This is a genomic window from Bacillus sp. FSL R5-0512 (assembly GCF_038593295.1).
In the GTDB taxonomy this organism is placed as follows: Bacteria; Bacillota; Bacilli; order Bacillales; family Bacillaceae; genus Bacillus; species Bacillus safensis.
In genome coordinates this window covers 3,499,611-3,683,885 of record NZ_CP151982.1, presented here as the reverse complement: position 1 = coordinate 3,683,885, position 184,275 = coordinate 3,499,611, and the positions used below count along the sequence as shown (strand labels likewise).

The window sequence follows — 184,275 nt, the reverse complement described above, 5'->3', positions numbered from 1 at the left end:
AAGGCTTCTCCCCCCTCCTTTTCTTTTTAAAATGACCAGTATCAAACTGTTATAGAACACGAAAAAGAGCAAATGGTCATCACCATTCGTGCACATACATTGTTGAAAACAATTAATATAGTAGAAAAACGTCTTTTCGACAAATTACACAAGCTGTGGATAAACAATTCAACAGGCTGTGTAATAACTTTCCACAGGTTATCCACAATTTGTGGATAATATAAAAGGGCCAGATAAGTAATTAAGAGTTAAAACACAAATATAATATCAAAATAAACAAGATGGTGCAATGGGTGTCACAAACTTATCCACACACTTTACATCCTGTTGAAAAATAATTATCCACATCGGTTATTTGTGTGAAAAAAATGTCGATAATGGGTGTGGATAGTCTAAATATGCCGGAAAAATATCCACATTCTTGTTTTAAAGGTCTTTTAGGAGGAAAAAGAGAATAAAATGCTGGAAACTAAAAAAGAAGGTTTCTTCGTTTGATAACTTATGTTATGCTTATAAGGTTGATAATAAGAGTTTTATCATTGATATTGACAATCGATGGGTTACACAAATATAATGAGTTAGACTGTCTTAAACAGCTATTCCTCAGGGAGGTGTCATAAATGAAAAGAACGTTTCAACCAAATAACCGTAAGCGTAGTAAAGTTCATGGCTTCCGCAGCCGTATGAGTACTAAAAACGGACGTCTAGTTTTAAAGCGACGCCGCAGCAAAGGTAGAAAAAAATTATCAGCTTAGGCCACTGAATAATGTCAGTGGTCTTTTTTACATAAAATCGTAAATGAACTGTCAGTTTTTATCGGAGTGGAAGAAAACATGAAGAAGCGAAACAGGCTAAAAAAAAATGAAGAGTTTCAAAAGGTGTTCAAAAAAGGTCAATCAATGGCAAATCGCCAATTCGTTATTTACCAGCTGGATCAGCCAAATCAAGTTGAACTGCGTTTAGGATTGTCTGTCAGTAAGAAGATTGGTAATGCAGTGATGAGAAACCGAATTAAACGTCTGATCCGTCAGGTGTTTTTAGAGGAAGGTCATAAGTTAAAGCAAGAAAAAGACTACATTGTCATTGCACGAAAACCAGCGAGTGAATTGACCTTTGAAGAAACAAAGAAGTCTCTCCAACATTTATTTAGAAAATCCGCTGTTTATCAACAACAACCGAAAAAGTCTTCGTAATAGAAACTTTCGTTGAATCAATTTTTAAAAGCGCTTCCTTCATCTAGTGAATTAAAATGAAACCACCACTTTGCAAAGAAAAAATGTTACCATACTGATTAGGTGAGTCACTTTCTTAATCAATTCCAACTTAAATAAAGTTTGAAGTAATGGGAGGAATCTTGTTGAAAAGGCGATTATTACTAATATTTAGCTTGATTGGCGTATTGGTTTTATTGGCAGGATGTACACAGATCAATGAACCAATTACATCAGATAGTAAGGGATTCTGGAATTCTTATATTGTTTACCCGCTATCTCAATTAATCACGTACATGGCAAACTTAACTGGTGAAAACTATGGTGTAGCGATTATTATTGTAACACTGTTAATTCGCTTGCTTATTTTACCATTAATGATTAAACAGTTAAGAAGTACAAAAGCGATGCAAGCATTACAGCCTGAATTGAAAAAGCTTCGTGAAAAATATAGCTCTAAAGATCAAAAAACACAGCAGCAGCTTCAGCAGGAAACAATGGCCCTTTTTCAAAAAAATGGCGTCAATCCATTAGCAGGCTGTTTCCCAATTTTAATTCAAATGCCAATCCTTATTGGTTTCTATCATGCAATTATGAGAACAGCAGAAATTAAAAAGCATACATTCTTATGGTTTGACTTAGGCAGCCCAGATCCATTGTTCCTATTACCGATTATTGCGGGTGTAGCTACTTTCATTCAGCAAAAGCTGATGATGGCTGGAAATCCTTCGGACAACCCTCAAATGGCTATCATGCTATGGGTGATGCCGATTATGATCGTTGTGTTTGCAATTAGTTTCCCAGCAGCACTTTCATTGTACTGGGTTGTAGGTAACATTTTCATGATCATTCAAACATTGGTGATTAAAACACCTCAAGTAAAAGTTGATACAAAAGAAAAAGCTGGCGGGAATAAAAAATGAAGGAAATAACTGCTGTCGGTCGCACAATCGAAGAAGCAGTAGATTCCGGACTTAAACAAATTCAGCTACTACAAGAAGAAGTAGAAATCACAATAGTAGATGAAGGAAATAAAGGATTTTTAGGATTATTTGGTAAAAGACAAGCTGTGGTCAAGTTAGTAGAAAAGATAAATGCATTTAAATTAGCTACACAGTATTTAGATAAAATTGTTAAGTCTATTGATCCTAAAGCAAAGATTATTTCCAAACAGGAACCGAAAAACATTTCTTACCATATTGATGGAGATAAAACGTCATTAATGATTGGAAAAAGAGGCCAGACATTGTACTCTTTAGAAACGTTGGTACAGCTAGTGTTTAATCGTTATTCTGATCAGTATCATCATATAACAATTGATATTGGCGATTATAGGAAGAAACGACAAGAAGCACTTGAACAATATGCAGTCAAAACAGCAAATCGGGTTTTAAAAACGAAGAGAAAGGTTCATTTAGAACCAATGCCTTCGAATGAACGAAAAATTGTTCATGATGCGATTGCTGCATTCTCTAAAGAACTTGCAACGGCATCTGAAGATACAGGCAGCAAACGTCATGTTGTGGTGCTGTATAAAAAATAGCAGAAAGGCTAAGATTCAGCAAAGCTGGATTTTAGTCTTTTTTTATTGAAAAATTGCTTTTTATAGAGGATTCATCCTTTATTTCTAAAAAATGAGTGTGTGATATGAGTGCAAAACGCCAATTTAACAAGTAAGTATAGGGATCAGGGCGTTTAAATTTATTGGATTTAGGTGTAAGATGTGAAGACAAGTTTCAAACGTCGTTATTCACATGTGGATAAGTTAAGTGTTAAAATAGATAAGATGCAAAGCTGTGGATAATTAGATATGGGATACTTTCACTTCGCTTTCATTTATGGTATCTTTAAATTTTGGATTAAGCGTTTTTGATATAGAAATGGACAATGTCCATTTAATAGATAACAGACTGTTTATTAAGTAGAGAAAGAGGTGAATGAGTGATGGATACAATTGCAGCAATTTCTACACCGATGGGTGAAGGAGCAATTGCGATTATTCGTTTAAGCGGGCCTGATGCGGTACAGATTGCTGATCGGATGTATAAAGGTCCTAAGGAGAAAAAACTTGTATCGGTGGATTCACATACGATTCATTATGGTCATATTGTGGATTCTAGCACTGAGCAAGTCATAGAAGAGGTCATGGTGTCAGTATTAAGAGCACCAAAAACATTTACGAGAGAAGACGTTATTGAGATTAACTGCCATGGCGGAATTGTAACGGTCAATAAAGTACTGCAGCTTGCTTTAAGAGAAGGAGCAAGATTAGCGGAGCCAGGTGAGTTTACAAAACGAGCTTTCTTAAATGGAAGAATTGATCTTTCACAGGCTGAAGCGGTAATGGATTTGATTCGCGCAAAGACAGATCGTGCGATGAATGTAGCGATTACTCAAATGGAGGGACGACTCTCCGGTTTGATTAAACGACTTCGCGGTGAGATATTGGAAACTCTGGCCCATGTTGAAGTCAATATTGACTATCCTGAGTATGACGATGTTGAAGAAATGACGCATCGGGTTTTAGTTGAAAAGGCAACATCAGTGAAAAAGGAAATTGAGTCACTGCTAACGACTTCTCAGCAGGGGAAAATACTGCGAGAAGGCTTATCTACTGTCATTATTGGAAGACCGAATGTTGGGAAGTCTTCCTTGTTGAATAGTCTTGTACAGGAAACAAAAGCGATTGTAACGGATATTCCTGGAACAACGAGAGATGTCATTGAGGAATATGTAAATGTTAGAGGTGTACCGCTTCGTTTAGTCGATACTGCGGGTATACGTGAGACGGAGGACATTGTTGAGCGTATAGGGGTTGAACGATCTAGACAGGTCTTAAAAGAAGCTGACCTGATTTTACTTGTGCTCAATTATAGCGAGGAATTGTCAGAAGAGGATATCAAACTTTTTGAGGCCGTCTCAGGCATGGATATCATCGTAATCGTGAATAAGACAGATCTTGAGCCTAAGCTTGATATCGAAAAGGTCAAGCAGTTAGCGAAGGATCGTCCGGTGGTTACTACATCCTTATTACAAGAAAAGGGGATTGATGAGCTTGAAATTGCGATTCAATCACTCTTTTTCACGGGTTCAATTGAAAGTGGAGATTTAACGTATGTAAGTAACACAAGGCATATTGCTCTTCTTCAGGCAGCAAAACAATCCATTGAGGATGCTCTTGAAGGAATTGAAATGGACGTACCGATCGATATAGTTCAAATAGATTTAACACGCTGCTGGGAACAGTTAGGTGAAATTATTGGAGATGCTGTTCATGAAAGCTTGATTGATCAGTTATTCTCTCAATTCTGTTTAGGAAAGTAAAGGGAGGAACATAAGAAATGGGTTATGAAGCTGGCAATTATGACGTAATCGTCGTGGGTGCCGGTCATGCTGGAGTTGAGGCTGCTCTTGCTTCTGCAAGACAGGGCGCCAAAACACTTGTATTGACTATCAACCTCGATATGGTTGCTTTTATGCCATGTAATCCGTCTGTAGGCGGCCCCGCAAAAGGGATTGTCGTCAGAGAAATTGATGCTCTAGGCGGAGAAATGGCACGAAATATAGATAAGACGCATATTCAAATGCGCATGCTGAATACGGGGAAAGGACCTGCTGTCCGTGCGTTAAGAGCGCAAGCAGATAAGTTCCAATATCAGCATGAAATGAAAAAAACAATGGAAAATGAACCAAACCTGACAATGCTGCAAGGTATGGTAGATCATTTAATTGTAGAAGATGATGAATGTAAAGGTGTTGTTACTCAAACGGGGGCGAACTATCGTGCAAAGTCTGTTGTTTTAACGACAGGGACTTTCTTAAAAGGCCGCATCATTTTAGGAGACCTTTCGTATTCAAGCGGTCCAAATAACCAGCAGCCTTCCATTAAATTATCGGATCATTTAGCAGAACTAGGATTCGATTTGGTTCGCTTTAAAACAGGAACTCCTCCTCGAGTGAATAGTCACTCGATTGACTATAGTAAAACAGAAATTCAACCAGGTGATGATGTCCCGCGGGCATTCTCCTATGAAACGGTTGAATATATTACTGACCAGCTGCCATGCTGGTTAACGTACACGAGTTTAGAGACCCATCAAATTATTGATGAGAATCTTCACCGTTCTCCAATGTATTCAGGTATGATTAAAGGAACTGGCCCTAGATACTGCCCGTCCATTGAAGATAAAGTGGTTCGTTTCAATGATAAACCGAGACATCAAATTTTCTTAGAGCCAGAAGGTCGTAATACGCAGGAAGTTTATGTTCAAGGATTGTCTACAAGTCTTCCGGAGGATGTACAGCAGCGCATGCTTTCAACCATCCCAGGACTCGAGAATGTTCAAATGATGAGAGCGGGTTATGCCATCGAGTATGATGCGATTGTGCCTACTCAGTTGTGGCCTACACTTGAGACGAAGAAAATTTCTGGATTATATACAGCCGGCCAAATTAATGGTACGTCTGGTTATGAGGAAGCAGCGGGTCAAGGGATTATGGCAGGTATTAATGCAGGAAGAAAAGCATTAGGTAAAGAAGAAGTCATTTTAAGCCGATCTGATGCATATATCGGTGTCCTCATCGATGACCTTGTCACAAAAGGAACAAATGAACCATACCGTCTCTTGACATCACGTGCTGAGTATCGTCTCCTTCTACGTCATGACAATGCTGATTTAAGATTAACTGAACTTGGCTATCAAATTGGATTAATTTCTGAAGAAAGATTCCAAGCATTCCAGCAGAAAAAAGAAGCCATTGAAGCAGAGAAAAAACGTTTATATTCTGTGATCATTAAACCTACAGCAGAGACTCAAGAATTTATTCGTTCACTCGGTGGAAGTGAGTTGAAGGACGGCATTCGTGCAAGTGATTTAATGAAGCGTCCGGAAATGAATTATGAATCTGTTGTGAAATTAGCTCCTGCTGAAACACCGCTTCCTTCTGAAGTGTGTGAGCAGGTAGAGATTCAAATTAAATACGAAGGTTATATTGAAAAGTCACTCCAGCAAGTTGAAAAACTGAAAAAGATGGAGAACAAAAAGATTCCTGATCGTATTGATTATGATGCCATCAAAGGGATTGCAACTGAAGCGAAACAAAAGCTGAAAGAAGTCCGACCGCTTTCTGTTGCACAGGCTTCTCGTATTTCAGGCGTTAACCCTGCTGATATTTCTATCCTTTTAGTATATTTAGAGCAGGGGCGTATTGCGAAGATAGCAGAATAGAAAGGATGTCGGCATGAACATTGAACAATTTACAGCAGCACTAGAGGAGAAAGGGATCACTCTTTCTCCAGTGCAGCTTGAACAATTTGAAACCTACTTCCGCATGCTTGTAGAATGGAACGAGAAAATGAATTTAACGTCCATTACTGAAAAGGAAGAAGTGTATTTAAAGCATTTTTATGATTCAATATCAGCAGCATTTTTTATTGATTTTCACAAAGTGACGACGATTTGTGATATTGGAGCTGGTGCTGGTTTTCCAAGCATTCCTCTTAAAATTTGTTTCCCTCATCTACATGTGACCATTGTTGATTCTCTTCAGAAACGAATTACGTTTCTCAATGAGTTAGCAAAAGGATTAAACTTACAAGATACTACTTTTTATCATGATCGTGCGGAAACGTTTGGACAACGTAAGGAAAAGCGTGAAAGCTATGATCTTGTCACTGCTAGGGCAGTTGCACGTTTATCCGTCTTGAGCGAACTATGTCTGCCTCTAGTGAAAAAGGAAGGATTGTTTGTTGCCTTAAAAGCATCTGCCGCTGATGAAGAAATGCAAGCAGGGAAAAAAGCTGTCACAGTCCTCGGAGGAGAGGTTGTTGAAAAGCATTCCTTTGTTCTTCCTTTAGAAGAAAGCGAACGGAACATCATTGTCATTGAAAAGAAAAAGCAAACACCAAAAAAATATCCTAGAAAACCAGGAACACCTAATAAATCACCAATAGAAGGTTGATCATGTAAAAGGTCGGTTTTTCTTCAATATTTATGATTTTACAGAAGGAAAAAACATGAGAAAATAGAATTATAAAAAGGTAGTTTTTAAAGGTGGTGTAGGTTCATGAAGCATTCACTCTCACGCTTCTTCGGGCTTGGAGACAAAGAACATCCTGAGCGTGAAACCGAAATAGAAGCAGAGATTGCTGAGCATGATACATTAAAGGAAGAGATACAGGAGCTCCCGGTCGACACAATTATGCCAAACCGTTTTCAGCCACGCACCATTTTTTCAGAAGAAAAGATACAAGAGCTGGCCACGACGATTCATACCCATGGCATTATCCAACCGATTGTTGTTAGACCAACAGAAGAAGAAGGAAAATATGAACTGATCGCCGGCGAAAGACGTTGGAGAGCGGTACAGACTCTTCAATGGGAGAAAATCCCCGCTATTATAAAAGATTTTACTGATACGGAAACGGCATCTGTGGCATTGATTGAAAATTTGCAAAGAGAAGAGCTGTCTTCTATTGAAGAGGCTCATGCTTATGCACGTCTTTTAGAGCTTCATGATTTAACACAAGAGGCGCTTGCTCAGCGTTTAGGCAAGGGACAATCAACTGTTGCTAACAAATTAAGACTTTTAAAGTTGCCTGAAGAGGTACAACAAGCCATTTTAGAGAAAAAAATCTCTGAAAGGCATGCACGTTCACTTGTGCCCCTAAAGCTTCCAGAATTACAAATCGCGCTATTGCAGGAAATCATCGAAAAGCAGTTGAATGTGAAACAGACTGAAGAGCGTGTAGTGAAGATGCTTGAACAAAAAACGGATCGCAAACCGAAGCCAAAACGTAAGGCGTTTAGTCGTGATACACGAATTGCGATGAATACCATTCGTCAGTCTCTCCACATGGTAGAAGACAGCGGACTTAAAATAAATACCGAGGAAGAAGAGTTTGAGGAATATATCCAATTAACGATTCGAATTCCTAAATAGAAAAAAGCTGATGAGCGCCACTCGTCAGCTTTTTTTGTTTGTCTTATTTCCTGCACACACCATATTTACATAATATTTATAAATTGGTAAAATATGATTTTCATAGTATAAAGGAGGTGACAACTACTGATGAAAATGAAGAAGACTATTTTCGCCATTATTTGCTATTTACTAATTTCTTTTTCTGTTTTTCCAAATGAAGCGACAATATACGCTGTGAAATCGCCAACGGCTCATGCGGATGAAGGCCTGATGACCAACGAAGAATTGAACGTTCTGAAGAAGCAAGGTGTTGTTTCTAAAGATGTGACTGTACAGCAATTTAATCAAGAGTATGCGTCTTCCGACGATTCGATCGACTTGATTACAGCTGACGATGATTTGAAGAACTATGGTTTACGACAAAATAAGCATGATGAGCTGGTGACGGATGAAAAGCCGCACACCCTCAAGCAACTTTTAGGAAAGCCGTATCCTGGTACCGATATTATCCCTAAAAAAGGAGATATCTTGGTGACAACCACTGATGCTGTGAAGGGTTTGGTCGGACATGCAGGTATCGTCATTAATGAGAAAAGCTATGCTTCTATTCCAGGGTTTCGAAAGCATCCTCAACTTGATTCCATTCATAACTGGTTTCGCTATAGTGCCAATACAAAGGTAATTCGGATTAATCAAGAGGAGAAGGCAGATTTAGCAGGGGAATGGGCACACGATTATGTGAAAGATCATCCGAAGGCTCGCTACTCCATCACCATGTCAATTCAATCATTGGACCCGACTTATTGTTCAAAGATCGTGTGGCAGGCCTATGGCAAAACAGGGGACGCTTTGGGACATGCGACTTTTACCATTAAGACACCCTATGGATTTTTAAAAAAGAAAAGCTATAAAACAGTAACTCCTAAGGTCATTGTCAGTGAAGGCCGTAAAATAGGTGAATTATACTTTTAATATGTGACCCTCACTTGTGATAGAAGTGAGGGTTTTGATGCATGTCTATTTCTTAAAAAAGATATATCAATATACTTTTCAGATGTGTTTTCATTCGTTCTTTTATGTACGAAAAGGCACATTCACCGACGAATTTATAATAGGGAAACAAAAAAAGCAAACGTTTCATACTTTTTTTGATAGAATAGGAAGTATGAATGATTGAGAAACTTGTTAAGTTGAAAGTGGGTGACATCGTGGGGAAAATCATAGCGATTACCAACCAGAAGGGCGGCGTCGGGAAGACGACAACTTCTGTTAATTTGGGTGCGTGTTTAGCATACATAGGCAAACGAGTGTTGTTAGTTGATATTGATCCGCAGGGCAATGCCACGAGTGGTATTGGGATTGAGAAGGCCGACGTAGAGAAGTGTGTGTACGATATTTTAGTTGATGATGCAGATGTTCTTGATGTGATTAAGACGACAGAGGTCGAAAATCTTGATGTCATTCCTGCGACGATACAGCTTGCAGGGGCTGAAATAGAGCTTGTGCCTACAATCTCACGTGAAGTGAGGCTGAAGAGAGCACTTGAATCTGTTAAGCAGAATTATGATTATATGATTATTGACTGCCCGCCATCACTTGGACTGCTGACGATTAATGCGTTAACTGCATCCGATTCCGTTTTAATACCAGTTCAGTGCGAATATTATGCGCTTGAAGGATTGAGCCAATTGTTAAACACAGTTCGTCTCGTGCAGAAACATCTAAATACCGATCTCGCCATTGAAGGTGTCTTGCTGACAATGCTTGATGCCCGAACAAATCTTGGGATTCAGGTTATCGAAGAAGTGAAGAAGTACTTTAGAGATAAAGTCTATCAAACCGTCATTCCGAGAAATGTGAGGCTGAGTGAAGCGCCAAGTCATGGAAAGCCGATTATCTTGTATGATCCACGTTCAAGAGGTGCAGATGTCTATTTAGACTTAGCAAAGGAAGTGGATGCGAATGGCTAAAGGTCTTGGAAAGGGTATTAATGCACTATTTAACAACGTAGACTCAAATGAAGAAACGGTTGAAGAAATTAAATTAAAGGATTTGCGTCCGAATCCTTATCAGCCAAGGAAAACGTTTGATGATGATGCATTGTCTGATCTGAAAGAATCCATTCAGCAGCACGGTGTTTTACAGCCGATCATTGTTCGTAAATCGATTAAAGGATATGACATAGTAGCAGGAGAACGCCGTTTTCGCGCAGCACAACAAGCTGGTCTGACAACAATTCCTGCGATCGTTCGAGAGTTTTCAGAAACGCTGATGAGAGAAATTGCCCTTTTAGAAAACCTGCAGCGTGAGGATCTCTCTCCACTAGAGGAAGCGGAAGCGTATGCTTCCTTGCTGGATCATCTAAGTGTGACGCAAGAGGAATTAGCGAAGCGATTAGGGAAAAGCAGACCGCATATTGCGAACCATCTCCGTCTGTTGACTTTACCGGATGACATCCAAAAGCTGATCGCAAATGGAACGTTATCAATGGGACATGGCCGCACATTGCTCAGCTTAAAGAACAAAAAGAAGCTGGCGCCTTTGGTAAAGAAAATCGTGGATGAGGGGTTAAACGTACGACAGGTTGAAAAACTTGTTCAGCAGTTAAACGAAAATGTTCCACGTGAAACAAAGAAAAAAGAAGCACCAAAGGATCGAGTGTTGAAAGAAAGAGAGTCTTTCTTACAAAACTACTTTGGTACTTCAGTGACGATCAAGAAACAGAAGAAAAAAGGGAAAATTGAGATTGAATTCCTCTCGAATGAAGATTTAGAAAGAATCCTTGAATTGCTTTCTACGAGGGAATCATCAGAGTGACCATCTTGATATGAGATGGTCTTTTTTATATTCTCCCAGTGATATTTTGAATAGGGGTGAAGAGAGACCGGCTTTTTTCTCTCGTCCAGTCCATTTGGTCAATGTGAGATAGACTTTCAGAAAGTGTATTGGCCATAGACATGACAAGATGAAGACGTGTGTTTTGGAGGACGAAGTATTCCATGAAACCACTCACATTGACGATCCCATTAATATGAATATCTCCTACCTCTGGAAGCTCTTTTTGCACACCAGCTCCAGGCTTTAACGGTCCATCTCCAATTTGGAAAGAACCGACACTTTTCACTCTTCCTAAACAGGCATCAACCGCTACAATAAACGGGTGTTTATGAGCTTGTTCAATTTCAGCGAGTTTTTCTTTTAAATTGACCGCATGCACTGGGTCAGAGAGTGTTCCATATACATGAAGCTTTTTCAAATCCAGACCTGAAAGCTTTGAACCAACAAGTGGACCTAGAGAGTCGCCAGTTGAGCGGTCTGTTCCAATACAAACGATGGCAACGGGTCTTTTTCCTGCTTTCTGAAGATGCGAGAATAAAATACTTTTAAGCTGTTGAATGGCGTTTGTATCCGTATGGGACACGTATTCTTTCACCCTATTTCTAAAAAAAAGACCGTTCTTGCTATTCATAGGTCTCACTTCCTTGTCATAGTAGTTAGTAACAGTATACGGAAACAAGCTTAATTCTATACCTATGAGGTGATGATTGTGTGGAAGGCTGGTTCAAGGTGGACGCTTTTAATTTTAGGAAGCTTAATAGGAGCGGGATATGCTTCCGGCCAGGAAATTTGGCAGTTTTTTGGCATTGATAGCGGACTAGCCATTCTACTGTTTACATTGATGTTTATGCTGTCTACTTATGTGGTGTTAAAAATCAGTTATGAGGTGCGTGCCGATCACTTTGTGCCAGTACTGGAACGGCTTGTCGGTCCATGGCTGGCTAAGGTGTATGACGTGTTAATTGTCCTTTATTTATTCACGACAACGACGGTCATGATTGCTGGCGGCGGGGTGACTCTTGAGATGTATCATGTGCCTTTTTGGGTTGGCATCGGCGCGTTCTGTTTGTTTTCATTTATGATTTTTTTCTGGGATGTGAAAGGGCTTTTATCTGTGAATGCTTTCATTATACCAATTTTGGTGGCGGGGCTCATCTATGCGTTTGTTTTTTATTATATGAATCATGATCATATGTGGCGTATTGATTTTGGGCAGCAGTACAATTGGCCTGCCAGCATTGTTTTTGCTTCTTTGAATATATTATCTGTTGTGGCAGTGCTGTCTTCGGTTGGGAAAGAAATGAAGGGGCTGGGGGAAGCCAAAGTGGCGAGTATATTAAGCGGTCTTATCTTTGGTGTGATCTCGTATGTGTATAACGAAATACTGGTTGATATTTCTGGAAGCCTTTCAGCAGAGGGAATTCCTTTGTTTACAGTATTAGAAGGGGCGCCGACGTCTTTGTTTGTGTTTATGACCATTGTCCTTTGTCTAGCGATTTATACGACGACGGCAGCAGGTTTATTTGGATTATCCAGCCGAATGCTTTCTTTTGTACGAATGCCCCGCTGGCTGGTTGTATTGGTGATGCTTCTTTTGATGGCCCCTTTGACATCTCTTGGATTTGCTGATTTGATTGCGTTCTTGTATCCAATTTATAGTTTGTTGAATCTTTATTTGCTCGTCTGTTTAATGCTGTATCCGATTTTAAGTAAAAAGATATTTTCTCGTCCTAAAAAATTATATTGATAAAATAAAATAAGCACCTCTCTTTTTTAGAGCTGTGCTTATTTGATCTGAATTGAATCAATAGCTTCTTTGATATCATCATAGACAGGCATTTGCTTGAGACGCTGGAGGCGATCCTCTAATTCTGAAATGGCCTGTCCCTTTAAATGCTGGGAAATGTGTTGTTTGACAATGGTCGTCTGGTTTATCATGTCTTCTGTTTTAGACAATTGATATTCCAAGTGCACGCGAGTATTTGCTAATTCGTCGTGCAGCCGCATTTTGAGCAGCCGTTTTAGATCCTTTCGCTGTCCTTCTCTGCGCATGGCCTGAATGGCGGCGATTTCTTCAGGAGACTGTGTTTGTGTGTGTGGTGCCGATTGATTTTCGAATACAGACATGGAACGGCGGGCACTCACATTTTGCAAGAAACGCTGGGCGTCACTAGGAGGCTTATTTTGATTGATCATGCGATGACTCCTTTCTTAATGAATACCCATTTGCATCGCAAGGCGTCTATCTGCCTTGGCGTAGTCATCACCCATTGTGTACATATGTCTTGAAAGGGCAGAAAGCTCTTGTTCGTAATCCCTCAGGGTGTACAAGGCATTCAGCTGTTTTTCGTGTGAATAAAAGGAGGAATGCGACTGTTCCATCCTGACTTCCTCTACCAGTGCTTCCACATCACTATGACTTAATAAATCATAGTGGCCAAAGCCGACGAGTCCTTTGAGTTCTTGTTTTACATGATGGACGGCGTCTTTTACGCTTTCATCAATTCCATCGATTTTTTCAAATACAGTGTGCACTTCATGTTCAATAATACTTTGCAGATCATAGGATGAATTTTTCAGTAAATGGGATTTTATGATAATTTCAAGTCCGTCTTGTGCATATGCACGTCCAGAATGAATCTCTTGCAGCAGCATGGCTGTAAAACTTGTATTATGATCAAGCTGTTCATCTAAAATACGAGCAGATCCATTTGGATGGAATGAATATCCATTTGCTTTGAATTCTCCTGAAACGAGAGCTAAAAAAGCATTTGTATCAAAAGATTCGTTCCATTCTATATTCATAGATGCAAAAGCTGATTTTAAAAAGGTGTCAATTTCTCTTTTTTTGTATTTTACGGATTCTTGGACTGAGTCTTGCTGCCGTGGCGGTACGGTGTACTTGACTTGCCCAACTCCTTGATCATGACGATTGAGTAAACCGACGTAATGACTAGGCTGAATATATTCAGTCAACATGCGTTTATATTGACCTTGCTGCGCCTTTTGCTGAATCGAAGGCGACAGGCTGCTCCATATATTTGGGCTGTCAAAGGTGACGGCTTTTTTGACAGCTGGCTGTTCTGTTGCAATATAAGCACAAACAGCACCGGCAAGTGCTTGTCCAGTGAGATGGATACCTGCATTCGGATGCTTCTGACAGACTTTCTCTATGTATTCCTTCCCTTTAAAAAAGACATGGCCTTGATTGCCATCAAGGGACTTTCTTTCAATTGGATAGGCATAGTCAGTTTTGAGCAATGACTGTGCTGCGTTGTGTACATCTTGCTTAGATGACACCGTCATTTGATGTGGCAGCGGGCAGTGAAAAGCGACGATGAATTCATCTGATTGTTCCGGCTGCATTGTTAAACCATATAATTTTCGGTCGATCTTTAGAAAATCGTGGACAGTGAGTGTTTGCTGACCTATTTCTATTGTATGGTGCTGCTGGTAATTGTCGATATTTCCAGCATGATCGGATATGATTTTATATTCTTTATCAGTTAATCTATCCTTTCGATTGACCATCGTACCTGCTCCCTCACATAACATTTATGCAGATATCATAAATCAAAAAATATGGAAAAACCACCGCGTTCTACCAATAAAAACCTTTTGACCTACAGTGTTTGTGACAATATTGAAAAAAAACGGAGTTTAAGTAACTATTGGTCACAAATAAAATGATCTAAAAGAAGGGTTTTTTCTCTAAAAAAGAATAGGATGAACGATTGAAAGAGACTCTTTGTTTTGTGCATTGCCCTCCATCGCCGTTTTTTTGTACAATAGATTCAATGAAGTGAGCAAGAGAGGTGAAGGCTGATGGCAGACAAAGCGTTTGGGTTACATGATGTTGTAGAAATGAAAAAGCCCCATCCATGTGGTGCCAATCGGTGGAAGGTCATTCGTTTGGGCATGGATATCCGTATTAAATGTGAAGGCTGCGGACACAGCGTGATGATCCCAAGAAGAGATTTTGAACGAAAAATGAAGAAAATTCTCGTCAAGCATGAGGAGCCAACTGCTTAAGTAGGCCTCATGCTTTTTTCATTAAATTTGTCTTTTTTACAGCAAAGCCAGGTGCAATTTCTCGTTTTGAAGCATTGATTTATTCTTTTTGACGATGTTTCTCCTATTGAAAATGCATGGTGGTTAGCTTGTCTTTTCATGTAAACCTACTTATAATTGCTCTAGGTTCATATTACGCAGTATAACGAGCACGTTTGATATAGAGGAGATGAAAGAATGGCTTTAACAGCTGGTATTGTTGGCTTACCTAACGTCGGGAAGTCAACGCTATTTAATGCAATTACACAGGCTGGAGCGGAGTCTGCTAACTATCCGTTTTGTACCATTGATCCAAACGTCGGAATTGTAGAAGTTCCTGACGAGCGTTTACAAAAGCTAACAGAATTGGTGCAGCCGAAAAAGACAGTTCCCACTGCTTTCGAATTCACTGATATTGCGGGTATTGTCAAAGGTGCATCTAAAGGTGAAGGTTTAGGGAATAAATTCCTTTCTCATATTCGTCAAGTAGATGCGATTTGTCACGTGGTCAGAGCTTTTGCAGACGATAACATTACACACGTAGCTGGTAAGGTTGATCCTGTAGCAGATATTGAAACGATTAATCTCGAATTGATTTTGGCTGATTTAGAAACAGTTGAAAAGCGTTTAGCTCGTGTGAGTAAGCTTGCAAAACAAAAGGACAAGGAAGCAGTAGCTGAATTTGAGATTTTGTCGAAGCTAATGAACGCATTTGAAGCTGGGAAATCGGCAAGATCTGTAGAATTTACAGATGAACAGCAAAAGCTTGTGAAACAGCTTCATTTACTCACGTCTAAACCAGTTCTTTATGTAGCAAATGTGAGTGAGGATGAAGTAGCGGATCATGAGGGCAACGAATATGTGCAGCAAATCCGTGAGTTTGCTTCTGGTGAAAACGCTGAAGTCATCGTCGTTTGTGCAAAGATCGAGTCTGAAATTGCAGAGCTTGAAGGAGAAGAGAAGCAAATGTTCCTTGAAGAGCTTGGTATTAATGAGTCAGGGCTTGATCAGCTAATTAGAGCATCTTATTCACTTCTAGGATTAGCTACGTATTTCACAGCAGGTGAGCAAGAGGTACGTGCTTGGACATTTAAAAAAGGAATGAAAGCGCCAGAATGTGCTGGAATCATCCACACAGACTTTGAGCGTGGATTTATTCGTGCTGAAACGGTTGCGTATGAGGATTTACTAGCTGGCGGAAGCATGTCTGCTGCTAAAGAAGCAGGAAAAGTTCGTCTAGAAGGCAAAGAATATGTAGTGAAAGATGGAGACGTCATTCATTTCCGTTTTAATGTATAGGTTCTTGTCATAGGCCAAGTGATTTGTTATAATATACAATTGTGAGTAATATAATTTATTGCTCCTTGCCCGTTTAGGGCCGCTTAGACCAAAAGGAGGTGCAATCAGATGAGAAAGTACGAAGTTATGTACATCATCCGCCCAACAGTTGACGATGAGGCTAAAAAAGCAGTTATCGAGCGTTTCAATAACGTGTTAACTTCTAACGGTGCGGAGATCACTGGAACAAAGGATTGGGGTAAACGTCGTCTTGCATACGAAATCAATGATTTCCGTGACGGTTTCTACCAAATCGTAAACGTTCAATCTGACGCTGCAGCAGTTCAAGAATTTGACCGCTTAGCTAAGATCAGTGACGATATCATTCGACACATTGTTGTTAAAGAAGAAGTATAAATCATTGAAATATATATTTAAAGGTGGTCTTTCAATATGCTAAACCGTGTTGTATTGGTCGGAAGACTAACAAAAGACCCTGAGCTTCGCTACACGCCTAATGGTGCGGCTGTAGCCACGTTTACTCTAGCTGTGAATCGTACGTTTACGAATCAATCTGGAGAGCGTGAAGCCGATTTCATTAACTGTGTTACTTGGAGAAGACAAGCCGAGAACGTGGCTAATTTCTTGAAAAAAGGAAGTCTTGCCGGTGTAGACGGTCGTTTGCAGACAAGAAACTATGAAAATCAGCAAGGACAGCGTGTCTTCGTGACAGAGGTTCAAGCTGAAAGTGTTCAATTTCTTGAGCCTAAGAGCGGCGGTGCTGGTTCAGGTGGATACAGCGGCGGTGGCAATAGCGGAGGCCAGTATTATGGCGGTAGCCAAAACGATCAGAATCCATTTGGAAATGAACCAAGTCAAAATCCATATGGCAATCAAAACAACCAAAATCGTAATCAGGGAAATAGCTTTAATGATGACCCATTTGCGAACGATGGTAAACCGATTGACATCTCCGATGATGATTTGCCATTCTAATTGATCTGAAAAAATGACTAAAGGAAAGGTGTGAAAACAAATGGCAGGTGGACGCAGAGGCGGTCGTGCGAAACGTCGTAAAGTATGTTTCTTTACTTCTAACGGTATCACGCACATCGATTACAAAGATGTTGATCTTCTTAGAAAGTTTGTTTCTGAGCGTGGTAAAATTTTACCTCGTCGTGTAACAGGAACTAGCGCTAAGTATCAACGTAAATTGACTTTAGCGATCAAAAGATCACGTCAAATGGCATTACTTCCATACGTTACTGGTGAGTAAGTCGTTGACTTAAAAAGCGGAGAGCCCCGGGCTCTTCGCTTTTTTTATTTTCCTCACTGTGAATCCCATCTATTTTTGCTAGAGTTGTTTTTGACAGTCAACCTAGGGGAAGTATGTAAAAGTGACAGTTTATTCTATACAAATATGAGGTTGATCTGTCATATTGGTAGTCTAGAAAATAATTGCAGTCAGGGCGTGGGAAGATGATTGAATTTAATAAGGTATCGATGCAATTTTCTGATGAGCGCTATGCCGTTCAATCTGTTGATTTGGAGATTCAGCAAGGTGAGTTTTTTGTATTGATTGGACCTAGTGGCAGCGGAAAAACGACGACATTGAAAATGATCAATCGTCTCATTTCTTCTACAGAAGGTGAGATTTACATAAAGGGTCAAAAAATAAGTGATTTTGATATGTATGAGCTGCGCTGGGATATCGGTTATGTTCTGCAGCAAATTGCGCTTTTTCCTCATATGACCATAGAAGAAAATATTGCTGTGGTGCCAGAGCTTAAACAATGGAGCCGGAATGAGACCAATCAGCGTGTCCATGAACTCATGTTGATGGTCGGGCTTGATCCTGCTATGTATCGGCATCGAAAGCCAGCAGAGCTCTCTGGTGGACAGCAGCAGCGTGTCGGTGTGGCACGTGCACTTGCAGCTGATCCTGAGATTGTCCTGATGGATGAACCTTTTAGTGCGTTAGATCCACTAACGAGGGAGAAATTGCAGGATGATCTGCTTGATTTGCAGCGCCGCATACAAAAAACCATTGTTTTTGTGACGCATGATATGCAGGAAGCTATGAAGCTTGGTGATCGGATTTGTGTGATGAATGAAGGAAAAGTAGTGCAGATCGGACGTCCTGAGGAATTGGTTCAACATCCAGCCAATGCCTTTGTAAAGGAGTTTGTTTCAGGGGCTGCCCGCCATGTGGGACATCAAGCTTTCGAGCTGGAAACCTTGGCCCAACCGATGGCTCACGAAGCTCTTTTCCTCTATGAGGCGGTCTCAGCAGATGCCACACTGGATGAAGCCTTGTCTCTATTGGCAAAGCACGAGGAATTGGCTGTTGAAAAGAATGGAGAGCGGATTGGACTAGTGAATCGTCAAGCAGTGATTCAGTTTTTAGCTGATTCTTCTAAAGAGAGGGGCGAGTCACATGAATGATTGGACCCGTGTGTTTTGGGAACGCAAAGAACAATTGGGGCACGCCTTACTAGAGCATATTCAAATTTCTTTTATTGCTTTATTTTTAGCGATTTTGATTGCCATTCCATTAGGTATCTATTTAACGAGGGTTCCAAAGCTAGCGGAATGGGTCATTGGGGTGACGGCTGTCTTGCAAACGATTCCGTCACTTGCACTGCTTGGCTTGCTGATTCCTCTCGTGGGGATTGGGCAAGTGCCTGCGATTATTGCGCTTGTGGTCTATGCCTTACTCCCTATTTTAAGAAATACATATACAGGCATTCAGGAGGTCGATCCTTCCCTGAGAGAAGCAGCGCTTGCTATGGGGATGAATCATCGCAAACGGTTATTAAAGGTAGAGCTTCCACTTGCCATGCCAGTCATTATGGCGGGTATCCGAACCGGAATGGTTCTCATTGTGGGGACCGCCACTCTGGCAGCACTGATCGGAGCTGGGGGATTAGGAAGTTTAATTCTGCTGGGAATTGATCGAAATGATATGTCTCTTATTGTCATTGGTGCGATACCAGCTGCCTTACTCGCTCTCTTATTTGATGTGGTGCTGCGAACCTTTGAGAAAATTTCTTTTAAAAAGACTGTGATTTCTGTGGCTGTTTTTGCTCTGATTGCAGGAGCAGTTGTCGCTGCCCCCTCGCTGTTTCAGCAAGAAAAGAAAGAAATCACCATTGGCGGAAAGTTAGGATCAGAGCCTGAGATTTTGATCTCGATGTATAAGCTTTTAATTGAACAGGATACAGATATTCAAGTGAACCTGAAGCCCGGTCTTGGTAAGACGTCCTTTGTTTTCCAGGCATTACGCTCTGGTGATATTGACATTTATCCCGAGTTTACGGGTACAGCGATTTCTGAATTCCTCAAAGAAACAGCAAAAAGCACAGATAAAAGAAAAGTGTATGAGCAAGCGCGGCGTGGATTGGAATCGTCCTTTCAGCTCCGTCTTCTTGAGCCTATGGCATACAACAATACGTATGCTTTAGCCGTGCCGCAGTCACTGGCTGATCAATATGAGGTGTCCAACATTTCAGATCTAGGTAAGGTCAAAAACCGTATAAAAGCTGGATTTACCTTAGAGTTTTCTGATCGTCAGGATGGGTATCGAGGCATTCAAAAAGCATATCAATTTTCCTTTGGCGATGTTGTGACGATGGAGCCGAAGCTTCGTTATCGAGCGATTCAAAAAGGAGATATCAATTTGGTCGATGCGTATTCGACAGACAGTGAATTGAGACAATACAAATTAAAGGTGCTTGATGATGATCAGCATGTTTTCCCGCCATATCAAGGAGCACCGCTGCTCAGGCAGGAGACATTAACTGAATTCCCTGAGATTGAGACCTCTCTCAATAAGCTTGCGGGTCAAATCACAGACGATGAGATGAGAGAAATGAATTATGAAGTCAATGTGAAGGAGAAGGATGCATTTCAGGTAGCGAAGGCCTATTTAAAAAAGAAAAAATTGCTGCAATAATCAAGGGAAAGCAGGGCTGTTTCATGCAAAGCAGCTCTGCTTTTTTAAAAGAAAAACAAAAAACATTGACATTTATTTAAAAACATCATATCCTTAATTCGAGATAAATATATTTTTTTGATCTAATATCTCGAATTCGAGATAATATAAAGACGTCAGTAAAGACATAATGAATAGGGGTTTCTTACTTCAATTAGGAGGTCATGAGAAGTGAAAAAAACAGAAGGAATTCACCATATTACAGCTATTGTAGGTCATCCTCAGGAGAACGTTGATTTTTATGCAGGTGTTTTAGGACTTCGTCTCGTGAAGAAGACCGTGAATTTTGATGATCCGGGCACATACCATTTATATTTTGGAAATGAAGGCGGCTCTCCAGGGACAATTATTACGTTTTTCCCTTGGCCAGGTGCACAAAAAGGTCAAATTGGTGCAGGACAAGTGGGCGTGACGACATATGTTGTACCGACAGGCGCTTTCTCTTTCTGGAAAGATCGTCTTGAGCAGTTTAATGTCTCTTATGAAACGGTTGAACGTTTTGGTGAAGCTTTTCTCTCATTTGAAGATCCACACGGCTTATTGATTGAGCTGGTAGAGCGTGCGGAAGGAAAACAAAACGAGTGGACCTTTAATGGTGTCACACCAGATGTAGCCATTAAAGGATTTGGCGGAGCTGTTTTATTAACTTCGCAGCCGGAGCAAACGATGCAGCTGCTAGAGCAAACGATGGGACTTGAACGAGTCGGAGCAGAAGGAGACTATGTGAGATTCCGTTCGTTTGGTGAAATAGGTAATGTCATTGATGTGAACATCACACCTGTTCCACGAGGACGTATGGGTGTTGGAGTCGTGCACCATATTGCATGGAGAGCAACAGATGATCATGATCAATTAGATTGGCAAAGACATATTGCACAAAGCGGGTATCAAGTGACACCTGTGCAAGATCGAAATTATTTTAATGCTATTTATTTTAGAGAGCTTGGCGGCATATTATTTGAGATCGCTACTGATCCTCCAGGATTTGCACACGATGAATCAGTGGAAACAATGGGTGAAGCATTGAAACTGCCACCGCAATATGAGGCGCAGCGCCGTCAGATTGAACAAATTGTGTTTCCAATTGAAGTGAGAGAAGTTAAAGGGAAAGGAGATTCATGATGAAGCATCTTTTTCGAAAAGGAAAGAATGAACAAAGACCTGTCCTGTTATTACTGCATGGAACTGGCGGGACGGAAGAAGATTTATTGCCGCTTGCACAGATAGTAGACCCTGACGCATCTGTTCTTAGTGTGAGAGGGAATGTATTAGAAAACGGCATGCCGCGTTTTTTCAGACGTTTGGCAGAGGGTGTATTTGATGAACAGGATTTGATTGAGCGTACTGAGGAACTATATACATTTATCGGCGAAGCAGCTGATGAATATGGATTTGATCGTCACAATGTGGTAGCTATCGGATATTCCAATGGGGCAAACATTGCTGGAAGCTTGTTATTCCATTATGGGGATGCCCTAAAAGGCGCCATCCTGCATCATCCAATGGTTCCAAGACGCGGAGTTTCATTGCCTTCATTAGCAGGGAAACAAGTCTTTATAGCAGCAGGTGAAAATGACCCAATGTGCCGTCCAGAGGAATCACAGGAGCTGGAGCAATTGCTGCAGGGTGCAGGTGCATCGGTTACACTTCATTGGGAAAATCGCGGACATCAGCTAACGAGAGAAGAAGTCGATGCTGCGGCTTTATGGTATCGTCGTCAATTTTAAATAAGGTGGGGAATACAGGTGGGATTTTTACAGAAGCTTTTTGGGCAAAACAAACAAAAGGAGATGGAACAAATGGAAAACGTAAAATTAGCGATTATTTATTATAGTTCAACAGGTACAAACTATCAGATGGCGAAATGGGCTGAAGCTGGAGCAAAAGAAGCTGGCGCAGAGGTCAAAGTATTAAAGGTTGCTGAATTGGCACCAGAAGCAGTTGTCGCTTCAAATCCAGCATGGAAAGCACATTTAGACGAAACAAAGGATGTGCCAGAGGTTCAATTAAGTGATTTAGAGTGGGCAGATGCCATCATCTTTAGCATGCCGACACGTTTCGGTAACCTGCCAGCTCAAATGAAGCAGTTCTTAGATACAACAGGCGGCTTGTGGTTCCAAGGTAAATTGGCAAACAAAGCAGTCAGCGCGATGACTTCAGCTCAAAACGCAAATGGCGGACAGGAGCAGACGGTTCTCAGCCTATATACGACGATGTTCCACTGGGGAGCCATTATTGCCGCTCCTGGATACACAGATGATTCCTTATACGGTGCAGGGGGCAACCCTTATGGCGTAAGTGTCACTGTTGACCAAAATGGAAAAATCCAAGAGGATGCAGAAGCAGCTGTGAAACATCAGGCAAAACGTACAGTCAATGTAGCAGAATGGATCAAAAAAGGTCAAAACGCTTAATAGATGTAAACAAAAAGAATGCAGCCTCGCCGCTGCATTCTTTTTTTCATTAATAAGGATCTGATGGTGTGCTGTTGTTGATGGCATCGTCCACGGCTTCGGCAGCGCCTGTAGAGCCGATAGGTCCGCTTGGCTGCTCTTGTTTAAAGGCTTTTAAGCCGTCAGCGACACGCTTTCCGTAATCAGGGTCTGCTTTTGTAAAGTTTTCGATCATTTGGTCTTGAATGTCCTTTTGACATGTCGCAAGGGTATTGACTAAGTTCTTAATCAGTTCCTCACGCTCCCAATCATTAAAACGGCGATACGTTTCTCCTGCTTGTCCAAAGTTGTTTGGGCGGTCAATGGCTTCTCGTTTGACTTCACCCTCTACAAAAGGCGTATGATCCTTTCCATCCTGTTTGGCTTCTTTTAATCCTCCGAGGATCGACGGTTCATAATTCACATGGGGATTTTGCCCTTTGCCTTGATCGACATGGTATTCCATTTGTCCATCTCTTTGATTGGTGGCGACATGCTTTTTCGGTGCATTGATCGGCAGCTGTAAATAGTTTGGCCCTACACGATATCGCTGCGTGTCAGAGTAGGAGAAGGTGCGGCCTTGTAGCAATTTATCATCTGAGAAGTCCAAGCCGTCTACGAGTACACCAGTACCAAAGGCAACCTGTTCGACTTCTGCGAAATAGTTTTCTGGATTTTTGTTTAATACCATCCGTCCGATTGGTTTCCATGGATAGTCATCCTTGTACCAAAGCTTTGTCGGGTCTAGCGGGTCAAAATCGAGGTGAGGGTGGGCATCATCTTCCATGATCTGTGCATATACCTCCCATTCAGGATAATCTCCTTGCTCAATCGCTTCATATAAATCCTGTGTGGCATGATTAAAATTTTCTCCCTGAATCGCTTGTGCCTGTTCTTGGGTCAGGTTGCGAATGCCTTGTTTCGGTTCAAAATGATATTTAACCAGCACGGCTTTTCCTTCATGGTTGACCCATTTGTACGCATGGACACCTGAGCCTTGCATGTGCCGGTATGTAGCTGGGATGCCCCATGGTGAAAAGAGAAATGTCACCATATGCGTCGCTTCAGGTGATTGTGAGACAAAATCAAAAATACGCTCGCCGTCCTGACGATTGGTGACAGGATCTGGCTTAAAGGCATGAACCAAATCAGGGAACTTTAAAGCATCTCGGATAAAGAAAATCTTCAGGTTGTTCCCCACGAGATCCCAGTTGCCTTCCTCTGTATAAAATTTAATCGCAAACCCTCTCGGATCGCGTAATGTTTCTGGCGAATGACCGCCGTGAATCACAGAAGAAAAACGAACGAAAACAGGCGTCTTTTTCCCTTTTTCCTGAAATAATTTCGCTCTCGTATAGGTGGAGATGGGTTCATCACCAAATGTGCCGTAGGCTTCAAAATAACCGTGAGCTCCAGCACCGCGTGCATGAACGACACGTTCAGGGATGCGTTCACGATCAAAATGGCTGATTTTCTCTAGGAAATCGTAGTTTTCAAGCGTAGTGGGTCCTCTATTCCCAACAGTTCTCATATTTTGATTGTCTGTTACGGGATGACCTTGCCGATTCGTTAACGTTTCTTCTGACTCTGAAGATGGTTTAGGCTGTTGATCTTCTTTCAATTCGAATCCCTCCTTCAATATCTCCCTAACAATATGGTCATGTTGCTCCCTATTTCATACAAGGATTGATATAATGATTGAAAACTTTCACGAGGAGCAAACCAGATGATTCGATTACACTGCCTTCACGCCCATCCATCCAATCAGTCATATATAGAAGATGTTTTTGGTGATACAGATGTTGATTTGCATCACACAGTCGATTCATCATTTATAGAACGCGCCACTCAAGATCCTGCATTTGATCAATACAAGCAGCAAACGTATGCTATCAACAGATTAAAGCAAGAAAGTGAAGCCGATCTCATTCTGCTCACGTGTACACAATACATTGCTGCTCTAGGTGATCAGCAGCACCATTTCAAACAACCGATTGTTCCGATCGATGAACCGTTATTTGAGATGATTTGTGAGAAACAAGGGCCTCTTCAACTGGTGTTTTCCAACCCAGATACAGTGGAAGGGACAATGCAGCGGCTTGAATCATATGCCACAGAGCGGGGCAAACAGGTTGAAGTGGAATTGGTTGTGATGGAGGATGCCTTTCATCTCTGTCTAAACGGTGATATGCAAGCCTATGATGAACAAATCAAGGAGCAGCTGAGAAGATGTATGAAGCAAAAAGGGAAAGACATTTGTGTGATGCAGCTTTCGATGGTTCATGCGGCACAGCAGATGGAGCAGGAGACAGGCGTTCCTATCATTCATCCGCTTTCTTCACTAAAACAGTTTGTTCATCAAACACTATCCGCTTGGAAAGAGTGAACCCATCAGGTTCGCTCTTTTTGTATAGGAACGTAAATGCGATGACATGTTAAAAAAATAACCGAGCGCAAACTATTTTCAAAAGGTGCGCGTCTATCCAATGTAAGAAATAACAGATGCGCATTTAAGATAAAGGAGCTCTTTGTAAAATGAAGAAACGAAAAATAGACGATCAATTTGCGGATTACGTCATGGAACATAAACACAGTTTTTATCGGTTGTCCTATAGTTATGTCAAAAACCCAGAAGATGCTATGGATGTTGTTCAGGAGGCCATTCATAAAGCACTCAAATCTGTTCACCGATTAGAGGATGCGAGCAAAATGCATAGCTGGTTTTATAAAATCGTGGTGAACGCTGCCCTAGACTTTTTACGAAAGAAGAAACGGGTGCAGGTGACAGATGATGATACGCTTGAATTCTTATCTCAGGGCGAATCAGATGTATACGAAGATCAAGACGTCAAACGGGCTATAGAGGATTTGCCTGAGATGTATCGGGTCATCATTATTTTGAGATTCTTTGAAGATTTAAAACTAGAGGACATCGCCCAGATTCTCGATGAAAATGAAAACACCATTAAAACAAGACTATATAAGGCGCTGCGGCTTTTAAAAGTAGAATTATCACAGGAGGAAATATAAATGGATAAGTATTTGGAACATTTAAAAGATGAATATTTAGAAATCCCTATTCCACCGGAATATGATGCGATGGTTGAACGAACGTTAAAAAGAAAAAATAAAAAACCTCATTTTCAGCAATGGACAATAGGACTTGTTGCGGCGGCAGCTCTTTTTGTCACAACGGTTAACGTCAGTCCACAGGCAGCAAGAGCGATTTCAGAGGTGCCTGTCATTGGCGAGCTGGTGAAAGTCGTAACGTTTACAGAATTTAAAAAGAGTGATCAAGGAACGAATATTGATCTTAAAACACCACACGTTTCAGGACTTGGGGACGGAACATTACAAGACAGCCTGAATCAAAAATATTTAGCTGAAAACAAAAAGCTGTATCAAGATTTTGAAAAGGAAACAAAGGGTTATAAAAATGGTCATTTAAGTGTTGAGAGCGGTTATGAAGTGAGAACGAACAATGATCAAATCCTTTCACTAGGCCGATACAAGGTGACGACTCAGGCTTCTGCGGCAGAGGAAATGACATATGATACGGTTGATAAGAAAAACCATGTCCTCATTACATTACCAAGCCTGTTTAAAAATAATCGTTATATTGATGTGATTAGTGAAAACATTAAAGAACAAATGAAGAAACAGATGAAAGAGGATTCAAACAAAATGTATTGGATTGGCAAGCAAGATATGGCGGAACCATTTAAGAAAATTAAGCCGGATCAAAACTTCTATATCAATTCAAAAGGGAAGCTTGTGATTTCCTTTAATGAATATGATGTGGCGCCTGGCTACATGGGTGTTGTTGAATTCACGATTCCAACAAGCGTGCTAAAGGATATTCTCGTTAGTGATACGTACATTCATTAAAAAGAAGACAGACAAAAAAGACTGCTGAACAATTCAGCAGTCTTGTCGTGTTTTATTAAGAAAGTGCGTCTGTCAGTGCAGGTACGACTTGTTTCTTTCTTGATACAACACCTTTTAGTAAAGCTGTGTTGTTTTCAAGCGTGACGTTAAATGCTTTTTCTACTTTTGCTGCTTCAGCACCGAGTGCAAGAGCAAGGGAGTCATTTTCTAAAATGTCTGTGATGACTAAAACAAATAGATCAAGACCTTTTGCTGCAATGACTTCATTGATTTTCGCTTCAATGTCAGCCTGTCTTGCTGTCACTTCAGCAATATCTACTGTATTGACTTGTGCAATTTCGACTTTGCTTTTGCCTAGTGCGAATTCTTTTGCATCAAGTGTAATTAATTCTTGAACCGTTTTTTGGCTTAGATCAGCGCCTGCTTTGAGCATATCTAGGCCGTAAACTTCTGGATCTACCCCTGCGATTTTTGCAAGCTCATGCGCAGCATCAATGTCTTGCTGTGTGCATGTTGGGGATTTGAATAATAAGGAATCAGAAATGATCGCAGATAAAAGCAAACCAGCGATTTCTTTTTCAATCGTCACTTGGTTTTCTTTATACATTTTGTTTAAGATCGTTGCTGTACAGCCTACAGGCTCTGCACGATAGTAAAGAGGTTCACTTGTTTCAAAGTTGGCAATACGGTGGTGGTCAATGACCTCAGTTACTTGTACTTGATCAATATCACTTACACTTTGCTGGAATTCGTTATGATCGACAAGAATGACTTGCTTTGTTTCGTTTGCAGCCGTTTCAATGAAACGAGGTGCTTCTTGTTTAAAGAAATCTAATGCGTATTGTGTTTCTCCATTAATTTCTCCAAGTCTGACGGCTTCTGCCTGAACGCCGATTTTGTTTTTCAGATCAGCGTAAGCAATAGCAGAGCAAATCGTGTCTGTGTCAGGATTTTTGTGTCCGAATACGAGTGTTTTTCCCATGTGAATTCTCCTTCTTACATTTATTGATGATGTTTCTATTCTAACAGCTTTTGACCTTGAATTCAGGGTTTATAGCTAAGAATAATCTAAAAAATTGTAACATGCTGTTTGAAAACTTGCATGCGCCATTCCATATCGGTGTTCCACGTGAAACGCTCCCAGGACAGCCTGTATTTTACTTGAGATTTACCGCTATGGTAAAATAAAGGTTGGAGCAAGACATGATGGAGCTGACATCATACGTATACATAGAAGTACACATTGAGCAAGATATAGACAAAAGGATTGGATAGAGGTGAAGGTGTGAAACAAACAAAAGCGTTAGTAGAGGGCGCAATCATGATCAGTATTTTCGCAGTCATGACGTTGTTTTATCTGTATGTGCCGCTATTATCCATTATTTTCTTTCTAGCTGCTCCGATTCCGATCATCCTCTATACAATTAGACACGGCTTGAAAAAAGGAATTGCTGCTGGCGCTATTGGCATAGTGATCAGCTTTTTAATTGGGTCTATAAATGGTCTTATGACTGCACCAATATTGATTGCTGCCGGATTAGGCATGGGTGTTTTCTACAGCAGAAGGCAGCCTGGGAATGCCATCATTACAGGTGCGCTAATTTATTTATTCAGTATTCTCATTTCCTTTGTTGTCAGTGTTCAGCTCTTTCAAATCGATATCATGAATATTGCGAAAGAGTCGATTGAGCAAATGATGCCGATGGTAGAGAGTACTTTAAAGCAATCCGGCGTGTCTGAGAAGGACATTGCGAAGCAGCTGAAGCAGTTCAGAGAGTTGCAGGATACGGCATTAAGTGCTTTACCTGTAGCGTTATTGATTTTGGTCACGCTGCTGGCTTTTGTGAATCATTGGTTCATGCGGCCTTTGCTCAAACGGTTTGTTTCAGACATGCCGTCCTTGAAGAAATTTAAGGATATGCGGCTGCCAAAAAGCATGGTATGGTATTATTTACTCACATTGCTTTTGATGCTGATTCAGACGGAAAAAGGCAGCTTTTTATGGCTCGTTCAATCGAGTGCGTTTAAAATTTTATTTATACTGGTGCTTATTCAGGGATTTTCTTTTCTCTTCTATTATTGCCACGAAAAAAATATCTCAAAAGCGGTACCCATTTTCGCTGTTGTGTTAACGGTTTTCTTTCCGCCGATCGGTGTGATTGTGCGAATTATAGGGATTGCTGACATAGGCTTTGATTTAAGAGAAAAAGTAAAAAACAAATAATTCACTCTGAATGTTGAGGAGTTGATATCAGTGCCAAGCTTCTATAGAAAACCTGTCATCAAGTATCCGATCTTCGCGTTAATTGTTCTTGCGGTGGTCACAGTCCTCCTCAACCTTTATTTCAATTGGATCATAGGAGCAGTTGGTCTTTTCGTCCTTGCAGGTGTGCTCTACTTCTTAAAGTGGGCAGATACGCAAGTGCAGAAAGAGATTGATTCATATATTTCAACATTATCCTATCGAGTCAAAAAGGTTGGAGAAGAAGCATTAATGGAGATGCCAATTGGTATTATGCTGTTTAATGATCAGTATTATATCGAATGGACGAATCCATTTCTCGCTTCATGCTTTCATGAAAGCACACTTGTCGGCAGATCCTTGTACGATACATTCGAGTCCATTGTGCCTCTTATTAAACAAGAGGTCGAGACCGAAAATGTGACGCTGAATGACCGGAAATTCAAAGTCATTATTAAACGGTCAGAGCGCCTTTTATATTTCTTTGATGTCACGGAACAAGTGCAGATTGAACGACAGTACGAAAATGAACGAACGGTGTTATCTTATATCTTTTTAGACAACTACGACGATGTCACGCAGGGACTTGATGATCAAGTGCGCAGCGCGATTAATAGTGAAGTGACGTCTTTGCTCAACAATTGGGCACAAGAATATGGTATTTTCCTGAAGAGAATTTCGTCTGAACGATTTATGGCGGTTCTAAATGAGAGTATTTTAGCTGAGCTTGAAGCGTCGAAATTCTCCATTTTAGACGAGGTCCGTGAGAAAACAGGGGCACATAGTGCGACGCTTACTCTGAGTATCGGGATCGGTGCGTCCGTTCCTTCCTTGAAAGAGCTTGGAGCACTTGCGCAGTCGAGTCTTGACCTTGCCCTCGGACGAGGCGGGGATCAGGTCGCCATTAAACAGCCGAATGGAAAAGTGAAATTCTACGGTGGAAAAACGAATCCAATGGAGAAACGGACACGCGTACGCGCACGGGTCATTTCTCATGCTTTAAAAGAAATTGTATCTGAAAGCGGTAATGTCATGATCATGGGGCATAAGTTCCCAGACATGGACTCGATCGGTGCATCCATTGGGATTTTAAAGGTTGCCCAGGCCAATGGAAAAGAAGGTTATATTGTCATTGATGCCAACCAGATTGGCGACAGTGTTCAACGATTAATTAGTGAAATTAAGAATTATGAAGAGCTTTGGTCACGTTTTATCACACCAGAGGAAGCAATGGAGCTTGCAAAGGATGACACATTGCTTGTCGTCGTAGACACACATAAACCGTCTCTCGTCATGGAGGAACGGCTGCTGAATAAGATTGAAAATGTCGTGGTCATTGACCATCATAGACGCGGCGAGGAATTTATCCGTGATCCTTTACTTGTTTATATGGAGCCGTATGCTTCATCTACAGCAGAGCTTGTGACAGAGCTTTTAGAGTATCAGCCGAAGAAATTACGGATTAACATGATTGAGGCGACTGCGCTTCTGGCTGGGATCATCGTTGATACGAAGAGTTTCTCCCTGAGAACGGGGTCAAGAACGTTCGATGCAGCATCCTACCTTCGTGCAAAGGGAGCAGATCCTGTCCTTGTGCAAAAGTTCTTAAAAGAAACCGTCGATCATTACATCAAACGAGCAAAACTCATTCAGCATACAGAACTGTATCAAAATCAGGTGGCCATTGCTTCATTACCATCTGATAGGTCGGAGTATTATGATCAAATTACGATTGCCCAGACAGCGGATTCCCTGTTGTCAATGAGTGAGGTAGAAGCGTCATTTGCTGTCGCTAGACGAGATGACGACACAGTATGTATTAGTGCCAGATCATTAGGGGATATCAACGTTCAAATTATTATGGAAGCATTAGACGGCGGCGGTCATTTGACTAACGCTGCTACCCAGATTTATGGTATAACCATTGAAGAAGCGGTAGGGAAATTAAAGGCTGCCATTGACGAATATTTCGAAGGAGGGGTTCAAAGATGAAAGTCATCTTTCTAAAAGACGTAAAAGGCAAAGGGAAAAAAGGCGAAGTCAAGAATGTAGCTGACGGATACGCGCACAACTTTCTCATCAAACAAGGGTTAGCTGTTGAAGCAACTCCAACGAACCTAAGCGCATTGGAAGGGCAGAAAAACAAAGAGAAAAAGAATGCCATCCAAGAGCTTGAACAAGCAAAACAATTAAAAGAAACACTTGAGGCGTTAACAGTGGAACTCACTGCAAAATCAGGTGAAGGCGGCCGTTTGTTTGGCTCGATTACAAGCAAACAAATCGCTGATAAATTGCAAAAAGATCATCAAATTAAACTCGATAAGCGTAAAATCGAGCTGAATGACGCCATCCGTGCATTAGGTTACACAAATGTACCGGTGAAGCTTCATCCAGAGGTACAAGCAACGTTAAAGGTACATGTGACAGAGCAGGCATAAGTAGAAAAGAACCCGTCTCACGAGGAGGCGGGTTCTTTTTTTATGAAGGATCTGAAATATAGACACTGCGTCCAGCACGCATACCGGATAAAAACATGAAAAATAGGATGATGATAAAGATGATAATCGCTGGTGTCCATGTATGTGTGGAATCAAAAAGGATACCAATCATGAACGGCCCAACAGCAGCTAATAAATAACCGAGAGACTGCGCCATTCCAGAGAGGGCAGCTGCTTGTTCCATATTGGTTGTACGTAAACCGATAAATGTGAGGGCAAGACTGATACTGGCCCCTTGTCCAATGCCGATCAATAGAACAGAGATGACAAGGATAGGCGTCGATCCTCCGAGAAGAAGTCCAATCATGCCGAGTAAATACACAAGGACAAGGCCGACGACAAGCGGTCTTTGCGTTTTTAATTTTTCTGCAAAAACGGGCGTTAAGAAGGTGGATGGCAGCCCAACAAACTGCATAATGGACAGCATCCAGCCAGCTGTCGACAGGTTCATTCCATGGGATGTTAAGATATCAGGAAACCATGCGATGCTGCTATAGAAAAGGAATGACTGCAACCCCATAAAAAAGGTCACCTGCCATGCAACACGTGAACGCCATATTGGCTGCTCTGTAAGAGAAATACTTTTGACGGCCGCTGTATTCTGATGAAGAAGCTGCGGCGCCCAAACCATCATGGCGAGAAGGGCAAGTCCAGCCCATACAAGGAATGATGTATTCCAGCCGCCAGGCATCGTATGACTGAGCGGAACACTGACACCTGATGCAAGTGCAGCGAAGACGGACATTGAAGTCGTATATACACTTGTCATCAAGCCTGCATGTCCAGGAAATTTATGCTTCACAAGCCCCGGTAAGAGCACATTACAAATCGCAATTCCAACGCCGACCAGCGCTGTTCCAATCATTAAGAAGGTGATGGAGCCAAACGAGCGAATCACAATCCCAAAGAGAAGGACGGCAAGTCCAAGCCAGAGGGTTCGTTCATTGCCAAGTCGTTTTCCGATTTTAGGGGCAATTGGAGAAAGCAATGCGAATGAGAGCAGTGGTAATGTTGTAAGAAAACCCGCCAGTCCATTTGAAAGCTGTAAATCGGAACGAATCGCGCCGATAACAGGGCCAACGGATGTAATGGCAGGCCGAAGATTAAATGCAATAAGCAAAATCCCAGCAATCAGCAGGATGGTTTGTCCTGTACTGCGAGGATGTAATGTTGATTTTTCTAGTTGTTGTTCCATGAATGTAAACTCCTTTATTTCTTTAAGAAGAACGATCTTTCTTCTGTTCAAGCTCCGCTAATTTAGCTAATAAGATATGCTGCGGCATATGCATGATTTGTTCTAACGGTACATTGAGTGATGCAGCAAGCTTTTGTGCGGTATCGGCTGAGATTTGTAAAGGTCTCATGCGCAAATCCCTCCTCTTTCAATCTATACGTTCCAATATATCATATCGGCTTTGTGCCATGCTGATAAAAAATTAGCGTTCTCTTTGATAAAACCACTTTAGGGCCGATAAGAAATTTTTTTGAAATTGTTTCAGATGATGGCCCTCCCCTTGTTCGATGTGATATTGCAGCTGCCTTTCTTGCATCCCTTTCTGTAATAAAAGGTCATGTAGTTGTTTGTTGAATAAAGGCATGTGCTGTTGAGCAGATGTTTTGCCTTTCCCTTCTTCACTGCCTACAGACAAATAAATAAAGTGATCCACACACTGAATGCTTTGTTGTTTAGCAAACGGTAGAAAATCTTGATACCAAAATGACCCGGAGATCGATGCGATGTTTTTAAAAAGATCAGGGTGCATGAATAAAGTATAAATAGCAAACAGCCCGCCTAATGAAGCACCTACGTGGCTATGTTCATGACAGGTCTCTTGAACTGGATATTCTCTTTTGATATATGGGAGTAAGTCATTCGCTAAAAATGACACATACGTCTGTGCCTCACCTTTAAAGTCAGGAAACCCAGATCGCAGTGATGACGCCTTCCATGGTGTATATTCGTCAAGTCGATTGAATGGGTGTATGCCGACAATGATGATTGGTGAGATGGTTTTGGTTTCGATCATTCTTTCGATCTCTAGCAGGTGTGTTCTAAACAAAGAAGAGCCATCTTGTACAAAGACAGCTGGAACATCAATAGAGGTGTCCTGTGGAAGGTAAATATCAAGCTGACGCCCATTAAACTCTTCATATAGAAACGTTCCGTTCATGTGTATCCTCTCCTAAAGGTTTTCAACTGCGTTGAAAAGAAGACAAAGGGCTAAACAATTTAGCCCTTTGTCAAAAATCTGATCACGCATCTGTTTAGTTGTTTTGATCTAACCATTTGACAGCCTTATCAAGGAAGGTTGTTTTGCTTAGTGCTGTTCCTCCTTGAAGCATAGGATCAACGGCATTTTCATTGATGTGCCCATTTTTCACAGCTTTTAGGCTTGTCCAAATTTTATTTTTCTCTAAGTCCTTCAATGCATTTGGATTCGAGGAGTTTTCCTCTTTAGAGAACTGAACAAAAATATAGTCAGGATTGAGTTCGCCTAGGCGCTCCAATGAAATCAATGCTTGTGCTTTGGCTTTTTTGATATCACTTGGTGCTGTAAATCCTAAGTCCCCATATAAGGTCGAGTTGAAGTATACGTCTTCAGGGTAAACGTACAGGTCGCCCTGTCTAATGCGCAAAATGACAGCTGTTTTGTTGCTGCTTTTGTCTTTCAAGGTTTCTTTCGCTTGTTTGAGATCTTTCTGATAATCAGAAATGATGTTTTTCGCTTCTTTACTTTTTCCAGTCAGTTCACCGAGTAATAATAGATTGCTTTCCCAGTCAGAAGAGACATGGGATACTGGGATCGTCGTTTGGACTTTATCCAATTTTTTAATTGTTGCAGGCGGGAACTTGGTTGATCCGAGTATCACATCTGGTTTTAGTTTTAGGATTTTTTCCAGGTTCGGTTCTGTTTTTTCACCGATACCTTCTGTTTTCGCTGTAATGTCTTTAAATAATTCAGGGAATGTGCCGCCTACAGTAGAAGCACCAATAGGCTCGATACCAAGTAATTTTGCATCTTCCATTGATTCAAGGCTTCCAGCAATGACAATTCGTTTCACTGGTGTTTTGAGTTTGTACGTTTGATCTAAGTAGTTGATATTTGTTTCTGCTGTTTCAGCTGACTTGCTTTTGGTCGTGTTTGAAGCAGGTTTATTTTCTGCAGCACCACAGGCTGCTGCGGTGATCGTCATGATACAAAGGATAAGCAATGCGAACCATTTTTTCATTTGTTTTCTCCTTTAACTGATAATTGTTCTCAATTAAAAATTGTAGTAGTCTTTTGTCCTTTTATCCATAGACAATGATCTGTCAAATGATGGACTTTTTACGGAAAAAAAGATAAAAGGTCCTGAATGACTCGTTGATGACTGGCTGCTGTGTATTCACGCCAAGGGTCAGAAGTGAGCGGATAGACGGCTTGCTGCGTCACAGCCTTGAGATTTTGCCAAGACTCCTGCTGTTTTAATTTTTGATAAAAAGCAATGGTTTTTGGCTCCTTATGCAGGAAGAGGAAGATGGCGTCTGGATCTAGCTGTTGTATAGAGCGAATGCTGATTTTCTTTTCTATTAGCTGGCCGTCATTCTGAAAAGCTGGCAGAAGGCCAATATCTTGAAAAATTACTTCTGACATGGTGCGATTCACAGACAAATAGAGCTGATCTTGAAAGATACGAAGAGGCAGGACGGTTTTTGGTGGATGATCAAAAAGGCATGCCTTTTTCGCTTGATTGACGAGTTCCTCGTAATGAATCAGCCATTCTTCTGCTTCGTTCGCTTCATTTAGGAACATAGCTGTTTGTTTGAATTGAGTGCGCCAATCTAATTGTGTGAATGGAACAAAGTGAACAGGACAGATGGTTTTTAACACTTGTTTTTCTTCCTCTGTCACATGATCATTGGCAATGATCAGCTCAGGTTTTGTTTCTTTTAATAGCTGTAAATTGGCTTCAGCGTGCTCGTTGATCCGATGTGCACTCAGGTGAATCGGAATTTCTTCTGCATGATGCTCAAAATCATGTGCTGTCCACTTAGGGTGAAGAGGGGCAGCATATGGGATGATATGAATGGGTGTGAGCTGGCCGAGTATGGAATGGCCATAGGCTGCAATTTTCCGCTGACGGCTTTTCATATAAGTAGAAGGGGTCATGCCCGTTTTTTTCTTAAAGATGCGGCTGAAGTAATACGGATCTTGATAGCCGATTTCCAGTGCAATGTCTTTGAGCTTTACGTTGCCTTTTGCGATTAATTGTTTGGCTCTAGCCATCCTTTTCTTGGTGATATAATAAGTGACACTCACATCAAAATGCTTTTTAAATAGCTCGCTGTAATGATTGGCGCTGATGCCAGCCATATGAGATAGACTTGTCAGGCTGAGGGGTTCTTCGGAATGTTGATCGATATATTGTTTTGTTTTGAAAAGGGCATGTGCCGTGTCACAAATATCTTCTTTATGCAGTGTGAAAAGCTGCATAATGAGCTCCTGAAAAAGAGTTTGGCTTCTAAAAAAGCTAATGGATTCAGGTCTTTGCCATTCCTCTGTCATATCGGACAATAAAGAATGAATATGTTCAATCGAGCTAATATCGATAAATTGCCATTTATTCAGTAAAGAACGGGCATGTTCCGTTGATACTTCTCCTATGTTTTGATTTTGCAGCGTGTAGAGCTGAAAGCGAAACAGATAGAGCTCGTGTTTTTGATAAGGCTCTGTTTTTAACATAAATGTTTCCCCAGGCATGATTGTATAGAGTGTCAGATGTTTCAATCGCCATTTTTGATCGTTCAATGTGAGTAAACCGCTGCCGCTTATGCTGAAGAGGAGGCAGAATGTATCTGATAGCTGCTGCTCTGTATGTGGAAGCTCTGCATTATTTATTTTTTCAGTATATGTTAATCGGTAGATGAATTGTTCGGCATTTGCCAATGTACGTAATTGATTGTTGTTTCCCATAAAACCACCTGATCTCTTATTGATTGATAAACATTCTCAATTAAATTGTAGCAGAAAGAGCTGAAAGATGGTGATGTTTATTCTGTCAAAAAAGCACCCTGATGGAGATCAGGGTGCGGTGATTTATTCCGTTTTTCCATGTGCTAGCGCAGGTTCTTTTGTTAAGCTTAATGGCCGCAAGTCCTGCCAGTGTGTCTGGATATAATCGATGCAGGCATTTCTAGTGTCTTCCCCAAAGACCTTTTCCCATCCATCTGGCACTGGTGCAAATGATGGCCAAAGTGAATGCTGTCCTTGTTCATTGACCAGCACAAGAAATACACCGTCTTCACGATCAAAGGGATTTGTCATTTGTCATCTCTCCTTTATTCTTAGTGCTTTTGTTTGACCCGATGCAGTGCGTTGTCTAAGATGACACCAATTTCTGCTAGGGGTTTAGGCTGGCACATGTCTTTGTGCCGGCAATGAATGTCGTGCTGTTCGATTGTTCCGTTGATATAAGGTGCCCATGCTTCGGGATCAATTGGTGTAAACCAATCTGGGATAATGGTAGATCTAAAGAATAATATGTCCCCCTGATAAGTTTTTGGCTGATATTCTCCGAGCAATCGAACTGAATTCACATAGGTTTCTTTTAGATTTCTAATGGCATCTTCATTTAAGCTAGCTAGTGCACTGCCATCTTTTTTCAAGATGTCGATGGCACTTTTCATTGTGAGCGGTTCACCTGTTAAGGTATCTGGATCATAACCGCCGAGCGCAAGAAGAGCGATTAGTGCTTCTTCTTCATCAGGTGCTGCTTTAATCGGTAAGAAATGGTTCGGATAGGCATCCAGCATCGCAACGAGTGCGATTTCTTCACCTTGCTGCTGGAGCTGTGTAGCCATAGCCTGAACAACGTTTCCGCCTAATGACCAGCCAAGAAGATGATAAGGGCCTTTTGGCTGAATCGTTTGGATGTGCTTGATGTAATCCGCAGCCATATCATCTAGTGTGTGCGGGTAGTCATCTTTTCTTGCGATTCCTCGAGCCTGTAATCCATAAATAGGGATGTCTTTTTCTAATGTATTCAAGAGACCTGCATAGCACCAGCTAAGACCACCTGCTGGATGAACACAGAAGAGTGGATATCTTTCTCCATTTGTTCGCAGCGGCAGCAGGATTTCTAGTGCGTTTTCATCGCTTCCTGTTTCTAGTTTCTCTGCCAAACTTGCCACATTTGGTGCTTCAAACAATGTTCCAATGCTTAGTTTGACACCAAGTGCATCACGAATGCGGCTGATTAAACGAACTGCAAGCAGTGAGTGTCCGCCAATGTCAAAAAAGCGATCGTCTATGCTGATTTTAGGCAAATCAAGCACCTCTTCAAAGAGATGACATAGGATTTCCTCTTTCGGATTTCTAGGGCCGCGGCCATCTGCTTGCTGCATATGCAATTGAGGTGCTGGCAGTGATTTTTGATCAAGCTTCCCGTTTGCTGTAAGCGGCATGGCGTCAATCTGTACATATGCCGCGGGCACCATGTAATCAGGAAGACTGGCTGCTGCAAAATGACGAAGGGTCTCTGTATCGAAACGGTTTTCTTCAGTTGGGACGATATAGGCGACTAGGCGTTTGTCGCCAGGCTGATCCTCTCGCATCATGACGGCAACTTGTGCAACTGCATCGTGGCGTGCCAGAACGGCTTCGATTTCTCCAAGTTCAATGCGGAAGCCGCGTATTTTAATTTGATGATCAGCTCTGCCAATGTAATCAAGAGCCCCTTCTTCTGTCCAGCGCGCAAGGTCACCTGTGCGATACATCCTTGTGCCAGGTGCGCCATAAGGATTGGCAGGGAATCGATCTGATGTCAGGTCAGGTCTGCCTAGATAACCTCTTGCAAGGCCAGCTCCAGCTACATACATTTCACCTGTCGTTCCAGGGGGAACAGGCTGCAGATATTCATCTAGAACGTAAACGTGTAAATCAGGAATCGGTTCGCCTATTAAACTGCTGGAGTTCTTTGTGATCATATCTCGATTGAGTTCATTGTACGTAACGTGTACGGTAGTTTCTGTAATGCCGTACATGTTAATGAGCTTTGGCTTACAGTCTGAGTGACGGCTGTACCAATCTTCTAATCTGCTAAGCTCTAATGCTTCACCGCCAAAGATGACATAGCGGAGTGATAATGTTTGGCCTAGTGTTTGTTGTTCCTTGTCTATCTGCATGAGCTGATAGAAGGCAGAAGGTGTTTGATTAAGTACAGTCACGCCTTCCTCAACTAGAAGCTGCAGCATCTCTTCTGGGGAGCGAGAGATGGTATGAGGTACAATGACAAGCCGGCCGCCATATAAAAGTGGTCCCCATATTTCCCATACTGAAAAGTCAAAGGCATATGAATGGAACATTGTCCAAACATCATCTTCATCAAAGTGGAACCAATGTTCAGTAGATGTCAGAAGACGGATGACATTTTGGTGTGGGATGACCACTCCTTTTGGTTTCCCTGTAGAACCGGATGTATAAATAATATAGGCCGGATGCAGAGAAGATAGCGGCTCAATTCTGTCTATATCAGCCGGATTGTGATTTGGCATTGTCAGCAATTGATCGCTCGTTTCCTTTTCGTCTAACAAAATCAAATCGCAATCAGCAGGGAGGTGCATTGCATCTGCTTTTGTTGTGATGCTGCAAACTGGTTTGGCATCTTGTATCATGTATGCCAGCCTGTCTGCTGGATAATCAGGATCAAGCGGAACATAGGCTGCGCCTGCTTTATGAACGGCTAATAAGCTTATGAGCATATCGATTGATCTAGGCAGGGCAAGTGCAACGAACTGTTCTGGTCCAACGCCTCTTTCTATTAATAAATGAGCAAGACGATTGGCTTTGTTGTTTAACTCACCATAGGTCAGCTGCCTCTTGCCATCCGTTACTGCGACTCGATCAGGAGATTGCTGCGCCGTTTTTTCAAATAAAGCCGAGAGACTATGTGCTTGGTCTAACTGAGCAATTGTCTTTTTGTCAGGGAGAAATGTTTGCCGCTCTTTATCTGATAAAATGTTCACTTGACCAATCGGCAGATGCGGGCGCTCAGCTACCTCTGTTAAAAAGCGCTTCATTCTGTCAGCGATTGCTCGAATGGTGCTTTGTTTAAATACATCTGTGCTGAATTCAAACAATCCTGTTAATCCCGCTGCTGACCCAGTTTCCGTTCTTTGTTCTGCCAATTCGATTGTCAGATCAAATTTAGCTGACCCTACTGGTTTCACGTAAAGATCTGAGTCAAGTTGTGTCAGCTTCATTTCTGCCTTCGGTGTATTTTGGAAGGCTAGCATGACCTGGAACAATGGATTTCTTGATCTGGACCGGGTTGGGTTTAGGATTTCAACTAGCCGTTCAAATGGCAGATCCTGATGCTCATAGGCTGCTAGGTCAACGTCTCGCACTCGCTTCAATAGCTCACTAAAGGTTGGATTACCAGCTGTATTTGTACGTAATACTAGTGTGTTCACAAACAAGCCCACAATATCGTCAAGTGCATCGTCATTCCGTCCAGCAATTGGACTGCCGATTGGGATATCTGTACCGGCCCCAAGGCGTGTCAGTAATGCTGCAAGTGATGCTTGAAGCACCATGAACAAACTCACTTGATGCTGCTTTGCAAGCTCAAGGAGGTTCTGATGTAAAGCGGGTTCAATCGTAAAGTCTATCGTCGCACCGTTGAAGCTTCCTTCCTGTGGACGCGGGAAGTCATAAGGCAGTTCAAGTTCTTCAGGCAGGTCATGTAAGGCACCTTTCCAATAGCTGAGCTGCTTGGCAAATAGACTATCCGCCTTTTCTTCACTGCCCAACAGCTTCTGCTGCCAAATAGCATAGTCAGCATATTGAACAGGTTCTGCTGGCAAGGAGATGGATTTTCCTTGTATACGGGCTTCGTAAGCAGCAGCTAAGTCTCGCGTCAATGGTGCAAGTGACCAGCCGTCACCAGCGATGTGATGCAGCAATAGAAGCAGTACGGATCGGTTTGCATCAAGCGTGAATAATTCAGCTCGAAGTGCAGGTTCTTCTTCAATCTGAAAGCTATAGCGAATGGCTTCGTTTAACTGATTCTCAATTTGTTGATCGCTTGAAGCTGTGACATGGAGTTCAGGCTGAACACTTTTCGGGTGTAAAATGACCTGTCTTGGCATGCCGTTCTTATTTGGAAAAATGGTTCTAAGGGTTTCGTGTTTTTCAGTGATATCTGCCAAAGCACCAATGAGAGCTGTTTGATCTAGTGTACCTGTCAGTTGAATGACAAGTGGAATATTGTAAGTTGGACTTGGCCCTTCAAGGCAATGAAGGAACCAGAGCCGTTTTTGGGCAAAGGATAATGGAATTTCATCTGGTTTGTCTTCAACCTGAAGCGGCGGCCGAATGTCCTTCGCTTTGTCAATGTGCTGCACAAGCTCAGCAACCCGAGGTGATTCAAAAATGGTACTCATACTTAGGTCTGCACCAAGTGTATCGCGTATACGTCTAAGCAGGCGAGCGGCGAGTAAGGAATGTCCTCCTAAGTCAAAGAAACTATCATCTATGCCAATTTGAGATAGGCCAAGGGTTTCTGCAAATAAACTACATAACATGTCTTCTTGTGGTGTTCTAGGTGTACGCTCAGAACTAACTAAAGACATATTTGGTGCTGGTAATGCTTTGCGGTCGATTTTACCGTTTGGTGTAAGTGGAAGTTCTGGCAAAACGACAACAGCAGAAGGCACCATGTAATCAGGAAGTAATGCAGCCGCAAACTGCCTGAGCTCTGAAGGGTGCAGAGAAGACCGGTCTGTCAGCACAACATACGCACAAAGCAGCTGCTGCCCAGGTTGATCCTCACGAACGATAACAGATGTATGCTTTATGGCTTGATGCTGCATCATCACTGTTTCAATTTCACCTAGTTCAATACGGAAGCCGCGGATTTTAATTTGATGATCGGCACGGCTGATATAATCAATTGAACCATCTTCACGCCATCTGGCTAAATCACCAGTACGATACATTCTCGTGCCTTTTGTGCCGAATGGATCAGCGACAAAGCGTTCAGCCGTTAAATCATATCGTCCAAGATATCCTCTGGATACTCCTTCACCTGCAATATAAAGCTCACCGATTGATCCTGCTGGGACTGGGTTTAGTCCTTCATCTAAAATGTAAATGCTCGTATTCCAAATGGGTTTACCAATTGCCGGTCCACTATTTTCTCGATGTGCTGTGACATTTTCCATCGTAGACCAGATCGTCGTTTCTGTAGGTCCGTACAAATTAGTAATGTCACATTGAAGAGATTGCAATGTGTGCAAAAGGGAGGCAGGGAGTGCTTCACCTCCAACAAGAACACGCATACCTGTGATCACATCAGGGTATTCATCTGCCAACGCATGCCACAACGTTGGCGTTGCCTGCATGATTGTGACATGATGAGAACGAATCATGTCTGAAAGCTTTGCTGGTTCTTGTATGGTTTCTTTTTTTGCCAATAAAATAGCAGCCCCATGTAAAAGCGGGAGGAACATTTCCAGCCCAGAAATATCAAAGGCAATGGTCGTTACCGCTAAAAGCTGGTCTTTTTGATCTAATAAAAATGAATCTTGCATGGACAATATAAAGTTGATCACATTTCGTTTTGTTACAACAACACCCTTTGGTTTACCTGTCGATCCTGACGTGTAGAGGATGTAAGCTGGGTGATGTGGAGAGCCCTCGCTCCAAGCCGGATTGATGTGCGGACTGTCTGCTATGTCCTGATGAACAGTTGAATCATCCAGCTGAACGATGTGCGGATGGTCCAAACCGTCTGCTGTCTCTTTGACTGTGAGCAAGCACGCTGGTTTGGCATCTTCTAGCATATAGGCGACACGATCGTTAGGATAATCAGGGTCTAGTGGCAGATATGCGGCTCCCGTTTTGACGACGGCTAATAGACTTACGACCATATTGATGGACCGAGGCAGAGCAATTGCGACAAATTGTTCTGGTCCAATGTCATGTTTTTTCAAATAATGAGCTAATTGATTAGCCCGCTGATTCAACTCCTCATAGGTCAAAGTAATTCCTTCATACTGTAATGCTTTTGCTTGTGGTGTTTTGCTCACTTGTTTTTCAAATAGTTCCCGTAAAGATTCCTTTGGTAATTCTCGTTTTGTATCATTCCAGTGCTTGAGGATGTTCTCTTTCTCTTCAGACAAAAGAAGGTTGAATTGACTGATCGTTTGATCTTGCTCTAGTCCGGTTATTTCCTCCAGCAATTGAAGAAAACGCTGCTGATGAGCGTCAACTGTTTGCTCTTTGTAAACGGCAGGGTTTGCATCAAAGTCGATTTGAAATCCGTTCCCATCCGCGCGGTCGTATATGTTGATCGATATATCATCCACGGGTCCTGCTGAGAGGTTATGTGCTTGACCCATGCTCTGATCGAACATGAGATCATAATCAAATGGCATGATATTGATCTGTGGGCCAAATAATCGCTGATTTCTTCCGATAAGTTTAAAGTCTCTCCGCATGTCCTCGTGGCGATATCGTTGATGAGGGCGAATGGCTTTTAGTTCATCAGATACTTGGCGAACAAGTGCTGATAGCGTCATTTCTGGTTTGCATGTTAAACGAAGCGGTACCAGGTTCATGACCATTCCGGGTGTTTGTAAGGCGCACGATCCAAGGCGCATCATCACAGGTAATCCTAAAACAATATCATGTGCACCAGTCATACGATGCATATATAAAGCGGATGCAGCAAGGATCATTTCATGCCACGTACCACCGAAGGCTTGAGCATTTCTTTTCATTTTGCTTACCTTTTCGGCATCGAAGCCAGCCGTTTTTCGAATAAAATGATCCGACGTTCTTGGTGCAAGCTCAGCAAGGCTGACAACTTCAGGTTGATCAGCAAAGCGATTTTTCCAAAACGCTCGATCAGCTTCATATCGATTGGACTGTCGATAAGTGGACTCCTCTTGAACTACGTCATGTAAGGCTCCAAATGTTTGAGGAGGCACAGGTGTCCCTTGCGATAGGGCTGAATAGACCTCAGCAACACGACGTGCAATGAGCGAAAAGGCGAATCCATCAATGGCAATGTGATGAATGCGCTGATACCAGATAAATCGGTCGTCAGCAAGCTGAAAAAGTACTTCACGGAATAATACATCTTTCTCTAAAGAGACTGGTGTTGAAAGATCTGCCTTCATCCATGCTTTAGCCGCATCAATCGGCTGTTTTTCATTTTGTAAATTGACATATTGAAATGGGATTTCTTTCTTAGATGTCATCCATTGCTTTGGACCGTCAGTATCTTCAATGAAGCGCATATACAAGGAATCTGCTTCTAAGACAGTCTTTCTAATGGCGGCTTCAAAATGTATGGGATCAATAGGACCTTTAATCTCTATATACTCAGCTGTATTGAAAATAGGATTAGCTGGATCAAGCTGCTGCGCGTACCAAATGCCTGATTGGGCACCGGTTAGCGGGAATGAATCGACTGACTGGATCGACAAGGGTCTATTCCTCCTTTACAAGTAATCGATATTTGGGATAGATGGCTGTTTTTCTGGGAAAAGAAGAGTCCGCCAATGGGCGAGCGTTGGATTTGCTGCAAGCTCAACGAAATTGACTGTCGATCCTTGCTGCCTCCACTTTTCCGCTAGGCTCATCATTCTAATAGAATCAAGTCCAAGGTAGACGAGATTCTCGTCAAGCGGTATTTCATTTGGCTCGATTTGGAGATACTCAGCTACTTGGTGAACGATGGCCTCAAAGGATAAATCATCACTGTTTGCTTCTTGTCCTGTTAAACGATTGATGATTTGGTTTGTCGTTGTGGTGACTGCACAGCGTTCAGCTGCATAGGTCATGGCCATTTTGTGATGTTTCAGTGAAAAGTCAGCGACGGCATCGGCGACAAAAAAGGTTTCAATATCGAGCATGAATGCTTCTGCGGCTGTCAGCATACAGCCAATATGTGCATATACGCCAGTAATGATCAGTTGATCACGCCCGCTTTCTTGAAGGATATCCAAAAAATTAGATTTTTTGAATGCGCTATAACGCCATTTTGTCAGCATTGTATCTGCCTCAGATGGAGCAAGCTGATCAATGATTTTTGTCAATGCTTCATCATCACCAAGTCCAGGTCCCCAAAAATCTGTTAATAAGGCACGATCCTTCGGGTCTTGGTCACCAGGTTGCGCTGTATAGACGACGGGGATTCCAAGTTCATTGCATGTATCACGTAATTGTTGAATATGCTGCACTAACTCTGTGATCGGTGATGTATCTTGTTGAAATGCATTTAAAAAATATTGCTGCATGTCATGTATCAGCAGAACAGCACGTTTCGGATCTGGTATCCAGTTCACTTTATTTTCGGGTAAATCTTGTGTGCTTGGCATTGGATATGCAGGAATAGTAGGGATTGCCATGGTTTTCACTCCTCTTTTTTATACGTTGGCAGTATGGGTTGCAGCTAATTCTCTTAATGCTTTTTTACTGACTTTGCCTACACCTGTTTGCGGGAACGCATCGATCCATTCAATGCGGTCGGGAATTTTAAAGGCTGCGAGCCCGCGTTCTCTTAGAAATGATTTTAAGATGTGCGGTGCTGGTTTGTTGTTTCCTTTCGCGATAACAAAGGCACATGAGCGTTCGCCAAGAAATGGATCTGGCATAGACACCATGGCGGCATCATGAATGTCAGGATGCGCAAGTAAATGGTTTTCAACTTCTTCAGCGGCAACTTTTTCGCCGCCACGATTGATTTGATCCTTGTCTCTGCCTTCTACAACAACATTTCCTTCTTTGGTTAATCGCACGATGTCACCTGTTCTGTAAAAGCCATCGGGTGTAAATGCTTTTTTGTTTTGTTCATCGGCTTTATAGTAGCCGCGAATCGTATAAGGTCCTCTTGTTAAAAGATGTCCAGCCACTTCATGCAGGACGGGCTTGTCCTCATCATCTACCACTAGTACCTCATCATATTCAGACATTGGGCGTCCTTGTGTATGAATAATGACATGTTCAGGATCATCTAATCTGGTATAGTTGACCAGACCTTCTGCCATGCCAAAAACTTGCTGTAACTTACATCCAAGTGTAGGCTTCACTCGTTTTGCTGCCTCAGCACTGAATTTAGCACCACCGACTTGTAAGACTTCAAGACTCGATAAGTCATCTGACCGATGAGGAGCGGCCTCTAGCCAAATCAATGCGATAGGTGGAACGACAGCGGTAATGGTCGCCCGTTCTTTTTCAATGAGTGGAAAGACGACATCAGGGCTTGATCCAGGTGCAAGAACGACTCTTCCGCCTGCGTATAACGTTCCAAGGACGCCAGGCGAGCTTAATGGATAGTTGTGCGCAACTGGAAGTGCAGCTAGATACACACTTTCTTGTGTGAGCTCGCACACCTCATTGCTTTTCCAAAGACTATAAATATAGTCATCATGTGTACGAGGAATGAGCTTTGAAAGGCCTGTGCTGCCTCCAGATAACTGAAGAAACGCAATATCGCTTGCCTCTACATGAATTTGAGGATCAAGAGCTGGGTCCTTTCGCAGATCATCCAAGCAAAGGAATTCCTCAGCTTCCCCTGCAACAATGACATGAGGTAATGAGGGAAGCTTTTCTTTCACTTGACGTGCGAGTGATCGATAATCAAAGCTGCCATCAATATCTGGTATGACATATGCATCTGCTTCGGCAAACTCAATAAAATAAGTGATTTCACTGCTTCTATGAGATGGCAGAGAGAACACGGGTAAAGCACCGATTCGAAATAAAGCGAAAATGACTTCAAAAAAAGCAGGAATGTTAGGAAGCTGCACGACAACTCGACTTCCTTTTTGAATTCCAAGCTGATGAAAACCGGCAGCAAGACTGCTGACGCGCTGATCAAGTTCTTGGTAGCTTATGTGCGTATCAGCGTATGTAATGGCTGTTTTATTTCCTAACGATGCGGCGCGTTCACGAAGCATACCGCCAAAGGTTTCCCCACGCCAACAGCCGTTTTCACGGTAGCGTTTTGCAAATTCTTCTGGCCATGTAGGTGGTTGAACAAACATGTTTTTGTCATCTCCTATTTATTTTTATCACTGATGGATGCCCATCGCGTGAAGCATCGTGTTGAATTTTGCAGATGTTTCAGCTAGCTCTTCTTCTGCCTTTGATCCTTTGACCACTCCTGCACCAGCAAAGAGACGCAGGGAGTGACCCTCAGCTTCTGCACAACGAATGGTGACAATCCAATCACCATCACCATTTGCATCTGCCCAACCGATCATTCCTGTGAAAAATCCTCGATCGAAGGGTTCAATCGCTTCAATGGCTTCACGTGCATCTGCTGTAGGTGTTCCGCATACTGCGGGTGTTGGATGAAGGCTAAGCGCCAAATCAATTGAGGACACACCGGAATCTATTAAGTCACCTTTGACCACAGTAGATAAATGCCACATCGTTTCTGTTTGTATGACGGATGGTGATGCAGGCACATCTAGTGTATGACAGTATGGAGTAAGCGCTTTAGTGACAGCTTCAACAACCACTGCGTGCTCGTGTAAATCCTTCGCTGAGGTAAGGAGTTCATCGCGGCGGCGCTGGTCTTCTACTGGATCTGAACTGCGCGGCCGGGAACCAGCAAGTGGATTGGAAATCACAGATGAACCGGTTTTAGAAAGGAGCAGCTCAGGGCTTGCCCCAAGAAGTGTGCGCTTTTGGGAAGACTTCGGATCAGCTACATTTGCAGCAAACGTATAGCCAGTCGTATTATGACGAGCCAGTCGTTCGAGTATTGTTTTCGTAGGAATGTCTTGATTTGATTTGAGATGGAGAGATCGAGAAATGACGATTTTGCTAAGCTCTCCTTTTTCAATTTTAGCTAACCCTTCGTTCACACCATTCATGTAGACTTCAGGAGAAGGGTCAGGTGTCACCTCATAGGATGGCGATGCCGCTTCTGACTCCTCATCACCTTGTTGAAATTCGAGTGGATCACTAAACTGTACATGGACTGGTACATTTAAACGAACGGGCTGCGCCGGATCAAATGGGACAGCACCAGCCACAATCGGTGTTTGAATTCCAGCTTGTTTGGCATCTTCAAATACGTGCGCTACCCTTGTGGATAGTTCATTTAGCTGATTGGTTTCAATATGCTGGAAAATCCCTTCGGCAAGTATCGTGCGTTTAGGTGAAGCAAGAAAAAAAGCGCCTGGCTGATAGTCTTGAAGCAATTGTACTTTTTCTTCGGACGACAATAATGAATGTTTCATGAAAAGGCCTCCTTTTAAATGAAATGCTAGATTCCGAGTGTTGCGCCGCCATCGATCGTGAGATTCTGCATCGTAATATGACTGGATTGCTCAGATGCAAAGAAAATGACTGCATCAGCGATATTTTGAGGATCAGCGATTTTTTGTAAAGGAATACCGGTTTTATACGTCTCTAGTGAACCTTTAATCACCTGATTTTCTCCTTGTTTATCAGGCCATAAAGCCCATTGCATAGGCGTTGCGGTAGACCCAGGAGAGACGACGTTGCACCTGATTCCATAGGCAGCCAGTTCCAATCCAAGCGTTTTTGTAAATGAAGTGGCTGCTGCTTTTGAAGCGGCATAGGCAGCCATATTCATTCTAGGAATGGCACCTGCGTTAGAGCTGACGGTCACAATGACCCCTTCTGATCTTTTCATCATGTATTTGGAGACAGCTTGAGATACGTAAAAGACACCATGTGTGTTGACTGCGAAAGTTTGTTGCCAGTCATCTGCACTAAGCTGGTCAATAGAACCCATTCGAAGAATGCCTGCTACATTGACCAGTAAATAAATGGGGCCAAGCTGCTTTTCAATTTGATCGACCATGTGCTGAACAGATGCTTGATCGGTAATGTCACCTGGATAGGCAAAGGCACGTATGCCTTCATCCTTCATTTGCTGGACGGTGCTTTGCAGCTGATCTTCTTTTACGTCAACTGCTGCAAGAATCGCACCTTCTTCGGCTAGTCTTTTTGCGACTGCTTGTCCAATACCCTGTCCTGCGCCTGTGATAAGGACAACTTTTTGAGATAGACCACTGTGTTTCATGTGTTCACTGCCTTTCCTTCATGTCTGTGGTTGTGAAAGGATCATCATGATAGAGTGCAAATCGAAAAGCGTCATTCATCAGCACCGGTAAAACGGACGTATGTCCTTCTTTAGGGAATTCGTGATAGGCTGTATGCAAGCCATATGAGGATAAAGGCAGCATACGATTTGCTAGTGAATTTGCATGATCATTCATTTGACACGGATGATGTTTTTCTAACTCACCTACACCTACAAGCAGCCTGACATCCATAGGCATCTGACGTATATGGCTGGTGAATTGGTGTTCTTTTTCTAGAAATAATTTTTTGTTCCAGTGGATAGAAGGACTGCCTGCAATATATGTTTGATAAGCATCAGGGTGCTCAAATAGTGTGTGTAATACAAAAAGACCGCCAAGAGAGTGCCCAAATAGTGTTTGACGACTCTGGTTGATCGGAAAGCGCTGCTCGATATAAGGCTTTACAATCTTTTCTAAAAAAGAAAAGAACGCAGAGGCGCCGCCATATGTATGGGTGGAGAAATCCTTTCTTTTGTCACCAATGGAAGCGTCAGGGCCGGTTAGAGTGAGATCATAATGCCTGAGCGGATGATAGGGCGCTTCTGTCTGATAGCCAATTCCAACAATGATGGCAGGTACAACACCTGTTTTTTCGGGTCTTCTTGACTGTAAACGAATGGCTTCGACCATTGTGCCAAAAAGTGAATTCCCATCAAGCACGTACATGACTGGAAAACCAGCCGCTGGAGGAGTAGTATTCGGTTTAAATATAAAAAGTCTGTATGGGTGTGCTGTGATATCCAGTTGCTCCGTCCCGGGTATAAAAAAAGGACGGCTTTCTCCGAAAAGAGAATCCTCAGTACCCATTCCTTCAGGGCGTTTGGACATGTGTAAAAAATCCCCTTCCTCAAATTGACTCTCATATGCTGATAAAAGCAGGCTTGCGGATATAGGATGAGTGTAGAGATTGAAGAATGGTCCCTTCAAATGAAAATGATTCTCAATTATCACGCAAGCAAATCAAATGATAATGGTTATCAATTATGAAGTCAAATGTTCATTAAGTGGTGTAATTGATAATTTAATCTAAATTTTCGGAAAATAAAGGACTAAATAACTACCAAATGAATGGAAATAGGGAATGCCGGACTGAGTCATTTAAAAAGAGGAGAAATGCCAAAAGACCTTGACCGTCACGGGATATTTACCATTTTCTTCTGTTTGATTCAGGAATATATATAGGTTTTTCTTCTTGAAATCATTTTGAGGAAAAATAAGTCTATAGACCTTCTTGTATTTTTAGGAAAAAAGAGGAGAATTTTTCGAAAAGCTGGTGAGCATATCTCACAACTTATTCAATCTCATGCGTAAATTCATATACAATTTTCTAAGGAAGACAAGATCGAAGGGAATGTAGGCAGAATGAAAACTCCATTAGGAAAGCTAAGGCTAAAACTGCTTGAACATCAGTTCAAATTGAAAAATTCGTTTACAGTGGAAGAATATCATGAAATGAAGCAATCATTACATGAAATACGGATGACATTTGCGGCCTATGAACAATGGGATTTATACCAGCGGGCCACCGATATGATCACCATCCTCCTCTTTCAACACGCCCTCAAGCAAAACCACCATTAACACCTTCACTTTTTATGAGCAGCGTATTTCTTATGAAAGGACGGTGCTGTTTTAAAGTTGGCCAAATATCATATAGCATCAAAAATGCGGAAATGAAAAAAGTAAGGGATGTCCCCTTACTTTTTGATCAATTGGTGTACATGTCTGTAAACACCATTCAATTAGAATCCATCTGTGACATCATATTCGTAACGAATATCGGCTTTGACATTGCTCATAGTAGATCTCGCAGTAGCCTTTGCGTTGTACTTAAAGCTCCATTTTTGAGCCACTCTTAATTGATCTTCCAGAGAAATACGGTAAGAACCACTTGTTGCAGATGAAAAAACGGATTCGTTCCAAATCTTGTTTTCATCAGCCATCAGTTTGTGTGTGACATTTCCTTGGTTAGGCGATTGGGTACTAGTTGTTGAAATCGATTTAACGATTGCATTTTTAGGGATAGAAGAATTGTTCGTTAAATCCATTGTAATGATAGAAGAATCAACTCCTAAAAAATTCAAAGAAGTATTCCCCAGGTTGGTAGCGGTCCCCGTAAAGTTGAATGTACTATTTCCAGATTTAATTCGATCTTGAATGGATACAGTAAAATACATATTTCCTGTATATGTGCCACGAGTTACTTTCACAAAATAAGTTTCTGAAGTTGAAGTAACTTCATCAGTATTGGCAAAAATAAACGGCGTAATTGAATCAGGGTTAATCACCCTACTTCTTTCATCTGAACTTTTCGAATTATACACCTCGATTTTCATCCCTGTATATTGCTTATTATACGAACTTCTGACATAAACTCTTTCACCTTTATTGATCGTAAACTGATAATACGCTTCATTTTCACCTTCAGGTAAGATTGTTGTATCTGGGCGACTATTTTTCCAATATCCCATTGAGCTTGCTGTGTTAGGGCTGTTATTCCCCGTAATCGCTGCTTCTGCTGAATTAGGTGCAAAAAAACTAGTAACAAGCACTAATACCAATGCAGGTAACAAAAAACGTTTGAAGATAGTATTTGTCATATTTTAACCCTCCTTGTAATAATTACTATATCGGATCGAAACTAACAAATTTTAACTGAATTGCCGATATATTTAATAATCACTATTTTTTTAAAAAAGGAGAATCAAAATGAATATTAACTCGTCATACACGGCAGTTGCTTCAAACAATCAGAACCGAATAGACTCTAAAGATCAATCAGCTATTAAAAGTACAAACGAGGTGATGACCGAAGCTGATAGAAGAATGAAAATTTTAGATGAAAAATACCAAAAAATAAATGAACAAAATAAACGATTCAAAGATCCTCATGGTCATATATTTGATAAGTATCGAAATCCAAACTCCCCTTATTTCAGAAATGATTTAACTAAACCGGAAAGAGAGGCGGCTTACTCTATTGAAATTGGATGGGCTAATAGTGGAACAGGAGGACATTTTAATTCTAATGATGCCGCCTTTCGTAATGAAAAACGGTATGACCCTACCCAAGAAAGTGTAGAAAAGAAAATACTCAATCGCCAAAAAGTGAACGAACAAATACAAGATTTATTCTCTAAAAACGGGATATCCCTTCCTAAAAACACAAATCTCACTTTTACCATTGACCCGAACAATTTTAAATTGGTGGTAAGTGGTTCAAAAGACGAAACGCTGATGAAACAAATAGAAGACTTATTAAATACAACCAACAATACAAGAGAATTATTTTTCCATATCATGAAAAGCAGAAATGATGATTCTACTCAATTCACACCGGATTCTCTGGCAAAGTTCCATCTTGTTAATCAAATCAAAACGGTCACAGGCTACAATTTAAAGGATTTAAGCATTGTAAATGGTCAATTTGTAACGGATAACGGAACGAATATTTTTGATCTATACAAAGAAGAACTTCTTAAAAATCCATATACAGCAGAAAATGCGCGCATTGGCGCTTCACATTACGGAGCACAGCTATTTGACCTAGCGAAAAACGGGTTTGACTCTATTCCCGATTTAGTTTTATCTATTGGTTATCAAAACGGTTCCTTATATGACATTGGACAAAAGGTGAATTACGGAGTATTAAAGTGAAGATAAATACATCGAATACGACAGCTGTTCTAAATAAGCAGAACCTTCCAGACTTCAATAGCCATCCAGCTATTAAAAGTACAAATGAGGTGATGACCGAATCTGATAGACGGATGAAAATATTAGATGAAAAATACGAAAAAATAAATGAACAAAATAAACGTTTCAATGATCCTCAAGACCATATATATAATAAGTATAGAAACCCTTACTCTTCTTATTTCAGAAGTGATCTAACAAAACCGGAAAGAGAAGCTGCTTACATTATGGAAATGAGTTGGGCAAGGAATAATAAAGGTGGACAATATGACTTCAATGATGCCATCTTCCGTAATGAAAAACGGTACGATCCAACCCAAGAAAGCGTAGAGAAAAAAATATTCAATCGTCAAAAGGTCAACGAACAATTACAAGATTTATTCTCTAAAAACGGGATATCCATTCCTAAAAACACAAATCTCACTTTTACCATTGACCCGAACAATTTTAAATTAGTGGTAAGTGGTTCAAAAGACGAATCGCTGATGAAACAAATAGAAGACTTATTAAATACAACCAACAATACAAGAGAATTATTTTTCCATATCATGAAAAGCAGAAATGATGATTCTACTCAATTCACACCGGATTCTCTGGCAAAGTTCCATCTTGTTAATCAAATCAAAACGGTCACAGGCTACAATTTAAAGGATTTAAGCATTGTAAATGGTCAATTTGTAACGGATAACGGAACGAATATTTTTGATCTATACAAAGAAGAACTTCTTAAAAATCCATATACAGCAGAAAATGCGCGCATTGCCGCTTCACATTACGGAGCACAGCTATTTGACCTAGCGAAAAACGGGTTTGATTCCATTCCAGATTTGGTGTTATCTATCGGTTATCAAAACGGTTCTTTACAAGACATTGGGCAAAAAGTGAATTATGGGGTTAAGAAAACGATAGACTAGAAAAACGCATCCGAACATGCCATGTTGAAGCGTCGATTACATGTGTGAACGGCAACAAATCGAAATTCCATTAGCGATAAGAAAGGACTCTATAACAATTGATGTTACAGAGTCTTTTCTATTGAAATGCGCTGGTTTGCACAAAATATCAACATGGTAATTTTGACTATAGTCGATGTTTTTCACTTTTTTATTGATGAAAATGTTAAAATGATGAGTAGCGTATTTTTTTATGAAAGGACGGTGCTTGGCATGACGGAACTTCTCGATGACCGGCTGCCGCCGCAAAATATAGAAGCCGAGCAGGCCGTATTAGGTGCTGTTTTTTTAGAACCATCTGCGCTAACGCTCGCTTCTGAGGTATTAATTCCAGAGGATTTCTATAGAATGTCGCATCAAAAGATTTACAATGCGATGCTTGTACTTGGCGATAGAGGAGAACCGGTCGATCTTGTCACGGTGACATCTGAGCTTGCCAATACAGATTTACTAGAAGAGGTAGGCGGAATTTCGTATTTAACCGACATTGCGAACTCTGTCCCAACTGCTGCAAACATTGAATACTATGCAAAAATTGTAGAAGAAAAATCCATTTTAAGACGTCTGATCCGTACGGCGACAACCATTGCACAAGATGGGTATACGCGTGAGGATGAAGTAGAGGACCTGCTGAGCGATGCGGAAAAGACCATTATGGAAGTGGCGCAGCGTAAAAACTCAGGAGCCTTTCAAAACATTAAGGACGTTCTTGTTCAAACATACGATAATATTGAACAGCTTCATAATCGCAAAGGCGATATCACAGGGATTCCAACGGGTTTCTCTGAGCTTGACCGGATGACAGCTGGATTCCAGCGAAATGATTTAATTATTGTAGCGGCCCGTCCATCAGTAGGGAAAACCGCCTTCGCATTGAACATTGCCCAAAATGTCGCGACCAAAACGGATGAAAGTGTCGCCATCTTTAGTTTAGAGATGGGTGCTGAGCAGCTCGTTATGCGTATGCTTTGTGCAGAGGGGAATATCAATGCACAAAACCTAAGAACCGGTAATCTGACAGAAGAAGACTGGGGCAAGCTGACAATGGCGATGGGCTCGCTGTCAAACAGCGGAATTTTCATTGACGATACACCTGGAATCAGAGTAAGTGAAATTCGCTCGAAATGCCGCCGATTGAAGCAAGAAAATGGTCTTGGCATGATCCTGATTGACTACTTGCAGCTCATTCAAGGGAGTGGGCGATCAAGCGATAACCGTCAGCAGGAGGTTTCTGAAATTTCTAGGGCATTAAAATCGCTGGCAAGGGAGCTTGAAGTTCCGGTTATTGCCTTGTCTCAGCTTTCCCGTGGGGTAGAGCAGCGCCAGGACAAACGTCCGATGATGTCTGATATTCGTGAATCAGGAAGTATCGAGCAGGATGCCGATATCGTGGCATTCCTTTATCGTGATGATTACTATGACAAAGAATCAGAGAATAAGAACATTATCGAAATCATTATTGCCAAACAGCGTAACGGTCCCGTTGGTACAGTATCACTGGCGTTCGTCAAAGAATATAACAAATTCGTCAACTTGGAAAGAAGATTTGATGATGCGGGTGTTCCGCCCGGTGCTTAAAGCCCAGCTCAAGAAGCTGGGCTTTTTTGATTGATCTACATCGAAAGAATGATTGAAAAAACAATCAAAATGAGGAGGAGAGAGAAAAAGAGAGAGCGTATACTAAAAGGAGAAAAGGAGTGAAGACTGATGAAATTTCAACAGTTTGAAGCCGCTCAATTACGTATCGCACGCCCAACCGTCAACATGAAAGAGGTTGTTTCCTTTTATGAAGAAGGCTTAGGGCTCAAACGAATAGGCTCATTTGATCGGCATGAAGGGTACGATGGTGTGATGCTCGGGCTGCCTCACCAGCATGTTCATTTAGAAATCACCAAACATGAAGAAGAAGACAGCCTGCCCGTCCCGCATCCAGAACAGCTGCTTGTTTTCTATATTCCAGATGCAGAAGAATTTCAGCAAATGAAAGAGAGATTGCTCTCATTTGGCGGACGCCATGTCACCTCTACGAATCCATACTGGGACCGGGGAGGAGCAACCATTGAAGACCCAGATGGGTATCGAGTTGTGCTGATGAACACAGATGGTATTACACCTGTTTAAAAAAGACGCCCATTGTTGGGGGTCTTTTTTTATTTTGATAAACAGCTTCTTGTCATTATAGTTGGCTTAAATAAGTAGAAGGGAAGGGCGGATGTCTCCACCCCCATACAGAAACATACAAAGTTCGATAATCAAAGTGATAACGAGAAACGCGTAATTTGATTTTGTTGTCCTCCGTCTCATCCACATACATCCACCAGCTGCTAGGCGACTCTGTCAGCTCTTTAGCGACCTTGTCAATCATCCATTTTGAATGAGGATAACCCTTTTCGGTTTTGCAAATGGGCTGAAGACGCGCACAGCCTTTTCCTCGTCATGAAAATTATTCACGCTTATGTCATCAACGTCCGGAAGAGCATTGGTGACAGCTCTTTTAATCAATTCAGCAAAATTGATTTTCAAACTCGGATTCCTTAAAACTAAATCAAAAGGAGTACAGAATATAATCTCTGTACTCCTTTAACTTCAAATGAAAAATCAATCTTGAGATAAATAAATCCATTTTTTTTGGTCAAATTCTTTAATCTCATCTGATCCTATATGACGTAACATTCTATTAAAGAAAGTAATTTTATCTTCGTCATCATGATCATATAAATCCTCTAGAACATATTCTCTAATAATGAAATTAGTCAAACTTGTATTATTAACGAAATTAGAAAAATATTCTTCTACAAGAGTTAAATCGTCTTGTTTTAATTTTTCATGAGTAATGATTGAAATATGAAACACATTCAAATACGATTGAATATCTTCTTCATCCATATAACATAATGGCTCTAGTTTTCTGTCTTCTTCTGTAAATGGTTTTCTAGTATCCTTAATAATTACGTAACATAAGATTAGATTGTCTTTCATCACACTAAAAATTTCTAAGTCACGTAATTTTAAAACCCTATTAAGTTCTTGTATCATAATTGCCTCCTATTTTCTAACCAAATACTAAGCGTGGAGCATTTAATAACGCGTTTATTGTTATACCGGTTAAAGACGCTATTGTTACAAGATACCAAGGATTCAATACTATATCAAGCCAGCTATGGTTAGAGATTTTTTTTCGTTCTGCATTTAATTTTTTCTGTTTCTCTAGTCCTCTTTTCCAGTCCTTGGTCTTTTTTACATTTTTTTGTACTTTTTTAGGTACTCCAGCTGAATCTAAAGTCTTACCATGACTTTTACCTCCAGTAAGCCTTTCAGCTCCTTTAATACGTCCTTTTTCAACATGTACATGCCAATCATTATCTGTTCCCTCAACATGTGGTCCCTCAACACGATATTTCCAACCAGGAGAGCCAGGTACTGGTTTCATTTCAGCAGCTTCTGCTGTGCTGCTTCCAATGCTCAAAAGCATAGTCGAAAAAAGTAAAGTAAATATCATTGTTAAAATAAGATTTTTTTTCATAAATACCTCCAAATTATATATTGTCTTGAAAAGAATATATAATTTGAGGATTTATGTATATAATCTCATATGAAAATTAAGGTAATTTTAAAGAAAATAGGTGGTTTGATTGAATGTGAATGTAATAAAAAGAAACTATAGACATTCATAGCATTTTATTAATTGATTATGTAATTCTTGATGTCAACATGCGAACGCGCAATGACATCTTTTTCCTTTCTATATCAATAGTGGCAAGCGTACGGAGAGTGTTGCAGTCACTCATTTCGTGCCAATCTCAGAGGATGAACAGCTGGAAACGATAAAAAGTTGTTTTTGCTCGAAATCTCCATTTTTAAGCACTGGAAAAGTGATTAAAGCGCTTTTCTTTATATTTAAAACGAACAAAATTTGATTTCAAGATATTAATGTTCGGATTTCGCGTTGACTTTTTCGTTGTGCATTGATAAAATAAATGTGTTTGAAAGAGATAACGTTTTGAAAGGTTAACGGAGGTGCACGATATGTCTTCAGTAGTCGTAGTAGGTACGCAGTGGGGTGACGAAGGGAAAGGGAAAATTACCGATTTCCTTTCAGAAAATGCAGAGGTGATTGCCCGTTATCAAGGGGGAAACAATGCAGGTCACACGATCAAATTTGATGGAGTGACATACAAGCTACACCTCATTCCATCCGGTATTTTTTATAAAGAGAAAACTTGTGTCATCGGTAATGGAATGGTGGTTGATCCTAAAGCGTTGGTCACTGAGCTTGCGTATCTTCACGAACGGAATGTGAGTACAGATAACCTCAGAATCAGCAATAGAGCCCATGTTATTCTGCCTTACCATTTAAAATTGGACGAGGTAGAAGAGGAGCGGAAAGGGGCTAACAAGATCGGTACGACGAAAAAAGGAATCGGACCAGCTTATATGGATAAAGCTGCCCGCGTTGGTATCCGCGTCGCAGATCTATTAGATCGTGAAGTATTTGAAGAGAAGCTTGCACGTAATCTAGAAGAGAAAAATCGTCTCTTAGAGAAAATGTATGACACAGAAGGCTTCAAGATTGAAGATATTTTAGACGAGTATTATGAATATGGCCAGCAAGTGAAAAAATATGTCGTAGACACATCTGTTGTTTTGAATGATGCACTAGATGAAGGCCGCCGCGTGCTATTTGAAGGAGCACAAGGGGTCATGCTTGATATCGATCAAGGGACATACCCATTTGTGACGTCATCTAACCCAGTAGCTGGAGGCGTGACGATTGGTTCTGGCGTAGGACCAACGAAAATTCAACATGTGGTCGGCGTGTCAAAAGCGTACACAACACGTGTTGGAGATGGCCCATTCCCAACAGAACTCCATGATGAAATTGGCGATCAAATTCGTGAGGTTGGCCGTGAATATGGTACGACAACTGGACGCCCGCGCCGTGTCGGCTGGTTTGACAGCGTTGTTGTCCGTCATGCACGCCGTGTGAGCGGAATTACAGATTTATCTCTTAACTCAATTGATGTACTAACAGGGATTGAAAAATTGAAAATCTGTGTCGCCTATAAATTGAATGGAGAAATCACAGAGGAATTCCCAGCAAGCCTAAATGAATTAGCGAAATGTGAGCCTGTCTACGAAGAAATGCCAGGATGGACAGAGGATATTACAGGCGTAAAGAACTTAAGTGAGCTGCCTGCAAATGCCCGCCATTATTTAGAGCGCATTTCACAATTAACAGGTATTCCACTTTCCATTTTCTCAGTCGGACCAGATCGTTCACAAACGAACGTTGTCCGCAGCGTGTACCGTCCATAAGAATAGATTGATGAAGCGCCAGTAAAATCTCGCATTTTACTGGTGTTTTTTTGTTTAAATATTCCTTAATTTCACTAGAACGGACTTCCGGTCATTACCAAAATATGATAACTGTATAGGAGGGAAGGAGCGTTCTAGTGGAAAAAAGAATACGATTATTAGATATTTTACGAGGTTTTGCCATACTAGGCACCTTGGGAACGAATGTCTGGTTTTTTGCGTATGCAGGGGATACCTTTGCGACAGATCAGATTGCGGATGAATATGAAAATGGCAGTTTTCTAGAAAGTCTTGTCTCCATGTTCGTTTATGGAAAAATGCTCTCGCTGCTCACGATCATGTTTGGTGTTGGATTGGAGCTGAAATACCAGCAGGCAAAAAGGAAGGACACGCCTTGGCCGGGTACTTATTTGTGGATTCTTTTATTTTTATTTATCGAAGGCTTTGTCCATTTTGCGCTTGTGATGGAATATGATGTGCTCATGAGCTATGCCGTTACTGGGCTGCTTGTGGCTTACATTGTACGGGGAGGAAGCAGGCGCATCAAAAAGGGCATGATTTTTTCAGGTGTGATTCATCTGCTTGTCATGTCATGTCATGTCTGATGCTGTACTCCCTCTCTGAAATGGAGTCAGCGTCCGATGATCAAAGCGGTGAACCGGCGCTGGAAGAGCAGCTGCCAGAGACATGGATCTCGCAGGTTCAAGAACGATTACAATACTTTTTCATGTACCGAGAAGAAGCGGTCTTTATTATTCCAATGAACACATTTCTGTTTTTATTGGGTGTGCGGATGATGAGAGCCGGTGTATTTTATGAAAATGAACGCGGACAATCTCTCCGGAAAATATTGTTCCGAATCGGACTGTGGATTGGTCTGCCGCTGAATGCACTAGTTTTCGTACCGAACGATTTAGTGGAATTTGTGGTTCGCTACGCCTTTTCACCATTTCTCTCTATTTTCTATATAGCTGTCATTGCGAAGCTCCTCGCACGCACGGAGTCTTGGTTCATGTGGACTTGGTTTGAATATGTAGGGAAAATGGCGCTCAGCTGCTACATCCTGCAAAATGTCATCTGTTCCATTCTTTTTTATAGCTGGGGATTGGGTTTTGGCGGTCAAATCAATGCGCCCCTTATTGTATTGGCATGGCTGTTGATTTCACTTCTGCAAATCGCGATTTCAGCAGTTTGCCTAAAGGTTTGGAGAATTGGACCAATGGAATATATCCGTTCACGGGCACTTCGCAGGGTGACGATGAAAAAAGCATCATAAAGGGGAGAGCACAATGTTTTTTAAAAAAATGACGAAAAGAGAACAAGCGAATACACATAAAGCAGCTGTGCCGGCATTTGTCTTTTATCTTCTGGTATTAGGAGGGCATGCGCTGTACGCGTTTTTCCAAGGTGACAGACCACCGGTTACTTTTGTCATTTTAATGGCGGGACTCCTTGTTTTTTTCTCCGCTGACTGGCTATTTAACAAAAAATGTTCATAAAAAAGCCCTCATTGCGAGGGCTTTTTCCTTACTTCAGGCTTTTATATTGGCCTTTTAAATTTTTACGGATGTACTGGATGATTTTGCGTAGTTCGTTGGCGTGCGGTCTGCCAAACGGACTTGTTTGTCTTTGCTGATAGAGCACTTGCCCTTTTTCATTTAATAAGAAATAAGCGGGTTCACCGTGCACCCCGTGGTCTTCATATGGGGCATCTTCCCCGTGATAGTGGACTTCATATGCTTTTAATGACGTGAGATCATGGTCATACATGATCGGGAAGGACAGTCCCTCTTTATCAGCAAATGCCTTCAAGTCATCAGGGTTATCCGTTGAAATCGCCATCAAGTGAATATCCTTGTCCTGAAAGTATGACTGCTGCTGTTCGAGCTCTTTTAATTCTTCTACACATACCGGGCACCAAGATCCTCTAAAGAAGACGATCAGGTGCCAGCTTTGATGCTCCTCTAAATGTTTGTCGAAATCAATGTGATCGCCCTGTATTGTTGGAAGTGAAAAGTTGGGCATTTTATCTCCTAATTTGAATGAACTCATACTGCTTCCTCCTTTTTCAATGACAATGTCACTTGTTTCATGTATAGCCATTTTTGAGCGGCCTGAAACGTGTCTATGTGTTTGAGTAGGCAGAAGACATCCGAAAAGGGCTATCTAATGAAGGCGGTTGCAGAAGTGGGAGCTTTGATAGAAGATATTTCAATCCGACACTTTTTTTAAAAAAATGTCGAAAAACGTATTGCCATATGTATTTACTCTATGATATTATAAATCTCGTTGTTGCAAAGGTCTCTGAAACTTGTTAGGATGCGATGTTCCAGCTTTTTTAAAGCGATTGGTTTGGCGCAATATAGCTTCTTCAGATTCACTTTTCACAAGCCGAGAGCCATTAGCTCAGTTGGTAGAGCATCTGACTTTTAATCAGAGGGTCGAAGGTTCGAGTCCTTCATGGCTCACCATGTATTGGCCCGTTGGTCAAGCGGTTAAGACACCGCCCTTTCACGGCGGTAACACGGGTTCGAATCCCGTACGGGTCATTGATTTACTTTAGCGTTAAGCTAATTTTTTCCTCACTTGCTTGAAGGAGCACCACGATTGCTTTTTCGGGCAAGTTACTGAGGTCCGGTAGTTCAGTTGGTTAGAATGCCTGCCTGTCACGCAGGAGGTCGCGGGTTCGAGTCCCGTCCGGACCGCCATTTATACATATTCATCTTTTTGATGATGGCTCGGTAGCTCAGTTGGTAGAGCAACGGACTGAAAATCCGTGTGTCGGCGGTTCGATTCCGTCCCGAGCCACTTCCAAACGCATCTGCAATCGCAGGTGCGTTTTTATTATGAAAAGAAGGCATAAAAAGGGAGAAGCCGGACCTAGGTAGGGCCCGGCTCCATAAGAAGAAGACGTTACATCTATATAGACGTCTGGTGATTGGAAAAGTTTCAATAAAAAAGGAAAAAGTCATCAATTTTTTCGAGCGGCGCCTTCCTATCCAACGTTTACTAGAAAAGAAAGCCGTTATTATTTTTATCTTTGCCTCGTAAAACGTTATAATAGACAGTGAGCCTTTTTTTCATAAATGGAAAAGGTGTAATGATACATGCAAAATGGAATGACATAGATGCTAAAAATGCAGGAGGAAATCACAATGGAAAAAAAGATTCTTGTCGTAGATGATGAAAAACCGATTGCTGATATATTGGAATTTAATTTAAGGAAAGAGGGCTATGAGGTTCATTGTGCATATGATGGAAACGAAGCCCTTGAAATGGTAGAAGAAATCAAGCCGGACATTATTCTGCTCGACATTATGCTGCCGAATAAAGATGGTGTTGAAGTGTGCCGTGAAGTGAGAAAGAAATATGATATGCCGATTATCATGCTGACAGCAAAAGACTCTGAAATTGATAAAGTCATCGGCCTTGAGCTTGGCGCAGATGATTATGTGACAAAGCCTTTCAGCACACGTGAGCTGCTTGCCCGCGTGAAAGCGAATTTGAGAAGACAAACCGCTGCTCCGCAGACGGAGGAAGAATCTGAATCAAATGATATTGAAGTTGGATCACTTGTTATTTATCCAGATGCGTATGTGGTGTCTAAGCGCGAGGAAACGATTGAATTGACGCACCGTGAGTTCGAACTGCTTCATTATTTAGCGAAACATATCGGACAAGTCATGACACGTGAGCACTTGCTGCAAACCGTATGGGGCTATGATTACTTCGGAGATGTCCGTACAGTAGACGTCACAGTCCGCCGTCTTCGTGAAAAGATTGAAGACAATCCTAGCCACCCGAGCTGGATCGTGACAAGACGAGGCGTAGGCTACTATTTAAGAAACCCAGAGCAGGACTAAGATTCTTATGAGTAAAGTAGGTTTTTTTCGCTCGATTCACTTCAAATTGACCTTGATTTACGTGCTGCTGATCATCGTCGCCATGCAGATCATTGGCGTGTACTTTGTGAAGCAGCTAGAGCAGTCCTTAATTAATTCATATGATAATTCCTTGAATCAGCGAATCTACTCGTTATCGTATTACCTAGAACAAGATTCATCGAAAAGCAAAGCAGAATTAAAAGAGGATGCTCAAAAGATATTAAACGATTTTAACAACAAAGATGAGTCTAATGAAATCTCTGAAGTCAGCTATATTGACGAAAGCAGAGAGGTCATTGCTTCTGTAAATAACGGCAGCCAAGAGATTGCCGGCAAGAAAATCACTGATCAAATCATTAGCCGTATTTTTGCGGTCGGCAAAGACTATGAGAAAAAATTCTATGACCCTGAGTCAAATAAAAGGGTGCGTATTTCTGCGACAGCCGTAAAAAATGAGAACCAAGAGACCGTTGGTGTGATTTATGTTGTGTCTTCAATGGAAAGTGTTTTTAACCAAATGCGAACCATTAACACCATTTTAGCAACTGGGACACTGATTGCACTTGGGACGACTGCTCTACTTGGTATCTTCATTTTTAGAACGATCACTCATCCTATTTCAGATATGAGAAAGCAGGCGATCGAGCTTGCCAAAGGGAACTTCTCCAGAAAGGTCCGGAAGTATGGACATGACGAGATTGGCCAGCTTGCGACAACCTTTAACCATCTGACGAGAGAGCTGGAGGAAGCTCAGCTGATGACGGAGGGGGAGCGGAAAAAGCTTTCTTCTGTTATTGCCTATATGACGGACGGTGTCATCGCAACGAATCAAAACGGTGCAATTATTCTATTAAACAGCCCTGCATTAGAGCTGTTAAATGTTTCACGTGAAACAGCACTAGAGATGCCGATTACGTCTTTGCTTGGCTTAGAGGAAACTCATACATTTGAAGATTTAGTCGAAAATCAAGATTCCATGCTGATAGAAATTGAACGCGAAGACCAGCTGTCTGTATTGCGTGTGAATTTCTCCGTCATTCAGAAAGAGCATGGGAAAATTGATGGCTTAATTGCGGTCATTTATGACGTCACAGAGCAGGAGAAAATTGATGCTGAACGCCGTGAATTCGTCGCGAACGTATCGCATGAGCTGCGCACACCGCTGACGACGATGCGAAGCTACCTTGAGGCGCTGGCTGAAGGTGCGATTGGTGATAAAGAGCTTGCACCAAGATTCCTCAGTGTCACGCAAAATGAAACTGAGCGGATGATCCGGCTTGTCAATGACCTGCTGCAGCTGTCTAAGTTCGACAGCAAGGATTATCAATTCAACCGTGAGTGGACGAACTTTGTCAGGTTTATCTCGCTCGTCATTGATCGTTTTGAAATGACGAAGGAGCAGCATGTCGATTTTATCCGCAACCTGCCGCAGCGTGAAGTATATGTGGAAATCGACCAAGATAAAATTACTCAGGTGCTCGATAATATCATTTCCAATGCCATGAAATACTCACCAGAGGGTGGACACATCACGTTTACCGTCGATTTGGATGAGGAGAAAGGCCTTGTGTTATTCAGCGTGAAAGATGAAGGAATCGGTATTCCGAAGAAGGATATGGATAAAATCTTTGAACGTTTTTATCGAGTGGATAAAGCAAGAACAAGAAAGCTTGGCGGAACCGGCCTCGGTCTTGCGATTGCAAAAGAAATGGTTCAGGCTCATGGCGGAGATATTTGGGCTGACAGCATTGAAGGAAAAGGGACAACGGTGACCTTTACCCTTCCGTACAATGAAGAACAAGAGGATGATTGGGATGAAGCGTGAGACCTTTAAAACCATAATATTGACAATCCTAATTGCGATCAGTCTTGTATTTACGTGGAATATCTGGATGTTCCAGCCCGTCATGCAGGATCAGGCAGATACCGGCACACAGGTCGTGGAAACGAAGAAGATTTCAAGCGACGAGCCTAGAAGTCTCATTGATGTCGTGAAGCCGCGCGAGATGTTCATCCATTCAAATGGGGACCATTTTAAAGTGGATCAAAAGGAACTCTTTCAAAACTTTTGGAATGATGTGAGCCTTTGGGATGTCAAAGAGATTAATGATGTGTCAGATCAATATTCCGAGCAGAAATTTAAGAATTTCTTCTATGGACGCGAAGGACAAGGGAAGACATTGGATCTTGTCTTCAATGATCCGATTCCGATTGATATTTTCCAAGCGCTCTTTAAATGGCCGAACAAGTCCATTGAATACAACTCGTTTGATCGGATGATCGTGCCGTTCGCCCAGCAGGATAAGGCGAATAAAAAAGTGTATTTGGTCTCATACAGCAAGGAGACGGTGCTTGAGCTGACAATTGAGTCCGCCAATTACCGTAATCTAATGAACAGTATCGCAGCCGCTCAAAACGAGATGCCGCGCTATGATCTTTATACATTCTCGACGAATTCTAAACGAGATTTCCTTCTTCCGAGAAAGCAAAAGCAGCTTGAAGCGAAGATGTTCTTTATCGAAACGATTAAGACAAACAAGTTCAAAGATGCTTTGTTTACGGACCCGAGCCTTGTCGGTGAGGAATCTAATTTAAACCGGACGGTGTACACAGATGGCACAAGCCGCCTTGAAGCCAATCAAAAAGACCACCGCATTCAATATCAGCACCGCAATATCAATTCCAGCACTGTTTTCCAAACGGGGGATTTGATTAAGCGAAGCGTGAAATATTTCAATGATACGGGAAGCTTTACTGATGATTATCAATATTTTGGTATCAACAGCAACCAGCAGCTGTCCTTTAATATGTTTATGGACGGTCTGCCGATTGTGAACAGTACAGAGCATCCATTTGGGATGACCTCCCTTGAAGTCCAATGGGCGAATGATGACATTTTGAATTACAAGCGCCCAAACTATATTCTTGGCAATAAAGCGAGTCAAAGTGAACAGGTCAAGCTGATGAACGGGACAGAGCTGAAGGACTTGATCATCAAGCAGACGAAATATGATGACCTGGAGAAAATTGAACAGATTTTTCCTGCATATCAAGCTGCTTCAACTGCATCAGATCAAGATCAAGCAATGTTTGTCTGGCTGGAGCCTGTATGGTGCATGAAATATAACGGCAAAACCGTGATTCTATCGAATAATCTTTTGACAGAGGGGAGCGAGAATCATGGAGTGGAATAAGACCAAAACGATCTTTATCCTAGCCTTTCTCGTTCTCGATATCTTTCTAGGTTTTCAATACTTTGAAAAACGGTCAACCGATCATTTTGCGATTATCGAAAAAACGGATACGCTGGAAGAAATGAAGGCAGACGGGATCAAATATGGCAATCTATCAGATGAAGCGAAGATTGGATACCGCATTACAGCTGAAAAGAAGCAATATACGAAAAAGGATGTCGACGGATTAGCTGATCAAAAGGCGAAAAGCACATTCCCGAAAACAGACAAAGATGATCCTGTCACACTGCTTGAAATGACCTTCAATAAACCAGTTGCCTTGCCGAAAAAGGATATCAAAACAGCGGCGACGAACCTTGTGAACCAGCGTTTGCTGGATGGGAAGAATTATAAGCTGTGGAGTATAGATGAAGAGACAGGGAAAATCGTCTTTTTCCAAACGTATAAAGGGAAATACATCTTCCAAGAAGGCCTTGATGACACCGAAACCATCGGGCAAATCACCTTAAATCTCAACGATCAAAACGAAATCGTCTCATATCAGCAATCAATGGTGACATCGATTAATGAAGTGAGAAAAGAAACCCTTGTCCCGGCACTTGAAACAGTGAAGGACTTATATACGCAAAATATGCTGAGCCAAAACACGACCGTGAAAAAGGTAGAGCTTGGCTACTATACGCAATATCCGGGGGCAAGCACGCAAGTCATGGTACCTGTATGGCGGGTGGAGCTTGAAGGCGTATCAGCAGGTTCAAAGAAAAAGACAGAAGAAGAATATTTGATCAATGCCATTGATGGCTCAACACTTGATCATATAGAGAAAGATGACAAATCTTCAATGGAGTGAGAGAACATGAGCTTGCAGTTCAGTGTACTAGCGAGCGGAAGTACGGGGAACGCTTTTTATTTAGAAACAGACGAGCATGCCTTTTTGGTGGATGCTGGTTTAAGCGGCAAACAGATGGTCGAGCTGCTTAGCCAAATCGACCGCAAGCCTGAGGACTTGGACGGCATTTTTGTGACACACGAGCACTCCGATCATATTAAAGGGCTTGGTGTCATGGCAAGAAAGTACAAGCTTCCTGTCTATGCAAATGCGAAAACATGGAAGGCAATGGAGTCTCATATCGGAAAGATTGACACAGAGCAGAAATTCCATTTTGATATGGAGACCGTTCAATCCTTTGGCGGCCTTGATGTCGAGTCATTTGGCGTCTCACACGATGCCGCAGAGCCTATGTTTTACGTGTTCCATTATGGAGGGCGCAAACTTGCCCTCATGACGGATACAGGCTATGTGAGTGACCGCATGAAAGGCATTATTAAGTCAGCCAATACGTTTGTGTTTGAGAGCAATCATGATGTCGGGATGCTGCAAATGGGCCGCTACCCATGGAGCATTAAGCGCAGAATTCTGAGTGATGTCGGACATGTATCAAATGAAGATGCTGCTCTCGCGATGACAGATGTCATTGGAGATGCCACCTCACGCATTTATTTGGCTCACTTGAGTCAAGATAACAACATGAAGGATTTAGCCCGTATGGCGGTCCAGCAGACGCTTGAAATGAAGGGCTTTGTTGTGGGGGACGGCTTTGATTTATTTGATACGGACCCGAAAAAAGCAACCCCGCTTTGCGCCGTATGATTTTTACAATCGTATGATTAAGATAAGAGCTTCTTACCAACACTATATACATCATCTATTCACTGAAAGGAAGGAAACATAGTGGATTATCGCGATGTAGAGTGGAAGCCGAGACGAAGCAGAAAAGGATATTTTCTTTCTGGTTTGATCGGTGTATTGGTAGGAGCTTTTTTAATGGGATTCTTTTTCCCCTATGTATCTGGACAGAGCGGCAGTCCCTTTGGATGGCAGCAGAACGGTGATGGACAAGCATCTCAGGGCCCTTTAAAAACTGTGAATGTAAACGTCAATGATGCTGTCACGAAAGTGGTGTCTAATATGTCAGATACGGTGGTCGGCGTCATTAATATCCAAAAGTCGAGCTTTTGGGAGGAAGGCGGAGAAGCAGGCAGCGGGTCAGGTGTGATCTATAAAAAAAAGGGTGACACGTTTTATATTGTCACAAACCATCACGTCATCAAAGGCGCCAACCAGCTTGAAGTGAGCCTCCATGACGGGACAAGAATTGGTGCCAATCTTGTCGGCAGCGATCAGCTCATGGATTTAGCAGTTCTCACTGTCAAAAGTGATAAAATCAAGAAAACGGCAGCCTTCGGTAACTCAGATCATGTGAAGCCGGGTGAGCCAGTCATCGCCATTGGAAATCCATTAGGGCTTGAATTCGCAGGTTCTGTCACACAAGGAGTCATTTCAGGCACGGAGCGTGCGATCCCTGTGGATTCAAATGGGGACGGACAGACGGATTGGAATGCAGAAGTACTGCAAACAGACGCCGCCATCAATCCTGGAAACAGCGGTGGTGCCTTGATCAATATGGACGGAAAAGTGATCGGCATCAACTCAATGAAGATTGCTGAATCAGAGGTAGAAGGAATCGGGCTGTCTATTCCAGCGAATCTGGTCATTCCTGTCATAGAGGATTTAGAGCGCTACGGAGAGGTAAAGCGTCCGTATCTTGGCGTCGGCATGAAATCATTAGCGGATATTGCGAGCTATCACTGGCAGGAAACGTTGAAACTGCCATCTAAGGTTACATCTGGGGTCGTTGTCATGAGTGTTGAGCCGTTGTCTCCCGCAGGAAAAGCGGGACTAAAAGAGCTGGATGTCGTGACCTCCTTTGATGGCAAGAGTGTACAGAATATCGTAGATCTTCGTAAGTATTTATATCAAAAGAAGGTCGGCGACAAGGTAAAGGTGCAGTTTTATCGAAGCGGAAAGAAAAAATCAGCAGAGATCAAACTTTCTCAAACCGACCGATATGGCGGCTAACCAGTTCCAACTAGGAACTGGTTTTTTTGGCATGACTGACATATGATGAAGGAAAGGGGGCGGTACGATTGGTTACACTACAACGGATGTCACAAACTGATTACGATGTATTGATGGAGAAAGCCATTCAGCGTTACGCGGAAGAAAAGGTACTCGCAGGGACATGGGAAAAGGAAGAATCACTTGCGAACGCAGAAGAACAATTTGACAGACTGCTTCCAGAAGGACTTCAGACGGAGCATCATGAGCTGTGGAATTTTTTAAACGGAGATGAAGCGATTGGCTGGGTTTGGCTTTGCTATGACCCGAATCACCCGCAGCACGAAGGATTTATTTATAACTTTATTTTGTTTGAAGCTTATCGAGGAAAAGGCTTTGCAAAGCAGGCCATTGCTGCATTAGAGGAGCAGGCAAAGTCATTAGGTGTGCAAAAGCTCTCGCTCCATGTCTTTGCTCACAATCAAATCGCCCGTTCGCTGTACGAGAAAACGGGATTTGCAGAAACCGGTATCTATATGAGTAAACCTTTATAAAAAAGAAGAAGTACCGTGCAGAAAGCGTACGGTACTTTTTTATGAGGACATCATGGCATCCTGAGCCGTGACTCTGTATAAATCGACTTTGCACTTCACAAAAGCGCGAATGATCGCTGGAACTTGAGCTTCTGAACGAATTAACAATGAGGTCTCGTCATCACTGATCACAAGATCTGTTCCGACAGTTTGCAGGTACTGCGTGAGAACAGGTTTCACCTCATCATCAATCCATGCATGCTTGAAGGTTGCACGTATGTTTGAGGATGTGATGGTTTTCTCTTGAGGATGAGTATGTGGGGACACTAATTTTCCTTCAGAAATGAACGCCGTTTTGGTACAAATACTATTGGTGAACCTTGGACGGTCAGCTGTTAAAAAGACGGTTTTTCCTTCATCCTTTAATGTTTCAATGACCCGCTGGATGTGCAAGATCGAATCTGCATCAATATCGGCAAAAGGTTCGTCGAGTAAAATAAATTCCGGCTGATGGGCGATGGCCTGCGCCATTCCGAGCCGTTTCTTCATACCAGGTGTGAAGGCACCGACCTTCTCCTGATGATCATGATGTAAACCGACAAATTCGAGCAGTTCTTCATAATCACTCGTTCTCTGGCGTGTTCCGGTGATTTTTGATAAATAGGCAATATGCTCAAGAGCCGTAAGACCTTCATATAAATCCGTATATTCTGGCAGAACACCGATATGCTGTCTCACTTTTTTTAGCGAAGGCATATTCATCACTGTAAACGTACCAGAGGTAGGGCGGGAGATCCCGGTAATAATATTGAAAAACGTCGTCTTACCAGATCCCTTTGGTCCAATGAGTCCGAAGATATCGCCCTGATTGACATCAAGATTAATATGATCTATTGCGACTTTTGTACGGTATTTTTTTGTGAGCCCCTTTGTATGAAGCATCTACACATCCCTCCTTTGAAACAGCAGTGCAGTTCCAATGAGTAAGATAACGGTCAATGCCGTGTTCATTAGGACGTAGGTCAGCGGTTCACTCCAGCGCGCATAATAATAAGGCGTCATATATTGGAACCAATGAATCATTCGTTCTGAAGAAAGAACAGAAATCAAACTGACGATTGGGAAAAGAAAGGAAAATAACATGCCGACAAACATTGATTTCTGCGGTGTTGGAAAGAGCATGGACAAAAATAAAGCACATGAGATACCGACACTGATAAAGGTTAAGATTTTTAAGGCATCTGAGAACAGAAAACGGTGTGAAATCACCATATTCAGCACATATGTCGTCATAATACAGCTAAGCCAAAACAGCATCAGTCCAAGATATTTCCCGATGATAATGTTCAAACGGGTTGTTTTACTGACGAGAAAACGAATGGTTTTCAAATGAATTTCGCGGCTTAAAATATCATGAGACAACAAAAAAATAAGGAAGAAACCAAATAAAGAAATCACCAGTTCATTCCCAATAGAATAAGGATCCTTTGCCAGTTCCCATTTTTCCTGATGAGCAGCGATAAACGGAAGACTTGAAACAAAAGTAGATAAAATGAAAATAATAACAATTGTTAAAATAGATTTTGTGCTTTTGAAGAGCTGCTTAAACTCATTCATACAGATGGTCCACACACGCTGTACCTCCCTTCACCTTTATTATACCCCTAGAAAAGAAAGACACCATATCTTGCTCTTTAACATTTGTTTAAATTTCATAAAAAGAAGACTCTTCCAGCACCAGTTGACTCATTTTTAAAAATGTTCAGAAAAATATCTTGATTTATCAAAAAACATCATGTATGATAGCTTTAATTCAAGATAGTTATACAGGCAATGACGAGAGAAAGTACAATCATCAATTTTTCCACAGAGAGCTTCGGCAGCTGAAAAGAAGCAAAAATAATGATTCGAAAAATGGTCTCTGAGCCTCGTGCTGAACATATCTATGATATTAGTAGGTGACGACGAGAGTTGGTACTCGTTATCAAAACCACAGTATATGAGCCAGATTGGAGCTTTGTACTTGTAGAGGCTGTTTAGCGCGAGCAAACAGTAAATAAAGGTGGTACCACGAGACAAATACCTCGTCCTTATGATTCAAAGATAAGGATGGGGTATTTTTTATTGTCCACTTTTTTCATACAATTGTTCAAATGTTCCACGTGAAACACCACATCCATTTTTTCAAATGAAAGGGAGATTGACATGAGTGAACATGCATTGGTTTTACAATCAGATTTCGGCATTGATGATGGAGCTGTCAGTGCAATGTACGGAGTGGCAAATACGGTCAGCAGCAGCATCCGCATTTTTGATTTAACACACAATATTCCGCAGTATGACATTTGGGAGGCTTCTTATCGCCTGCTTCAAACCGTCACATACTGGCCGGAAGAGACGGTATTCGTTTCTGTCGTTGACCCGGGCGTTGGATCCGAGAGAAAAAGTCTTGTCGTCAAAACGACAAGTTCACACTATATCATTACCCCAGATAACGGGACACTCACGCACGTCGCGCAGGATATTGGCATTGTGGAAGCCCGTTATTTAGATGAAACCATTAACCGGCTGCCAAAGTCGGGAAAATCACATACATTCCATGGGAGAGACATTTACGCTTATACAGGGGCGAGAATTGCATCAGGTGTGATTTCTTTTGAAGAGGTTGGGCCAAAGGCGAATATTGATGATATTATCCATCTTCCAGTCGTACAGGCTTATGCGGAAGAAGATGTGATCACAGGGACGATTGATATTTTAGATGTGAGATTCGGAAACCTATGGACAAACATTCATCACACGCTATTTGAACAGCTTTCAATTAATTATGGGGATGCAATAGAAGTTACCATTGCCAACGGGCCGAAAAATGTGTATAAAAATATCATGACCTATGGACGATCTTTTGCCGACTTAAAGGTAGGCGAACCACTCGTATATGTCAATTCACTCGATCATTTAGGCGTGGCGATCAATCAAGGGTCATTTGCAAAGGCTTATAACATCGGTACAGGCACAGGATGGCGCCTTTCGATTCGCAAAGCTCCGCGCATTATATACGAATAAGAGGAGGATACATCATGGCAGGAAAACAACTTTCAACGAAAACTGTCGTTGCCATTGGAATTGGCGCAGCCGTCTTTGTGATTTTAGGACGCTTCGTCTCCATTCCAACTGGAATTCCGAATACACAAATTGAAACCTCATACGCATTCCTTGCATTAATGGCCGTGCTATTTGGTCCTGTTGCAGGCGCTCTGATTGGTTTTATTGGCCATCTCATTAAAGATGCGACCACATTTGGCCCTTGGTGGAGCTGGATTATTGTATCGGGTGTCGTTGGTTTATTGATCGGCTTTATTTCTAACCGTTTAAAAGTAGAAGAGGGAGACTTCGGCTGGAAGAAAATCACGCTCTTCAACGCCGTACAAGCAGGCGCACAGGCATTAGGCTGGTTTATCATTGCTCCTGTACTCGACATTGTGATCTATGCAGAACCTGCGAACAAAGTGTTTGTCCAAGGCATCGTGGCAGGGATTTCAAACATCATCACAGTTGGTGTCCTAGGGACCATCATCATTGCAGCTTATGCGAAAACGAGAAGCAAAAGCGGCAGCCTATCGAAAGAAACATCATGAAGCAAGGTGGAACACATAAATGAAGAAACCGATGATTCAATTCGAACATTTCGGATTCAAGTATCGCAGTCAGGCAGAACCAACATTAAAGGATATCAACCTGACGATCTATGAAGGAGAAAAAGTTCTCATCGCAGGCCCGTCTGGATCGGGAAAAAGCACACTAGCCCATTGTATCAATGGGCTAGTTCCTGCGTCTTATAAAGGTTCTATGGAAGGAAGTCTTCACATCGGCGGGAAAAATGCAGAGAAAGAAAACATTTTCTCGCTCTCACAGCTTGTCGGAACGGTGCTTCAGGACCCTGATGGACAATTCATTGGGCTGACCGTTGGAGAGGATATCGCGTTCACGCTTGAAAATGATCAAGTCACACGCGAAGAAATGAAAACACGTGTCGAGGAAGCAGCTAGATTAACAGAGGTAGACGGCAAGCTGGCATCGTCCGTGCATGAGCTGTCAGGCGGACAAAAACAACGTGTCGCCATTGCGGGTGTACTTGTCAATGATGTCGACATTTTGCTGTTTGATGAACCACTTGCAAGCCTAGACCCCGCAACAGGCAAAGAAGTCATCGATCTTATTGACCGGCTGCAAAAACAAACGAAAAAAACCATCGTGATGGTTGAGCACCGATTAGAGGACGTCCTCTTCCGCCATGTGGACCGCATCATCGTTGTCAATGAAGGAACGATTGCAGCGGATATGACACCAGATGAATTGCTCGCCTCAAATGTATTAGAAGCGGCGTATTTACGTGAGCCTTTATATGTAAAGGCTATGAAATATGCAGGTATTCCGGTCGCACCGGGAGATCAGATCGCTAATTTACAGCGTCTCACCTTAGACGATAAGGCAAAAGAGAAAATCGAGCAGTGGATGGAAGCATTTGAGCCGTCAGTCGAGCAGATTGCAGCACAGGATTTACTAGAAGTGCGCGAGCTGAGCTTTGACTATCCAACAAGACCAAATACGCTGAGCAACATCTCTTTTACCGTCAAAAAAGGAGAAATGATCAGCATCGCTGGGGCCAATGGCGCAGGCAAGACGACATTGTCCAAGGTGCTCTGTGCATTTGAAAAGCCAACGAAAGGGTCCATTCTTTTAAATGGCGATGACATCACAGGAGACACGATCAAACAGCGCTCTGAACGAATTGGTGTCGTTATGCAAAACCCAAATCAAATGATTTCAAAACAAATGATCTTTGATGAGGTGGCACTTGGTCTCGTTTTAAGAGGCGTAAAGGAAGACGAGATCAAGGAACGGGTGGAGCGGGTCCTGAAAGTATGCGGACTGTATCCATTTCGGAACTGGCCGGTCTCAGCCCTCAGCTTTGGACAGAAAAAACGCGTCACCATTGCATCTATACTTGTACTAGAGCCAGAAATCCTAATTCTAGACGAACCAACCGCAGGACAGGACTTTAAACATTACACAGAGATGATGACGTTTTTAGAGCAATTAAATCAGCAGGGCGTCACGATTTTGATGATCACCCATGATATGCATCTCATGCTCGAATACACAACAAGAACCATTGTCATTTCAGATGGAGAAAAAATTGCAGATGATACACCAGCCAAAGTGCTGACAGATCAGCTGCTTGTCCAAAAGGCGAGCTTAAAAGAAACGTCGCTGTATGAACTGGCGCTGAAAGCAGATTGGCCGAATCCAAATGAACTCGTGGATCGCTTCATTGAGGTTGACAGAAAGGAACGAATGACATGGCTGTAGACATGCTGTCCTATATCGATCGCCCGTCGCCGATTCACCGGCTGACAGGAGCAACCAAACTCATTTGCTTTATCCTCTGGTCATCCGCAGCGATGCTCACGTATGATACAGGCGTTTTAGTCTTTATGTTAGCCGCCAGTATCGTGTTCTTTCAGCTATCGAACGTACGATTTCGTGATATTTCCTTCGTGGTGATTGTCCTGGCGATTTTCCTAGTGATCAATAACATTGCCATTTACATCTTTGCGCCCCAGCAAGGTGTCACCATCTACGGAGCGAAGCACGAGCTGTTTCATATTGCCGGCTGGTACAATGTCACACTTGAACAGCTTTTCTATCAATTGAACATTACGCTAAAATATGTGACCGTGATGCCAGCAGCGCTTTTATTTATTGTGACAACAAATCCAAGTGAATTCGCCTCATCCCTCAGCCGAATTGGGGTCAGCTACCGGATTTCGTATGCTGTAGCGATTGCCCTGCGCTATATTCCAGATATTCAGCGGGATTTTCGCACGATCGCGATTTCTCAGCAAGCAAGAGGCATTGATTTATCGAAGAATGAAAAATTGAGGAAACGAATCAAAAATGCACTGTCGATTGTCATGCCGCTGATTTTCTCCAGCTTGGAGCGGATCGAAACGATCAGCAATGCGATGGAGCTGCGCGGGTTTGGGAAACATAAAAAGCGCACATGGTTTACAGCAAAAGACTTTCAAAAAGCAGATTATGCTGCGTTATTGTTTGTTGGTGTGGTGCTGATTGTGTCGCTTGTGATTACATTCGTTAGAGGAACGAGATTTTATAATCCGTTTTGATAGAAGGAAGCCTTCACAGGAGTGGAGGCTTTTTTGTATGGTTTGTGGATAAAAGGTGTAGGAAATGGTAAAAGACTATTAACATGTGAATAAATCGGTTATATTGGACAATGAGCGAAACACTTGTGAATAACGAGACAATATATTGGAGGAATTTAGAAACTTATGAACAAATCACTTTATGCTTGTGCAGAACACATAGAAACCGTACTAGACATGTACATAGATGACCATGAAACGCCGCCGGAATTCAGAAAAATCGAACATACACACAGTTTATCCACAACCTGTGAATTGTGCGATGAACCTGCAATATATATAGTGGGGAACGAATGATCGGGCACAAAATACACAAATTTTATCCACAATTGTTGATAACTTATATGAATAACTTGTTCTTAAGGTGGGGATGACCTGTGAATATATCAATTATCACAGTAGGAAAATTAAAAGAGAAATATTTAAAGCAAGGCATAGCCGAATACACAAAACGATTACAAGCTTACGCAAAAATCGACATCATTGAGCTCGCGGATGAAAAAGCACCCGAGAATCTCAGTGATCAAGACATGAAAATCATCAAAGACAAAGAAGGTGAACGCATCCTAAGCAAAATCAACCCAGACGCCCACGTCATCGCCCTCGCCATCGAAGGAAAAATGAAAACTTCCGAAGAATTAGCCGATACAATAGATAAGCTGGCAACATACGGAAAAAGCAAGGTATGTTTCGTCATAGGCGGATCCCTTGGATTAAGCGACGCTGTGATGCAGCGCGCGAATGAAAAACTGTCGTTTTCGAAAATGACGTTCCCGCATCAGTTGATGAGGCTGGTGTTGGTGGAGCAGATTTATCGGGCGTTTCGGATTGTGCGGGGGGAGCCTTATCATAAGTAATGATTTGGTGTAAAATATAACCTTTTGCGATTAGAGGGGGAGGTTTATTATATCGCTTAATATATTTTTAATTAAGGGATCGGCATTCAATAATTCTTCAGCTTTATATTCTAGAACTCTTTTAAAGATTTCATAAGAAATTAGTTTAATTACCAATTCGTCTATTAATTAGTATAGAAAAAGGAGAGCTCTGATGAGAATTCATTCAAGGAATTACTGTACTCTTACTCAAGAAGAGAAAGACGAGTGGGAAATTCTTAAAGACCAAGAAGTTGTTAAAAGATTTGATAATAGCAATTTAGTAGTAAGAAAGAGCCGATACAGAGAATATCCAGTAGCTGTTAGACACTATAAAAGTTTGTTTCCTAATAACCATCTGGATATAGTAGATTTACAACAAATAGATTATTTAACCTCACTTACAGAAGACTATCTTTCTATAATTGATAATCCTAATTCTAATGAAAGGTCAATTCTTAACTGGATTCGTGAAGAAAGGGCATATTTTATTATTGCTTCCATCATGAAAGGTTATTATTCATTTGGTCATCATGATGCATTTATATTTCCAGAATTTCAGTTAGGTAATACATACCAAGTGGATTATTTAATTGTGGGAAAAAGCTCAGGTGGGTATGAATTTATTTTTGTAGAGCTGGAACATCCACATAAAAATATTACTTTAGCAAACGGACATTTAGGAGATGCAATGAGGAAAGGTGAAAGACAGATTATCGATTGGAAATATTGGCTTGAGTCCAATTTCGGAACTCTATATGAGACATTTAAAAAGTACCAATCACCAAGGCAAGATTTGTCTGAAGAATTCATCAAATATGATAGTTCTCGTGTACACTATTTAGTTGTTGCTGGAAGAAGGAACAATTTCAATGATAGAACCTATCAATTAAAGAGACAAAAAAGGCTGTTTGAGGATATATTAATACTCCATTATGAGAACCTTTACGATTTGGCTAAAGCATTGATTGGAAAAGCTACATACTGATGAACACAAATTTTAACTACATAAAGCATTAACTAGATAAGGATTAAGGTCTGATCTCATAATTGGTATACATGATTATAATCATGGTTAAGAGGTGCAAAAAAGAGACTTAAAATAATAGTGAAAATTTGTGTATCAAATTAATTAAGGTTTCTTGTTATTAATTTTTTTGAAATCCTATTGGAAGGAGAGGGATTTGAAATCGCAAACAAAATTAGCAACATAACAAAACGTGATATTCTTGAATTGTTTAAAAAAGGAATTAATATAGATGAAGTTTTTGAAACGAAAACAGTCATTTATCCTTATTTCGGCCGATTGGAAGAGCTTGAATTTCTAACGAGGCTATATGATTTAAAAGCAATGAGAAGTTTAGATAATAGGTTCAAAGACGCTGAAGGTGAAATTTGGCATCATACAGTAAACAATGATGATTATCGTAATGACTGGGTCTTTATGGATGAAAGATTTCAATTAGTCAGTGGAAACGATGAAATATACTTGAAATTTATTTGTGAGATCTTTCATCCAGAAGTCAGAATTGAAAAGGGTTTCTGGAAGGAGTTTCTATTTGAGATAAACCAATTGTTAAAAAACGATGGTTATGAACTCTATCCTGCAGAAAAGAAATCTAATCGTGATATTTATAGTTGGAGATTATTTAATCCAGAAGATGAGGTTTTTATGCCTTATTCTCAGAGAAATGGAAAGGCAATAAAAAAGAAGCAAATAGTGTTTAAAATTAGCCGAGTAGCAAGAAACCAGATTTATAAAGTTTTTGAAAGATATGATTATAACGATAGAAAAGTAAGTGAAACAGGTTTTCAGTATTATGTTTTAATAAGTGAGGAAGTTCTTGAAGATATAAAGAAATACTATACTCCAAAGTGTTTTAATAAAGAAAAACAATTTGTTGAAACTAATGTTCTTAAAGATTTTATCTTGTACACTACACCTTATTGTGTGATAGATGCAATAGAATTTTTCGGTAAATATTGTAATATTGATTTTGCAGCAGAGATTAATACAATATTTAAACTGAATGATATTCCTTTTAAGTTGCATAATGGAAGTGTTAGAGGTGTTGTAGATAGTCATTTAACAAAAAGTTCATTGGCTTCAATTGATGAGGCGGGACTCAAAGAATTGCTACAGGAAGCAAATAGGTATTATGAAAAAGAGAATTTAAAAATTGCTGTTGAAAAACTCTGGGATGCATTTGAAAGACTAAAAACATACTACTCTCCAGCATTCGATAAGAAAGAATCAGTAATTAGAATTATTGGTGATATGAGTGGGGGAAAAGGACAATTTAAAGAAATGTATGATAAAGAATTTCGCGAACTCACAATAATAGGAAATAGTTTTAGGATTCGTCATCATGAAACTACAAAAGTTGATATTGAAGATGAGAGACATTATGATTATTTTTATAAACGCTGCCTTTCCTTAATCACTACTGCCACTCTGTATTTAGATAACAAAAGATTAAGTTAATATATATATTAGTTAATAAAAGGATCTAAAAATAGGATAGTATGTATAATAGTATTAATACATACAAGTTTAATTAAAAATTCCATATTTATAGAAGAGAATAAAATATAAATTTATTAGGAAAATAAATGATTAAATTAAAAGTTGACTAGGGTGAATTGGATGAGAAAATACTATAATTTAGACGAAATGCATGCGTCTATAAATAATAGGAAATTCAAGAATGATGTGCTATCCATATATAAATATGAAGGTATAGACAATACCATTGATTATTTAAAAGTATCGGGAATTTGTTTGAACAAATACGGAAAAAATAAGAATAGTAAATATCTGGATGGAATATTAGATGAATTAAAAGGAATATTAAATACTTCTGAAATTGAAAAAATTTTAAATTTGGAGAATGAAATTAGTTTATTTCAGGAATTAATTGATAAGAATATTCAATCAATGAATGATGTTATGAAACTTTCCTTTTTCAAGAATAAACATTTACTTGTGAATTTACTTATTATGGGACAAAGAATGGCTGATAGCTTATTATCGCAGTATTCAGGAATAAATTCATTTAAATATGAAGTTAACATTGAGGCTTACTCTAAAGTATTATGGTATGTTCTTTTTAAGAAGAAGGTAGAATTAACTAATGAGTTTGCTTATTATGAAAAAATAGATGACCATATGGAAATGATAATTTCAAATGCTGCTATAGACTTTCAACTAAGTAGCTGGATTGATGATTGGCAATTTGCTAACATGAAGATTTTCAAAGATAAGAAAAAAATAAAAATCAGAATGTCTGAAGATAAAATTAAGGTTGATATTTCTAAAAACAGATATATAACTACATTAGATGCTAAGATGTATAGGCAAGCAAATGAAAGCCTATCAAAAAAATTTTCTACAGAAAAAGAGGTTTTTAAAGATTTATACTTAAACTATAATAATGATCTTGATTTTATCAAACAATTTTTAAATATAGAAAATCCGTCACATATTATTGATAAAACTATTGGTATAAGTTTAGAAGATTTATGTAAGACTTATTTTATTTTAAAAGAATTAGCGATTGAGCATATTTTGTTTTTTAAGAAATCTATGGAATTAAGAAATGCTTCAGTCGAATGTAATATACCAATCTATCGAACTGATGAACTCAATAATATTTTGGTTTCAAGAGGAATAGAGAGAGAAAAAATTAATAAGTTAATTGAATTAATTACTTTTACTAAGAAATCAAAGAGTATTTTTGAAAATCCACTCATAAAAATAGATAAAAATACCTATACTATAATTCCTCAGATAACTTTTTCATTAAATATATGTAGCTCAATAATGAGATTAATGTCTAATGAATCTATCTTAAGTGAGAAGGGTTATGGTTATGAGAAGGTGATGAAGAATCTAGTAGAGAGAAATACTAATTTGAAATTTCTTACTAACGTAAAAGATAGAGATGCTAGTGAGGTATATCAACTTGATGGAGTATTTCATATAGGGGAAACCTTGTATCTATGTGAAATAAAAAACTTTTCTCACATTATTAATTCGTATGAATACTATAAACTGAGATTTAAAATTGAACAGGCTCTCAATCAAATGAAGCGAACTTGTGATTTTTATACTTTAAAGGGAAATATAACAAAATTATGTGCAGATTTAAAAATAGATATAAAGGAAGTAAAAAAAATTAAGAGGATAATTGTAATTTCACCATTTTTAGGTGAAATAATAAAAAGAAACGAAATTTATGTTACGGAAGGTATTCTAACAAGGAATTTTTTTAAACAACAATACCCTAAAGTGACAGAATATTTGTCTAATCAGTTAATATCACATTCAACTATAAAAGAGTTTTTAGTATATGAAGAGGATGGATTAACAGATAAAAACTTTAATTCACTAATAGAAGAAAACCCATATATAAAAAATGAAAGAGAACGTTTTAAAAAAGAATTTAAAACATATAAACCATGGAATTTAAGTATACAGTATAATGAATTAAATCAAAAAAATATTAGTTTTAAAAAATGAAAAATATGTAATATATTATATGAGAAATGTTAAATCATATTAATATTAAATATTTATCTTCAAATTTCTGAATGTGCTGTTAATTACTAATACTTAATTTCTTTTGTAGATAACAACTATTTTATAATAAATAATTATGCCACACTTAACTGTGTTAAATATAGGAGAATCTTTTAAAAAGGATGTATAAATTATGCATACAATCAAAAAAATAGGCCAAACCTTCTCCTTCATCACACCAATATCACGAACCGACCGCCCCATCCTAGGCATGGTCGTAGGCAATAACAAAACATTGATCGATGCCGGCAACTCAGATGATCATGCCAAATACTTTATCAAAGAAACTTTAAAAAATGAGAACGCCTTGCCCGATATGGTTGTCCTCACGCATCGGCATTGGGATCATATTTTTGGTCTGCCTGCGCTGCCTGATACGGTTTCAATTGCTTCTGCAAAGACAAAAAAGGAAATGGAGAAGCTTGTTCCGTTTTCTTGGTCAGATGAGGCAATTGATGAGCGGGTGAGGGAAGGACGGAGATTGAGTTCTGCGCGAAGGCCATTAAGGAAGAATATAAGAATCATCGAGATATTCAGGTGGTTTTACCGGATGTGACGTTTGACCGTCGGATAGAGATTGATCTTGGCGGGGTCACTTGTGTCGTGCAGCATGTTGGAGGCGATCATGCCGCAGATTCAGTCATCGTGTATGTGAAAGAAGAGAAAATCCTTTTTCTTGGTGATTACATTTATCCGAAAATGTATGCTGAAAAAGTACATTATACGGTGAAAGAAATATTGCGTCTTTTAGATGAGTTAGATGCTTTTGATGACGATACGTATATTCCCTCACACCAAAGACCGTGGACAAAAGAGGAGTTTCGTCAGGAAACAGATAAGCTTAGGATGATGGCGAAATTCACTGATGTATGTGGTGGAGATCAGCAGAAAATCACGAAAGAATATCAACATTACGTGAACAGAGAACTGAAAAGAAGATGAATTAGAAACCCTTGTTTACTTTGTAAATGGTTATTAAATAATTATGGTTAGGTAACTAAACTAAAAAAGTCTCATTTGAGCTATTTCCCTCAAATGAGACTTATTAATTTCTACGGCAAACCAACCTACAACATCCTCTGCATCACGAACTGTGACAGACATGTTTTTGGCATTAATAATAATGACACAATCCCAAGTCGGCTTAATTTGCAGTTCAACATTCTCATCAATACGGATAATTTCTTTAAATTCAACGGAATGAGGTAAACACCTACAGCAGCTACAATTGCTGAAGTATGAATTTCACCTTTCTTAGAGTTATTTCCTATAAAAATAGTATCAATAGTGTCAGTATCGATTGAAGCACACTTCTGCGAATTTCACGAAATACTCAGCAACTTTTAGGCTGCGGAACCCGCCATACTCTCTAACCAAATGAAGCGGCATCTCAATGCATGTAAAGACATCACGGTGAACCGTACCAGAAGAAGAATGAAAATAGAAAGTTTTAAGGATCTCAAACAACACATGTTGACATATCGTTATTTATCGATATAATGGTTTGTATGGAGCCAATAGAAGTTTTTAAAGCCTTATCCAATGAATCAAGATTGCAAATTTTACAATGGCTAAAGGAACCTGATCGTCATTTTACACCCCATGAAGGGATTGATATGAATACTACAGGGGTATGTGTTAGTCAAATAACAGATAAATTGAAAATGACGCAATCAACAGCATCTCAATACCTTTCAATTTTACTTCGAGCTGGATTAATTACGACAGAGCGTATAGGTAAATACACGTATTATAAAAGAGATGAAAATGCCATAAAACAAATTGCAGAGATTTTAGAAAAAAATATTTAATAAATGAACTGAATTCATACATCAGAATTCAGTTTCATTTATTAAATACAAATCGACTTATCGTAATATGTTTTTTTGTCTATACATATTAACAATTCTAGATATGTAAATGTATTATATATAAGGAGTGATCTACATTGTCAAACACTGTAAAGATTTACATTTTAGCTATTGTAAGTTTTTTAGTTGGTACATCAGAGTATATCATCTCTGGTATTTTGGATAATATTTCTGAATCATTAGGGATTACGATAGCTGCAGCCGGCCAGTTAATTACGATTTTTTCTCTTGTGTATGCCATCTTCACCCCAGTATTAATGGCTTTAACATCGGGAATGAATAAACGCAAGTTAATGTTATTTTCACTTAGCGTTTTTATTCTAGGTAATATTCTTGCATTCGTTCTCCCTGGGTATCAATTATTTATTGTGTCAAGAATTATTATGGCTCTTGGAGCGGGGATGGTCGTAGTTACTGCATTAACAATTGCTGAAAAAATTGCACCAAAAGGTAAGCAAGGTACCGCTATTGCTACAGTAGTAATGGGCTTTACAGCATCATTGATCATTGGAGTCCCACTTGGCAGAATGACTAGTGATTTCTTTGGTTGGAAGGCTGTATTTGGAGGAATAGCCTTACTCGGATTATTAGCCATGGTGATCATTTCTCTTACGATTCCAAAAATCCAAGGGGATAAACCTGTACCTTTAATTCAACAACTCGCTCTTTTTAAAAAACCAAAAGTAGTGTTGGGATTAGCCATCACCTTTTTTTGGCTTGGTGGTTATTCAATTGCCTATACCTATTTATCCCCTTACCTTTTAAATATATCAGGTGTAAGCAGCAAATTGCTGAGTGGAGTTCTTCTCATATTCGGGATTGCTAGTCTAGTTGGGTCAAAGTTTGGTGGATTTAGTACCGATCGATGGGGTGTGAACTTTACTCTGATTAGTGGAATGACATTACATGTCATCATGCTCATATTGCTCTCACTAGTTACGCATTCTTATGTTGGAGTATTGCTCATTTTAATATTATGGTCATTTGCTGCATGGTCTTCTGGCCCGACTCAACAATATCACTTAGCTAAAATGGAGCCAGAGTCATCAGGTATACTATTAGGTCTCAATCAGTCAATGATGCAATTGGCGATGGCTGCAGGTGCAGCTATTGGAGGTATCTTTGTAGAGAGGGTTTCTCTATCTTCCGTTACTTGGGCAGGTGCTTTAGGCGTTGCAATCGCGATCATTGTAACAATATTGGCTTCGCGTGCTACTTCGAATAATGAAATTCGATATACTTAAACAGTAGAACGATGGGAAAAAACGTGATTTAAAAAATAATGACAGAAAGTAGGAAGCACCTTTGCACTCAATTAAAAAAATAGGTCAGAGTTTTTGGTACATCACGCCAGTATCACTCACCGACCGCCCCATCCTAGGTATGGTCGTTGGCAATAACAAAACATTAATGATCGATGCCGGTAACTCAGAAGATCATGCGAACTATTTCATCCAAAGATCTTTAAAGCACGAGAACGCCAAGCCTGATATGGTTGTCCTCACGCATTGGCATTGGGATCATATTTTTGGTCTGCCTGCGCTGCCTGATACGGTTTCAATTGCTTCTGCACAGACAAGAAAGGAAATGGAGGAGCTTGTTCCGTTTTCGTGGTCAGATGAGGCGATTGATGAGCGGGTGAGGGAAGGAACGGAGATTGAGTTCTGCGCGAAGGCCATTAAGGAAGAATATCAGGGTCATCGAGATATTCAGGTGGTTTTACCGGATGTCACATTTGACCGTCGGGTGGAAATTGATCTTGGCGGCGTCACTTGCATCGTGCAGCATGTTGGAGGCGATCATGCGGCTGATTCCGTGATCGTGTATGTGAAAGAAGAGAAAATCCTGTTTCTTGGTGATTGTATTTATCCGAAAATGTATGCCGAAAAAGTTCATTATACAGTGAAGGAAACGTTGCGTCTTTTAGATGAGTTAGATGCTTTTGATGCCGATACGTATATTCCTTCACACCAAAGACCATGGACAAAAGAGGAGTTTCGTCAGGAAACAGACAAACTTCGGATGATAGCGAAATTCACTGATCAATGTGGTGGAGATCGGCAGAGAATCGTGATTGAATATCAAGCATATGTGAACAGAAAACTAAAAGAAGATGAGTTAGAGACAATCGCTTATTTTGTAAATGGTTATTAAGGAATAGCAGAGGGATATATCCTCTGCTTTTTTTATTTTCATGCTTTTTCCTTCCACCGAGTTTATATCAAGTTTATATACGAGCGATATACTCGAACCGGTGAGAAAAGGAGGAGAACGATCGGTGAATTTAATCAGATCATTTATTGATAAAATGTCTACAAAAAAGGGAGCTTGGCTGACTGTTATCATTTGGCTTGTTCTCATGGTAGGGTTGAGTGCTGGTCCTAAATTGAGCGATCATAAAGTGACCAATTTTCAATCTTTACCTAGTGATGCTCAGTCTATCGTGACACAAAAGCAGTTAGATCAGTATTTCCCAAGTGACAAAGGCACTCCGGGATTATATGTCTTCCATCATCCTGATGGGAAACTGGCTATCAAAGATGTAAAAACGATTATAAAAGGAATTAAAGAGGCAAAGATTGAGGGGATTGAAGACATTGTCGATGTGTCCGCATTGCCTCCTCAAGCGTTATCCGCATTTTTATCAGAAGATCAAACGACCATGATTGTGCCAATGAATTTGAAAGCCGGATTAGGCAATGCTGATTATGCAGAGATTAATGATCAGACAACAGATGTTGGTAAAAGGATAGCAAAAGGGTTAGATACAGATTTTTATATTACGGGCCCAGCAGGTATAGCTGGAGATACTGTTAAATTATTTGAATCTGCTGACTTGAATCTGTTATTAGCCACCGTTGCGATCATTTTGGTTTTATTAATAGCCATTTACCGTTCCCCGTTATTAGCGATCATCCCATTATTTGCAACGGTGATTGTCTATCAAGTGGTGAATCAAGTCGTGGCTTTACTTGGCGTCAGTGGACTTGAAATAAATAATTCGACCACTTCTATTATGAGTATTTTATTATTTGCGGCTGTGATTGATTATTCATTATTTGTTTTCTCTCGCTATCGCGAAGAGTTGAATCATGCTGAAAATCAATATGAAGCGATGAAAGTGGCAATGCGTGCAACAGCAAAACCCGTATTATTTGCTGGCGGTACAGTATTCGCGGCAATGATCATTTTATTTGTGGCAGATTTCCGTGATTATCAAAACTTTGCTCCAATCTTTAGTGCTGCAATGGTCATCATTATGGTGGCTTCTGTCACACTGATCCCAGCATTGTTTGCGTTATTTGGCCGTAAAGCATTTTGGCCGAAGGTGCCCAAATATGGTGAAGCGAGAGATGTGAAGCATGGCATTTGGGGGCCTATTGCAAAGTTTGTTGTTCGAAAACCAGGATTGATTGGTGGTGCTGTCTTACTGTTTTTACTTGTGACAGGGGCGAATGTTTTCAATTTACATTATGAATTTAACTCAGTGAAAAATTTCCCGAAGGATTTACCTTCTCGTGTCGCATTTGAAATCGTCGAGGATCAATTTAATAAAGGAGATCTAGCTCAGACAACGGTGCTAGTGACCGGTCAAAATCTATCTCAGGAACATTTTAAAGAAATCTCTTCTCATTTCTCAGAAAATGACCAGATAGGGTCGGCTCGTCCTTCTGGAGTAACCAAAGATAGAGAGCACGGCAAAATGACGGTGTCATTAAAGATGAATCCATACAGTATAGAGGCTATTGAATTTTTAAAAGATTTCCGTACAGATTTATCCACTTATCGTTTATCAGATGGTCAAGAGGTTCAGTTATCTTTTGCGGGCACAACGGCTAAATTAGTGGATGAACAACAAGTGAATCAATCAGATATTAAAAAGATTGTTTTGCTGGAAACGTTACTTATTCTTCTCTTGTTACTTATACTGACGCGCTCGATTAAAATGTCGATTTATATGATGGCGACGATTTTAATCTCCTTTGTATCTGCTTTAGGGTTAGGCATTTTCTTAGTAGATGTGTTATTTGGTTATGATGCCATTTCCACTCGTGCCCCTGTGTATGCCTTTATCTTTTTAGTGGCTTTAGGAATTGACTATAATATCATCCTTGTGAGCCGTTTCCTAGAAGAACGTAAAACGTTACATGTCAAAGCAGCATTAGAAGTGGCGATACGAAACACAGGAGGGGTCATTTCTTCAGCGGGAATCATTCTTGCCGCAACGTTTGCCGCATTAATGACCATGCCCATTACCGATTTATTTATCTTTGGATTTATTGTCGCTATTGGGATTATCATCGATACATTCTTAGTTCGGGGAATGTTGCTGCCGTCGCTCATATTATTCTTTGAAAAAGATCAAGCTAAGGTGATAAAGGAGGAAGGTTAATTGCATGTATTGGTCGTGGATGATGATGAAGCCATTTTGCAATTAGTGTCCATCCATTTAGAGCAGGCGGGATATCACGTGACAAAAGCAAGCAATGCTGAGGCAGCGCTTGCTTTTTTGCAACATCATTCATTTGATCTCATGATAATTGATGTGATGATGCCTGGAATGGATGGCTTTCAGCTGGCGAACATGGTGATCAAACAATATGAACTGCCTGTCATTATGTTGACAGCGAAAGGGCAAATTGAAGATAAGCAGCAAGGTTTTGAACAAGGGATTGATGATTATATCGTCAAACCATTTGAAACGAAAGAACTGCTATTCCGTGTAAATGCCATTTTACGACGATATCGTAAATCCATAGAAGCTTTAACAACTGCGGGGAATATTCAGATTGATACGAAACGTTGGGAATTAACGATTGAGAATCAACAATATATTTGGCCTATGCGCGAATTAGAAATTCTCCATTATCTGTTGCAGCGGGCAAACCGCAATGTGAGCCGCTGGGATTTAATTGATGATATTTGGGGGGATACGTTAGAACAACCCGAATTTACATTGAACACCCATATTAACCGCATTCGTGAAAGATTAAAAAGAGCTGAAGCAAATGTTGAAATTGTGACAATCCGTGGTTTTGGCTATCAACTAGAGGTAAAAGAATGAGACTACAACAACGTTTTATGTTATATACGTGTTTGATTGTTTGTATCAGCATCTTTGTTGGGTTTATTTGTTCGAATTTGATTTACAATGCCTTTGTAAAAGAACAATTAAATGATCGTTATTTAGTGATTGCGGAGCAGTTATCGAAACAAATAAAAGAACACGAAATCACATTACAGGCATCTTCTGATTTTCTGCAAACGATGAGCGATCTAGGGTATCAAATTGCATTGGCAAAAGAAGATGGAGAAATGAGGATGTTTGGGGAACCCTTTAAAACGACACAATGGAATGATCAAATGCACGCCTTATTTGAAAACGGGAAAGCTTACAACGGGATCAAATCCTTTGAAAATTCATATTTAATGATGAGTCATTTTGCAAATGATATAAAGAATACAGTGGGAACGAAAATAGAAATTGAAGGGGAAGAATGGGGGTTATTTTTACGTCCGAATAATATTAGCCTTTTCACAGAATTTCATTTAATTATATTTGGGTTTATATTCGCCGTTTTTATTAGCAGCATCATCGGCATTTTATTGATGTCTCGAAAGGTCACCCAATCCCTTTCAGAATTGACGAATGCAACGCAAGAGATGGCTAACCATAACTTCCAGTATCCATTAATGATTAATCGGAAAGATGAAATTGGACAGCTTTCCGATAGTTTTCGGATGATGCAGCAGAAGTTGGAGAATACAGATCAATCGAGGAAGAAATTCGTGAATAACGTCTCGCACGATTTTCAATCACCGCTGCTCAATATCCGGGGGTATTCTGAATTACTGGATGGGGAGCTTTCATCCAGCGAAGGAAAGAAATACAATCACATTATTCAAACAGAAGCGAAACGATTATCAAACTTAACGAAACAACTCCTCATTCTTACCTCAATTGATCAAGGAACATATCCAACGAATAAACAATTAGTCAGGATTGATGATCAGCTTCAACAAGTGGTTCATTCCATGCTATGGCGGATAGAAGAGAAGGGTTTAGAAATTAAGATCGATTTACAGCCTGCCACCGTATATGCTGACCGTACATTGCTGATCAACGTATGGGAGAACTTAATCGGCAACGCAATTAAATACAACAAAGAGTATGGTGAGATCAGTATTTCTTGTGAAGAAAATAAATCAGAAGCGGTCGTGAAGATCAGAGATACGGGGATTGGAATAGAAAAAGAGACATTGGAAAAAATATTTGAACGATTCTACAGGGTAGATCAAGCCCGAAATAAAGAAGGAATGGGTCTGGGGTTATCAATTGTACAAGAAGTTCTCTCTTATCACGATGCTTCTATTGAGGTAGAAAGCAATGAAAAAGGAACGACTTTTACGACGGTTTTTCCAAAGGAGTAGTGAGTGAAGAAAAGTCTCATTTGCGATGTGTCAAATGAGACTTTTTATTTCGATGTGTTTAGTAGCAAATTATTAGCACTCAGCCAAAAATGAACATTTCCTTTTCAGGATGATTTGTATTTCTGAGAGAGCTCTGACATGTTATTTGTACATTCTATTTTTTGGTATAATCAGGGGTAAGGTAAGAACGGATAAATTTTTGAACTGAATCGGAGGTACTTATGAAGCAGCTTTATATGAAGCAAAAGGTATTTAGTCTGAGCGGCAGGTTTACAGTAAAGGATCAGCAGGAGAACGATGTGTATTTGGTCGAAGGCAGTTTTTTGAAGGTACCGAAGACGTTTACCATTCTGAATACAGAACGAGATGAAATCGCTGTGATTACGAAGAAAATGTTTACCTTTTTACCGAAGTTTTTAGTAGAAGTTGATGGTCAAGAGGTATTGACGATCAAAAAAGAGTTTACGTTCTTTAAAGCAAAATATTCAATTGATGCCGCGGGTATAGAAGTGCAAGGTAACTGGTGGGATATGAATTTCCAGGTGCTCCAGAACGGCGAAGTGATTGGTCAGGTGAAGAAGGAATGGTTAACTTGGGGTGACAGCTATAAGGTTGATATTTTGAAAGAAGAGATGGAGCCTGTGATGATTGCCCTCGTTGTTGCGATTGATTGTGTGAAAGCTGATGAAGCAGCGTCTAGGTCTTCGTCGTCGGCAACGACGAATTAGACTCTTAAAGTTTAATGAAATGAAGAAGAGTGGTAGGACTTTACTCTTCTTCATTAATAAGTAGAATGAATCATGTTTCGTTACTTTTCAATAGGGTACTTCTTTCCATTTTTTATTAATTTTTCTTCAATTATTTCTTTCACATTTAGATGAAGGTCTGAGCAAAGCATTAGTGAATATATTAAGATATCGGCTATTTCCTCTCGGATGTTTTCTTCGTTCGCCTCAAGAGCTTCTTCATTACTTTTCCATTGGAAGTCTTCAAGCAGTTCAGCGGCTTCTATCGAAATTGAGATGGCCAAGTCTTTTGGGTTATGATATTGTCTCCAGTTCCGATCATCTCTAAATTGGTTAATTGAATGTATTACCTCTTTGATCTCAGTCATATTTGCCTCCCTCTTTTATCTCTTGTAATTTCCTTCTCAATTTTTCATCTGTTGCATAAATATAAAGCCCGTGAATGCCTCGCTTCATCAGAACGTTAATCGAGTTTAGTATAATCTTTTCTTTTGCCTGTTTGATTTCCTCTGGAGACATGTCACTTCTTGATGTGAATGCACCCGTGTCTTTATAATTTGACGTGTCTATGAGAAGTTCATCCTTTTCTTCATCATAGCTGATAGAAGGGCCAAGTATGACGCCGACATAATTTAAATCAAATCCTTGAACCGTATAGATTGAGCCCACTTCTCTAACTGAATCTGCATGTTCAGCCCATGTCCATTTATCACTTGTGAAATTCCACGGCATATTGATACCACCTTCATCTACTATATAGGTAGCTTTATCTTTTTTATGTAAAAAGTCAAAGGTAGATACAATGCGGGATAAGCCTACTTCATCATCCTTCTGTTGAATGGCAGTTTTAAATTTGTTCGGCTCCTCAAAAATTTTGAGTTCGAAAGAATCCTGTTTTTTAGGCAGAGGTAATAATCGTTTTGAGACAAATTGATCGATCCATGTTAACGTATCTGAATCAGCATACATACGCATCTGTTCAGTGAGTTTCACAGTTCTGGCTTGATATCTATTTGTAATTTCCTCGAGTAATTTTTCATTCCAGTAGCTTTTAATTTTGAGTACCTGCTTTGGATCAAAAATGACAATGGTTATTTTACTTCGCTTAATAATTTCCTCTAGTTGGTTTTGGTAATGGAAGTTATTGTACTTATCATCTTTTGTTAATAGAAGGTGGGCTTCATCAATTAACACGATGTCAGCCATTTCACCTGACTTTGTCATCTGATTAATAAACGAGGTTGGTCTCATAATTTGTTTCTTTTTCAGATTTGGCAGACTCTTTGCGATGTTTTGATATGTTTTAAGCATTTCCGCATGATTCACAAGTAAATAATTGTTCTTTTTGTTTAAGACAGAGTCCATATCATTTGATAAATCTTGAATCGTATTAAAAAGAGAACTCAGTAAAACACTCTTCCCAGTTCCTGCATCACCTTCTATCGAAATCACATGGTGACCTGACTGTTTGATACGCTCTTTACAAAAAGATAAGATTTCATGCTTAATTTCTACTTGTTGAGGTGATAATTCTTTATAGGGAGAAAGTTTATAAATATCTCTATTTTTTAAGGTTTCAATTGAATTAGTAACGATCTTTTCTTTTTGAAGTTGCTCCCATATATCTTTAAAAACAGTTTCATTGTAAAAATTTTTTTGATAATAATGATGCATTTCCCTCGATCGTGTCTGGCTAACATTTTTTAATTGGAAACGATTTTCTGCAATAAAGTAGTTTATGAGATTTGTCTCAATATTGTAAGAGGCGGATTGATGAAATCGTTCATGTCCAATCAGAATTGTTTTAGTTAATTTGTTCTTTTTTGGGTCTTTCAAATGATCCTTCAAACGTCTGCTAGCTTGGACTGACTGACCGATATAAGCAGATGGTTTCTTCTTTTCATCATAAAGAATGTAGACAATAGGTTGATTATGGAATACGGTTGTTCGTAAAGAAAGAATTCGATCTGTAATAAAATCGCGTTTTTCAATAAAAAGTTCACTCATATAGCTAGCCCCTGTAGTCTTTTTGACTATTATCGTATCATAAATTTAGCAAAATATCTCAGTGATTATAGGTGGATATTGAATCGCTCGACAAAATAGACATGTTGAGTTATTTTTCATAGAGAGATAGGTGTTTTTGATTTACTGGTAATGGCGGGAAGTCACTAAACCCAAATGAACTTTATAACTAGCAGTATATTTTTCGATTTATCATATGAACATACGAGGTGAGCACACTGATCACATTCCAATACAAAGTATTTCTAACAGTCGTCGAATGCGGCAGTTTTACAAAAGCCGGGGAGAAGCTTGGGCTGACGCAGTCTGGGGTGAGTCATAATATTGCGAAGCTTGAGTCGGAACTCGGGATTGTGCTGCTTCGGCGGAATCGAAACGGGCTTTCGTTGACGGACGCAGGTGAGCGGGTGATGCCGCATATCCGGCAAATCATGCATCATGCGGCATTGCTTGAGCAGGAGGCGGCGCTCATTCAAGGGATGGAAGTGGGGAGCATCAAGATTGGGACATTCCCTAGCTTTTCTTCAAATGTCCTTCCACGCCTTATTCATCGTTTTACGCAAAGCTATCCGCATATCAAGCTGGAGTTATATGAAGGCGGTTATGAGGAGATTGAGGAATGGATCACTTCTGGCACGGTGGATGTTGGTTTTTTAACGCAGTCATCGAAGGAATTTGAGACCGTTCCACTTTTTCTGGATGAATTGGTGGTGCTCATACAAGAGAATCATCGCTTTCATACGAAAAAAGTGATTGAAGTTGACTCGTTACACGATGAAGCCTTTATCATGCCGAAAGCGGGCTGTGACATACTCGTTAAGAAGTTGTTAAAAGAAAGAGGCGGCGTGAAGCCTCATGTTTTGTTTGAAATTGAAGACAACAATACGCTTATTTCTATGGTTCAAGAAGGACTTGGGGTCACGATCATTCCAAAATTGGTTTTGCCGCCTCACATACCTCATACGAAAGTCATTCCACTGGATACGAGCGTCTTTCGTGAGGTCAATCTGGCGCTCAAATCATTCAAAGCAGCTTCCCCATCGGCCAAAAGATGGATCGAAACGGTCAAAAATCATTTTAAATAGAATCAGCTTGAACAGGAAGTCCCCATTCAAGCTGATGTTTTATAAAGTTAACATGCCGCGGATCGTGATGACAGCTGCGCCTGCCACTTTGATCACCGGCTTTGATTCATTTGGAATGACTGTGATACGAAGCATACCAGGTCTGCCGATGGCATCCCCTTGGGCAATGTTCAGGCGAGTGATTTCTTGCTGTGAAATGATACCCTCCAAAAAAAGATATCCAGCCAACGCCCCGTTTGCTGCCCCCGTCACAGGATCTTCGGGTATACCAATCCCAGGTGCAAAATCCCTCGTATAAAGATCGCATTCTTTTGAGGGATGAAACGTATAAAGGTGGGTTGTCGAGATGCCATGCTCTTTATTCATTCTAGCTAAAGCCGCTAAGTTCGGTGCCGCCTGATCAATGTCCTGTTGGTGCTTCATCGGAACAAGAAGATGCCAGTTACCGGTGTTTGCTAATTTGATAGGATAGGATGAATCAATGCGGTCACTGCTGACACCAAGCATGTCACTAAGCTCTTCTAAATCAATGACAAAATCTCGCGTCCTCGGTGTCACCTGCGTCATTTCCACATCAACGACCTTGCCTTTTCCTTCGTGCCATTCAACAGGCACATGGCCGATCTTTGTTTCTAACACGATCCCTGATCTCTCTTTAGCCAGCCCTAGCTCCGTAGCTAGAAGCCAAGTCAATCCAACAGTCGCATGCCCGCAAAAATTGACCTCTTCCGTCGGTGTGAAGTATTTGACGCGATAATCGGCTTCCTTATCATGGGCAGGCAGCAAGAAGACGGATTCCGGTAAATTCAACTCCTTGGCGATGCTCTGCATGTCATCCTCTGTTAAAAACTCACCATCCAACACCACCCCAGCGGCATTTCCTCCAAATTTCTCAGTTGTAAACGCATCGACGTGATACACTCTAATGTCTCCCATCTGACGAACCCTCCTACACATTTTTGTTACGTTTATCATAAGTTTGTTTGATGCATTCGTAAAATGAATCTTTTTGATGGTTTAAATCGGAAGTGTTCATGTAAAAGAGGGAGTTTTCGCAGAATAATAGTTTAAGTAAAGTATAATGAAAGAAAAAATGAAGCGAGGGATGTGACATAACTACAGGTGGATATATCAATATCGGAATCGTTTTTTATGAGGACATTCATATACCAAATACTTTTCGCCAATTGATTGATTATCTAGTTCAAAAAGACATGTCTATCACTAAAGTAAAGTTTAGTCGGGACCCTGACGGAGAAACATGGATTGAGTACAGTGTTAAAGAAAATATCATCAAAGACGATGATTTTTCAGGTTATTATACAGAGTTTGAATTGTCAGGCATAAGTTCAGATCGAAAAGGGATGACAATCAACATACAAAAAGAAACGGGTTTCGTAGGGTTCGTTCTCAGTTTAAATTGGACAGAGGTTGTTTCTCATGATGTTATTCATCTTCAACAAGAGATCATACGCTGTCTTGTAGATCTTTATCATACGTTTACGTTTGAATATGCGTTCATTGGACATGAAATTGAAGTCGAGATTCATCCAAATGAGTTTGAAAAGTGCCTGCTAGAACAGCATGCTTTTCCAGTTGCTCTAATTGGCAAAGGAAATCACATAGACATTTATTATGGTGATGTGGCGATTGATGGCCTATCTTCTCAAGAAAGAAGGATGGAATGTTTAAAGGTTAAAAGATAATAGTAAGAAAGCCTCCTGACACCAGGAGGCTTTTTCCATCCATCACCCATAATAATTATTCGCTTGAATAAAAAATTGGGATTGCATGTAGTTATACGTGATTTTCGAAAAATCGAAGGGCTGGCCATTGGTGAGATGAAAGACTGTCTCGACGCGGAGAGCGGGATCATCTTGCTTAAGTCCGAGGTGCGTCGCTTCGGTTTCATTCAATTTGCCTACTTGTAAGTACATATCGGAAAAACCGACTTTGAGCCCCAAACCTTCACTGATGAATTTAAAAACAGAGTCGGCAGCAATTTCTGTGTTGAGATAGGGAATGATGGTTTTTCGGTAATAGGATTCTTCTAAACATAACGTTTGCCCATTGATGTAACGAATGCGTTTTAGATAAAAGACATCTTCATCTTGTTCAATGTTCAAATTAAGTGCAGCTTCTTCGGACGGCTTGATGGTGTCTAGCATTAAAACTTCTGATGTCAGTTGAAATTCCTCTAAATCTTTTTTAAACCCTTGGTTGGATAAAAGGCTGATGTAGCCCTTACGGCGGTGTCTTCGAACAAAGATGCCGCTGCCCCTCACTTGATAGATAATTCCTTTTCTTTCGAGTAAGTCTAATGATTTGATAATGGTACTTTTGCTCACAGCAAATTGGCTCATGAGTGTTTCGAGTACAGGAAGCTTATCCCCTTGCTGCAGCTCATGGGTGACAATATATTTTTCAATATCGCTCGCAATTTGTTGATACTTTAACATGGCCATTCCTCTTTGTTTTCACGATTTATTGTTCTTGTATTATAGCACATACCAAATTTCCTTTGATATGCTAATTGAAATTATATATGTATTGATATATTGTACCGGTATAATTATAATGTACATATACTAGCAGTGATAAAGGGGGGGTTTATGTGTCAAAAGTGAGGGATTATCAAAAGCTTGCAGAAGACATCTTAGAGGCAGTTGGCGGAGAAGAAAATGTGGTGAGTGCCGCAAGATGCGCCACGCGGCTGCGTTTGGTTTTGAAACGTTCGAATCCAAAGGCAAAGGAAGCAGTCAATGCGATGCCTGGCGTCATTACCGTGGTGGAAAACGGCGGTCAATTTCAGGTCGTCATCGGTCAGCATGTTGGTGAGGTCTATGAGCATTTTTCCAGCCTTGTTCAGCTGCAGCCGTCTGAAGATGACCAGGTAAATGAAAACAAGGGAACGGTGCTGAATCGTGTCATCGCGACCATGTCTGCTGTGTTTGCACCATTTGTGTATATTTTGGCGGCAGCTGGTATTTTACAAGGTGCACTTATCCTGATTAATTTATTATTTCCAAGCTTCTCGAAAACGGGAACGTATGAAGTCTTTAGCTTTATTTCTTGGGCGCCGTTTACGTTCTTGCCTATCTTTATTGCCATTACAGCTGCCAAGCATTTTAAAACGAATATGTATATCGCAGTAGCGTGTACAGCAGCGCTTGTCAGTCCGGCTTGGACGGAGATTGCTGGACGCGTGGCATCAGGCGAAGGTGTTACCTTTTTAGGCATAGCGCTATCTGAAACGGTTTATACGTCATCTGTTTTGCCGCCGCTATTCTTGGTATGGATCCTTTCATATGTAGAGAGATTTTTAAACAAACGCATTCACGAGGTGGTCAAACCGTTATTTGTCCCATTTATCTGTATGGTCGTCATGGTTCCGTTAACCATTCTATTAATTGGTCCACTTTCGACAGCAGGCGCAAATGGGATTGCAAACGGATACAATGTCTTAGCAGAACATGTCCCAGCTTTAGCAGGCGCCATTATCGGAGGTTTCTGGCAAGTGCTTGTCATTTTCGGTGTTCACTGGGGCATCACACCAATGGTGCTCGCCAACTTTGAACAATATGGACGTGACTCCTTCCAGGCATATCAAACCATCGCTGTTATCGCTCAGGTCGGCGCAGTGTTAGGGGTTATTTTAAAAGCAAGAAACCGCGAAACACGAAAAGTCGGGGTGTCAGCGGGAATCACGGGTCTCTTTGGAATTACCGAGCCTGCGATCTATGGGGTCACCCTTCGTTTTAAGAAACCATTTATTTTCGGATGTATATCTGGAGCGGTCGGTGCCATTGCTGCCAGCTTCTTTACGCCTTATTACTTTGCGTATGCAGGGTTGCCTGGTCCACTGACGATTGTAAACGGAATTAGTTCAGACTTTCCAACATCGATCATCGGCATATTGATTGGTGTCGCAATTGCGCTGATCTTACCAGTTGTGCTCATTCAAATGTTTGGTTATGGGGAAGATACAGTGGAACAGACAGCCGGTGCAACGTCTGATAAAGATCAAGTTGGAGAAAAAATGAATGCTTCGATGAACAATGAAGAAACCATTCCTGCACCGCTTGCAGGGAAAGTACTCCCGTTATCTGAAGTGCCGGATGCCGTATTTAGCTCTGGGGCAATGGGCAAAGGATTTGCGATTGAACCGACAGACAATAAGCTGTATGCACCGTTTGATGGCAGTGTCGTCATGCTTGCGCCGACAAAGCATGCAATTGGACTGCGTTCAGAATTTGGTGTGGAGTTACTTGTTCATGTAGGAATTGATACGGTTTCCCTAGATGGCTCAGCATTTACTCTTCATATCAAAGAAGGCAGCAAGGTGAAGAAGGGTGACTTGTTGATGACATTTGATCAAGAAGCCATTGAAAGCAAGGGATTAAACACAATCACACCCGTCATCATCACCAATACACAAGCGTACGAAGATGTGATTGTAGAAGAACAATCGACATGCCAGTCAACAGACGTCATGATCACAATTGTGAAATAGGAGGAATGAATAATGACATTACCAAAAGAATTTCTATGGGGCGGAGCATTAGCTGCACATCAATTTGAAGGTGGATGGAATGAAGCTGGAAAAGGCCCAAGTGTTGTAGATGTGATGACAGCAGGTGCTCATGGAGTACCGAGACAAATAACTGAAACGATAGAAGAAGATAAATTTTATCCGAATCATGAAGCGATTGATTTCTACCATCGTTATAAGGAAGATATCGCGTTGTTTGCCGAAATGGGTTTGAAATGCTTACGTACATCGATCGGCTGGAGCCGGATTTTCCCTAAGGGAGATGAAGCGGAACCGAATGAAGCAGGCTTACAATTCTATGATGATGTATTTGATGAACTGCTCAAGCATGGCATCGAGCCTGTGATTACGCTGTCTCACTTTGAGATGCCGCTCCATTTAGCAAGAGAGTACGGCGGGTTCCGCAGCCGAAAAGTCGCTGAGTATTTCGCGAAATTCGCAGAAGTATGCTTCAATCGATACAAGGACAAGGTCACATACTGGATGACATTTAATGAAATCAATAACAAAATGGATGTCAACAACCCACTATTCCTTTGGACAAATTCAGGGGTATCAGTCAAAGAAGGCGAAAATGCCAAAGAAGTCATGTATCAAGCAGGACACCATGAATTACTTGCAAGTGCATGGGCAGTAGCCAAAGGAAAAGAGATCAATCCTGCTTTCCAAATTGGAGCAATGGTTTCTCACGTGCCAATCTATCCGTATTCCTCAAATCCAGAGGATGTCATGCTTGCAGAGGAGTATATGAGACAGCGCTATTTCTTCCCAGATGTACAGGTTCGCGGCTACTATCCGAGCTATGCATTAAAAGAATTCGAGCGCGAAGGGTATCATATTCCATTTGAAGAAGGCGATGAAGAAAGCTTAAGAAAAGGGAAAGTGGATTATCTAGGCTTTAGCTACTACATGTCGACAACGGTTAAAAGTGATACGGTGTCTGATCACAACGGAGACATTGTCAACGGAGCCCTGCCGCATGGTGTAGATAACCCTTATATCCAATCAAGTGACTGGGGCTGGTCCATTGACCCGACAGGCTTAAGATATACATTGAATCGTTTTTACGATCGCTATCAAATCCCGTTATTCATCGTAGAGAATGGATTTGGTGCAATAGATCAAGTGGAAGAAGACGGTACTATTCACGATCCAGAAAGAATTCAATATCTCGCTTCTCATATCGAAGCACTGAAAAAAGCCATTGAATACGACGGTGTCGACCTTATTGGCTACACACCTTGGGGCATCATTGATATCGTGTCATTCACAACAGGTGAAATGAAAAAACGCTACGGCATGATCTACGTTGACCGCGACAACGAAGGTAACGGCTCAATGAAGCGCCTTAAAAAAGATTCGTTTACTTGGTATCAAAACGTCATCGCAACGAATGGTGAAGAAGTGTAATATAGGAAAATAGAAGCCCGGATGAGCGTGGTATATGCTTGTTCGGGTTTTTCATCGTTTATGTTTTAATAGAGCCTGAACACAAAGGAAGAAGAGGGTAATAGGGACAAAATAGTTCATTGGATTGTGAAAGATCTTGATGTTCAAGGATATTTGAAGAAGAATCCAAAAGCCGAATATCACCATAACAGCAGGAATGATTTTTTTATACATATTGATTCTCCTTTCGAGAGTAGTTTGTTTTAGTTGGCATTTTCTCATATCATTGCAGAAATTGAAAAGAGATAAAGATATTCATAGGTTCTTTTACACAATTTGGTATAATTGATCTATAAAAACGATAAATGGTAGATGAGGAATAGGAGTTGTTGAAATGAATCAAACTCTGCAAATGGGTGCCAATACCGTACTAAATTCTCCAAAGGGGCAAGTATCCATCAGTTATGAAGTGTCATCTGCAATTGATATTTCTTTAACTGCGTTTCTTTTAACAGATTCAGATCTAGTTCAAGGATATAATGGCATTATTTTTTACAATCAGCCGGAGAGTGCCACGGGTGTCGCGACACTTTTACCAGCAGAGATATCAGATCAGTTGAAAAGGCATCAATTGAATTTTGATATGAGTAAAGTGCCTGTTGGAATCACAAAGATGGCGATTACACTAACAGAGGATCAAGGAATTGGCTTTTCTCAAGTGAAGAATCTGCAAGCAGAAATTCGAACAGGTGATGAGGTGCTATACCTAACACCAGTAAAATTTACAAATGAAAAAGGGATTGTCGTAGTAGAGCTGTATATCAGAAATAGTGAAACGAAAGCACGATCCATCTGGCGTGGCTTCAATTCTGGATTGGAAGGGCTATGCAAGCTTTATGGGGTGGAGGTTGAACCTGTTGTACAAGATGTTTCTTCACCTCCTCAAATGGCTTCTGAAAAACAAATTGATGAGCCTGCTCCAATGAAGACAGCCGCTAAAGAGAAAGTGGCTGCACCTATTAGCTTAGAGAAAGTTCAAGGTAAAATTAGTCTAGACAAAGGTCATAAACCGATCATCATTGAAAAAACGCCTGAGATTACAGCTACAGTATCCTGGGAGTCTGGAACGGATTATGATATTTATGCATTGGTCTATACGAAGGCAGGAAAACAAATAGATGTGGCCATGTTTGGCGCAAAAGGTGTTCCAGCTCTCAAAAGTTACGGTAACGGAGCTGTAGAGCATATAGGAGATGTCGGTAGAGACCGTGAATCTATGAAAACAGAAATCATTAAATTACGGTTAAATGACGATATCCTTGCTATCGTTCCGGTTGTTTATTCTGCTCAATTAAACGGAACAGGTTCCTTTTATAGATATCGGGTATCTATGAGTATTGATAATCACCAAGGAACGTCTGTGACAATTCATGCCAAACATGCGAATGATAATGATCGGATTTATTCTTGTGTGCCGGGTATGCTTCAAAATACAAATGATGGAGTGATCATCCGTCCGCTAGAGCTTTACAGCAAACCCAATTCCGAGCGCAGACCTAAATTAAAAATGAAGTCATCTAATGAAATTGATGTTTTGATGGATAAAGGACCGATCAATGATTATAAATAAAATGAATGTATGGCTGGACAAAGCAAAGTGCATTGTCTAGCTTATTTTATTTGACCTTTAAATAGAGAGTCTATTCCATTTTTTAAATCATTTAGCCTATTTTTCCGTTTTGAAGGTCACGGTAAAATAGACTTTATGATCAATAATGGAGGGAGTGACTTCTTCTGGGCAAGATACTTGATGCAAAAGCACTAACCAGTGCCATGGACACAAGGGGAAAACACTATCAGGAACTCCGCGAACAAATGATAGATTTAAAAAAGGCATTACAAGGTGTTGCCAACCTCGGTGATGATTTCACTGGGAAAGGAGCCGATAATATTAAAAGTTTCTATAAAGAGCTCGCTGGAAATGTAGACATGTTTATCAGCTTCATTGATAAGCAAAAAGCCTTTCATGAAGGTGTTTCTGGGACACTGGATGATACGAGATTTGGCGGCGATACCTTTATAGAGGAACACTTTTTAGACAACGCAGTACATATGGGCATCAAAAACGCCAAAAGCATTGTAAAGGATCAAAAAAAGGCACTCAAAACCATTTTTCAAGAAATTGATGACCTCATTTCTCTAGAGGTATTTGATAGCCAAACCTTTGATGAAAAAATAGAAGATGCGGAAGATGATCGAAAAAAGACGGTCAAAGAACTGAGAGAGCTTGATCAAAATTTAAAAGATGAATATGCTTTGTCAGAGACGGAGCAGCAAGCTACAATGGCATTGTACGCTGAAATGATCAATGCGACAAATGACGGAAAAGCGATTTCACCTATGAATTTTGATAAGAAAGCGTATCAAAATAGCGAAATTTACAAGGCAAAAAGCGATATTGAGAAGCAAACTGCTGAATATCTGAAAATCAAAAAAGAACAAGAAGAAGCCCGCAAGATCGCAAAGGAACAAGAAGCCCTCGCCAACCGCCCTTGGTATGAAAAAGCCCTCGATTACGGTGGAAATATCGTCAATGAACTGACAGGTGTGAACGATGCAAAACGTGCCGCAACAGGCGTTGATCCAATCACGGGCGAGGAACTCACCGCAGGCCAGCGAGTCGCGGCAGGCGGCATGGCAGCCGCAGGCTACATCCCAATCGTCGGCTGGGCAGGCCGTATTTTCAAAGGCGGAAAAGCTGTCTATAAAACGACCCAAGCCACATCAGCCGCAGTCAGGGCGGTCGATATTTACAAGACATCACAAAAGTCTTTTGATGCCTTAAAAACATCGCAAAAAGGCTTATATGGTCTCACCGCCACCAACGGTTTCAGCGAAGCGATCACAGGCCGAGATATGTTTGGAAATAAGGTCTCGAAAGGACAGCAGGAAGCCAGTATGAATGCGGCGCTTGGGATGCTTTTGCCATTTGGAGCGAAAGGGTTTCATGGTAAAATGGGGATTAAGGGTACGGGTGAAATTGGTTGGAATATGTCAAAAGGCGGAGGAGAAATAAATGGAAGAAAGTATTCTCAGCATGCTTTGGAAAGAATGGCACCTGATATTCCTCAAGTAAAAGCTACTTTAACAAGTAGAGCAATCAAAAAAGCTGAAGAATTAGGATTTAAACCACAAACAAAAGAATTTAGTGAATTCATCAAAAAATATGTTGATCCAAGAAATATTCCACCTTCAGTTATTGAAGACGCTATAATGAATACGAAAAAGATACCTGGTAATAGAAGCGGAACGTTTGTTCATGAAACACGGGATGTCAAAGTGATTATAAATGAAGCAGGCGATGTTATCACAGTTATACCGAAATAATTAATAAAAGGATGAATACGAATGTTTATCAAGTATGATGAATATGATCTATTAGAACTTTTTCAAAGTGAGCCGGTGAGTATAACAGGCAATATAGATGATGGAGAATTAATTTATACTTACAAAGATGACCAAAATTTCAAGGTGATTTTAACTTTAGATGTATATAAGCAAACGAGTAGTCTAAGTATTACATTTAAAGATTCTATAGTATTTACAGGTGATTTTAATAATGTAACAAGTATAAAAAAAGATGACAATGCTATGGTAATGAACGTGGGCGAAGAAGAGAGGCTAAAAGTTAAATTTTATAAACAAGTTGGAGTGGAGTTACTTTAAAATAGCCTTATTGTATTAGAAAGAAATATAAAACAATTATGATATTCTCTCAGATAAATCAGTAGGTGAAGTAGTTGATACTTCTAAATATAATGTTATTGTTATCATACCTTGACTGGCTATATGCCTTTCAAGGTTTTTGTGTTTATTGGCTTTCATACCGAGAAAAAACCGATAAAATGGGAATCTTTTTCCTGAGTGGATCATCGTATGATAGAGACAAGCAAAACGAACGTATTGAGCACTCTAAGTGCCTTGGTTGGTGTCCCCTTTTTTTATTGGGAGACGCGCCTCTCCCTTATCAATGGTGTATCTGGATACAGAACAAAAGTGTTGAGGAATGTGGCTATACGAGAGGGACATTCTGAGCCTGAATAGCAACTGGTCTGCGGCAGCCGTATCGAGGACAGTTTTTCATTTCAATTGATGATTGACTGTAATTGGCATCCTCTCGGAGTGTAGTCATCATTTCAAAATCTATTTAAGCGAATAGCGTAAGGTGGTGTTTATTCAGCTAACAGTGTTCTGTTTCGAAAGAGACAATAAAGCAATCGAAAAGCATTGCAGCTTGATCAAAATAGCGAAATCTACAAGGTAAAAAGCGATATTGAAAAGCAAACTTCTGAATATCTGAAAATCAAAAAAGAACAAGAAGAAGCCCGCAAGATCGCAAAGGAACAAGAAGCCCTCGCCAACCGCCCTTGGTATGAAAAAGCCCTCGATTATGGTGGAAACATCGTGAATGAACTGACCGGCGTGAACGATGCAAAACGTGCCGCAACGGGCGTTGATCCAATCACAGGCGAGGAACTCACCGCAGGACAGCGAGTCGCGGCAGGCGGCATGGCAGCCGAAGGCTACATCCCAATCGTCGGCTGGGCAGGCCGCATTTTCAAAGGCGGAAAAGCTGTCTATAAAACCACCCAAGCCACATCAGCCGCGGTCAGGGCAGTCGACATTTACAAGACATCACAAAAGTCTTTTGATGCCTTAAAAACATCGCAAAAAGGCTTATATGGTCTCACCGCCACCAACGGCTTCAGCGAAGCGATTACAGGCCGAGACATGTTTGGGAATAAGATCTCAAAAGAACAGCAGGAAGCCAGTATGAATGCGGCGCTTGGAATGCTTTTGCCGTTTGGAAGTAAGAGTTTAAAACAACTTCAATTTAAACATAAACCAAAAGAAATAATAACTAAAAAAGAAAATTATCAAAGATATGTGAAAGCTGAAAATGGGCAGCGTCCTCCTAATTTTTCACCTGAAGGAGCCAAAAGAAGAGGGGCTTATCGAGAATCTAAAAGGGCAAGTGGTATACCAGTAAGTGAACAACACATAGAAGTTAGACCAGCAGTGGACAAAAGAGGTAACCCTATCCCTGGTAAGGATTATTTCTTTAAAGGTGATAAAGTGGTTAGAGATCATGCAGGAGGTCATTATTATCCAGACGACTTAAGTCAGAATAGAGATGCTCATTTTAATGATATTTATGGAAACCACTATGACTATGAAAAATAGTTATCATTGGAGGATTATAAATGAAAATAGAATTTGAATTCGAACAAGAAGTGACAAACTACTATAAGTGGTTAGATCAAAAAATAAATGAACTTAAACAGTTAAGTGTATATAGTATTAATGGATATTACTTTTTAGATAATGGTGGAATTAAGACTTTTCAAAGTTATTGTCAAAATGAACTAATCGAAATTTTTAGCGATCAATTGACTAATTACCATTTTTATATCTTTCTGAGTAAGAAAGTAAGTGATGCACATTCGCGAATAGAGAGATTCCGAAAAGTATGGAAATCTATTGATTCAGACATAAATACTTCAGGTTTTGAAAAGGGGCCAGAATTACTTTTAGATGAACATGAAAAACCGTTTTATGTCAGTATAGCCAAGGTTCCTCAACATGATTTAGATAAAGCATTGCGAATAATGGATCAGTATCAATCTAGTTTCATGATTGCCAGTAGAAGGGATTCTATGCTCTCAGAGAAATCTATAGAAGATTTGTTTTACTCAGGATTGGATAAGAATAGTCATGAAGTAGATTATCAAGCGCTTTTTTTGAAGTATGGTTTGAATAGTGAAATTATCTTTAGATGGGGATCTGATCTAAATGAGGCCGAATTGGCAATGATTTTAAATCAAGATCATACCCAGAAAATACGGGAGCGAATACAAAGTCATTCATAGTATCTTCAAAATGATCCCGTAATATTTTAAACAATCACCATATTCGGGACTGATCCTCGGTTTTTGAGAGACTGGGATCAAAACACCGTATGAAACAGCCAGTTGTCGAAACTCTTTCGAGGACTGGTTGTTTCATTTCTATAGAATTCGAATAGTGGTATATGGATTTTATAAAATCGCTGAGTAGTGTTTGTCAGGTGGTAGAGATGAAAGAAACCTTCTGGTTTTAATTTCTCATGTTTATCTTGATATTCAGGTCTTTACCGTCTTCTAACTTGTGGATGAAAGCGATGATGTCCCCCATAAGGGTACAATTTCACATGTGTACAATTCTTAATTCATGGAAGGTTCTCGTCAAGTCTGTATTTAGTTGTTCGCATCTATGAATGAAGACCTAATGAGGTATTTATCGTAATGATAAAGTACAAAATGGAAAGTGGATGTTGAACTGGGTAATATAAATAACAACAGAAATTCAAAAATCGAAACCTTAAAAAGAAAAAGCAGAAGACAGCATTTAATGAACAAATTAAGCTATATGACACTTCCAGAACACCCCTTTTTAGATATTGAAGAAAAATCAATTGTTTTGTCAGAAGGTGCTTGCTTTCCTTCAATCGAGAGAACATAAAATCCAAATACATGGAGAACACTATCGAGAGCATGAAATTGAAGCACTTAAAGTGAATGTGTATGAAGTCTTTATTCATTTAAATCACCTTCTTGAGCAAACAAAATTTTCAAGTGGGTATGGGGATTTTATTTTTGGCAGAATATTTCCGTTTTGGATTATGCATCGAGAGAACGGTATATTTTTATGATCTAAGTATTTGGGGGCTGCGATGAACAGAATTGAGACATCATTTAAGGAGTGGCAGTTAACCACTCCTTTTTTTATCGATGGTGTCATACGCTTGATCGATGAATTCCCTTCAAATTTAAGCAATTCACTATCTTTACCTTTCGCATTCGTATAAAATAAGAGCAGTGAAAAATTGAAGAAATGCTTGATACATGAAGGGCGTGTAAGCTGTGAGCTGCATGACATGATGAGATGTATGAACGTGAAGGCTGCAAAGCTGTTCTTCCTCACATATGAGATCTTGTAGGCGTAACCATTATTTGTCACTTCATTGCGATGGTGTTGAGGGGTGTGTCAGGATGAGGAATCCGTATGTGAGAACGGCTTCTAGTCTGTATATTAATTATTTTTTATTAGGTATGGTCAATATTATTTTGGCTTCAAATATGCCATTTTTAATCAAACAGTTAGATACCAATAGTGCGGGAATTAGTTATATGATTTCGGCGCTTGGCATTGGCAGGGTGCTCACGTATGGTTTATCAGGCGTACTGTCAGATCGTTTTGGGCGAAAGCCGGTCATTTTGATTTCTGGTGTGCTGATGGCGGTGTTCCTCATCGGAATCCCATTGTCTCCGAATTATCAAATCGCGTTTGCATTTGCGATTTTGGCAGGCGTCGCGAATTCGGCAATGGATGCAGGAACATATCCTGCGTTAATGGAGGCTTTTCCGCAAAACTCGGGATCTGCGAATGTGATGGTGAAGGCCTTTATCTCCATTGGGGCAACCATTTTGCCACTGGCGATTTTCTTTTTAGCAGAGCATGATTTGTTTTATGGAATTTCATTTTTTGTCCCTGCTCTGATCTATCTTGTGAATGTCTTGATGCTGTGGACCTTGCCATTTCCGAATCATCGTAAGGTGGAGCAAGTCCAGGTAACGGAGTATGACGGACTTCCGCGCTTCTCGACAGAGCCTACAGTTTGGAGGGAAGGGATCGCACTCATTTTGATTAGCTTTACGTCAAATGGACTGTATGCGCTGCCGCAAATTTGGCTTCCTACGTACGGTGAGGCCATCTTGGGGATGGCATCGGGCAGTGCTGTAAAACTGCTCAGTTACTATAGCATGGGCGGGCTGCTGTCTGTCGTGATGCTCGCGTTTCTTTTGCGCCGTTTTGTCCGTCCGGTCACTGTACTGCTGATCTACCCCATCATTACACTTGTTTCCATTTGTGTGCTCTTGGTCGTGAAATCCCCAGTCATAGGAACCGTCAATGCGTTTGTATTGGGATTTTCAACGGCAGGAGTTTTTCAGCTGACGTTAACTGTGATGGCTGAATTCTTCTGGAAAAACAAAGGGACGATGACAGGGATTATCTCTACAGCGGGCGGCGTGTCGGCTATCGTCATCCCGGTCGTAACAGGTTTAATTCAGAGTCACGCGTCCATTTTACAAATCTTTATGTTCGATGCAGTGGTGGCTGTTGCGGCCATTATCGGCGCACTGTATATCCTGTATCGATACCGTCAAATCATGATACATGATTAAAAAAAAGACGACCTCCGCAGGAAGTCGTCTCAGCGTGTAGACAAACCCTCACGCTGAAAAGAAAACAAAGGGCTAAAATGATCATCATTTTAGCCCTTTGTCTTTTTTATTTTAGAAACGGTCATTTTCAAAAAGAATTTGTTTTACTTGATCAACTGGCATATCTTCACCAGTAAAGAGTTTGTAAGCAAGTGCACCTTGCCATAGCATCATTCCAAGACCGTTAATGGTTTTGGCGCCAGCTTCCTGTGCTTGCGCAAGAAGCTTTGTTTTTTGCGGGTTGTATACGACATCTGTCACGATCAAATCTTCACGAAGTACGTCAAGTGTATCATCGATAATGCTGAGTTGATCCAGTGGTTTCATGCCAAGGCTTGTCCCATTTGCCAGGATCGCACTTTCTGCTACTTCACGGCGGAACGCGTCTTTGTCTTCAAGTGGGAAAATGTTTGCTTTGACACCGAATGATTTCATTTCGTTGTTGATGTAATTTACATTTTCTTCTGCTTGAACAAAGTATTGATCATTACGAGCAAAAATACTAATTTCACGAATGCCGGACTGTGCAAGCTGAATCGCAATCGGAGTCGCAGCACCGCCAGAGCCAACGAGAGTGACCTTCTTACCAGCTAATTCAACGCCATGTTCAATCAAGTTTCTTACATATCCAAGACCATCTGTGTTGTAGCCGATGAGCTTACCATCCTTGTTCACTACAGTGTTACTTGCACGTGTATATCTTGCAGAATCATCTAGTTCGTCTAAGTAATCTAGTACTTTCATTTTGTTCGGCATAGAGACGTTAAATCCAGCTGCACCCATTGCTTTCATACCATTTACGGCTGCTTCTAGTTCATCATTCCCTACTTCAAATGCAAGGTAAGCATAGTTGAGACCTGTTAGTGTATAGCCAAGGTTATGCATACGTGGTGAAAGGCTGTGCCCGATTGGTGTAGCAAGAAGACCAACTAATTTTGTTTTCCCATCAATATTACGTTCATGTATGTTTGTCATGATTGACATCTCCTTTAATTATCTAAATAATTTTTTCATGCGTCCAAGAACAAAGACCGCTAGTAATATGCTAATAACTGCGATGATCATATCGAAAAATAACGTCATTTTAATATCGTACGTGCTGACCAATCCACTTGTAATGAGCGGCACGAGTATAAATGCTGAGCTTGCCGCAATGTTGACATAGGATGAAGCCGTTGCTTTGTTTGTCGGGAACAATTTCATCATAATACTCATCGCCAGCTGGAAGATTCCCGCTGTAAATAGTCCTAAGAAGAAGGTGCTGACAATGACAATGCTGTAAGTTTCAACTTGGAATAGTGCAAGCATTGCAAGGAACGCCCCAATTGGATAAATGATCGCCACCATAATCGGTGAAATGAATTTATCTAAGACGATCGAAAGCAATAGAACAGATACCAGTGCACCAATACTAAAATAAGATAGAAGCTGTGTAGCTTGTTCTGTGCCAAGTCCGATTAATTTTAACCCGAGCTGCGGAAGCCATGTCTGCCATACGACAAACAATGCAGTCGATGTGAATCCCATCAGTACAACAGCTAAACCTTCGCCAAGCATTTTTGGTTCTTCTTTCAGCTGATCCTGTACTGGAAGAGCGTCTTGTGAAGAAACTTGCTTATGGTTCGGGAATGGCATAAAGAGTAAGTAAATCCCTACGAGTAAATAAAGAAGCCCTAGTCCAAAGAACGCCCAGCCCCAGAAGATGTCATGTGCCACTAGGAAGGCCAAGATAAATGGAAGAACAGTCGCCCCAATGGATACAGACGCTTTTACTAAAACAGAAGCCGAACTTGCTTTTTTCGGAAATGACTCTGACAAAGCAGGATAGGTTCCTGAATCAAGCAGTGAGTTGGCAATACCTGCTGATATCGCAAAGATAAATGCCAGTGTATAACTTGTTGTCGTTGGAATACCGATTAAGAATAATAAGTAAAGAAAATTTCCTGTAATAATGACAGGCTTACGTCCCCAGCTGTCGGCTAACCGGCCTGAGAAAAAGAGCGCAATGAGTTTACCAATTCCGATCGCCGATACAAGCAAGCTGATTTTCGGAATATCTACATGGTAGCGTTCAGATAAGCTGTCCATGTTGGAAGCTACAATAATATTGATCATGCCAAGCATGAAGTAGTTTAAATACATGCCAAGTGACGATTTTATATAAGGATTTTTCATGTTCCCACTCCTATATTTGAAACCCCATTTAAGGTCAAATTCTTTGTATACCCTTTGTTATTGTTTCCTTCAAAATGAATAATATGAAGCCCATCACAACACCCCTTATGTGATTGATGAAAAAATAATGAATATTCATCTGTTCTTCAATCAAGTACATCGTTCTACTAAAATGTAAAAAATAATAACAGCCTTGATTAGGAAGTGAAACTTCATGATTTGATCAGAATCATAAAAAACCACTTTTAACTGTTTTTTGATAGAAATGATGATATGACGAAATAGGTATAACGATATACTAAAAGAAGCAACGAGATAAATATACTCCTGCATTTTAAATGTGTCAAGTTTATGACTTTGTGATTTAAAAAAAGAAAAATGAAACAAAGAAATAGTTGACTTGATCAATAAAAAAAAGAGAATTGCTACACACAATTCTCTTTTTCATCATGATGGAGAGGTTTCTCTAATATGAAGTTGAGGCTTTAAAATCAATCGCTGCAGCTCTTCATCCTGTTCGTTCATTTTATGATATAAAAGGTTCGCTGCTTTTACCCCGATGGATCGGGGAAATGAGGAAACAGTGGTGAGCGGCGGATGGTACATTTCCGCTTCAGGAACATTATCGAATCCAACGACATCAATATCTTCACCAGGCTGGATGCCCCGTGCTGACAGTGCTTGAATGACTCCAAAAGCGACTAAGTCACTAAAACAAAAAATAGCAGTAGGGGGCTCAGGCTGATCCATCACTTGGGCGAGTGCTTCTTTCCCGCCTTCACGAGTAGGTTCTATATCAATAATAAGAGAATCATCAATCGTCACATTTTCTTCGTCATGAGCTCTTTTGAAACCTTTCATCCGCTCAATCCAAGTCGAAGAAGTCTTGATGCCGCCTAAAAAAGCGATGCGGCGATGCCCTTTTTGAAGAAGATGATGAACCGCCATCCAAGTACCTTGTTCATAATCAACACCGACATAGTCACATTGCACATCTGATAATTCACGATTTGCCAGTACTTTTGGGGTGCGAATTTGATTTAATTGTTTGACCGTTCGAGCAGAGCTTTTCGAAGCTGGGTTTAGAATAATCCCGCCCACTCGGTGCTCTACCATGGTGGAAATGAGCCGCTCCTGTTTATCCACACTGTCAAAGGTCGTACCAAGTAAAACAGTATAGCCCAGTGACTCAAGCGTGGTTTGCACGCCAATTAAAAACTCCGAAATAAAGGTGTTAGAAATATCCGTCACAATCACACCCACGATATTTGAGCTTTTTGACCGCATGTTGGCAGCAACGCGGTCGTATACGTATCCTAATTCCTCCATGGATTGCAGTACTTTGTTTCGAGTGGCTTCAGAGATTCTAGGATTATTTCGAACAACGAGTGATGCCGTTGAAGTCGAGACACCGGCATGCTTGGCGACTTCCTGTAATGTGACACGCTGCTTGTTCATTTTTTTCATTTATCTTCACCAACTTCAATGGATTGCCTAACTTTGTTCATCATCAAGAGGGATTTCTCTATCAGACGAGCCGAACATCTTTTGATTTATTATACATGAATCAGGGGGGATTGATGAAGTGAAGACATATGCGTACCGCTGTAAATCATAAAAGATTACCATTGACAGCTTTCTGAATGAGGCGTAAAATATAAAATTATTCAGAAATAGCAACATTTTAATTAAATAACGAAGGCTATGAATGCTGTGGGTCACACTATAGCAGGAGCAGCTTCTGGAGAGACCGCATGTATGTGCGGCGCCGAAGGGTTCACAATCTCAGGCAAAAGGACAGAAGAGTACGAAATATTGTATTTGTGGTGCATGGATGATGCCGTGTATGACTTTTCTCTATTTTGCTATTCTTTTATGACCGTGAGATTGGAGCGCATCCAATCTCTTTTTTTATGGACTTTTTTAAAGGGTTCATTATTTCAGGATAAGATCGTGTCGTAGGAGGGTGTTAGCATTGACACAACAAGAATTAAAACGTGATTTATCAAACCGTCATGTGCAATTGATTGCCATTGGCGGAACCATTGGAACAGGACTGTTTTTAGGATCTGGGAAAGCTATTCAATTGGCAGGTCCTTCAATCATTTTTGCTTATTTAATTGTCGGGATGGCCATCTTTTTTGTCATGAGGGCACTCGGAGAATTGCTTTTATCGAAGGCAGGCTATCAGTCATTAACCGATATTGCGGAGGACTATCTCGGCCCGTGGGCTTCCTTTGTGACAGGGTGGACCTATTGGTTTTGCTGGATTATGACAGCGATGGCGGATGTCATTGCGGTCGGTGTGTACGTGCAGTATTGGTTTGACATCCCGCAGTGGATTCCTGCCATCATTTGTTTATTGATTTTACTAGGATTGAATCTATTAACGGTGAAGCTTTTCGGAGAAATGGAATTTTGGTTTGCACTCATTAAAGTAATTACGATTCTATTATTGATCGGGGTTGGAATGGTTCTTTTAATCATTGGTTTTCAAACAGATGCCGGACCGGTGACAGTAACGAATTTATGGTCTCATGGCGGGTTATTCCCGAATGGTGTCACAGGCTTCTTATTGTCATTCCAGATGGTGATTTTTGCGTATGTGGGAGTTGAACTGGTCGGTGTGTCCGCAGCAGAAACAGCCAATCCGCAAAAAAACATCCCTTCTGCGATTAATAAGATTCCATTAAGAATTCTATTTTTCTATGTGGGAGCGATCTTTGTCTTACTATGTATCAACCCATGGACTGAACTCAGCGCATCAGAAAGTCCTTTTGTGAAAACCTTTGGACTCATTGGGATACCAGTAGCAGCAGGGCTCATTAATTTTGTTGTGTTGACGTCTGCGGCATCAGCTTGTAATAGCGGCATGTTCTCGACGAGCCGTATTCTGTATAATCTCAGTCATCAAAAGCAGGGTCCAGCTTCCTTCGGACGTCTGAACAAGCATGCTGTCCCAAGCAATGCCCTGTTTGTTTCGACGATTGTGGTATCGGTTGGAGCTCTTTTAAGCAAGCTGATTCCCGAACAAGCCTTTGGTATTGTGACAACGATCAGTGCCATTTGTTTCATTTGGGTATGGAGTATTATTTTAATTAGCCATTTGAAATATAAAAAAACACGGCCTGAATTGCATGAAGCATCTACCTTTAAAGCACCGTTCACACCTTTTGTGAATATATGTGTTTTAGTTCTCTTCGCTGCGATTCTAGTGATCATGCTGTTTGCAGATGCAACGCGCCCCGCGCTCTTATTAACGCCGGTCTGGTTTGGTTTCTTACTATTGATTTATGCACGAAAGAAACGCCGCGCGTCATAATGAACGGAAAAAGCACAGCCTTTGCATGAGGCTGTGCTTTTGTTCATTTAACGATTTCTAATCTTTAGCACATAATTTGCATTCAAAATGATCAAAACAACCCCAATGACCATGATTGAGAAAAGCTGAGAGTGATTGGCGCCAAGGGAATACACAATCAAAATAAACATGGCGCCGGTCAATAGAACATTCATCATTTGATACGTGTGAAACAGTCCGCCAAGCATCACATGCTTTTCGCCTTCGTCTGAAATAGCGAGCAGCTTTTTACTATAATCTTTTTCAGATGGACTTGGCAGGTTGCGATTAGGGTAGACAAGCTTTAGAACAGATATCGCTATATATGAACTGATAATGGAGACAATAAATAAAGCAGCATTGACGAGAATCAACCAAATGGGCTGCTCGGTGACGATCGCGATACCGATGGCAACAATGGAAAAAATGGTACTTACCGTATTGGCTAAAGTCAAATCAGTAAAGGTCCGATATTGTTTTACCTCCAGTTCATCCTCTTCATCTCCAGAAACCGAAAGAGATACTCTTTTTTTCATACGTGAAATCCCTGAAAAACAATAAATAATCAATAAAATCGTCAATCCACTGATGACAAGAGTCGCTTCAAATGCAACATCAAGAAGTGTCATTTCAAATTCGGCTGCCAGCAGACAGTAAGCGCCGAGAAAGCCAAGGAGAGCACCTAAGAGCATTTTGTATACAGTTTTCATGAGAGTTCATCCTCCTCGAATAGAAAAATACGTTCAATGGGTTCCTGAAAAATTCGTGAAAGCTTAACAGCGAGCAATAGAGACGGCATTAACTCATCTCGTTCCATTAAGCTGATGGTTTGACGAGAGACCTTTGCACGCTTTGCAAGCTCAGTTTGGTTTAAACCATCTCGCGCACGAAGCTCTTTTAACCGATTTTTCATTCTGTCACCTCAATTTTGGTTGAAATCTTTCCTTGATTGTAAAGCATTATATTCATTTTGACAAGTAAAGTTGTCAAAATGATAAAAATAATTGTCAGAACAATCATCTTTATTGAAAAGGTGAACCATGATACGCTAAAGGGAAGAGAAACAGAAAACAGGTGATGTCCGTGTTCATTGATCAATTAAAAAATGACTTACATCAATCACAACCGTTGTTCATTGGAGAAGAGACAGCGTTCAAAGCAGCAGTCCTTATCCCTTTGGTGCAAGTAAATGGAGATTGGCATATATTATTTGAGGTCCGATCGTTGACCATGAGAAAACAGCCGGGGGATATTAGCTTTCCTGGGGGCAAGCTTGACGGCAGCGAAACTGCACAGGAAGCTGCACTGCGAGAAACACATGAAGAGCTGGGCATTCCGCCAGAATCGGTCGAGATCCTTGGACAGCTCAGTCCTTATATCGCTTCTCCATCTTTTGTGGTATACCCATATGTCGGTATCATTGATGAGCAAAAAGTGAAACACTCCTTTAATCAAGAAGAAGTAGAGGAGACTTTTACCGTGCCTCTATCATGGCTCAGCCAATATGAGCCGTACTTACATCATGTATCCGTTCAGCCAACACCAGGAGATGACTTCCCTTATGAAAAAATCATGAATGGTGAAAAATACAGCTGGGGAAGCCGTTCGATTGAGGAATGGTTTTATGATTACGAAAACTACACCATATGGGGATTAACAGCCCGCATATTAAAGCATTTTGTGACCGTTGCAAAAAGAAATTCCTAGAGAATCGCTCTCTAGGAATTTGTTGTATTCAGACGGTCCTTCGCTGTTTGTTGACCTTTACTTATTGAAATAGGGGATTTCACTTGGCTCAGTCCGTAGGAAGGCATGTTCACGTAGATGGATTCATACGAGCCGGCTTGAATTTGGTACGTTTCATGATAAATTCCGACGGCGTCATTATTTCGTGTTCTTTGGTTAAATTCTTTCCAAGCAGCCAAATGCTTCTCCATCTTGGCATAGGCAAGGAGGTCATCTGTTGATTTCCAATATTGAATCATCGCTGTCGTGCGTAATCCAAAGTAATTCTCTGTCCCAAGAAAGCCAAGCTCATCTTGATGGGTATACAGCTCCTTGATCATGCCAGGCATCGCCATGAACACAGGCAGCCATTGATGAATGGCCCAGCGTTTGTTGATCCTCATTCCGATGATGAACACAACAATCGAATCAGAATTGTCCGTTGTAAATCTGCCAGCACGTATGTCTTTTTTCATTCATTTACCCTTCCTTCTTCATCGAATGGAATGTGTCCACGCACCAATCAATTCCTGCTCGAGCCACTCTTTTCCCATAATCTAAAGTAAACAGCCAATACTTCGCATCCGCTTCATCTGGATAAAGCTCTTGAATGTTTTGTTCAATCGCAACATATGTCTCATAACGAATACGGAGCTGCCTCTCATAATCCTGTAAAAGCACCAATTTTTTCTCAAACGAAAGATATTGACCGAAGAATAACTTTAATAACACCTCATTACGCTCTGTTGGTAACTGGTCGAGCGGCTGCGCCAGCCACTCTCTTAACGTATCCAGTCCTTTTTCAGTCAAATGATATTCCCGCTTGTCTGAGCGGCCAGAAGCAGCAGCAGGTGAAACTTCCGCAAGGCCTTCCTCGACTATTAACTTTAAAGCTGGATAAATTTGTCCATAACTGATTTTCCAAAAATGATGCAGGCTTCTATCAATTAATTGCTTCACTTCATACCCTGACTTACAATCAGTCGTTAAAATACCTAAAATCGCATACGTCGTATCATTGTATTTTTTCATATCAGCACACCTATCTAAAAGATATATCTTTTAGATATATAATAAATGATGTGAAGTGGCAGATACAAGGGGTTGTTGAAAAATAAATTCGATAAAGGGAGTGGATATTTACCTGATTTTGTTAATCGGAGAGGTGAATCACTCATATATATGGATGATCATTCATCAGATCATATATTGGAGGGGTACGTATGAGTAAATTGAAAATTTGGTTTGTGGCTGTCCTGACGGTATTAGTCCTTGGTGCAGTCAGCTGGTCAGCCTATCAAGCAATCGGAAAAAAGAGTGCATTGAATCAATCCTACGCCTTTGCGCAGAAAACAAAAGAGGGCGTGAATTGGTTTAAGGTAACGGAGAGAAAAGGGAAAGTAACCGGTCATTTGAATGAGACCATTTTAGAAGAAAGTCCGGAAATGCATTTTGATCCGAATTTATTTAAACATAAATATCAATTAACTGGAAAAGCAATAGAAAACGGTTATGAATTTGAAGTGAAGCGAGGAAAAGATCCGGTGATGTATGAAGTACATGTTGCTGGAAAAGATCTTTCTGTGAAAAAACAAGGTGAAAACAAAAGCATCACATACAAAGCAGTTGATCAAAAAAAATTAAATGCGTATCAAAAAGCCATTCAAGATCGATATGATGAGTTAATTGATGACTCAGAAACTAGATTTTATGATTATTTAAGAGACTACATCAAGAAAGTAACAGGCGCTTATGGTTATCTGTATACTGCGGAGGATGGTTCATACCAACTATTTCTACAAGTAAAGCATATGCATATTGAGTCTGAATGGTCAGGGGCCTTTCTAATGAGAACAGTTCCAGGGGATGGTGGTGAACCTTATAAAGAGACGAAACATAAAGCGGGTGGTGTTTCTGATGGAATCATGTTTGATATCAGTACCTATCCTCAAATCGAAGAGCACAAAACTGGTATTATCGTAGGCTCAACGAATCGAGGTGCAAAATCAATAAAACTTCCTCTGAAAATAGCAGGCGGCATCGTAGAATTTAAACCAGTCTCGAAGCAGGAATATCAAAAACAATCTGAAGCATTTAAAAAGCAGGCAGAAGAAAAGAAAAAATAGATGTTGATAACCAGATGAATGAATAAATTTATCTGGTTTTTTATAATGAAGATAGTTATTGGTGAAAAAAAGAGAGGAAGGCAAACGCTTCAACTAATTAAGGAAAATGAATTTGGGTCTATAGACCTTAATAATTTTTAGAAAAATAAATGTTGACGCTTTCATATAATCAATATATACTAAAAACAAATCCAATATGAATAAATTAGACATGTGACTGGTCATGCAGGCAGGATCTAAAAACGATGAATTTCTTTTATTTGTCGTTTTAGGTCCTTTTTTTATTGCCAAAATATAGGTCTCATGTATGAGAAAAGGGGGAGAAAAAATGGATTACACACAAGTTGCCAAAGATGTTTTACAGCATATAGGCGGCAAAGAAAACATTGCGCACCTTGAGCACTGTTCAACAAGACTTCGCTTCACGCTAATTGATCAGAAAAAAGCAGATGTACCAGCACTAGAAAAAACACCAGGTGTCATAGCTGTCAGAATGTCAGGACAATGCCAAGTGGTGATTGGGAATGACGTCATTGAAGTGTATCAAAAGGTAACAAGTTTAATAGGCAGCAGCTCATCAAGCCAAGACGTACCATCCAATCAGCCAAAAGAAAAGAGAAAAGCAGGCACAGTCCTGTTAGATTTCATTGTCGGTGTCTTCCAGCCTCTTGTACCAGCTATCGCAGGCGGAGGAATTTTAAAATCATTTCTTCTCCTTTTCTCTTTATTAGGCTGGATGGATGCAAAGGGACAAACCTATCAAATACTGAACATGGTAGGTGATGCACCACTTTACTTTCTGCCTTTATTAGTTGCTGTAACGACGGCGAATAAACTAAAAGTAAACCCACTGGTCGCATTATCAGCAGTCGGTGCGCTCCTTCTGCCGAACATGACAGCAATGCTTACAGAAGGTGCACAATTACTGTCATTCGATGTAAAAAATATAGCTTATGCGTATCAAGTGTTTCCGGCAATCCTTTCTGTATTGCTTTACGCGCAAATGGAAAAATTCTTTACGCGGTTTTCACCAAAACCAATTCGGATTTTCTTCGTTCCGATGATGTCATTGGTCATTACTGTACCAGTTACGTTACTTCTGTTAGGGCCGATTGGTTTTACAGCGGGGCAAGGCTTTTCATCTATTATTCTTGCGATGTTTAATACGGTAGGCTGGGTAGCTGTCGCAATTTTAGCAGCGGTCCTCCCATTCATGGTTGCTTCAGGCATGCACAAAGCAATGGTCCCTTATGCAGTCACAACGATGGGAACCCTTGGGAAAGAAGCGCTTTATTTACCGGCATCACTTGCGCATAATATTGCGGAAAGTGGAGCGTGTTTTGCTGTGGCACTTCGAACAAAAGACAAGGTACTCAGATCAACAGCCATTTCGGCAGGGATTTCAGCCTTTTTTGGTATCACAGAGCCGGCGTTATATGGTGTGACACTTCAAAATAAGCGAGTCCTTGGAAGTGTTATGATTGGTTCGTTTGTTGGCGGAATTTTCATTGGTTTAGTTGGTATACAAGCCTTTGTGCTTGTTGGCCCAGGATTAGCAAGCATGTCGATGTTTATATCAGATGAACTTCCGCGAAATCTGATGTTTGCTATCATTGGAGCAGTCATTTCATTTATTGTCGCATTTATCGCTGCTTTTGTATTAGGTAAAGATCGAACAGTAGAAGAAAAGACAAAGGACCAAGCTGCATTTGCTGAACAAATTGGAGCAGGAGAAACTTTCAAAAGCCCTGTGATTGGTCAAATGATCTCTCTATCTGAAGTAAAAGATGATATTTTTTCTTCAAAGGTCATGGGAGACGGAATTGCCATTGTACCTTCAAAAGGAGCACTTTATGCACCAGTAGATGGTGAGGTGACCTTGCTGTTCGAAACAAACCATGCGCTTGGTATGAAAACGGACCAAGGGGTTGAAGTATTATTCCACATCGGCATTGACACTGTTCAGTTGGAAGGACAGTATTTCTATCCAAAAGTGCAGGCAGGAGATCGTGTTCAAGCAGGAGATTTATTGATTGAATTTGATCTAGAAAAAATCATGGAAGCAGGATATGATCCAGTAACACTTGCTGTAATCACAAATACAGATCAATATGATATTAAGGTACAGCCATTACAAGAGGTCAATCGTCAAGATACATTGATGGTTGTTACACAATTAGGAGGCTAATCATATGACAAAAATCAAAGGTTTTCCAAAAGGATTTTTATGGGGCGGCGCCATTGCGGCTAACCAGGCAGAAGGCGCCTGGAATATAGATGGAAAGGGACCGTCTGTTGCAGATATTGCAATGTACCGTTCCAACTTGAGTGTAGAAGATTATGAAGGTCATCTTGCTGTTACCACTGAAAATATAGATCGTGCAATGAAAGATCCAGACGATAAAAAATATCCAAAACGCAAAGGTATCGATTTCTATCATCACTATAAAGAGGATTTGGCTCTCTTTGCAGAAATGGGATTTCAAACACTTCGGATTTCTATTGCATGGAGTCGTATCTTCCCTACTGGAGAAGAAGCGGAACCGAATGAAAAAGGGCTTCAATTTTATGATCGTGTCTTTGCAGAAATGAAAAAACACAACATAGAACCGATCGTGACTCTCTCTCATTATGAAATGCCTTTAGCGCTTAGTGTGAAATATAATGGCTGGGTTGAAAGAAAAGTCGTTGATCTCTTTGTTAAGTTCGCCAATGTATGTTTTGAACGATATAAACATGATGTGAAATATTGGCTCACCTTTAATGAAATTGATAGTATTCACCGCCACTCTTTCATTACAGCAGGAATTATTCCTGATCGCTGCCCAGAAGGAAAAGTGGAAGAAACGGTGTACCAAGCACTTCATCATCAATTTGTCGCATCTGCTCTCGTAACAGCAGATTGCCATCGCATCATCCCAGGCAGCCAGGTAGGATGTATGCTGACAAAATTGACAACGTATCCGCATACGTGCCACCCGAATGATGTGGAACAAGCTTTGAAACAAAACTTAGAAAACTATTTCTATGCAGATGTTCAGGTATTTGGCGAGTATCCGCCACTGATCAAGCGCATGCTGGAGAGAAAAGATATTCATATTCAAATGGAAGCAGATGATCTTACCATTTTAAAAGAAAACACAGTAGATTTTATCTCATTCAGCTACTATATGTCTTTAACGGAGTCAGCCCAAGAAGGTTTAGAAGAGACAGAAGGGAACACAATTCGAGGAGTCAAAAACCCTTACCTTCCTTCAACTGACTGGGGCTGGCAAATTGATCCGATTGGTCTGAAAATTTCTTTGATCGAATTGTATGATCGCTATCAAAAACCTCTTATCATTGTCGAGAACGGCATGGGTGCAAAGGATGTAGTTGAAGGTGATGGCTCTATCCATGACGACTATCGTATTAACTATTTTAGAGAGCATTTCCGTCAAATGAGAGAAGCGATTGAAGAAGGCGTCGATCTCTTTGGATATACGAGCTGGGGCTCGATTGATATTATTAGTGCAGGTACATCACAAATGTCAAAACGCTATGGCTTCATTCACGTCGATCAAGATGATGACGGGAACGGGACATTAAAACGATCTCGAAAAGATTCATTTTATTGGTACCAAAAAGTCATTAAGACAAATGGTGAATCGCTTGATTGAACACCACAATCATGAAAACAGGTGATGACGATGTTTAAAATCAAAAAAGTTTTAAACTCGAGTGTGGTCCTGGCTGAAGATCAGAACCAACAGGAGATAGTATTGTTCGGCCGAGGAATTGGCTATGGACAGAAACCAGGTCAAATGATAGAAGAGAAAAAAGCGGACCAAGTCTTTATGTCAGTTGATAACATGAGAGCAAAAGAATTTCTTCAACTGTTAGATTCAATGCCTCAGGAGTTTATCGATTTAACTCAGCACATCGTCCAATATGCAGAAAAACGTTTAAACTCAACTTTAAATTCAGGTGTTTATTTTACCTTAATGGATCATTTGAATTTTGCAGTGGAACGTCATAAAAAGAATATTAATATTACGAATCGCGTGTATTGGGAAATCAAAAACTACTATACGGAAGAATTTGAAGTAGGGAATTACGCACTTGAGTTAGTCAATGACACATTGGGCATACAATTACCAAAAGAAGAAGCTGCTAATATCGCCTTTCACTTAATTAATGCATTAGGTGAAAAATCCGATTCGAAAGATGGTATGAAATATGCCAAGATGATCGGGAGTATTGTCAATCTTGTGCGCTATACATTGAATATGAAAATGGATCAAGAGAATATTCATTACAGCCGGTTCATTACACATGTGAAATTCTTTGTAGAAAGATTTTATGCTGATAAATTATTATCAGATCAAGAAAATGAGTTGTTTGAACAAATTGCACACTTATATCCTCAAGCGATGGATGTTGCTTTTAAGATCAAAGACTATATTAAACAGGTGCATAGTATCGTCATTCCTAATGATGAGCTTACTTATCTTGCGGTACATATACACCGCCTCATATCTTATCAGCAACTAAAATAAATGTTGAACCACTTGCCTTGATGAGGCGAGTGGTTCTTTGTATGACCAATGTTTATATTAAGTTCCGATAGGTCGTTCTGTTGTACCAGGATTTTCATCATTTAATGAATTGAAAGCCCCTGTTTGTCCTAAAACAACGATGGTCAAAGCGATAATCAATAAACTCATTTTTTTCATTAGAATTCCCCCAGTCAATGATAGGATGTTTCATGCGATCAGCTTCCTTTAAGAAGAGATAGGCTTGATGAATTGCTCCCAGCTCTTCAAAGTGTTTTGCAGCTAATGCACTTAATTCACAGGCTCCTTCAGCATCCTTTAATTTTTTAAGAATGCTGATTTCATCGAAACAGGCTTGAGCTTTTTGAGCCATATCTTCAGTGAAATATAGATGGTAAAGCAAATTCATTTTTGCTGTATAGATGGGACACTTCTCTGATTCATGTTTTTGATTCACCAATTCGAAGTAATAGAGAGCTTGTGTCCTTTCATCGATAGAAAGCAGCTCTTTCATTAACATGTACATGGAGTGATGAAAGTAACACGAAGAGAGATAGTCTTCATCACTAAGAGTCTTTTCTAGGGCATCGATACATTTTTTTGATTCGCCAGCTTCGGCGTACAAAATGCTGATATTATGATAAAGCTGTGATGTTAGAAAATGATCGTTGAGACTGTCTGCGATGTGTAATGCTTTTTTGTAGTAGTCTTCTGCTCTTATAAAGTCACCAATGTCCATATAATTAGCAGCGGCGATGACAAAGGCTGCAGCTAGTCTTCTCTCATATCCTTCATGACTTTTGAAAATATCAATAGCATTCTGAATGTAGTGTAGAGAAATCAGGCTTTGACGAAGCAGCATATATAAGTTGGCGATTTTCGTATGGAATTCTGCTACTTCTATTTCATCAGGAATGTGTTGTAGTTTTTTCTCGGCAATTTTAAACAGTCCAATGGCTGATGCATAGTCTCTTTTATATGAAGCGTAAAGGGCTTTGTATAGGTAAAAATAGTATTCAATTAAGTCGTTTGTTTTAGAAGGGCAATCTGGTTCTGTCTGTTCCTTCAGTTTTGTACCTCTTCGTTCATATAACATGAGCTTATACTTGCCTTCTAGCAATGAGTAATAGGTCAAGACCTCCTGATTCTCTTCCATTTTTTGAAGTAATTCTTTTAATTCTGTATACATTGCTTTTGCACTGTGTACATCATGCTTGCGAATTGCAATTCTCCAATCATTTAAACGATTCCCCACCTGTTCAGCAGAAATGATAGCCATGGAAATTTCACCTCTTTAAGATCCTTTCACCTGTTTCATAAAAAACGATATCACAATTTTTGGAAAAATATAATCGTTTCTGTGAAGTGATTGACAAGAGGTAATAAAAGGGACCTAAGGTCATGTGATGTACGATATTGTAAGGGTGATTGCTTGTTAGCACAAATGAATAAAATCTCTTTTTGGAAGTCTAAAAAAGGAATATATACAATGGATTTTATGATAATGAACGAAAATATCACTCGTATATTTGGAATAAAGAAGTTTTAGCTATTTCAGAGGGAAAATGGAAGGTCGATCTAGGAAAGAAAATCATGTAGGATGTTGCTAGATCATGAGATAAGAAACTGATAGATGCAGCCAAAAGTAAGTATTAAACACAAACTTAGACCTTTAGAAAGGATGTTGAAATGAAAAAAAGATTTCCAAGTTTAAATAGAATCACAGTCATTATCGCGACTCTGTTACTTGTTTTAGTGACTGTTTATATGTCAAAGAGATACTTTTATAGCAAAGAAATTGAGCTGCTGACAGAATCTTGTCAACAAGCTGGCGGCAAAATCATCTTAGAAACAAATAGTTTGTCTATGGATTACTCGTTTGAGTGCCAAAAAAAATAGAACAGGCAGTTTCCTGCCTGTTTGTTCTCAAATTAAAAACCTAAATCTTGCAGCCATTGATTTAATCTCATTTCTCGATTCTCGGCAGTTGAGTGATCATATCTTCCTAGTTGTAAACTGGCTACAATTTCCCCGTCATTCATAAACATGATTCTTTCAGAACGAAGAGCCACCTTGGGGTCATGTGTGACAAGCAGCAGTGTTGCTCCTTCAGCGTGAATCATTGAAAAAATATTCATCACTTCTTTTGTTGTACTGGAATTAAGAGCACCTGTTGGTTCATCAGCGAAAAGTATGTCTGGTTCATTCATGAGCGCTCGGCAGATAGCGGCTCTTTGAAGCTGTCCTCCCGATACTTCTGTCAAATATCTATTTGCCAAATGATCAATATCGAGTTTTTTCATTAAATATTGAGCTCGTTCATTCAATTCTTGTCTTGGCTTTTTCTTTGCTAAATAAGCTGCAGCTATGATGTTGTCAAATAAATTAAGATTTTTTAATAAGTGGCTGTGCTGAAAGACAAACCCCATCTCTGTTAAGCGCAGAGCAGTTAACTGTTTGTCTGTCATTTCTGATAGTGATCGGCCTTTATATTCGATCTCTCCTGTTGAAGCTGTTTCTATGCCGCTAAGCTGATAAAGTAATGATGTTTTCCCGCATCCAGAAGGTCCCATAATGGTCACGAATTCCTCATGCTTTATCGATAAATGAATATCCTTAAGAATGGTTTGTTTTTGTCCTTTTAATGAATTGATATGCAAAGACAATCGCTTCGTTTCAATCAAGTGTTCCATGTGAAACATCTCCTTATAAAAGTGTTTGCCTTGTCGTTTGACTAGAAAAAAACGTCTTCAATAACCAGGTGGTCAAAGCTAAATTGACAATAAATAGTGTAAACGGGTACACAACTGACACCCATTGTGGTGACAGCCACTGGAGGCTCGACGCCCCTAATGTTGCTCCTCCTATACTCATCAAAGCAGGACCAATGGTATTGACCGCGATTGTTCCAATAAAGGCGCCAAAAGAGAGAACAGCGATAAAACTCGTTATATATTGTACTGTTATATCTGTTATAGAAAATCCAATTGTTCTTAGCATGTGGTTTCGGCTTGAATCTTTCGCCTTTAACATGTGCAGAAACATGAATAGCATTAAGCTGGCGGTTCCAAAGGCAGCTAATGCAGCAAAAAATGCAATGACTTTTACAATAGCTGCTGTGCTGCCGATCGTTTGATGAACGTATTCTTTCATATCTGTCACTTTTGCAGGAGATACCTTCTTTTCAAATACTGTCTTTTTCTCTGCGATATTTACTCCTGGTTTTAGTTGGATTTGAACGGTTTGCCAAAGAGCTGTTTGAGGAAATGGCTGTGATATTGCTTTTGCTGTTTTGCCTCCATTGGTCACGTCCTGATAAATACCTGTTACCGTTCTTTGGATTTCATGCCCATTAGTTACGAGAGTGATTCTTTCTCCTATCTTTTTCTGAAGTGAATCTGCATTTAATACGGATAAGGCAATTTCTTCATTCTTTAAAGGCTGTCGTCCTTGTAAATAGTTGAGGGGAAATGCTGAGAGCTCACCTGTTTCTAAGTAGAGCGTTTCTAATGTGTTCTCCTTTGATTTCACCTGAAGAGAAGTAGTTTTATAGATGGCTGCTGTTTGTATGCTCTGATCTTCACGAATCATTGATTCTATTTCGTTTGTATTTTTCGCTAGATGATTTCCTTGGCGTATATCCATTCGAAGGTCACTTTTACCAGAGCCAAGGTATGTGATGAAATCCGGTGATTGTAAGGTATGCCATAGCTGAATAGGCATGAGCATTAAAAATGTACAGAGTGCAATAATACAAGAAATCGTTGTGTACAGCTTCTTTCGTGATATCAGGTCTTTTAAACCAAGCCAAATATTGATCGGTATGAACCTGCTTTTCTTGAGGTGCATAGGTATTCTTTTCTTTTGACCCAGTGGGTTGATAACGCCTTGAAGTGCTTGAGCAGCTGATATTTGACCAAACTTTCTTAAGACAGCATAGCTGCAAGAGATGATGATCATTGCCGTCGCAATAGAAACAAAAAGCGGGATTAACCAATGAGCAAAAGAAGGCTGATTCCCCATGTAACGGTGGATATTGGTTGTAAACATATCACCAAATATAAGCGTTAACACATATCCTGCTATACACCCTGCACAAGCAAGCGCGGCATACTTACCAACGTATAATTGCTTGATTCTTGTTAAAGGGATCCCAAGCACCTTCAGTATGCCAATTTCACGTTCATCCTCTTCTATTGAAGCCGTCATAGCAAGATGGAGTGAGAGAAGGGCTATACTGATGAGCAGCAGGCAAACAAGCAGGAGAATGGCAATGACCATTCCATCTGTCAATGCATTCAGCATACGCAGTAAAGGTAATGTGACAGATGGACCTTGTTGTGGCAGTTGTGATGATTGATAGATGGCTTGAAATGTATCTGTCTGCGCGGCATCATGTAGTAAAAATTCGATTAAGTACTCTTTGTGATGAAACACTTGATTTATTTCATCCCAATCCTCGTTATGAAGAAGAAATCTTTTTGAACTGACAAGACTGGGGTTCATTTGTGCATCTCGCAAGAACGCTTTGATGCGAAAGGTGAATTGATTAGCTCCTTTCTCAATCAGTAACGTTTCACCTATGTTGAGCTGATACTTTTGTTGAAAATAAATTGGGACAGCCACTTCTCCTTTATTGACAGTGAGCTTTTCGTTTTGTTCATTTAAAAGAAAATCAAAGTTGCGATTTTGCTTCACAAATAAATGATCCATCACACCTGCTTTGGCAGGCTCATGTCCGAACCTGATGTTTGCATGTTCAATTGGTATCATTGGGACGATTTGATGGGCTTTTACCATGGACTGCTTGCTTGAAAATGCTTCAATGTCTTTTTCATTTAGGTCGCCGTCATGTATTTGGACAAAGTCTGGCGCTTTGGCAGAATGGAGCAGGTTAGAAATGGAACCATTCAGCTGTACGATCATTTGAGCTGCACTTGCTGCGAGAAATGAAGTCATCATGATGCAAATGGTTAAGCCGATTGCAATAAGGCGGTGACGGGTTAAGTCTTTCTTTATAAACGCTAATCCCATGAGGCTGATTCTCCTTCATGCTGAAGCATATTTTTTGTTAAGCAGGCTAGTGCAAACATGAAAGTACTGACGATGAGCACCGTCACATACACGGTGGCTGAAAACGTATTGAACAAAAATCCATACATCATTTGGCCAAGCGGAGCAGCACATTGAGAAACCATTGTCAGATTGGCCATCACTTTTCCCAACTGATGATTTGGTGTTTTCTTTTGAACATGTGAAATCACAACGATTGAGATCATAGTCAGCAGCATAGCAATTGGAAGGCATCCTGCTAAAAAGAGAAAATAAGCTGGATAAGTGCCAAATTGAAGAGCTGTTTTGGATGTTGAGAACGCCACAGGCAGCAAGATGACTGCGATGACAAGAAGCCAGCGATATAAAGTAGGAATGCGCCATCGCTTCGCTACAAGTCCAACTAGCAGAGCCCCTGCGATGACAGCGGACTCAATCAAGCCCATGCCTATTCCATACATGATGTCACTGCTCTTCATTGTGACCCTTAAAATGATTGGTCCCCCAACAATAAAAAATGGTGTAAGGATGAAATTTAACATTGCAGCAAGCAGCATGGCTCTGTTTAAAAATGGCTGGCTGCCAATATAAGAAAATCCTTGTTTCATATCTTTTATGAGCACTTTGCCCATAGACTCTGTCAGCGGGCTAGGGGAGAAGGAAATGTTTAACCTTAAAAGCATGCAGGCTGATAGGAAAAATACGATGGCACTTGCACCGATGATGGATTGGCTTCCAATCATTCCGTATAGAACTCCTCCGATAATAGGTGCGAGAACACCTGAAAGTGCCTGAACGCCATTGACGATGCCGTTTGCTTGTTCTAATTGCTCTTGTTTCACTAGCTGTGGAATGCTGGACATGACAGCGGGAGCATAGAACGTACTCATCACGCCAAGCAGTATCATGACAGCTCCGATCATATAGAGTGAATCATTTCCCGAAAATAACCAAAAATAAAAGGCAAGAATCATCATGCCGGTGAGGACATCAAATAAAATCATTAAGTTCCTTCTGTTAAACCGGTCAGCGATTGCACCAGCTAACGGGGAGAGAAGGAGCGGGATATTGGATAAAGCGAAAAGTAAGGCATATAAATCAACTCGGTGCGTCATATCCAGTACGTGTAAAGATAGAACAAACCGAATGAGAGAAGATCCGAAAACGGAAATAATCTGTCCGAGAACGAGGTATATAAAGTGGGATGAGCCTCTTTTGGATAACAAAGACATAAATATCACTCTCCTTTTAGACCGACCGTCAGTCTATAATGTATGCAGGATTGGTATTGAAGTGACCAATCACTGATTATTTTCATCCAGCTCTCCAGATAATCGCTTGAGCAGGAAGGAAAAACTTCCCTTTTTTGCATGCAATGAGGATTCGAGTATATCGATAAAAGCTAAAGCGCGTTGTATACTTTCTTCGGCTGACCATTGAAAAAGGCCTTCATCAAATATGACCTGTGCAGAAGCAAGAAGAAATTCAACCGTCTCTTGCGGATACTTCGTTTTAAATGTCCCTTCCTCTACACCTTGCTGAATGACATCTGCCAACACGGGTGATAGTTCTTTAATGGCTTTGATTAAGCTTTTTTGATGCATTTCTGCATTAGAAGGCTGATGAAACTGATCAATCATGCCCTGTTTATGGCTTCCTTGCTGAGGTGATTGCGCCATGATGATACGAAATAGTTTGTCAACGACTGGAAGGTCTGGCTCAGCCGCAATACGCTTTGCCACGATGATATCTTCTTTGATGATCCTGTCAATAATGGCATCCATTACTTCTTCCTTGGATGCAAAGTAGTAGTAAAAGGTGCCTTTTGCAATGCCAACGGCTTTTAATATGTCAATAATCGTTGTTTTCTGATAGCCTTTGGTTGAAAAAAGCGCTTCGGCTGCGTTTAATATGTCATTTTTACGTTCCTCAGGATGTTTAACGGTTCTCATAAAGCCATCCTTTCTTTTAACTAGACTGTCGGTCGGTTCTTGATTTGATTAAACACTTTTCAGGGTGTCTTTGTCAATGGCTCGTTTTTAAGCACTTTGCGTTTATTGTTCAAAGACACTATGATACATTGAATGAAAAAAACTTCTGGGGAGATGGCAAATGCAATTTTTGACCAGTGAATTGGCTCAAGAAATGGTTGAACGTACGATGCATATTTTACATAAAAACATCAATGTGATGAATGCAGATGGTGTCATTATTGGTTCTGGTGAACGAAACAGGATTGGCCAGAAACATGATGGTGCACGGCTTGTGCTGACAAGCGGGAACAGTGTGGAAATTGACCAGGAGACCTCTTTGCGCTTAGAAGGGGTGAAACCTGGGATTAACTTGCCTATCTGCTTCCATAAAAAAGTAGTTGGTGTGATTGGAATTACTGGTGAACCAGAGGACATTCGGCATCATGCCGAGCTGGTGAAGATGGCAGCAGAACTGGTGTTAGAGCAATCTTTTCTGCTTGAGCGGGTTCAATGGCGTCATCGAATAGAGAGTGAAATTGTCAATCAGTTGATTTCATATTCTGATGCTGGGGATCATCAGCTGAAAAATCGAGCGGCTTGGCTGGGAATGGATTTAGACAAGCGCCGAATGGCTATTGTTTTTCAGCCAGTTCCCTCCTCAGAGGATGCTGTTCATAAATTGATGCATGCGATTCAATATGATAAGAAGGCAGATGATTTACTTGGCATGACCTTTTGTCATGAATTGATTCTTTTAAGTCAGCCCATACCTGAACATCAAGTAAAGCAGGCGGCAGGTCATCTGCAAAAAACAATGCAAAGAGCAGTAGGAAGCCAAGTGTTAGTGGGGATAGGGACTGTCGCTGAAGACATCAGCCAGCTGCCAATTTCTTTTCAGCATGCGAGAGAAGCCCTGAGGTTAGGGAAGGCTCTTGATCCGGAGGAAAGTATGTATTTCTTTGAGTCTTATCAACTGGAAAGCTTATTCATGATGGCGGGAATTGCTGAAAAGAAAAGTCGATGGACTGACTTTTACAAGCCTTTGACACAAGAAGCAGAGCTCGCCCATACATTAAGGGTTTACATTGAAGAGGGCGGTGATTTGCAAAGAATTGTTGATCGTTTATTTATTCATCGAAATACATTGCGTTATCGTTTAGACAAAATTCAAGGATTGACCGGAAAAGACCCTCGTCATGTAAAACAGTTAATCGAGCTTTATATGGCGCAGCTAATGACTCAACTATCTTGATTGTGCAAATGCACAATTCGGTAGAGTGGTCAGTTAAAAAAGTTCATCCAGATTCACAACACAATCCCTTTGGGTAAACGCTTACAATTGGAGAAAGATATTTTTAGGGGGATTGAGAATGGGTGGAGATGTGACGGTAAGTACTCTGGGAGCCATGGCGGCGCTTGTGATCGCGATTGTTCTCATTCTAAAAAAAGTATCACCTGCTTATGGCATGCTGGCAGGTGCATTTATAGGCGGATTGGTTGGCGGTGTAGACATTGTTCAGACCGTCAACGTTATGATGGAAGGTGCTAAGGACATGATTCCGGCTGTCCTTAGAATTATGGCCGCAGGTGTACTGGCTGGTGTTCTCATTGAATCAGGTGCAGCGTTATCTATCGCTGAGGCCATCGTGAGAAGGCTTGGTGAGGCGAGGGCACTATTAGCACTCGCTCTTGCAACAATGATTTTAACAACAGTAGGCGTTTTTGTAGATGTTGCGGTTATTACGGTAGCGCCAATCGCACTTGCTATTGCCAAACGCGCAAAGCTCTCAAAAACGGGAATTCTCCTTGCTATGATTGGAGGAGGGAAGGCAGGAAATATCATGTCCCCGAATCCGAATGCTATTGCCGCTTCAGACGCTTTTGGTGTACCTCTGACTTCAATGATGGCTGCAGGAATCATTCCGGCTGTGTTCGGGTTGGCGGTTACATATGTATTAGCTAAAAAGCTTGCAAACAAAGGGACACCCGTTCTTGAAGAGGAAACTGGGCAAAATAAAGTTCAAATACCTGCCTTTTTTCAAGCACTGGCTGGTCCGCTGGTTACCATTTTATTGTTGGCTTTAAGACCGCTTTTTCAAATCAATATAGACCCAATGATCGCCTTACCGATTGGAGGGATTGTAGGTGCTCTTTTCATGAAAAAAGGGAAATTTCTCAATGATTATGCGATGTCGGGGCTCCATAAAATGTCAGGTGTCGCGATCATGTTATTAGGGACAGGTACACTAGCAGGAATCGTATCGAATTCTTCCTTAAAAGATGTGTTTATTCAAGCACTGGATGCATCGGGTTTACCTCCATATTTACTTGCGCCAACTTCAGGGATATTTATGTCAGCCGCGACCGCTTCGACAACAGCAGGAACAGCGGTCGCGAGTGGTGTGTTTAGCGGAACGCTGATTGGGCTTGGTGTATCTGCTCTTTCAGGGGCAGCCATGATTCATGCTGGCGCAACAGTGCTTGACCATATGCCGCACGGGAGCTTTTTCCATGCAACAGCAGGAAGTGTTCAAATGGATATCAAAGAGCGTTTGAAGCTCATGCCTTTTGAATCGTTAATCGGTTTGACGTTAACTGTTGTATCAACCATTATTTTTGGCGTTTTCCAGCTGTTTGGCTGAGGACATGACAAGAAAAGAGGGGCTTTAGGATGAAAATTGTGATCGCACCAGATTCATTTAAAGAAAGTTTGTCTGCTTATGAGACAGCATGTGCCATTGAACGAGGATTTCGTTCTGTTTTGCCAAACGCAGAGTATATCAAACTGCCAATGGCAGATGGAGGAGAGGGGACCGTTCAATCGTTGGTTGATGCGACTGGCGGACATATTGTTCATCAAGTGGTCACGGGCCCGCTTGGTGAGCCAGTGAATGCCTTTTTTGGCATGTTAGGAGACGGTCAGACTGCTGTCATAGAGATGGCTGCAGCCTCTGGTTTACACCTTGTACCGCGAGAAAAACGTAATCCGTTATGGACGACATCGAGAGGAACGGGTGAATTAATACTTGCAGCGCTGGATAAAGGAGCGAAGCATGTGATCATTGGGCTTGGCGGAAGTGCAACAAATGATGGCGGTGTTGGGATGATGCAAGGATTAGGTGCAGCTTTCCTTGATAAAACAGGACATCCCCTGACGTCAGGCGGCGGGGCACTTCATCAATTAGCTTCAATTGATTTATCTGGACTTGATCCAAGACTGCAATCCGTCCGTCTGGAGGCGGCTTGTGATGTGGATAATCCTTTAACGGGTGAGAGAGGAGCGTCTGCTGTTTTCGGTCCTCAAAAAGGAGCAGATGAAGAAATGGTTCAAGTGTTAGACAAGAATCTGGCTCATTTTGCACATTTAGCTGAAAAGCAGTTCAATGTCTCCTTTGGAGATGCAGCAGGGGCAGGAGCGGCAGGAGGGCTTGGTGCGAGTTTATTAGGCTTTTTACAAGCGGATTTGCAAAGAGGAATCGATATTGTGCTGAAGGCTGTTCATTTTGATGACGTCATCAAGGAGGCAGACCTTGTCATTACGGGAGAAGGCCGAATTGACCGGCAGACCATTTATGGAAAAACCCCAATCGGCGTAGCCAAAGCAGCAAAGCAGTATCATCTGCCTGTGATTGGCATTGCAGGCTCTCTTGCAAACGACAGTGGAGTCGTACACGATCATGGAATTGATGCACTGTTTAGTATCGTTCCAGGTATTACCTCTCTGTCTGAGGCGATACGAGATGCGGCTCTTCATGTAGAAAGAACAGCTCGGAATATCGCGTCTGTGATACAATCTAGCCTGATAAAATAAAAAGAAAACTTGTAGATGATATGATACATCTACAAGTTTTTTTTTTATAAAGATTCACAAAATACCCATCAAAACGAATGAAAAGATCTATGAAAATACTTAGAAAACAATTTATAACAACTATTCATTTTTGAGGTTTTGAATTATAATGTTTAGGATGTCAGTTGGGGGAATTTAGTCCCTCATGATGATATTTGTCTTTCAATTTTAAAATTTTGTGAGATTACTTTGTAGGAAGTTTATATAGGTGAGAAATAATTCAAAGGAGTTTTTTAAATTGAACAACATCAGGGACAAAAAAATATGGATTTTTAATGCTACTAATTCATTTGTTGGAAATCCTAAATGGTTATTTATTTATGTGAATAAATATCGTCCAGATATTACAGCATATTGGATGTGTGACGACGAAGAAGTAATTAATAGAATTAGAAGTTTAGGATACAATGCAGAATTATACTCTTCTAAAAAAGCAGATAAAATTAAACAACAAGCTGGAGTTTTTGTTGTACATCAGGTAAAAGAACATATACCCGTATTATTTAAAGATGAAGTTGTCATTCTCAATTTATGGCATGGTGTTGGATGTAAATCTATAGAGCGAAAAGTTAATTCAGTCCAATTAAAAGAAAGAATATACAAAAAATATATTAAATATAATTCTATTTTTAAAAATAATCAACTATTCTTGGTAACTTCTCCGTTAATGGAGAAGCACTTTAAAGAACAAGTCGGTATAGATGATGACAAAATTATTAGAGCAGGATATCCAGCTGTAATGTATAAAGAGTCATTTTCTTCTTATAATCATGATATTTTGAAAGAAAAAGGACTTCCTGAAGATACGAAAATCGCGTTATATGCTCCAACATTTAGGGATGGATCAACCACTGCATTTTTTGGAAAAGCGATACCTGATATGGATAAATTAGTAGAAATATTAAAAGAAAATAATATGCTAATGATCTTTAAAATGCACTATTTGGTAAATAATGATTATCAATATAATCTTTTAAAAGAGAAATACAAAGATTGTCCACATTTGCTATTCTGGAATGAGGATAATGATGTTTATGAAATTTTCAATAAAATTGATATCGCTATTATGGATTATTCATCGATATTTTACGACCTGCTTGCAGCTGGTGTCAAACATTTCACACGTTATATCTTTGATTATGATGAATATAATAATTTGCGTGATTTCGTTTTTGATTATAAAGAGATGACTTTTGGACAAATAACAAATAACTTCGAGGAGTTATTAGAATATCTGAGTTCTTATGAAGATAAGGTGGAAGAAGATAGAAGAGAAGAAATTTATGATCTTTTTTGGGAATACACTAACGACAATTCTTTTGAGGAAATTATTGAAAAAACGCTAAAGTTTAGTCCTGAAAAAAGAGATTTCCCTACTTTATATAGTTTTGATCTTTTTGATACACTTATTCAAAGAAAAACGTTGGAACCGGTAGGTATATTTTTCTATGTTGGAGAGGCGGCTAAATACAGTGGACTAAAATTCCCTTCATATTTAGTTGAGAACTATCCACGTGTAAGAGCCCAGGCGGAATCTTATGTTAGGGATTACTATAGAAAATCCTTAATCATTCGAGAAGATGATAGATTAGAAATCTTTTTTGATGATATTATGCTGAGATTACAGGATTTATATCATTTAACAGATCAGCAAGTAGAATTTTTAAAAGCAGAAGAATTTAAAGCTGAAATAGAAAATATAGAACCTATGAAAGATAGAGTAGAATACGTTGTAGAACTGGTTAATCAAGGAAATGACGTTGTGTTAATTAGTGATATGTATTTACCTAAAGAAGTTATCTTAGAGATGTTAAAGAATGCGGATGAACGTCTGGCGGAATTACCTCTATTCTTATCTAGTGATTACGGTGACCAGAAAACAACAAGAAAACTCTATTTAAGAGTATTTGAGGAAATGAACTATAATTACAGTAAGTGGGTACATTATGGAGATAATCAAGCAGCAGATTTAAAGGCAGCAAAATCTCTAAATATACAAGCTGTACATCACCATATGACAAAATTTAACGCGTATGAGAAGCAGTTAGTAAATAGAACTAGAACCTATGATTCTTACTTAGCTTCAAATTTATTGGCTAGATTTAGAGAGACAAATAATGATGCAACTAATTATTATGCTTATTCTTATGTAAGTATGTATTTTGTCCCTTATATTCATTGGGCAATTAAACATGCTATGAGAAAAGGAATTGATACACTCTATTTTATTTCAAGAGATGGATATTATCTCAAACTTGTAGCAGATTCAATAATCGAAGCAAATAAGTATGACATAAAGACGAAATATATTTATGGTTCAAGGAAGGCATGGAGAATTCCATCTTTCATAGATAAAGTGGATGAAGAATTCTATTCCGTTTTCGGAAATTTCGAAGGCATGACCGATTTTAGTAGTGTACTAGACGCATTATCAATGAATGAATCTATATTCGATGAAATATTCCCAGAACTAAGCCATCTAAAAAACATTAATAAGATTGATAAGAACACAAAAGAAGCAATAAAAACCACTGCAAAGAACTCTCTAAAGTATGAAGAATATTTATTAAATAAGGCAAAAGAAGATAGAGAAATCATTACAAAATATTTGAAACAAGAAATTGATTTTAGTGAGCGTTTTGCATTTGTGGAATATTGGGGAAGGGGTTATACCCAAGATTGCTTAGATCGATTACTAAACGATGCATATGGAAGCAAAATAGAGACAATATTCTATTATGCAAGAAGTATTTATCCAACTACAGGTACTTCAGTTAGATATAATTATACTTCTAAAATGACCTCTCTAATATTTATAGAGTCAATTTTTGCTAATATACCATATCAAAGTATTACAGGATATTATGAAAAAGATGGTATAATTAAGCCTGTAATTAATTCGAGAAACTATGAAACAAAACTTCATGATGCCATTAAAGAACATACTTTAGAATTTATTAAACACTTCTATTCACTACCTCTAACAGATGAGGATAATATTGAAAGAAGCTTATACGATTATGCGGTTGATTATTTCAGAGTGCATCCAACAGATCATTACATTTTGAATGTTTTTGCTCCCTTGAAAGATTCAGTAAGATTATACGAGCCAGAAGTTGAATACGCTCCTGAAATAACGTTAAAAAAGGTCATGCCCAAATTAGTCGGCAAACCGATTGATTTGGAGACAAAAAATATGAGAATGTCACTGGCAAGGTCATCTAAAGGCATCAAATTTTTACACAGGTTAGAAAAGAAATATTTTGAGAAAATTCAAAAGAAAATAAGAAACAGAATGGCTAGAAATAAAAAAATACTGAAAGATATATCGAATGTATTCAAAGTTTAATTTGCAGAAATCGGAAGGTCATCTATAAAGTGTCTTTCCAACCATTATTCTTGTGGAGGAAACAAAAATGTCTAATCTACCGAATTGTCCTTCGTGCAGCTCACCTTATACTTACGAGGACGGCAGTCTGCTGGTTTGTCCTGAGTGTGCGCATGAATGGTCACTTGAACAAGAACAAGCGGCAGAGGAACAGCTTGTGGTCAAAGATGCGAATGGGAATCTGTTAAGTGATGGGGACACGGTCTCTGTCATTAAAGACCTAAAAGTAAAAGGTTCTTCATCCGTTTTGAAAATAGGAACGAAGGTCAAAGGCATTCGTTTAGTTGAAGGCGATCATAACATTGATTGTAAAATTCCTAGCTTCGGCGCAATGAAATTAAAATCAGAGTTTGTGAAAAAGATATAATGTATGAAAAGAGGCTGTAAGAGGCCTCTTTTCTTATTTATAGGTGAAAGGAATAATCTCAAACAAAATTCCATACATATATACCTGTTGAAAAAGATCCATTTTTTAAAAAATCAAGCCTCTTTTCACATAAAAATTCGCAGTTTTCTTAACTCTACCTTAAAAAAGGCAGATGATTCGCTAAATTTCGGCTAATCCCCTTCACAACTTTTGGGCATTGCTGTACCATATGGAAGTGTTCTTCTATTTTTGACGGATCATGGAGTTTATCAGGAAATAGAATGATAGATGATACTTAGACACAGAAGGAGAGGTAACGTGACGAACGTTTTAGAACTGCATAATGTATCTAGGCATATTCACGGGAAAAAGATTGTTCAAGACTTGAGCTTTTCTGTCCAAGCGGGCGAAGTCTTTGGCTTCTTAGGACCAAATGGTGCAGGGAAAACAACAACCATTCGTATGATGGTCGGTCTTTCTCCCATTACATCTGGTGACATTCTGATTAATGGTCATAGTATTCAAACCTCCTATCAGTATGCTATCCAACATGTCGGTGCGATTATTGAAAATCCAGAAATGTATAATCATTTAACGGCAAGACAAAATCTTGTTCACTTTGCCAGAATGAATGGGAAAGTGGATGAAGCGCGAATTGATGAGCTGTTAGAGCTGGTCAGCCTACAGCATGTGAAACATAAACGTGTGCGTACATTTTCATTAGGAATGAAACAGCGATTGGGCATTGCGCAGGCACTCATACATAGACCGAAACTGCTAATCTTAGATGAGCCAACCAATGGACTTGATCCTGAGGGGATTCGAATGATACGAGATTACTTGAGAAGGCTTGCGAAGGAAGAAGGGCTGGCTGTAATTGTTTCAAGTCACCTCATGTCAGAGATGGAATTGATGTGTGATCGCTTTGCAATTATCCAAACCGGAAAGCTGATTGCGATTGAGGATCAGCGTGCTGAGACGAAGCAGGATGATTTGGTTAATTATCGAATGAAGGTGGCAGCAGGGGAGCTTGAAGAAGCACAGAAGCTCATTGGTGCATTTGAGGAAGGCGTCACTGTAAGAGAAGAGGAGCAGTACTTATTTTTCTCTATGCCAGAACAAAAAATGCCAGAATTAATCCGTCATTTGAGCAGCGCGTCTATTCATTTGTACGAGATCAAAATTGAAAAACAAACCTTAGAAGATAAGTTCTTAAGCTTAACAGGTAAAAAGGAGGCAGACGTATGATTCGCCTCATTCAAAACGAGTGGATGAAGATTAGTTATCGTGTTGGTACTTGGATTATGGTTGGGCTTCTTGTTTTAGGTATGGTTGCCACGCTGATCTTTGTAGTGAAAACAAATGACAAAGATCAAGCTTCAGGTGATTGGAAAACCCAGCTAGAAATGATGAATAAGGAAAACAAGAAGGAGCTCAAAGAGACAGAGAATGGTTTCTTTAAAAGAGAGCTTGAAAAAGAGATCGCTATTAATGATTATCGAATCAAGCATAATTTGCCGCCAGCTAATCAGTTTAGCCACAGTGTATGGGATTATGTGAAAACAAACGCCAATTTACTTCAGCTAGTCGGTGTGTTTGTGATCATTATTGCTTCCACCATTGTGTCGGCTGAATACAAGCATGGTACAATTAAATTATTATTGATTCGCCCACCATCAAGGCTAAAGATCCTAATATCTAAATATATTACGGTGCAGCTGTATGCTCTTTTACTTGTTGGGGTGCTATTTATTTTGTCATTCATATTGGGTGCTATTTTCTTTGGACTTAACACTGATTATGTGAATTTGGTGTATCAAAATGGTGAAGTGATTGAACGTTCACAGTTTGCCAATATGGTCTATTATTATCTCGCTCATTGTGCAATGTTTGTCGTTTTGGGAACCCTTTCGTTCGCCATTTCTACAGTGTTTAGAAGTGAAGCTATCTCCATTGCCATTAGTGTGTTAGCGTATATTGTGGGTGGATCAGTCACAGGTATTTTAATGCTCTTCTTTGATTGGTCAAAATATCTGTTATTTGCAAACGATCCATCCCAATACTTTATGGAACAGGTTACTGTTATCGAAGGTATGTCCCTAGGATTCTCACTAATCGTCCTAGTCATCTATTGGGCTATTTTCTTAGCCATTGCCTTAATCGTCTTTCAAAAGCGAGAAGTGAAAACAGGTTAATTTAACTTTTTAGGAGGTTTACACATGATTAAACGTAAAGGTGAAAAAATTATGGGGATTATTAGTATTGTCCTCAATGCCATTGGTGTCGGGTTTGGGGCATTAATCCTTTCTGTGGGTCCATCTTTTTATGATGAAATCAATGAAGTGTTAAAAGAGGAAGGGGAAACATTGCCGATTGAAACACTTCAAGCTTCTGTCAATGCATTTGGTACGCAGTTTATGGTCGTTTCCGCAATTGCGGCTGTGCTGTCGATTGTAGGTGTGATTTTCTTGAAAACTGACCGTCGTGCCGTGCTTTCAGGTATTCTTTTCTTGGTTTCTGCTGTGACTCTTTTAATTGGAACAGTTGGCCTTGCATTCGCTCCAATGGTTCTATTGTTTATCATTGGATTAATGTCTCTTATTAGAAAGCCGAATTCAGACATTCACACAAGTGAATATCCTTCATAATGAAAGAAAAGACATGCGCACATCCGCGCATGTCTTTCTTTTTAAATGATGCCAATCAGCATCGCCACAAACAGAAGGATAATACTGAATCCCCACATCCAAAAGAAGGAGTAGCGGATGTGTTTCCCCATATCAACCCCTGCAAGACCTACGGCGAGCCAAACAGCGGGAGCAAGCGGGCTGACAAAGGTTCCGATGATGTTTCCAATCATCATGGCATATGCCGCAGAAGTACCTGGTACGCCAACTTCAGATGTAATGGATTCAACAATTGGCAGAAGGGCGTAATAATAGGCATCTGTACTTGTCAGCATATCAAGCGGCACTCCAAGCATCCCAACAATGATATGTAAAAATGGCAGCAAGAAGGCTGGTAAAATGTGAATACTGTCCACTGCAATGGCTTTTAGCATCCCTGTGCCTTCAAGAATTCCTAAAAATGACCCTGCGGAGAAAATGACAGCCGCCATCATCAGCGCACTAGGTGCGTGGGCCTTGATCCTTTCCATTTGTAGATTCACATTCGGAAAGTTAATCAACAGTGCAAGTGACAGGCCAATCATAAACATAAAACTAGCAGGCATCACGTTCAACACGAGAAGCACCACAACACACAAAAACAGAACAAGGTTCACCCAAATGAGATGATAACGCTTTAAAGAGGCGTCTCCCGTTTCACTAATAGACTGAATGGCACGATCCCAATCTGCACCTTCTAGTTGAACCGCAGCTATTTCATTTGCAGCAATTTTTACCCGAATTCGCTTTTCTTCCCTTTTTCCTAAAAGGAATGCCATTCCCAACACGAGCACAACGCCAATGAGCTGAATTGGAATGAGCGGAACCCAGAGCTCAGAGGGGTCCATATTCAGGACACTTGCTGCCCGTCCAGTCGGTCCAGCCCATGGAATCATATTGGTTAATCCAGCACTCGTCCCGATTAATAACAGCAGTAAATAAGGACTCATATGTAATTTTTTATAAAGCGGAAGCAGTGCAGGTACAGTTAATAAAAAGGTCGTAGCCCCTGCTCCGTCTAAGTGTGCGATCACCCCAATCAAAGCAGTTCCCATTGCAACTGTGACAACATTTCCTTTTGTCAGCTTGATTAAAGTTTTAATTACAGGTTCAAAGAACCCTGTATCTTGCAAAATGCCAAAAAATAAAATGGCGAAGATAAACATGGTCGCCACCGGCAATACTTTGATAATCCCTTCCTCGAAGAAGGTTTGAATGTCATTGATCCCAAATCCCGCAATGAGTGCCCCTATTAAAGGCACCATGACCATGGCGACAATTGGACTTGCTTTCCCCCAAATCAGCAGCACAACAATCGTTAAAATAATCATCAATCCAACAAACGTTAACATAAGCCCCTCCCCCTACAAATAAACCGTTTACATTTGTCTATACTTTTCATCCAATGCATTCCCACAGCTGCATTGAAAAAAAAGGTTATCAAATTTAAGAGTATGAAGCAACCGCTTTCATACCTATACAATGGTAAAAAAGGATGGAGGGACCAGTCGTGTCGCGGCATCAAATATTGTAAAAAAATTTAGATAAAAATAACGATTAAAGTTCACAATGATTAATATGGGTATTTAGACTTATTAAATCAAAAAGCGCCCAATAAATGGACGCTTCTTTCAACTATTTTTTCAAGATGACATACTCGTAAGGATCAAGTTGAAGCTGCTCAGGCACTTGCTGTCCAGTCAGCATATTCTCATAGCTTGCCTCTGAATCTAGTGACATGTTCTGCTGCTCTTCTGTGAAATTCATCAAAAACACATAGTCCTGCGTACCGTCTGTTCGTTTTTGTACACTGACTCCTTCTGGAATTGCAGTGGATAGGACGGGCTGTATGCCAATACCTGCGATAAGGTCTTCGTAAAACTCATCATAAAAAGCCTGCTCATTTTCTGAGGCCATATAGTATGCTTTCCCTCTTTCTAATGAACGGACAGTCAGGGCCGGCTGTCCTTCGTAGCAGCCATTCTCAAAATGCCCTAGCACAGAGGCCGTCTCAGGGTGTATGGATTCGCAGTATTGTCCGACATGATAGGTGCGTCCATTCCCTGTGGTCATTAACACATGTTCATCAGGCATCAATGTGTTGATTTCCTCTGCCCAGATGCCAAGTACATGGCGGAGAGGACCAGGGAAACCGCCGAGGAAACAGAGATCATTTTCATCGACTATGCCGCTCCAGTAAGTCGAGATAAAAATGCCGCCCTCTTTGACAAAGGCTTCAATTTTTTCTGCAACGCCTGGTTTGATCATGTAGAGCATTGGCCCAATGAGCACACGATAGGATGAGAAATCTTTTTCCATTCCGACAATGTCAACAGGGATGCCTTTTTTCCAAAAGCTTCGATAGTGAGTTTGACAAGCCTCTACATAGCGTTTGTTTGTGTTATTTAAGCCTTGCGCATCATCAATGGCCCAGTGATTTTCCCAATCGTAAATGATGGCGACCTCTGGCTGAACGGACGTGCCCGCAATTGGCTGCAGCTGCTCCAGTTGTTTCCCTAGATCAGCTACCTCTTGAAACACACGCGTATGTTCATGGCCAGAATGATCGACAACGGCACCGTGGAATTTCTCAGAGGCGCCTCGGCCTTGCCGCCATTGGAAATATAGTACGGAGTCTGATCCGTGGGCAATTGCCTGCATGGCAGAAAGGTGTGCCATGCCTTTATGTTTGACCTTGTTCACTTCATGCCAGTTTACAAGGCTAGGCGTACTCTCCATGACGAGAAACGGCTGTCCGTCCTTTAAGGAACGATACAAATCATGTACAAAGGCAACGTTTGATGCTAATTCGGCCGTTGTTTCTCTGCCGCTATGCCAAGCAGGATAGCTATCCCATGAGATCACATCGACCTCTTTTGCAAATTGATGATAATCCAGCCCAAGGAATGGACGCATATGCGGATAGTCGCCCATAAAGTTCGTGGTTACTGGGATATGAGGCGTCAATTCCCGCAGCGGCTTAATTTCATTTTGATAAAAATTGATCGTTTGTGCTGTGACAAAGCGCTTCCAATCCAGGTTCATGCCGTGAATCATGTGCTCCCCATGCGGTGCAGGTGACTCGATTTGTGACCAATCACTATACGTATGGCTCCAAAATCCTGTCCACCATGCTTGATTTAAAGCCTCAAGATCATGATTGTATTTGTCCTTCAAATAGTCTCGAAATGCTTCCTGGCACAGGTCGCAATGACACTCGCCGCCGTACTCATTTGAAATGTGCCACATGATCAGTGCGGGATGATCCTTGTAGCGTTCCGCCAGCAGCCGGTTGAGTGCGTTCGTTTTTTCTCGATAAACCGGAGAGGTAAAGCAATGATTATGGCGCAGTCCATGTAAGTTACGCTGACGATTCGCTTCGACGCGCAATACTTCTGGATATGTTTGTGACAGCCAAGCAGGTCTTGCCCCGCTTGGCGTTGCGAGAATGGCGTGTGCCCCCTGCGCTGCTAAGCGGTCCATGATGTCATCCAGCCATGCAAAGTCATACTGACCTTCTTTTGGCTCTAGCTTACTCCATGCGAAAATGTTGATGGAGAATGTTTGACAGTGTGCAAGCTTCATTAATCGAAAATCTTCGTCTATGATCTCTGGCATATGGAGCCATTGATCTGGATTGTAATCGCCACCATGCAAAAAGCCTTTCACATTTGGGTGAACGAGTGGGTAACGCTTTCCCATTTTGTCACGTCCTATCCTTTTAGTTACGGTGTCATTTGTTTAAATACATCAAGAGATGGCAGTGCTTTTCCGTTGAAATCGAACATCGCTTGATTTTCCCACGCATTTCCGACAGTCCCGGTTGTTTGAATGTAAGCCAGCCCGTATTGACTAGACCACGGAGCACCTTTCGCTGGAATCCAAAGCGGCTCCCAATAAAAGAACCCCTTCCCGCGGTTGTTGTTTACTTGTGAAATTTTTTCGGATAGATCTCGTATAAAAGATGCCTGGCCTTGAGGTGAGGCTGGATAGCCGGCTGTATTGACAGAGTCTTGGTTAAATGAGTTATCTAGGTTGTCACCGTTTGCTGTCGTAAAGCCGTAAGCAGTTTCCACCACGATCACGTCTTTGTTATAGCGGGCACTAATATCATTCATATTGGACGTAAGACCGCTAAAGCCGCCGTCCCAATACGGGTAATAAGATAAACCGATCGTATCGAATGAGACACCTCGTTTTGTGATTTCATCAAACCACCAGCGGGATGCACCATTGTCTCCGCCATGCGCAAGGTGAAGCATGATTTTGATGTTTGAATCGACAGAGCGGACGGCATTTGTGCCAGCTTTTAGCAGAGCAGCGAGCCGGTCAAATTCACCACCGCCTTCACCCCAGCTTTTTCCGTTTGGCCACAGCATACCTGAGTTCAACTCATTCCCAACCTGAACCATATTCGGCAAGGCATTTTGCGCTCTCATCGCTTTGAGCACATCGCCTGTGTAAGTGCCGACCGCTTTTTCTAAATCGTTTTGTGAGAGGGATGCCCACGCTTTCGGTTTGAATTGTTTACCGGGGTCAGTCCAGAAATCACTGTAGTGAAAATCAAGCAGCACTTTCATGTTTTGTGCTTTTGCACGTTTCGATAAAGCGATGGCTGTATTGAGATCATTTGTGCCGCCGTTATAGGCTCGGCCTTGATTGTCATATGGATGGTTCCACAGTCTGATACGCACATAGTTGACGCCTTTATCCTTTAATAGCTTGAGCGGATCAACCTGCTGTCCGTTCTGGTTGTAGTATTTGCCGCCGCTTTTCTCTACTTCTGCAAGCATAGAGATATCGGCTCCCTTGATGAAATCACCTTGCAGGCCATTGATCGGTTTCACAGAAATCGTATCGGCTCTTGCTTCAGGCAGAATACCTAATCCCATCAGAAAGAAAACGACAACAGTGACAAGCAACCATTTCTTCATCAAATCTCCCCTTATCCTTTTGTGCCGCCTTGTGTAAGGCCGGATACAAATTGTTTTTGTAAAACAAGAAACAATAAAGCAACTGGAATCGCAATGAGTAAAGCCCCGGCTGCAAAGGTCGTGTAGCTGGCACCCATTTTATCTGACACAAGATTGTACAGACCGATTGGGAGCGTATACATTTCGGGTGAGCGGACAATGACACTGGAGATGATGAAATCACCCAGTGGTCCTGTAAATGAGTTGATGGCAACAACGGCTAAAATCGGCTTGGCAAGCGGCATAATAATTTGGATGAAAATCCGGAAATGCCCTGCGCCATCCATTCTGGCTGATTCATCGAGATCCTTTGGAATCGCATCAAGATAGCCTTTCATTAAATACGTATTCATCGGAATTTGTCCACCTGCATAAATCAAAATCAGGGCAAGGTGGCTGTTAATGAGTCCAAGCATTTGAGCGAGAACAAAAATCGCAATCAGCGCTGAAAATTGAGGAATCATTTGCAGCAGCAAAAAGAGCATCAGCCCATTTTTTCGTCCTTTGAAGCGGAATCTGGAAAAGGCATAGCCTGTAAAACTGACAAGAACCAGCGTTAAAACCATTGTGGCAATGCTGATCTTCATTGAGTTCCAATACCATTTTGCATAAAGTGCCCCCTGACCGAAGAAGAGTTCTGTGAAGTGGCTGAACGTTGGATTCTTCGGAAACATGCTTGTACTCATGAGGCTGTTCCCAGGGTTAAAGGAAGCACCGATCGTCCAAAGCAGTGGATATAGAATACAAATGGAGGCTATGAAAAGGATAAAATATGTGATGCTCAGGCGAATGAGCTTGTTTTGTTTTGACCCCATATCACATCATGTCCTCCTCTTTGAATGAATTCGTTCTCTTAAACTGCCAGAGTGCAATGGCGATGACAAAGATTGAAAGTAAGATCGTGACAGCGGCAGCGAGTGCATATTGAGAAGACTGCATCGTGAGTTTGTAAATCCAAGAAACCAAGATGTCCGTCCCCCCAGCAGTTGAGCCAGCCACAGGCGGTCCTCCGCCATTAAATAAGTAGATGATATTAAAGTTGTTAAAGTTAAACGTATATTGCGTGATTAATATAGGCGCAATGGAATAAAGGACAAGCGGTAACGTGATGGACCGGAATTTCTGAAAGAAGTTTGCCCCATCAATGGTCGCAGCTTCGTATAGATCCTCTGGAATCGCCTGCAGAACACCGGTTGTCATAATGAAAACAAAAGGAAATCCAAGCCAAGTCTGCATCGCAATGAGGGCAATTTTGCTCCAAAATGGATCTGTCAGCCATGGTTTTGGATCAATTCCAATCGATGCAAAAAGTGTGTTGTTAATGGCTCCAAATGTATCGTTGAACAGTCCGGCAAACACCAAAATGGTCACAAAACCCGGAACAGCCCAAGGGAGAATCAAAATGGTTCTAAAAAACCGTTTTCCTTTTAAATCCTTCTGATTGAGCAGAACCGCTAGAAAGATGCCGACAGCACATTGAAGGGTCGAAGCAGCGAGCGTCCATACGACGGTCCAGCCAAGTACATCAATGAAGGTGTCTCTCCAAATATCAATTGAAAAGATATTTTGAAAGTTCTTGATCCCTACCCAATCGATCAGATTGGCAGGAGGCGAGTGGTATAAATCGTAGTTCGTAAAGGCAAGCGCAAAGCTGAACATAATAGGAAAGACAACAGAAAAAAGAAGTAAAAAGAAAGCAGGAGTGCTCATTAAGTAAGGAAAGCCTTGGTCGATCAGCTGATGATATTGAGCTCGGATGGAATGGAGCGGAACCCCTTGATCACGTTTCTTTCCGTTCATAAAAGCATCACGCATCATGAGTACGTAAAAGCCGATACCAAAACCAGCTGTTAACAGCGCAATAATCCCTTTTGCCAAAAGAAAAACAGAGTTGTCACGAGGCAGCATCGTACCAAGTGTGAACAGCCCCCAGAAGCCAATATTGAATAAATCATAAAATACGATGAAAAAAGAAACACCGAACAGGAAAAAAAGTGCCCCTTTGCCGTACTGCTTGTTGTAAATCTGCCCCATCCCGGGTATAAGAGAGAACATTAGCGCCCGTCTCCGGTGTGTCTTTGATTCCACTATGTGTGTGCGGTCTAGTTCAAGGTTACCCGTCACGTCTAACACCTACTTCATATGAAATTAGCTCAAATACGGGCAGCTTGATAGACTTAAAGGCTACCCGTGTTTGATGATTATTTAGAATGGTTTGCTTTAATTTGAGAGTCGATTTGATTGACGGCATCATCAAATGCCTTTTTCACATCTGTCCGGCCGGTTGCAATGAGACCTAATGCGCTGTCAATCGGCTTCCACACCTCTGCCATTTCAGGGGTATTCGGTGTCAGCGTGGCATATTTCGTTTGTTTTGAAACAGCATCCGCATTGGCGTTTCCAGTAATAATTGGATCTTTCATCAGCTTTTTCACTGGTGGAATTTCCTCTGTCACTTCGAATCGCTTCTTCGAATTTTTTTCATTCGTGATAAACTCAACAAATTTCTCAGCAAGTTCTTTATTTTTAGAATAAGAGGAGACGTTGTAGCTCTTTACACCTAAGAAGGAGCTCATATGCTTTCCGTTAGGGAGTGTTGGCAGCTCTGTTACGCCATAGTCAATTCCTGCTTCTTTATATGGACCAAATGACCATGGACCAGAAATGACAGCTGCGGCCTTTTTCTCTGTGAATAAGGAGTTGAGGACATTGATTCCTTGTTCACCAATGATGCCTTTCGGGAAAAGTCCTTCGCTAAAGAATTTTTGAATGTATGCTCCGCCTTCGATGGCGCCATCGTTATTAAGACCAATATCATTGACATCATAGGAGCCATCGCTTTTCTGCTTGAAAATATAGCCCCCTGACCCGCCTAACACACTTTGTGCATAGTAAATTTCATCCCATTTCGCTACAAAACCGTATTTCCCGTCTTTTGTCAGCTTTTTCGAAAGGTCATACCAGCCATCAAGTGTAGTTGGTGCCTTTTTGACAAGGTCTTTGTTATAGAAAAGCACTGTCGTTTCGACGGATTTCGGAAGGCCATACAGCTTGCCGTCTACCGTTTGTGATTGAATGGATTCGTCTGTAAAGGAATTGATCACTTTTTGATCAGGCTTGATTTCCTGTAACAGCCCCTCAGTGACGGCTGATCCAATTTGATCGTGAGGCATCGTGATAACGTCTGGGCCTGTCCCGGCTGCTCCATCAAGGCGGAGAGCTTCGATTTGGTCGGCATACGCTTTTTCGACCACTTTGATTTTCACATCGTTTTGTTTTTCAAATTCTTTCACAGCGTCTTGAATCCCATCAGACTTTTTGACATCCTCCCATACTAGCAAGGTCTTTGTACCTGTAGATGCTGGCTGTGTCCCGCTTGAATTGTCATCTCCTGGCCCGCATGCTGAAAGCAGAAGCACAGCAGTACCAACGACTGCTGATAATGTCGCCCATTTTCCCTTTTTCATTGGTAATCCCCTCTCGTTCTTTTTTCACAGATGGTAAGAAAACGCTTTCTTAATGTGAGAATATCAACTTAAGTAAAAAAAGTAAACATATTTTATTAAATTTATTAAGTAAAATTTTTTACTCGTATAGAGAGAAAAGAAGCCCTCCACTTTGGCAGGACTTCCAGTTTGTTTATATGGTGCTTTTCCGAAAGACAGGCTCTGAGGCAATCAGAACAGTCTTAGGCAATGTTCTGCCATCCACAAGTCTTTCTAAAAGTAAATCGATCGCTGTCTCACAAAGTAATGACGTATGGATGTGATACGTGGTGAGCGGCGGCGACACATATTGAGACACATGAATATCGTTGATACTAAAGACGCTAACGCGATTCGGCAGAGAAAATCCGCGCTCATTTAATGCTTGTAAGCAGCCGATGGCAAGAGGGTCACTAGCGACACAAAAAGCGGTGGGCAGATCATCACCAAGCTCGTCGATCGCCTTCATCATCAGCGAATAGCCTTCATCTACTGAGAAATGGTGGCCGATATAGACCAATCGCTCATCAAGCATATGGCGGGCCAGCATGTATTCACGGAAAGTCGTTTCACGAATATCTGGAATGTGCACGTTCGTATTGAGATCAAGGTCTGTACCGCCAATGAATCCAATGGATTGGTGCTCTTTTTCGATAAAGGAATCGATGATCTTTTCAACAATTCGTTTCAGGTTCGGCTTTACAGAATCAAAACGGTCTTCATCTGGCGTTGTATCAATAAAGACAATATGCGGAGTGATCGCATATAATTGGTCAAGCTCTGACGTTTTAAAGCGGCCGATGGCGATGATTCCTTCTGTAGCAGAATCAATGGAATGAAGCCCATCAGACGGATTGTAAGCGGTGACATTTAAGCTCCGAGTATTGGTGAGTTCCTCAATGCCGAGTCGAATGGATTTAAAATAAATATCTTCAAGCTCTTCCTTTTCGGTCATCCAATAGAGAAAGGCGATTTTTTTTAATGAATGTTTGAATGTCTTCTTTTGGTAGGACAAAGCTTCTGCGGCGGCATATACTTTTTCGCGTGTTTGATCGGTGACGGATAGGTTGGGATCTTGGTTCAGTACGCGAGACACCGTTGCAATGGATAAGCCTGCTTTTTCTGCAATGTCCTTTATTTTAGCTGCCAAATCAGCACCTCCTATAGAAAATATCTCCTCTTAGTATAGAGTCTTTAAAAAAATTAGTAAATATTTTTATTAAATTGTTTTCGTTTAGGCGGTTCTTTACGTGCTGGAGAGGAATTAGTAAGATATATATAGGTAAGGTGTTGGATTAAGATTTCTGATAGGAGAGGGACCGATGTATTACGATGCACTGAAGACATTTGTGACAGTGGTGGAGGAGAAGAACTTTACAAAAGCAGCCCAAAAGCTGCGAATTTCTCAGCCGAGTGTCAGTCTTCATATTAAGAACTTGGAGCAGGAATTCCAGACCGTTCTGCTGAATCGTTCACCAAAGCAATTAACCGTTACACCAACTGGGGATATGCTGTACCATCGATCAAAACAAATCATTCGTCTCTATGAACAGGCGAAGCAGGACATTTATGAGCATCATCATTTGGCAAGAGGAAAGCTGACCATCGGGGCGAGCTTCACAATTGGTGAGTATGTGCTGCCGCAAATATTGGCAGAGTTTCATCAGCTCTATCCGCATGTTGATATTGAGGTGGTCATTGATAATACAGAGGCGATCGCCAGACATGTCCGTTTATTCCATGTCGACATCGGTTTGATCGAGGGACAGACCAATGACAAGGAGCTTTCTGTAGAAACTTTTCTAGAGGACGAACTTTATATTGTGGCGCCATTAGATCATCCTTTTGCCAAGAAAAAAGATGTCACCATTGATCAATTACAAAACGAAACATGGATTACGAGAGAAGAGGGATCAGGGACAGGAGAATATTTACAGCATGTCCTGAAATCAAATGGACTGAAAGCGCGAACCTTTGTGACCTTTAGCAGCAATCAAGCGATTAAAGAAGCTGTGATCCATGGAATGGGTCTTTCTGTTTTATCTAAATATGTCCTCCAGCGAGGCAGCATTGGCGGTGAATTGGCTGTTATTTCTGTGAGGGGAATGGATTTTAAACGGAAATTCTCCTATGTCGAGTCACCGATGACCGGGGGAAATAAAAATAAGGAATTGCTCGTTGAATTGTTAAAAGGGGAAAACACACGAGTGAAATAACATTTTAGATAGAGCTTTTGATATACAGTAATTTGTAAATAATTATAGTACATGGGAGATTAACTAATTGATACGTAATAGAGATTTTAAACTGGATAATGTAAAGGCGTTACTTATTACTTTGGTAGTAATAGGTCATATGGCAGATTTTTATGTGGATACTTCTGCAAACATGAAATTTATATATTTTTTCATTTATATGTTCCATATGCCATTATTTATATTTTTATCAGGTTATTTCATTAAATCTACTGTTAATAGTGATAGATTTAAAGTTGAAAAAGTAATATCTTATTTTATGCTTTATCTATTATTTGAAGTCATGCTGTATCTACTTTTTAAATATGGATTTTCAGTTGAAGAAATAAAATTTAATACATTCAATGAGAGTAATGTTCCATGGTATTTACTTGCTATGTCAATTTGGATTATTTTAATCTATGTGTTAAAACAAATTAAACCTGTATTTTTAGTATTAATATCAGTGTTATCAGGAATTTTTATTGGATATGACTCTTTTGTGGGTGATTATTTAGCTTTATCTAGAGTCATAGTGTTTTTCCCGTTTTTTATACTAGGTTATTACATGGACCAAAATAAATTTGTAACTTTTTTTTCTTCCCAAAAGCTGAAGATTGTTTCTCTGATGGTTTTCATAATATCTTTTTTAGTTGTGTATTTTAACATTGAAAATATATATCAATATAGAGGTTTCTTAACAGGACGCAACTCATATGAAGTATTAAAACAACCTATATACGGTGGGATTTACCGTATGCTATTTTACCTTCTAGCTGTGCTGCTATCAACAGCTTGTTTGTTAATCGTTCCTAAATCTAAAACAATATTTACTGTAATTGGGCAGCGAACCTTACAAATATATATTCTACATTTGCCTTTCATTTATATATTAAATCACTTCCATTTCACCATGTGGTTAGAGTCCATCTCTCAACAACATTGGCTAAAGTTATATATTCTTTTTGCAATACCGATTGTAATATTCTTATCATTTAAACCTATTGGTTGGCCATTTCATATTATAATGCGATTAAAATTTAAAAGCTTGTTAAAAACATATAATAAAAATCCGGACTAGCATAATAGCCCGGATTTTTAAATAATGGAGTTTGTTTTTATAACCCATTAATCTTAAGCAAATCGACTGGAAGGAAGATCTCACCTGTATCTGTATATTTCATGGTGACCTGATCGCCCTCTTTTAAATAAATGACGAGAGGTTCCTTTTCAGATGACATAGTGTAGCTTTTTCCATCGTCTAGCAGGAAGGTGACGGTTGTATAATCACCGGTCTTTTCTTTGTAGACTCGTTTGACCTTCCCTGCCGCTTCTTTCTTTTCCTGCTTAGAGGAACTGTTAACGGTACCGCCGCCTTTTTGAAGAGCTGTCTTATAGGCTCTCAGTGCTTCGTTTGGTGTAGAAGCATACGCGGCGATTTCAGGATTGGCTGCAGAAACGATAAAGTAGTTTTGCAGGAATCCATTTGAATCGAGAACCGGTGTGAGCCAGCTGGCTTCTCCATAGAAATTATAGAGAATCGGCATGCGCCCTTTCCATTTCTTCTCGATGAATCGTTTCTCAATAATTTGCAGAGCGCCCTGAGAATCCATGTAGGATTCTTCAAGATTTCCGGTATAATAAGTCGCTTTTCCTGTTCGGGCATTGGTCAGGGCATATCCGAGCATGGAATCAACGCCCTCTTTCGGACTTGTGAAATCTGTGAAGTAATACATATCTCCTTTTGAATCAAATACCGGGCTCACATTGGCTTCCGTTCCTTCATCTGAAGGCAGCTTGACATCTGACTTTCCAAACATACTATTCCAGAACCCGTGAATATAGTTTCCGAAATAGCTGTTTTGCAGACTGACTGCCTCTGGTGAAACAGCACCGTCGATAAAGGCAGGTACTTGATCTAGAGCATATTTCTTCGTTGCACCCGTTTTGGCATCAACAACGACGACACCGGAAGCTTTAAAGCCGTTTCGGGCAGAGATGAAATCGCCATACGTTTGAATGTAATAAGGCTTGCCGTCATCATTGATTTCCAGCTGTGTGCCGCCGTAGAAAATCAAATCTGGGTACTGGAGACGGATATGCCGCTCAATTTCTTTGTTGAAATAGGAGGAAGGCGTATAGACCATCTCCGTCTTCACGAACTTTGGATTAGCAGAGGAGTCGGTCGCACTTAATGTAAAGTAACCCGGCGTGCTGCCTGCACGAATCCATTTAAAGAAGTCCGAGAACTCCACTGGAGCGATGTATACATACTCACCGTTGACCTTCTGAATTTGCAAGCTGCCAAGCTCATAGTAGCTTGTGTTTGGCACCTGTCCGAACGATTTCTTCATTTTGTTCCGGGCAAATTGAGGCGGCACACTCGCAGGTGTTTCTTTTTCATCAAATGCTTTGATTTCTACTTTTTGCTCCATTTTGGAGACATCGAATTTCTCATTCGCATTGAATAGAAAAGCTGTCGCCATGTAAACACCGAGCAGCAATAGAATAAGAAACAGCACGCCTTTGATTTTACGCTCCAATCCAACCGACAAAAAGGCGCCTGCTGCTGTCACAACAAGTCCAATCAGCCATAGAGATGAAGGGTTCCGGTCTAAATTGGTGATGTAATAGAAAACAAAAATACCGATCATGAACAGCAAAGCAAGGCCAGCAATCCACATGAGCGGCACCTGCTGCTTTGTCCCTTTCTTTCTAACGATCAACCTGAGCGGTGTGAGCAAAAGGGTCAAGACAAGACCAATCACAACCGAAAATAACAAAATATATCCCACAAACAGATCTCCTTTCAAATCAATCACTCTTTTAGTATATACGAGTGAGGTAGGGAAAAGATTCATCGGATGGAAGGTTCATCTAAATACCAATCGAGTTGATAGCAGATTGAACATCTTCTTTTAGTTCGTAAAATTTGAGTCTTTGTTCAATTTTTTCTATTAAGGCGTCTATGGCTTCACCTGACATGTGCGTATGGATGCGCTGTTGCTGTTTATACACTTTGACCAGAAGGTCGTCAATTAGATCTAAAATTTTTTCGGCTTCTTGGCGATCTTCTGCAAATTCATTTTGAAGCTGATGCCGGATAGCTCTGATAAGTGCTGTTTTCTGTTCTTCTTTGATCTTTGCTTTCAAAGCTGCCAGCTCTGCTGGTGTCATGTCTTCCGTGTCAAAGTTTGCTTTTGAGAAGATGGAGCTTGCTGTATGCGTATCTGTCATTCTTTGCAAAAAACGATCTGCATCTGTTGGTTGTTTCTTTGAAAATTCCATTTGTCGTTCTCCTTAAGAAATACCCATGTTCTTTGCCAGGATCGTATCTGCATCGTGGTATTGTTTTCCTAGCTCGCTCATATCATCTGATATTGAGTCCAGCCATCTTTTTAAATTCATAGCGTTATCAATCGCTGTATCATACTTTTTGACCGAATAGAACTCATTCTCAAGACCCTCTGTTTTTAAGTGGCGAATCACAGCATCCACATCTGAAGCCGTCAGCTGATCATATGAACCAAAGCCAACAATTTGTTTATACCTTGAGCGTACCCGTTCCACAGATTGATCCACTTTGTCATCGAGTTTCTCGATTTTGCGAATGATTTGCTGCATATGGTGATCGGCATATGTCGAGAATTTACGCCCTGTGTTCATGAGAACGTGGGACTTAATTAAAATCGCCACCACACTATGCGGATCAACATTTGATTGGCTCAACTGCTGTAACATGGCCGTGGTAAGTGAAGGGTTTTTTCTCAACATATCATCAATGGTTTGAACGGAGCCGTCTGCCGAAAAGGTATAGCGATCTAAGCCATGGCTGCCAGCGATTGCTTCAAGGAATAAATTCGCATCCAGTGAAGGATTCACACTCATTGCCCGATTGAGGAGGTCTTTCATGAATTGGACGGCTTTTGAGGAGTCCTCGGAGTAATCGACGCCTTCGGGGAGAGCAGCATCATACATCACTTTCACTCGACCGATTTCTGTCGTATGCCGATTTAAAAGAGAAAGCCCGTCATTGAGATTGATATATTCTGTTAATCTGCTGCGGTAATCGCCTTTTAATGCTTTAGCTTGTAGACCATCCGATAGATTTGGATAAATATTTGGATTCTCAAATGTGACCCCGCCTTGAATAAAGTCGTTTTTGACAAGAACATAGGAAGCATTTGACCCGCCGAGTGAATGACCTGTCACATACATTTTGGCATTCGGCATTTTCTGATGTATTTCTTTCGCATATCGATCCGCTTGAACCATTTGATTCTCTGCACCATGCTCAAAAGGGATATTTTTAATCAAATACTTTGTATCTGAAACCATCCAATCTTGAACAATTTCATTTGTATAGGTGGTTGTGCCTGTAGTCAACTTAGTCGTCACTTCCTGTGAACCCTTCGATCGACTAAAAGGAGGCAGCTTCGTCAAAATGGTAGAAAGAAGATCATCTGACTCTTTTTTTCCATGTTTTTTAATGGTATCTTTATATTGGCCTGCACCAATCGGTTCAGAACCACGGTATGCGATGACGGCGTTTTTGATTTTGGTAAGGTCTTTGCCTCCATTAGAACGATCAAAATCTTCTTCGGAAACGATAGTTAGTGCATTAAGTCCTTTTTTTGTTTCTTTATAATCAACGACATACATGGTCTTATTTTTACTAATTTCTATCTCACTAGAAATTCTATAGTAATCTATTTTATAAGATGCGTTTGAAATAAGATTATAGTCTTTGGCGGAAAGTTCTTTTTGAGATACACTTTTAGACAAAATTGTCACTCCTGTAATATTTATCTTATTTATTATAATATATAGTATGAATGATATCTATAAAAAGAGGATTTAAATCCTTAAGATTGATAAAGGTGGATTTATCGAATGAAAAATACAATAAAAGTTATACTTATATTGTTTACTATCGTTATTATTTTAATAATCTCTTTTATTCTCCAACAAGATAAGAAAGAAAAACCGAATAATTCAGGGGGGGAAACTGTTGTGAAAGAGAAAAGCGATCAAGAAAAAGCAGAAGAATTCGCAGAGAAAATGAAACCAAAAATAGAAGAAAGATTACATAAAAAAGATATCCATCATTTTATAGAGAAAATAACATTCAAAAAAAAGGTAGTCATAAGTCCAATGGGATATGTAACAGTTGATGGTTATATAAATGATGATGCTGAAAAATTTTATTTCTCAGCATCATTAATACATAAATCTAACGAAATTGGTTCAATGAGCTATTCTCCAGAGTTGTCTTATCGGTTTAAAGACTGGGATAAATATAAAGATGAGCCTGAGATAAAAGAAAACTACCTTAATAGACTCTCTGAAAAAGAACGCAAGCAATATCTCAAAGACATTGGAGAAAAAGAGTAATAACAAACAAGTAATTTCCGATTACCCCCAAATAGTTTACAAAGTTATATGCTATCATTCACCTAACAACACTTTCAATCAAGGGAGAGATTTCACCCATGGCAAATACAAAGAAATTGATCTTAGATGTAGATACTGGAATCGATGATGCGATTGGGATTTTGCTGGCAGTGAAAAGTAAGCAGTTTGATATTTTGGGGATTACAACTGTATGCGGGAATGTGTCTGTTGATGCGGCTGCATTGAATACGTGTAAAGTGCTTGAGCTGGTTGAAGCAGATAACATTCCTGTCATCAAAGGTTCAGCAACCCCTCTTTTAAGAGTGCCTCATTATGAACATCGGGTACACGGAGAGGATGGAATTGGCGGGGCTTTAAAGGATGCCCGGCCAAAGAAAACAGCAGATGCTGGTTTTGCGCCTGATTTTATCATTGAACAAGTGCTGCAGTATTCGAAGCAGGTCACGCTTGTGTTGACAGGGCCTTTAACGAATTTAGCCCTTGCGGTAAAAAAATGCCCTGAGCTGATTCATCATGTGAAAGAGGTCATTTTTATGGGTGGTGTCGTGAAGGGGCAGGGTAACGTCACACCAGTTGCGGAATTCAATACATATGCAGACCCAGAAGCAGCGAAATTGGTGCTGGATGCTGGATTCCCTTTATTGACTCAAGTGGGGTTAGATGTCACGAGACAGGTCTTGTTAACGGATGAGAGAATCGATGCCATTCAAAATGAAACGATGGCAGCTTATATCAGAGAGAGTACAAGCATTTACCGACAGCGCTATTTTGAGCGCAATGGTGTGTGGGCGTGTGCCATGCATGATCCGCTTGCTGTAAGTCTCGCCATTAACAAGCAGCTTGTAAGCACACAGGCTTTTCATGTAGAAGTGGAGACGAAGAGTGAGTTTTGTGACGGTCAAATGATCTGTGATTTTCAGCACCAATGGGAGAAAGAGCGCAATGTCCAAGTGTGTACAGATGTAGATGCTGAAGCTTTTTTTGATTTATTGATCAAAACGATGAATTCATAAATAAAGAAGCCTGTGCAAACAGGCTTCTTTTTTATAAGATGGGAACATGAGGAAATGTATGCGCTCACACGAATAAGAGAGGAGTGAAGTCAATTGGCTTCTGTCAGTTTAAGTAGTATTGAAAAAATACGAGCAGCAAGCAGAGGATTGCCGCCAAAGCTGAAAGGAATTGCAGAACATATTACGAGTGAACCCGGCGACATTATTCATTTGTCTATTGTCGAGCTTGCCAAAAAGACAGCGAGCTCAGAGGCAACGATTTTTCGTCTTTGTAAAAGGCTTGGATTTGAGGGCTTTCAAGATTTGAAGATTGCAATTGCCCAGGAAATAGATCAAACAAAGCCTGATTATGTAGATGAAGAAATGAGTCTTGATGATGATACGGCCGTTTTTATGCAAAAGGTTTTTCAGGCGAATATATCTGCATTAAAGGATAGCTTTCAATTACTGAATCCAGAGGATGTAGAAAAAGCCATTCAAATCATTCATGAAGCAAAGCGCTTAGAGTTTTATGGGAGTGGCGGGTCCGGACTTATTGCAACAGACGCTTTTCATAAATTTATGAGGACAGGCATCAACTGTATTGTTCACACCGATTCTCATTTTCAAGCGATGTCTGCCGGTCTTCTCGACCAGCACAGTACAGTGATCGGTATATCTCATTCCGGCCGTAATAAAGATTTACTCGATGCGATGAAAACAGCAAAGGAAAAAGGAGCGAAAACCATCGGTATTACAAGCTATCAGCGCTCTCCATTGAGCCAGCTTGCTGATGTCACGCTGTATACTTCGACGCAAGAAACGGCTTTTCGAACAGAAGCGATGTCTGCAAGACTTGCTCAGCTCACTGTCATTGACGTACTATACTTTGCACTTGCTCACTTAAGACAGCAGGAGACTTTAACCAATTTAAAACAAATGAGAGAAACCATTTCACAAAAAAGGGTGTAATGGTTTCAAAAATAAATTTTTCTATTAGTGAAAAATCCCGTTGTGGTAACGATTTTGAGCTTTTAAGTGAAAATAATTTTCTGTTCAGTCGTTGAATGTCGAAAAAATTATTCCTATAATGGGATTTAACAGGTATATCAAAACAATAAAATATGATTTCAAATCAATGATTGGGCGTGATACAGATGAAGGGAAACCAGGCGGTAATTGGTTTGGATATTGGAACAACAAGTACAAAGGCGGTTCTGTTTGGACCACAGGGGAAAGTGATAGCAAAGCATTCGGTTCCTTATGATCTCATTCAGCCCCAGCCAGCATGGGTTGAACAGGACCCTGAACATATATTAGAAGCCGTCATTGCAAGTGTAAGAGGTGCGTTGACAAAAGCAGCATTTGATGCAAAACATCTCATAGGCGTCGGGATTAGTACAGCGATGCATTCCTTGATTGTGATGGATAAGGATGGCAAGGCGTTAACGAACAGTATCATTTGGGCAGATAACAGAAGTGCAGAACAAGCGAAGCGAATCACTTCAGACATGGACGGCTTCCAAGTGTATAAAAGAACCGGCACGCCGATCCATCCAATGTCACCGCTTTCAAAAATACGGTGGATCAAGGAAATGGCACCTGATGTCTTCAAGAAGGCAGCGAAATTCATTTCCATCAAAGAATATATTCTTTATCATTTCTTCGGTCAGTATGTCGTCGATTATTCAATCGCTTCAGCAACGGGCCTGTTCCGTTTGGAAACGCTTCAATGGGATGAGCAGGCGCTGCGAATTGCTGGAATTGAGGCTGATCAATTGTCTGAACTTGTTCCCACGACGTATCAGCTGAGAGGGCTTCAGCCAGAGATCGCCCTGCGAATGGGCATTGCGGAAGATACACCATTTGTTGTTGGTGCGAATGATGGGGTTCTAGCGAACTTAGGTGTGGGAGCGATTGGAAAAGGTGAGGTGGCTGTCACGATTGGGACAAGCGGTGCAGTCCGTACGGTCGTGGACAAACCAATAACAGATGAACAATCAAGAACGTTCTGCTATGCGCTGACTGATAAGCATTGGGTGGTTGGAGGACCGACGAATAATGGCGGGATCATGCTGAGATGGCTGAAGGATGAATTTGGATCCTCGGAGGTAGAGGTAGCAAAGCGCCTTGGAGTGGACCCTTACGACCTGATGATTGACATTGCGAAAAAAGTTCCAGCCGGCTCAGAGGGGCTGCTGTTTCTGCCATTTTTAACAGGTGAGCGAGCACCTTATTGGAATCCAAATGCGAGAGGCACTTTCTTTGGGATTGGTCTTCAGCATAAGCGGGAGCATTTTATCAGAGCTGTGTTAGAAGGCGTCATTATGAGTGTTTTCTCAATCGGTGTGGCCTTAAGGGATTTAACCGGTTCAGCTAAGGATGTCAGGGCGTCGGGCGGATTTGCGCGATCTCCGCTGTGGCGGCAAATTTTAGCGGATACGATGGGCAGGGAAGTACTTGTTCCAGAAAGCTACGAGGCATCAGCACTTGGGGCGGCTGTCCTCGCACTTCATAGTTTAGGTTATATGGAAGAGATAGAAGAGGTTCAAGATTGGATTCGAATCTCTGCCCGTCATGAACCCAATATGGAGAACAATGAAACATACATAGAACTGTTTTACTTATATGAGCGTCTCTATGACAAACTCAAGGATGAATTTGATGTCATTAGTGCGCTTCAATTAAAACAAAATCATTAAACATCAGGGAAAAGGTGGGAGAGCATGCTTTTATTCATCGTGATTGCCGCAATTGTCCTTTTACTCATCCTCATAACAGTTGCTAAGTTGAATCCGTTTGTGAGTTTAATTATTACCTCTATGTTAGTCGGCTTTGCCACAGGGATGGACCTGCAGGAAATCATTCAATCCATCAAAACGGGGTTAGGCAATACGTTATCATTGCTGGCCATAGTTCTAGCGCTTGGAACCATGCTCGGGAAAATGATGGCTGAATCAGGTGGAGCTGAGCGGATTGCTCACACATTAATCGGCCGGTTTGGGACGAAAAATGTGCATTGGGCGATGATGTTTGTTGCCTTTATTGTGGGAATACCTGTCTTTTTTCAGGTCGGATTCGTTCTTCTCATTCCTTTATTGTTTACGATTGCGATTGAAACGGGCATCTCGCTCGTGACAATTGGGATTTCGCTCATTGCTGGATTGTCTGTCGTTCATGGTCTTGTGCCGCCTCATCCAGCTGCCATGGCAGCTGTCGGCATCTATCATGCCAACGTGGGGAAAACCATTTTCTTTTCCATTATTGTCGGTTTGCCGACAGCTATTATTGCTGGGCCGCTGTATGGAAAGTGGATTGGAAAGCGGATTCATAAACCAGTTCCAGAGCTGCTGAGAAAGCAATTTACTGAACGCAATGAAGATCGAAAACTTCCCGGCTTTGCAAATACGATGTTTACGATTTTGGTGCCAGTGATTTTAATGCTTCTTGCCACACTGGCGGATATTATTTTACCAGAGGACAATATTTGGTATCAGGTATTTAAGTACATTGGAGATCCAATTACAGCACTGCTGATTGCAACGGTGTATTCTTTCTTCAGTCTTGGCTTTGTGCAAGGAATGAGCCGTGACCGGGTGCTTTCCTTTAGTAATGAGTGTTTAGGACCGATTGCTTCCATTTTGCTTGTCATTGGAGCAGGCGGGGCTTTCAATAATGTGCTCATCGATTCGGGTGTTGGTGAATATATTGCGGATTTAGCCAAGCATTCGCCAATCTCGCCAATTTTGCTTAGCTGGCTGATTGCTGCGGTTATTCGTGTGGCAACAGGTTCTGCTACGGTCTCCATGATGACGGCAGCAGGTATTGTCGCACCGATTGCTGCAACTATGCCGGATGTGAGCAGAGAGCTTCTAGTGTTAGCAACAGGGGCGGGTTCGTTGATTTTGTCTCACGTCAATGACTCTGGTTTTTGGCTGATCAAAGAGTATTTTGGTATGACCATTAAAGAAACGTTTTTGACATGGACGGCTATGGAGACGATCATTTCTGTTAGTGCTATTGCATTTATTATGATCATTAATATGTTTATATAGTGAAACGCAACAGCCTGATTCTTCGGAATTGGGCTGTTTTTGCTTTTGGCAATACCACCTTTGTCAGATTGGGGTAAAATAAAGATATTGAGAAGCGGGAGGCGGACACGATCGAACCATTAAAACACGTTTATCATGAATTATTTATTGAAGAATTAGCGGAGAAACTTGCACAAGCGTCGACTGGGTTTGATGCTGAAGAATTCCAGCGGCTTGTGTTTCAAAAGGATTGGCAGCAGCTTGAGTTAAAAGGCAGAATGAGAAGAGTCACTGAATCGATGCATGCCTGTCTGCCTAAGGATTATGAGAAGGCCATTGAAGTGCTGCGTCAGACAGCCCCGCATTTTTCAGGACTTAGTGCGCTTGTATTTCCAGACTACGTCGAAACATATGGCCTAGCACATTGGGATATCTCGATCAAGGCGCTCGAATTCTTTACGCCTTTTTCCACTTCTGAATTTGCCGTTCGGCCTTTTCTGATTCAGGATCAAGACAAAATGCTGGCGCAAATGCTTGTATGGTCACAGAATCAAAATGAGCATATTCGGCGGCTGGCTAGTGAAGGATGCAGACCACGTTTGCCATGGGGATTAACTGTTCCTGCGCTTAAAAAGAATCCTTCGGTTACGCTGCCTATTCTAGAAAACTTGAAGTCGGACCCAGCGCGCTATGTGCAAAAAAGTGTAGCGAACCACCTAAATGATATTTCTGCAATTCAGCCTGATTTGATGAAGAAGACGGCTAAAAGCTGGTATGGAACGAATGAACATACGAACTGGATCATCAAACATGCATCTCGTACCTTACTAAAAAAAGGCGATCCAGATATCATGGCTTTGTTTGGCTATGGGGATGATCCATCTGTTCAAGTAACAGATTTGAAAGTAGTGCAAGACCCTATTCGTATTGGAGAGAAAATGACCTTTCAATTTACACTTCAGGCCGCTAAGCCACTAAAGCTGCGTGTAGAGTATGCCATAGACTACGTCAAAGCTCGGGGTACCCGCAATCAAAAGGTATTTAAAATCACAGAGTTTGAAACAAGTTCAGCGTTAGATAGAGAATTTATCAGGTCTCAGTCCTTTCAAAATATGACGACGAGAAAGCACTATGAGGGAACCCATACTTTAACGATTATTATCAACGGCATTCCAAAAGCGTCAATTGATTTTGAGGTAACAGAAGATAGCAGCTCATAAAAAAACCCGCCAATTCGGCGGGTTTTGGCGTTTAAGCCTTCTTTTTCATTAAGAATGAAGCGATGATGGCAGCGACTAAGAAACCAATGCTGATAATGGAGCTAGGCAGGTTTTCTTGTCTGAATAGGAACAAAACAAAGCTCAAACTGAGTACAAGACCTGCAAATAAAGTTAAATATGGAAACAGCCACACCTTGAAATACGGCTCCTGTGGATATTTTGGACGCAGCTTCAGATGTGCCATACAAATGCTGATCCAAATGAGTGAAACAGCAAAACCAGGAATAGCCAGCATATAGCTGAAAATTTGGTCCGGATATAAGTAAGCAAAAAATGTTCCGATAAGAAGAAATAGAACGGTAACCCATAAACTTAAAATGGGTACGCCTCTTTTGTTGACCCGTGCCAGTTTTTTCGGACCGCCGTCTGATTTAGCCAGAGAATGAATCATTCTCGTCGTTCCATAAATTCCGGAATTCGCCGCAGATAGAACGGCTGTAATCAAGACGAAATTAATGAAGTGAGAGGCGCCTTGCATACCAGCAGCAGAAAAGACTTGGACAAAAGGACTGTTATTTGGGTCAATTTGATTCCAAGGAATAAGGCCGCAGATGATCAAAATCGGCAATGTGTAAAATAAGATAATCCGCCACATCATACTTTTGACTACTCCAGGCAGGACCTTCTCCGCATCCTTTGTTTCAGTAATGGTCAGCCCGATCAATTCAGAGCCTCCATAAGAGAAAATAACCACTAAAAGTGATGCAAAGATCGCACCCCATCCGTTCGGGACGAAGTTTTGATAGTTGGTAAAGGCTGGTGTGCTTTGTTCGTTTGGAATGATCCCAAATAATAATGCTGCACCAAGAATAATAAAGACAATAATAACGAAAATCTTCATTCCAGCGAACCAAAACTCAATTTCACCAAAGTATTTTACATTATTTAAGTTAATTCCGATGACTAAGAGTGAACAAAGTAAACATAGTGACCATAGCGGCACGTTCGGCAGCCAGTATTGAAGCAGACTGCCAGCTGCAATAATCTCAATGACACATACAGTGAGCCACATAAAACAATAAACCCAGCCGACGACAAATGAAAAACGTTGACCAAGCGCAATTTGTATAAGGTCGCGAAGATTATTTCCCGGATACACAATGGCCATTTCGGCTAATGCTGCCATCACAATGAGGAGCAGCAATCCAGCAAATACATAGGAAAAAATGACCCCAGGGCCTGCTAAACCAATTGTATCGGCACTTCCTTTAAAGATTCCTGTACCAATGACCCCGCCCATCGCAATCATGCGAATGTGACGCGGTGATAAAAGCTTTTTTAATTCTTGTTGCTCCTGATTCGCGCTCATGACGTTCTCCTTTTTTAAAAATGCTTATGTTCCATTTTCTTTTTTCAAGACGTCAGTGTCAATATAAAAAAAGAGATTTTTCAGACAAAAATAGTGGTTGATTCTATCAAAACATATACTTATATCCATAATCCCCTTATTTCATACATATTCTAAAAATGAAACTTCAAATAAATGAACATTTGCCTTATTTATGACATAAACAATTTTCAGTTTTTGTCGATATATCTTTTGTATTACTAAAGTCCTAATAAAGAATTGTTTATAACTGTAAAATATTTCAAAAATGTAAGAGTTGAAAGGAGTTATGAAAGATGTTTATGAAAAAAGCAAATGATTCATCGGCTGGAATCCTTCTGAGTGAAAGCAGCCAATTAATAGAAAGAATCGAAAAGGGAGACCTTTCAGCAAGATTAGATACTGCTGCATTCTCTTCAAGCCAAACGATAGAAGCGGTAGCGCAAATTAATGAAGCTTTGCAAAAGATGCAGGAAGCTCATGAAAATATTCAAATGCGGGTGGAATTAGTGACAAAAGCCATTCAAGTTGGCTTATGGGATATGGTCGTCATCGCTGGAGACCCGGTCAATCCAAAAAATGAATTCACATGGACGGATGAATTCCGCAGAATGCTCGGCTTTCAAAATGAGCACGATTTTCCAAATCTATTAGACAGCTGGGCATCTCGAATACATCCGGATGAACAAGAATATACATTAGATGCATTTTCTTCGCATTTATTGGATCATTCAGGGCGTACGCCATATGATATCGAATATCGCTTAAAGTTAAAAAATGGAGATTATCGCTGGTTCAAAGCAACTGGAACGACCGTTCGTGATCGAAATGGTGTCCCTCTTCGTGTGGCGGGAGCTCTTTTTGATATCCATGATCAGAAATTGAAAGAAGAAGAGCTGCAAGCATTCGTCACAAGATATGACTTAATCAACCGTGCGCTTGTCGAAGCTCCTTGGGACATGGTGGTAGAGGCCGGTGATCCAGTCAATCCAAATAACGAATTTTGGTGGTCTCCGCAGTTCAGAAAAACGCTTGGTTTTACAGACGAAAAAGATTTCCCGAACGTGTTAAGCAGCTGGAGCGACCGTCTGCATCCTGAAGATCAAGAAATGGCTCTTCAAGCCTTTGCAGATCATTTAAATGACCACTCTGGACGCACACCGTTTGATATTGATTACAGATTGCAGCGCAAAAATGGGGAGTACCGCTGGTATCATGCGGGTGGTGAAACCATTCGTGATGAAAAAGGTGTTCCTCTTCGTGTGGCAGGAACCATTCGTGACATCACGTTAGAAAAAAACAAAGAGAAAACAGCGAATGAAATGGCTTCACAAGTAGAACAGCTTTCAAGTTCTATTAGCGAGATGGTATCGGGCATTAGCTCTGTGACAAATCAAGCACAGGAGCTTGCTGTTGCTCAAGAGCAGTCAACGTCTGCCGCAAATCTAGCAAAAAATAGTGCAGATGAAACGAAAAACATTTCTGACTTAATCAAAGAAGTGGCGAACCAAACGAACCTGCTTGGTCTGAATGCTGCAATCGAAGCAGCTAGAGCTGGTGAACAGGGCCGCGGATTCTCTGTTGTTGCAGATGAAGTACGGAAGCTGGCGCTGCATAGTGCCAATGCAACGGAAAATATCGAATCTAGTTTAACGGAAATGAAAACACAAATTGATGAAATTCTTGAAAATATCTCGAATATGACAGCTCTTACGCAAACACAGGCTGCTTTAACAGAGCAAGTGAATGCTGCAGTCGATGAAGTGAATCACATGTCTCAGCGTCTTGTAGCGTATTCAAAGAGTATTTAATCGTGAAAAACCGCCCTCTCATAGAAGGCGGTTTTTTTCATTAAATTTGATCTGCTGGGAAAACAATACCTGCATCTTTTCTTGCGGCATCAAGAACTTTCATCACGGAGAGACTTTCATCAAGCCATGCATAGCACTGTTCATGATTTTTTGTTTCAATGATCTGCTGAAAAGCTTCTGCTTCATAAAACAGCCGATTTGGATTCGTTTGTGCATTGAGTGAGATGACCCTGTCATCAACATGCAGCAGCACTTCCTCGCACCCATTCGCCCCATTTTTTACATGAATGAAGCCTTTTTCTCCTTGAATCAATGCAAAGTTCATGCTGCTTGTATCCTTACTGCCGACACTTGTCGCAATAAAATCATTGTAAGTGAACGTCAAAACACCAGATGTGTCAATACCGTTTGGATGGCGGTTTGCCTGATATCGGACTTGCTCTGGTGATCCAAAGAGGTTCATGATGAAATGGACATTATAGATGTTAATATCCATCAGCGCCCCTCCAGAGAACTCAGGGTTAAAGACATTTGGCGTTTCGCCGGCTAGCAGCTGATTATATTTGCTTGAATATTGACTATAGTTGCATTGAACCAGTTTGATTTTACCTAATTGATGAAGGTGCTTTTTGATCAAATGATAGTTTGGCATATGAATGGTCGTAATGGCTTCAAATAGGAGAAGCTGCTTTTCCTTTGCGAGAGCGATTAAGGCTTCCAGCTCTTTCACATTAGAGGTGAAAGGCTTTTCGCATATCACATGTTTTCCGTGTTTCAATGCTTTCGTTGCATGCTCGCTATGTAAACGATTCGGTGATGCGATGTAAACGGCTTCTACGTGAGGATCTTCTAGCATAGCAGTTAGATCCGTATAAGTTGTCTGCACCCCAAATTTGTCTGCGAGCTTCTTTGCCGTTGCTTCCTTTCTTGAATAGACAGCGTGACAAGAAGCACCGTCGAGCTGTTCAACCGCTTGCAGGAAGCCTTCCACAATGATACCTGTTCCGATGGTTGCGATGTTCATTCTCAAAACCCCTTCCACTCGTTTAAGCTGACTCTAGTATAACCGATGTTTTCATTGAACGTGTACTGAGATACCTGAGCGAAGGTGTGCCAGTGATCAACACCGGCACAACTTTGGCAGCCCTTACAATCAGCTGATGTTTGCTAATGTTTGTTTTGTTAACAATTGAATAGCTGCCTTCCTTTTTTTTAACTCTTGAATAGAGTGCTGGATATCTTCGACTTTTTGCTCGAGCAGCTGTTCAGCTTCTGTTTTTGACTGTTTTTCGAAAAGTGATTTGATAATTTCACGAATTTCTTTAAGCGAGAAATCTAGCTTTCTCGCTTCCGTGATAAATGACAGCATGAGTACATATTTTTTATCATATAGACGATAGCCGTTATGTGCTCTCTTTGGCTCTGGGAGCACTCCCTCATTTTCGTAAAAACGAATGGTTTCAATATGTACACCAGACATTTTTGACAATTTACCTCTCGTAAACGTAATCATTCCCTGCACCTCCTTTCTTTGCTATCCATCATACAATTAGATTTACTCGTTTCAAAACATTCTATGGTGGTGGACAAATGTTCTGTTTTACTAGTTTCAAATGGGGGATCAGCGCGATGAATAGAATGCGTTATAATAGAGTAGACTCATGTGATATTTGTTACAGATATGAACAAGTAGACAGCGTGAAGAAAAAACGATAGGCTAAAATAGGTAAATAGTAATGAAATAACCTGTCATCATCGTAATGGTGGCTCAAAATAGTGACAGCACGTTTTTGCTGAGAAAAGGGGACCAGTGAATGTATAAATTAGTCGCAATTGATATGGATGGTACGTTATTAAATGATCAACATATGGTACCGGATGAAGTGTTTGAAGCCATTCAACAGGCTAAGGCAGAAGGAATTAAAATTGTCTTATGTACAGGCCGGCCGATTGGCGGAGTAAATCGCTATTTAGCTGATCTTCAGCTTAATCAAGAGGGAGATTATGTGATCGCGTATAATGGAGCACTTGTTCAAAACAGCCATACAAATGAAGTGGTGTCAGAGCTGACATTATCCTATGATGACTTAGCTTCTTTATATGAATTGAGCCGTCAGCTGGATACACCGATGCATTATTTCGATTCAGCCAATTTATACACACCGAATCGCGATATTAGTGAATACACAGTTCTTGAATCCTATTTAACAAAACTGCCGCTTAAGTATTTACCTGTCGAAGAGGCAGATTCATCTATGAGGCTTCCGAAGATGATGTATATTGATCAGCCAGAACGTTTGGAAAAAACGATACAAGCCATCCCATCTGAAGTGAAGGAAAAGTATATGATGGTGAAAAGTACAGATTTCTTCCTTGAAATCCTGCATCCTGATGTGAGTAAGGGAAATGCCGTGAAGCTTCTAGCGAAGGAGCTGGGAATTCCTCGTGAAGAAGTCATGGCTATTGGTGATAACGGGAACGACGTCTCAATGCTAGAGTTTGCGGGCTGCGGCGTCGCTATGGGAAATGCCATTGATGATGTCAAAGCCGTAGCAGATGTTGTAACAAAATCTAATAATGAAGCCGGAGTAGCACATGTCCTGCATGAGCTGGTTTTAGGAAAATAAGAAAAGAGCGGTCTGCCAGTGCGGTAGCCGCTTTTTTATATATTGGAGAAAAAGTAAACAAGCATACGTCTGCTGCTTAAATTCGTCTTTTGCAGCATCGCTTTCACATGATCATGAACGGTATGGGGTGAAATATATAACGTACTCGCAATTTCCTTTGTCGACTGGCCCTTTAATAAGCAGTCGAGGACGTTCATCTCTCTTTCTGTCAGCCTGTACGTTTTCGCTGCATAAGGAAGAATATCATTTGTTTGGGCTCGTTTGATGTGAATCATGACAGCCTTCTCCTGCCTGTCAGCCTGCGCCAATCGAAAGGCTTGAAGGGAAAGAAAGACCCCCATAGGCATTCTTGTGATGCTTGCTGCTGTTTGATCGGTACCGCCGTATAAAAGTTTAGCGCCTAATGCTCTTAACGGCCGGGGCATGACGGCTTGGTCATGGATTTGCTCAAAGACTTGAAATGTATGAAGCCAATGGAGCCCTGTCTCATTTCCATAAAGAAGCTTGTAATGAGTTGTAAGAATGAGAAATCCTTGCTGCTCCGCCGCATCATCATTTTCAGTGTCCCTTTTTTTGAAAATCTCATCTCTCAGCTTGGCTGCAAGTGACGGTGTTAGATCGATGACTGCTTGTATATCTCGCTTCTGAAAAGGTTCCTTGCCCTGTTGACGATAAAGGCTGGCGATACCCCAGCATTCTCCTTGGATCACAAGGGCTGCCCGCAATTCATCAGACCAACCGTTAGGTATCAAAATATGCAGATAGCGCTCGCTGCTCAGATATTCTCCGCTTTGGACGAGACTCGCAGCATGAATAGGGCCTTTGGCTAGAAACTCATGCTGATGCACGTCCTTTTTTAAAAATTCATTTTGAAAGAGCTGGTCATGAATTTCTTCAATCGGTTCATCAGTGTAGGAACCTGTCGAGAGGAGAGTGGCTGGATCGATGGTTGTGATACAGGCGGCATCAAAATCAATGACAGCAGCAAGCTCGTCCCGAATGTGCTGCCTTAGCTGCTGAAAATGAGTGGCTGGATTGACCACATGATCTCCTCCTCAAAAACCCCCACTTTTAGGGATCGTTTTTTCTGGTGCCTCTTTTTACAATAAAGATGTCATATCGTTAGTGTACAGGAAACGATGGAAAGCGGAAAGGAACTGGAGGAGAATCATATGAAAGGAAACCAGCATTGGCACGACCCTGTTGCTGAATCATACGCAGCAACGATTTCACATAAAGTACCCGGCTATCACCTTTTGCATGAGTTATCAGTAGATGTATTAGAAACTGAAATAAAGGGAGCGGCCTCTCGTATTCTAACTGTCGGAGCGGGTGGGGGCGAAGAGATCATCAACATGCTTCAGAGAAAAGAAGACTGGCTCATCACAGGAGTCGATCCCTCTGCATCTATGCTGGATATGGCGAAACAGCGGGTTTCAAAGCTCCATATGGAGACGCGTGTCACATGGTATGAGACCGCATTAAACAAGGTGTCTGCTGAAGCTGTTTACGATGCCGCAGTGAGCCTGCTCGTGATTCATTTTGTAGAAAATCGGCTGCCATTTTTACAGGAGATTGCACAAAGGCTTCAACCAGGGGCCCCGTTTGTACTAGCATTTATACAAGGAGAGATGAATTCCAGCGCATTTCAGCAAGAGCTTCATATGCTGCTCTTTTCATGAAGCGGCAAGGTCTAGGAAAAGAAGTGTTTTCGTCCTTTCATGACAGACTGGGACGTGCAACATATCCTGTGCCTGAGGAGGAAATGAGGGGACATTTAATTGAGGCGGGGTTTCGAGACATCAGACCTTATTTTCAGGCAGGAATGATCAAAGGGCTTGTTTGCAAGCGAGGTCGTAGAAAGGCGGATGAGAGATGAGATCACAGGTAATGGTAATTGGCGGCTATGGACATGTCGGACAGCAAATATGTCTTCAGTTAAGTGAAGTGTATAAAGGGCAAATTGTTGCGGCGGGGAGAAGCTATGAGAAGGCTGAACAATTTTCACAGCAGACCAAAGGCAGAGTCCGTCCTTACAAACTAGATGTTAGAAAGCCATTAGATTCTGACTGGATGAATGAAACAAAGCTGGTGATCATGTGTCTCGATCAAGAAGACACGTCATTTGCTGAAACCGTTCTGCGGGCAGGCATTGATTATATCGATATTTCTGCAAAAGGGGCGTATATGGAGCAAATGGCACAGCTGGATCAGCAGCAAATCAGTGCAACGGCTTTGCTCAGTGTAGGCCTCGCGCCCGGTCTTACAAATTTATTAGCTGCGAAAGCGGCTTCTATGCTTTCATCAGTGGATCAAATAGATATTGGGATTATGCTTGGATTGGGGGATCAGCATGGAAAAGCCGCGATTGAATGGACGATTGATCATGTCCATACTGAATATGAACTCACTGAACATGATCAGCAGAAAAGAGTGAAAAGCTTTACTGGAGGCAGACCGGTCAACTTTGGTGGACAGCTTGGAAAGCGGTATGCCTATCGATTCCCCTTCTCTGATCAACAGACATTGCCTTCCACAATTCATGTGCCATCTGTGACGACAAGGCTTTGTTTTGATTCACGTCTAGCGACGGGTGCATTGGCCTTCACAAGGAGCCTTGGACTGACGTCGTTCCTTACATTACCGAAAATGAAGGATCGAGCCATTTCAATGATTCAATCTTCTCAAGTGGGAACAGATCAATATGCGGTCAAAGTGGAAGCGGCAGGGACGGATGGGAAAAAGGTTCATCATGCAGCACTTGGAATAAAAGGACACGACGAGTCTCAAGCAACAGCTCAAGTCGCCTGTGCTGCGGCCCTGCATTTATTGAACAAGCGGTTTCAGCCAGGGATTTTTCATATTGAAGAATTATTTTCACTAGCATATGAGAACGGGCATTTTGCTTTGGTGGATCAAAAAACAAGGGAAGAGCAGACATTAGCGATAAGGGCCAGCCTTTTGACGGCATAAAAAAAGACTAGCATTCTGCTAGTCTTTTTATGATGACGTTGACACATCCCCTTTTTTCTTAATGCTTGCTGTGATGAGCTGTGTCAGTGTGTCAGAACCTTTTTTTGAAAGATGGACACCATCGGACTGAAAATAGGATGGCTGTCCAGTAGCGGCTGAATGCCAATCGACCAAGGTGACATTTTGATCTTGATCAGCCACTCGCTGAATGACCGCATTCACATCATTTTCCCATGACCTTGGAACCCTCGTATTCACTAGGAAAATATGTGCCTTAGAAAAGTTTTGAATGAATGCTTTCAGCGTGTCCTCAGTAAAATAACCATTTGTGCCGAGTTCAATGATAACAGCGGCATCAGATTGATTAAATGATTTGTATTGAGGGGCAATGCTGACGGCTTCGTTCATTTGTCTGCCAACTTTCCCATCGATGGTGATTTGTTTATATGCTTTTTCTAGATTCGGCGCAATGTCTAACATGACAGAATCACCAATGGCAAGAACTTGGTGAAATTGTTTTTGATCAGCTGCTTTTTTCTCGTGCTTTTCTTTCTTTTTCTTCGCTTTTGATTCCGGTGGTTCGGCTGTTTTTTTCGGTGCTGTCTTAATTTGCGTCACTTCCTTCACATGTGGGGAGGAAGTGGACGAGTTAGACATGCCAATGATAAATAAGATCAAAAGAGCTGCGGTGATCCCAAGGAACATCTTATTAGATGTAGACCACTGTTTGATTCCTTTTTTCCAAATAGACCAAGAGGAAAAATATTGTCTGAAGCCATGCTGGCGGATCGGCTGTTCGATGAAGCGATAGGAAGCCTCAGCAACTAGTAAAATAGCGATGAGCTGCAATGTGACACGCGCTATGGAAGGCTGTCCAATTTCAATGACCGGTGTGGTCAGTACGATAATGGGATAATGCCACAGATAAATACCATAAGACCGCTTACCAAGCCAGACGAGCGGCTGAAAGGACAGCCATTTCCCTATAAGACTTGCAGGGTGGCAGACGCACCCAATTAAGATGGCCGCATTCAGACAGAATAAAAGCATGCCGCCCTGATAGAGAAAGGCATCGAAATCGTCCACTGCATAAACACAAAAAAGGAAAATCGCAAACGAACCGAAACCGGCAATATGTAAAATACGTCTGCCAACAGGAAGTAATCTTTTGCTGGATAGTCTTTGCATAGGCCACACAAATGCCAGGCTGCATCCAATCAGGAGCGCAAATGCACGAGTATCTGTTCCATAATAAACCCTGCTTGGATCGGTATCTGGTGAATAAAGAATCGCCATCCATAAGGCAGAGACAAGTGCAAGTCCAAAGGTGATCATAGGAAGATGGGATCTGTTTTTTACCCATTTCAGCCCTGCAATCAACAGTACCGGCCAAATGATATAAAATTGCTCTTCTATTGCCAGAGACCACAAATTTTTCAGTGGAGATAGGGCATTGAAGCTATCAAAATATGAAAGCTGGTGAAAAATGTACCACCAGTTACTGACATAAAAAAAGGACGATATGGCATCGCCACGAATTGACAATAATGCATTTGATCCAGCAATCGCGCACCAGCTGACGGTGATAAAAATCATGATGTAAGCGGCTGGAAGAAGCCTCCTGATCCGTCCCATCCAAAAAGGCAAAAGCTCTTGATAGCCTAAATCCTGCTTATGTAACAAGATCGTTGTAATCAAGTAACCAGAAATGACAAAAAATAAATCAACGCCAAGAAACCCGCCGCTTGCGGGTCCGATATGTAAGTGATAAGCAATGACTGCCAATACAGCAACGGCTCTTAGTCCATCTAATCCTAAAATATAACGAAAACGATTTTCCTTGCTGTTCATGAAAATGAATCCCCCATCAATGTCAAACGCTTCTTTTTGTTGTTCATTCAAAAGAGCAACGATTCTTTTATTTTATATAAGATTAGACGAATCAGCATTACATTTTGTTGGCGAATTTCTGTCTTTTTTAAAATTTTTTTAATTGATGGGTTAAGAGATGTCGAATTTGATACTCAAAACCAAAATCCCTGTCATAATAAAAGTAGAAGGAAAGGGGATGTATTGAATGAAAACGATCGAAAATGATCAGTTATTGATTCAGATTCATGAAAAAGGAGCGGAAGTCAGGGAGGTGCTTGACAAGGAAAGCGGGCGTCACTATATGTGGTCTGGTGATCCAGCTTATTGGGGCAGGGTGTCGCCTGTCTTATTTCCGATTGTTGGGCGATTAATGAATGACCAATACAAGATTGACGATCAAACCTTTGAGCTCACGCAGCATGGTTTTTTACGTGATGTCAATTTTGATTTATATGAAGAAACGAAGCATACGGTGACCTTTCAATATGAATCAAGAGGCCGGCATGTGAAGCAATACCCGTATGAATTTACAGCGCGAATTCGTTATGAACTATTGGAAAATGGACTGAAGATTTCCTGGGAAATTGATCATGACGGAGAGGATACGATGTATTTCTCCATTGGAGGGCACCCAGCATTTCGCATTCCTCTTGTTGAAGGCGAGCAAACAGCAGATTATTCACTCACATTGACACCTTCCACTGAGCATCTCCCTGTGCAATATGAACTGCGGAGTTCACTTGTCAGAGAGAAAGAAAAAGGTATTGAGCTTGAGTCGATCCAGCTTCGGCCGGAGCTTTTTCAGCTTGATGCGATGATCTTTAGCCATATCAATCGAGTGTCATTGACTTCAGGTGCAGGTCACGGAGTTGAGGTCGATCTCACAGGCTTTCCTTTCGTTGGCATTTGGTCGCCTTATGATCAAGAAAAAGGAACGATGGCTCCTTTTGTTTGTATTGAGCCGTGGTATGGCATCGCCGATATGGAAGGGACGAATGGACAGTATAGGGAGAAGTTTGGGATTCAAACATTAGAAAAAAATGAGACCTTTCATGCCGCTTATACGATTTTCTTCAAATGAACATTTGTGCATGATGAGGTGAACAATTTGTTATGATAGAAGAAAAAGGGGGCGTATGAATGGATCGAGAGAAACAACAGCTGAGTATTGAAGCGGCAAGGCTTTACTATTTGTCTGATTACAGCCAGCAGGAAATTGCCAAACAGCTCGACCTGTCGAGACCGACTGTATCTCGGCTGCTTCAATATGCGAAAGAGAAGGGGTACGTCCAGATTGCGGTGATGGATCCGTTTGAGGATTTAAATGAGCTTTCTTCATTGCTCAAGGAAAAATATGACCTGCTCGAAGCTCATGTGGTGTTTTCGCCGAAGGACGACTATCCAACCATCACCGATTATTTGAGCCGATTTGGTGCAGATTACTTGCAAGAAACGGTGAAAGACGGTGATATCGTTGGCGTGAGCTGGGGAACGACTATGTATCAAATTGCACAAAAGATGCAACCTAAACAGGTAAAAGGTGTAGAGGTTGTCCAGCTCAAGGGTGGAATCAGCCATTCTCATGTGAATACATATTCTGCGGAAACCATCCAGCTGTTTGCTGAGGCCTTTCAAACAGCACCGCGCTATTTGCCGCTTCCTGTTGTATTTGATAGTGCTGCCGTCAAGGAGATGGTTGAGCAGGACAGACATATTCAGCGAATTATTGAAATGGGCAAGCAGGCGAATATCGCTGTGTTTACTGTTGGAACGGTAAGAGATGAAGCACTTTTGTTTAGACTAGGTTATTTCCGTGAAGAAGAAAAAGCGCTCCTCAAGGAATCCAGTGTTGGAGACATTTGCTCGCGTTTTTATGATCAAGATGGACGCATTTGCAGTGAAGCCATTAACAATCGCACAATTGGCGTGGAGCTAGATGATTTAAGGACAAAAGAACGATCCATTCTTGTCGCTGGCGGTCATCGAAAGGTGGCTTCTATACACGGCGCACTAAGAGGAAAATATGCGAATGTATTGATCATCGATCAGCACACAGCGAGGGCTCTTTTAAATGTCACAAAATAGATGAACAAAATTTCATAACTATGTTTACAATTGTTCACTCGTCATATATGATGAAAGTATCATAATTAAAAGGAAGTGTGAAGCATGACGATAGCAAAGCTCATTGATCATACAGCACTAAAACCAGATACAACTAGAGCTGCAATTATGCAGTTACTTGAAGAAGCAAAGACTCATCAATTTGCATCTGTTTGCGTAAACCCAACTTGGGTATCTCTAGCGTCGAAAGAACTAGCAGGAACAGGTGTAGATGTATGTACAGTCATCGGTTTCCCGTTAGGCGCAAACACAACAGTGGTAAAAGCATTCGAAACAAAGGATGCCATTGAAAACGGTGCCACAGAAGTGGACATGGTCATCAATGTTGCGGCATTGAAAGACGGCGAATATGATGTGGTTGAACAAGATATTCGTGCAGTTGTAGACGCAGCAAAAGGCAAAGCATTAGTGAAAGTCATTATTGAAACATGTTTACTTACTGATGAAGAGAAAGTCAAAGCTTGTGAGCTTTCAGTGAAAGCGGGCGCTGATTTTGTGAAAACATCAACTGGATTTAGTACAGGCGGTGCGACTGCTGAGGACATCGCATTAATGCGTAAAACAGTAGGACCTGACATCGGTGTGAAAGCATCAGGCGGCGTGAGAACAAAAGAAGACGTTGAGGCAATGACAGCTGCAGGTGCTACCCGTATTGGCGCTAGTGCAGGCGTTTCCATTATCAAAGGGGATCAATCAGCTCCTTCGAAAGACTATTAATTCATACGATCCTATGGTAGGATAACATTCATGACTCATAAATGATGAAAAAGTCATATGCGGAAGGATCTCACTTCTGGGAATTTCTTCCGCATTTTGTTTACGAAATAGGGTTTGTTCCATACAAGCACATTAATGTAAACGAATTCATTCAAGGAGGAAAAACATGAAATACGTGATTGGTATCATCGGTTTGCTAGTGATTCTCGCCATTGCATGGCTGGCTAGTAATGGGAAAAAACGAGTGAAATTCCGTCCAGTAATTGTCATGATTGTACTGCAATTTATTTTAGGTTATATTCTGCTCAATACAGGTGTTGGAAACTTCCTAGTCGGAGGTTTTGCAAAAGGATTCCAAATGCTTCTAGGCTATGCCGGTGAAGGAATCAACTTCGTATTTGGCGGGTTAATGAATGATAATGCGTCCACTTTCTTCATCAATGTTTTACTGCCGATCGTCTTTATCTCGGCGTTAATCGGTATCCTGCAGCATTGGCGTATTCTTCCGCTTATCGTACGCGGAATCGGATATTTGCTTAGTAAAGTAAACGGTATGGGGAAACTAGAATCTTACAACGCAGTAGCGTCTGCGATTTTAGGTCAATCAGAAGTCTTTATTTCTATTAAGAAACAGCTTGGATTATTACCTCAGCAGCGTCTTTATACATTATGTGCATCTGCAATGTCGACGGTATCGATGTCGATTGTTGGTGCATACATGCAAATGATTAAACCAGAGTACGTGGTTACAGCACTTGTGCTGAACCTATTTGGTGGATTTATTATCGCATCGATCATCAATCCATATGAAGTGTCTAAGGACGAAGACATGCTTGAAGTCGTCGAGGAAGAAAGACAATCCTTCTTCGAAATGCTTGGCGAATACATTATGGATGGTTTCAAAGTAGCGATTGTTGTTGCTGCAATGTTGATTGGATTCGTTGCATTAATTGCGATGATTAACGGTATCTTTACAGCAGTCATTGGTGTTTCTTTCCAAGATGTACTTGGATATGTCTTTGCTCCATTTGCGTTCCTTGTTGGTGTACCTTGGAGCGAAGCGGTACAAGCAGGAAGCATTATGGCTACCAAAATGGTATCTAACGAATTTGTGGCAATGCAAATTCTATCCGGTGATGCTTTCCATTTCACTGCTCGTACAGAAGCGATCATTTCTGTATTCCTTGTATCATTTGCGAACTTCTCTTCTATCGGTATCATTGCTGGAGCAGTCAAAGGCTTAAACGAAAAGCAAGGGAACGTCGTCGCACGATTTGGATTAAAGCTGTTATTCGGTGCAACTCTTGTCAGCTTCTTAACAGCAGGTGTAGTCGGTTTAATTTTCTAATTTAAAAAAAGGAATGGTGAAAACAATGAGAATGGTAGATATCATTGCGAAAAAACGTGACGGAAAAGAATTATCTTCAGAGGAAATTTCTTTCTTTGTCAAAGGTTATACGGATGGAACAATTCCTGACTACCAAGCAAGTGCCTTGGCTATGGCAATTTTCTTCCAAGATATGACGGATCAAGAACGTGCAGACTTAACACTCGCTATGGCGAACTCAGGAGATACAATTGACCTGTCTGCCATTGACGGTATTAAAGTAGACAAGCACTCAACAGGCGGAGTAGGCGATACAACAACGCTTGTACTCGCCCCTCTTGTTGCAGCACTAGATGTACCTGTTGCGAAAATGTCTGGGCGCGGCCTTGGGCATACAGGCGGTACAGTGGACAAGCTTGAAGCGGTGAAAGGCTTCCACGTAGAAATTACAAAAGACGAATTCATCGAGCTCGTGAACCGTCATAAAGTAGCGGTCATTGGGCAATCAGGCAACCTGACACCAGCTGATAAAAAGCTGTATGCTCTTCGTGATGTGACAGGAACTGTTAACTCAATTCCGCTTATTGCAAGCTCCATTATGAGTAAGAAAATCGCTGCTGGTGCAGATGCGATTGTACTTGATGTGAAAACAGGCGCAGGTGCTTTCATGAAAACACCAGAAGACTCAGAAAAGCTTGCAAAAGCCATGGTTCGCATCGGTAACAACGTAGGCAGACAAACAATGGCGGTCATCTCTGATATGTCTCAGCCGCTAGGATTAGCGATTGGGAATTCCCTTGAAGTGAAAGAAGCGATTGACACACTCCGAGGCGAAGGTCCTGAAGACTTAAACGAGCTTGTGCTCACATTAGGAAGTCAAATGGTCGTTCTTGCGAAAAAAGCAGAAACGCTTGATGAAGCAAGAGAAAAGCTAATTGAAGTCATGAAAAACGGTAAAGCACTTGAGAAATTCAAGGAATTCTTAGAAAACCAAGGTGGAGACGGCTCGATTGTAGATCAACCAGAAAAACTGCCGCAAGCACCTTACAAAATTGAAGTACCTGCCAAAGAATCAGGTGTCGTAGCTGAAATCGTCGCGGATGAAATTGGTGTTGCAGCGATGATCCTTGGAGCAGGACGCGCAACAAAAGAGGACGATATCGACCTATCTGTCGGCATCATGCTGAACAAAAAAGTGGGAGATCGTGTTGAAAAAGGAGATTCACTTGTGACTCTGCATGCGAATCGTGAAGATGTTGCAAATGTCATGGAGAAAATTTATGACAACATCCGCATTGCTGATCATGCCGATGCACCAACATTGATCCACACGGTCATTACTGAATAAAGAAAAAGGACAAAAGCGATTCGTCGCTTTTGTCTTTTTTTATGGTCATTTTAGGCTCGTCTTTTTCTATTGAAATAAAAAAATTCACTTTATGAAACAAACCTCTTGCAATCATCAAACAATGGGTGTATATTAATTGACGAGTCAATGATTGATATATCAAGTAATTGATTTCTGAATAGAAAAGAGGGGATGGCATTGACTGCATTTTGCTCTGAAGAGGCAGAGGTATTATATCGTTTGCAGTGCGTGAACCGTATGATGGGCGTGAAGTTCGAAGCATGTACGGGCATCAGCCAATCAAGACTTGAGTTGCTATCGCTGTTATTCCAAGCCGATGAAATCAGCCAATCAGATTTGCAGAAAAAAGTAAATATTGATAGTGCAGCTGTGACGCGTCATTTAAAACAGCTGGAAACAAAAGGAATGGTCACACGCAGAAGAAAACCAGAAGATAATCGAGTCACACTTGTCCGCTTAACAGAGGAAGGCAGAACGAGAATCGAAGCTTCTAAAATAGAAAAAGAACGATTTATCTCAGAAATGCTTGAAAACGTAAGTGAAGAAGAACGAAGGCTTCTCACTGATGTGCTCATCCGTATACAACAAAACATCGAAAAGATTCAAACAACCTAAAGGAGTGTTACACATGGCTACAACATTAAAAACAAACGATTTTATGGAAATTATGAAAGGGCGCCGCTCTATTCGTAACTATGATCCATCTGTGAAAATCAGCAAAGAAGAAATGACAGAGATTTTAGAAGAAGCAACAACTGCACCATCATCAGTAAATGCACAACCTTGGCGCTTCATGGTGATTGACAGCCCAGAAGGAAAAGAAAAGCTTGCACCACTTGCAAAATTCAACCAAACTCAAGTGTCAACATCAGCAGCTGTCATTGCAGTTTTTGCAGATATGAAAAACAATGAATACTTAGAAGAAATTTATTCAAAAGCAGTAGAAAATGGCTACATGCCGCAAGAAGTGAAAGAAAGACAAATTGCTGCATTAACTGCACATTTTGAAGCTCTTCCAGAACAAGTGAATCGTGAAACAATCTTAATTGACGGTGGACTTGTGTCTATGCAGCTTATGCTTGCTGCACGTGCACACGGTTATGATACAAATCCAATTGGCGGATATGATAAAGAAGTCATCGCTGAAACATTTGGATGGGATAAAGAACGTTATGTACCAGTCATGCTTCTGTCCATTGGGAAAGCAGCTGACGAAGGCTATGCATCTTACCGCTTACCGATCGACCGTATCACAGAGTGGAAATAATTTTTAAAAAAAGGGAGACGATCACATGATCATTATTCATGCAGGGATGACCATTCATCCAGAAAAAGAAAACGTATTTTTAGAAGAAATCAACGAATTAATGAAAGCTTCACAGGCTGAAGAAGGCAATGTTTCCTACAAGCTGTTCAAGGATACAGAAAAGGAAAATACATTTTTAATGGTAGAAGTGTGGAAAGATGACGCTGCGGTTCAGAGCCATAATGCAAGTGCTCATTTCCAGGCTTTCGTAGCGAAGGCAAAAGAATTCCTAGCCGCTCCACTTGACGTGGTTGCTTTTCAAGGCCAGCAGCTTTCATAGAAAAACAACAAACACCCTAGGCGGTTATCGCCTAGGGTTCTTTTATTTTCGACATATGGTTTCACCCATTTCATTCACGTATTGTGCATTTTCCACAAAATTTCTGAAAATAAAATGTTTTTCGACTTAACTATATTGGAATATGCTAGAATTAGATATTATTTATTACCAAAATAGGGAGGAACCAATATGAAAAAAGGGAAATGGACGAAAATTGCACTAACCGCTGTCCTAAGTTTAGGCACATTGACAGCTTTCAGCACCCCTCTATCTGCCCACACCACAGAAAAATCAACATCCTCAGATGGCGGTCATTATTCAGGTATTCCATTTGACTCAAGTGTCGTGAATGAAGACCGTCTTATCAAAGCCTTGAAAAAACAAGGAAAGATCAAAAAGAATGCCAATGAGGCAGATACCCAAAAAGCATTAAAGAACTATCTAAAGAAAAAAGAAGAATCGGCAATGAAACAAAGTGCCAGCACCTTAACAGAAGAGCCTGAATTCCTGAAAGAATACAAACAAGAGGTACATAACAAACTTGCCAAAAAGAAAAAATTAAAGAAGCATAAAGGAAAAGAAGGCAATCAAGTAAAACCGGTCAAAAAGGAAAAGTATAAAGGTGACGTCCGCAATGATAAAGTATTGGTTTTATTAGTAGATTTTAAAGATTATAAGCATAATAGTATCAAAAAAGAAGAGACTGATATGTACTATGACAAGTACGATCAACAGCACTATCAAGATATGCTTTTCGGAAAAAATGGCTACATCGGTCCAGATGGGAAACGGAAAGTATCCATGAAGCAATATTATGAAAAGCAGTCTGGCGGCAGTTACACAGTTAGTGGAACAGTTGCAGGATGGTATACAGCGAAGCATGAAGCAGCTTATTACGGCGGGAACGTACCTGACGATTCAGGCAGTGACGGCAGGCCGCGCGAATTGGTGAAAGAAGCACTCGAAGCTGCAGCAAAAGATCCGAATATTGATCTCAGCGAGTATGATCAATGGGATCGCTATGATATTGATGGCGACGGGGTTTATAACGAGCCAGACGGCATCATTGACCATCTGATGGTCGTTCACGCCGGCGTAGGTGAAGAAGCAGGCGGCGGACAACTTGGCGCTGATGCGATTTGGTCACACCGCTGGTCACTTGGTGATGTATTTGAAATTCCGGATACTGAATCTGAAGTTGGTCAAGGCGGGAAATTAGGCGCGTTGGATTACACCATCGAGCCTGAAGATGGCGCAGCAGGTGTGTTCACACATGAATTCGGACATGATCTTGGTCTTCCTGACGAGTACGATACACAGTACACAGGCAGAGGAGAGCCCGTTTCTTACTGGTCGATCATGTCAAGCGGAAGCTGGGCAGGTAAAGTTCCTGGTACGGAACCAACAGGCTTTAGCCCATATGCGAAAGAAATGCTTCAAAATCTGCATGGGGGCAACTGGCTTTCTGGACAAACCATCGATGGTAAAACATTAAAGAAAAGCAAAACAGTATTAATTGATGAAGCAGCAACAAAAGGAACGAACCATGATGCCGTTCGAGTCGATTTACCAGATAAAGAGATTGTCGTCACGACACCTGCTCAAGGGAAATATTCGTACTTCAGCGGAACGGGTGACAATTTGAATGCAACCATGACGACAACAGGTATTGATTTGTCAAAAGGAAGCAAAGCAGAGCTGACATTTAAAGCATGGTACGATATTGAAGAAGATTATGATTATGCGTATGTCGAAGTGCGTGAAACAGGGACTGATCAATGGAAGACCATCGCGGGTAACATCACGAATGATCGAAATGAAGCAGGTGCAAACGAAGGCAATGGCATCGACGGAAAATCAGACGGCTGGGTAGATGCAGCCTTTGACCTGTCTGCTTATGCAGGGAAGAAAATCGACCTGCAATTCCGTTACACAACTGATGCAGGCTATGCACTTCCAGGCTTATTCGTAGATGATCTGAACATCACCGCAGATGGAGCGAAAGTATGGTCAGATGATGCCGAGGGCACGTCTACTTTTACCTTTAATGGATTCTCAAAATCTAATGGAAAACAATATGCAGCACAATACTATTTACTAGAGTGGCGCTCTTATGCTGATGTCGATAAAGGCTTAAAGCATATTAAACGCGGGGCAAGTCTGATGAGCTATAATAACGGGTTGGTCGTTTGGTATGTCGATCAATCATACAGTGATAACTGGGTAGGAAAACATCCGGGGAACGGATTCCTTGGCGTAGTAGATGCAGATCAGCAAGTATTAAAATGGAGTGACGGTTCCATTGCCGCCACAGGGTTCCAAGTACATGATGCAGCATTCTCTTTGAATCCAAGTACGAAGCTGAATATAGATTATACAGCAACAACGGGCTTAACTTTGCAAGATCGCTACATTCGACCGGCTCGTACATTTAGTGATAAAAAGAACTATGTGAATCCAAACAACCCAGATGCAGGACGCGATGTACCGACATATGGGTTATCCTTTAAAGTCGTTGGACAAAGTAAGGATCGTTCTGTTGGAAAGGTATTAATTTCGAAAAGTAACTAAATAGAAAGCCGGATTCTACCATTGAATCCGGCTTTTTGATATGTGAGAAAAGGATTGTGAGGGCACGATTGTTTTTTAAATCGAATGTCTGTTCTTTTTTATTTTGATATCCGAATGAAACCATTATATAATAGACACTGGAAGGTTTTTCTTTCAACCATGATTCTTTTTAGCTGTTAAAACAAAGGAAAGGATGAGCGTTACCAATGAGTTGTGTCACTGCCAAGCAATTAAAGGTGATTCGAGGGACGATGCAGACTTTTTGCAGCCATTTGGAGTATGATGGCCACGGTAAGCTTCATATCAATACCATCATGGCTTTTATTAAAAAGGAATTCGGCGTGAGAAAAATGAAAGACATTCCACAAAGTCGCTTTACAGAAGCGCTAGAATTAATACAAGACTTTGATTTATACACGGACAAAATAGAGATTCGTGACCGTCTATCAGAAAGGAATTAACTAAATTGAATATTTTAGCAATGATTTTAGTAGGAATTGTCGCATTAGAACACATTGTCATCATGTTATTAGAAATGTTTTTTATGGAATCAAAGATGGCGAAGCGATCTTTTAAGCTGCCAGAACACTTGCAAAAAGATCCAAATGTCAAAGTAATGTTTGCCAATCAGGGGCTTTATAACGGGTTTTTAGCTGCAGGACTCATTTGGGGGCTCATTCTTGGATCGAATACCGTTGGATATATGATTCAGCTGTTTTTCATTCTTTGTGTGATCATCGCAGCAGTATTTGGTGGTGTAACATCCAATAAATCAATTATCATCAAACAAGGAGTACCAGCACTGCTTGCACTCATTGCACTGATGCTGGCGATCTAATCTTAAATAAAGCCGCCCCTGGTGAGGGCGGCTTTTATCTTTTTCGAAGACCCATCAAACGAATAATGGATGTCAGACAAAGGGCAACGGCAACGGCCAAAATGATTTTTCCGTACATGACCCCCGTTAGGTTCATCAAAAAGACGGCCAATATAATACAGAGCGTGATGATGATCATCACAATCGAATAGGTTTTCATCTCTTTTCCACTCCTTTAAAAATCCCCTCATGTGACGAGAGATCTGTCAATCTTTCCTCATATTATATCACTCAATGACAATTTTACATGAAATTCCCTACCAATAGAATGTGACATATTGATTAGATTTCGAGTCATACCATATTTTTTAGAAAATCGGGTATAACATAATGAGCTGGCCTGAAGTCATATTGCTTGATATTTAATTGTGCAAAATATAAAATAACCACAGGATAAATCGAAAGGATGATCAAGATGAGTAAGAAAGTGTTATTAGTATCGACAAGCAGCCCAGAAATGAATGGACATCCAACAGGCTTATGGCTAGAAGAGTTGGCAGAGCCATTTCATATTTTTAAAGAAAATGAACTAGAAGTACAAATTGTCTCTATTCAAGGTGGCACTGTACCAATTGACAAAAATTCAATTCCTGAAGGTGTCCCAGCGCAATATCAAGATGTATATGAATTACTTCAAGACACAAAGGCGCTTACAGATGTGAATCCCGCTGATTATGACGGAATTTTCTTTGCTGGAGGGCACGGCCCTATGATCGACTTTGCATCTAATCAACTGGTAGCGGATGCGATCTTAGCAGTTTCAGATAAAAATGGTGCGATCGGAGCCGTTTGTCATGGCGTTTCAGCATTCGTTGATGTGAAGGACCAAAATGGCAAATCATTTATCGAAGGCAAAAAAATCACAGGCTTTACAAACGAAGAAGAGGAAGCCGTGCAGCTGACATCAAAGGTTCCATTTTTATTGGAAACAAAACTTCGTGAGCAGGGGGCAGCGTTTGAAAAAGGAGACGCCTTTGCGCCATTTGCTGTCGTTGACGGACAAATCATCACTGGACAAAACCCGGGATCAAGTGCAGAAACAGCACGCTTGTTTGTCAAAACCATTGCATAAAACGATCAAAAACCAGTCGTGACTCATGCGGCTGGTTTTTTTGTTATAAAAATGTCCCAAAAAAGACCAAAACAATAATTAGAATAATGGTAAAATAATCACAGGGTAAAAAACCCAAATGAGGAAAAAGGGGATGTTCCTGTGAGAGCATTTTATGTCAAAATCACCGCAGCTTTACTATCTGTTTTACTCGTCGCAACAGGTTTGTTGTCACCAGCATTAAAAGCAGAAGAAGCACCGAAATCAGAAGGGAAAATATCACCACTGACGGAAAAAGCGATTCAGCAAGTGCAAGAATCGTTTGAAAAGCAGGATGAAGGAACCGCTATTCAACAGAAGCAAGTGAAAAAATCATTTAAAGTGAATAAGAAGAAAGGAATCAGTATCAAACGAAAAGCTGCTAAAGAAGGCAAAATGCGCACGTCTGCCGTTCGCTCCATTGATGGACTAGCTATTAATCAATCGGCTGTCTTAACAGAGGACGACCCAGTTGATTTATGGTTTTTAAGCACATCTTCACCTCAGGCACTCATCAGCCGGATTACCTCTTCAAACCCTGATTATTTTGTTCAATTATTTGTTGTTGATTATGAAACAGGACAAGCCTACCCGACAGATTTGATTCAACCGGCAGGCAGCCTGCTTGGATTGACCAACTTACCAGCAGGTGATTATGCATTCGGTATTACAAGCGGCGGAGAATTTGGAGATTCCTACACGATACAAGTAAATGCAAAAAACCCGCCCAATTTCACGGGGGCTGTATCTCTTTCGTCCACCTTGCAATATTTTGTAGCTGAGTATGCAAACGGTGATGTATTTGCAAATGGTATAAAAGTATACAATAAGCAAACAAAGACAGCAAATTATGAATGGGAGCGTGTTTTTTATTTCTCTTATGATGGAAAATACGAACAAAGAACTCATTCAATCTCAAGTGTGAAAGTAAAAAACATTTCGGCTCCTGTGTCATACTCAGCTCCTTATGCGAGCTCCTCAGAAGCCATCCTCGTTTACTTAGATGTTGAGACATTGTTTATGTACCATCAATCATCATATGCAAGCGGGCAATATTACCATGATACCTTTGTTGATACACTCGGGAAGACAACACCAAGACGCTTAGATATTGATGATATGACAAATTACGGTGATCATATTTTAGCTGTAGATTTAAAAACAGGAAAGCCGATTGATTTCTTCAGTGTGCTGAATTTCTACTATGCTGCAGGGATCGAGAAGCTGCCAACAATCAGAACGTTGAATTAAGAAAGGCGGTTGACATCAAATCGCCACATGTGTAGAGTAAAGATAATTAAATGACAAAAGTCCACTAGGGGAGTCATGTATGACTG

Annotated in this window: 162 protein-coding genes, 4 tRNA genes, 4 pseudogenes, 2 riboswitches and 1 other annotated feature (1 of these 173 cut by a window edge); of the genes and pseudogenes, 114 read left to right on the top strand and 56 right to left on the bottom strand. The window is 40.8% G+C overall.

The window, feature by feature from the left end:
* The first annotated feature begins 620 nt into the window (after positions 1–620).
* From rpmH to NSQ25_RS18835, 11 genes are all read left to right on the top strand, one after another.
* Positions 621–755, top strand: a complete 135-nt coding sequence (rpmH, locus tag NSQ25_RS18885; RefSeq protein WP_073208224.1) for a 50S ribosomal protein L34 — start codon at positions 621–623, stop codon at positions 753–755.
* Positions 756–833: 78 nt separating this feature from the next.
* Positions 834–1,193 carry a ribonuclease P protein component gene (gene rnpA / locus NSQ25_RS18880; RefSeq protein WP_254001528.1) on the top strand — a complete coding sequence of 120 codons (360 nt, stop codon included), beginning with the start codon at positions 834–836 and terminating at the stop codon, positions 1,191–1,193.
* A gap of 158 nt (positions 1,194–1,351) precedes the next feature.
* On the top strand, positions 1,352–2,134 hold the full coding sequence (gene spoIIIJ, locus NSQ25_RS18875) for a YidC family membrane integrase SpoIIIJ (protein ID WP_087976621.1): 783 nt from the start codon (positions 1,352–1,354) through the stop codon (positions 2,132–2,134).
* Positions 2,131–2,754 (top strand): RNA-binding cell elongation regulator Jag/EloR, encoded by a 624-nt coding sequence (gene jag / locus NSQ25_RS18870; protein ID WP_034283644.1) that lies wholly within the window; start codon positions 2,131–2,133, stop codon positions 2,752–2,754. Before spoIIIJ ends, jag begins: the two co-directional genes overlap by 4 nt.
* A gap of 401 nt (positions 2,755–3,155) precedes the next feature.
* The gene (gene mnmE / locus NSQ25_RS18865) at positions 3,156–4,535 is read left to right on the top strand and encodes a tRNA uridine-5-carboxymethylaminomethyl(34) synthesis GTPase MnmE (protein WP_024424070.1); all 1,380 of its coding nucleotides are present in this window, start codon (positions 3,156–3,158) and stop codon (positions 4,533–4,535) included.
* Between the two features lie 17 nt (positions 4,536–4,552).
* Positions 4,553–6,439, top strand: coding sequence for a tRNA uridine-5-carboxymethylaminomethyl(34) synthesis enzyme MnmG (gene mnmG / locus NSQ25_RS18860; RefSeq protein WP_326135996.1), 1,887 nt, complete (start codon positions 4,553–4,555; stop codon positions 6,437–6,439).
* A 13-nt stretch (positions 6,440–6,452) separates the two neighbouring features.
* Positions 6,453–7,172: a 16S rRNA (guanine(527)-N(7))-methyltransferase RsmG gene (gene rsmG, locus NSQ25_RS18855; RefSeq protein WP_024424068.1), complete on the top strand. Its 720-nt coding sequence runs from the start codon at positions 6,453–6,455 to the stop codon at positions 7,170–7,172.
* A gap of 105 nt (positions 7,173–7,277) precedes the next feature.
* Entirely contained in the window at positions 7,278–8,153 is an 876-nt protein-coding gene (gene noc / locus NSQ25_RS18850; RefSeq protein WP_024424067.1) for a nucleoid occlusion protein, read from the top strand.
* A gap of 129 nt (positions 8,154–8,282) precedes the next feature.
* Complete coding sequence (locus NSQ25_RS18845; RefSeq protein WP_034283641.1) at positions 8,283–9,107, top strand: orthopoxovirus pf05708 family protein; 825 nt, start codon at positions 8,283–8,285, stop codon at positions 9,105–9,107.
* Between the two features lie 236 nt (positions 9,108–9,343).
* Positions 9,344–10,105, top strand: coding sequence for a sporulation initiation inhibitor protein Soj (gene soj, locus NSQ25_RS18840; protein WP_008360890.1), 762 nt, complete (start codon positions 9,344–9,346; stop codon positions 10,103–10,105).
* The gene (locus tag NSQ25_RS18835; RefSeq protein ID WP_024424064.1) at positions 10,098–10,952 is read left to right on the top strand and encodes a ParB/RepB/Spo0J family partition protein; all 855 of its coding nucleotides are present in this window, start codon (positions 10,098–10,100) and stop codon (positions 10,950–10,952) included. Before soj ends, NSQ25_RS18835 begins: the two co-directional genes overlap by 8 nt.
* A gap of 25 nt (positions 10,953–10,977) precedes the next feature.
* Here NSQ25_RS18835 and yyaC read toward each other — a convergent pair whose 3' ends face one another.
* Positions 10,978–11,604, bottom strand: coding sequence for a spore protease YyaC (gene yyaC / locus NSQ25_RS18830; protein ID WP_034283638.1), 627 nt, complete (start codon positions 11,602–11,604; stop codon positions 10,978–10,980).
* Between the two features lie 75 nt (positions 11,605–11,679).
* Here yyaC and NSQ25_RS18825 point away from each other — a divergent pair, with 75 nt between their 5' ends.
* Positions 11,680–12,720, top strand: a complete 1,041-nt coding sequence (locus NSQ25_RS18825; protein WP_227001755.1) for a hypothetical protein — start codon at positions 11,680–11,682, stop codon at positions 12,718–12,720.
* Positions 12,721–12,758: 38 nt separating this feature from the next.
* On the opposite strand, the gene NSQ25_RS18820 is transcribed toward NSQ25_RS18825, so the two are convergent.
* Together NSQ25_RS18820 and NSQ25_RS18815 are read right to left on the bottom strand one after the other, a co-directional pair.
* A complete protein-coding gene (locus NSQ25_RS18820; protein WP_034283636.1) occupies positions 12,759–13,169 on the bottom strand; it encodes a hypothetical protein in 411 nt (136 codons plus the stop codon).
* 15 nt (positions 13,170–13,184) lie between these two features.
* On the bottom strand, positions 13,185–14,504 hold the full coding sequence (locus tag NSQ25_RS18815; protein ID WP_326135995.1) for a hydrolase: 1,320 nt from the start codon (positions 14,502–14,504) through the stop codon (positions 13,185–13,187).
* Positions 14,505–14,798: 294 nt separating this feature from the next.
* Here NSQ25_RS18815 and NSQ25_RS18810 point away from each other — a divergent pair, with 294 nt between their 5' ends.
* The 10 genes from NSQ25_RS18810 (at position 14,799) to wrbA (ending at position 22,709) form a co-directional block, all read left to right on the top strand.
* Positions 14,799–15,005, top strand: a complete 207-nt coding sequence (locus NSQ25_RS18810; protein ID WP_008347561.1) for a DUF951 domain-containing protein — start codon at positions 14,799–14,801, stop codon at positions 15,003–15,005.
* A gap of 216 nt (positions 15,006–15,221) precedes the next feature.
* Complete coding sequence (gene ychF / locus NSQ25_RS18805) at positions 15,222–16,322, top strand: redox-regulated ATPase YchF (protein WP_024424059.1); 1,101 nt, start codon at positions 15,222–15,224, stop codon at positions 16,320–16,322.
* Positions 16,323–16,430: 108 nt separating this feature from the next.
* A complete protein-coding gene (rpsF, locus tag NSQ25_RS18800; RefSeq protein WP_024424058.1) occupies positions 16,431–16,718 on the top strand; it encodes a 30S ribosomal protein S6 in 288 nt (95 codons plus the stop codon).
* Between the two features lie 36 nt (positions 16,719–16,754).
* Positions 16,755–17,297 carry a single-stranded DNA-binding protein SsbA gene (gene ssbA / locus NSQ25_RS18795; protein WP_007497456.1) on the top strand — a complete coding sequence of 181 codons (543 nt, stop codon included), beginning with the start codon at positions 16,755–16,757 and terminating at the stop codon, positions 17,295–17,297.
* Positions 17,298–17,337: 40 nt separating this feature from the next.
* Positions 17,338–17,577: a 30S ribosomal protein S18 gene (rpsR, locus tag NSQ25_RS18790; RefSeq protein ID WP_008359105.1), complete on the top strand. Its 240-nt coding sequence runs from the start codon at positions 17,338–17,340 to the stop codon at positions 17,575–17,577.
* 203 nt (positions 17,578–17,780) lie between these two features.
* Positions 17,781–18,746: an ABC transporter ATP-binding protein gene (locus NSQ25_RS18785; RefSeq protein WP_034283633.1), complete on the top strand. Its 966-nt coding sequence runs from the start codon at positions 17,781–17,783 to the stop codon at positions 18,744–18,746.
* Positions 18,739–20,256: an osmoprotectant update ABC transporter permease/substrate-binding subunit OpuFB gene (gene opuFB, locus NSQ25_RS18780; protein WP_326135994.1), complete on the top strand. Its 1,518-nt coding sequence runs from the start codon at positions 18,739–18,741 to the stop codon at positions 20,254–20,256. The genes NSQ25_RS18785 and opuFB overlap by 8 nt, the downstream gene beginning before the upstream one ends.
* A 210-nt stretch (positions 20,257–20,466) precedes the next feature.
* Entirely contained in the window at positions 20,467–21,417 is a 951-nt protein-coding gene (locus tag NSQ25_RS18775) for a ring-cleaving dioxygenase (protein ID WP_065215031.1), read from the top strand.
* A complete protein-coding gene (locus NSQ25_RS18770) occupies positions 21,414–22,022 on the top strand; it encodes an alpha/beta hydrolase (protein WP_034622294.1) in 609 nt (202 codons plus the stop codon). Before NSQ25_RS18775 ends, NSQ25_RS18770 begins: the two co-directional genes overlap by 4 nt.
* 72 nt (positions 22,023–22,094) lie before the next feature.
* Positions 22,095–22,709, top strand: a complete 615-nt coding sequence (gene wrbA / locus NSQ25_RS18765) for an NAD(P)H:quinone oxidoreductase (protein WP_034283654.1) — start codon at positions 22,095–22,097, stop codon at positions 22,707–22,709.
* A gap of 49 nt (positions 22,710–22,758) precedes the next feature.
* On the opposite strand, the gene katX is transcribed toward wrbA, so the two are convergent.
* Complete coding sequence (katX, locus tag NSQ25_RS18760; RefSeq protein ID WP_046312561.1) at positions 22,759–24,348, bottom strand: catalase KatX; 1,590 nt, start codon at positions 24,346–24,348, stop codon at positions 22,759–22,761.
* Positions 24,349–24,453: 105 nt separating this feature from the next.
* Here katX and NSQ25_RS18755 point away from each other — a divergent pair, with 105 nt between their 5' ends.
* The 3 genes from NSQ25_RS18755 (at position 24,454) to NSQ25_RS18745 (ending at position 26,615) form a co-directional block, all read left to right on the top strand.
* Entirely contained in the window at positions 24,454–25,113 is a 660-nt protein-coding gene (locus tag NSQ25_RS18755) for an aspartate/glutamate racemase family protein (protein WP_034283626.1), read from the top strand.
* 149 nt (positions 25,114–25,262) lie between these two features.
* A complete protein-coding gene (locus tag NSQ25_RS18750; RefSeq protein ID WP_034283625.1) occupies positions 25,263–25,757 on the top strand; it encodes an RNA polymerase sigma factor in 495 nt (164 codons plus the stop codon).
* Positions 25,758–26,615, top strand: coding sequence for a DUF3298 domain-containing protein (locus tag NSQ25_RS18745; protein ID WP_326135993.1), 858 nt, complete (start codon positions 25,758–25,760; stop codon positions 26,613–26,615).
* A gap of 55 nt (positions 26,616–26,670) precedes the next feature.
* On the opposite strand, the gene NSQ25_RS18740 is transcribed toward NSQ25_RS18745, so the two are convergent.
* A complete protein-coding gene (locus tag NSQ25_RS18740; protein ID WP_024424048.1) occupies positions 26,671–27,597 on the bottom strand; it encodes a manganese-dependent inorganic pyrophosphatase in 927 nt (308 codons plus the stop codon).
* Between the two features lie 303 nt (positions 27,598–27,900).
* On the opposite strand from NSQ25_RS18740, the gene NSQ25_RS18735 reads away from it, so the two are divergent.
* From NSQ25_RS18735 to rplI, 3 genes are read left to right on the top strand one after another with little or no spacing between them, the layout of a single operon-like run.
* On the top strand, positions 27,901–28,839 hold the full coding sequence (locus NSQ25_RS18735; RefSeq protein WP_269195845.1) for a YybS family protein: 939 nt from the start codon (positions 27,901–27,903) through the stop codon (positions 28,837–28,839).
* Positions 28,840–28,869: 30 nt separating this feature from the next.
* A complete protein-coding gene (locus NSQ25_RS18730; RefSeq protein ID WP_024427639.1) occupies positions 28,870–30,849 on the top strand; it encodes a DHH family phosphoesterase in 1,980 nt (659 codons plus the stop codon).
* A complete protein-coding gene (gene rplI / locus NSQ25_RS18725; protein WP_008359128.1) occupies positions 30,846–31,295 on the top strand; it encodes a 50S ribosomal protein L9 in 450 nt (149 codons plus the stop codon). Before NSQ25_RS18730 ends, rplI begins: the two co-directional genes overlap by 4 nt.
* A 40-nt stretch (positions 31,296–31,335) precedes the next feature.
* On the opposite strand, the gene NSQ25_RS18720 is transcribed toward rplI, so the two are convergent.
* The 12 genes from NSQ25_RS18720 to NSQ25_RS18665 form a co-directional block, all read right to left on the bottom strand.
* Positions 31,336–32,550: an MFS transporter gene (locus NSQ25_RS18720; protein WP_326135992.1), complete on the bottom strand. Its 1,215-nt coding sequence runs from the start codon at positions 32,548–32,550 to the stop codon at positions 31,336–31,338.
* A gap of 22 nt (positions 32,551–32,572) precedes the next feature.
* A complete protein-coding gene (locus NSQ25_RS18715) occupies positions 32,573–32,719 on the bottom strand; it encodes a YycC family protein (protein WP_064498621.1) in 147 nt (48 codons plus the stop codon).
* Positions 32,720–32,791: 72 nt separating this feature from the next.
* Positions 32,792–33,526 (bottom strand): alpha/beta hydrolase-fold protein, encoded by a 735-nt coding sequence (locus NSQ25_RS18710; protein ID WP_070326261.1) that lies wholly within the window; start codon positions 33,524–33,526, stop codon positions 32,792–32,794.
* 94 nt (positions 33,527–33,620) lie between these two features.
* Entirely contained in the window at positions 33,621–34,586 is a 966-nt protein-coding gene (locus tag NSQ25_RS18705; protein ID WP_034283615.1) for an iron-hydroxamate ABC transporter substrate-binding protein, read from the bottom strand.
* A 98-nt stretch (positions 34,587–34,684) separates the two neighbouring features.
* The gene (locus NSQ25_RS18700) at positions 34,685–36,310 is read right to left on the bottom strand and encodes an AraC family transcriptional regulator (protein WP_144496508.1); all 1,626 of its coding nucleotides are present in this window, start codon (positions 36,308–36,310) and stop codon (positions 34,685–34,687) included.
* A 123-nt stretch (positions 36,311–36,433) separates the two neighbouring features.
* Positions 36,434–36,661, bottom strand: coding sequence for an MbtH family protein (locus tag NSQ25_RS18695; protein ID WP_025093680.1), 228 nt, complete (start codon positions 36,659–36,661; stop codon positions 36,434–36,436).
* Positions 36,662–36,681: 20 nt separating this feature from the next.
* A complete protein-coding gene (locus NSQ25_RS18690) occupies positions 36,682–43,830 on the bottom strand; it encodes a non-ribosomal peptide synthetase (RefSeq protein ID WP_326135991.1) in 7,149 nt (2,382 codons plus the stop codon).
* A gap of 15 nt (positions 43,831–43,845) precedes the next feature.
* Entirely contained in the window at positions 43,846–44,754 is a 909-nt protein-coding gene (locus NSQ25_RS18685) for an isochorismatase family protein (protein WP_326135990.1), read from the bottom strand.
* An 18-nt stretch (positions 44,755–44,772) separates the two neighbouring features.
* On the bottom strand, positions 44,773–46,392 hold the full coding sequence (locus NSQ25_RS18680; protein WP_326135989.1) for a (2,3-dihydroxybenzoyl)adenylate synthase: 1,620 nt from the start codon (positions 46,390–46,392) through the stop codon (positions 44,773–44,775).
* A 27-nt stretch (positions 46,393–46,419) separates the two neighbouring features.
* Positions 46,420–47,598, bottom strand: a complete 1,179-nt coding sequence (gene dhbC, locus NSQ25_RS18675; protein ID WP_046312584.1) for an isochorismate synthase DhbC — start codon at positions 47,596–47,598, stop codon at positions 46,420–46,422.
* Positions 47,599–47,624: 26 nt separating this feature from the next.
* Positions 47,625–48,410: a 2,3-dihydro-2,3-dihydroxybenzoate dehydrogenase gene (locus NSQ25_RS18670; protein WP_046312587.1), complete on the bottom strand. Its 786-nt coding sequence runs from the start codon at positions 48,408–48,410 to the stop codon at positions 47,625–47,627.
* A 4-nt stretch (positions 48,411–48,414) separates the two neighbouring features.
* On the bottom strand, positions 48,415–49,299 hold the full coding sequence (locus NSQ25_RS18665; protein WP_046312589.1) for an alpha/beta hydrolase-fold protein: 885 nt from the start codon (positions 49,297–49,299) through the stop codon (positions 48,415–48,417).
* A gap of 534 nt (positions 49,300–49,833) precedes the next feature.
* Here NSQ25_RS18665 and NSQ25_RS18660 point away from each other — a divergent pair.
* On the top strand, positions 49,834–50,052 hold the full coding sequence (locus NSQ25_RS18660; protein ID WP_041118429.1) for a hypothetical protein: 219 nt from the start codon (positions 49,834–49,836) through the stop codon (positions 50,050–50,052).
* Positions 50,053–50,213: 161 nt separating this feature from the next.
* Here the strand turns inward: NSQ25_RS18660 and NSQ25_RS18655 are convergent, their stop codons facing one another.
* A complete protein-coding gene (locus NSQ25_RS18655; protein ID WP_034283603.1) occupies positions 50,214–51,071 on the bottom strand; it encodes a hypothetical protein in 858 nt (285 codons plus the stop codon).
* A 109-nt stretch (positions 51,072–51,180) separates the two neighbouring features.
* Here NSQ25_RS18655 and NSQ25_RS18650 point away from each other — a divergent pair, with 109 nt between their 5' ends.
* The 4 genes from NSQ25_RS18650 (at position 51,181) to NSQ25_RS18635 (ending at position 55,241) form a co-directional block, all read left to right on the top strand.
* Positions 51,181–52,128, top strand: a complete 948-nt coding sequence (locus NSQ25_RS18650; protein ID WP_326135988.1) for a DUF4885 family protein — start codon at positions 51,181–51,183, stop codon at positions 52,126–52,128.
* The gene (locus NSQ25_RS18645) at positions 52,125–53,081 is read left to right on the top strand and encodes a DUF4885 family protein (protein ID WP_101677475.1); all 957 of its coding nucleotides are present in this window, start codon (positions 52,125–52,127) and stop codon (positions 53,079–53,081) included. Before NSQ25_RS18650 ends, NSQ25_RS18645 begins: the two co-directional genes overlap by 4 nt.
* 252 nt (positions 53,082–53,333) lie before the next feature.
* A complete protein-coding gene (gene dnaB / locus NSQ25_RS18640) occupies positions 53,334–54,698 on the top strand; it encodes a replicative DNA helicase (RefSeq protein WP_003214779.1) in 1,365 nt (454 codons plus the stop codon).
* Positions 54,699–54,827: 129 nt separating this feature from the next.
* Entirely contained in the window at positions 54,828–55,241 is a 414-nt protein-coding gene (locus NSQ25_RS18635) for a VOC family protein (protein WP_065215020.1), read from the top strand.
* Between the two features lie 477 nt (positions 55,242–55,718).
* On the opposite strand, the gene NSQ25_RS18630 is transcribed toward NSQ25_RS18635, so the two are convergent.
* Both NSQ25_RS18630 and NSQ25_RS18625 read right to left on the bottom strand, forming a co-directional pair.
* Positions 55,719–56,156: a terpene synthase gene (locus tag NSQ25_RS18630; protein WP_326135987.1), complete on the bottom strand. Its 438-nt coding sequence runs from the start codon at positions 56,154–56,156 to the stop codon at positions 55,719–55,721.
* Between the two features lie 16 nt (positions 56,157–56,172).
* A complete protein-coding gene (locus tag NSQ25_RS18625) occupies positions 56,173–56,643 on the bottom strand; it encodes a hypothetical protein (protein WP_326135986.1) in 471 nt (156 codons plus the stop codon).
* 503 nt (positions 56,644–57,146) lie between these two features.
* Between NSQ25_RS18625 and NSQ25_RS18620 the strand changes: the two genes are divergently transcribed.
* The 3 genes and pseudogenes from NSQ25_RS18620 (at position 57,147) to NSQ25_RS18610 (ending at position 59,935) form a co-directional block, all read left to right on the top strand.
* Positions 57,147–58,436 carry an adenylosuccinate synthase gene (locus NSQ25_RS18620; protein ID WP_024424032.1) on the top strand — a complete coding sequence of 430 codons (1,290 nt, stop codon included), beginning with the start codon at positions 57,147–57,149 and terminating at the stop codon, positions 58,434–58,436.
* Positions 58,437–58,573: 137 nt separating this feature from the next.
* Positions 58,574–59,712, top strand: a pseudogene (locus tag NSQ25_RS18615) (DUF418 domain-containing protein).
* Between the two features lie 13 nt (positions 59,713–59,725).
* Positions 59,726–59,935, top strand: a complete 210-nt coding sequence (locus NSQ25_RS18610; protein ID WP_326135985.1) for a hypothetical protein — start codon at positions 59,726–59,728, stop codon at positions 59,933–59,935.
* Positions 59,936–59,963: 28 nt separating this feature from the next.
* Here the strand turns inward: NSQ25_RS18610 and NSQ25_RS18605 are convergent, their stop codons facing one another.
* Positions 59,964–60,488: a peroxiredoxin family protein gene (locus NSQ25_RS18605; RefSeq protein ID WP_024424031.1), complete on the bottom strand. Its 525-nt coding sequence runs from the start codon at positions 60,486–60,488 to the stop codon at positions 59,964–59,966.
* A gap of 343 nt (positions 60,489–60,831) precedes the next feature.
* Here NSQ25_RS18605 and NSQ25_RS18600 point away from each other — a divergent pair.
* From NSQ25_RS18600 to NSQ25_RS18550, 11 genes are all read left to right on the top strand, one after another.
* Positions 60,832–60,907, top strand: a tRNA-Lys gene (locus NSQ25_RS18600).
* 6 nt (positions 60,908–60,913) lie between these two features.
* Positions 60,914–60,985, top strand: a tRNA-Glu gene (locus NSQ25_RS18595).
* Positions 60,986–61,067: 82 nt separating this feature from the next.
* Positions 61,068–61,144, top strand: a tRNA-Asp gene (locus NSQ25_RS18590).
* 27 nt (positions 61,145–61,171) lie between these two features.
* A tRNA-Phe gene (locus NSQ25_RS18585) sits at positions 61,172–61,244 on the top strand.
* Positions 61,245–61,591: 347 nt separating this feature from the next.
* Positions 61,592–62,299 carry a response regulator YycF gene (gene yycF, locus NSQ25_RS18580; protein ID WP_024424030.1) on the top strand — a complete coding sequence of 236 codons (708 nt, stop codon included), beginning with the start codon at positions 61,592–61,594 and terminating at the stop codon, positions 62,297–62,299.
* A 7-nt stretch (positions 62,300–62,306) separates the two neighbouring features.
* A complete protein-coding gene (walK, locus tag NSQ25_RS18575) occupies positions 62,307–64,145 on the top strand; it encodes a cell wall metabolism sensor histidine kinase WalK (RefSeq protein ID WP_326135984.1) in 1,839 nt (612 codons plus the stop codon).
* Complete coding sequence (yycH, locus tag NSQ25_RS18570; RefSeq protein WP_326135983.1) at positions 64,135–65,514, top strand: two-component system activity regulator YycH; 1,380 nt, start codon at positions 64,135–64,137, stop codon at positions 65,512–65,514. Before walK ends, yycH begins: the two co-directional genes overlap by 11 nt.
* A complete protein-coding gene (yycI, locus tag NSQ25_RS18565; protein WP_120208931.1) occupies positions 65,501–66,364 on the top strand; it encodes a two-component system regulatory protein YycI in 864 nt (287 codons plus the stop codon). The genes yycH and yycI overlap by 14 nt, the downstream gene beginning before the upstream one ends.
* 6 nt (positions 66,365–66,370) lie before the next feature.
* The gene (locus NSQ25_RS18560; RefSeq protein WP_034283589.1) at positions 66,371–67,165 is read left to right on the top strand and encodes an MBL fold metallo-hydrolase; all 795 of its coding nucleotides are present in this window, start codon (positions 66,371–66,373) and stop codon (positions 67,163–67,165) included.
* A gap of 81 nt (positions 67,166–67,246) precedes the next feature.
* Complete coding sequence (locus NSQ25_RS18555; RefSeq protein WP_046312605.1) at positions 67,247–68,434, top strand: S1C family serine protease; 1,188 nt, start codon at positions 67,247–67,249, stop codon at positions 68,432–68,434.
* Between the two features lie 68 nt (positions 68,435–68,502).
* On the top strand, positions 68,503–68,967 hold the full coding sequence (locus NSQ25_RS18550; RefSeq protein WP_034283585.1) for a GNAT family N-acetyltransferase: 465 nt from the start codon (positions 68,503–68,505) through the stop codon (positions 68,965–68,967).
* 39 nt (positions 68,968–69,006) lie between these two features.
* On the opposite strand, the gene NSQ25_RS18545 is transcribed toward NSQ25_RS18550, so the two are convergent.
* Positions 69,007–69,888: an ABC transporter ATP-binding protein gene (locus NSQ25_RS18545; RefSeq protein ID WP_024427618.1), complete on the bottom strand. Its 882-nt coding sequence runs from the start codon at positions 69,886–69,888 to the stop codon at positions 69,007–69,009.
* A complete protein-coding gene (locus NSQ25_RS18540) occupies positions 69,889–70,578 on the bottom strand; it encodes an ABC transporter permease subunit (protein WP_326135982.1) in 690 nt (229 codons plus the stop codon).
* A gap of 192 nt (positions 70,579–70,770) precedes the next feature.
* Positions 70,771–71,041 (top strand) — a binding site (T-box leader).
* 110 nt (positions 71,042–71,151) lie between these two features.
* Between NSQ25_RS18540 and NSQ25_RS18535 the strand changes: the two genes are divergently transcribed.
* From NSQ25_RS18535 to NSQ25_RS18455, 17 genes and pseudogenes are all read left to right on the top strand, one after another.
* Entirely contained in the window at positions 71,152–72,012 is an 861-nt protein-coding gene (locus tag NSQ25_RS18535) for an S-adenosyl-l-methionine hydroxide adenosyltransferase family protein (protein ID WP_024427616.1), read from the top strand.
* 14 nt (positions 72,013–72,026) lie between these two features.
* Positions 72,027–72,584: an ECF-type riboflavin transporter substrate-binding protein gene (locus tag NSQ25_RS18530; protein WP_024424020.1), complete on the top strand. Its 558-nt coding sequence runs from the start codon at positions 72,027–72,029 to the stop codon at positions 72,582–72,584.
* 19 nt (positions 72,585–72,603) lie between these two features.
* On the top strand, positions 72,604–74,319 hold the full coding sequence (locus NSQ25_RS18525; protein ID WP_326135981.1) for an ABC transporter ATP-binding protein: 1,716 nt from the start codon (positions 72,604–72,606) through the stop codon (positions 74,317–74,319).
* Positions 74,310–75,137, top strand: a complete 828-nt coding sequence (locus NSQ25_RS18520; RefSeq protein WP_254001518.1) for an energy-coupling factor transporter transmembrane component T — start codon at positions 74,310–74,312, stop codon at positions 75,135–75,137. Before NSQ25_RS18525 ends, NSQ25_RS18520 begins: the two co-directional genes overlap by 10 nt.
* A gap of 165 nt (positions 75,138–75,302) precedes the next feature.
* Complete coding sequence (locus tag NSQ25_RS18515; RefSeq protein WP_008360116.1) at positions 75,303–75,473, top strand: CxxH/CxxC protein; 171 nt, start codon at positions 75,303–75,305, stop codon at positions 75,471–75,473.
* Positions 75,474–75,553: 80 nt separating this feature from the next.
* Entirely contained in the window at positions 75,554–76,033 is a 480-nt protein-coding gene (rlmH, locus tag NSQ25_RS18510; RefSeq protein WP_101677485.1) for a 23S rRNA (pseudouridine(1915)-N(3))-methyltransferase RlmH, read from the top strand.
* Between the two features lie 193 nt (positions 76,034–76,226).
* A complete protein-coding gene (locus NSQ25_RS18505) occupies positions 76,227–77,039 on the top strand; it encodes a Shedu anti-phage system protein SduA domain-containing protein (RefSeq protein ID WP_326135980.1) in 813 nt (270 codons plus the stop codon).
* Positions 77,040–77,219: 180 nt separating this feature from the next.
* Positions 77,220–78,536, top strand: a complete 1,317-nt coding sequence (locus NSQ25_RS18500) for a hypothetical protein (protein ID WP_326135979.1) — start codon at positions 77,220–77,222, stop codon at positions 78,534–78,536.
* 162 nt (positions 78,537–78,698) lie between these two features.
* The gene (locus tag NSQ25_RS18495; protein ID WP_326135978.1) at positions 78,699–80,573 is read left to right on the top strand and encodes a hypothetical protein; all 1,875 of its coding nucleotides are present in this window, start codon (positions 78,699–78,701) and stop codon (positions 80,571–80,573) included.
* 193 nt (positions 80,574–80,766) lie between these two features.
* Positions 80,767–81,612, top strand: a pseudogene (locus NSQ25_RS18490) (MBL fold metallo-hydrolase).
* A gap of 529 nt (positions 81,613–82,141) precedes the next feature.
* Positions 82,142–82,444 (top strand): metalloregulator ArsR/SmtB family transcription factor, encoded by a 303-nt coding sequence (locus NSQ25_RS18485; RefSeq protein WP_039182804.1) that lies wholly within the window; start codon positions 82,142–82,144, stop codon positions 82,442–82,444.
* A 137-nt stretch (positions 82,445–82,581) separates the two neighbouring features.
* A complete protein-coding gene (locus tag NSQ25_RS18480) occupies positions 82,582–83,748 on the top strand; it encodes an MFS transporter (protein ID WP_326135977.1) in 1,167 nt (388 codons plus the stop codon).
* A gap of 61 nt (positions 83,749–83,809) precedes the next feature.
* Complete coding sequence (locus NSQ25_RS18475; protein WP_326135976.1) at positions 83,810–84,658, top strand: MBL fold metallo-hydrolase; 849 nt, start codon at positions 83,810–83,812, stop codon at positions 84,656–84,658.
* 154 nt (positions 84,659–84,812) lie between these two features.
* Positions 84,813–86,897 carry an MMPL family transporter gene (locus NSQ25_RS18470; protein ID WP_326136005.1) on the top strand — a complete coding sequence of 695 codons (2,085 nt, stop codon included), beginning with the start codon at positions 84,813–84,815 and terminating at the stop codon, positions 86,895–86,897.
* The gene (locus tag NSQ25_RS18465) at positions 86,898–87,569 is read left to right on the top strand and encodes a response regulator transcription factor (RefSeq protein WP_326135975.1); all 672 of its coding nucleotides are present in this window, start codon (positions 86,898–86,900) and stop codon (positions 87,567–87,569) included.
* Positions 87,566–88,936: an ATP-binding protein gene (locus NSQ25_RS18460; RefSeq protein WP_326135974.1), complete on the top strand. Its 1,371-nt coding sequence runs from the start codon at positions 87,566–87,568 to the stop codon at positions 88,934–88,936. Before NSQ25_RS18465 ends, NSQ25_RS18460 begins: the two co-directional genes overlap by 4 nt.
* A 221-nt stretch (positions 88,937–89,157) precedes the next feature.
* The gene (locus NSQ25_RS18455; protein WP_326135973.1) at positions 89,158–89,664 is read left to right on the top strand and encodes an LURP-one-related family protein; all 507 of its coding nucleotides are present in this window, start codon (positions 89,158–89,160) and stop codon (positions 89,662–89,664) included.
* Positions 89,665–89,744: 80 nt separating this feature from the next.
* Here NSQ25_RS18455 and NSQ25_RS18450 read toward each other — a convergent pair whose 3' ends face one another.
* Together NSQ25_RS18450 and NSQ25_RS18445 are read right to left on the bottom strand one after the other, a co-directional pair.
* Positions 89,745–90,050 (bottom strand): nucleotide pyrophosphohydrolase, encoded by a 306-nt coding sequence (locus tag NSQ25_RS18450; protein ID WP_217008639.1) that lies wholly within the window; start codon positions 90,048–90,050, stop codon positions 89,745–89,747.
* Positions 90,043–91,689, bottom strand: coding sequence for a DUF2075 domain-containing protein (locus NSQ25_RS18445; RefSeq protein ID WP_041118396.1), 1,647 nt, complete (start codon positions 91,687–91,689; stop codon positions 90,043–90,045). The genes NSQ25_RS18450 and NSQ25_RS18445 overlap by 8 nt, the downstream gene beginning before the upstream one ends.
* 227 nt (positions 91,690–91,916) lie before the next feature.
* On the opposite strand from NSQ25_RS18445, the gene NSQ25_RS18440 reads away from it, so the two are divergent.
* On the top strand, positions 91,917–92,792 hold the full coding sequence (locus tag NSQ25_RS18440; protein WP_268468582.1) for a LysR family transcriptional regulator: 876 nt from the start codon (positions 91,917–91,919) through the stop codon (positions 92,790–92,792).
* Positions 92,793–92,831: 39 nt separating this feature from the next.
* Here the strand turns inward: NSQ25_RS18440 and NSQ25_RS18435 are convergent, their stop codons facing one another.
* Positions 92,832–93,728, bottom strand: coding sequence for a PhzF family phenazine biosynthesis protein (locus tag NSQ25_RS18435; RefSeq protein ID WP_217008641.1), 897 nt, complete (start codon positions 93,726–93,728; stop codon positions 92,832–92,834).
* A gap of 176 nt (positions 93,729–93,904) precedes the next feature.
* Between NSQ25_RS18435 and NSQ25_RS18430 the strand changes: the two genes are divergently transcribed.
* Complete coding sequence (locus tag NSQ25_RS18430; RefSeq protein ID WP_117603487.1) at positions 93,905–94,498, top strand: Imm64 family immunity protein; 594 nt, start codon at positions 93,905–93,907, stop codon at positions 94,496–94,498.
* A gap of 42 nt (positions 94,499–94,540) precedes the next feature.
* Here NSQ25_RS18430 and NSQ25_RS18425 read toward each other — a convergent pair whose 3' ends face one another.
* A complete protein-coding gene (locus NSQ25_RS18425; RefSeq protein WP_041118390.1) occupies positions 94,541–95,251 on the bottom strand; it encodes a GntR family transcriptional regulator in 711 nt (236 codons plus the stop codon).
* 155 nt (positions 95,252–95,406) lie between these two features.
* Here NSQ25_RS18425 and NSQ25_RS18420 point away from each other — a divergent pair, with 155 nt between their 5' ends.
* Both NSQ25_RS18420 and bglA read left to right on the top strand, forming a co-directional pair.
* On the top strand, positions 95,407–97,305 hold the full coding sequence (locus tag NSQ25_RS18420) for a beta-glucoside-specific PTS transporter subunit IIABC (protein WP_326135972.1): 1,899 nt from the start codon (positions 95,407–95,409) through the stop codon (positions 97,303–97,305).
* A gap of 9 nt (positions 97,306–97,314) precedes the next feature.
* Complete coding sequence (gene bglA, locus NSQ25_RS18415) at positions 97,315–98,754, top strand: 6-phospho-beta-glucosidase BglA (protein WP_326136004.1); 1,440 nt, start codon at positions 97,315–97,317, stop codon at positions 98,752–98,754.
* A gap of 51 nt (positions 98,755–98,805) precedes the next feature.
* Here the strand turns inward: bglA and NSQ25_RS18410 are convergent, their stop codons facing one another.
* Entirely contained in the window at positions 98,806–98,967 is a 162-nt protein-coding gene (locus tag NSQ25_RS18410; protein ID WP_041118385.1) for a hypothetical protein, read from the bottom strand.
* A gap of 160 nt (positions 98,968–99,127) precedes the next feature.
* On the opposite strand from NSQ25_RS18410, the gene NSQ25_RS18405 reads away from it, so the two are divergent.
* The 7 genes and pseudogenes from NSQ25_RS18405 to NSQ25_RS18375 all read left to right on the top strand — a co-directional run bounded on the left by NSQ25_RS18405 (position 99,128) and on the right by NSQ25_RS18375 (position 107,018).
* The gene (locus NSQ25_RS18405) at positions 99,128–100,363 is read left to right on the top strand and encodes a TerD family protein (RefSeq protein ID WP_326135971.1); all 1,236 of its coding nucleotides are present in this window, start codon (positions 99,128–99,130) and stop codon (positions 100,361–100,363) included.
* Between the two features lie 164 nt (positions 100,364–100,527).
* A complete protein-coding gene (locus NSQ25_RS18400; protein ID WP_326136003.1) occupies positions 100,528–102,120 on the top strand; it encodes a T7SS effector LXG polymorphic toxin in 1,593 nt (530 codons plus the stop codon).
* A gap of 21 nt (positions 102,121–102,141) precedes the next feature.
* On the top strand, positions 102,142–102,459 hold the full coding sequence (locus tag NSQ25_RS18395; protein ID WP_041118379.1) for a hypothetical protein: 318 nt from the start codon (positions 102,142–102,144) through the stop codon (positions 102,457–102,459).
* Between the two features lie 573 nt (positions 102,460–103,032).
* Positions 103,033–103,608 (top strand): annotated as a pseudogene (locus NSQ25_RS18390) (pre-toxin TG domain-containing protein); the annotation flags it as partial.
* Positions 103,585–103,977 carry an HNH/endonuclease VII fold putative polymorphic toxin gene (locus tag NSQ25_RS18385; RefSeq protein WP_326136002.1) on the top strand — a complete coding sequence of 131 codons (393 nt, stop codon included), beginning with the start codon at positions 103,585–103,587 and terminating at the stop codon, positions 103,975–103,977. The pseudogene NSQ25_RS18390 and the gene NSQ25_RS18385, both read left to right, overlap by 24 nt.
* Before the next feature lie 20 nt (positions 103,978–103,997).
* On the top strand, positions 103,998–104,663 hold the full coding sequence (locus tag NSQ25_RS18380; RefSeq protein ID WP_326135970.1) for a hypothetical protein: 666 nt from the start codon (positions 103,998–104,000) through the stop codon (positions 104,661–104,663).
* 1,161 nt (positions 104,664–105,824) lie between these two features.
* On the top strand, positions 105,825–107,018 hold the full coding sequence (locus NSQ25_RS18375; protein ID WP_326135969.1) for an MFS transporter: 1,194 nt from the start codon (positions 105,825–105,827) through the stop codon (positions 107,016–107,018).
* Between the two features lie 111 nt (positions 107,019–107,129).
* On the opposite strand, the gene NSQ25_RS18370 is transcribed toward NSQ25_RS18375, so the two are convergent.
* The 3 genes from NSQ25_RS18370 to NSQ25_RS18360 all read right to left on the bottom strand — a co-directional run bounded on the left by NSQ25_RS18370 (position 107,130) and on the right by NSQ25_RS18360 (position 110,699).
* Positions 107,130–108,032, bottom strand: coding sequence for a quinate/shikimate dehydrogenase (locus NSQ25_RS18370; protein ID WP_081125179.1), 903 nt, complete (start codon positions 108,030–108,032; stop codon positions 107,130–107,132).
* A gap of 18 nt (positions 108,033–108,050) precedes the next feature.
* On the bottom strand, positions 108,051–109,232 hold the full coding sequence (locus NSQ25_RS18365; RefSeq protein ID WP_034281431.1) for an MFS transporter: 1,182 nt from the start codon (positions 109,230–109,232) through the stop codon (positions 108,051–108,053).
* 447 nt (positions 109,233–109,679) lie between these two features.
* Complete coding sequence (locus NSQ25_RS18360) at positions 109,680–110,699, bottom strand: LacI family DNA-binding transcriptional regulator (RefSeq protein WP_326135968.1); 1,020 nt, start codon at positions 110,697–110,699, stop codon at positions 109,680–109,682.
* 264 nt (positions 110,700–110,963) lie between these two features.
* A riboswitch (glycine riboswitch) is annotated at positions 110,964–111,043 on the top strand.
* Positions 111,044–111,207: 164 nt separating this feature from the next.
* On the opposite strand from NSQ25_RS18360, the gene NSQ25_RS18355 reads away from it, so the two are divergent.
* Positions 111,208–112,554: an amino acid permease gene (locus NSQ25_RS18355; RefSeq protein WP_211043767.1), complete on the top strand. Its 1,347-nt coding sequence runs from the start codon at positions 111,208–111,210 to the stop codon at positions 112,552–112,554.
* Positions 112,555–112,601: 47 nt separating this feature from the next.
* On the opposite strand, the gene NSQ25_RS18350 is transcribed toward NSQ25_RS18355, so the two are convergent.
* Positions 112,602–113,282: a DUF3169 family protein gene (locus tag NSQ25_RS18350; protein ID WP_326135966.1), complete on the bottom strand. Its 681-nt coding sequence runs from the start codon at positions 113,280–113,282 to the stop codon at positions 112,602–112,604.
* Positions 113,279–113,485 (bottom strand): helix-turn-helix transcriptional regulator, encoded by a 207-nt coding sequence (locus NSQ25_RS18345; RefSeq protein WP_003215336.1) that lies wholly within the window; start codon positions 113,483–113,485, stop codon positions 113,279–113,281. The genes NSQ25_RS18350 and NSQ25_RS18345 overlap by 4 nt, the downstream gene beginning before the upstream one ends.
* A gap of 170 nt (positions 113,486–113,655) precedes the next feature.
* Here NSQ25_RS18345 and NSQ25_RS18340 point away from each other — a divergent pair, with 170 nt between their 5' ends.
* Positions 113,656–114,279, top strand: a complete 624-nt coding sequence (locus NSQ25_RS18340; RefSeq protein ID WP_326135965.1) for a CoA pyrophosphatase — start codon at positions 113,656–113,658, stop codon at positions 114,277–114,279.
* An 11-nt stretch (positions 114,280–114,290) separates the two neighbouring features.
* On the opposite strand, the gene NSQ25_RS18335 is transcribed toward NSQ25_RS18340, so the two are convergent.
* Both NSQ25_RS18335 and NSQ25_RS18330 read right to left on the bottom strand, forming a co-directional pair.
* Positions 114,291–114,773, bottom strand: coding sequence for a DUF4188 domain-containing protein (locus NSQ25_RS18335; RefSeq protein WP_034281425.1), 483 nt, complete (start codon positions 114,771–114,773; stop codon positions 114,291–114,293).
* Between the two features lie 4 nt (positions 114,774–114,777).
* On the bottom strand, positions 114,778–115,329 hold the full coding sequence (locus NSQ25_RS18330; RefSeq protein ID WP_326135964.1) for a PadR family transcriptional regulator: 552 nt from the start codon (positions 115,327–115,329) through the stop codon (positions 114,778–114,780).
* A gap of 191 nt (positions 115,330–115,520) precedes the next feature.
* Here NSQ25_RS18330 and NSQ25_RS18325 point away from each other — a divergent pair, with 191 nt between their 5' ends.
* The 4 genes from NSQ25_RS18325 (at position 115,521) to NSQ25_RS18310 (ending at position 120,961) form a co-directional block, all read left to right on the top strand.
* A complete protein-coding gene (locus NSQ25_RS18325; RefSeq protein WP_326135963.1) occupies positions 115,521–116,423 on the top strand; it encodes a hypothetical protein in 903 nt (300 codons plus the stop codon).
* A gap of 328 nt (positions 116,424–116,751) precedes the next feature.
* Positions 116,752–118,611 carry a beta-glucoside-specific PTS transporter subunit IIABC gene (locus tag NSQ25_RS18320; protein ID WP_034281422.1) on the top strand — a complete coding sequence of 620 codons (1,860 nt, stop codon included), beginning with the start codon at positions 116,752–116,754 and terminating at the stop codon, positions 118,609–118,611.
* 4 nt (positions 118,612–118,615) lie between these two features.
* Positions 118,616–120,082: a glycoside hydrolase family 1 protein gene (locus NSQ25_RS18315; protein WP_342497912.1), complete on the top strand. Its 1,467-nt coding sequence runs from the start codon at positions 118,616–118,618 to the stop codon at positions 120,080–120,082.
* A 30-nt stretch (positions 120,083–120,112) separates the two neighbouring features.
* A complete protein-coding gene (locus NSQ25_RS18310) occupies positions 120,113–120,961 on the top strand; it encodes a PRD domain-containing protein (protein ID WP_326135961.1) in 849 nt (282 codons plus the stop codon).
* Between the two features lie 97 nt (positions 120,962–121,058).
* On the opposite strand, the gene NSQ25_RS18305 is transcribed toward NSQ25_RS18310, so the two are convergent.
* From NSQ25_RS18305 to NSQ25_RS18285, 5 genes are all read right to left on the bottom strand, one after another.
* On the bottom strand, positions 121,059–122,237 hold the full coding sequence (locus NSQ25_RS18305; protein ID WP_326135960.1) for a Rap family tetratricopeptide repeat protein: 1,179 nt from the start codon (positions 122,235–122,237) through the stop codon (positions 121,059–121,061).
* A gap of 652 nt (positions 122,238–122,889) precedes the next feature.
* On the bottom strand, positions 122,890–123,651 hold the full coding sequence (locus tag NSQ25_RS18300) for an ABC transporter ATP-binding protein (protein WP_326135959.1): 762 nt from the start codon (positions 123,649–123,651) through the stop codon (positions 122,890–122,892).
* Between the two features lie 13 nt (positions 123,652–123,664).
* Positions 123,665–125,992, bottom strand: coding sequence for an ABC transporter permease (locus NSQ25_RS18295; protein WP_326135958.1), 2,328 nt, complete (start codon positions 125,990–125,992; stop codon positions 123,665–123,667).
* Positions 125,983–127,242 carry an MFS transporter gene (locus NSQ25_RS18290; protein ID WP_326135957.1) on the bottom strand — a complete coding sequence of 420 codons (1,260 nt, stop codon included), beginning with the start codon at positions 127,240–127,242 and terminating at the stop codon, positions 125,983–125,985. The genes NSQ25_RS18295 and NSQ25_RS18290 overlap by 10 nt, the downstream gene beginning before the upstream one ends.
* A gap of 69 nt (positions 127,243–127,311) precedes the next feature.
* Complete coding sequence (locus tag NSQ25_RS18285; RefSeq protein WP_075621420.1) at positions 127,312–127,962, bottom strand: TetR/AcrR family transcriptional regulator; 651 nt, start codon at positions 127,960–127,962, stop codon at positions 127,312–127,314.
* 160 nt (positions 127,963–128,122) lie between these two features.
* Between NSQ25_RS18285 and NSQ25_RS18280 the strand changes: the two genes are divergently transcribed.
* From NSQ25_RS18280 to NSQ25_RS18245, 8 genes are all read left to right on the top strand, one after another.
* The gene (locus tag NSQ25_RS18280) at positions 128,123–129,235 is read left to right on the top strand and encodes a sugar diacid recognition domain-containing protein (RefSeq protein ID WP_326135956.1); all 1,113 of its coding nucleotides are present in this window, start codon (positions 128,123–128,125) and stop codon (positions 129,233–129,235) included.
* Between the two features lie 118 nt (positions 129,236–129,353).
* Positions 129,354–130,625, top strand: coding sequence for a GntP family permease (locus NSQ25_RS18275; RefSeq protein ID WP_081125160.1), 1,272 nt, complete (start codon positions 129,354–129,356; stop codon positions 130,623–130,625).
* 29 nt (positions 130,626–130,654) lie between these two features.
* The gene (locus NSQ25_RS18270) at positions 130,655–131,794 is read left to right on the top strand and encodes a glycerate kinase (protein WP_326135955.1); all 1,140 of its coding nucleotides are present in this window, start codon (positions 130,655–130,657) and stop codon (positions 131,792–131,794) included.
* Between the two features lie 277 nt (positions 131,795–132,071).
* On the top strand, positions 132,072–135,182 hold the full coding sequence (locus NSQ25_RS18265) for a CDP-glycerol glycerophosphotransferase family protein (protein WP_326135954.1): 3,111 nt from the start codon (positions 132,072–132,074) through the stop codon (positions 135,180–135,182).
* 67 nt (positions 135,183–135,249) lie between these two features.
* Positions 135,250–135,588 carry a zinc ribbon domain-containing protein YjdM gene (locus NSQ25_RS18260; protein ID WP_024423969.1) on the top strand — a complete coding sequence of 113 codons (339 nt, stop codon included), beginning with the start codon at positions 135,250–135,252 and terminating at the stop codon, positions 135,586–135,588.
* 318 nt (positions 135,589–135,906) lie between these two features.
* A complete protein-coding gene (locus NSQ25_RS18255; protein ID WP_326135953.1) occupies positions 135,907–136,836 on the top strand; it encodes an ABC transporter ATP-binding protein in 930 nt (309 codons plus the stop codon).
* Positions 136,833–137,783 (top strand): ABC transporter permease subunit, encoded by a 951-nt coding sequence (locus NSQ25_RS18250; protein ID WP_326135952.1) that lies wholly within the window; start codon positions 136,833–136,835, stop codon positions 137,781–137,783. The genes NSQ25_RS18255 and NSQ25_RS18250 overlap by 4 nt, the downstream gene beginning before the upstream one ends.
* 24 nt (positions 137,784–137,807) lie before the next feature.
* Complete coding sequence (locus NSQ25_RS18245) at positions 137,808–138,236, top strand: DUF4064 domain-containing protein (RefSeq protein ID WP_034281406.1); 429 nt, start codon at positions 137,808–137,810, stop codon at positions 138,234–138,236.
* A 41-nt stretch (positions 138,237–138,277) separates the two neighbouring features.
* On the opposite strand, the gene NSQ25_RS18240 is transcribed toward NSQ25_RS18245, so the two are convergent.
* From NSQ25_RS18240 to NSQ25_RS18210, 7 genes are all read right to left on the bottom strand, one after another.
* Positions 138,278–139,606, bottom strand: a complete 1,329-nt coding sequence (locus NSQ25_RS18240) for a citrate:proton symporter (protein WP_326135188.1) — start codon at positions 139,604–139,606, stop codon at positions 138,278–138,280.
* Between the two features lie 283 nt (positions 139,607–139,889).
* The gene (locus tag NSQ25_RS18235) at positions 139,890–141,956 is read right to left on the bottom strand and encodes a beta-galactosidase (RefSeq protein WP_144496471.1); all 2,067 of its coding nucleotides are present in this window, start codon (positions 141,954–141,956) and stop codon (positions 139,890–139,892) included.
* A gap of 23 nt (positions 141,957–141,979) precedes the next feature.
* Positions 141,980–143,188: a glycosyl hydrolase 53 family protein gene (locus NSQ25_RS18230; protein ID WP_061110302.1), complete on the bottom strand. Its 1,209-nt coding sequence runs from the start codon at positions 143,186–143,188 to the stop codon at positions 141,980–141,982.
* Positions 143,189–143,199: 11 nt separating this feature from the next.
* Positions 143,200–144,042, bottom strand: coding sequence for a sugar ABC transporter permease (locus tag NSQ25_RS18225; RefSeq protein WP_024423962.1), 843 nt, complete (start codon positions 144,040–144,042; stop codon positions 143,200–143,202).
* Position 144,043: 1 nt separating this feature from the next.
* Positions 144,044–145,282: a sugar ABC transporter permease gene (locus tag NSQ25_RS18220; RefSeq protein ID WP_065214989.1), complete on the bottom strand. Its 1,239-nt coding sequence runs from the start codon at positions 145,280–145,282 to the stop codon at positions 144,044–144,046.
* Between the two features lie 146 nt (positions 145,283–145,428).
* Entirely contained in the window at positions 145,429–146,694 is a 1,266-nt protein-coding gene (locus NSQ25_RS18215; protein WP_041118317.1) for an extracellular solute-binding protein, read from the bottom strand.
* Positions 146,695–146,866: 172 nt separating this feature from the next.
* Positions 146,867–147,862 (bottom strand): LacI family DNA-binding transcriptional regulator, encoded by a 996-nt coding sequence (locus NSQ25_RS18210; RefSeq protein WP_044334886.1) that lies wholly within the window; start codon positions 147,860–147,862, stop codon positions 146,867–146,869.
* A 172-nt stretch (positions 147,863–148,034) separates the two neighbouring features.
* Here NSQ25_RS18210 and NSQ25_RS18205 point away from each other — a divergent pair, with 172 nt between their 5' ends.
* Together NSQ25_RS18205 and NSQ25_RS18200 are read left to right on the top strand one after the other, a co-directional pair.
* Positions 148,035–148,928 carry a LysR family transcriptional regulator gene (locus tag NSQ25_RS18205; RefSeq protein ID WP_326135951.1) on the top strand — a complete coding sequence of 298 codons (894 nt, stop codon included), beginning with the start codon at positions 148,035–148,037 and terminating at the stop codon, positions 148,926–148,928.
* A 67-nt stretch (positions 148,929–148,995) separates the two neighbouring features.
* Positions 148,996–150,027 (top strand): acyltransferase family protein, encoded by a 1,032-nt coding sequence (locus NSQ25_RS18200; RefSeq protein WP_326135950.1) that lies wholly within the window; start codon positions 148,996–148,998, stop codon positions 150,025–150,027.
* A 37-nt stretch (positions 150,028–150,064) separates the two neighbouring features.
* Here the strand turns inward: NSQ25_RS18200 and NSQ25_RS18195 are convergent, their stop codons facing one another.
* The 3 genes from NSQ25_RS18195 to NSQ25_RS18185 all read right to left on the bottom strand — a co-directional run bounded on the left by NSQ25_RS18195 (position 150,065) and on the right by NSQ25_RS18185 (position 153,731).
* On the bottom strand, positions 150,065–151,741 hold the full coding sequence (locus NSQ25_RS18195; protein ID WP_326135949.1) for a hypothetical protein: 1,677 nt from the start codon (positions 151,739–151,741) through the stop codon (positions 150,065–150,067).
* An 82-nt stretch (positions 151,742–151,823) separates the two neighbouring features.
* A complete protein-coding gene (locus tag NSQ25_RS18190) occupies positions 151,824–152,234 on the bottom strand; it encodes a hypothetical protein (protein WP_061110298.1) in 411 nt (136 codons plus the stop codon).
* A 12-nt stretch (positions 152,235–152,246) separates the two neighbouring features.
* A complete protein-coding gene (locus NSQ25_RS18185) occupies positions 152,247–153,731 on the bottom strand; it encodes a lipase (protein ID WP_326135948.1) in 1,485 nt (494 codons plus the stop codon).
* Between the two features lie 108 nt (positions 153,732–153,839).
* Here NSQ25_RS18185 and NSQ25_RS18180 point away from each other — a divergent pair, with 108 nt between their 5' ends.
* The 6 genes from NSQ25_RS18180 to NSQ25_RS18155 all read left to right on the top strand — a co-directional run bounded on the left by NSQ25_RS18180 (position 153,840) and on the right by NSQ25_RS18155 (position 160,607).
* Positions 153,840–154,340 (top strand): DUF1433 domain-containing protein, encoded by a 501-nt coding sequence (locus NSQ25_RS18180; protein WP_065214985.1) that lies wholly within the window; start codon positions 153,840–153,842, stop codon positions 154,338–154,340.
* Between the two features lie 98 nt (positions 154,341–154,438).
* Positions 154,439–155,374: a nucleoside hydrolase gene (locus NSQ25_RS18175; protein ID WP_326135947.1), complete on the top strand. Its 936-nt coding sequence runs from the start codon at positions 154,439–154,441 to the stop codon at positions 155,372–155,374.
* Positions 155,375–155,467: 93 nt separating this feature from the next.
* Entirely contained in the window at positions 155,468–156,325 is an 858-nt protein-coding gene (locus NSQ25_RS18170; RefSeq protein ID WP_024423955.1) for a MurR/RpiR family transcriptional regulator, read from the top strand.
* Between the two features lie 185 nt (positions 156,326–156,510).
* A complete protein-coding gene (gene gntK / locus NSQ25_RS18165; RefSeq protein ID WP_024423954.1) occupies positions 156,511–158,055 on the top strand; it encodes a gluconokinase in 1,545 nt (514 codons plus the stop codon).
* A 24-nt stretch (positions 158,056–158,079) separates the two neighbouring features.
* Entirely contained in the window at positions 158,080–159,408 is a 1,329-nt protein-coding gene (locus tag NSQ25_RS18160) for a GntP family permease (RefSeq protein WP_034281397.1), read from the top strand.
* A 215-nt stretch (positions 159,409–159,623) separates the two neighbouring features.
* The gene (locus NSQ25_RS18155; RefSeq protein ID WP_240491051.1) at positions 159,624–160,607 is read left to right on the top strand and encodes a hypothetical protein; all 984 of its coding nucleotides are present in this window, start codon (positions 159,624–159,626) and stop codon (positions 160,605–160,607) included.
* A 31-nt stretch (positions 160,608–160,638) separates the two neighbouring features.
* Here the strand turns inward: NSQ25_RS18155 and NSQ25_RS18150 are convergent, their stop codons facing one another.
* Complete coding sequence (locus NSQ25_RS18150) at positions 160,639–161,976, bottom strand: amino acid permease (RefSeq protein ID WP_034281395.1); 1,338 nt, start codon at positions 161,974–161,976, stop codon at positions 160,639–160,641.
* A gap of 314 nt (positions 161,977–162,290) precedes the next feature.
* Between NSQ25_RS18150 and NSQ25_RS18145 the strand changes: the two genes are divergently transcribed.
* Positions 162,291–163,805, top strand: a complete 1,515-nt coding sequence (locus tag NSQ25_RS18145) for a PAS domain-containing protein (protein ID WP_034281394.1) — start codon at positions 162,291–162,293, stop codon at positions 163,803–163,805.
* 40 nt (positions 163,806–163,845) lie between these two features.
* Here NSQ25_RS18145 and NSQ25_RS18140 read toward each other — a convergent pair whose 3' ends face one another.
* Both NSQ25_RS18140 and NSQ25_RS18135 read right to left on the bottom strand, forming a co-directional pair.
* A complete protein-coding gene (locus NSQ25_RS18140; RefSeq protein WP_034281393.1) occupies positions 163,846–164,829 on the bottom strand; it encodes a Gfo/Idh/MocA family oxidoreductase in 984 nt (327 codons plus the stop codon).
* Between the two features lie 129 nt (positions 164,830–164,958).
* Positions 164,959–165,318: a MerR family transcriptional regulator gene (locus NSQ25_RS18135; protein ID WP_039182663.1), complete on the bottom strand. Its 360-nt coding sequence runs from the start codon at positions 165,316–165,318 to the stop codon at positions 164,959–164,961.
* A 301-nt stretch (positions 165,319–165,619) separates the two neighbouring features.
* Here NSQ25_RS18135 and yidA point away from each other — a divergent pair, with 301 nt between their 5' ends.
* Entirely contained in the window at positions 165,620–166,432 is an 813-nt protein-coding gene (gene yidA, locus NSQ25_RS18130) for a sugar-phosphatase (RefSeq protein ID WP_041118302.1), read from the top strand.
* A 35-nt stretch (positions 166,433–166,467) separates the two neighbouring features.
* Here yidA and NSQ25_RS18125 read toward each other — a convergent pair whose 3' ends face one another.
* The gene (locus NSQ25_RS18125) at positions 166,468–167,475 is read right to left on the bottom strand and encodes a helix-turn-helix transcriptional regulator (RefSeq protein WP_326135946.1); all 1,008 of its coding nucleotides are present in this window, start codon (positions 167,473–167,475) and stop codon (positions 166,468–166,470) included.
* A 129-nt stretch (positions 167,476–167,604) separates the two neighbouring features.
* Between NSQ25_RS18125 and NSQ25_RS18120 the strand changes: the two genes are divergently transcribed.
* On the top strand, positions 167,605–168,114 hold the full coding sequence (locus NSQ25_RS18120) for a class I SAM-dependent methyltransferase (protein ID WP_326135945.1): 510 nt from the start codon (positions 167,605–167,607) through the stop codon (positions 168,112–168,114).
* A 193-nt stretch (positions 168,115–168,307) separates the two neighbouring features.
* On the top strand, positions 168,308–169,405 hold the full coding sequence (locus NSQ25_RS18115; RefSeq protein ID WP_326135944.1) for a saccharopine dehydrogenase NADP-binding domain-containing protein: 1,098 nt from the start codon (positions 168,308–168,310) through the stop codon (positions 169,403–169,405).
* 27 nt (positions 169,406–169,432) lie between these two features.
* Here the strand turns inward: NSQ25_RS18115 and NSQ25_RS18110 are convergent, their stop codons facing one another.
* Entirely contained in the window at positions 169,433–171,256 is a 1,824-nt protein-coding gene (locus tag NSQ25_RS18110; protein WP_326135943.1) for an acyltransferase family protein, read from the bottom strand.
* A gap of 226 nt (positions 171,257–171,482) precedes the next feature.
* Here NSQ25_RS18110 and NSQ25_RS18105 point away from each other — a divergent pair, with 226 nt between their 5' ends.
* From NSQ25_RS18105 to NSQ25_RS18055, 11 genes and pseudogenes are all read left to right on the top strand, one after another.
* Positions 171,483–172,358, top strand: coding sequence for an aldose 1-epimerase family protein (locus NSQ25_RS18105; protein ID WP_326135942.1), 876 nt, complete (start codon positions 171,483–171,485; stop codon positions 172,356–172,358).
* A gap of 59 nt (positions 172,359–172,417) precedes the next feature.
* Positions 172,418–173,362, top strand: coding sequence for a sugar-binding transcriptional regulator (locus tag NSQ25_RS18100; protein ID WP_326135941.1), 945 nt, complete (start codon positions 172,418–172,420; stop codon positions 173,360–173,362).
* A gap of 84 nt (positions 173,363–173,446) precedes the next feature.
* The gene (deoC, locus tag NSQ25_RS18095; protein WP_326135940.1) at positions 173,447–174,118 is read left to right on the top strand and encodes a deoxyribose-phosphate aldolase; all 672 of its coding nucleotides are present in this window, start codon (positions 173,447–173,449) and stop codon (positions 174,116–174,118) included.
* 166 nt (positions 174,119–174,284) lie between these two features.
* Entirely contained in the window at positions 174,285–175,466 is a 1,182-nt protein-coding gene (locus NSQ25_RS18090) for a NupC/NupG family nucleoside CNT transporter (protein ID WP_326135939.1), read from the top strand.
* Between the two features lie 25 nt (positions 175,467–175,491).
* Positions 175,492–176,793 carry a pyrimidine-nucleoside phosphorylase gene (locus NSQ25_RS18085; protein ID WP_211043723.1) on the top strand — a complete coding sequence of 434 codons (1,302 nt, stop codon included), beginning with the start codon at positions 175,492–175,494 and terminating at the stop codon, positions 176,791–176,793.
* A 151-nt stretch (positions 176,794–176,944) separates the two neighbouring features.
* Positions 176,945–177,429 (top strand): annotated as a pseudogene (locus NSQ25_RS18080) (MarR family transcriptional regulator).
* 13 nt (positions 177,430–177,442) lie between these two features.
* A complete protein-coding gene (locus tag NSQ25_RS18075) occupies positions 177,443–178,081 on the top strand; it encodes a nitroreductase family protein (protein WP_041118286.1) in 639 nt (212 codons plus the stop codon).
* 25 nt (positions 178,082–178,106) lie between these two features.
* Complete coding sequence (locus tag NSQ25_RS18070) at positions 178,107–178,400, top strand: putative quinol monooxygenase (protein WP_024423933.1); 294 nt, start codon at positions 178,107–178,109, stop codon at positions 178,398–178,400.
* A gap of 189 nt (positions 178,401–178,589) precedes the next feature.
* On the top strand, positions 178,590–180,971 hold the full coding sequence (locus NSQ25_RS18065; RefSeq protein WP_326135938.1) for an immune inhibitor A domain-containing protein: 2,382 nt from the start codon (positions 178,590–178,592) through the stop codon (positions 180,969–180,971).
* 206 nt (positions 180,972–181,177) lie between these two features.
* Positions 181,178–181,432 carry an ORF6C domain-containing protein gene (locus NSQ25_RS18060; protein ID WP_012011773.1) on the top strand — a complete coding sequence of 85 codons (255 nt, stop codon included), beginning with the start codon at positions 181,178–181,180 and terminating at the stop codon, positions 181,430–181,432.
* A gap of 5 nt (positions 181,433–181,437) precedes the next feature.
* Positions 181,438–181,809: a DUF1304 domain-containing protein gene (locus NSQ25_RS18055; protein ID WP_034281380.1), complete on the top strand. Its 372-nt coding sequence runs from the start codon at positions 181,438–181,440 to the stop codon at positions 181,807–181,809.
* A 34-nt stretch (positions 181,810–181,843) separates the two neighbouring features.
* Here NSQ25_RS18055 and NSQ25_RS18050 read toward each other — a convergent pair whose 3' ends face one another.
* Positions 181,844–182,008: a hypothetical protein gene (locus tag NSQ25_RS18050; RefSeq protein WP_003214630.1), complete on the bottom strand. Its 165-nt coding sequence runs from the start codon at positions 182,006–182,008 to the stop codon at positions 181,844–181,846.
* Between the two features lie 255 nt (positions 182,009–182,263).
* On the opposite strand from NSQ25_RS18050, the gene NSQ25_RS18045 reads away from it, so the two are divergent.
* Together NSQ25_RS18045 and NSQ25_RS18040 are read left to right on the top strand one after the other, a co-directional pair.
* Positions 182,264–182,920, top strand: coding sequence for a type 1 glutamine amidotransferase domain-containing protein (locus NSQ25_RS18045; RefSeq protein WP_024427546.1), 657 nt, complete (start codon positions 182,264–182,266; stop codon positions 182,918–182,920).
* A 141-nt stretch (positions 182,921–183,061) separates the two neighbouring features.
* Positions 183,062–184,189, top strand: a complete 1,128-nt coding sequence (locus tag NSQ25_RS18040; protein ID WP_326135937.1) for a hypothetical protein — start codon at positions 183,062–183,064, stop codon at positions 184,187–184,189.
* 56 nt (positions 184,190–184,245) lie between these two features.
* Positions 184,246–184,275: riboswitch (TPP riboswitch) on the top strand; it runs 74 nt beyond the window's last position.

Excerpts from the sequence above, each read along its gene's own strand:
- NSQ25_RS18720 (WP_326135992.1), bottom strand. The coding sequence starts at position 32,550 with ATGGAACAACAACTAGAAAAATCAACATTACATCCTCGCAGTACAGGA.
- NSQ25_RS18630 (WP_326135987.1), bottom strand. The coding sequence starts at position 56,156 with ATGATACAAGAACTTAATAGGGTTTTAAAATTACGTGACTTAGAAATT.
- NSQ25_RS18445 (WP_041118396.1), bottom strand. The coding sequence starts at position 91,689 with ATGAGTGAACTTTTTATTGAAAAACGCGATTTTATTACAGATCGAATT.
- rplI (WP_008359128.1), top strand. The coding sequence starts at position 30,846 with ATGAAAGTCATCTTTCTAAAAGACGTAAAAGGCAAAGGGAAAAAAGGC.
- ychF (WP_024424059.1), top strand. The coding sequence starts at position 15,222 with ATGGCTTTAACAGCTGGTATTGTTGGCTTACCTAACGTCGGGAAGTCA.
- NSQ25_RS18685 (WP_326135990.1), bottom strand. The coding sequence starts at position 44,754 with ATGGCAATCCCTACTATTCCTGCATATCCAATGCCAAGCACACAAGAT.
- NSQ25_RS18100 (WP_326135941.1), top strand. The coding sequence starts at position 172,418 with ATGGATCGAGAGAAACAACAGCTGAGTATTGAAGCGGCAAGGCTTTAC.
- NSQ25_RS18810 (WP_008347561.1), top strand. The coding sequence starts at position 14,799 with ATGGCAGACAAAGCGTTTGGGTTACATGATGTTGTAGAAATGAAAAAG.
- NSQ25_RS18425 (WP_041118390.1), bottom strand. The coding sequence starts at position 95,251 with ATGTTAAAGTATCAACAAATTGCGAGCGATATTGAAAAATATATTGTC.
- NSQ25_RS18120 (WP_326135945.1), top strand. The coding sequence starts at position 167,605 with ATGAAAGGAAACCAGCATTGGCACGACCCTGTTGCTGAATCATACGCA.
- mnmE (WP_024424070.1), top strand. The coding sequence starts at position 3,156 with ATGGATACAATTGCAGCAATTTCTACACCGATGGGTGAAGGAGCAATT.
- NSQ25_RS18150 (WP_034281395.1), bottom strand. The coding sequence starts at position 161,976 with ATGAGCGCGAATCAGGAGCAACAAGAATTAAAAAAGCTTTTATCACCG.
- NSQ25_RS18295 (WP_326135958.1), bottom strand. The coding sequence starts at position 125,992 with ATGGGATTAGCGTTTATAAAGAAAGACTTAACCCGTCACCGCCTTATT.
- NSQ25_RS18845 (WP_034283641.1), top strand. The coding sequence starts at position 8,283 with ATGAAAATGAAGAAGACTATTTTCGCCATTATTTGCTATTTACTAATT.
- NSQ25_RS18205 (WP_326135951.1), top strand. The coding sequence starts at position 148,035 with ATGTATTACGATGCACTGAAGACATTTGTGACAGTGGTGGAGGAGAAG.
- deoC (WP_326135940.1), top strand. The coding sequence starts at position 173,447 with ATGACGATAGCAAAGCTCATTGATCATACAGCACTAAAACCAGATACA.
- rpsF (WP_024424058.1), top strand. The coding sequence starts at position 16,431 with ATGAGAAAGTACGAAGTTATGTACATCATCCGCCCAACAGTTGACGAT.
- NSQ25_RS18485 (WP_039182804.1), top strand. The coding sequence starts at position 82,142 with ATGGAGCCAATAGAAGTTTTTAAAGCCTTATCCAATGAATCAAGATTG.
- NSQ25_RS18405 (WP_326135971.1), top strand. The coding sequence starts at position 99,128 with ATGAATCAAACTCTGCAAATGGGTGCCAATACCGTACTAAATTCTCCA.
- NSQ25_RS18305 (WP_326135960.1), bottom strand. The coding sequence starts at position 122,237 with ATGGCTATCATTTCTGCTGAACAGGTGGGGAATCGTTTAAATGATTGG.
- NSQ25_RS18435 (WP_217008641.1), bottom strand. The coding sequence starts at position 93,728 with ATGGGAGACATTAGAGTGTATCACGTCGATGCGTTTACAACTGAGAAA.
- NSQ25_RS18385 (WP_326136002.1), top strand. The coding sequence starts at position 103,585 with ATGCTTTTGCCGTTTGGAAGTAAGAGTTTAAAACAACTTCAATTTAAA.
- NSQ25_RS18375 (WP_326135969.1), top strand. The coding sequence starts at position 105,825 with ATGAGGAATCCGTATGTGAGAACGGCTTCTAGTCTGTATATTAATTAT.
- NSQ25_RS18145 (WP_034281394.1), top strand. The coding sequence starts at position 162,291 with ATGTTTATGAAAAAAGCAAATGATTCATCGGCTGGAATCCTTCTGAGT.
- NSQ25_RS18625 (WP_326135986.1), bottom strand. The coding sequence starts at position 56,643 with ATGAAAAAAAATCTTATTTTAACAATGATATTTACTTTACTTTTTTCG.
- NSQ25_RS18610 (WP_326135985.1), top strand. The coding sequence starts at position 59,726 with ATGTTTTTTAAAAAAATGACGAAAAGAGAACAAGCGAATACACATAAA.
- NSQ25_RS18520 (WP_254001518.1), top strand. The coding sequence starts at position 74,310 with ATGGCTGTAGACATGCTGTCCTATATCGATCGCCCGTCGCCGATTCAC.
- NSQ25_RS18060 (WP_012011773.1), top strand. The coding sequence starts at position 181,178 with ATGAGTTGTGTCACTGCCAAGCAATTAAAGGTGATTCGAGGGACGATG.
- NSQ25_RS18700 (WP_144496508.1), bottom strand. The coding sequence starts at position 36,310 with ATGGGAAACAACAATCAATTACGTACATTGGCAAATGCCGAACAATTC.
- NSQ25_RS18660 (WP_041118429.1), top strand. The coding sequence starts at position 49,834 with ATGAAAACTCCATTAGGAAAGCTAAGGCTAAAACTGCTTGAACATCAG.
- NSQ25_RS18135 (WP_039182663.1), bottom strand. The coding sequence starts at position 165,318 with ATGATTACGTTTACGAGAGGTAAATTGTCAAAAATGTCTGGTGTACAT.
- NSQ25_RS18270 (WP_326135955.1), top strand. The coding sequence starts at position 130,655 with ATGAAAATTGTGATCGCACCAGATTCATTTAAAGAAAGTTTGTCTGCT.
- NSQ25_RS18050 (WP_003214630.1), bottom strand. The coding sequence starts at position 182,008 with ATGAAAACCTATTCGATTGTGATGATCATCATCACGCTCTGTATTATA.
- NSQ25_RS18240 (WP_326135188.1), bottom strand. The coding sequence starts at position 139,606 with ATGTTAACGTTTGTTGGATTGATGATTATTTTAACGATTGTTGTGCTG.
- NSQ25_RS18815 (WP_326135995.1), bottom strand. The coding sequence starts at position 14,504 with ATGGTCAATCGAAAGGATAGATTAACTGATAAAGAATATAAAATCATA.
- NSQ25_RS18505 (WP_326135980.1), top strand. The coding sequence starts at position 76,227 with ATGAGAATTCATTCAAGGAATTACTGTACTCTTACTCAAGAAGAGAAA.
- NSQ25_RS18115 (WP_326135944.1), top strand. The coding sequence starts at position 168,308 with ATGAGATCACAGGTAATGGTAATTGGCGGCTATGGACATGTCGGACAG.
- gntK (WP_024423954.1), top strand. The coding sequence starts at position 156,511 with ATGAAGGGAAACCAGGCGGTAATTGGTTTGGATATTGGAACAACAAGT.
- NSQ25_RS18785 (WP_034283633.1), top strand. The coding sequence starts at position 17,781 with ATGATTGAATTTAATAAGGTATCGATGCAATTTTCTGATGAGCGCTAT.
- NSQ25_RS18365 (WP_034281431.1), bottom strand. The coding sequence starts at position 109,232 with ATGAAAAATCCTTATATAAAATCGTCACTTGGCATGTATTTAAACTAC.
- NSQ25_RS18605 (WP_024424031.1), bottom strand. The coding sequence starts at position 60,488 with ATGAGTTCATTCAAATTAGGAGATAAAATGCCCAACTTTTCACTTCCA.
- NSQ25_RS18535 (WP_024427616.1), top strand. The coding sequence starts at position 71,152 with ATGAGTGAACATGCATTGGTTTTACAATCAGATTTCGGCATTGATGAT.
- ssbA (WP_007497456.1), top strand. The coding sequence starts at position 16,755 with ATGCTAAACCGTGTTGTATTGGTCGGAAGACTAACAAAAGACCCTGAG.
- NSQ25_RS18275 (WP_081125160.1), top strand. The coding sequence starts at position 129,354 with ATGGGTGGAGATGTGACGGTAAGTACTCTGGGAGCCATGGCGGCGCTT.
- rpmH (WP_073208224.1), top strand. The coding sequence starts at position 621 with ATGAAAAGAACGTTTCAACCAAATAACCGTAAGCGTAGTAAAGTTCAT.
- NSQ25_RS18090 (WP_326135939.1), top strand. The coding sequence starts at position 174,285 with ATGAAATACGTGATTGGTATCATCGGTTTGCTAGTGATTCTCGCCATT.
- NSQ25_RS18655 (WP_034283603.1), bottom strand. The coding sequence starts at position 51,071 with ATGACAAATACTATCTTCAAACGTTTTTTGTTACCTGCATTGGTATTA.
- yidA (WP_041118302.1), top strand. The coding sequence starts at position 165,620 with ATGTATAAATTAGTCGCAATTGATATGGATGGTACGTTATTAAATGAT.
- NSQ25_RS18215 (WP_041118317.1), bottom strand. The coding sequence starts at position 146,694 with ATGAAAAAGGGAAAATGGGCGACATTATCAGCAGTCGTTGGTACTGCT.
- NSQ25_RS18225 (WP_024423962.1), bottom strand. The coding sequence starts at position 144,042 with ATGGGGTCAAAACAAAACAAGCTCATTCGCCTGAGCATCACATATTTT.
- NSQ25_RS18455 (WP_326135973.1), top strand. The coding sequence starts at position 89,158 with ATGAAGCAGCTTTATATGAAGCAAAAGGTATTTAGTCTGAGCGGCAGG.
- NSQ25_RS18530 (WP_024424020.1), top strand. The coding sequence starts at position 72,027 with ATGGCAGGAAAACAACTTTCAACGAAAACTGTCGTTGCCATTGGAATT.
- NSQ25_RS18280 (WP_326135956.1), top strand. The coding sequence starts at position 128,123 with ATGCAATTTTTGACCAGTGAATTGGCTCAAGAAATGGTTGAACGTACG.
- NSQ25_RS18835 (WP_024424064.1), top strand. The coding sequence starts at position 10,098 with ATGGCTAAAGGTCTTGGAAAGGGTATTAATGCACTATTTAACAACGTA.
- yycF (WP_024424030.1), top strand. The coding sequence starts at position 61,592 with ATGGAAAAAAAGATTCTTGTCGTAGATGATGAAAAACCGATTGCTGAT.
- NSQ25_RS18515 (WP_008360116.1), top strand. The coding sequence starts at position 75,303 with ATGAACAAATCACTTTATGCTTGTGCAGAACACATAGAAACCGTACTA.
- NSQ25_RS18325 (WP_326135963.1), top strand. The coding sequence starts at position 115,521 with ATGAGTAAATTGAAAATTTGGTTTGTGGCTGTCCTGACGGTATTAGTC.
- NSQ25_RS18350 (WP_326135966.1), bottom strand. The coding sequence starts at position 113,282 with ATGAAAACTGTATACAAAATGCTCTTAGGTGCTCTCCTTGGCTTTCTC.
- walK (WP_326135984.1), top strand. The coding sequence starts at position 62,307 with ATGAGTAAAGTAGGTTTTTTTCGCTCGATTCACTTCAAATTGACCTTG.
- dhbC (WP_046312584.1), bottom strand. The coding sequence starts at position 47,598 with ATGAAACATTCATTATTGTCGTCCGAAGAAAAAGTACAATTGCTTCAA.
- NSQ25_RS18680 (WP_326135989.1), bottom strand. The coding sequence starts at position 46,392 with ATGTTTGTTCAACCACCTACATGGCCAGAAGAATTTGCAAAACGCTAC.
- NSQ25_RS18190 (WP_061110298.1), bottom strand. The coding sequence starts at position 152,234 with ATGGAATTTTCAAAGAAACAACCAACAGATGCAGATCGTTTTTTGCAA.
- NSQ25_RS18250 (WP_326135952.1), top strand. The coding sequence starts at position 136,833 with ATGATTCGCCTCATTCAAAACGAGTGGATGAAGATTAGTTATCGTGTT.
- NSQ25_RS18085 (WP_211043723.1), top strand. The coding sequence starts at position 175,492 with ATGAGAATGGTAGATATCATTGCGAAAAAACGTGACGGAAAAGAATTA.
- NSQ25_RS18755 (WP_034283626.1), top strand. The coding sequence starts at position 24,454 with ATGATTCGATTACACTGCCTTCACGCCCATCCATCCAATCAGTCATAT.
- NSQ25_RS18245 (WP_034281406.1), top strand. The coding sequence starts at position 137,808 with ATGATTAAACGTAAAGGTGAAAAAATTATGGGGATTATTAGTATTGTC.
- NSQ25_RS18745 (WP_326135993.1), top strand. The coding sequence starts at position 25,758 with ATGGATAAGTATTTGGAACATTTAAAAGATGAATATTTAGAAATCCCT.
- NSQ25_RS18300 (WP_326135959.1), bottom strand. The coding sequence starts at position 123,651 with ATGGAACACTTGATTGAAACGAAGCGATTGTCTTTGCATATCAATTCA.
- NSQ25_RS18380 (WP_326135970.1), top strand. The coding sequence starts at position 103,998 with ATGAAAATAGAATTTGAATTCGAACAAGAAGTGACAAACTACTATAAG.
- NSQ25_RS18320 (WP_034281422.1), top strand. The coding sequence starts at position 116,752 with ATGGATTACACACAAGTTGCCAAAGATGTTTTACAGCATATAGGCGGC.
- NSQ25_RS18075 (WP_041118286.1), top strand. The coding sequence starts at position 177,443 with ATGGCTACAACATTAAAAACAAACGATTTTATGGAAATTATGAAAGGG.
- NSQ25_RS18635 (WP_065215020.1), top strand. The coding sequence starts at position 54,828 with ATGAAATTTCAACAGTTTGAAGCCGCTCAATTACGTATCGCACGCCCA.
- NSQ25_RS18525 (WP_326135981.1), top strand. The coding sequence starts at position 72,604 with ATGAAGAAACCGATGATTCAATTCGAACATTTCGGATTCAAGTATCGC.
- NSQ25_RS18310 (WP_326135961.1), top strand. The coding sequence starts at position 120,113 with ATGTTTAAAATCAAAAAAGTTTTAAACTCGAGTGTGGTCCTGGCTGAA.
- opuFB (WP_326135994.1), top strand. The coding sequence starts at position 18,739 with ATGAATGATTGGACCCGTGTGTTTTGGGAACGCAAAGAACAATTGGGG.
- NSQ25_RS18230 (WP_061110302.1), bottom strand. The coding sequence starts at position 143,188 with ATGAAGAAATGGTTGCTTGTCACTGTTGTCGTTTTCTTTCTGATGGGA.
- NSQ25_RS18370 (WP_081125179.1), bottom strand. The coding sequence starts at position 108,032 with ATGACAAACATACATGAACGTAATATTGATGGGAAAACAAAATTAGTT.
- NSQ25_RS18315 (WP_342497912.1), top strand. The coding sequence starts at position 118,616 with ATGACAAAAATCAAAGGTTTTCCAAAAGGATTTTTATGGGGCGGCGCC.
- noc (WP_024424067.1), top strand. The coding sequence starts at position 7,278 with ATGAAGCATTCACTCTCACGCTTCTTCGGGCTTGGAGACAAAGAACAT.
- yycH (WP_326135983.1), top strand. The coding sequence starts at position 64,135 with ATGAAGCGTGAGACCTTTAAAACCATAATATTGACAATCCTAATTGCG.
- NSQ25_RS18695 (WP_025093680.1), bottom strand. The coding sequence starts at position 36,661 with ATGACAAATCCCTTTGATCGTGAAGACGGTGTATTTCTTGTGCTGGTC.
- dnaB (WP_003214779.1), top strand. The coding sequence starts at position 53,334 with ATGACGGAACTTCTCGATGACCGGCTGCCGCCGCAAAATATAGAAGCC.
- NSQ25_RS18065 (WP_326135938.1), top strand. The coding sequence starts at position 178,590 with ATGAAAAAAGGGAAATGGACGAAAATTGCACTAACCGCTGTCCTAAGT.
- NSQ25_RS18650 (WP_326135988.1), top strand. The coding sequence starts at position 51,181 with ATGAATATTAACTCGTCATACACGGCAGTTGCTTCAAACAATCAGAAC.
- NSQ25_RS18110 (WP_326135943.1), bottom strand. The coding sequence starts at position 171,256 with ATGAACAGCAAGGAAAATCGTTTTCGTTATATTTTAGGATTAGATGGA.
- yycI (WP_120208931.1), top strand. The coding sequence starts at position 65,501 with ATGGAGTGGAATAAGACCAAAACGATCTTTATCCTAGCCTTTCTCGTT.
- NSQ25_RS18140 (WP_034281393.1), bottom strand. The coding sequence starts at position 164,829 with ATGAACATCGCAACCATCGGAACAGGTATCATTGTGGAAGGCTTCCTG.
- NSQ25_RS18820 (WP_034283636.1), bottom strand. The coding sequence starts at position 13,169 with ATGATCAATCAAAATAAGCCTCCTAGTGACGCCCAGCGTTTCTTGCAA.
- NSQ25_RS18260 (WP_024423969.1), top strand. The coding sequence starts at position 135,250 with ATGTCTAATCTACCGAATTGTCCTTCGTGCAGCTCACCTTATACTTAC.
- NSQ25_RS18330 (WP_326135964.1), bottom strand. The coding sequence starts at position 115,329 with ATGAAAAAATACAATGATACGACGTATGCGATTTTAGGTATTTTAACG.
- mnmG (WP_326135996.1), top strand. The coding sequence starts at position 4,553 with ATGGGTTATGAAGCTGGCAATTATGACGTAATCGTCGTGGGTGCCGGT.
- NSQ25_RS18545 (WP_024427618.1), bottom strand. The coding sequence starts at position 69,888 with ATGCTTCATACAAAGGGGCTCACAAAAAAATACCGTACAAAAGTCGCA.
- NSQ25_RS18160 (WP_034281397.1), top strand. The coding sequence starts at position 158,080 with ATGCTTTTATTCATCGTGATTGCCGCAATTGTCCTTTTACTCATCCTC.
- NSQ25_RS18360 (WP_326135968.1), bottom strand. The coding sequence starts at position 110,699 with ATGAAAAAAATGAACAAGCAGCGTGTCACATTACAGGAAGTCGCCAAG.
- NSQ25_RS18495 (WP_326135978.1), top strand. The coding sequence starts at position 78,699 with ATGAGAAAATACTATAATTTAGACGAAATGCATGCGTCTATAAATAAT.
- NSQ25_RS18395 (WP_041118379.1), top strand. The coding sequence starts at position 102,142 with ATGTTTATCAAGTATGATGAATATGATCTATTAGAACTTTTTCAAAGT.
- NSQ25_RS18710 (WP_070326261.1), bottom strand. The coding sequence starts at position 33,526 with ATGAACGGAACGTTTCTATATGAAGAGTTTAATGGGCGTCAGCTTGAT.
- NSQ25_RS18175 (WP_326135947.1), top strand. The coding sequence starts at position 154,439 with ATGGCAAATACAAAGAAATTGATCTTAGATGTAGATACTGGAATCGAT.
- NSQ25_RS18665 (WP_046312589.1), bottom strand. The coding sequence starts at position 49,299 with ATGTCCAAACGCCCTGAAGGAATGGGTACTGAGGATTCTCTTTTCGGA.
- NSQ25_RS18670 (WP_046312587.1), bottom strand. The coding sequence starts at position 48,410 with ATGAAACACAGTGGTCTATCTCAAAAAGTTGTCCTTATCACAGGCGCA.
- NSQ25_RS18290 (WP_326135957.1), bottom strand. The coding sequence starts at position 127,242 with ATGTCTTTGTTATCCAAAAGAGGCTCATCCCACTTTATATACCTCGTT.
- jag (WP_034283644.1), top strand. The coding sequence starts at position 2,131 with ATGAAGGAAATAACTGCTGTCGGTCGCACAATCGAAGAAGCAGTAGAT.
- NSQ25_RS18470 (WP_326136005.1), top strand. The coding sequence starts at position 84,813 with ATGTCTACAAAAAAGGGAGCTTGGCTGACTGTTATCATTTGGCTTGTT.
- NSQ25_RS18705 (WP_034283615.1), bottom strand. The coding sequence starts at position 34,586 with ATGAAAAAATGGTTCGCATTGCTTATCCTTTGTATCATGACGATCACC.
- NSQ25_RS18460 (WP_326135974.1), top strand. The coding sequence starts at position 87,566 with ATGAGACTACAACAACGTTTTATGTTATATACGTGTTTGATTGTTTGT.
- NSQ25_RS18715 (WP_064498621.1), bottom strand. The coding sequence starts at position 32,719 with ATGAGACCTTTACAAATCTCAGCCGATACCGCACAAAAGCTTGCTGCA.
- NSQ25_RS18335 (WP_034281425.1), bottom strand. The coding sequence starts at position 114,773 with ATGAAAAAAGACATACGTGCTGGCAGATTTACAACGGACAATTCTGAT.
- NSQ25_RS18105 (WP_326135942.1), top strand. The coding sequence starts at position 171,483 with ATGAAAACGATCGAAAATGATCAGTTATTGATTCAGATTCATGAAAAA.
- rsmG (WP_024424068.1), top strand. The coding sequence starts at position 6,453 with ATGAACATTGAACAATTTACAGCAGCACTAGAGGAGAAAGGGATCACT.
- NSQ25_RS18285 (WP_075621420.1), bottom strand. The coding sequence starts at position 127,962 with ATGAGAACCGTTAAACATCCTGAGGAACGTAAAAATGACATATTAAAC.
- NSQ25_RS18560 (WP_034283589.1), top strand. The coding sequence starts at position 66,371 with ATGAGCTTGCAGTTCAGTGTACTAGCGAGCGGAAGTACGGGGAACGCT.
- NSQ25_RS18045 (WP_024427546.1), top strand. The coding sequence starts at position 182,264 with ATGAGTAAGAAAGTGTTATTAGTATCGACAAGCAGCCCAGAAATGAAT.
- NSQ25_RS18410 (WP_041118385.1), bottom strand. The coding sequence starts at position 98,967 with ATGTATAAAAAAATCATTCCTGCTGTTATGGTGATATTCGGCTTTTGG.
- NSQ25_RS18770 (WP_034622294.1), top strand. The coding sequence starts at position 21,414 with ATGATGAAGCATCTTTTTCGAAAAGGAAAGAATGAACAAAGACCTGTC.
- NSQ25_RS18180 (WP_065214985.1), top strand. The coding sequence starts at position 153,840 with ATGAAAAATACAATAAAAGTTATACTTATATTGTTTACTATCGTTATT.
- rpsR (WP_008359105.1), top strand. The coding sequence starts at position 17,338 with ATGGCAGGTGGACGCAGAGGCGGTCGTGCGAAACGTCGTAAAGTATGT.
- NSQ25_RS18740 (WP_024424048.1), bottom strand. The coding sequence starts at position 27,597 with ATGGGAAAAACACTCGTATTCGGACACAAAAATCCTGACACAGACACG.
- wrbA (WP_034283654.1), top strand. The coding sequence starts at position 22,095 with ATGGAAAACGTAAAATTAGCGATTATTTATTATAGTTCAACAGGTACA.
- yyaC (WP_034283638.1), bottom strand. The coding sequence starts at position 11,604 with ATGAATAGCAAGAACGGTCTTTTTTTTAGAAATAGGGTGAAAGAATAC.
- NSQ25_RS18070 (WP_024423933.1), top strand. The coding sequence starts at position 178,107 with ATGATCATTATTCATGCAGGGATGACCATTCATCCAGAAAAAGAAAAC.
- NSQ25_RS18620 (WP_024424032.1), top strand. The coding sequence starts at position 57,147 with ATGTCTTCAGTAGTCGTAGTAGGTACGCAGTGGGGTGACGAAGGGAAA.
- NSQ25_RS18450 (WP_217008639.1), bottom strand. The coding sequence starts at position 90,050 with ATGACTGAGATCAAAGAGGTAATACATTCAATTAACCAATTTAGAGAT.
- NSQ25_RS18345 (WP_003215336.1), bottom strand. The coding sequence starts at position 113,485 with ATGAAAAATCGGTTAAAAGAGCTTCGTGCGCGAGATGGTTTAAACCAA.
- NSQ25_RS18235 (WP_144496471.1), bottom strand. The coding sequence starts at position 141,956 with ATGGGAAAGCGTTACCCACTCGTTCACCCAAATGTGAAAGGCTTTTTG.
- NSQ25_RS18220 (WP_065214989.1), bottom strand. The coding sequence starts at position 145,282 with ATGTTCTCTCTTATACCCGGGATGGGGCAGATTTACAACAAGCAGTAC.
- rnpA (WP_254001528.1), top strand. The coding sequence starts at position 834 with ATGAAGAAGCGAAACAGGCTAAAAAAAAATGAAGAGTTTCAAAAGGTG.
- NSQ25_RS18750 (WP_034283625.1), top strand. The coding sequence starts at position 25,263 with ATGAAGAAACGAAAAATAGACGATCAATTTGCGGATTACGTCATGGAA.